The sequence below is a fragment of the Mesorhizobium sp. M0317 genome (genome assembly GCF_040321555.1).
Taxonomy (GTDB): Bacteria; Pseudomonadota; Alphaproteobacteria; order Rhizobiales; family Rhizobiaceae; genus Mesorhizobium.
Window position 1 is genome coordinate 1 of record NZ_JAMYRV010000002.1, and the last position, 227,988, is coordinate 227,988.

The window sequence follows — 227,988 nt, forward strand, 5'->3', positions numbered from 1 at the left end:
CCCCCCACCCCCCCTTCCCTTCGCCGCCGCGCCGCCCGCGCGGTCGGGGCGGGGGGGGGGGGGGGGTGCCCCCATACCGCGCCAGTTTGGGTGGGGGGCGCCGGGGGCGCGCGGGGTCCCCCCCCCCCGGGGCGGGTGGCGTCATGGATGTGATCGGCGCCTCCGGTCTGCCGATCACGCTGGGCGCGATTTGTCTGGCACTGGCTGTGGCCACGGTCCTGCGCCGGCGGATGGTTTGAGGCCGCATTCCCCCGATGACCTGACGTACCATCTTGAATAAAACCGCTTGCAACGCGATGTAGGCAGGGCTGCCCGCCACTAGCCTGGAGACCATGCGTGACCCAATCGACGACAAAACGCCAGACGGATGCCACCGCGGAGGACAAGTTCCTCTGGCTGGAGGACCGGACCAGCAAGGAATCGCTCGACTGGGTGCATCGCCAGAACCAGATCACCGTGGCCGAACTACAGGGCGATCCGTCCTACCAGGCGGCCTTCGAGACGGCGCTCGACCTGATGACGGCCGAGGACAACATTGCGGTCGGTGCCGCGCTCAACGGCCAAGTCTATAATTTCTGGCAGGACAAGACCAATGTGCTCGGCCTCTGGCGCCGCACGACGGTTGCTTCCTACAAGACCGAGAAGCCTGTGTGGGAGACGATCATCGACTTCGACGTGCTGTCGGCCAAGGAGGGGGTGAAGTGGGTGTTCAGCGGCGCCAGCCGCCTTTACCCCGATTTCAACCTTTGCCTGGTGGCGATGTCGCCGGATGGCGGCGATGCGAGCGAGATGCGCGAATTCGACATCGAGACCAAATCATTCATCGAGGGCGGCTTCCGCGCTCCCGCCTCGAAATCCGGCTTTTCCTGGCTGGACAGGGACACGGTCATTGTCTCGGCTGCCTTCGATGAAGACGACAAGACCCAGTCCGGTTATCCGCGCGTCGTCAAGCTGTGGAAGCGCGGCACCCGGTTGGAGGAGGCGACGCCGATCTTCGAGGCCGAGAAGCAGGATCTCGCGGCCGGCGCGGGGGTCGAGCATGATGGCGACAGGCAGTATTTGTTTCTGGCCCGCACGATCGCCTTCTTCTCCTCGCACAGTTTTCTGCGCCTGCCGTCGGGCGAAAACCGGCGCATCCCGCTGCCGGACGATGTCACCGACACCGCGCTGTTCAAGGGCCGGTTCGTGTTCGGGGTGCGCAGCCCATGGACGGCGCCGGGCGGCACTGAGTGCTTGCCGGACGGCCTCTATTCCTTCGATTTCGAACACTGGATGGACACCGGCGACCTGGGCCCTGTTGAAACCATGCTCGCGCCAGCGCACCGTGTTTCGGTCGCCGGCATTGCCCGCACTCAGGACCGGCTGTTCATCAATCTGATGGACAATGTGCGCGGCAAGGTCGTTGTCGCCGAGCGCAGCGGCGACCGCTGGTCGCTGAAGCCGGTGGCGCTGCCCGAGAACGGCAATGTCGGCATCGCGCATGCCGAGCATTTCGGTTCCAGCGTCTCCTTCTCCTTCACCGATTTCCTGACGCCGAGTTCGATCATCTGGTCGGACGATGACGGGGTGACGCTGGCCACCGTGAAATCGCAGCCGGCGCGGTTCGACGCCGCGCCGCTGGTCTCGGAACAGTTCGAGGCGCGCTCGAAGGACGGCACCATGATCCCGTATTTCGTCGTCAGGCGGCGCGACCAGAAGGGTCCGGTACCGACGCTTCTCTATGGTTATGGCGGCTTCGAAATACCGCTGCTGCCCGGCTATGCCGGCGTGCGCGGCAGGCTGTGGCTGGAGAAGGGCAATGCCTATGTGCAGGCCTGCATTCGCGGCGGCGGCGAGTTTGGGCCGGCCTGGCATCAGGCGGCGCTGAAGGGCAATCGCCAGACTGCCTTCGACGATTTCGCCGCGGTGGCGCAGGACGTCGTCAGGCGCGGCATAGCCACGGCTGCTTCCCTCGGCATCCAGGGCGGCTCGAATGGCGGCCTGCTTACCGGCGTTTCCCTGACGCAGCATCCCGAACTGTTCGGCGCCGTCATCATCGAGGTGCCGCTGCTCGACATGCTGCGCTACACCGAACTGCCGCCAGGCGCCTCGTGGATCGGCGAATATGGCGATCCGGCAAAACCGGAAGAAGCCAAGTGGCTCGCCGCCTATTCGCCGTACCATCATGTCTCGGCCGATGCCGTCTATCCCCCGGTGCTGCTCACGACATCGACCGCCGACGACCGCGTCCATCCCGGCCACGCCCGCAAGATGGCGGCGAAGCTGCAGGAAGCAGGTCACGGCAAGACGTTGTTCTTCGAGGAGACGGAAGGCGGCCATGGCGGTCGCGGCGACCGCCGGCCGCAAGCGGCGCAAACCGCCATGAAATACGTGTTCCTGCAAAGGGTATTGAGCGGCACCGCTTGAATTCCGGGCCTCGGGCGGCATAGACTGCCGCCATGGTCTACATGAGCACATCCGGCGCCTTCGGGGTCGCGGTGACACCGTCGCCGCGCACGCTGCGCGCCGAACTGCTCAGGCTGTGCGCCCGCATCGGCTATTCGCCGCCCGCCGTCCTCTGACGAAGTCGCCCCGGCAGCTTGCCGGTTTGATTCCAGAGGAAAGAGCAAACCCATGACTTACCAGAATTATTCGCTGAAGCAGCTTCAGCAGATTGACGCCGCGCATCATCTGCATCCCTTCACCGACCACAAGGAATTGCGCGAGACCGGCTCGCGCATCATCACCCACGCCAACGGCCCGTTCATCTACGATGCCGACGGCACCGAAATACTCGACGGCATGGCCGGGCTGTGGTGCGTCAATGTCGGCTATGGCCGCGACGAGCTGGCCGACGCCGCTTACGCGCAGATGAAGGAATTGCCCTACTATAATTCCTTCTTCAAATGCTCGACGCCGACGCCCGTGCTGCTGTCGAAGAAGCTGGCCGAGCTGGCGCCCAAGGGCATCGCCCAGGTGTTTTACGGCTCCTCCGGCTCGGAGGCCAACGACACGGCGCTGCGGCTCGTGCGCCACTATTGGGTGCTGGAAGGCAAGCCGGAGAAGAACCGCATCATCTCGCGCAAGTCGGCCTATCACGGCTCGACCGTCGCCGGCACGTCGCTGGGCGGCATGGATTTGATGCACAAGCAGCTCGGCGGGGCGGTGCCCAACATCGTCCATGTCATGATGCCCTATGCCTATGAGTTGGCGCTGCCTGGCGAAAGCGACCATGATTTCGGCCTGCGCGCGGCCAAGGCCGTCGAGGACGCCATCCTCGAAGCCGGTGCCGACAAGGTGGCGGCCTTCATCGGCGAGCCGGTGATGGGCGCGGGCGGGGTGAAAATACCGCCGATGAGCTATTGGCCGGAAGTGCAGCGCATCTGCCGCAAATACGATGTGCTTTTGATGCTGGACGAGGTCATCACCGGCTATGGCCGCACCGGCGAATGGTTTGCGGCGCAGACCTTCGGCGTCGAGGCCGACACCATCACCACGGCCAAGGCACTGACCTCGGGCTATCAGCCGCTGTCGGCGCTGCTGGTCGGCGACCGTATCGCGGCGACGCTGGTCGAAAAGGGCGGTGAATTCTACCACGGCTATACCTATTCGGGTCACCCGGTGGCCTGCGCGGTGGCGCTGAAGAATCTCGAGATCATGGAGCGAGAAGGCCTGGTCGACAGGGTCAGGAACGACACTGGACCTTACTTCGCCCAGGCGCTGCAGGAGCGCATTGCCGGCCACGAACTGGTCGGCGAGGTGCGATCGATCGGGCTGATGGGCGCGGTCGAGATCGTCAAGGACAAGGCGACCAAGGAGCGCTTCCTGCCGGCGGGCAGTGCCGCCGTCACCGTCCGCGACCACGCCATCGCGCAAGGCCTGATGCTGCGCGCCACCGGCGACACGATGATCCTGTCGCCGCCGCTGATCTGGACCCGCGCGACGATCGACATGGCTTGCGATCGCATCGCCAAAGCGCTGGATCTGGCGCAAGCGGATTTGCGCAAGAAGTAGATGGAACGACAGCCGGACGCCTTGCAATCAGGGCGCCCGGACTGTGCGCCTGCTTATCGTCAGGGTCGAAGGGGTCAGCGCACCGATCGTGCTGGTCAATGAAGACCATCAGGCAATTCCGAACGCTGTAATCGGAACATAATTCAGACCGAACAGTATACGACTGCAAAACGCAAAAACCGCGCTCCATCGGAACGCGGCTTTGCCAGATACGCATGGCATTTCGCCAACAATACACTTGCGAAACTTACGGGCTCCGGTACGCGAGACCTGATCCGGAGCGCCGGGCGGATGCGATATGTCCGCCTCGCCATCCGTTATATAGGCACATCGTTACCGCCGGGTTATCGAGAGCTTAAGCAAATCTAAATTTGCAATTTTTCCGTGCAATAAAAATCGAGAAAAGCGCTGCCAAATCGAAACTTATAGAGAACTGCCGCGAAGGAAATTTATGATGCCGGAAAAATCCGATCCGCCATTTCCCTGGGCGTTGAACAGCGCATAAAGCTGGGCCGCTTCGGCCCCCATTGGCGTCACCGCGCCGGCGCTTTGGGCCGCCTCCTGCGCCAGTTTCAGGTCCTTCAGCATGAGTGCTGCGGCAAAGCCCGGTTTGTAGTCGCGGTTGGCGGGTGAGGCCGGCACGGGACCCGGCACCGGGCAATAGGTGGTCAGCGACCAGCACTGGCCCGACGAGGTCGAGGCAACGTCGAACAGGGCCTGACGCGAGAGGCCGAGCTTTTCGGCCAGCACGAAGGCCTCTGCGACGCCGATCATCGAAATGCCGAGCATCATGTTGTTGCAGATTTTGGCTGCCTGACCGGCGCCGTCGTCGCCGCAATGGACGATGCGGCCTGCCATCGGCTTCAGGACCGGTTCGGCCTTGGCGAAGGCATCCTTGGCGCCGCCGGCCATGAAGGTTAGCGTTCCCGCAGCAGCACCGCCGGTGCCGCCGGAGACGGGGGCGTCGATCGAATGCAGCCCGTGCTTCCTTGCTACGGCATGCGCCTTGCGGGCCGACTCGACATCGATGGTCGAGGAATCAATAAACAGGGCGCCTGGTTTGGCCTTGGGTGCGATGTCCTCGTAGACCGAGAGCACGTGCTTGCCGGCGGGAAGCATGGTGATCACGACATCGGCGTCCTTCACCGCCGCCACGGCATTCGCCATGACAATGACGCCATGCTCGCGGGCGACGGTGAGGTTTTCCGGCATCAGGTCAAAGCCGTGCACCGCGTGCCCCGCCTTGACGAGATTGGCAGCCATCGGGTTGCCCATATTTCCGAGACCAATGAAGGCGATGGTGGTCATCAATCTCTCCTGAATTGTTGCCGTCAGCGTCCAATCAACGCCCGCGCGATGATCACGCGCATGATCTCGTTGGTGCCTTCGAGGATCTGGTGGACGCGCAGGTCGCGCACCAGTTTTTCGATGCCGTAATCATGGAGATAGCCGTAGCCGCCATGCAGCTGCAGCGCCTCGTTGGCGACGTTGAAGCCGATGTCGGTGACGAAGCGCTTGGCCATGGCCGACCATTTGCCGGCATCCGACGCCTTGCGGTCGAGTTTCGAGGCGGCGGCGTAGAGAAAGATCCGCGCTGCCTGCAATTCGGTCTCCATGTCGGCCAGCCGGAACTGCAGCGCCTGGAACTGGTTGATCTTCGAGCCGAAAGCCTTGCGCTCGGCGGTATAGGACAGCGCCTTGTCGAGCGCAGATTGCGCGCCGCCGAGCGAACAGGCAGCGATGTTGAGGCGGCCGCCGTCAAGGCCGGCCATGGCGATGCCGAAACCTGCGCCTTCCCCCGACAGCAGGTTTGCAGCCGGCACCTTGCAGTCCTCGAAGATCACCTGGCGGGTCGACTGCATGTGCCAGCCCATCTTGTACTCGTTGGCGCCGAAGGAGAGGCCGGGCGCATCCTTCGGCACGACGAAGGTGGAAATGCCCTTCGGCCCGTCGGCGCCGGTGCGCGCCATGACGACATAGAGGTCGCTGTCGCCGGCCCCGGAGATGAACTGCTTGGCGCCGTTAAGCACATAGTCGTTGCCGTTCTTCACCGCGCGCGTCTTCAGCGCCGCGGCATCCGAACCTGAACCCGGCTCGGTCAGGCAGTAGCTCGCCAGCCATTCCATCGAGGTCAGCTTCGGCAGGAAGCGTTGGCGCTGCTCGTCGTCGCCGAAGCGGTCGATCATCGACGCCGCCATATTGTGGATCGAGATGAAGGAGGAAAACGCCGGATCGGCGTGCGACAGTGCCTCGAAGATCAGCACGGCGTCGAGCCGGCCGAGCGCCGAACCGCCGACATCGTCCCTGACATAGATGCCGCCGAGGCCGAGCGGGCCGGTCTCGCGGATTACATCGGCGGGAAAGTGTCTTGCCCGGTCCCATTCGAGCGCATTGGGCGCAACGCGATCGGCGGCGAAGGCCTGTGCCATCTCCTGGATGGCGCGCTGTTCCTCGTTGAGCTCGAACTGGCTGGTGCTCGCATCGACCGCGGCGTCCATGGCGTGCTCCCTGTGTTCCCCAGCTGGGGTTGGCTTGCTGGCCTGTTGTTTTTGGCTTTGCGCGCCGCTCAATCTAGACCAATGATGCCGCCGCGCAACCCGGCTCGCCGCGCAGCCGCTGTGCATGAATGGATCAACGGAGCATTGCGTGCCGACATATTTCGACGAATTGCTCGACCGCTTCCATGCCTATCTCCGGGGCGTGGACAACGCGCTGGTGCGGGACGCCGTGACCCGGATCGGCTGGAATATGACGGCGCGCGTGCTCGAAGCGCATCCGCTGCCTTGCCTTGGTCTGCTCGACCGCATTGTCGAACTGGCGCCGCCGGACCCGCAGCCTCTGGTGCAACTGCTGGCGGAGCGTCGTGACGATCTGTGCTGGGGGCAGACCTACAACGCGAGCGATTTTGGTGAAGCGTTCTTGCAAAAATACGGCTGGCTGGAGGTGTTTGGCACGCGCGGCCATTTCGCCAATGAAGAGGTCGCGGCCGGATTGCTGATCCTGGGACCCGGCATCACCTATCCCGACCATCATCACATTGCCGAGGAGATCTACATTCCGCTGACCGGCGGCACCGAATGGCGCATGGGCGAGGGCGGCTTTCACATCCGCCAGGCGGGCGAAATTATCCATCACGCCTCCAATGTCAGCCATGCCATGCGCACCGGCAGCGAACCGTTGCTGGCGCTCTACATCTGGCGCGGCGGGCCGCTGTCGCAGAAGTCGACCGTTTCCGGCGCGCAGGGCAGGGGCTGAGCATGGCCAAGGCGATCATGCTGCAAGGCACGGGTTCGGATGTCGGCAAGACGGTGCTGGTGGCGGGGCTCTGCCGCGCGGCCAGGAATCGCGGGCTGAAAGTCAGGCCGTTCAAGCCGCAGAACATGTCGAACAATGCCGCCGTCGCCGACATTCTGGGCGACAACCGGCCCGGCGGCGGCGAGATTGGCCGTGGGCAATGGCTGCAAGCGCTGGCGTGTGGTGTTCAGCCGACCGTGCATATGAATCCGGTGCTGCTCAAACCCCAGAGCGACATCGGTTCGCAGGTGATCGTGCAGGGCAAGGTGTTCGGCGAGGCGCGAGCGCGCGACTACCAGACAATGAAAGCGGGGCTGATGGACGCCGTGCTGGAGTCCTGGACGAAGGTCGGTGAGGGCGCCGATCTGGTCATCGTCGAGGGCGCCGGATCGCCGGCCGAAATCAACCTGCGCAGCCGCGACATCGCCAATATGGGCTTTGCCACACGCGCCGACGTGCCGGTCATCCTGGTCGGCGACATCGACCGCGGTGGCGTCATCGCTTCGGTCGCCGGCACTCATCTGATCCTGCCGGAGGAAGACAGGCGCATGATCGTCGGCTACCTCATCAATAAGTTCCGCGGCGATGTCTCGCTGTTCGACGACGGCATCCGGTCGATCGAAAGCTTCACCGGCTGGCGCTGCTTTGGCGTCGTGCCGTGGCTGAAGGCGGCGGCGCGATTGCCTTCGGAGGATTCGGTCGTGCTCGAACGCCTAGCGTCGGGTGAGAAGCGGGCGTTGAAGGTCGCGGTGCCGATGCTTGGCCGCATCGCCAATTTCGACGACCTCGACCCGCTCAAGGCCGAGCCGCAGGTCGAAGTGGTGTTCGTGCCGCCGGGGCAGCGCTTGCCGGAGAATGCCGGCCTGGTGGTCATTCCCGGTTCCAAATCGACGATCGGCGATCTCATGAAGTTCCGCGAGAATGGCTGGGATCGCGATCTCCTCGCGCACCGCAAACGCGGCGGCCATGTCGTCGGTATCTGCGGCGGTTTCCAGATGCTCGGCCGCCTGGTGCGCGATCCCGATGGCATCGAGGGCAGTGTCACCGAGGCCGAGGGACTCGGCCTGCTCGACATCGAGACGGTAATGGAACCGGAAAAGACGGTGCGCAATGTCAGCGCCCGCTCAGTGCCGTTCGGCCTGGCGCTCGAGGGCTACGAAATTCATCTCGGCCGCACCACCGGGCCGGACATGGCGCGGCCGTCGGCTGTGATCAACGGCATCGACGACGGTGCGATTTCCGCCGACGGCAAGGTTTTTGGCACCTATCTGCACGGCCTGTTTTCCGCCGACGCTTTCCGGGCGAGATTCCTGGAAAGCCTCGGCGTGAAAGGCGGCGGCATCGACTATCGCGCGGACGTGGAAAAAGCGCTGGACGAGATCGCCACCGAGCTGGAGCGCCATCTTGAGTGCGATGCGATTTTTGGGTTAGCAAGGTAGGACCGTCCACCGTTTCGCCATCCTCGGGTCTGCGCGTCCGCTTCGTTTCACTCCGTGGATGTCGAAGTTCGGGCGCTTTCGCCGACCTTCGACGCGGCGCTGAAGGACCAAGGCCGATGGCGAAGGATTCTGCGAAACTGATCACCAGCGGGACGGTGAGCGAGGCGTATTCGACATTGCGAAAATGGCCGGGCGCCGTTTCGCGATAGCCACAAATGTCGGTGACCGCGTTCTGCAGCCGCAGGCCCGGCGCGCGCCGCACCATCTCGAACCGGTCGGCTACCGGGCGGTGCTGTTGATCGTGGCGCTCCGTCTCGCCGGACATGGTCATCCTCCGCGCGGAAGAGCCTAACGGACCATGCATCCAAAGCAAAAGCGCCCGGCTTTTGACCGGGCGCTTCGAATTGCAGAAGTCGCGGGCGCCTAGGCGCCGCGCATCAGGCAGGCGGCGGCAAGCACGATGTATGCGATGAGGACAATCCACACCGCAGCCAGAGGAATGAACGCAAGAACGCCAAGCGCGGCGAGCACGCCGATGATGGCGATGACAAGGGATATGATGAAAACAAGCTGAGTGGGTGCACTAAGATTCATGTGTGGTCCCTCCAACAGGATTGCAATATTGGCCGCAGACCGGGCGTTTGCTGGGTCTTGAAGGTAACACTGTTACAGACACTGTTACGTGCCCGGTGCGGCCATGAAGACCGTAGCAGATTCGCTGTATGCAGCCATGAGCCGGCGGCGGCCAAAGCAGCAAACCCCGGAGCAGATGCAGGCCGCCTGCGACGCTTTCAACGCTACTTATGCAGTCGGCAACGTCATCGAGTGCTGGACGGGTCCGCGCGAGGGCCGGCCGGTTGAGCGCGAGATCCGACACCCGGCCTGCGTCCTCGGCGGCCACACGCCCGTCGTCTACATCGCCGGCGGCGGAGGATGCGTTGCGCTCACCCACGTTGCCGATTGGGTGTCGCCATGAGCGCCGATGATCTGCCTTTCTGGCCAACTGCTGCAGCGCCCGCTGACATTGCCAAGATTTGGCGCTGCTTTCACTGTGACCAGGTTTTCACAGACGCTGGATGCGCTGGCGTGCATTTCGGCCGTGACGAAAGCAGCGAGCCGGCATGCTGCATCCCGCTGGGGGCAGAACGTAGCCTGGTGGGCGCGCTTCGGCGCGCGGAAGACGCCGCCGCTGAGGCATGGACGATGATCCATACCGAAGGCACTGAAGCCGCCAAGGCCTACTGGGCGCAGCACAGCCGCCACCAAGAGCAGCTTCGGGTGGTAGAGGAGGCCGGATACGAACGTGGATTGCGCGATGCCCGGGCCGAGAGGTCACGTGGGAGCGGCCGCCGGTGAGCGTCGCCGACGACATCATTGCCAAGCTCCGGGCACCTGCGGGCCAATATCGCGTCATGTGCGTGAAAAAGATGGAGATGGGCGCCCCCAACGAGGAGTGGCACCACGGCGATTTTGACACCAGGCCCTTGGCGATCGCCGCGGCGAAGACGGAAGGCAACCTGACCACCTTTGCCTACGTCTACAACGAGCATGCCGCCTGCTCCTACTGCAACGGCGGTCCCCCAATTTTCAAACGCGACGGCTACAAGCGGTGAGGAACCAGCCATGACAACCCAGTACCCTTTGACGTGGCCGGCTCTCATTCCGCGCCAGAAAACGCGCGAGCCTGGTCGCTTCAAAACGACGCTCGCCCAGGCGCTCGCTAATGTCGAGAACTCGCTCGCCCTGTTCGGCAAGGACAGCGGCAAGGCGGTCAGCAACTTCGTGATCTCCACCAACTACACGCTGACCGAGCGCCGGCCGGCCGATCCCGGCGTGGCCGTCTGGTTCACTTGGGATGGCATCCAAGTCGCTATCCCGATCGACCGCTACACCACCATCGAAGCGAACCTGCAGGCGGTCCATCAAATCGTCGAGGCGCGGCGCGTCGAACTGCGCCACGGCACTCTGGCGCTCGTCCGAGCGACCTTCACAGGTCTCCTCGCCCTGGCGCCGCCGAGCGGCCGCAGTTGGCGTGAGGTCCTGGGGATGAGCCTGCAGGGGCAGGTCACCAGGAACGACATCACAATGCAGTACCGGCATCGCTCAAAAGGTGCCGCAACTGAGGTGGAGCAAAAAGAACTCAACGTCGCTCGCGACCAAGCCATGAAGGAGACTCCCCTTTGAAAATCACCATCGAGAGCACCAGCAAAGTCGTCGACCTTGTGACTGGCGGCTACTCCGTCCGCGCGCGGTTTTGGCAGGGCGAAACGGCTGACGGCATACCCGTACATGCGTTCATCACCCGCATCGCTCCGGAGATCCCGACATCCGACCCTCGCATCAACGAACTGACGGCCGAGTTCGAGCGTGATCTGAAGCGCCAGGCCGACCCACGCCCGTCCGTGCAGGCAATCCCACTTCGCATGATCATCTGAGGAACTACCAGCATGAGAATAAATACCCGCAAGCCCAGCACGTCGATCGAGCTTTTGCAGCAGCAGATCGAGCGATCGAAACTCGTCTCGGTGGCGTTGGAAACCATGGAGGCCAGCTCAAATGGTTGAAACCACCATCTCGTGGACGTGGACGCGCACCGCCGACGGCCGGCTCGTCCCCGGCTATACCTTCAATCCGTGGATTGGCTGCATGAAGGTGGCGCCGGCGTGTGACGGCTGCTACGCCGAAAACTGGATGGCCACCCGCTATAAGCGCGTCGAATGGGGCATGCCCGGCGTCGGTGTCGGCACACGCTCGAGGACGTCGGCCGGCAACTGGTACCAGCCGGTCCGCTGGAACAAGAAGGCGGCGGCAGACAACACCCGGCCGTTCGTCTTCTGCGCCAGCCTGGCCGACGTCTTCGACAAGGCGGTGCCGGCCAAGTGGCGGAAGGATCTGTTCGATCTGATCCGGTCGACTCCGCAGTTGGTGTGGCTGCTGCTGACCAAGCGTCCGCAAAATATCATCGCTATGTCGATCGCCGCCGGCGGGCTTCCTGCGAATGTTGCGCTCGGCACCACCTGTGAGGATCAGAAGCGGTGGGATCTCAACGTCCCCGAGCTCGCCGTGGCGAAATTCGAGCTCCATCCGCTTTTCACGTTCGTTTCGGCCGAGCCGCTGCTCGGCGAAATCCGGCCGCGCAGCGCGCCGGTACCGGAGGTTCTACGCCGCTATTTTGGCAACAGCCTGCATTTTGACCCTATCCACCGGCGCCAGCCCGATGTCATCCGCCTCGACCAGATCATCACCGGCGGCGAAACCAACCAGGGCTCGCACCGCGCGCGGCCGTCGAACCCGCAATGGGCGCGTTGGATCCGCGACGCCTGTGCCGAATGCGGCACGGTCTACCACCACAAGCAGAACGGCGAGTGGGTGTCGGTCAGCGAGGTTTCGGGCGAGGGCGAGCACTTCACCTTCCCCGACGGTCGGACTGTGCGCCGCGTTGGCGCGGCCAAATCCGGCCGCACGATCGACGGCGTTGAACACACCGGACACGTCCAGGTGGCGGCATGATAGGCTCGCGCGCCTAGTATGCGGGTTAGGCCGCCATCTGCCTGTGCGGTCGAGGTGCCGCAGGTCGAAATCACCATAATTTGGCTTCGCACCAAAAGTCCTTGATGGCATGGTAAGGCATTAAGCCGCGTTGAGGGGCCGGCGATGCCGTTGGAACGTTACCGTGGGGTATTCGAACCCGACGACCTGGACTTACTTCAGCGGGTGCTCGACAAACTGAGCGGCGAGCGCGCGATCGCCCGAGACGACAGGGAACAAAGGGAAGCCCTGGCTTGGGGAGTTATCCTCCTCTTTCAGAATGGGATTACCGACGAGGCGGAACTGCTGCAGGCGTGCCGGTTGCGCTGACCGCTAATGCCCAGCTTTAAGAACCGTGCCTCACGAAGTAGGGAATTCCAGTCGGTGCCGATCAGTTCGATAAGCTGACGTGGTCTCCTTCGCCAATCGTGCGGCGAAGTGCTTCCACCTCTATTTTCTGACGCTGTTTTTCCATGAGCCTGCTCCGCAACCCGAACTGGTTTGCGGCAACAAGGTTCCTGGACCTCCGTCTCACCGTCTGCCTGCGGCTAGTCCTTTACCGCGTTCGCGTCGCTACTGTCGTCGCGATGGCGTTGACGAAGGCGATTCAGCAGTTCGCGTGAGGCTTTGATCGCCCTGCGCGATTGATCCATGTTCTGGCGAAACGTGGCGCGTTCCTCCATGGACTTCTGCCACTTCAGCAAGGTGGCCGCATTCGCAGTTGCCGCTTGAGCGATATCTTTGGGCGTTGCAACCATCGCATCCTCCCAATAAGGCAATGGTAAACGCCACATTAATAAGCCCGCCGAAGCCTCTCTGCAATTGAAAAGAATTGTCCGATTTGTACCAGTTTCCCCCACCTGCACGCCGCGCGGCCGGTTGCCTGAAAAAAAGCCCCTAGATGGTGGAACCATCGTCCCCGGTGCGCGTTCGTTTTTTTCCATGGAACAGGATCGGCCTAGCGAGATCACGCCGCATCAAGAAATGTTGGCGCGTGCTATCGCTAGAGAAACCGGCATCACTCTTGATCAAGCATGCCTTCTGATCAAACTTATCGGCACCGACCGAAACTCGCTCTTGCGGCAAGCGCTGGCATTGCAAACGCGGCGTTGATTTAGGTTCGTTGAAGCGCCTAGCTCTCACTTCGGATAAGATCCTGGTAAAGCGAGAGATACGAAGCTCCGCCAAACGGTGAGTGTGGCTCGCAACAAATTTGCGTCAGGCTTCACGGGAGCTCTTGAAGAGATTGCCGAGCGCAAAGACCATACCCCGCGGTTGGGCATGGCCGGTGCAGTTGGGGGTGCTTGTGGGGGCTTAACCGCACCGGCCACGGCGGGAAGATATGAGGCCCCCCGCGCTGGCCAAGATATAGGCATATTAGCAACCGAGCAAATTATCTCGCATTGTCACCTTGAAGGTTCAACCGCAAAGCCAACTTAGTTCCGGGAGAATGGGCGGAATTGGTGAACGCGATGTCGAACCCCGGTAGCAGTGAGCATCTTTGGGTTTTGGACCTTGCCGACCTGCGCAAGGAGTTTGGAAAGTTCGTTCAAGAGCACGGGACAACGCCTCTTGAGTGGGACGAACACACCAAGCTGTTCCTTGAAGAACGAAGGGAACGCCGCCGGGAACCGGATCCTTCCCAGCCGTTGGGGATTGGCTAGGCTAGTCGTCGCGATCATCAGCCGCCCTTGCGTCCGCCGGCGGACGACAGAGACGTCGCAACCAGCCATGGAATAATCGGCCATCACCAGGCACTGAGGTTACCCAGCCGCAGGAGGGTCCTGAAGCCGCACAACTCTGTCGAGATGCAGGCGTATCCGCTGGCCCTCCGCAAAGGACAGCGCGAAGGATTCAAAGCCGAATGAGCGTGTAATTTCCTGGTCGGCCTCAATGATGCGGACGACCCATTCGCCACTGGCTCCGACCACTTCCACGCAAGGCGTGGCGTTGCGGATTGGCACCACGTCGCCCACCACATCCCCCTATGAAAGGTGGATGTTGAACCCTCGTAGCCGGGATTTCAATAACAAATGCTTGTTCGGAATCGGACGAACCATCCTGGATGGGCAGTACGAAGTTGGGCGAATGGCAAACCTGTCACGCCACCTCAGTCAGGCGAACCCTCCGGGGAACCTCCCGTGAGATAGCCTCTGCTTCAGGTCGTTGGCATTCAGGATGCCTGCCAGCTCTTCGGCATACTCCATATCGGGAAGGTCGACAGATGGGTGGCCCGCTACAATAGCCGGCAGCCCGGTGAACACGTCGAACACCGTCAACGTCCCATCCGGTTCCCGCCTTACGTCGTACCGCAGTGTTGCCATGAGGGGTTATATAGTCGACCCATTAGGGGTTGGGAATATTTGGTCCACGGAGGCTCGGGATGCAGAGCGCTGATTTTGCAGCTGTGAAGATTGCCGATCTCGTCGACTGAGATCAGGCGGTTCAAGCTGCGATCGAATTCTATGGGCTGGAAGCGGCGACCGCCGTGGCACACTGCGCTTTGGAGGCTCATTTCGACGGTCGACCAGATGACTACCGCTTTTGGTGCGATGTCTTCCACCAACTAAGAAGACCAAACTGACGGGACTTTTGCTGCGGCATCGTGTTCGTCGAGCATGACCAGAATAGCCGACCTTGGACCGCCTAAGCCCGGCAAGCCACACAAACCGCAGGACGCGCACGATCGATTTCACCCATGCCCGATCTGCGGCCAGCAGGTCGAGAAGCGCGATTTCCGTCAGGTGATGTGGCACGAGCAACCAGATCACGAGCCGCGGGAACTCGACCAATAGAAAGCCCACGGGGCCGCACACGACGTTCCGCCGTCGACGCCGCGAGGCGATCGCACATGCATTGAATCTTTCGAATGTCAGAGTATGGTGCCCACCAAGTGGGGGGAAAACAATGCCGACAATAGTCAAGGCGCTTGGCCTAAAAGGCAATCCATTCGAACATTACGTGGCTGAGCAGGAGCCGAATATTGCGGAGTACGCGGTAAAGCCACCATATTTCGAGGCGATAGACAGCCGCGCCAGAAATACTGCCTCCTTTATACTCTTTGGGGATAGAGGGGCCGGGAAGAGCGCGACTCGACTCACAATTTTCAAAGAACTCTGGAAATTAAAGAGCGCCGGCGAAGCGGTGCCGCTGGCTGTGAACCTGGTCGATTTCAGCTCGGTCGTTTCCCGGTCGCAGCTGGTAAATCTTTCGGAGGCAACCCTTGTTCGTGACGCCGCCTTCTATGTTGTCGAGAGCGTGCTGACTTGGCTAAGTTCGTTGGAGGACGACGACCGCAAAGTCTATCTTGAGGCAATGAACGACGAAGAGAAGGGCCTGTGTTACTCCGTCCTTCGGGACTTCTATCTCTCCCGTCCAGATGCGGCTCGTCAGCGTTCGGCTCACGAGGCGACGGCACTGTTGAACCAAGCCTTCACGGCTAAGAGTCAGCTATGGCTTTCCAAACAGTGGAGCAAAGTCGCCGGAATTATCGGGATAGTGGCAGAGATCCTGGCTCGCAAATCGGGAGCCGAGGCAGAAATTTCTGGCCCTATTCGGGACATCCTGACAGAGCAAGACCCAGCAGGGTTCGACGCCCTACTGACAATTCGAAATCTGGTCAGGTTCGTCGAGATCTTTGATTTCTCCGGCATCGTTGTGCTGATCGACAAAGTCGATGAGACTACCGCTACTAACAATTCTGCAAACCAGTCGGCAGCGCTCGTCCACCCATTGCTGGCTCGCGTCCAGCTTATGGAAGCACAGGGGTTTTGCTGGATGTTCTTTTTATGGAGTGCGGTAAGATCGATTTTTGAAGGCTCAGAGTTACCCGTTCGGCTAGACAAACTAGGTCACGCGACTGTCGCATGGGACAACAAATTCTTTAAGCTGATGTTGGATCAGCGCGTCCGCTACTTTTCCGAAAATAGGTTCGACCTCGCCGGCCTCTTTCAAGGAGACGTCGAGCAGGGCAAATTTCTAGGAGAGATGGTCAAAGTCGCGATGCGCTCTCCCCGAGAGGTTATTCGAATAATGGACGTCATTGTTCGGGAACACGATGTGATGCATGCGCATTTGGATATTGCGCCCCTGCTCACTTGGGACGCCATTGAAGCCGGGCTCGACCAATATGTGAAGGACCGAATTTCTTCCATATTTGGAGATCGTCTTTTATCCCAAATCTTTCGACTGAACCGGACGTCTTTCACTAACAAAGACGTTCAACGAGTGTTTAGGGTGGGTGCGCAATCGGCTCGAACTCGAATTCAGTCCTGGGAAAATGCTGGTATCATCAAACTTGTCGGCACGAAGCAAGCCGAGGGCGGCCTAGGTCGCCCCGTCAATGAATATTCTATCATGGACGCACGAATTGAGCGCGTGATGGTGAGGCAATTGATAACTTACGAAGGCGATCTAGAGCCCGAACCGGAATATTTAGATTTCTTTGCCGAAGCGGAAACTCCGCAAAAGACACGAGAAGAAAAGAAGGAAGGATAGACCGCTGCCATTCGATGATCCCCGCCATCTTCAACAACGCACAGAGTCCCACCGGTCTAAGTCGGTAGGGAGACTGGAAACGGTGGGTGGGGCAGATGATAAATAAGCCCGCCGACGCAGCGCCGGCGGGCGTCTTTTCGCTCCTTCCAGGGGACGTCAGCCGAGCTCGAAACGGAGCCGCTGGGTGTCCTCGAGGGTGGTGCGGATGTTGATCGAGCGCAGCATGCCTTTGAGCGTCGCAGGGTGCTCGAGGCATGGCGGTCGCCCGACGTGTTCGTGCAAGATGCGTACGACTGTGTGAGGGCATTCACCCTTGCCAAGTCGATCGCCGACCAGGAACGCGTTTTCAACACCCTCAAGAAGGAACGTCGGCTCTTTGCCCACGTCATCCGCTCAAATTTCGGAGCGAACCAGACCAACAACGAGGCGGCGAAATGGGTGAAGATCGCCGGTGAGGAGCGCTACCTTGCTGCCGGCGGTGCGATCACCAGGGATCTGTTCGGCGGGCAACATATCATCGCCGACCACGCGCTTGCCGAAAAGGTGGCCACGGAGGCCCTATCCGAGCAGCTGCAGGCCCTCAAAACGGCCGGCTGGAGTTGGGCGGCGTTCGGCGATTCCCTGCCGAACAACTGGAACTACAACTGGACCAAGCTGACGCCGACCGGGAAGCCTGACAAGGCGGAAGCCAAGCGCATTAAGCAGCTGCAGGCGATCGTCGACAAGCCGGGCGGCACGTATGAGGCGCAACAGGACGCCGAACAAGAGATCGACACTATCAAGCAGGCCGCAGAAGCCCGGGGCTGGTCGGCTGACCAGATGGCCGGCGCCGGCGCCGTCGTGGCCATCAATCACAACGGCGAGATCAACACAGTTTATGGCGTCGTTGAGCCCAAGGCAGCGAAAGCGGCCGAGAGGGCGGCATCGGGAGGGCCGGCCGACAAGAAAGCCCCAGCGCTGTCGAATGCAATCGCCAACCGCCTATCGGTGACTGCCACCTTGGCAACGCGGGCTGCGCTGCTCGAGGAACCGAGAATGGGCATGGTCGCACTGCTCGCGGCCTTCCTGACGAAGCGCTATTCCTACGACAGCGGCGAAACCTGCCCCCTCCGTGTCCGAACGGAGGGCATGGGCCAGCACCAAAGCAACGCCCAGGGCGAGGAGAAGTTCGGCGACGCGCTCGCCCGACTGTCCGCGATGGACGACGCCGCTTTGTTCCGCGTTGGAGCAATGATCGCCGCCCAAGCGCTGGATCTGACGGTGCAGACCGCCGAGAAGCGCCCATTCGCCAAAGCCGCCGGCGCCATCGCTGCGGCGATCGATCCGAAGCGTCTGGACGTCGAGATGCGGAAATCGTTCGACGCTCAGGACTATTTCCAGAGCGTGTCGAAGCCGTTCGCGATCGCCGCCATCAAGGCGGCCGTCAACGCGGACGAGGCGAAGAAAGCCGAGAACCTCAAGAAGGCCGAGCTCGTCGCCTACTGCGTCACGAACGTGCCCGGCACCGGCTGGCTGCCGCCCGAGCTCCGCAACGAGAACTATGCGGGGCCGATGTGATGCCCAAGCGGTCAAAACTGAACGACGAACAAAAGGCCCAAGTCGCAGATCTGCGCGAGGCGGGCATGTCGTACGATGCCATCGGCCGCCGCATGGACCTCAGCCGGGGCGCAATCTCTTGGTATTGCCTACTGGACGGCATCGACAGCCCGAAAACGGCGCGCAGGGTACTGCCGCCTCTGAAATATCAGAGCTACGTGCGGAACGGCAGCACGGTCCTAGCCTTCTCGGCCGACGAGGACGCGCAGCTGCTGGCGCTCGCTGCGGAGGGCACAAGCCACACTGAAATCGGCAAGATCATGCGCCGGAAGCCCAATAGCGTTTCTGGCCGGCTGGCTACGCTGGCGCGGCACGATGCGCGCAGGGAAGCCGCTGAATGACCAAACTGGCGCACCCGCACCCGGAAGCGCACGCGCTGGCTGATTGCATGGCTCGGGGCCGCTGCCTCTGCCATGACGATGCCCAGCGCGAGCAGCGGCAGCGGTGGCGCCTAATCGATCGCGGGCGTTGCGAGGCGAAATACCGCCGCGCCGTCGCGCAGATCCTCGACAAGCATTTCCCTGGAGATCGCTCGTGAGCTTGGATCTCTCCCTTGCCGAACTCGAGCGCTGCCTTGGTGTCGCGGCATACATCGTGGTGCGCCACGGAGAGGCCTATGCGCCGACGTTCGAGCATCTGGAGCGCGCGGTCGAGATCGAGCGGGCCAAGATGGACAAGCGCGGCCGGGCCCAGGCGGTCCTAACGGCGATGATGCGGCGGGACGTCAAAGATGCGCCGGCGGTTTGAAAGCGATCTTCAGCAGCCACTCGCGCTTGTGCTCGAGCGTCGGGCCAGCGCCGTATTTCGGGCGGATCCACTTGTGCCCCATCAACTCGGCGACAATCTTCTCGGGCGTCTCAACGGCCGTAAGGCGATCCTCGAAGGTGTGCCGAAGGCTATAAAGGCTGTGGTTGTCACTCGGCAGCAGGCCATGCCGCTCGAGGAACTTGTTTACTGTGGCGGACAGAGACCCGTTGTTGTCGCGATATCTCGGAAAGCCGTTTGGGTGAAGTTTCATCACCGCCAACGCGCATCCGACCAACGGTATGTCGCGCATCGAGTGAGGGGTTTTAAGCAGCCGTCCGTTCGCGCGGACCTGGACGTGCGGTATCGCATGGTCGAGCAAAATGGTCGGCGCCTGCAGATTAGCTGCCTCCGACAAGCGCAGACCAGTGTCCGCGATCAGCATCAGAAGATGACGAGCCTCGATATTCAACCCTTCCAGCGCGCGATCCTTGAGCAGCACGTCCTGAACGTAGGAGATGTCGAAGGCGTCGCGCTGTTGGTACACCCCACCCGAGAGGCGCAATTGTTTAAAAACGGGCGGCAGTCCAAGCTGGTGAGCGCGATCCACCGTGGCGAGCATCTTGGAGATGACCCCGATCGCCTTGTTGGCCGAGCCGATATCGAGGCCTTCTGTCTTGATGCGCTTCTGCCACATTTCGCGATAGGCCATGGCGTTGGCGCGTGTCAGCGCGCGGATCTCGAGATCTCCAGCGATCGCGATAAGGTCGTTGACCGCCCTGGCGCGCGGGTTCTTCCATCGCTTCTGCTGGTTCGGCGACATGGAGAGCACGGACTGTTGCTCGAGTGCCTTGAATTCGTCCACCAGCCCGCTCAGGCGCAGGGTTGGTCGCTCCTCGCCTCCCAGCACGGCCGCAACCTCGAGCTCGTCCTCGACGGCGTTCCGGTCGAGCAGCAGCCTTATGCGCTTGATGATGTCGTCGGTCGGCCCGTCGGCAAGCTCCTGATTGGTCATGTAGGGCAGGCTGAGCGCCCGAGCGCGCGCCTGTGCCGCCTCGAAGCGCAACCGGGCTTCACCCGACCGGCCGTCGCGGATGCCGCGCCAGTAGGCGGAGAGTTCGTTGTCCAGCTGCTCGATGATCTTTCCGGCGCGGATGGCGCGCGGATCATCAACTATGGCTATGCCGGTGGAAATGCGGACCAGGCCGCGCCGATCGAGCTCTGCGAACTCCTTTGGAACGCGGCGAACCAAGTACCAGGCGCCATCCACTTTGTGTGGTTTGGCCTTGGCCTGTTTGATCATCCCCGTCACCCCAATGTTACACGTATTGTTACAGGCGATAAGGCCCACAACGGGCGAAGGAGGTCAAGGTCTATGCGGAAAATGGCGGAAAACAGCGTTTCCTGGGCGGGAGGTTTGGCTCCTCCAACATGATTCGTACAACGGCACTCTATCAGGCGTGAGGCTTATACACCAATCAGCTGGCGCAATGGGTTCGCCGGGTCGGCCAGCAGCTTCACCGCCAGAGCCAGGCAGATGATCACCAGCAGCGGCTTGATCAGCCGGGCGCCGATGCGGATGGCAAGGCTGGCGCCGAGCCGGGCGCCGAGGAACTGGGCGACGCCCATCATCAGCCCGATCTTCCAGCAGACGACGCCGGCGACGGCAAAGACGATGAAGCCGCCAATGTTGGAGGCGAAATTGAGCAGCTTGGTGTGTGCCGTGGCCTTGAGCACGCCGAAGCCGGCGAGGCTGACGAAGGCCAGCATGTAGAAGGAGCCGGCTCCCGGCCCGAACAGCCCGTCATAGAAGCCGACCAAAGGGGCGATGACCAGCCCGAACAGGAAGGGCGACAGGCGCTCGGCGCGGTCGACATCGTTCATGTTGGGTTTCACGGCGAAGTAGATCGCGATGGCGATTAAAAGCAGCGGCAGCAGCGCCCGCAGGAGATCACCCGGCACGAATGCCGCCAGCAAGGCGCCGACGGCACTGCCGGCAAGGGCCAGAAGCGCCGATGGCAGCTGTCGGCGCAGATCGACATGGCCATTCATGGCGTAGTGGATGGTCGCCGAAGCGGTGCCGAAAATGCCCTGCAGCTTGTTGGTTCCAAGTGCTGCGACGGGCGGGAAGCCGGCAAGCAGCAGGGCCGGGATGGTGATCAGCCCGCCGCCGCCGGCTATCGAATCGACAAAGCCGGCTGCAAAGGCGGCGAAGGCAAGCATGATGACGGTCTGGGTAGCGAGGTCGAGCATCGGGATTTTCTGAACATTCCGGCGGGAAAGGTGGTGCCGCGCCTTCTCATGGCCATCCGGTTTGCGCAAGGCCGATTCCGCGCTACGTCCATCCAAGCGCGTTGCGCTTGGATTTCCTGTGGTGCATGTCATTATCTCAGTACCGCTGCGCAGTTTTGGGTCATGTGCGCTGGGCGGGCTCGGGAAAGGGACACTGTTGGCGATGGCATTGCTCGACCAGATACGCTCGATCTTCGATGGTGACCCCGGCGTGCGCAAGGTTGCCGACGACCCCGTGCTGTCGGCGGAACTCTTGATGCTGTTTCGCATGATCCTGGCCGACGGCTCGGTTTCGGAGAGCGAAATGGTCGCCTTCCGGCGCATCTGCAAGGACGCCTTCGGCATCCCGGAAACCAGCATCGACGCGGTCATCGAATATCTCAATGATTTCGGCTACGAGACCAACGGTTCGCAAGCCATGGCGCTGTTCCGCGATCTCGATGTCGAACGGCGCAAGTTGCTGGCGCTCCACATGGCGGAGATCGCCAAAGCCGATTCCAAACTGGCCGAGAGCGAAGTGCGGCTGTTGCGCCGCACGCTCGATTTGCTCGACATCAGCCCGGTCGATGTGGTGAAGCCGGAGGAGTGAGGCAGACCAGGGGCAACGGCCGCCCGGCCGGGTCCCCGCTGCTTCGCAGCGTCCCAGCGTTCGTGACCTTTCATCGTGCCACTGGCACGATGAATTCGCTGCGCGAACCGGTCACTCACCCCTGTTCCTGCATACGGTGAGCGATCGCCCGATGCAGATCGGGCGCAGCCGCGACCAGCGCCCTGGCCGCCTCCGACTGCGGATGATCGAGCACGTCGCCGGTCTTGCCGCGCTCGACGATCCTGCCGTCATGCATGACCAGCACCTCATCGGTGATGGCGCGGGCGACGGTCAAATCGTGAGTGATGAAGAGATAGCCAATGCCGAGCTTCTGGTTGAGCTCTGCGAACAGATCGAGGATCTGGGCGCGGATCGAGACGTCGAGCGCCGAGACCGGCTCGTCGGCGACGACCAGCTTCGGCCTGGTGATGATGGCGCGGGCGATCGACAGGCGCTGGCGCTGGCCGCCGGAAAACTCATGCGGATATTTGTCCATGTCGCTGGTGCCGAGGCCGACCTCGTGCAGCGCATGCGCCACCATCTCGCGCCGCTCGGCCGGTGTCGGCTTCGTCTCCAGTACATGCAGCGGCTCGGCGACCAGTTTTACGACCTTCTGGCGCGGGTCGAAAGAGCCGTAGGGATCCTGGAACACCACCTGCATGTCGCGCCGCGCGGCTTTGAGCTCCGCCTCGCTTTTGCCGGTGATGGTCTCGCCGCGAAAGCGGATCGTTCCCGATGTCGATTTGTCGAGCGCCAGGATCATGCGGGCAAGCGTTGACTTGCCGCAGCCGGAGCGGCCGACCAGCGCCACCGATTGGCCCGGCGCCAGCGACAAGGAGACGTCGTCGACAGCGCGGATCGGGGGAGCGGGTTTGAACAGGGATGTACGCCGCCCGGGATAGTCGCGGGTCACGCCTTCGACCTCAAGCAGCGGTTTGCCCTGGCCGGTGGCGTGAACTTTGGCGCGCGCGGGCACGTGCATCGAGGCCAGCGCCAGCTGGCGCGTGTAGGGATGCAGCTGTTCCGACAGCGTGCGTGCGGTGTCGCCGGCTTCCATCACCTCGCCATTGCGCAGAATGGTGATGCGTTCGGCCATTTCGGTGACGACCGCGAGATCGTGCGAGATCAGAAGCAGGCCCATTCGGTTTTCGCTGACAAGGCCGCGCAAGAGGTCGAGGATCTGCGCCTGCAGCACCACGTCGAGCGCCGTGGTCGGCTCGTCGGCGATGAGCAGCTTGGGTTTCAATGCGCAGGCAATGGCGATGACGACGCGCTGGCGCTGGCCGCCCGACAATTCGTGCGGATAGCGCGACAGCGGGAATTTGGCCTCCGGCAGGCCAACCCGGTCGAGCATTTTGCGCGCGCGGTCTTCGGCGTCGGCACGGCTTGCCCTAGTGTGCCAGCGTATGCCTTCGGCGACTTGCTCGCCGATGGTCTTGACCGGGTTGAGCGCCGTCATCGGCTCCTGGAACACCATGCCGATGTCGTCCCCACGCAGCGCGCACATCTGGTCCTCGGTTGCGGCCAGAATATCGATGCCGTCGAAGGTCACGCGGCCGGTGGCGCGCGCCGCATGCGGCAGAAGCTGCATGATCGTCAGCGCCGTCATCGATTTGCCGGAACCGGATTCACCGACCAGGCCCATCACCTCGCCGGGCGCGACGGAGAGCTCGACCCCTTTCAGGATCGGCGCGTCGCCGATCGCCAGCGACAGGTTCTCGATCTGCAGCAGGCTCATCGCTGCCGCCGCGATTTCGGGTCGAGTATGTCGGCGATGCCGTCGCCGAGCAGATTGAGCCCAAGCACGGTGACGACAATGGCCATGCCGGGGAAGATCGCCATCCACGGCGCCACCACCATGCGCGTCTGGGCGTCGAACAGCATGCGGCCCCAGCTCGGCATTGGCGGCTGGGCGCCGAGGCCGACATAGGAGAGACCGGCTTCGGCCAAAATGCCGAGCGCGAACTGGATGGTGCCTTGCACCAGAAGCAGCGTGGCGATGTTGGGCAGCACGTGCTCGATTGTAATCTGCGTCTTGCTCTTGCCGGCGGCGCGCGCGGCGAGGATGAACTCGCGTGGCCAGATCGCCAGCGCGCCGGCGCGGGCGACGCGCGCAAACACCGGGATGTTGAAGATGCCTATCGCGATGATGGCGTTGATGGCGCCCGGTCCGAAGATGGCGGTGATCATGATCGCCGACAAAAGCGCCGGAAAGGCGAAGACAAGGTCGTTCAGCCGCATCAGCGCCTCGTCGACGAACCCGCCGCGCGCCGCGGCGAAGGCGCCGAGCGGCACGCCGACGCCCATGCCGATGCCGACCGCGACCAGCGCCACGGCAATTGAGTTGCGGGCGCCGACCATGATCATCGACAGGATGTCGCGGCCGAAATGATCGGTGCCGAACCAGTGCGCCGCAGAGGGCGCGAGCGTCTTGTCCGAGATCACCAGTTTGGTCACGTCGTAGGGCGTCCAGACGTAGGAGATGACCGCTATTGCAGCCACCAGCACCGTGATGGCGAAGCCGATGAGGAAGGAGCGGTTGCGGAAGGCCTTGGCCAGAATGCTGCCCAACGTCTCCTGCGGGATGTCGATGTGCAGCGTCATTGCCGGCCTCGAAGGCGCGGATCGACGATGGCGTAGGAGACGTCGACAACGAGGTTAACGGCAATGACGGCGACGACCAGCAGCATGACGATGCTTTCCACCACGATCAGGTCGCGCTGAGTGATCGCCTGGAACACCAGCCGTCCCAGACCAGGCAGATAAAAGACGTTCTCGATGATGATGGTGCCGGCGAGCAGGAAGGCGAATTGCAGGCCCAGAATGGTCAGAACCGGGATCATCGCGTTGCGCAGCGCGTGCCGCCATAGTACGGCGCGATAGGGCAGGCCCTTGGCGCGGGCGGTGCGGATATAATCCTCGTTCAGCACCTCGAGCAGCGCGGAGCGGGCAACGCGCGCCAGGATCGCGGCCTGCGGCAGAGCGAGGGCGATGGCCGGCAGCAGCAGCGATTTCAGCGCCGGCCAGGCGCCGGCGCTCCAGCCGGGAAAGCCGCCGGCCGGCACCAGCCGCAACCAGACGGCAAAGAGGTAGATCAGCATCAGCGCGAACCAGAAGTTCGGCACGGCGACGCCGAGCTGCGCGGCACCCATGGCAATCGTGTCACCGGCGCGGCCGCGCCGACTGGCGGAATAGAGCCCGACCGGAATGGCAATGATGGTGGACAGCGTCAGCGCGATCAGCGCCAGCGGCAGGGAAACCGCCATGCGCTCGCGGACAAGGTCGATGACCGGCACCGAATAAGTATAGGAGCGGCCGAAATCGAGGCTGAGCAGACCGCCGACCCAATGGAGGTAGCGCAGGAGAAGCGGCGCGTTGAGGCCCATCTGGTTGCGCAGGAGTTCGACCTGCTCGGCGCTGGCGTTGAGGCCCAGCATCAGCCGCGCCGGGTCGCCGGGCAGGATTTCGAGCACGGCGAAGACGACCATCGACGCCAGGATCAAGGTTGCGATCGCGATGGCGAGGCGTTTGAGGAGGTAGGCGGTCATTGCGGCGGGAATGGTGCGTTGCCAAGTGCGATGACTGAGCAAAGGCAGCGTTCTGTCACACCCCCCTCTGTCCTACCGGACCCGGCCCTTCGCTGTCGCTTCGGGCGTTCATTGTTCGGAAAGCCAAGCAGTTGGCTTTCCGTCCGCTGCCCGGACCACTCCTCACCCCCCGCAAGGGGGGAGATCAGCAGTTTCCGTGTCGTCGACCAGCGTTCAACGTTCGCGATAGGCGAAAGCGGAGATGATAGCCCGATCTCCCCCCTTGCGGGGGAGATGCCCGGCAGGGCAGAGGGGGGTGTGCCGGAGCGCAAACGCCGCCCTTTGGCCCGCCGCCTCAATCCGCCCACTTCACCTTGGTCAGGTCATTCGCCTGGATCGGCGCGTTTTCCCACAGGCCCTGCAGCTTGGCGTCCCAGACGCCGACCTTCGGCAGTTCATAGAGGAACCCCACCACGGCGTCGTCGGCCAGGATCTTCTGGGCCTCGCCGAGCAGCGTGTTGCGCTTGGCGTCGTCGGAGGTGAGGTTCAGCTCGGCGATGATCTTGTCGAACGCCGGATTGTCGTAGTTGAAGTAATAATCCTTGCGCGAGTAGATATCGATGTCGTTGGGCTCGGTGTGGGAGACGATGGTCAGGTCGTAATCCTTCTTGGTGAACACCTGGTCCAGCCACTGCGCCCATTCGACCGGAATGATTTCGAGGTCGATGCCGACGTCGCGCAGCTGCGAGGCGATGATCTCGCCGCCAAGCCGTGCGTAGGAAGGCGGCGGCAGTTTCAGCGTCGCCTTGATGCCGTTTTCAAGGCCGGCCTGCTTCAGCAACTCCTTGGCCTTGTCGACATTGTGCGGGTAGAGGCCGGTGAGGTCGACATAGGCCTTGCTGGCGGGCGACATGTGCGAGCCGATCGGCACGCCGAGGCCGGCCGAGGCGCCGTCGATGATCGCCTTGCGGTCGAGCGCGAAGGCAATCGCCTGCCGCACCTCGAGCTTGTCGAAAGGCGGCTTCTTGTTGTTGATCGCCAGAATGGTCTCACCCTCGGTCGAGCCGACCACCACCTTGAAGCGCGGATCGTCCTTGACCTGCGCGACGCTGTCGGGATCGAAGAAAGGGAAAGCCTGGATGTCGCCGGAGAGCAGCGCCGGCACGGCGGCAGCAGCGTCGGGAACGATGCGGAACTCGGCCTTGTCGAGGGATACCGGGGCGCCCCAGTAAGTGTCCGATTTCACCAGCGTGATCGACGAGCCCTTGGCCCAGCTCTGGAATTTGAACGGGCCGGTGCCGATGGGCTTTTCCTTGTTGGTGTCTGCGCTCTCGGGCGCCACGATCACCGCGTCGCCCCAGCCCATATTGTAGAGGAACGACCCCTGCGGGTTCTTCAGCGTCACCTTGACCGTCGTCGGATCGACGACTTCGACCGTATCGATGGCGGCGAACAGGGCCTTTTGCGCGTTTACGGAATTGTCGGCGCGGGCGCGGTCGAGCGAGAACTTCACGTCGCCGGCGTCGAAATCGCTGCCGTCATGGAATTTGACGCCGGTGCGCAGCTTGAAGGTGTAGACCTTGCCATCGTCGGAAATGGCCCAGCTCTCGGCGAGGTCGGGCAGCACTTCGCCATTCGGGCCGATGCGGGTCAGGCCCTCGAAGACGTTGGCGTAGAGCACTTCGTCGATCGCCGCGGCAGCACCGGCGGTCGGATCGAGATGCGGCGGCTCGAGCGGAATGCCGATCACCAGGTCGGTGCGTGCGGCAAATGCCTGACTGCCGGCCAGTGCCAGCACCGTGGCGGCAAGAATGGTTTTCCACAATTTCATCGTGCAACTCCCAAATGCTCGAACCCTAGTGCGATAGAAGCGTGATTTCGAGGTGGAGTAAATTGCGTTTCGTGCTCCGCAGCGGCGCGGGGAGGAATGTTTTTTCAGCGAAGCCGATGGTTCAGTCCGCGGCCGTGCCCCTGAGCAGCACATTCAGCCCGATCGCCATCACCTTGGCCGACTCCACCATATCAGAGATACCGACCCATTCGTCGGGCCGGTGGGCGAGATCCAAAATGCCCGGGCCATAGGCGATGCAATCATGGATGTGGCCGATGCGGGCGATGTGTTTCTGGTCGTAAGTACCTGGTGAAATGACATAATCCGGCTCGCGGTCGAAGATCGCCATGATGCCTTGCGCCACCGCCTTGACCACTGGCGCATCGCGCTCGGTCATCAGCGGCAGCACCTCCATCAGGTCGCGAATCTCGTAGTCGAACTTATTGCGCCCGCGTTTCAGCCGGTCGAGGATATCGGTCACCTCGCTCTTGACCGTGGCAAGGTCCTCCTCGAGCAGGAAGCGGCGGTCGATGGTCAGCCGGCAAGCGTCGGGCACGTTGGGTGAGGGCAGGCCGGGGCGGAAATCCTCGGTCTGGCCGCCATGGATCGAGTTGATGTTCATGGTCGAGCGCTTTGCGCCTTCGGGCACGACAGGCATGCGCGTCACCTTGCGGTCGAGCGCCGGAAAAAGTTCATCCTCGAAGGCCTGCAGCACGGCGCCCATGTGGCGCACGGCATTGTCGCCGAGGAACGGCATCGAGCCATGCGCGATCTCGCCCTTGGTCTCGATCTCCGCCCACCAGACGCCGCGATGGCCAAGACAGATGCGGTCCTTGTTCAGCGGCTCGGGGATGATGACGTGGTCGACCTTGGGTTTCGAGAAATAGCCAAGCTTCGCCAGATGCGCGACGCCGCCGAAGCCGCCGGACTCCTCATCGACCGTGCCCGAAATTTCGATGGCGCCGGGAAAGTCGGGGAAAACCTCCATGAAGGCTTCCGCCGCGATGATCGAGGCGGCCATGCCCCCTTTCATGTCGCAGGCGCCGCGGCCGTAGATCTTGCCGTCCTTCACCACCCCGGCAAAGGGATCGACGCTCCAGCCTTCGCCGGCTTCGACCACATCGATGTGCGAGTTGAAATGGACACAGGCCCCAGGCGAGCGGCCGTCGAAGCGGGCGACGACATTGACGCGGGGATAGCGGTCGGTGTCGCCGGGCGTGCCTTCGGCGCGGATGAATTCGGTTTCGAAGCCAAGCCTGGCTAGGCGCGCACCGATATATTCGGCGCAGGGGCGATAGGCTTCGCCAGGCGGGTTGATGGTCGGGAAGCGGATCAGGTCGGCGGTCAGTGCGACCAGGTCATCAACACGGGCGTCTATCGCTTTGAAGAGTCGTTCGTTCATTCCCGGATTTGAGCAGGCAAGGGGGTGGTTTTGCAAGCATCGCGCCACTGGCGCCGAAACTTCGTGTCGCAGCGGCAACTATGGCGGGAAAATCGCTCAAATTCGCTGCTTTAGATTGGCGAATTTATCAAGGAGTGTGTGTTAGATCACTCACCTGTCGTTAAGAAGATGAAAAACACCGTGATGACAGAGCAGGCAAGGGGCATCAAAGGGGTTTGATCTCATGACTAAAATCGTTCTCATGGCAGCTGCTTTTGCTGCGATGCTGTTTGGCACGTCCATCGAAAGCAGGGCTGCCTCGCTGGTGGCTAGCATCGACGTCTCGTCGCAGACCATGACCGTCAGCCAATACGGCCAGGTGCTTTATCGCTGGAGCGTGTCGACCGCCCGCAGTGGCTATTTCACGCCGCGCGGCACCTATCGGCCGCAACGCACGGCGCGGATGTGGTATTCGAAGAAATACCACATGTCGCCAATGCCTTACTCGGTGTTCTTCCATGGCGGCTACGCCATCCACGGCACCGGCGCGGTCAGGCAGCTAGGGCGTCCGGCATCGCATGGCTGCGTGCGGCTGCACACCGCCAATGCCGCGATGTTCTATGCGATGGTGCGGGAAGTCGGCTTCGGCAATACGCGGATCGTTGTGACGAACTGAGGCTTTCGACAACTTAAGATTGACGCTGCCCCTGGCCGGTGGCGTTGGCCTGTCCACGCCGGCGGCGACGCCGGCCTGAGATTTCCCACCTTTTGTGGAACCACATCCACTGTCCCGGATCTTCGCGCACCCAGCGCTCGACCACGTTGGCGAGCAGTTGGGTGGTGGCCGCGACATCGACGCTGCCGCTTTCATTGCGCGGCAAGGTCAGCTTGTCCTCGATCTCGAGGCGGAAGCGATTTCCCGGCAGTCGCACGCATCGCGCCGGATAGACGTCGCAATCATAGTGGCGGGCGAGCATGCCCAGAACCGGATTGCTCTGGCATGGGCGATTAAAGAAGATCGTCTCCAGTCCGCTGGAGAATTTCTGGTCGACCAAAACGCCGATATTGCCGCCTTTCTCCAGAATCGACGCCAGCGCAAAGGAGGCGCCGGTCGAAGACGGCAGCAAGGCGCCCATGCTCGAACGCCGTGTCGAATGGATGTAATCGGCGAGGTAAGGATTGTTGGGCGGACGAAACAGCGCCGTGATCTTCATGCCGAACGTCGCGGCTGCCACGGGCAGCAGCTCGAAATTGCCGAGATGGCCGGTGAACAGGATATGCGGTTTGTCCTCGCCAGCTATCTGATGGAAATGATCGGCGCCACCGACTTCGACGCGGCCGGGCGTCGCTGCGTTCGGATCATAATCGAAGAGCGCGTCAAGAAAGATGTATTCGGCGGCGAGCCGGGCCATGTTGCCCCACATGTCGGAGGCGATGGCCTCGATCTCGACATCGCTCTTTTCGGGATAGGCAAGGCGCAGATTGTTGATGGCGACACGGTGGCGCCCGACCCGCGGACCGATGCGGCGTGCGGCGCGGTCGGCAAAATTGAGCGCGCTGTCGGCGGGCAAAAGGCGCAGCAGCGAAATGATCGTCATCGCCGCACGCGCAACCAGCCAGTGCTCCATCTGGCGCAGCCGCCTGCCATAGCGGAACATGAAGTCCCGGCGGGCTTTCTTGAACACCTTGCCGACCATAGTCCTAAGAAACGCGCAGGATGATCTTGCCGAACACGTCGCGGCCTTCCATGCGCTTCAGCGCGGGGTCGATGCCGTCGAAGCCGACCTCGGTGTCGATAACAGGTGCTACCTTTCCCGCCGCCATCTTCTGCATGGCGTTGGCCATGTTCTCCATGCGGCAGCCGAAGGACCCGAGCAGCTTCAGCTGCTGCTGGAACAGCTGCATCAGATTGATCTGGGTCGACACGCCGGAGGTCGAGCCGCAGGTAACGAGGCGGCCGCCGCGCTTGAGGCACAGCATCGAGGCGGCAAAGGTGTCGGCGCCGACATGTTCGAACACGACATCGACGCCCTTCTTCCTGGTGAGCTTGCGCACGACGCCTTCGAAACGATCGTCGCGGTAGTTGATGACATGGTCGGCTCCGAGCGCCTTGGCCTTGTCGATCTTGTCGTTGGAGCCGACCGTGGTGATGATGGTGCAACCCATGCGCTTGGCCAGCTGGATCGCCGCCGAGCCGATGCCGGAGCCCCCGGCATGGATGAGGATGGTTTCGCCGGGCTGCAGCTTGGCATTGTCGAACAGCATGTGCTCGACGGTGCCGAAGGTAACGGGTGCGACAGCCGCGCCGACATCGCTCACGCCGGGAGGAGCAGGGACCAGCAGGCGCGCCGGCAGGTTGATCTTCTCCTGCGCAAAGCCGTCGAGATGGAAGCCGTGGACGCCCGAGACATGTTCGCAGAGATTGTCACGGCCTTCGCGGCAGGCGCGGCAAAGGCCGCAGGTGCGCGCGCCGTAGATCGACACCAATTGTCCGGGCAGCAGGCTGGAGACGCCGGGGCCGACAGCCTCGACCTCGCCGGAGGCCTCGGCGCCGATGACCAGCGGCAGCTTACGCTTGGCGAAGGCCATCCCACGCCAGCCCCAGACGTCGATATGGTTCAGCGCCACCGCCTTGATGCGCAGCGTGACTTCGCCCAATGCGGGGGGCGGCGGGGGCGGCAGGTCCACCGTTTCAAGACGGCGGTCCTCGATAAGTTGCAGTGCGCGCATGGGGCCTGTCAGTTCAGTCTGGCTGAAAAAGGTCGCTTAGACCGGTTCCCGCGCCATGACAAGGCAGGTGTTCTGGCCGCCGAAGCCGAACGAGTTCGAGAGCACGGTGCCGACTTCGGCATTGCGCTTCTTGTTGGGCACCACGTCGAGCACGATTGCCGGGTCGGGATTGTCGTAGTTGATGGTCGGCGGAATCACGCTTTCGCGCATGGTCATCAGCGAAAACGCCGCTTCGACAGCACCCGCCGCCGACAGCGTGTGGCCGATCATCGACTTGTTCGACGAGACCGGCATCGAGCCGATGCGATGGCCGAACACGGTCGACAGCGACAGATGCTCCATCTTGTCGTTTTCCGGTGTCGAGGTGCCGTGAGCGTTGACGTAGTCGATCTCGTCCTTGCTCAGGCCGGCATCGGCAAGGGCGGCGCGGACTGCTGCGATCGCCGGCGAACCGTCGGGCTTGGAACGGGTGCGATGGAAATCGTCGGCCTTTTCACCGCAGCCGCGCAGGATGCCGAGAACGCTGGCGCCCCGGGCAAGGGCTGCCTCAAGCGATTCCAGCACCAGAGCGCCGGAGCCTTCCGCCAGCACAAAGCCGTCGCGGTCCTTGGAGAAGGGTTTTGACGCCTTTTCAGGGATGTCATTGTGGGTCGACAGCGCCGAGAGCAGCGAAAAGCGGATCAGCGCCTCGGCGGTTGCCGAACCGTCGGCGCCGATGGACAGCGCCCGGTCGCATTCGCCGCGGCGGATCGCCTCGACGCCGAGCTGGATGGCGGTGGCGCCCGAAGCGCAGGCCGTCGACAGCGTGATCGGCAGGCCACGCGTGCCAAAGCGGTCGGCCAGCCGGTCGGCGATCGCTCCGAACTGCGTGGTTGCGAACGTATCCGTTTCCCTCAGCCCGCGCGCCACCCTGAGCAGCCTTTCGGCGCCGGCGCCCTGGCCGTCGGAATTGTAGAGCGCGAAGCGGTCGTGCCAGTCGAGTTCGACCGGCGGCGAGGCGAGGAACAGAGGCCCGCCAAAATCAGAGGAATCGAGGCCGGATTCGGCCACGGCCTCATTCGCGGCGGTTTCGGCCAGTTCGTAGGTCAGCAGGCTGGCGCCTTTGGAGCTTGAGTCGAGGAAATCGACCATGCCGGAGATGCGGGTGTTGAGGTGGTCGACGGGAAAGCGGGTGATCGGGTGGATGCCCGATGTGCCGGAGGTCAGTGCCGCCCAGTTATCGGCCTTGCCGATGCCGAGCGACGTTACCACGCCGATGCCGGTGACGGCGACGATCGGCCTGCCCATGTGATCTCTGAGATTGGCCATCCGGAACCTCTTAACTTTGCAGCACGATCGCGCAGCGCTGCTTCAAGCAGCGTTGACCAGCGCCATGCCCTCGAATTGGTGATAGCCGATCGCCGTTGCGAGCACGGTTTCGGGAATGCCTTCGAACGGCTTCTCGGCCGCGGCGTCGAATACGGGGTAGGCGGCCTTGCGGTCGACGGCCAGGGCGGCGAGGGCGACCGCGAATGGAAACTGCGCTTCCTTCATATGCCCGGTCAGCGTGGCGAAGCCGCGCGCCGATATCGCCGGATTGGCATCCAGCGCTGACTTTTCGGCTGACGTTGCGGTATGCGCCCCGGATGCGCCCGACAGGGCCAGCAACTTGCCGTTCGGGAGAGCCGCCTGTTTGAGCAATGCCGCGATCTCGGCGTCAAGCTCGCCGCGCGAGCGCCGGGCGCGGCCTGAGACGACCGGTCCGAGCTCGGCATAGATTTTCCGCCCACGCCTTTGCGCGTGTTCGCGCTGCTCCAGCACCAGGAAGGCGCCGCCGGAGCCGGAGACCAGGCCGCCGCCCTCGGCGCCCTGTCTCTGCCAGACCGGCTTCCATGGGCCGCGATGCAGATAACCGGCCAGCTCATAACCGAGCAGCATGTCGGAATGTTCGGTCTGGAAGGCGCCGCCGACCAGTATGTGCGTCGACTGTCCGGAGCGGATGCGCGCGGCGGCGGTCTCGACGGCGGCGACGCCGGCACCTTCCTCGCCCATGAAGGTCCTCGACGATCCCGTCACCTTGTGGACGATGGAGATGTTGCCGGCGAGCAGATTGGAGAGCTGGGCCAGGAAAAGCGTCGGCCGCAATTCGGTGGTCAGTTTCTCGTTGAGCAGCACGTCGCGGTCGTTGCGGCTCTCGGACGCTGCGAGGATGGCGGCATCGACCGCCTCGTCTCGCTCGCCGCCGCCGGCAGCGACAACCATGTCCATGGTCGTGCAGAGCTCGTCATTGCCCTTGATGCCGGCGTCGTCCAGCGCCATGCCGGCGGCATAGGTGCCCAGCCTCTGCCATGTTTCCATCTGCCGCTGGTCGCCGCGCTTGGCGATCTGCAGGTTCCAGTCGATCTCCGGCAGGGGATGCACGGTGTAGGGCGCAAAGCGCGCGGATTCGAGCACCGGCTGCAGGCCGGGCTGCGCCAGCTTCTGCCAGTGGGTATCCGGACCCTCTCCCAGCGAGGAGACAAGGCCGATACCGGTGATGACGACGTCGCGAGGGCTGCTCATGAGCGGCTTTGTGGGTCAGGCGGCGCAGCCCGTCAAGGCCGCGCGCCAGCCGATATCAGGCGGTCTTGGCGGCGACCAGCGCGTCGATCTTGGCGCACAGGTTCTTCATGACGAAGTAATCGTCGGTCGAAGCCTTGCCGTCATTGACTTCCTGGGTCCACTTTTCCAGCGGCACCTTGATGCCGAATTCCTTGTCGATGGCAAAGACGATATCGAGGAAATCGAGACTGTCGATGCCGAGATCGTCGATCGTGTGGCTCTCGGGAGTGATGGTGTCGATATCGATCTCGCTGGTGTCGGCAATGATCTTGGCGACTTTGTCGAACGTGGTGGACAAGGGCTCTTCCTTCGGTTGCGGGCGGAATCTGTCCGCATCTGGTTTGGGCGCTGTCTAATCGGTTTTTCCCGGCAGGAAAAGGCCTGATGCGCGGGGCGCAGATGGTATGGCCTTCCCATAAAGACAAGAAGGGCTGCCCGACAAGCCGGCGGCCCTTCCAGTTGACGTTACGTCAGATCAGTTTTTAGGGAGCTTGACCACTGGCTTTCTCAGAACGTGACGCGGCCGAGCACGCGCAAGCCATCGCCCTGCGGCTCGACCACCACCGCTTCGCCCTCGCGCGGCGAGACGCCGGTCAGCGCGACGATGTTTTCGAGATGCGTGACCATGACCAGATTGTCGGAACCGGTGTAGGCGCGGATTTCCTTCATCACCGCGTCGAGCTGCGCGGCCTTCTCGGTCGGATCGCTCCTCAGGAGGTCGAGCGGCGCAAAAAGCTCCGGCTCCGCTTCGAAGGCGATGCGGGCAGTGTCGAGGCAGCGGCAATATCGGCTGGACAGCACCCGCTCGATGGGGGCGGCGCGGGCGCCGAACAGCGCGCCGATCTTGCTCGCCTGCTGCTTGCCGCGCGCCGATAGATTGACCTGGGTGGCACAGTTGTCGATGACGAAATTGGCGGGGTCGGTGGTGCCGGTGACCAGTGCGTGGCGAAGCAGCACGACATGGCCGCCGTCACGCAGCAGCGCCCAGCCGGCGTCGGTCGCGTGGGCGACGGCGGGAACAGCAAGCAGGAACAGCGACAGCACAAATCGAATCATCGAAACCTTTCCGGGAGCCGGATGCCGCTCCGGTCATTCTGATATAGGGATCGGAAAGCCGGCACAAAGACAAGCGAAAGGCGAACCCTCGGTTCGCTTCACATTTTCGCCATTTGCTTCTTCGCCAGCTCGATCTTCTGATCGGTGAGCGGGATAGGGATCGTGTAGCCGGCTTCGGTGAAGCCCTGCTTGGCGTTCTCGAAGAATTCGATCGCCTTGAGATATTCCGGCTTGCCCGCGCCATAGCTGGCGCGGTTCCAGTGGACGTCGCCGATATTGTTCTGCTCGAAGGCCCACTGCAGCGGCTGACTTTCGCGCGTAAACACCTTCAGCGCCGCCGTGAACGCCGCTTCGGCGTCGTTGAGATATTTGTCGGTCCGCTGGAGATTGCCGAGGTTGAGCAGGCTCATACCGATGCCATTTTGAGCGTTGGCCCAGTCGACCGGCGCGGCCTCGATGGTGAGTATTTCGAGCGCTGCCCGCCGCGCCGCAATCGAATCCTGCAGGGTCTTGGCATCGCCATTGCTCATGCTCAACCAGTGCAGCGTCGAGCCCAGGCCGGCCTGGGCCATTGCCCATTGCCGCGGGTTCGTCTCGCGCTTGTACTCGCGCAACGCATTGCCGTAGGCGTCGACCGCCTCGCTGTAATGCTCGGGCTTGTCGGTGACGCCGCCGAGAAGCTGCAGCGTGTTGCCGAGATTGTAGTAGCTCATCGCCCAGTCCTGCGGGAACTTCCGCCTGACATAGACCTGCCGTGCCGCCTGGAAGGCTGCCGCCGACTGTTCCAGCTTGGCCGCATCACGGGTGCGCTGACCAAGGGTCTGATAGATCGATCCAAGATTGTTCTGGGCTGACGCCCAGTCCATCGGGAAGCGCTTGCGGGTAAACACCGTCAGAGCGTCGTTGTAGGCAGCTGCAGCTTCTTCCAGCGTAGCCGTGCCCATATCGAAGCGGGCGATACCGCTCAGCGCATTGCCCAGGTTGAGGCGGCTGGTCGCCCAGGACACCGGGAAGGTTTCGCGGGTTCGCACTTCCAGCGCGGCGCGGAAAGCGTTGGCCGCCTCATTGATCTTGGCCTTATCGTTGAGCTGGATGCCAAAGGTGACCAGCGTGTTGCCGAGATTGTTCTCGATCATCGCCCATTCTACCGGCGTTTTTTCGCGCGTGTATTCCTCAAGCGCCAGCCGGTAGGCGGCTTCGGCCTGCTTAAGATGCTCGCCGGTGGGTTCGCGTTCGGAGAGCGCATAGAGGGCGAGGCCAAGATTGTTCTGCGAAGAGGCCCAGTCCAAAGGCAGCTTGTCGCGCGGGCGCTTCTCAAGGGTGGCGCGCGTCGCCGCCACCGCTTCATTGAGACGCTTCGGGTCGCTCTCGCGTTCGCCGATCTTCAGAAGCACATTGGCCAGGTTGTTCTGCGCAGCGGCCCAGTTGCGATCATCTTTCTCGCGCTCGAAAACGGCAAGCGAACCGCGGAAGATCTGCGCTGCCTCTTCCAGATGCGCGGTCTCGGTTTCGCGTTCGCCGATGGTTTGCAGCACGACCGCCATGTTGTTGCGAGTGATTGCCCAATCGCGGTTCTGTTCGCCATTGGGAATGAAGTTCAAGATGACATGATAGGCCTCGATGGACTGTTGTAGTGCATCGAGGTCGCCGGTGGCGTAGCCATAAGCGTTCAGCGCCTCGGCCTCCTGGTTCTTGTAGTTCCAGCGCAGCTTTTCGTCCCACTTCTCGACCAGCGAATACGCCTTGGCATAGTCGTTGGCGGCGGATTTGTAGTCGAAGACCAGCGCGGCGGCGTCGGCGCGTTTGGCATAGATGGCGGCGTCGGCGATGCGCTTTTGCCGGAGCAGGTCCTCGGCCTCGTCCACCGCACCGCTGTTTTCCTCGATCCGGCCGACCGCGTCGTCGAGGAATTTGCGCGCCGTCACCATGGCGCCCTGGCCTATGGCCTTGTCGGCGGATGCGACCAGGCGACTGATCTCGGGATCGTCGGTGCGTAATGCGGCGCGCTCGGCCATCATCTTCTTCAGACGCTCAGCCTGGCTGTCCAGCACCTTCTGCAGGTCGTTGGGATCCTCAGGGATCTTTTCCGTGCCGAGCGCCTTGAGCACGCCGTAGAGCGCGTCAAGGGGCACGCCGTCCTGGAGAGAAGCCAACTCGACCTGAGCCCGTTTGGGATCGGGCAGGTCGGAAATGGTCAGCAGCAATTGCCGCCGCTCACCGGTGATCAGCCCGTCGTCGCCGGTCTGTTCCGGCGGCGCGACGCCGAAATAGAGCAGGCGACGCAGGCTCTCGCTGACCCAGGGGCGCTGCTTTGCCTTGGTGTCGAGATAGACTTCCTCGGTGACCATGCGCATGACCGAGCCGAACTCGGTGCCTTTCATCGCCGTGAGGTGGCGCAGCAGGGCGGATGCATAAGGGCTGTTTTCGCCCGCGGCGCCATCGAGCGCCGGACGACCCGGCTCGGCGGCGAAGCCGACCACGGTTCCCAGGCTGGCATCATCCACTGAGGCACTGGCAAGCGCCTTGGCGCCGCGCACCGGTTCCAGCCCGCCGGCGCCGACAGGCTCGGCGGAAGCCGTCGGCCCGCGTCGCACGACCGCGTCCGGCGGAAACGGGTTGGTGCGGCAGGCGTCAAGCAGCACGATCGTCACCGGCACGGTCCTTTTCAGCTCGTCCATGACGGCTGAAATCGGCACCAGCGCCTCACCGGCATTTTTCAGCGACGAGACGTCGGCGTCGACCGGCACCAGATAGTTCTCGCCGCCCGCCTCGATGCCGTGGCCGGAATAATAGATGAAGGCGACGTCGGCGCCTTCGGCGTCCTCGACAAACCGATCGAGATCGCGCTTCAGCTTGGCGGCATCGCGATCGGTGACGTTGCGGGCGTCGAAGCCGAGGTCGGTCAGCATCTTGGCCATGTCGCGGGCGTCGTTGGCCGGGTTGGCAAGGGCTGCGATGTGTTCGTATTTCGACTGGCCGATGATCAGCGCCACGCCCTTGAGACTTTTGGTCTCCGCAACCGCAAGCACCGTCGCGGCAAGGCAAAACAGCCCGGCGACGAAAGCCGTCAGCCACGCCTGTCTGAAATGACGCTGTTTCGGCGTCGCAACCATTCGCTGTGTGTCCGCCCTGATGATCCCAAGCCTGTATAGCGCTGCCACCCGACCATGATCAAATTCAGGCGCCGAGCGGATCGAGGATCAGTTTCTGAAGATCATGCGATTGCGCTGGAATCCGGGCTCGCCTATCCCTGAAAAATGTCTCCGCTCACCGAAACCGTTCTTTTCGTCTTCAGCCTCGTCGCGCTCGGCTATGTCACCGGGCTCACCGGCTATCTGAAACCGGCCAGCGGGGACGGCATCTCCGAATTCGCCATCAACGTCGCGATGCCGCTGCTGCTGTTTCGGACGATGGTGAATTCGGATTTCCACGGCGTGGCGCCCTGGTCGCTGTGGGGTGCTTATTTCGCGGCGGTTGCAATGACATGGGCCGCCGGCCATCTGGTGACGACACGGATCTTTGGGCGGGACGCGCGCACCGGCATCGTCGGTGGAGTGTCGTCATCCTTCTCGAATGTGGTGTTGCTGGGCATTCCCTTCGTTCTCGGCGTATTCGGGTCCAGCGGATTCGAAGTGCTGTCGCTGCTCGTTTCCGTGCATCTGCCGACCATGATGATGGCTTCGATCATCATGTTCGAGATATTTGGCCGCGGCGGCAGCGAGCCCGTACACCCGCTGCGCATCATCCAGAGCTTTCTGAGAAGACTGTTCACCAATCCGTTGATCATCGGCATCCTGGCCGGGCTGGCATGGCGCCTCACCGGCGCGCCGCTGCCGAACCTTGCCATGCGACTGGCCGATGCGCTGGCTAACACCGCCGGGCCGGTGGCGCTGTTCGCCATGGGGCTCAGCCTGCGCCGTTTCGGCATTTCCGGTAACATCCGACCGGCGCTGGCGCTGTCGACGCTGAAACTGTTCCTGATGCCGGCGCTGGTGCTCGGCCTGGTCTGGCTGTTTGGCCTGCCGCCCTTGACGGCCAAAGTGGCGGTCGTGGTGGCGGCGCTGCCGTCCGGCATCAATTCCTATCTCATCGCCGTGCAGTTCAACACCGGCCAGGCGCTGGCGTCGAACCAGATGACCATCGCCACGGCAAGCGCGGTTGTTACAACCGCCTTTTGGCTGACGGTGGTGGTGCATGTCTTTGGGTAGGCTTGGTCTTCTGTAAGGCTGGTCTTTGGCAAGGCTGGTCTTTGGCAAGGCTGCGGCCCAAACTAATTTACATGTGAATTTTCTCTGGCGTTGGGCTGGCCCAAAGCCTATATGCCATCTTGCAATTGCTTGCCGGGCTTGCCCTAGGTAAAGAGCAGTGGCTTCAGCGTGTCGGCTCCGCCGCCATTGTGCACGCTCGTTCAAGAGATCCAGGAAACCGGCCCGTCAGTGCGCCGAACGGAGGCTAGACCATGCTGCAGAAAACCAGCCATTTCATGCGCCAGGCCAATCTCATCAATGGCGAATGGGTGCAGGCCGACAGCGGCCAAACGGTCGACGTCAACAACCCGGCCACCGGTCTCAAGATCGGCACCGTGCCGAAGTCGGGCAAGGCGGAAACCCGCCGCGCCATCGAAGCCGCAAGCGAAGCCTTCAAGACCTGGCGCAAGACGACCGCGCTGGAGCGCTCGAAGCTGTTGCGCAAGCTGCATGACGCGATGATGGATAATCAGGATGTGCTGGCCGAACTGCTCACCATCGAGCAGGGCAAGTCGCTCGCCGAATCCAAGGGCGAGATCGGTTCGGCTGCCGCCTACATCATGTGGTTTGCCGAGGAAGGCCGCCGCACCTATGGCGATGTCGTGCCATCGCCATGGGGCGATCGCCGCATCCTGGTGACCAAGGAGCCGGTCGGCGTCATTGCCGCCATCACGCCGTGGAATTTCCCCTCCTCGATGCTTGCCCGCAAGCTTGGCCCCGCGCTTGCCGCCGGCTGCACCGCCGTGGTCAAGCCGGCCTCGCAGACGCCGTATTCCGGCCTTGCATGGGGCGCGCTCGCCGAGGAAGTCGGCTTCCCAAAGGGCGTCATCAACATCCTGACGGGTGCTGCCGGCGAAATCGGCGACGAGATCTGCGCCAATCCGCTGGTGTCGAAGATCACCTTCACCGGCTCGACCGAGATCGGCAAGCTGCTGATCCAGAAGTCGTCCGTCACCGTCAAGAAGGTCTCGATGGAACTCGGCGGCAATGCGCCGTTTCTGGTCTTCGACGATGCCGACCTGGATCGCGCCGTCGCCGGCGCCATCACCGCCAAATACCGCAATTCAGGCCAGACCTGCGTCTGCACCAACCGCTTCCTGGTGCAGGCCGGCATCTACGACAAGTTTGTCGAGAGGCTGGCCGCTGCCAGCAATGCGCTGAAAGTTGGCTCGGGCCTGGAAGAGGGCGTGCAGCAGGGACCGCTGATCGACGTGAAGGCGGTCGAGAAGGTCGAGGAATTCATCGCCGACGCCACGTCGAAGGGTGGCAAGGTCGTTGCCGGCGGCAAGCGCCACGCGCTTGGCGGCTCATTCTTCCAGCCGACCGTCATCGCCGATGCGAAGCCTGACATGCGCTTCATGAAGGAAGAGATTTTTGGCCCGATCGCCCCGGTGTTCAAGTTCGAGACCGAAGAGGAAGCCATTGCGCTTGCCAACGACACCGAGTTCGGCCTGGCCGCCTATTTCTACACCGGCGATCTCGGCCGCGCCTTCCGGGTCATGGAAGGCCTGAAATACGGCATGGTCGGCGTCAATGAAGGCCTGATCACCACGCCGGAAGCGCCGTTCGGCGGCGTCAAGGAATCGGGCCTCGGCAAGGAAGGCGGACATCAGGGCATCGAGGACTATCTCGACACCAAATATGTCTGCATCGGGGGTCTCGGCCTCTTAAATCATTGACGGGCACGGCAGGCCGCGGGCCGGCCCTTGCCAGACGACATTCAGCCGGACTGGAGCGGTTCAGCGTTTCACGGAAACGCCGAACCGCTCCAGTTCTTTGTTTTTTGCAATTCCGGACGGAAAACCGTTTCACACTTTTCCTGGAATTGCTCTAAGTCGATAGATCGACGAATTAGCATTTGGACATAGCGATGAAGGACGGCGAAGTCTTCGGCACGACGCAGGCAGGCGAACCCGTTCGCCGTTTCACCATCCGGGGCGGCGGCGTCAGCGCCAACATCATCGGGCTCGGCGCAATCATCCAGGATCTGCGGCTCGCCGGTCACGACGCGCCGCTGGTGCTGGGCTACGACCGCTTCGAACCTTACGAGACCGACCGGGCCTTCTTCGGCGCGGTCGTCGGCCGCTATGCCAACCGCATCCGCGACGGCCGCTTCACCATTGCCGGCCAGCGCTACCAGACTGAGCGCAATTTCCTCGGCAAGCACACGCTGCATGGCGGCTCGGAGGGCTTCTTCCACCGGCCGTGGACGGTTTCGCTGCACGGCCGGGATTTTGTCACGCTGACCCTGCACGATCCCGAGGGCACGATGGGCTTTCCCGGCGCGCTCGACGTCACCTGCACCTACCGGCTGAAGATCCCCGGCACGCTCTCGATGGAACTGACCGCCACTTGCGAGGAGCCGACGCTGTGCAATCTGGCGCAGCATTCCTATTTCAATCTCGACGATGGCGGCGCCGGCGACATTCTCGACCACCGGCTGATGCTGAACGCCGGCGCCTATACGCCTGTCGATGGCGAAATGATCCCGACCGGCGTGGTCAAACCTGTCGACGGCACGCCCTTCGACTTCCGCCAGGCGCGGCCGCTGCGCATGGAAACGGAAGGCGAGCAGCTTCCCTACGACGTCAATTTCTGCCTGGCGTCAGCCCGGGGCCCACTTCACCAGGTGGCGTGGGCGCAAGGCGCCAATTCAGGCGTCGAGATGGAAGTCTGGACCACAGAGCCCGGCCTGCAGCTTTACACCGGCCAGTATGTCGCGCCGACCTCGGGCGGCCTGGACGGACGGCGCTACGAGGCGTTTTCCGGCTTTTGCCTGGAAGCGCAGACCTGGCCCGACGCGCCGAACCGGCCCTATTTCCCACAGGCCACGCTGTGGCCGGGCCAGATCTATCATCAGGTGACGGAATATCGTTTCAGGCTTCCCTAAGGTATTAGCCCTCGAAAGCGGTTCTTAGAACCTCGAAGGGCGCCAGCGCGCCTCGCACCTGGACGACAGCGGCGGCGACGCGATGCGCGCGCTGCACGGCATCCGCCGGGGCATGGCCGGCAAGCCGGGCGGCGAGATAGCCGCCATTGAAGGAATCGCCGGCGCCGGTGGTGTCGACCGGGGTGGCGACATGCTGGGCGGGAACCAGCCGCAGGGCTCCGCCAGCGGCGATCAGCGCTGGTTCCTCGCCATTCTTGACGACGACTTCGCCGACCAGTTTTCCAAACCGTTCGGCGGTCCCTTGCGGTGCCGAGTCGCCAAACAGCATCTGCTCGTCGGGAAAGGTCGGCAGCGCGATGTCGGCGACGGCAAGCGCGTCGAGGATCGCGGCTTGCGCCTCCTCGCGGCTCTGCCACAGGCGCGGCCGGTAGTTGGGGTCGAAGGCGACGAGCGAACCGGCAGCCCGCGCCTTGGCCACTTCTGCCAGCAACGTCTTGCGCGCGGCGGCATCCAGAATTGCCAAAGTGATTCCGGAAAAATACACAAGCGCCTGGTTTTCAAGGCTTTTTGCCAAGGCGGCCGGGTCCGAGGCAAGCCGCCTAGCCGCCGCGTCGCTGCGCCAATAGGTGAAGGCGCGTTCGGCGCCGGTCAAGGTGATGGCGTAGAGGCCGGGCCGCGCGCCTGGGATGACCGGGCTGGCGCCGATGTCGATGCCGTTTTCGGCGAAGAACGAAATCTGGCCCTGCGAGAAGGGATCGTCGCCGAAGGCCGAGACATAGGTCGCCGGCCGCTCGCCGCTCAGCGCATGCAGCGCCCACAGCGTGTTGAACGTGTCGCCGGCAAAGCCCATGCGCCAGTTCGGCCCGGCCTGGCCGGACAGTTCGAGCATGCATTCACCGATCGAAGCGACGCCGTCTGCTGCCATGTATCTGTCTCCGGATCAGTTCGCTGCTGTAGCTTTTTGCGGCCGGCAGCGCCATGCTTGGCGGCGGCGGTTTTTTGCGCCAGAAGCCTTTTCCCACAGAAGCGGCGGGAAGCGAATTGCTTCCCGAGACGTTATGCCCAGAAGAGGAACCGGTTTGGCATCGATATGGCGTTATCTTCTTGCGGGCGTTGGTCTGGCCGCCTTGCTGGCTGGCATATTGGTGATCGTCTATCTGACCGCGCCGCAGTCGGCGCCGGGCCCGGATATTTCGCGCTCGAAGAAGACGGCGAACGGCTTGTTTGTCGCCAGCATTCAGCCGGAACGCGGCGTTATCCGGCAAGGCGAACTGCAATCCTGGTTGCTGACCCTGAAGACGGTCAAGGGCGATTCCGTGGAAGGTGCGGCGATCTCGGTGTCCGGCGGCATGCCGCAGCACAATCACGGCTTGCCGACCAGTCCGCAGGCGACCGATTATCTTGGCGAGGGGCGCTACAGGATCGAGGGGCTGAAATTCACCATGAGCGGCGTGTGGCAGTTGCGCTTCGCCATTTCGGCGGCGGCCGGTTCCGACACGGTCGTCTTCAACGTGGTGCTGTGAGCGGATGAACGGCCTGTTGCGCCTTCTGGCATTGGCGGCGGTCGTGCTCGTTGCCGGCTGCGGCAAACCGGATTTTTCCGATGCCGAGAAGAAGACCATCGCCTCGCTGGCGCTGAACACCTTGCCGGCGCTCAAACCCGACACCACCAACCGCTTCGCCGACGTGCCAGCCGCCGCCGCCCTAGGCTCCACTCTGTTCTTCGACCAGGGCATGAGCCGTGACGGTAACGTATCCTGCTCGACCTGCCACAAGATCGACCGGCAGTTCCAGGATGACCTGCCGCAATCCGTCGGCGTCGGCCGAACCAACAGGCGCTCGATGCCGCTGGCCGGCATTGCCCGCAATCCGTGGTTCTTCTGGGATGGGCGGCGCGACAGCCTGTGGGCGCAGGCGCTGACGCCGCTGGAAAATCCGCTCGAGCAGGCGGGAAACCGCGCCGCCTTCGCCCATTACATCCAGAAGCGCTTTGGTGCGCGCTACGAGCGCATCTTCGGGCCACTGCCGGATCTTTCCGCCGTGCCGGCCAACGCCAGCCCGCTCGGCAATGAGGCCGAGCAGGCGGCATGGAAGGCAATGACCGCGGCCCAAATGGACGACGTCAACCGCGTCTTTTCCAACATCGGCAAGGCGATCGCCGCCTTCGAACGGTCGGTCGAACCGGCACAGACGCGCTTTGACCGCTTTGCCATCGATCTTGCGTCAGGCGCCAAGCCGAAAGCCGACGATGCCTTTTCGCAGGAGGAGATGCTCGGGCTGAAACTGTTCATCGGCAAGGCCAATTGCGTCACCTGCCATAACGGCCCGCGCTTCACCGACAACGCTTTCCACAACACCGGCGTGCGGCCGGTCAGGGATTTGCCATTGGATCGCGGCCGTTTCGATGCGGTGGCCCAGGTTCAGGCCGACCCATTCAACTGCTTCGGCGCCTTCCGCGATGGCGACGCCGGCGCCTGCGGAGAACTGCGCTTCATCGTCAAGGCAGCACCCGAACTGATGCTCGCCTACAAGACGCCGTCGCTGCGGGGCGCGGCGACACGGCCGCCCTATATGCATGCCGGACAGTTCTCCACGCTGGAGGAGGTGGTGGCGCACTACGCGAAGGCGGAGGCGGCCGTTGAAGGCACCTCCGAAGTGCACCCGTTGCAACTGTCGGACCGCGAACGCGCGGCGCTGGTGGCGTTTTTGAAGACGCTGTCGGAGTGAGCTAGCGATCCTTCACCGTCTCCATGGCCACGAAGGTCGAGGTCTGCGCAACATGCGGCAGTGCCGAGATGCGCTCGCCGAGCACGCGGCGATAGGCGGCGATGTCGGTGGTACGGACTTTCAGGAGATAATCGAAGCTCGACGCCATCATGTGGCACTGCTCGATCTCCGGCACGGCCTGCACCGCACGGTTGAAAGCATCGAGCGCGGCCGAGCGCGTGTCCGACAGTTTGACCTGGACGAAGGCGACATGGCCTTCGCCCATGCGCTCGCGATCGATGATCGCCTGATAGCCCCTGATATAGCCGTCCTTCTCCAGGCGCTTCACCCGCGCCTGCACCGGCGTCTTCGACAGGCCGACCTTGCCGGCCAGTTCCGACATGGACAGCCGCCCGTCGCGCGCCAGCGCCGACAGGATGTTTCTGTCGATGCGGTCCAATTGGTCTTCTGTCACGGATATCACAGCCCATCTGATAACAATTGAGCCGCAATGATAGATCATCCGGCATGCCATGTCGATTTCTTTGGACCGGCCGAAAATGCGGCTCTGTGCTAGCTTGCGCCATTCGGTCCGGCGACCGCCGGCCCGCTCCCAGATGCTTGCTCCGCAGGACCGCCATGCCGCTCGACACCATCCGCCAGCAGATCCGCGCCAACTACCTGCCCGACGAAGACGCGGCTGTGAAGCGCTTGGCTGCCGCGACAGAACTTTCGGCCGATGACCGCAAAGCCGTCTCGGCCCGTGCCGCGGATCTGGTGCGCGCGGTGCGCGGCTCGTCCGACCCGCGGCTGATGGAGGTTTTTCTCTCGGCCTACGGCCTCTCCACCAAGGAAGGCGTGGCGCTGATGTGCCTGGCCGAGGCACTGCTGCGCGTGCCTGACACCGAGACCATGGACGACCTGATCGCCGACAAGATCGCACCGCATGACTGGTCGGCGCATTCAGGCGGTTCGAGCTCGATCTTCGTCAACGCCTCGACCTGGGCGCTGATGCTGACCGGCCGTGTGCTCGACGAAGGCGAGGGCGGCATTGAAGGCACGCTGCGCTCGATGGTTCGCCGGCTGGGCGAACCGGTGATCCGCAAGGCGGTCGCCGCCGCCATGCGCGAAATGGGCGAGCAGTTCGTGCTCGGCCGCACCATTGCGGAAGCCGTCAAGCGCGGCAAGTCGATGATCCAGAAAGGTTATCTCTATTCCTTCGACATGCTGGGCGAGGCGGCCCGCACCGAGGCCGACGCGCTGCGCTACCTCAAGGCCTATGCCGATGCGATCTCCTCGCTCGATTCAGGCTCCAACGGTCCCGATATCCGCCAGAACCACGGCATCTCGGTCAAACTGTCGGCGCTGCATCCGCGCTACGAAGAGGCACAGAAGGAAAAGATGCTGCCGGTGATGGCGGAGCGGCTGCTGTCGCTGGCGCTGGCCGCACGCCATTCGCGCATGGGCCTCAACATCGACGCCGAGGAGGCCGACCGGCTCGACCTGTCGCTCGACGTCATCGAGCGTGTGTTGTCCGAGCCGGAGCTTGCCGGCTGGAATGGCTTTGGCGTCGTCGTCCAGGCCTACGGCCCGCGCGCGGCCTTCACCATCGACTGGCTCTATGCGCTGGCGGAAAAGTACGACCGCAACATCATGGTGCGGCTGGTCAAGGGCGCCTATTGGGACACCGAGATCAAGCGGGCACAGACGCTCGGGCTTTCCGGCTACCCCGTCTTCACCCGCAAGGCCAACACCGATGTTTCCTACATGGCCTGCGCCAGGAAGTTGCTGTCGATGACCGACCGCATCTATCCGCAATTCGCCACGCACAATGCCCATACCGTCGCCGCCATCCTGTCGATGGCTGACAACCGTGACGCTTTCGAATTCCAGCGCCTGCACGGCATGGGCGAAGCGCTGCATGAGACGGTGCGCCGGGCCGAAGGCACGCGCTGCCGCATCTATGCGCCGGTCGGCGCGCACTCCGACCTCTTGGCCTATCTGGTTCGCCGCCTGCTGGAGAATGGCGCCAACTCCTCCTTCGTCCATCAGCTCACCGACGAGGACGTCGAGCCGGAGGATATTGCGCGCGATCCGCTCGAAACGGTCGAGAGCCAGGGCCCCGCCGCCAATCCGGCAATCGCTCGTCCTGCGACGATCTTCGGCGCTGGTCGGCGGAACTCGAAGGGGTTCGACATCACCGATCCGGTGACGCTGGCGGCGATCGACAAGGCCAAGGCGGCCTTTGCCGGGCCCGAGCGCTGGCATGCCAAGCCGATGACGCGCGCCGCCGGCTACGGCAAGCAGCGCCCGGTGGTCAATCCGGCAAAGCCTGCCGAGATCGTCGGCACGGTCGCCGAAGCCGCTGCCAAGCAGGTCGCGACCGCGGTGCGCTTTGCTGTGGAAGCGCAGCCGGCCTGGGCGAAGCGTCCCGTTGCCGAGCGCGCCGCCATCCTCAACCGCGCCGCCGACCTCTATGAGGCCAATGCGGTCGAGTTTTTCGCGCTCGCCACCAGGGAAGCCGGCAAGTCGCTGGCCGACGGCGTGGCCGAAGTGCGCGAAGCTGTCGACTTCTTGCGCTACTACGCTGCCGAGGCGGCCAACAACGAAGCGGGCACCGAGGCGCGCGGCGCGATCGTGTGCATTTCGCCGTGGAATTTCCCGCTCGCCATCTTCACCGGCCAGATCGCGGCAGCGCTCGTCACCGGCAATTCGGTCATCGCCAAGCCGGCCGAACAGACGCCGCTGATCGCCTTCCGCGCAGTCGAGCTGCTGCGCGAGGCCGGCGTGCCGGAAGATGTGATCCAGCTTCTGCCGGGCGACGGCCCGTCGGTCGGCGGACCGCTGACTGCGGATCCGCGCATTGCCGGCGTCTGCTTCACCGGCTCGACCGAGGTTGCAAAGCTGATCGAGAAGCAACTGGCCGAGACGGCCGCGCCGGACGCCATGCTGATCGCCGAGACCGGCGGCCTCAATGCCATGATCGTCGATTCCACAGCACTGCCCGAACAGGCGGTACGCGACATCCTGGCGTCCGCCTTCCAGAGTGCGGGTCAGCGCTGTTCGGCGCTGCGCGTGCTTTACGTGCAGAAGGATGTCGAGAAGAAGATGCTGGAGATGCTGAAGGGCGCCATGGAAGCGCTCACCATCGGCGATCCCTGGCAGATTTCGACCGATGTTGGGCCGGTCATCGATGACGAGGCGCAGAACTCGATCCGCGAGTATTGCACCAAAATGGGGCTGCAGGGCCGGCTGATCGCCAAGCTCGAAGCACCCAAAGATGGCCGCTTCGTTGCGCCGCATGTGTTCCGGGTCAAAGGCATCGAGGAGATGGAGCGCGAAGTGTTCGGTCCGGTGCTGCATGTCGCCAGCTTCGACGCCGACGGGATCGACGCCGTCATCGCCGCCATCAACCGCAAAGGCTATGGCCTGACCTTCGGCCTGCACACCCGCATCGAAGGCCGCGTCCAGCATTTCGTCGACGGCATCCATGCCGGCAACATCTATGTCAACCGCAACCAGATCGGCGCCGTCGTCGGCTCGCAGCCCTTTGGCGGCGAGGGGCTTTCGGGCACCGGGCCGAAGGCCGGCGGGCCGCATTATCTCCGGCGGTTCCGCAAGGGGCCGGAGGCGGGCACGGAGATTGCCGAGGGCCACAAGGTGACGGCGACCGAACTGGCCGACAATCTGCCCGATCCGACGCTTGGCGGCTGGTCGACGCGGCCGGACCGCATCGCCATCTTGAGAAAGCATCTGCGCGGCAAGGGCGCTGCAGCGATCGGCGCTGCAGCCGCCATCGATTTCGGCCAGGTCGACCTGCCCGGACCGACCGGCGAGGCCAACACGCTGTCGCTGTCGCCGCGTGGCCGGGTGCTGTGCCTCGGTCCGGACGCCGACACGCTGCTTGCCCAGACGATCCAGGCGCTGGCCGCCGGCAATGCGGTGCTGGCCGTGGCGCCGAGCGCGCCGGCGGCACTGTCGGCGCTGACCGGCAAGGGGTTGCCGCTGGCGGCCATAGACGGTCGGCCAGACCCAGTCGAAGCGCGTTCGCTGCGCGTCGATGTCGTCGCCTTCTCGGGCAGGCCCGAGGCGGCGCGGATCGTGCGCAAGGTCATTGCCGACCGCAGCGGGCCGATCGTGCCGCTGGTCAGCGAGGTGCTCAACCCGGCGGCCTATGCGCATGAACGCGCTGTCTGCGTCGACACCACGGCCGCCGGCGGCAATGCCAGCCTGCTCGCGGCGGCCTAGGGGGCTTTTCGCGGCTCGCTTGCCTGCAACGAGTTGCAAGGATATGCGCAAGGGACAGACAGCAACTCGAGCGGGCAGCTGAACAGATGGAAGACACGGCCGGACCGTTTGAGCTGCCGCGCGTGGCGGTGGTCATCACCTGCTTCAACTATCGGCCGTACGTCGAACAGGCGATCCGCTCGGTGCTTGCGCAGACCTACCGGAATTGGGAATGCGTCATCGTCGACGATGCCTCGACGGACGGCTCGGCCGACCATGTCCGACAGCTTCTAAGGGATATAGACGATCCGCGCCTGCGCCTGCTGGCGCGCGAGGAGAATGGCGGGCAGATCGCAGGATTCCGCGACGGCTTTGCCGCAACCGACGCGCCTTTCGTCGCGTTTCTGGATTCCGATGACGTGTGGCTGCCGGATTTTCTCCTCGCGCATCTGTCCGCCCACCTCAACACGACGCATTCGGCCGCTCTGTCGAGTTCCGATGTGTTCCTTGTCGATGGCGGCGGCACCTTGCTGGGCGGCACCTTCCTTGCCTTGCGCAAACCGCGGTCCGGACCGGATCGCAGTGGCGTCGCCATCGCGCCCGGTGGCCGGCTTGCCGGCATGGCGCCCGGGATCGCCTATGCATCGGAGCATCCGGTAACCTATTTCGCACCTGCGGTGACGGGCTGGCTGTGGTCGCCATGCTCGGCGATCATGTACCGGCGTGGCGCGCTGGAACCGGTATTGTCCTTCCCGTTCAAGGCCAAGGTCGGGACGGATTATCTGACGGCGACACTCGCGCACCAGGCCGGCGGCAGCCTCATCCTGTCAGAAGGTCTCGGCCTCTATCGCCTGCATGGCTCCAACCTGTCCACCGGAACTGCCTTTGCCGGCGGCAATGTGCGGCAAACGCCTGCATACAGGAGCTACAGGAGCGTGTTGGCGGCGGATGCCGCAGACTATTTGCTGGCGAATTCTGCCTGGCTCAGCGATCTCAACGGGCGCAATTTCATAGCTGCATTCCTGACGCAGCATGTGCGCCAGTTCCCGGAGTTGGCCGGTGATCCGCGGTTGGCGCGCTACCTGACACGCGGACAGCCCTGGCGGCGGCTGCGCGTGCACATTGCCCAGCGGCTTCGGCGACTGGGCGGCCGGAATTCAACCGGAACATGACGGCATCTGCCCGTCGTCAGATTTCGTCGACGGGTGAAATCTCAATCAGGCCCCTTCGACGACCGAAAAGCCTTCGAACTGCGGATGGCCGAGATAATGCACCTTCGAGGTGCCGGTGTTGCGGTGGGCGGCGCGAAAATTCTCGGATTTGGTCCAGGCGACGAAATCCTCATGGCTTGCCCACACCGTGTGCGAGGCAAACAGCGTGTAACCCTCGGCCTCGTTGACCGGGCCGCGCAGCAAGTGGAATTCCCTGAAGCCTTTCATCTCCGAGAGGCTCGAATCGCGGTTCTTCCAGACATCCTCGAAGGCGGTCTCCGAGCCATTCTGGACCTTGAAGCGGTTCATGGCGATGTACATTGGGCTTCCTCTTGAATTGGTGGACGACGACATTTGGCGAAGGTCTGCGAGCTGGTTAAAACGGACCGATCCGCGCCCTGAACACCCAACTTGATAATCCGGTCTCGGGTGGAATGGGCGGGAACGGGGCTTGCTGGCGCACCAGTTTCAAAGCGAATTGGTCTAGCTCGGCAGACCCTGAACTTTCGACAAGCTGCAAGTCGCTGACGCTGCCGTCGGCCATGACGACGAAATAGACCCTGGCATTGTTGCGAGCCTTGGCTTGAACCGCCTTCGAAACGTGGCGGTTGGCGCGGACAAGCTTGTTCTGAACTTCAACGCTGTAGCCGGATTCCATCGAATTGCCCGCCGCGCCCTGTTTTCCGCCTTTGCTGGCAACCGCCGTTGCCTCGCGCTCCTCGCCATCTGCCGTGCCGCCAGTCTCTCCCGGTATTGGTGCGCCTGATATTGATGTACTTGGCCTCGGGCTTGGGACTGGTGGCCTCGCGTTAGGCAATTCAACGGCAGGCTCATTGGCGGGAGACGCCTCCGAACTCTGCGTTTGAACCGGTGACGGTGCAGGCGTCTCACCCTCCGGGGCGACACTTTGATCATCCGGGATGGCAGCCGTCGGTGCATCCGGAGCGACGACTACCTGCTTGGCAGCTTCCGGCGCAGATTTGGGCGCCGCCGGCTCCTCTACGGCTTGAGGCGCCTCGGTTTGCGGCGTGGGTTGGACGGGGTTGGCCGGCTGAGGATCGGTTACCAGGGTAACATCCACTGCGTCGGGTACCGGGTTTTGCAAAGCGGTGCCGAGGACGTCTGCGCCTGATCGATCGGCGCCTTCGGCCTGTATTGCCTTTCCGGTATCGAATGTCCCGGCGGGTGCGACCATGAACGCCGCTGCGGCAGCGGCATGGAGCAGGCAGGACGCGACGATCGCCACAGTCCATTTGCGGTCCGCGGCCGCCGGCTGTACGAGCTCGTCCATTGTTATCGCCGGTTCGTTGCCGGCGTCGGGGAGGGGGGTGATGTCCTGCATGGTTCGCGGCGAGACCTGCCGCGAGCGCGGCGGGATTGTCAAATCAAGATCGGTTGCCGGCCATAACGGCGGAGCTGCGACGGGTCGTGTCGCATTGTCGTGCAGGAAGGCGGGATGCAGACCCACCTCAAACGCCGAATGCGATACCGGTCTTGGTCTGCGTCTTCAGGCCGCGCATGCAGGCGCCCGGTTCGACGCCGGCGCATTCGGTGGCGCTGTTGATCAGCACGCGGCTGAGTTTGGTGCAGTCGGTGCCGGCGAGGTCGAAGCGGATCACCTTGGTCTTGCCGGCCGGCAGGTCCTTGAAGTCGAGCACGCTCAGGCGGTCGACAATGCCGGCTCGTTGAACAGCGCGATCTCGAATGCCGCCTTGGAAAGATCGGCGCCGAGCGCATTGTTGACGACGAAGGTCAGGCGGCAACCCTTTTCGGAGGGCTGCGCGGCATTGAGCTCGAGGCTGAGTTGCGGAGCCGGCGCGGACTGAGCCCACGCCGGCATCAAGCCAAGCGACATCGCCAGCGTCGAGGTCAGGAGCCGAAGCGATGCCGTCAAACTTGTCATGGGTGTCAGCCTCCAAAGCGCATGGTTGCGGCCAGCTTCAGCGTGATGCCGGATTCATAGATGACGGCGGTGGTGCCGCCGTTCAGCGGGTTGGTGTATTTGACGTCGAACAAATTGTCGGCGCGGAAGTCCACCTTCAGATTGTCGGTAGCCTGGTAACTGGCGAAGGCGTTGACCAGAGTATAATCCTTGGCTACGGGGTTGCCCTTCGGCTTGCCGTTGTACTGCACCTCGCCGCCGACGGTCAGCTTGTCCTGAAGGAAGCGGAAGCCGAGCTGCCCGGTGACCTGCGAGGACGGGATGGTGGCAAGGTCAGCGCGCTCACCTTCATCGGAGATGGTGTGGCCGTTGGTGATCGAGGCGGAGAGCCCGGCATAACCCCAGGCGGCATCGTAGACGCTTTCCAGTTCGAAGCCGTTTATCTTGGCCTGGGCGACGTTCTGGTACTGGAAGCAGATCGGAATGCCGGGGCCGAACGGGCAGCCGCTGGTCGGGTCGAATGCCGACAGTGTGACGCCTTCGATGTAGTCGTCGACATCGTTGTGGAAGTAGGCGGCCTTGAGCCGGAACGCGTCGCCGGCCTCGATAAGGTCGTTCAGCTTGTAGTTGACGCCGAACTCGGTGGTCTTGCCGGTTTCAGGCCGCAGGTTTGGGTTGGGCAGGAACGGGAAGGTGACGCCTGCCGGATGGTTGCCGCTGATCAGCGTTTCGGTCAGCGACGGCGAGCGGTAGCCTTCCGCGTAGGTGCCATAGAACTGCAGGCCCGCCAGGCTGGCGCTTTCGAAGGGCGTGACACCAACGGTGATGCGCGGCGACAGACGATCACCTGACGTTTCGTGGGTGCTGTCTTCGAGGCTGTAATTGTCGTAACGCAGCCCGGCAATGACCTCGAGCCAGTCCCAGGTGAGCTTGTCCTGGATGTAGGCGCCCGAAACACTACGCTTGCCCGATGGGGTGTAGAAGCTGTCGCCGCCGGCGGTGCCGCCGGTCTCGACATCGTCACCCACCCAGTCGCCGCCATAGGTCAATTCGTGCGCAACACCGGCTGTTTCGAAGCGCGACGTGTTCCAAATGTCGACGCCGGCCGTGCCAACGTCGAAGGCCGAGGTCGAACCGACGGGCAGCAGCACGGGAAGGCCGGTCGACGGATCGAAGCGGTTCTGCGGGACCAGCGTGGTGAGGTCGAGATTGGTCTTGTTGTAGGAGGCGTTGATGTGGAGATCGAGCCAGCTCCTGGCGTCGTCAGTGATGTTGTAGCGGGCGGTGAAGGTGTTCGACTTCAGGTCGACGTCGTTGGCCGGCACGCCGCCGCTGGTTTCCGTCCAGCCGTCGCTCGAGCCGACCCAGCCGAGCTTCAATTCGCTGTTCTCGCTCTGGCGGATTGTGGTCTTGAGCAGGCCGCTCAGCACGTCGAAACCGGTACCGGCGACGGTGTCGCCGCTGCCATTCTTGTAGTCGCCGTAGTCGCGGTAGACGATGTTGCCCAGCACATCCAAATCGTCGTTGAATTTGTAGGCGCCGCTGGCGCTGGCGGTCCAGCCCTTGCCGTTGCTTTCATAGCGCCCGGTGACGGAGCCGGCCCAGGTTTCGCCCGGTCTGAGGAAATCCACCGCATCCTTGGTGTCGAAGAAGACGACGCCGCCAATGGCGCCGGAGCCGTAGGTGTTGGCGGTCGGTCCGCGAATGACGTCAACGGATTTGATGAGCTCGGGATCGACATAGAAGGTCGACTGCGTGCCGTGGTCGGAGCGCTGGAAATTCTGCCTGGCGCCGTCGACGATGACGGCGACGCGACCGAAATCCTGCAGGCCGCGGATGTTGATGCTGGAGCTGACGCGTCGCGCATCGGCCTGCACGGCGACACCAGGCACACCGAGCAGCATTTCGTTCGGCGTCGTCGCCATGCGGCGGTCGAGCTGTTCCTGGTCGACACGGCTGCTGAGGCCAGCGATTCGATTGCCGTCTCGCCGGTGCGGCTGATGACGAGGATCTTGTCCAGCAGGGTCGCGCCGGCGGGCGCCGGCTTGGTGTCCTCGGTTTTCCTGGTCTGGTCGGCCTGGTCAGCGGCCGGCTGAGCGCTGGCCGGCGATGTCAGCAGCGCGATCGTCGCTGCCCCCGCAAGCAAGGCTGCCATTGCCTTTGCCATAGGCCGATGCACCGGATCGGCGTTCGCCAGACCCAGTGGTCCACAATTTCCCAAGCCCATGCCCCAACTCCAAAATTCCAGGTTCGATGCTGGCTGGCTTGGTGCTCGCTGGCATTTTTCATTCTGTCCGGCGTCTTAAATGTTGACTCATTTGGTCCGGTATTGCACTGGCTAATAAACATGATGATTCAAGTCAAGAAATGAATCGGCATTTGCAACGCCTAGCCAGTTGCCCGGCACAGGAAAGGGATCGAAAGAGATGAACACCCACAATCCCAACGACTTCCGTTACCGCGTCCGCCGTTCCGAGGAGACGCCGACCCGCTTCGACCGGGTGCCGCTGGCGGTGCGGACGCTGTCCTCCAACACGCTGTTCCAGGGCGAGCACGAGATTGGCATCGAGCACCATGGCGCGCTCTATCGGTTGAAGATCACCCGCCAGGGCAAGCTCATCCTCAACAAGTGATGAAACAGCCAGGCAGGCCAAAACGCCAGGCAGGACAGGTAAGCAGGACATGGACCAGCGCGTAAAACCCGCACCGCATGAAATCCGGCGAGCGCGGGCAGACAATCCGAAAGCGCGCGAGCGCGATCTTGCCGCCGAGTTCGGTATTTCCGAGGCCGAGCTGGTGGCCGCGCATTGCGGCGACGGCGTCGTGCGCGTCGAGCCCAGGGTCAACGATCTTCTGACCGGCCTCGACGCCGTCGGCGAAGTGATGGCGCTGACCCGCAACGAAAGCGCGGTGCACGAGAAGATCGGCGTCTACGACAAGGTTGTCACAGGCACGCACAACGCCATGGTGCTGGGCGAAAACATCGACCTGCGCATTTTTCCCAAAGTCTGGGCGCATGGCTTTGCCGTGGAAAAGCGCGACGGCGGCGACATCCGCCGCAGCCTGCAATTCTTCGACGCGGCCGGCGATGCGGTGCACAAGGTGCATCTGCGGCCGGCGTCCAATCTCTATGCCTACCAGAAGCTCGTGGCCGCACTCGAATCGCCGAACCAGGAGGTGACCGTGTCTATCGCAGGCCTGGCCGACGACGACGCGGAGACGTCGGGCGTTGCCGCAGACACCGACGATCTGCGTGACCGCTGGAGCCGGCTGACCGACGTCCACCAGTTCTTTGGCATGTTGAAAACGCTGAAGCTCACCCGCCACCAGGCCGTGCGCATGGTCGGCCAGGACTATGCCTGGCTGCTCGACAATGACGCCATCGGCGCCATGTTCCACCATGCCGCCGCCGACGGCATGCCGATCATGTGTTTTGTCGGAAACCGAGGCTGCATCCAGATCCATTCCGGTCCCGTCAAGTCGATCAAGCCGATGGGGCCGTGGATCAACGTCATGGACGAGACGTTCCACCTGCATCTGCGCACCGACCACATCCAGGAGGTGTGGGCGGTGCGCAAACCGACCAAGGACGGTCATGTCACCTCGCTCGAAGCCTATGGCGCCGACGGCAAAATGATCATCCAGTTCTTCGGCAAGCGCCATGAAGGCGAGGGCGAGCGCGACGACTGGCGGTTCCTTGCCGAGAACCTGCCGCGCATTCCAAGCCCGACCGCAGCCTGAGGAAACGACGATGATTTCACTGTTCAGGACGCTTGCCGCGGCCTTGGGCCTGTCGCTGTTTATTGCCGCCCCAGTGCCGGCCAGCGAGAACGTGGCCGTGTTTGCCGACACGTCGCGGATCGTGGCGATCGGCGGTTCGATCACCGAGATCGTCTACGCGCTTGGCGAGGAAGGTCATCTCGTCGCCCGCGATTCGACCAGCCGCTACCCCGCCGCCGCGGTCGCGCTGCCCGACGTCGGCTATATGCGCCAGCTGTCGCCGGAAGGCGTGTTGTCGGTCAATCATTCGGGCATTCTGGCGCTGCATGGCAGTGGGCCGAAGGAAGCGGTCGATGTGCTGAAAAAGTCGAGCGTTCCGTTCATCGACGTGCCCGAGCATTACAGCCATGACGGCATCCTGGAAAAGATCCGCATCGTCGGCAAGGCGCTTGGCGTCGACGCCAAGGCCGAGACGCTGGTGGCTGAGACCGACGCCAAGCTGAAGGCGGCCGAGAAGCAGACGGCGTCGATCAAGCAGCGCAAGCGCATCCTGTTCGTGCTGTCGATCCAGGGCGGCAAGATCCTGGCCGCCGGCACCGACACCGCCGGTGATGGCATCATCAAGCTCGCCGGTGCGGTCAACGCCGTCGAAGGTTTTTCCGGCTACAAGCAGATGTCCGACGAGGCCATCGTAACCGCCAGGCCGGACGTGATCCTGGCCATGAAGAATGCCGGACCGCCGATTGCGGAGGCCGAGCTGTTCGCCATCCCGTCGATCACCTCGACGCCGGCGGGTGAAGGCCGCAAACTGATCCTGATGGATGGCAGCTATCTCCTCGGCTTCGGGCCGCGCACGGCCGATGCCATCCACGATCTGGCCGCCTCGCTCTATGGCAGCCAGGTCACGGACTGAGCCGATGGTGGATCAGTCGATCGCCGGCGCGGCGGGCAAGGTGGCCGAGGGCGATCGTTCCGGGCGCGCTCGCATGGTTATTGTGCTCCTGTGTGTGGCGCTTGCCCTTTCGATGTTCCTGTCGCTGAGGTCGGGCGCTTCCGATGCATCGGCCGTTGGTGTCATTCGTGACTGGCTGACCGGCGCCATGCCGGACGACGCCGCGCTTGGTGCCCGCGACCGGTTGATCGTCTACGATATCCGCATGCCGCGCGTACTGCTCGGCGTGCTGATCGGGGCGGCACTGGCCGTATCGGGTGCGGTCATGCAAGGCCTGTTTCGCAACCCGCTCGCCGATCCCGGCCTGATCGGCGTTTCCGCCGGGTCGAGCCTCGGCGCGGTCGCCGTCATCGTGCTCGGCACGACGTGGCTGGCGCCGCTCACTCTGGCGCTCGGCGGGCTGGCCTTGCCGCTCGCCGCTTTCTGCGGCGGCCTTGCGGTCACGCTGGTGCTCTACCGCGTCGCCACGCGGCAGGGTCGCACATCGGTTGCCACCATGCTGCTTGCCGGCATTGCGCTCGCAGCCCTTGCCATGGCGCTGACCGGCATTCTCATCTTCATGGCCGACGACCGGCAGTTGCGCGACCTGACCTTCTGGCAGCTGGGCTCGCTTGGCGGCGCGACCTGGCCGAAGATCGCTTCCGTCGGGCCGATCATCGTGCTGGCGCTTGCGGCAATGCCGTTCCTGGCCAAAGGCCTCAACGCCCTGGCGCTCGGCGAGGCGACGGCCGGACATCTCGGCATCCCGGTACAGCGGCTGAAATACACCGCGATCGTCGGCGTCTCGGCAGCGGTCGGCGCCTCTGTCGCAGTCAGCGGAGGCATCGGTTTTGTCGGCATCGTCGTGCCGCATCTGCTGCGGCTGCTGATCGGTCCGGACAATCGCTATCTTTTGCTCGCATCGGCGCTGCTCGGCGCCTCGATGCTGCTTCTTGCCGACGCAGTTGCCCGCGTCATTGTGGCGCCGGCCGAATTGCCAATCGGCATCGTCACGGCGATCGCCGGCGCGCCGTTCTTCCTCTGGATCCTGCTGCGCAAGCGCGGCGTAATCGACTTGTGAGGCGGCATGATCGAAGCACGCGATGTCTCGGTGGCGATCGGCGGCAAGCGCATTGTTGCCAATGTCGATTTCGTCGCGCGGCCGGGCGAAATTGCGGCAATCGTCGGACCCAACGGCTCGGGCAAGACGACGTTTTTGAAGGCGTTGTCGGGCGATCTGGCGTTTGCGGGGACAGTGGCCGTCAACGGGCGCGACCTCTCCGCGATGAAGCCGGTGGAGGCCGCGACCGTGCGTGCCGTGCTGCCGCAGGCCGCGACGCTGTCCTTTCCCTTCACCGTGCACGAAGTGGTCAGGCTCGGCCTTATCGGCGGCCGTTCCGGCGTTCTGCCGGGCGAAGATGATCGTCTGCCCGAGCGGGCGCTGGTGCGGGTCGACCTCGACGGCTTTGCCGGCCGCTTCTATCAGGAGCTTTCGGGCGGCGAACAACAGCGTGTGCAACTGGCGCGCGTGCTGTGCCAGGTCTGGGCGCCGGTGCTCGACGGCAAGCCGCGCTATCTCTATCTCGACGAGCCGGTCTCCAGCCTCGATATCAAGCACCAGCTGATCATCATGAACATCGCCCGCGATTTCGCCCGGCGCGGCGGCGGTGTGATCGCCATCCTGCACGACCTCAATCTGACGGCCATGTATGCCGACCGGATTTTCGTGATGCATCGCGGCCGGCTCGCCGCCGACGGTTCACCGCAGGAGGTGCTGAGCGACGATCTGATCGAAAAGGTGTTCGATTGTCGGCTAAGGGTCGGTGTGTTGCCGGCGGCGAACATGCCGTTCGTCTTGCCGCAGTCAGCCGCCTAAAAGCGCGTCGCGTTTGAACGGACTCAGGCGACGCGCTTTAGGTCTTTGTTTTTATGCATGTCGTTGTCTCAAAACCGGGGCCACTTTTGAGCGACATGCACTAGAAAACTCAGGCGGCCGGAGCTCGCTGGACCAGCATGTCGATGCCGAGCAAATGACGCACATTTGGGCGCGCCGCCACCATATCGGCGATAGTGTAGCGGGAGAGTACGGCAAAGAAGGCGTTGAGCGCCTCGCGCAGCGCCGAATTCAGCTGGCAGCTGTCGACCAGCGGGCATTCGGCGGCGTCGTTTTCGAAGCACTCGGCCATGGCGAAGCTCTCTTCGGTCACCCGTACGACGTCGAACAGGCTGATCTGCTCGGCGGGGCGGCCGATCCTCACGCCGCCATTCCTGCCGCGCACCGTCTCGACCAGGCCATGCTCGACCAGCGGCTGCAGGATCTTGAACAGGAAAAGCTCCGACACCGAATAGGCGGCCGCAATCTCGGGGATGCGGCTCAGGCGATCGTTGTTGGCGGCGCAATACATCAGGATGCGCATGGCGTAGTTGGTCTGGCGCGTCAGCCGCATTTCATTCCTCACCCGAGTGCTGGCGCGTTGGAACTGCACCAGATTTTAGATTGTGCTGGTGCGGCTTTCTCACCCGGAGTTTCGGATTCGCCCACACTGGCCTGATCGGAATATGGCCTATACCTTGGAACAATTCCAGACTGGGATTGCATGATAGATGAACATTCTTGTCAACTTTGCGTGCGAAACCGGCAATTCCCGGCCGAAATCGGCCCATCCGATCATGCTACGGGCCCAAACACCCCCTAAATAGCCCATGCCAGATAGCCAAGAGATCGATGAGGAGCGGCGTATCATGTCCCAATCGGCTTCGTCCCTGGCGCCTGGCGGTTTTGATGCCGAGACGGGCGCCAAGCTTTTCGCGTTGCGGCGGACAAAGTTCCTCGCCACGGCTGCGCTGGTGCTTTGCGTCGTGGTTTTTGCCGTGGCCAAATCGTTCGAGGCCAAGTATCCGTGGCTGGGCTTCGTGGCGGCCTTCGCCGAGGCGGCGACCATTGGCGGCCTGGCCGACTGGTACGCGGTGGTGGCGCTGTTCAAGCGGCCGCTGGGCCTGCCGATCCCGCACACCGCCATCATCCCAGCGAACCAGAACCGCATCGCCGATAATCTGGGCCGCTTCATCGAGGTCAATTTTCTGGCGCCCGGGCCGGTGCGGGAAAAGCTGGCCGAGGTCGATTTTGCAGCACTCGTCGCCGACTGGCTGACTGACGCCGAACGCTCTGCCGGCCTGTCGCGCTTCGTCGTACGGCTGGTCCCGCAGACGCTTGCGGCGATCGAGCAATCCGGCCTGCGGGGCTTCGTCACCAGCCGCATGCTGGAGCAGATCGACAAGGTGCCGCTGGCGCCGCTCGCGGCCGAATTGCTGTCGGCACTGACCGACGACCGCCGCCACCAGAAACTCTTCGACGAATTCACCAGGGTGATCGGCCGGTTCCTGAACGATGAAGAGGCGCTGGCGACCATGCGCGAGAAAATCCGCGAGGAATTGCCGTCGCTGTTCAACCTGTTCAGAGCCGACGCCTATCTGCTGAAAAAGATCGTCGATTCCGCCGGTTCGCTGCTTGACGAGGTGCGGGCCGATCCCGACCATCCGATGCGCGCCGAATTCGACCGTTTCGCTCACAGCTTCATCGAGCGGCTCAGAACCTCGAAGCAATACGCCAAACGGGCCGAGAAGCTGAAGCGCGATTTCCTGGCGCGGCCGGAAGTGAAGTCGCTCGCCGGCGACATGTGGCAGAGCCTCAGCGTGTTCATCGAACAGGACGCCAAGGCGGAGAATTCGATTGTTCGCGCGCATCTCGCCAACATGTTCGTCGAGGTCGGCCGCCATCTCTCGGGCGATCCGCAGATCCGGGCCGACATGAACCGGGGCTTTGTCGTGGCGCTGTCGTCGTTCGTGGAGAGCCAGAAGAGCGGTGTGTCGACATTCATCGCCGACCAGGTCAAGCGCTGGGACCTCGCCCAGCTGACAAGGCTGATCGAGATGAACATCGGCAAGGACCTGCAATATATCCGCTTCAACGGCATGATTATCGGCGGATTGGCGGGTATCGTGCTCTACACGGCGGAGAGGCTGTTTCTCGCTGGCTGATGCTGCATTTGCCGCTGAATTGCTTGGGCGTCCGAATGGACACACGGCGCGCGAGTGCTATTGTCCAGAACAGAACAGTTCACCGTTTCAAGGAAACGGCGACCTGCTCTAACTCTTTGTTTTGACGCAATTCCTGACGGAAAACCGTTTCACACTTTTCCTGGAATTGCTCGAGGTTCAGCATTTGCGACAACTGGGGAGCACGAGCAATGGCCAAACGACCCGACTCCGATTCGTTCCTGGACATGTTCAGCCGGTTCGGCCGTGACCTGAAGGTGCCGAATGTCGAGGCGATCCTCGCGCATCATCGCAAGAACCTCGAGGCCCTGGAAAGATCGGCGCGGGCGGGAGCTGCCGGCGCGACCTCATTGTTGTCCAGACAGCGCGAGATGCTGCAGGACACGCTGCGTGAAGTCAGCGACATGGCGCAGAGCTACAAGGCGCCGGGCAATCCCCAGGAACTGATGACAAAACAGGCGGAGTTCGCCAGGAAATCCTTCGAAGCCGCCCTGAAAAATGCCGGCGAAGTGGCCGAGCTGGTCAAGAAATCCGGCACCGAATCGGTCGAAATCCTGCGCAGCCGCATCAAGGAAGCGATGGAGGAAATCCGCTCGGGCTATGACAAGAAGTGACTCTCAACGCAACCATGAGAGGAGTGGGCCGCTTGCGGCGCATGAGCATGGACGAGGGACGCTGTTTGGCGGAAAATGGCGGAACGGAATCGCAACGGGCGAATTGACAGGAGCCGTCCGTTCGTGGTCCGAGGCACTGGGAGCCATCGGGAAAGCAGGAATGACGGAACTACGGCCGAAAACGCCGCCGACCTTCGAGCAGTTAAGGGCGATGGCCGGGCAGGAGCTCGGCGTGTCGGAATGGACGACCGTCGACCAGAACCGCATCAACCAGTTTGCCGAATGCACAGGCGACCATCAGTGGATCCACGTCGATCCGGAGCGGGCGAAGCGGCAGAGCCCATTTCGAACCACGATCGCGCATGGCTATCTGACGCTGTCGATCATCGGCGCGCTGGCGCTGGGCATGGGCATCGTCCCCGAAAACACGCAAGCCGCCTTCAATTACGGCTTCGACAAGGTGCGGTTCCTGGCGCCTGTCAGGGTCGGCGCACGCATCCGGCTGCGCACGACCCTGTTGTCGGTGGAGGACAAGGGGCCGGGCCAGTATCTGATGAAGGCCGCCAACACTGTCGAGATCGAGGGCGAACAGAGGCCGGCTCTGACCGCCGAAACGCTGGTCATGCTTTATGAGCGGCGCAAGCGGGCGGGAGCGTAAGCTCCCTATCTTCGGTCATGATGGCTGTTGCCGCACCGACAGCCTGCCGCCGGCGCGGGTCGAGAGCAGTGCCAGCAACAGCGCAGCCACCGCCAGGACCGTTGCCGTCTGAAAGGTAACCTGCATGCCGTGCGCGGCTGCCGCTGAGGTCAGCATGTCCTGGCTTTGCCGTTCTCCCGTCGAGGCAGCCGCAAAAATGGCGCCCATAAGCGATGCGCCGGTGATCAGGCCGAGATTGCGCGACAGATTGAGCAGGCCGGACACCACGCCGCGCTCGCCGGCAGCGACACCGCTCATGGCTGCGGCATTGTTGGATGTCTGGAACAGGGCGTACCCGAAGCAGGTGACGGCGATCGGCACGATATAGCTGGCAATGCCGAGTTTTGTTGCGGCGAGCGACAAAAGCAAGGTGCCGTTGACCAGGCCGAACAGTCCGGCGATCATCATCCTGTTGGTACCGAAGCGATCGGTGAGGCGGCCGGCGATAAGCGCCGAGAGCGCGGAGACCAGCGGACCTGTCGACAGGACCACGCCGACCATCGCAGCATTGAGCCCCAGCCCTCGCGACAAATAGAACGGAGCGACCACCAGGGTCGCCATCATCACGGTGGCGACAACGAGGTTCGTGGCGAGGCTGGCGCTGAGCCGGATGTCGTACAACCGGGCAAGCCGGATCAAGGGACTTTTCGCCTTCGTCTGCGCAACGCCGAACAGAACGACGCCGATGCCGGCGGCCACCAGGAGGCCGATGTTGAGGGCGCCGAAATGGCCGCGGCCGAGCGTCATGGCCAATGCATAGGCGGCGAGCGTCAGGGCCAGCAAGACCGTTCCGATCGCGTCGAACCCGCCTTGAACGCCTTGTGCAGCCTTGCCACGGGCGGGCAGGGCCAGCCAGGCGAGGGCAAAGGTCAGGAGGCCGAGCGGGACATTGACGAGGAAGATCGCCCGCCAGCCAAAGCCGGCAATCAGAAAGCCGCCGAGCGAGGGGCCGAGCGTGGTGCCGATTGCCGACATGGCGCCGAGCAGGCCCATGGCGCTGCCGGTTCTCTCCTTGGTCACGGTCTCCGCGACAAAGGCCAGCGTCAACGCCATCATCAGCGCGGCACCCAGTCCTTGTACGGCGCGCGCCGCAATCAGCAGCCAGAGCGTCGGCGCCAGGCCGCAGAGCACCGAGGCCAGTGTGAACAGCGCGATGCCGCCGAGCAGCAACGGCCGGCGGCCGAGCATATCGGCGAGCCGACCGGCGCTGACGATCAGGGCCGTGATGGCGAGCAGATAGGCGAGAACCACCCATTGCACGGACTGGAACGGCGCACCGAACGCCTGCATGAGGGAAGGCAGTCCGACGCTGGCAATGCTGGTTCCAATCGACGACAGCAGCGTGGCGAGCGACAGGCTGGCCAATGCCAAGACAGGAGAGTGGGCCAGGCCTGCGGACCGGGTGTTCTGCGGCGCCGATGCGCACTCGTTCTGCTCAGCAATTGCCATGGCGATTTCCTCCTTGTCAGTCCCGCAACCGGACCTGTCGGAGATCTAGTCGTCAGGATGGAATGGCGGAAGGCGCATCATTTGCATCTTATTCGTGCGCCAAACGCCATGGCATGTGCTACAATCCGCCGATGGCATCGCCCGATCTCAATCTGCTGTTCGCGCTCGACGTTTTGCTCGCCGAAGGCAGCGTGGCGCGCGCGGCAACCCGGCTGCGGCTCAGCCCGTCGGCGATGAGCCGCACCCTGGCGCGACTGCGCGAAGCGACCGGCGACCCGCTGCTGGTTCGGGCCGGTCGAGGCCTCGTGCCGACGCCGCGCGCGGAGGCATTGCGACAGCAGGCCGGCCGCGTTGTCCAAGAGGCAGAAACCTTGCTGCGCCCAGCCAGGCCTCTCGATCTCGCGAAGCTGAACCAGATCTTCACGCTGCGCACCAATGAAGGGTTCGTCGAGGAATTCGGGCCGCGTCTTGTCGCCCGCATCCAGGCCGAGGCGCCGGGCGTGCGGCTGCGCTTTGCGCCGAAAGCCGACAAGGATGTCGCCTCGTTGCGCGACGCAGCGATCGATCTGGAAATCGGCGTTGCCGGCGAAACCGGCCCGGAAGTGATGATACAGGCGCTGTTTCGCGACCGCTTCGTCGGCGCAGTGCGAGCGGGCCACCCTTTGAGTGAAGGCGCGGTAACGCCTGAACGCTACGCGGCCGGCCGCCACATCAGCGTTTCACGGCGGGGTCGGGAAAGAGGGCCGATCGATCAGACGTTGGCGCTGCTCGGCCTGCAGCGAACCGTCATGTGCATGGTCTCCGGCTTTTCGGCTGCACTCGCCATGGCGCGCGCTTCGGACCTTATTGCCAGCGTGCCCGAACGGCACACGCAAGGCGCACGCGCCGGCATGGTCAGCTTTCCGCTGCCGGTCGCCACGGTGGAGGTCACCATCTCGATGCTCTGGCATCCACGGCTCGATGCCGATCCGGCGCAACGCTGGCTGCGAGATTGCGTTCGGGAGGTCTGCGCGGCCTCCCGCTGAGCGCTCAGCGCGCCATTGCCGCCTTGAGCACCCTGAAAATCCGCTCGTCTTGGCATTGGGCAACGTTGAAGCGCAGGAACCGGCTGGCGGTTCCCGACAGGCTGAATGCGTTGCCGGGCGCCAGCACGATGTTGTCGGCCAGCGCGCGGCGTGCCATTTCAGCCGCGTCCACGCCATCCGGCAGGCTGCACCACAGGAACAAGCCGGCCGGTTGGTCGATCCAGGGCGTGATGCCGATGGCCTTCAGGCGCGCGCCCGTCTCGCCCATGGCGCGGGAAAGCCGCGCGCGCAGCAATTCCATGTGCTTGCGGTAGCTGCCGTCCCTAAGCAGCGTCAGCACCAGTTCGGCCGCCAGCCGGCCGCCGCCGAAGGTGGTGGCAATCTTGAGGTCGGTAAGTTGCTCGATCCAGTCGCGTGGTGCCGCGATGAAGCCGCAGCGAACCGATGCCGATAGCGTCTTGGAGAAGCTGCCGATATGGACGACGCGGTTGAGGCCGTCGAACGCCGCCAGCCGGGGCGCGGGGCTGTGCTCGAAATCGGCGAAGATATCGTCCTCGATGATGGTCAGGTCCGACTGGTCGGCGAGTTTCAGCAGCCGGTGCGCGGTGACCGGCGACAGGATCGCGCCGGTCGGGTTGTGGATAGCGGAATTGGTGATGTAGAGGCGCGGCCTGTGCTCGGCGAGCGCCTGCGCGAACAGCTCGATATCCGGCCCCGATGGCGTGTAGGGCACGCTGACGACCTTGGCGCGATGGGCGCGCAGCAGCGCGTGAAAATTGAAATAGCAGGGGTCGTCGAGCAGCACGGTATCGCCGGGTTCGATCAGGAAGCGGCACAGAAGATCGATGGCCTGCGTGCCCGATTCGGTCAGCATGATCTGTTCGGGCGAGACCTCGATGCCGTGGCCGGCCATGCGCCGCGCGAGCAATTGCCTGAGCGGCGGCAGGCCGAGCGGCGTGCCGTAATCGGCTAGGTCGACATCGTCGGCGCGCGCCACGGTGCGCAGCGCCCGGCGCAAGGCGGCCTGCGGCATCCATGAGGCCGGCATCCAGCCGCAGCCGGGTTTCAGCATCTCGTCGCCGGCTTCCAGTGACTGGCGCGAAACCCAAAGCGGATCGACAGCGCGGTCGAGCCGCGGGCCGATCTCGGCCAGCGACAGTGGCGCCAGCGATCCGGCGGCATAGAAACCCGAGCCCGGCCGTGAGCGTATCGCGCCTTCGGCAGCGAGCCGCTCATAGGCTTCGACCACGGTCGACTTGGACACCTGCATGGCCTTGGCAAAGGCGCGGATCGAAGGCAGCCGCGCGCCTGGCGTCAGGCTGCGCGCCGATATCCGCTGGCGGATGGTCGCCATGACAGTTTCCACAAGCGTGGTCGCGACAGGAGGGTGCGCATTGCCGGTTTCCAAAATGAGTTCGGTCATCTGTATTGCTCTGATAGCCATTACAGTTTTGCGGAATTGTACTGCTTTGTCTCTGGCTGCACCATAGGCACTTGCCCAATAGAGGGCGAAAGCGATGGAGCCTGGAATGGACAAGACCGCGAGCGGCTGGATGAACGGATTCATCGGCGTGTTGATCTTCTCAGGCTCGCTGCCGGCAACGCGCGTGGCCGTGGCCGATTTCGATCCGATATTCCTGACCTCGGCCCGCGCCGCGATTGCCGGACTGCTCGGTCTCGCCATGCTGATGCTTTTTCGGCAGAAGCGCCCGGAGCGCAGCGATTTTCTGTCGCTGGTCATCGTGGCGCTTGGCGTGGTTGTCGGCTTTCCCTTGCTGACAGCGCTGGCGCTTAAGCACGTCACCTCCGCCCACTCCATCATCTTCGTCGGCCTGCTGCCGCTGGCCACCGCGATCTTCGGCGTGCTGCGCGGTGGCGAGCGTCCGCGCCCGGCCTTCTGGCTGTTCTCCTGCATCGGCAGCGCGCTTGTCGGCGGTTTTGCCTTCTCCCAAGGCGTAACAGCATCACCGATCGGCGACGGCTTGATGCTGGCTGCCATCATCGTCTGCGGGCTGGGCTATGCCGAGGGGGCGGCATTGTCGCGCAGGCTGGGCGGCTGGCAGGTGATCTGCTGGGCGCTGGCGATCTCGCTGCCGATCATGCTGGTGCTGACCTTTGCGACGCTGCCGTCGTCCTTCGCCGGCGTCGGCTCCGGCGCCTGGGCGGGTCTCGCCTATGTCTCGCTGTTCAGCATGCTGATCGGCTTCGTGTTCTGGTACCGCGGCCTCGCCCAAGGCGGCATCGCTGCCGTCGGGCAGTTGCAGCTACTGCAGCCCTTTTTCGGCCTGGCGCTGGCAGCGACGCTGCTGCACGAACAGGTCAGCCCGCTGATGATTGTCGTCACGCTCGGCGTGGTGGCCTGCGTGTTCGGGGCGAAGAAATTTGCGCGCTAGGAGTTTGGTGGTGGAGGGCGACTCCGCCCTAGAACTTCGTCACCACCCCAATGCCAATCCCCTCGAACCCGCCCATCGCCATCAGCGCCGCAGGCGCCTCATCAAGGCTGATCTTCTTGCCGACCAGCAGTTCGGGCTTGAGCTTGCCGGTGCGGATCATCTCCATCATGGCGGGGTAGCGGTAGGCCTGCATGCCGTGGCTGCCGAGGATTTCGAGCTCGAAGGCGATCACCTTGTCCATCGGCACTTGCGGGCGGGCATGTTCGCCCAGCATCAGGCCGACCTGCACGTGGCGGCCGCGCCGGCGCAGATTGGCAATCGAGTTGAAGGATGTCGTGGGGTGGCCGAGCGCGTCCATCGACATATGCGCGCCGCCATTGGTGATTTGCTTGACCGCCTTGACCACGTTCGGCGTGGTCGCGGCGTTGATGGTCGCCACGGCGCCGATCTTTTTGGCGAAGTCCAGTTTCTCGTCGGTGAGGTCGATGGCGATGACATTGGCGCCCATGGAACTGGCGATCATGATCGCCGACAGGCCGACGCCGCCGCAGCCATGCACCGCCACCCATTCCCCCGGCGTCACCCGGCCCTGGTCGACAATGGCGCGAAACGAGGTGACGAAGCGGCAGCCGAGGCTGGCGGCGGTGGCGAACTCCATCTCCTCGGGCAGGCGTACGAGATTGGTGTCGGCATGCTCGATGGCGACATATTCGGCAAACGATCCCCAGGCGGTGAAACCCGGCTGCGTCTGGTGCTCGCAGACCTGATGATTGCCCGAATTGCATTCGAAACAGCGGCCGCAGCCGACGCAAAACGGCACGGTGACGTGTTCGCCAGCCTTCCAGCGGGTCACCTGCTTGCCGACGGCGACGACGATGCCGGCCAGTTCATGGCCCGGCACATGCGGCAGTGTGATGCCATCGTCATGGCCCATCCAGCCATGCCAGTCGCTGCGGCAGAGCCCGGTCGCCTCGACCTTGATGACGACGCCGTCGGCAGCCGGTTTCGGATCCGGCACGGTCAGGATTCTCGGCGTCTCACCGAATTTTTCGAAGACGACGGCTTTCATCGGCAACTCCCCGTGCTCTGCTCCGGCATTGTGAGCCTATTCGGCATCTATCTGATTCTCCGGCGCCGCCTTCTGAAAGGCCGGCAGCGCCATGCAGGCGGCGTGGATGCGCGAGATCTCGGGGTAGGGTGTCAGGTCGACGCCGAAGCGGGCGTTGCTGGCGATCTGGGCGACCAGGCAGATGTCGGCGAGGCCCGGTGCGTCGCCATGGCAAAATGTGCCGGTCTCATCCGATGAAGCCAGAATCTTTTCAAGCGGCTGGAACCCTTCGTTCACCCAGTGGCGAAACCAGTGGATGACATCCTGGTCGCCGGCGCCGAACAAAGTGCGCAGCGAGGTCAGCACGCGCAGATTGTTCACCGGGTGGATGTCGCAGGCGATCATCTGCGCCAGCATTCGCACGCGCGCCCGGCCGAGCGCGTCCTTCGGCAGCAGCGACGGTTCGGGGTGGGTCTCGTCGAGATATTCGATGATTGCCAGCGACTGCGTCAAAAGCGTGCCGTCGCCCAGGATCAGCGCCGGCACCAGCCCCTGCGGATTGACCGCGCGATAGGCCGGCTCCAGATGGTCGCCATGCCGCAGATGATGCGGCACGTAGTCGTAGCCCAGCCCCTTCATCTCGAGCGCGATGCGCACGCGGTAGGAGGTGGAGGAGCGGTAGTAGTTGTGGAGGACGAGGTCGCTCATTGGATCACGGTTTGTCGGTGGAATTTTGGCCGATCGAATCTTGGCCGACAGTGATCTCGATGGTGCCGATGCCGTCGACACCGCCGGTCATCGTCTGACCCGGCGCCACCGCGCCGACGCCGGCCGGCGTGCCGGTGAAGATCAGGTCGCCCGGTTGTAGTACAACCGCACTGCTGCAGATCGAAACGATATCGGCGATCGGCCAGATCAGTTCGGCGAGGTCGCCCTCCTGTTTCACCGTGCCGTCGACGGCGAGCCAAATGCGGCCCTTTTGCGTGTGGCCGGATTTGGCGGCTGATACCAACGGGCCGCAGGGCGCCGATCGGTCGAAGGCCTTCGACCAGTCCCAGGGCCGCGCCGCTTTCTTGGCCTCGTCCTGCAGGTCGCGGCGGGTGAGGTCGATGCCGACGCCGTAGCCCCAGACATGCTCGAGGGCTTCAGCGCGGGGGATGCGGAAGCCGGCCTTGCCGATCGCCGCCACCAGCTCGATCTCATGGTGCAGGTTTTTGGTCAAAGGCGGGTAGGGGACCGTGGTGCCGCTATCGACCACCGCATCGGCCGGCTTGGTGAAGAAGAAGGGCGGGTCGCGCTCGTCATTGCCGAGTTCGCGGGCGTGCGCGGCGTAGTTGCGGCCGACGCAGAAGATGCGGCGCACCGCAAAGCGCTCGGCAGAGCCTTGTATGGCGACCGATGGTGTTGCGGGCAAGGGAAGGACGAAGTCTGTCATGCGGGGTCTCTGCCTGGGTTGTTGCCGGCACATTCGACCGATTTGGACGGCCGGGCAAGGCGTCAGCGCCAGCAAAAGCATCGGCTGCGCCTTGATTGTCGGATAAAGTCGGCTTCGCCTCCGGGGGTTAAGATGGCGATAGACTATTTGCCAATAAGCTGGCCATACCAGCGGGAGTATCGTGCCCACGGAGAACTGAAACGAACACCATGACCGCAATCAACGATCGCGCCCGGTTTCTGATCATCGACGACCATCCGCTGTTTCGCGAGGCGCTGCACAGCGCCGTGCAGATGGCGTACCCGGAAGTCGACACGGTGGAGGCGCGCTCGATTGCCGAAGCGCTCGATCTCCTGGGTGGGATAAAACCGTTCGATCTGGCGCTGCTCGATCTCAACATGCCCGATGTGCATGGCTTTGACGGGTTGCTGCAGCTGAGGACCCGCCATCCGCGGCTGCCGGTGGTCGTCGTCTCGGGCTATGAGGAGCCGAAGATCATCTCCGAGGCGCTTTCCTATGGTGCAGCCGGCTTCATCCCGAAATCGGCGCGCAAGAGCGATCTTGCGGCCGCAATCCGCTCGGTGATGGAGGGCGCGATCTATGTGCCGGAGACATATGAGGGACAGCCGCCCGACGCCGACAGCGCCGACCGCGCCGATATGGTGCAGCGGCTGGCCAAACTGACGCCGCAGCAGCTGCGCGTGCTGCAGATGCTGCGCCAGGGCCTGCTCAACAAGCAGATCGCCTACGAGCTGCAGGTCGGCGAGACCACGGTGAAGGCGCACGTCTCGGAGATCCTGCGCAAACTAAACGTCTACAGCCGCACGCAAGCGGTGATCGAGGTGTCGAAGCTGGACAATGCGGAGTTGTTCAGGGATCAGGCGGGGTTTTGATCTTTACCCTCCCCCTTGTGGGGAGGGTCGATCCGCGAAGCGGAGCGGGGTGGGGAGCTTGGCGCTACACCCCGCCCCGGCGCTGCGCGCCGACCCTCCCCATCGAGGGGAGGGTATGGGGCTCAAGCCAGCAAATGCGCCAGCAGCGCCCTTAGCTGCGCCGGTTTCAGCGGCTTGCGCATCAGTTCGATGCCGGCGGCGCGGGCGGCTTTGGCGACGGCCTCCGATCCGTCGGCGGTGACAATCAACGCCGGCACGGCGCGGCCGAGATAATCGCGCACTTCGGCTATTGTTGCGGTGCCGAGGTCGCCGTCGTCGAGATGCTGGTCGGCAATGACGATGTCGGGCACCCAGTCGGTGTCGCCAAGCAGACTGACCGCAGCCTCGGTCGAGGTCGCGGCGCGCACCAGGCACTGCCAGCGCTCGAGCAGGAACGTCATTGCCTGCAGCACGTCGGCGTCGTTTTCGACCAGCAGCACCTTGGTGCCGAACAGGCCGTAGCCGCGCGGCCGCTCCATTTCGGCAAGGCTGGCGATGGCGTCGGCGCTGGCGCCGATGCCGACCGGCACGTCGATGTGGAAGATGGTGCCGCGCCCAACCCTCGAGGAGAACGTCACGGGATGACCGAGCGCGGCGGCCATGCGCCGCACGATGGCAAGGCCCAGGCCCAGCCCGCCGCCGGAGATTCCGGTGTCGGCTGGAATGGCGGAGCCGCGATGGAACTCCTCGAACACCGCCTCGCGCTGGTCGTCGGGAATGCCGCAGCCGGTGTCGGCGACATCGATGCGGATGCTATCGCCGCGATGCCTTGTGCCGACAAGCACGCCGCCCGAAGGGGTATAGCGCAGCGCATTGGACAGGATGTTTTGCAGGATGCGGCGCAAGAGCGTGCGGTCCGAACGCACCACGGCGCTGACCGGGCGGAACTTCAGCGCCAGCCCCTTCATCTCGGCCACGGGCAGGAAATCCGATCGCAGCGAGGAAAACAGCGTCTCCAGATTGACATCGCCGATGTCGGGCTGGACCACGCCGGCATCGAGCTTGGAAATGTCGAGCAGCGTGCGCAACAGGTCTTCCATGGTCTCCAGCGAGCGCTCGACCTGACGGACAAGTTTCTTGCCCTCGTCGCTGGTCTGCACTTCGGCCAGCGCCGAGACGGAGAGGTGGGCGGCGTTCAGCGGCTGCAGCACGTCATGGCTGGCGGCGGCCAGGAACCTGGTCTTGGACAGGTTTGCCAGCTCGGCGTTTTCCTTGGCGGCGCTGAGGTCGATGTTCGACTGTTCCAGCCGGCGCAAGGTCGAGTGCAGTTCCTCGGTGCGCATGCGCACCCGGTTTTCCAGTGAAATTGCAGTCTGGAACAGCGAGAAGGCATTGCCCTGCTGGTCCATCGAGCGCTCGACGCGGCTGACCAGAGCGGCGTTGATCTTCTTCAGCCTGTCGACGTCGTCGATGTCCCTGAGCGGCATGGGCTATTCCGCCGCCTGGCGTTCGCCGAAGGCGATGCCGGTGAAAGTCTGGTTGAGGTGCATCGAACGATACTGTTCGCCATAGGTGCCGAAGCCGATGACATTGTTGACCCGGTAAAGCTCCGAAATGTCGCGGAACACCTGGCGGTTGCGGGCGTCGAGCCGGCGCAGCACGCAATCGAAGCCGAGGATCATGTCGATGCCGCCGAGCCGCTCCTCGACGTCGCGCAGTGCGGCGCGCGTCGATTCCACCATGTCCTTGGGCTGGGCGATGGACAGCACGACGCCGTCGTCGATGGCGCAGAAGAACGACAGCGAGCCGTCGGGATGCATCTTCTGGATCGAGCGGCAGTAGTATTCGCCGCCCACCTTCACCACAACGGGGTGAGAGGCGAAGCTCAGCGGCGTCAGGTTCTGCGCAACGATGCCGACCGAGGCTGCATATTCCTCGGCCGCATTGGTGGCGTTGAACTCGCGCACGGTGCGGTGGTCCGGGTCGGATGCCGTCACCACCAGCTTTTCGTCGGTGGGGATGAAATTGTCGGTCTTGAAGACGTGGAAGGGAATTTCGGTAGCAATCAACACGATGATGGCGCTGTCTGACGCCACCTTGCCGTTCGAAATCAGACTGGTGGTTTCGAATTTGAGGTCGTCGCCCGCCGAACCGCCGAGCAGCGGGATGTCGTCCAGCCCCCAATGGATGGCCGAGGTCACCGCTTCCTCGGCAAAGGACAGGCCGTCGATGAAGCAGAGCGCGAAGGTGCTTTTGGTATGGCAACAGCCGAGGCGCCCGCGCAGTAGGCGCCGCAGGGCCTCGACTTCATCAGTGATCCTGTCCATGCCCGACGAGGAGAGATTGTCGACCATGGTGCTGACCGCCGAAAACGACGCGGAGGGAAAGAGCAGCGCCAGCACATGGCCTTCCTCCAGGCCCTGGGGGGTAATCTCGCCGGCGGTCGAGCAGGCGGCGTAGGCCAGCGTCGGCGCGTGGGTCTTCAGCCCTTGCGAAAGGACGCTCGCGTCAAACAGGCTCTGGGAGAAGAACAGCAGGGCAAAGCCGGCATCGATGGCTGCGGCCTCGACGGCGACCGCCAGGGCGAATGCATCGGCGTCGGGCTCGTCGGTGGTGAGCGCCGACAGACCGGATGCATAGCTCGTCCGTGAACTGGCCAGAGGCTTCCTCCCGATATCCTCCGACGCTTCCTGCGCGCGCCCGTTTTATGTCTCTCGGCGCGCTGGCGTCGAGGGCATTGTTGCCCCCTATTCGCTCTTTGGCAATGGGGCGGACAGGCCCATGATTTTCGTTTTCTCCATGACCGAAAGTACAATGAGCGCCGTGTGTTTTTTGCGCTTTGTGCAGTGTACCAATAGCGCATGGCCGAGCGCCAAAGCCGCATCGGCAGCATGACTACCAAGGTCATACCCAGGGAGGATGCATGTCGGACGTTTCGTTTGTCGTGAACGGAAAACGGATCAGCGGCGCTGCCGAGGACCGAACGCTTCTGGTTCATTTCCTGCGCGAAAATCTTGGTCTCACCGGAACGCATGTCGGTTGTGACACCTCTCAATGCGGCGCCTGCGTCGTGCATGTCGACGGCAAGGCGGTGAAGTCCTGTTCGATGCTGGCCGTGCAGGCCTCCGGGTCGACCGTGGTGACGATCGAAGGGCTTGCCAATGGCGGCGACCTGCATCCGATGCAGGCCGCGTTCAAGGAACATCATGGGCTGCAATGCGGCTTCTGCACGCCGGGCATGATCATGACGGCGACCGACATGATCGCGCGCCATCCCGAAGGCCTTGACGAGGCGACGGTGCGCGCCGAGCTCGAAGGCAACATCTGCCGCTGCACCGGCTACCACAACATCGTCAAGGCGATCCTCGCCGCATCGCAGACGATGGCGAAGGTGCCGAAGGGCAGGGCGAAACAGGCAGCGTAAGAAAGAAGCGAGTAGTGAATAGTGAATAGCGAGTAGTCGGTTTAGCCGAACCGCTCCGAGCACAATTCCCTACTCACTGTTCACTATTCGCTACTCACTATTCGCTATTCCGGAGGAATTCCTATGGGCATTGAAGGCATCGGCGCTCGGGTCGTGCGCAAGGAAGACAAACGGTTCATCACCGGCGCCGGCCGCTATGTCGACGACATGGTGGTTCCCGGCATGAAGCATGCCGCTTTCGTGCGCAGCCCGCACGCGCATGCTCAGATCAAGAAGATCGACGTCAGACGAGCGCAGGCGATGCCCGGCGTCATCGGCGTCTTGACCGGCAAGGAGCTCAAGGCCGACGGCATCGGCAACCTGATCTGCGGCTGGATGATCCATTCCAAGGACGGCTCGCCGATGAAGATGGGCGCGTGGTCGCCGCTGGCCGTCGACAAGGTGCGCTATGTCGGCGACGCGGTCGTCATCGTGGTGGCGGAAACCAAGGGCCAGGCCCGCGACGCGGCCGAAGCGGTCGAGATCACCTACAAGGAATTGAAGGCGGTGGTCGATGCCACCAAGGCGCTGCAAAAAGGTGCGCCGCAGGTCCATGCCGAAGCCGAGGACAATCTTATCTTCGACTGGGAGATCGGCGATGCCAAGGCGACCGACGCGGCGATCCAGGCGGCGGCCCATGTCACCCGCATGAAGATCGTCAACAACCGGCTGGTTCCCAACGCCATGGAGCCGCGCGCGGCCCTTGGCCATTACGACAAGGCCGAGGACCATTTTACCTGCTGGACGACGTCGCAGAACCCGCATGTCGCGCGGCTGGTGATGAGCGCCTTCTACAATGTCGCACCGGAAAACAAGCTGCGCGTCATTGCGCCCGATGTCGGCGGCGGCTTCGGCTCGAAGATCTACATCTATCCCGAAGAGATCGTCTGCCTTTGGGCGTCGAAGAAGACCGGCGTGCCGGTCAAATGGGTCGCCGACCGCACCGAAAGCTTCCTCACCGACGCACATGGCCGCGACCATGTCTCGACGGTCGAAATGGCGTTCGACCAGAACAACAAGATCACCGGCTTCAAAGTCGACACCATCGCCAATCTCGGCGCCTACATGTCGCTGTTCTCGTCTTGCGTGCCGACCTATCTCTACGCGACGCTGCTGTCGGGCCAGTACAACATCCCGACGATCCACGCCAATGTGCGCACCGTCTACACCAACACGGCACCCGTCGATGCCTATCGCGGGGCAGGGCGGCCGGAAGCCACGTATCTGCTCGAACGGACAATGGAGACCGCCGCGCGTGAACTTGGGGTCTCTCCGGCGGAGTTGCGGCGCATCAATTTCATCACCGAGTTTCCGCACCAGACGCCGGTCATCATGAACTATGACGCCGGCGACTATGGAGCTTCACTCGATGCGGCGACACAGGCGTCCGACTATGCCGGCTTTGCCAAGCGCAAAGCGGCGGCCGGCAGCCAGGGCAGACTGCGCGGCATCGGCATGAGCTGCTATATCGAGGCCTGCGGCATCGCGCCGTCGGCGGCGGTCGGTTCGCTCGGCGCCGGCGTCGGTCTGTGGGAATCCGCCGAAGTGCGGGTCAATGCCGTCGGCACGATCGAGGTGCTGACCGGCTCGCACAGCCATGGCCAGGGCCATGAGACGACCTTCGCGCAACTCGTCAACCAGCGTTTTGGCGTGCCACTGGACTCGGTCTCGATCGTCCATGGAGATACCGACAAGGTGCAGATGGGTATGGGCACCTACGGCTCGCGCTCGGGCGCGGTCGGCATGTCGGCAATTGCCAAGGCGCTCGACAAGGTCGAGGCCAAGGCCAAGAAAATCGCCGCCCATCTGCTCGAGGCCGACGAGGGCGACATCGTCATCGAGAATGGCGAGGTCAAGGTTGCCGGCACCGACAAGAGCCTGCCCTGGTTCCAGGTGGCGCTTGCCGCCTACACCGCTCACAATCTGCCGGCAGGCATGGAGCCGGGACTGAAGGAAACAGCCTTCTACGATCCGGCGAACTTCACTTTCCCGGCGGGCTGCTACATCTGCGAGGTCGAGATCGATCCGGAAACCGGCACGACCGAGATCGTCCAGTTCGTCGCGGCGGACGATTTCGGCAACATCATCAACCCGATGATCGTCGAGGGTCAGGTGCATGGCGGCATCGCCCAGGGCATCGGCCAGGCGCTGCTGGAAGGCGCGCACTATGACGATAGCGGGCAGCTGCTGACGGCGAGCTACATGGACTACACCATGCCGCGCGCGGACGACCTGCCGTCATTCAAGGTCTCGACGTCGAACACGCCGTGTCCGAGCAATCCGCTCGGCATCAAGGGCTGTGGCGAGGCCGGCGCCATCGGCTCGCCGCCGGCGGTCATCAACGCCATCACCGACGCTTTGGGGATTGTGGACATCGCCATGCCGGCCTCGCCGTCGAAGGTGTGGGCGGCGATTAGGGCGAAGAAATGAGTGAGTAGGGAGAAGTGAGTAGGGAATGGGCATTACCGGAGATGACAGCGTCCCTATTCCCTATTCCCTACTCCCTACTCCCTACTCACTACTCACTACTGCCTAACCACTTCAAGGGAGGATCCCATGTACGCAGTCAACTACCACCGCGCCGCCTCGGTCGCCGACGCCGCCAAGCTGGTGAAGAGCGGCGACGCCAGGCTTTTGTCAGGCGGCATGACGCTGATCCCGGCGATGAAGACGCGGCTCGCCGCACCGTCCGACCTGATCGACCTGTCGCGGATCAGGGAGCTGCAAGGCGTCAAGGTGTCGGGCAAGACCGTCACCATCGGCGCCGCCACAACCCATTACGACGTCGCCAATGACGAGAAGCTGCGGAAGGCCTGTCCGGCGCTTGCGCACCTTGCGTCGCTGATTGGCGATCCGGCGGTGCGCCACAAGGGCACGATCGGCGGCTCGGTCGCCAACAACGACCCAGCCGCCGATTATCCGGCGGCGCTCTTGGCGCTGGGCGCCACCATCGTCACCAACAAGCGCGAGATTTCAGCCGCGAAATTCTTCACCGGCCTGTTCGAAACGGCGCTGAAAGAAGGCGAGATCATCACCGCGGTGAGTTTTACCGCGCCGGCCAAGGCTGCTTACGAAAAATTCCGCAACCCGGCCTCGCGCTATGCGATCGTCGGCGTGTTCGTGGCAAAGGGCAAGGACGGGGTCAGCGTTGCCGTTACCGGCGCCGGCGATGACGGTGTGTTCCGCTCGAAGGAGATCGAAGCAGCACTGGCGAAGAATTTTGCCGCATCGGCGCTCGACGGCGTGAAAGTGCCGGCGAAGAATTTGATGACCGACCTCCACGCTTCGGCCGAATACCGTGCCAATTTGATCGCCGTGATGGCCAAGCGCGCGGTGGCGGCAGCCAACGCCTGACATCATAAAGCTACTGACAAGGAAAGGGGCCATCGCGGCCCCTTTGTTCGTCTGTGGCGGGCTGTAACTGCCCAGTCCTTGCGGGTTCGCTGCCACGCGCAAATCCGTTGTTTCAGGTAATTCCCGTGCAAGAACAGGCGCATACTTCCCAAGGGACTGCCCAGCCCCATTCTCGCACTTGCACAATCTGATATTGCACTGCAATATGTATAGCTTGGCGGAACACGGGGTGGATTCTGCGCGCGGCGGTGTGAGCTGCGCCAAGATCTTGCGTCGTAGAGGATCGGCATGGCCGACATCTCCGCAGCGTCTGTTGCCCTGCCGCGGGCCACAGCCGACAAAGCAGCCAGAGCAAGACTGGCCTATCTCGATGGTTGGCGCGGGCTTTCGATCGCACTGGTGCTGATCGGCCATTTCTTCCCCGTTCCCGGGATCAATCTCGGCGTGCTCGGCGTCGAGTTCTTCTTCGTGCTCTCAGGCCGGCTGATGGGCGAGATACTGTTCATCGAACGCTTTCCGCTGAAAAAATTCTTCAAGCGCCGCTTTTCGCGCATCTATCCCGCGCTGCTGGTGTTCGTGACATCAGCCATGATCGGGCTCTCCGGCACCTTTATCGGCTTCAAATGGAAGGCGGCGCTGACGGCGCTGACATTCACCTACAACTATGCCGGAATTCTCATCACCCGCGCCGGCGCGCTCGACCACATCTGGTCGCTATGCGTGGAAGAGCATGCCTACATCATCCTGGCGCTGATCAGCGTGGTGGTGACCGGGCGGGGTAATGTCGTTCGGCTGCTGGTGACGCTGTCGCTGCTGGCGATGGCCAATGGCGCCATTTCGTACTGGGCACTCGGCATGGATTACGAGCACAGCTATTGGCGCACCGATGTGCATATCGCCTCGATCCTGCTGTCGGCATCGATCTGCCTGCTCAAGCACGATGATCGGCTGCCGGCATTCCTGAAGAGCCCCTATGTCAGCCTCGTGTCGGCGGCGGCGGCTATATTGCTGTTCCTCGATCCGGTGCCGACGCCGATCCATTACCTACTGGCGGTGCCGTTGCTGGCGCTTGCCGTGAATACGCTGGACACCAGCAACTGGCATCTTACCGGCCTGCTTTCATCCAGGCCGATGGTGATGATCGGGCTATGGTCGTACTCGCTCTATCTCTGGCAACAGCCCTTCTACAAATTCGTCGCCGAGCAGGGCAGTGCGCCGATCCCGATGCTGGCGGCTGTCTTCGCCTGTGCACTATGCAGCTACTATCTGGTCGAGAAGCCCGCGCGGGCCTGGCTGAACCGGAATTGGTGAGGGCTACGGACTCCTAATCTTATGCTGCCGCGACGATCTGCTTGCCGATCATCAGCCAGCGACCCATCAGCCGGCGATCTCCTTGAGGTAGTAGCGCACCGCCTTCTTGCCGCCATGGATCACCGCGTCGCCGACCTCGGCGAAGCCAAGCGCGGCATGGAAGGCGTCCGAAGCCGGATTGGGAGGTTCGGCATTCACCTCGCAGGTGACGATGCTGTGGCCCGCGCGGGCGACTTCCCCGAACAGATCCTCGTAGAGCCGGCGGGCATGGCCGCGGCCGCGCGCTTGCGCCGCGACGACGACGCGGTCGACATAGACGAAGCGTGGATAGCGCTCGCGGAACCAGAGGAAATTCGGGCTGTCGTAGGCCGCATTCTGGTCGAAGGTCATGATGAAGGCTTCGAGCGTGCCGATGCGCCTGACGTAAAACGCTTCGCCAAGCAGGAAGGACAGCCGTTCGGGCTCGAGCCATGACAGTTCGGCGGCGTGCTCATTGTTGAGTGCGAGGATGGCCGCTTCGTCCTGAGGCGAGACACGGCTGATCGGCGACGGCCCAGTCACGGCTTCGCTCATCATGCTCTGGCCGCCGCAATCGTCGCGGCAACCAGCGCCCCATCGGTGACTGTGGTGCGGTATTCGCGGTCGAGATCGCCGCCGCCCATGCCGACTTGCGGGTTGCGGTAGGCCATGGCGCTCGGTACATCCTTGAGCGCGGCGAAGTGCATTTCCGTCAGCCCGGTTGATGCCAGCACCCCGGCGATGTTTTCGGGGTCCAGCGCGCCGCAGCCGAGGATGATGATGCGGCCGTCGGCCTGGCGGACGAGATCCGCCAACAGGCCGGCGCCTTCCACCGCGGTGTCCCTCTGGCCGCTGGTCAGCACGCGGCCGACCTTGCAGCGGATCAGCGCTTCCAGCGCCTCGGCCGGGTCGCGGGTCATGTCGAAGGCGCGGTGGCAGGTGACGGCGAGCGGACCGGCGGCATGGACCAGCGCGCCCATGCGGGTTTCATCGATGGTGCCGTCGGCATCGAGGCAACCGACAACGACGCCGGCGACGCCGAGGTCACGAAGCGCTGCGACATCGGCGAGCATCGAGCTGTATTCGGCCTCGCTGTAGAGGAAATCGCCGCCGCGCGGCCGCACGATGACATGGAAGGGAATTGTCGCGCTCTCGAGTGCGGCGCGCACCGTGCCGAGGCTGGGCGTGATGCCGCCTTCGACCAGGCTGGCGCAGAGCTCGACCCGGTCGGCGCCGGCGGCCTGCGCAGCCAGCAGTCCATCGATGCCTTCGACGCAGATTTCGATCAGGGGGCGAGCATTTCCGACCAAGGGGCGATCCTTTATGATTGCATGACGGCCAGCCCTAGCATCGGCTCGGTTGGTGGGGAAGCCGGAACAGCCAGTCGCTGCTTGGGCCAGCCCGGCAACCCGGCCGATCCGCAATTACTGGCGCAGCACCGTGTTCTTGGCGCCTTGTTCGACCTGGTCGATGACCAGCAGCTTGACCGGGCCGTCGCCGATGTTGGTGGCCTGGTGCCACTGGCCGATCATCTCGATGATGAAATCGCCCGTCTTGTAGGTGTTGCTGTTGCCGGTCTCGACATTCGTCACTTTGAGTGTCCCGGCCTCGACATAGGCGTAGCGGGCAAACGGGTGCTTGTGCACCGGCAGAGTGGCACCGACCGCAATGTCATAGGTTGAAACCAGGACCTGGACATTTTTCTGCGGCAGCACGATCGGCTGGCCGGACGCCGTCTGGCTGCGATCGGCAAGCGGTGTGACGACAACCGGCGGGATGGTACTGTCCAGCGCCCGAGCGGGGTTTGCAGATAGCGCTGCCGCGAACAGCAGCATCGATGCCAGGATCTTTCGCATGGTTCCTCCAGGTTTTACCGCCACCGCGCGGCGCGACGCCAAAGTTCTAACTCTCGTCAGTTACTGGAGACACAACGTCATCCGCCGGTGCCGTCGTCCATCATCGTATTCGTGAGCGCTTCATAGATGTTGCTGCATACCTGAGACCGCGGACAGTGTTTTACGATGAATGCCGGCACGACAGTCAGTGCGGCGGCGATCAGGATTTGCAGGAAGAGAGGAGCAGGCTCGAAGCGTTTGCCAAACAAGGCTCGGCAAGCGAAGTAGAGACTTTGAGCCAGGCACGCCCAGACAAGGACATGCAACAGCGTGCTCGTTGCTCTTGCATAGGGCGTTATGTATCCGTCGGGAAAGCCGACCATGCCAAGGTCGACGAGCCACTGCAGAGCCAGCAGGCAGGACAGGCATGCCCACAGAAAGGGCGCTACGCGGGTAACTAAAATTCTGCTGCGGTCAACGCTCATGTGCAATCGAAGCACAACAGCGCTCGGCCTTCCAGAGCGGCTGCTGCGTGGCTTGGAGTATCGCCTATTTAAGAGTGCGCAGCGTGATGGAGTAGCGGTGACCGGCGACCGGCGGAATGCTGTGCTCCCACTCGTGGCGCGCCGGACCGTCCATGAGATAGAGGGACCTCGGTTCGACCTCGATCGTCTCGCGATCCCATTTGGAGCCGTTTTTGCGGCGCAGCCGAAAGCTGCAGGGCGCCAGCAGCGAGACGCCGGCGACGAGATCGAAATGCGGCTTGTCGCGATGCCAACCTATGCCCGCGCCCGGCGGATACTCGTTGATGAGCACTTGGGCGAATTCCGTGGCCTGCCTGCCGGCAAAATCCGCGACCTTGTCGCGAAGCGGCAGCAGGAATTTCGGGATGGGCGGCGCTTCGACGACCTGGCGCCGGTCGTAGTCATAGCGCCAGCCGAAGCCGGCGACCTGCCGGTTGGCAATATGGCCATGGAAATCGAACGGCTTGAAGGACAGTTCATTGAGGTGACGGACCAGTTCCGCCTCTTCGTCCGTTGTGATCAGGCCCGGCCGGTAGGAAAATCCTTCCGGCAGCGTGTCGGCCGCGCCGAAGAGATCGCCCTGGCTGGCATACGCTGTTGTGCTGGATTTCGTCTGTGCCATCTGACGGAGAGATAGGAAGCCTCGCCGCCTGGGCAAGATTTTCGGCGTTGTGATGCGCCTCCCTGACGGAACCTCCGCATCGTTGCGGCATTACGCATTTTCGAAGCAGGATCTGGGGCGAAGCAAGATTTTGGGACGAAGCAGGATTTTCGACATGCCGTCCACTGCCATCCGCAACACCCATTACGACCCGTCGACGAAAATCCTCTCGGTCTGGTTCGTTCCAAGCGGAGCCCGCTACGACTATGAAGAGGTCGAGCCTGAGACCTATGCGGCGTTCCGGGCCGCCTTCTCGAAAGGGCAATTTTTCAACGAGTTCGTGCGCGACCGCTACCGGTTTCACTTGGTTGAAGAAGGGCGTCCGCGAGCAACCGGGTTCTGAAGGTGCGGTGATCCGTATAAGGTCGCGAACCCCAATTGCTTTTCAAATTGACTTGTTTCAACCTGCTTTGTGGGGACGGACAATGCCGTGGTCGAGATGGCCGTAACATTGGGGGAGGCAGCTTTTGAAATGCATATTGATTATACTCGGCGTGGTAGGTGTCCTGTCTTCCGCTGCGTCTGCAAAAGATAATCGACAACACATCGACCCTGCCTATCAAAAAAACATCAACTATCTGGCCGGGCTGTCCGACGCCCAGTTGAAATTGGTCGTAACATGGTCAGCTAACGTCATCGCCGTTACGACGCGATGCCCGGCGCTGCAGCTGACTCCAGACGGAAAATCCAAAATAACGGCGATATACATCTTGTACGATGTGCAAGATAAACACCTGATACCCAATCCCCCCGAATTCAAGAGAGCCATCAGGTTTTATGAAGGCGCTTACCGCACGGCGGCGCAACGCACGGACAGCTGTCGGGCGGAGAAAGCCAAGGACCCGGGAAGCTACCGGTAAATAGTTGTCGGCATGATCGACTAGAAGTGATTTGGCTCGCCGGAACCCCGGCGAAGCGCGAATTCTCTATAGCCCCTTCGCCAAATCGCCGTGAGAACTCACGGCCCGAAAACGCGACCGGACCGCGCGGACGCGCTTCGCCTTGCTGGTGACGCCCCCACCGTCACTTCGCAACCGAGCCCCCGAGAAAATGGACCTGGAGGCTTCTAGCGCGGGCATCGATTGTCTGGAAAGGCAACGGCGCTCTGGCTTGGTTGAATTATCGGCCGCCACCGCGGAAATCGTGCGGACGGAAGCCAAACGGCGACTGCATAGCCGCTCATCAAAGCCCTGTTCAACTCCTCAATTCGTGGTAAGGTGATTATACCAGTTAATAACATGACGATCGGCGCGGCCGTCGTTCAAAGCGGGAGTAGGGATAGATGACGACGATTGCGCTGTTCGGTGCCGGCGGCAAAATGGGTTACCGCCTGTCGACCAATTTTCGCGGATCGCCCTACACGGTACGCCATGTCGAGGTCAGCGAGGCCGGCCGCGATCGGCTGAAGACCGGACTGGGCTTCGACGCGGTCAGTGCCGATGCGGCGCTGGACGGGGCGGATATCGTCATCCTGGCCGTTCCCGACACGCATATCGGCAAGGTGGCGGCTGATATCGAGAGCAAGCTCGCGCCTGGCACGATGGTGATAGTGCTCGACGCGGCCGCACCCTTCGCCGGCCATCTGCCCAACCGGCCGGACCTGACCTATTTCGTCACCCATCCCTGTCATCCGCCGATCTTCAACGACGAGACCGACATGGCGGCCAAGAAGGATTATTTTGGCGGCGTCAAGGCCAAGCAGCATATGGTCAGCGCGCTGATGCAGGGGCCGGAAGCGGACTACGCCAAGGGCGAGGCGGTCGCAAAAATCATCTGGGCGCCGGTCATGCGCTCGCACCGTGTCACCGTCGAACAGATGGCGCTGCTGGAGCCCGGTCTATCGGAGACGGTGTGCGCGTCACTGCTTGTCGTCATGAAGGAAGCCGTCGACGAGGTCGTCGCGCGAGGCGTCGACCAACAGGCGGCGCTCGATTTCCTGCTCGGCCACATGAACGTGCTCGGCGCCGTGATTTTCGGCGAGACCAAGGGCGTATTCTCGGATGCCTGCAACAAGGCGATCGAATTCGGCAAGCCGGTGCTGATGCGCGACGACTGGAAGCGGGTGTTCGAGCCGGAAGAGATCGCCGCGAGCATTCGGCGCATTACCTGAGACAGGCCGAGTCGGGGGGCTTGCCGGAGCGCCTCGATGGCTCGACACACCCGCCATGACGCCCAGATGTTTTTGCTCGGTGGGCACACGTCACCTCAATTCATGATTGACTCATCATACCAGTTGGCTTAGCTGTTGATGGCTTGAGCAAGGGTCCGCGGGAAGTACGAAGCCTGGGCGAGTGGAGGGACGGCGGGGGAGCAGCGATCGTTTGGGAAGCCGGCAACGGCATTTCAGCCCGAACCGATCGGCGGCCCGCGCTGCGCGACGAATTCGAATGCAGAGGCCTTGATTGATCAAGGCAATTTTTCAAACGGGAGGACATCATGAAACTCACACGCAGAATGACACTTGCGGCGTTCGCCGGCATGCTGGCGCTTGGCACGGCGGTACCCGCCTATGCGGCCGACCTCATTGCCATCATCACGCCCTCGCACGACAATCCGTTCTTCAAGGCGGAAGCCGTCGGCGCCGAAGCCAAGGCCAAGGAACTCGGCTACGAAGCGCTTGTGCTCGTCCATGACGACGATGCCAACAAGCAGTCCGAATTGATCGACACCGCGATCGGTCGCGGCGCCAAGGCGATCATCCTCGACAATGCCGGCGCCGACGCCACTGTCGCTGCCGTGCAGAAGGCCAAGGACGCGGGCGTGCCGTCGTTCCTGATCGATCGCGAGATCAACGCCACCGGCGTCGCCGTGGCTCAGATCGTCTCCAACAACTACCAGGGCGCCCAGCTCGGCGCGCAGGAGTTCGTCAAGCTGATGGGCGAGAAGGGCAATTTCGTCGAGCTGGTCGGCAAGGAATCCGACACCAATGCCGGCATTCGCTCGAAGGGCTATCATGACGTCATCGACGATTATCCGGATCTGAAGATGGTCGCCCAGCAATCGGCCAACTGGAGCCAGACGGAAGCCTATTCCAAGATGGAATCGATCCTGCAGGCCAACCCGGATATCAAGGGCGTCATCTCCGGCAACGACACCATGGCGATGGGCGCGTATGCGGCGCTGGTTGCGGCGAACCGCAAGGACGTCATCGTCGTTGGCTTCGACGGATCCAACGACGTGCGCGACTCCATCACCGCGGGCGGCATCAAGGCAACCGTCCTGCAGCCGGCCTATGCGCAGGCGCAGATGGCGGTCGAGCAGGCCAACGACTTCATCAAGAACAAGAAGTCGCCGGCCAAGGAAAAGCAGCTGATGGACTGCGTCTTGGTCAATGGTGACAATGCTGCCAAGCTGGAAACGTTTGCGCTGACCAACTGAGCCGGCGTGACATGAATAGCGAGGGGCGACCCAAGGGTCGTCCCTCGTCGCCATTTTCCGTGGGTGCTGACCACCATGCTGAACAACAAACCATCATGCTGAACAACAAGCCGAACTGGCCGATCCTTGTCGTTGCAGTCGGCATCAGCCTGACCGCCTGCAAGATCCTGCCGACGCCCTCGGGGGACAGCGGCAGCGCCGCCGCCTTCAATCCGGACAAGATGGTCGAGGAGATATGGGCGGCGAAGGTCGTGCCTTACCTCCAGCAGAAAGCCGGGCCGTTTGCCGAAGTCCACGCTCTGGCGAAAACCGATCCTGCTTCCGCCGGCGCCAAATATGGCAATCCGAAGAAGCAGGCGAATTCGCCATGGACCTTCGCGGTTCGCGTCGAGGGCAAGATCATCGCCGCCAACACGCAGTCGCGGGCAGCGACCATGGATGTCGATGTCGACGGCGACGGCAAGGCCGATGCGCGGGTACAGATCGGACCGGCGATGCGCGGAACCGCGCTGCGCGACAGCCTCGATTTCATCCAGTTCAACGATTTTACCAACCAGATCGACTTCGCCCAGTTCGGCAAGGCGTTCAACGCCTATGCCGTCAAGGCCGTGCTTGCCAAACTGCCGCGTGACGCCTTGGAGGGCCGGACCGCCAAGGTCCTCGGCGCCTATACGCTCGAAAACGGCCAGGACCTGCCGCTGGTGACGCCGGCGGAGGCAGAAATCGGGCCGAAGCCATGAGCGCTGCGGTTGCTCACGATGTCATCCTGAAACTGGAGGACGTCTGCAAGGTCTATTCCGGCACCGTCGCGGTCAAGCGCGCGAATTTCGAGGTGCGCAAGGGCGCCGTCAATGTGCTGGTCGGCGAAAACGGCGCCGGCAAATCGACGCTGATGAAGATCATCGCCGGCGTCGAACAGCCGACGCTCGGCCGGATCCTCCTGGAAGGGGAGGAGGTCTCCTTCTCGTCATCGGGCGACGCGGTGAACCGCGGCATCGGCATGGTGTTCCAGGAGCTGAACCTGTTTGGCAATATGACCGTCGCCGAGAACATCTTCGCCACGCGCGAGATCACCAACCGGTTCCGCAAGATCGACCGCAAGGAGCAGGAGCGTCGCGCGGCGCAATTTCTCGAACGCCTGCAGGCCGGGATAAGGCCCGACATGCTGGTCGAGGATCTGCGCATCGGCCAGCAGCAGCTGGTCGAGATCGCCAAGGCGGTTTCGCTCGATGCGCGCATCCTGATCATGGACGAGCCGACCTCGGCGCTCAGTGCGGCGGAAGTCGAGATCCTGTTCAAGGTGATCGCCGACCTCAAGGCGCGCGGCGTGGCGATCGTCTACATCTCGCACCGGCTGGAAGAACTGATCCGCATCGGCGACTACATCACCGTGCTGCGCGATGGGCACATCACCGGCCAGGAGGAGATGAAGAACGTCGACACCCGGTGGATCGTGCGGCAGATGATCGGCTCCGACGCCAAGGATTTCGCCAAGGCCGACGGCCATGTTCCTGGCGAAGAGATATTCCGCGCCGAGGACATCTGCCTGCCGCGCGCGACCGGCGGGCTGGCGGTCGATCACGTCTCGCTGTCGCTGCGCGCCGGCGAGATCCTCGGCATATACGGCCTGATGGGCGCCGGGCGGAGCGAGCTGTTCGACTGCATCATGGGCCGCCATGGCCAGGCGACCGGCGCGATCTTCATCGCCGGCAAAAAGGTCAAGGAGCGCGACACGACGCGGCGTATCCGGCGCGGGCTGGCGCTGATCCCCGAAGACCGCCAACGCGAAGGGCTGGTGTCGATCCTCTCCGTCGCCAGCAATCTGACACTGGCCAGCCTGTCGCGGTTCGTGCGCATGTTCCACATTCGTGGCGGCCAGGAGAAGCAGGCGGTGACGCAGATGGTGCGGGAACTGGCGATCAAGGTCGCCGACCCGGCGCAGGAGGTCTCGTCGCTGTCGGGCGGCAACCAGCAAAAGGTGGTGATCGGCAAGGCGCTGCTCACCGGGCCGAAGGTGCTGCTGATGGACGAGCCGAGCCGTGGCATCGATGTCGGCGCCAAGGCCGACGTCTTCCGCACCATGCGCAAACTGTCGCGCGACGGATTGGGTATTCTGTTCGCCACCTCCGATCTCGATGAGGTGATGGCGCTGTCCGATCGCATCGCGGTGATGAGCAACGGAAAACTGACCGGCATGTTCGATCGCGCCGAGGCGACGGAGGCAGCCCTTGTCGCCGCCTCGGCACTTGGCCACGGACCGGCCCCGCACACGGAGAACCCATGACTGACATCCCGGCCAAGGCGGCTGCCCCCTCCGTCTCGAGCGGCTCGCTGCTGCTGACGCTGATGAAGGCGAGGACCTTCATCGCGCTGATCGCCGTCTTGATCTTCTTCTCGATCGCGGCGCCGAATTTCCTGTCGACCGCCAACCTGATCCTGATGTCGAAACATGTGGCGCTGAACGCCTTCCTCGCCATGGGCATGACCTTCGTCATCATCACCGGCGGCATCGACCTGTCGGTCGGCTCGATCGTCGGCCTGTGCGGCATGGTCGCCGGCTACCTCGTGCTGAACGGCATCGACCTGCAATTCGGCTACACTATCTATTTCAACGTCGTCGAGATCGCGCTGATCACGCTGGCGGTTGGCATCCTGATCGGCGCCGTCAACGGATTGCTGATCACCAGGCTGAACGTCGCGCCGTTCATCGCCACGCTTGGCGTGCTCTATGTCGCGCGCGGCCTGGCGTTGCTGTCGTCGGACGGCCGCACCTTCCCCAACCTGGTCGGCAAGCCGGAGCTTGGCACCACCGGGTTTGGTTTCCTCGGCGCCGGGCGGCTGCTCGGCCTGCCGGTGGCGATCTGGATCCTGATCGTCGTTGCGCTGGTTGCGGCATATCTCGCCAAATACACGCCGCTCGGCCGCCACATCTTCGCCGTCGGCGGCAATGAACGGGCGTCGCGAATTTCGGGCGTTCGTGTCAACATGGTGAAAATGTTCGTCTACATGTTCTCCGGCTTCTGCGCGGCGATCGTCGGCCTGATCATCTCGTCGGAACTGATGGCCTCGCACCCGGCAACGGGCGAAAGTTTCGAGCTCAACGCCATCGCGGCGGCAGTGCTCGGCGGCACCTCGATGTCGGGTGGGCGCGGCACGATCGGCGGCACCATTGTCGGCGCCTTCGTCATCGGCATTCTTTCGGACGGGTTGGTGATGATGGGCGTGAGTTCCTTCTGGCAGATGGTGATCAAGGGCCTTGTCATCATCGTCGCCGTCGTCGTCGACCAAGCGCAGCGCCGGCTGCAGAGCCGGGTGACGCTGATGCAGATGGCAAAGGCAGGCTGAGCATGGCGGAGTTGCGGGGAGGGCTCATCGGCTGCGGCTTCTTTGCCATCAACCAGATGCATGCCTGGCGCGACATTGAAGGCGCCGCGATGGTCGCCATTTGCGACCGCGACCCGGAGCGGCTGCGCATCATCGGCGACCAGTTCGGCATTGCGAAGCGCTACACCGACGCGGCAGAGATGTTTGCAAGCGAAAGCCTCGACTTCGTCGATATCGCCACTACCGTTCCCAGCCATCGTCCGCTGGTCGAGATGGCGGCGCTGCACCGTGTGCCGGTGATTTGCCAAAAGCCGTTCGCGCCGACGCTTGCCGACGCCAAGGCGATGGTGAGGGCCTGCGTGGAAGCCGGCGTACCGCTGATGGTGCATGAGAATTTTCGCTGGCAGTCGGCGATCCAGGCGGTGCGTGCCGTGCTCGACAGCGGCGAGATCGGCACGCCGTTCTTCGGGCGCATCTCCTTCCGCTCTGCCTATGACGTGTTTTCCGGCCAGCCCTATCTCGCCAAGGGAAAGCGCTTCATCATCGAGGACCTCGGTATCCACAGTCTCGACATCGCCCGTTTTCTACTGGGCGACGTGTCGACGATCACGACGCGAACCGCGCGCATCAACCCCGGCATCGCGGGCGAAGATGTCGCGACGATGCTGATGGACCACAAGAGCGGGGCGACGTCAGTGGTCGACTGTAGCTACGCGACGAAGCTCGCCACCGAACCCTTTCCCGAAACGCTGATCGAGATCGACGGCAGCGACGGCACGATCCGCTTGGCGCAGGGATATCGGCTCACCGTCACCGGCAGGAGCGGCACGAAGATCACCGACGTTTCGCCGCCCGTACTCGCCTGGGCATCGCGCCCATGGCACAACATCCAGGAGAGCGTCGTCGCCATCCAGCAGCACTGGGTCGACTGCCTGGCAAAGGGAACCGAGCCGGCGACCTCGGGCGCCGACAATCTCAAGACATTCGCGCTGGTCGAGGCGGCCTATCTGGGCGCCGCGAGCCACGAACCTGTCCACCTGGATGGCTTGCTGACATGACAGCCGACGCCTTCCTCCTATACGGCACACGCGTGGTCGAGGCCGAGCCGGTTAGGCTGAGTGCGGGCTTGCTCAGCGCCGACTTTGTCAACGGCAGCCTGCGCACCATCCGTTACGGCGGCATCGAAGTGCTGCGCGCCATCGCCTACATCGTGCGCGACCGCGACTGGGGCACCTATGAACCGGCGCTGACGGACCTTGCCGTCGATCAGGACGCCGACAGCTTCTCCGTCAGCTACTCCGCAACTTGCTTAGCACCGGGCGGAAGCCGGCTCGACTTTCGCGCTACGATCAAGGGCTCCGCCAACGGTCACCTAGTGTTCGACGTCAGCGCGGTCCCTGAAAGCGATTTCGAGACCAATCGCTGCGGTTTTTGCGTCCTGCATCCGATCGCCGGCCTCGCCGGCAGCCCGGTCACGGTCGAGCATACCGACGGCAGCGTGGTGGCGACGAAACTGCCGCTGTTCATCGATCCCTGGCAGCCTTTCAAGGATTTGCGCGCGATCACCCATGAAGTCCGGCCGGGCATTACTGCCGAATGCCGGATGGAGGGCGACACTTTCGAGATGGAGGACCAGCGTAACTGGTCGGACGCGTCCTACAAGACCTATGTGCGGCCACTGGCGCTGCCTTGGCCCTATGTACTGCCGGCCGGCCAAACTGTAAGCCAGACGGTCAGCCTGCGCATCACCGGCGAGGGGGGAATGCCGGCCGCAGCATCTGCCGCCGAACCGGTCAGCGTCGAACTCGGCGAGACCGGGCAGAGGCTGCCGGATCTCGGCGTGATCATCTACCCGGATGAGGTCGAAGCAGCGCTCGCAAATCTTTCGACATTGACCGAGCTCGGCCCGCAGCAACTTGTCTTCCACTACGATCCGACGCGCGGCCACGGTCTCGAAGCATTGCAGTCTTATGCAAGGCTCACCGCCGCCTATCCGGTGCAGACGACGCTGGAATGCATCGTTGCCTGCGCGGGCGACCTCGATCCCGAGCTGTCAGGCGTTGCCGACATGGTGCGTCAAGCCGGGTTGAAGCTTTCGGCCATTGCCGTCTCGCCTTCGGTCGACCGGCAGTCGACACCGCCGGGCAGTGCGTGGCCGGACTGTCCGCCGCTCGAAGACGTCTATGACGCGGCGCGGCGCGCCTTTCCCGATATCCGGCTTGGCGGCGGCATGTTCAGCTATTTCACCGAGCTCAACCGCAAGCGCGTGCCGGGGGGCCTGCTCGATTTCGTCACTCACTGCACGTGCCCGATCGTGCACGCCGCCGACGATCTCAGCGTCATGCAGTCGCTGGAGGCGCTGCCCTCCATAACCGCGTCGGCGCGGGCGATCTTTGGGGAAAAGCCTTACCGCATCGGTCCATCGACGATCGCCATGCGCCAGAACCCCTATGGCGGCGCGACCAAGGGCAATCCCGGGGGACAGCGCATCGCCATGGCCGATCGCGACCCTCGCCATGCCGGCCTCTTCGCAGCCGCATGGGCGATCGGCTATGCCGCGCGTGTCGCGTCGGCCGGGCTGGAACTGCTCACGCTCTCCGGCTTCGCCGGACCGTTCGGCGTGCTCGCAGCGTCCGGCGAACCCGTCGCCGAAGGCGCACCCCGGCCGATCTTCGATGCCATCAAGGGTCTTTGCGAAATGGCCGGCCTTGCGTATGTGGCGGCAAGGACGAGCGATCAGACGAAGGTGCTGGCGCTGGCCGGCCGCTCCGCTTCGGGCAAGACCGTGGCGTGGCTGGCGAACCTGACGGCGGACGACGTGACGGTCGACATCTCAGCGTTTGGCCGAGGCCAACTGGTGATGACCCCTTACGCGATCACGCGGATCGGCTGAAATCAGTTGCCGGAGTTCATCACATAAAGCGCGCGCGAGCGCTCGAGGTGCTTGATCATCGCCTTCTCGGCGCCGTCGGCATCCTTCTTCTCAATGCGGCCGATGATCTCTTCATGCTCGGTCAGCGTGAACTGTTCCTTGCCGGTCCAGATCAGCATTTCGGTGTGATATTCCTTCAGCCAACCGAGCATCGCCTCGCTGACGGCGATATAGATCGGGTTGCCTGAAATGGCCGCGATCTGGGTGTGAAACTTCATGTCGGCTGAAATGAAAGCCTCGGAATCGCCACGAAAGCCACGCTGTTCGGCAATTGTGGCCCGCAGCTGCTCAACGTCCTCGGCAGTGGCGTTTTCGGCGGCTTCCCTGACCATACCGCGCTCGAAGAAGATGCGCGCCGTTTTCAGGTGTTCCAACGTGTCCTTCGACGACGACAGGATGATCTTGGCTGCGCCATCGACCTGCTTGATGATCGACTTGGCGGTCAGCTGCAGCACCTTGGCGCGTTCCCCATGCGAGATCGCGACGAGGCCCATATTGCTCAGCGCCTGCATCGCCTCGCGGATCGCGGGACGGCCGACCTCGAAGCGCTCCATCAACTCGCGCTCCGACGGCATGTCGTCGCCCGGCGTCAATTCTCCGCTGGTGATCAGGCGCTTCAGCCGCAAAAACACTTCGTCGGAAAGTTTGCGCCGGACGATCGGCTCCGAACGGTTCATCGTCGCGAATCACTCCCTTGACCTGTGTCTATCTAGCACTGCCGCAGCTGTTCCCGGAATGGCTGTCGCCCCGATCGCCCATAGCCGCCAGACAGGATATTGCTTGCAAAGCTTATGTACTCATTATACCAGATTCCGACGATCAAGGAACTCTTTTCGAACCCCCTGCGGCCTCAGACAACGAACCATGATCACGCTCACCTACCGCATCGAGACATCAGGCAGCATCGAGACGCTGGCAGCCAAGATCGCCAGCGACCAGTCGACTGGAACCTTCGTCGCGCTGCCCGGCGAGACCGAGGAACTGAAAGCCCGGGTGGCCGCGCGTGTCCTGGCCATTCGGCACCTGCCGGACGCACTTCGCCCCTCCATTCCCGAGGCCGGCAACGGGCCGTTCAAGCGCGCGGATGTCGACATCGCCTTTCCATTCGATGCCATCGGCCACGACCTGTCGGCTCTGATGACCATTGCCATCGGCGGCGCCTATTCGATCAAGGGCCTAACCGGCATTCGCGTTGTCGACATGAAGCTGCCGGAGCAATTCCGCGGCGCGCATCCAGGTCCGCAATTCGGCGTCGCCGGCAGCCGCAGGCTGACAGGTGTCACGGATCGGCCGATCATCGGCACCATCGTCAAGCCGGCGCTGGGGCTGCGGCCCCCCGAAACCGCCGCGATGGTGGGCGAGCTGATCGCCGCCGGTGTCGATTTCATCAAGGACGATGAGAAGCTGATGAGCCCAGCCTATTCGCCGCTGGCGGAGCGGGTAAAGGCAATCATGCCGCTGATCCTCGACCACGAGCAGAGGACCGGCAAGAAGGTGATGTACGCCTTCGGCATCTCGCATGCCGACCCGGACGAGATGATGCGCAATCACGATCTGGTGGCCAAGGCCGGCGGAAATTGCGCGGTGGTCAACATCAACTCCGTCGGTTTCGGTGGCCTGGCCTTCTTGAGAAAACGCTCCAGCCTGGTGCTTCACGCTCATCGCAACGGCTGGGACATCCTCACCCGCCATCCCGGCCTCGGTATGAACTTCAAGGTCTGGCAACAGTTCTGGCGGCTGCTCGGCGTCGACCAGTTCCAGATCAACGGCATCCAATCGAAATACTGGGAGCCGGACGCGTCTTTCGTCGAGTCCTTCAAGGCGGTGACGACGCCGATTTTTGCCCCTGAGGATTGCGCCTTGCCTGTGGCGGGCTCCGGCCAATGGGGCGGGCAAGCGCCCGAGACCTATGAACGGACCGGCCGGACGGTCGATCTGCTCTATCTGTGCGGCGGCGGCATCGTCAGCCATCCGGATGGACCGGGCGCCGGGGTGCGTGCCGTGCAGCAAGCCTGGCAGGCGGCGGTCGACGGCATTCCGCTGGCGGATTTCGCCTTGAGCCATCCGGAGCTGGCGCGGTCGATCGAAAAATTCGGCGACGGCAAAGCGGCCTGAAGCAATGCAAGACCTGCTTCTCAGCTATTATGGCGACGACCTCACCGGCTCGACCGACGTCATGGAAGCGCTCGAACTCGGCGGCGTGCCGACCGTGCTATTTATGCGCCAGCCGGACGCGGCCATGCTTGCGCAGTTCAGCCACTGCCGCGCCATTGGATTGGCCGGCACCAGCCGCAGCGAGACGCCACAATGGATGGACACGCATCTGAGCGATGCCTTCGCTTGGCTGAAGACGCTGAATGCCGCGATCTGTCACTACAAGGTCTGCTCGACCTTCGATTCCAGTCCGACGATCGGCAGCATCGGTCGCGCCATCGAGATCGGCCGCTCGGTCTTCGCGCAGGACAGCGTGCCGCTGCTGGTCGGGGCGCCGCAGCTCAAGCGTTACACCGCCTTCGGTCATTTGTTCGCGGTCTATCGTGAAAAGTATTTCCGCATCGACCGCCATCCGGTGATGAGCCGCCACCCGACGACGCCGATGGATGAATCCGACCTGCTGATCCATCTGTCGCGGCAGACGGAGCTCACATCGGGGCTGGTCGATCTCGCGACGTTGCAGTCGGCGTCGCGCTCGGAAGCCTTCGACCGCTTGCTCGCAAAGGGCACCGACATCGTACTTGTCGATGTCGACAGCCTCGAGACGCAGGCGCTTGCCGGCAAGGAGATATGGCGCGCCCGCAAGCCGGGCGGTTCGTTCGTCGTCGGCTCGTCGGGGATCGAATATGCGCTGCTGGCCGAATGGGTGTCGAACGGGACAGTCAGAGCTGAACCAGAATTTTCGCCGCCGGGTGCCGCCGACCGGATCGCGGTCGTCTCGGGCAGTTGTTCGTCGACGACCGAACGACAGATCCGTCACGCTTTGACTGACGGCTTCGACGGCATCGAGGTCGATCCCGTCGAACTGATCTCCGAAGCTTCCGGAGATGCGATCGCACGCGCGACGGCAGCCGGTCGCGCCAGTCTGGAAGCCGGGCGCAGCGTCGTTCTCTACACGGCCCTTGGACCCGCGGCCGATAGGGGGGGCGAAATCGACCGCCAGGAAGGCGCCCGCCACAAGCTCGGGCGGGGCCTCGGCGAACTGCTTCGCGCGCTGACCATCGAGCAGAAGTTGCAGCGCGTGGTCGTTGCCGGCGGCGATACGTCGAGCCACGCGCTCGGCCAGATGGGTGTCGATGCGCTGACCGTGCGGATGCCGTTGCCGGCGTCGCCGGGCTCGCCGCTTTGCGTCGCTCACTCGCGCGTCAAGGCGATCGATGGGCTGGAGGTGGCACTCAAGGGCGGGCAGGTTGGAACCGACCGCTATTTCAGCGCCATCCGTGACGGCCTTAGCAGCTGATTACGCGTCGCCTGGCAACCGCGAGATCCATTCATGCCCTCTAACGGCGCGGTAGCGGTTTTTGTCGCGCATGTTGACGTTAAATTCACATAAAGATATGGGTGTTTTGTCGGGGCAAGGTACTTTTGCCATTTATCCGCCTTGCTCTATCGGGGTTGTCGCCATGTGTTTCGCCCTTGCATCAGACTGCAGGATCGCCCTGTAGCAATCGCCAATGCTGAAAGAGGCGGTGATCATGCCCAGCCTGCTCGGAATCGATAACGGCCTCACGGTCACCAAGGCGGTCATCTTCGATGCCGACGGCACGCAATTGTCCGTGGCGCGTCGCCGGGTGCCGCAATCGATGCCCCACGCGCGCTGGGTGGAGCGCGACATGTCAGGCCTGTGGCAAGCAACAGCCGACGCCATCAAGGAGGCGATCGCGCTCTCCGGCAGGCCGGCGGAAGACATCAAGGCGGTGGCGGCGACCGCGCATGGCGATGGTCTCTATGTGCTCGATCATGATCGTCAGCCTTTGGGACCAGGCATCCTGTCGCTCGACAGCCGCGCCGGCGACATTGTCGACAGGTGGTCCGCCGGTACCGTTTTCACCGATGCGCTGGCGACGACAGGCCAGACGCCGCATGTTTCGGCGCCGTCGGCGCTGCTGGCGTGGCTTAAGCAGAACGATCCTGATCGCTATGGCCGCATCGGCCGTGTGCTGGCCTGCAAGGACTGGTTGCGCTTTTGCCTGACCGGCACGATCGGGACCGACCGCACGGAGGCCAGCACTTCATTCACGGATTTTCGCACGCAAGCCTATGCGCCTGAAGCGCTGCGCATCTTCGGGTTGGAGGATCTGTTCAACGCGCTGCCGCCGGTGGGGCATTCGGCTGACGTCGCCGGTCAAGTCACAGCCGATGCCGCCGAAAGGACCGGCCTTCGCAAGGGAACACCGGTCGCCTGCGGCCTGCACGACGTGGCCGCCTCGGCGCTTGGCATGGGCGGCCATGAAGACGGCGTGCTCGCCATCGTCGCCGGCACCTATTCCATCAATGAAGTCGTCTCTTCGCAACCGCGCGTCGACCGGCGTTGGTTCTGCCGCAACGCCATCGACGCGGGCCGTTGGAACAACATGTCGATCTCGCCGGCCTCGACCGCGAACTACGACTGGTTTCTCGACACGTTTTGCCGCGCGGAGCAGGACAGGACGGATGGCGGCTCCCTCCACGAATTGCTGGCGGGAGAGATCGACGCGGCGTTGAAGAAGCCTTCGACCATCCTGTTTCATCCCTATCTGTTCGGCTCTCCCTATGGCGATTTGGCCAGCGGCAGCTTTGTCGGCCTGCATGGCTGGCACAATCGCGGCGACATGCTGAAGGCGGTTCTGGAAGGCATCGCCTTCAATCACCGCACCCATGTCGAGGCTTTGCGCGACGGCTTTGCCGTCAGCGAGATCCGCCTGACCGGCGGCGGTTCGCGCAATCCTGCCTTCGTCCAGATGTTTGCCGACGTGCTGAACGCCCCGGTCACCGTCACCTCGACGGATGAGACCGCGGCCCTCGGTGCCGCGCTTTGCGCAGGTGCTGCGGTCGGCTTGTTCAAGACGCCGCAAGAGGGAGCAAGGCAGGTTGGGATGACGGAGCGGACGTATCAACCGGTGCCCGCCTCCAGTGCTGTGTTCAATGAGCGGTTTTCGCTCTACTGCCGCATAGCCGAGCAGCTGAAGTCGCATTGGCCGGACATCGAAAGGCTGGCGCGGCCAAGGGGAGACGCATGATCAAGGCCGACGAACGACGCGAAGAGATCGCCGATTATGTGATCAAGCTGGGCCAGGTGCGCATCGACGATCTGGTCGAGCATTTCGGCGTATCGCGCATGACCATCCACCGGCACATCGACCGGCTGGCGCAGCAGGGCGTGCTGCGCAAGCTGCATGGTGCCGTGACGGTTCAGCCGTCCGGTCTCTATGAGAGCGCCTTCCGCTACCGGGTGACGGTCAACCGAGCCGAGAAGGATGCGCTGGCGCGGGCAGCATTGGACTATGTCGAGGCCGGCCAGGTGGTGATGCTGGACGATTCATCGACGGCAAACGCGGTTGCGACGCTGCTGCTCGACGTCAAGCCGCTGACGGTTGTCACCAACAGCGTGTCGACGGCTGCGTTGCTGATCAATGTCGACGACCTCGACTTCATCTGTCTCGGCGGCCAGTATCACGGCACCTACAATGCCTATATCGGCATCGTCTGCGAGAACGCCGTGGCGCAGTTGCGCGCCAATGTGCTGATCTGTTCGGCTTCGGCCGTCACCGGAACCACGGCTTTCATCCAGGATCCGAATGTCGTGCGGGTCAAGCAGGCGATGATGACCGCCTCCGTGAAGCGCATCCTTTTGGTCGACCACGCAAAATTCGACCGGATCGCGCTGCATGTCTTCGACGATTTGACCAGTTTCGACGCCGTGCTGGTGACCGAGGGGCTCGGCGATGCGCAGGCGCAGAGCCTCGAGCGGGCCGGCGTGAAACTGCGCATCGTCAAGACGAAAGCGCCATGAGCCGAACAGACGGAGCAGGGGCGGACAATCGCGCCGGACGTCTCGCCGCTATGGCTGCGACCGGCGAGGTCGACGTCGTCATTCTTGGCGCCGGCATCAACGGGGCTGGGCTGTTTCGCGATCTGTGCGCGCAAGGTGTCAGCTGCCTGATCGTCGAAAAGGCGGATTTCGGCTCGGGCACCAGTGCCGCGCCGTCGAGGCTCATCCACGGCGGCTTGAAATATCTCGAGACCGGCGAGTTCGGGCTGGTGGCGCAGTCGACGCTCGAACGCAATCTGCTTCTTCAAAACGCGCCGCACTATGTCAGCCCGCTGCCGACCGTCATCCCGATCTTCTCGTGGAGCAAGGGCATGCTCGCGGCGTTGCGAACGCTGTTCGGCTCGACCAGCGCGCCGCGCAGCCGCGGCGCCATACTGATCAAGATCGGCTTGATGATCTACGATTTCTACGGTTCACGAAACCAGGTCATGCCGCGCCACCGCATGGTCGGGCGGCGGCAGGCGCTTGTTGAGATGCCGGCGCTCAATCCGGCGATCGTCGCCACCGGCACCTACTACGACGCCAAGATAAGTCACCCGGAAAGGCTGGTGCTGGAACTGATCCTCGACGGCTTGCAGGCTCACGCGGCGTCTGCCGGTGCCAACTACACGACACTGGCGGCTTCAGCCAATGGCGTGCTCACCTTCCAGCCGGAAAACGGCGCGGCCTTTTCGGTGCGGCCGAAGCTGGTGGTGAACGCCGCCGGTCCGTGGATCGACGACGTCAACGCGCTGCTTGGTGCTCCATCGAAGATGATCGGCGGCACCAAGGGCTCGCATATCCTTTTAAGGCATGACGAACTGGTCAAAAGCCTCGCCGGGCGCATGCTCTATTTCGAGGCCGATGACGGCCGCATCTGCCTGGTCTACGACTATCTCGGCCTGGCGCTGGTCGGCTCGACCGACATCAAGGCCGACAATCCGGACGCGGTCCGCTGCGAACCCGAAGAAGTCGACTATCTGCTCGACAGCGTGCGAACGCTGCTGCCGGGCATGGCGTTCGAGCGCGACCAGATCGTCTACGCCTATAGCGGCATCCGGCCGCTGCCGACGTCTGAAGCAGCGACGCCCGGACTGATCAGCCGCGATCATTCGGCGCCCGTTGCCGAGCCGGACGGCAACAGGCCCTTTGCAGTCATTTCGCTGGTCGGCGGCAAATGGACGACGTTCCGCGGCTTTGCCGAGGAAGTCACTGATACCGTACTCAAGCGCTTGCAGCGCAGCCGCAAGATGTCGACTCAGTCGATGCCGATCGGCGGTGGGCGGGATTTTCCGGCCAATGCCGCCGCGCGCGCGGACTGGCTGGCTGAGGCACAGCAGGCAACGGGCGCCGGGGAAGGGCGCCTTGATCAATTGCTGTCGCGCTACGGGACCAGAGCCGTTGAGATCGCCAGGCACGGGTCGGATGATGAGGGTTGCCTGCCGGACTCCGGCGGCTACGGCAAGGCGGAAATCGACTACATCGCGCGCAACGAGTTCGTCGAACATCTGGCCGATGTCGTTATGCGCCGCAGCACGTTGGCGATAGGCGGCTCGCTGACGAGCCGCGACCTGCAGGAGATTGCCGCGATCGCGGGGCGGGCGTTGGGGTGGAGCACCGAGCGCCTCACGCGGGAGGTCGAAGCCGCTGTTGTCGAGCTCGAAGGCAGGAACCTGATGCGGCTGGACTGATCGCTTGATCGCCGACGCCTAGCTTTTCCTGAGGCAATCCGATCGATTTGCCCTTGTTGCGCCCTGTGCATCAACCTTCCCATTTTGCACCCGGATTGGGATTTGCCGGCGCCTACGGGCTCATGCCGTCACTGGATCCGGTAACACAAATTGACGTTAAATTAACACTACCGTATGGTCATATTGTATGCTTACCTTCTAATAGGCTCGCGTTGGCTGCCGAACGTCGGCTGAGGCAACCATCTGCGGAGGGATTGACAGCGGTGCAAAGGTATGAAAATTTTTGCACACAAAGATAATATTATCACCCTGGGGAGGGGATGGCTTGAATTCCGGCGGAAGCGCAAACCGCGACCATGAATCCAGCCTCGCCACGCGCGCGGCCTGGCTGCACTATGCCGGTGGTCTGACCCAGGCCCAGGTGGCCAAGCGGCTTGGCCTGACCAGCCTCAAGGCGCATAGGCTGATCACCAAGGCCAACCAGGAAGGTCTGGTCAGGGTCTTCATCGACGGCGACGTCGCCGAATGCGTCGACCTGGAACAGCGCCTGATCGCCGCCTATGGGCTCCACTATTGCGAGGTGGTTCCCGATCTCGATCAGGACGAACTGCCGCTCAAGGGGCTGGGCATTGCCGGCGCCCAGTTCCTGAAGCGCGAAATCGATCGCGGCGAAGACATGCTGATCGGCGTCGGCCATGGCCGCACGCTTGCCGCCAGCGTCGAATATCTGACGCGCGCAACTGCTGCTCACATCCGTTTCGTCTCGCTGCTTGGCGGCGTGACGCGCAAATTCGCCGCCAACCCGCACGACGTCATGCATCGCCTGGCAGAGCGGACCGGCGCGCAGGCTTTCGTCATGCCGGTGCCTTTTGTCGCCAATACCGCCGAGGACCGCGAAGTGCTGCTTGGCCAGCGCGGCATCAGCGATGTGTTCGCTCTCGCCAGCCGGTCCGACCTGATGTTCGTCGGAATAGGCACGGCCGAGCGGGAGGCGTCGCTGGTCGCCACCGGCATGATCGAGCCTTCCGAAATCGACGAGGTCAAGCGTGACGGCGGCGTTGGTGAATTGCTGGCGCATTTCTTCGACGACAAGGGGCGTCCGGTCGAAACGGCGCTGTCGGAAAGAATACTGGCGCTTCCGCGCGATCAGTTGAAGGGCCGCAGGATCGTTGCCGTCGCCGGCGGCAAGGTGAAGGTGCGCGCCATCAAGGCAGTACTCGAAAGCCGTTATCTCAGCGGCCTGATCACCGACGAATGCACGGCCCGCGCGCTGGTCGAGCTCGACGATGCAGCCGGGACCGCGAAGCGCTGCGTGAACGGAGGAACTTCGAATGCGTGACAACGGACAATCCGCACCGCTGGTGGTTGCATCATGAGCGCGAAGGCCACCGCCCGGCAAGCTTCGCCCGGCCTGCGCCGGGTGCTTGCCGGCGCTGCGGTTGTGGTTCTGCTCGGCGCCATGGCGCTCGATACCAAGGTGATCAAGATCGGCTCTGCCGGCGATGTTCGCAACGCGGTGTTTTCGGCCGCCGACTACGGCAAGTCTGAATTTCCCAAGGTGCAGGCCGATGTCGAAGCGCGTGCCGCCGACGCCGCAACGGTGGCAACGGCGATCGCCAAGGACAGGGCGACGGCCGAAAAGGAATATGGCGTGCCGGCGGGAGTCGGACCGGTCATCTCGGTCAAGTTCACCGGCGTCGTCGGCGAGGGAAAATCGGGCATCTACAAGGTCGCGGTCGACGGTTTGCCGGACACGTTGACCGTCCGCGTACAGACTGGGCCGGCGATCAACGGCACCGAGCTTCGCGACGCCACCGGCAAGATCACCTTTGGTCAGTTCACCAACCAGATCGAGTATCAGGACGCCGGCTCGGCGCTGAACAACGAGATGAAGAAGGAGGTGCTGGCGAAAGTCGATACCAGTGACTTGACCGGCAAGACAATAGCGGTGGTCGGCGTCTTCAAGCTGGTCAATCCGAAGAGCTGGCTGGTCACGCCGGTGAGGCTGGACGTCAAATGACAATGGCTGCCGGCACAGAACCCGCGACTGGCGATGCCGTGCTTTCGGCGCGCAATGTCGTCATGTCGTATGGCGGCGTCCACGCGCTCAAGGGCGTCAACTTCGACATCCATCGCGGCAAGGTCACCACCCTGTTCGGAGAGAATGGCGCCGGCAAGTCGACGCTGATGAAGATCCTGTCCGGCGTGGTCACGCCGACATCCGGCGACATCGTGCTCGACGGCAATCTCGTCAGCTTTTCCTCGTCTTCGGACGCGCGCGACCGCGGCATTTCGATCATCCACCAGGAGCTCAGCCTGGCGCCGAATCTGAGCGTTCGCGACAACATCTTCATGGGCCGCGAACTGCGCACCAGAACCGGCCTCGACTTCGCCGAGGAGTCGCGCCAAGCGCGGGCGCTGATGGCCGACCTCGAAGAAGACATCGATCCGATGACCTTGGTGGAGGACCTGCGCCTGGGGCAGCAGCAGATCGTCGAGATCGCACGCGCGCTATCGGTCGACAGCCGCATCCTGATTATGGACGAGCCGACCTCCGCGCTGAGCGCCACGGAGGTCGAAGTGCTGTTCAAGGTGATCCGCGATCTGACCAGCCGCGGTGTCTCCATCGTCTACATCTCGCATCACCTCGAAGAGGCGCTGCAGATCACCGACTACGCCGTCGTGCTGCGTGACGGGGCGATCACGGCGACGGCCGAAGCCAAGGACATCGACCTCGAATGGATCGTCCGCAACATGGTGGGTGAGAATTTCGACCTCGGCTCGCCGCCGACCGGCCATGCGTTTGGTGAGGTCGCGCTGTCGATCGAGGATGTCAGCGTCACCGACGCTTCGGGTTCAGGCTACGTCGTCGATCATCTGTCGCTGGATGTCAAAGCGGGCGAGATCGTCTGCATCTATGGGCTGATGGGCGCGGGCCGCACGGAATTGCTGGAGGCCGTCGCCGGCCGTGTGCCCATGGCGGGCGGGCGGGCGCTGCTGGAGGGTGAGGACGTTTCGGGGCTGACCATTGCCCAGCGCATCGCCCGAGGTCTGGTTCTGGTCCCCGAGGATCGCCAGCGCGACGGCCTGGTTCAGACCATGACCGTCGGCCGCAATCTGTCGCTTGCCAGCATCGAGGCGTTCGCGAAAGGCCTGTTCCTCTCCCGGCCGAGGGAACGCGCACTGATCGACGATTCGATCCGCAAGGTGACCATCAAGACCGCGGGCGGCAACGCCATGATCGGATCGCTGTCGGGCGGCAACCAGCAGAAGGTCGTCATCGGCAAGATGCTGACGACAGATCCCAAGGTCATCCTTCTCGACGAGCCGAGCCGCGGCATCGATGTCGGCGCCAAGGCCGAAGTCTTTCGCTTGCTCAGCGAGCGTGCCGCGCAAGGCCTGGCGGTCGTCTTCTCGACCTCGGAGGTCAATGAGTGCCTCAGCATCGCCCATCGCATCGTCGTGATGCGGCGCGGCAAGATTTCAGCCGAATTCGGCGCCAACGCCACCAAAGAGCAGATCATGGCCGCCTCCGGCGAAGCCGTGGTCGCCTGACCATAGAATTTCGGAGCCCCGACCCATGAGCGATCTCAGCCAGGCCAGCAAACAGTCCAGCCCCAATGCGGGCGGCGAGGGCTTCGACGTGGCCAAGCTGCTGCTCGAAGGCCGGGCCTTCTTTGCCCTGATCGTCATCATTGTCGTCTTCTCGATCCTGTCGCCCTACTACCTCTCGGTGGCGAATTTCCTGACCATGGCTTCGCATGTCGCCATCTTCGGGATTCTCGCCATCGGCATGCTGCTCGTCATCCTCAATGGCGGCATCGACCTGTCGGTGGGGTCGACGCTCGGGCTTGCCGGCGTCGTCGCCGGTTTTCTGATGCAAGGCGTGACGCTGACCTGGCTCGGCGTCGTTCTCTATCCGCCGGTCTGGGTGGTCGCGGTGCTGGCCTGCATGCTGGGCGCCGCTGTCGGGCTGATCAACGGCGTGCTGATCGCGCGGTTCAAGGTTCCGGCCTTTGTCGCCACGCTCGGCGTCATGTACATGGCGCGCGGCCTGGCACTGCTGATGACCAGCGGCCTGACCTACAACAATCTCGGCGGCAAGCCGGAGTTGGGCAACACCGGTTTCGACGCGCTTGGCTTCAACCGTCTGTTCGGCGTGCCGACCGGCGTGGTGGTGCTGGCGGTCATCGCGCTGATCGGCAGCATCGTGTTGAACCGCACCGCGTTCGGGCGCTGGCTCTACGCCTCGGGCGGCAATGAGCGCGCCGCCGAACTGTCCGGCGTTCCGGTCAAGACTGTGCAGATTTCGGTCTATGTGCTTTCAGGCATCTGTGCCGCCATTGCCGGCCTGATCCTGTCCTCGCAGTTGACCTCGGCCGGACCGACCGCTGGCACCACTTACGAACTGACGGCCATCGCCGCCGTCGTCATCGGCGGCGCCGCACTCACCGGCGGGCGCGGCAACATTCGCGGCACCCTGCTCGGAGCCTTCGTCATCGGCTTCCTGTCCGACGGTCTGGTGATCATCGGCATCTCATCCTACTGGCAGACAGTGTTCACCGGCGCCGTCATCGTGCTCGCCGTGCTCCTCAATGCCGTTCAGTATCGCCGCCGTAGCAAGCTTCCAGCTTCGACGGGCGGCCAACCGACTTCTCAGAAACGGGGGAAGGCCGAACCGGCCAATCCTGCCCAAGGGAAGACTGCCAGCTGACTGGCAGCAAGACCGCGTAAAATCATTGGAGGAATGTACATGAAAATCGTGCTTAGAAGTTTGCTTGCCGCCGCGATGGTGGTCGGGTTTAGCGCAGCCGCATCGGCCGCGGGCCTGATCTCGATCATCGTCAACGATCCGGCCAACCCCTACTGGCTGACCGAAGGCAACGTTGCCAAGGCCGAAGCCGAAAAGCTTGGCTATACAGCCAACGTCGCCGCCCACAAGGGCGACACCAATACCGAAAGCAATCTGATCGACACCGCCATCACCAACAAGTCGGTGGCGATCATCCTCGACCCGGCCAATGCCGATGGTTCGGTCGGCGCGGTGAAGAAGGCGATTGCCGCCAACATCCCGGTTTTCCTCGTCAATGCCGAGATCAACCAGGAAGGTCTTGCCAAGGGACAGCTCGTCTCCAACAACGCCCAGGGTGCGGCTCTCGGTGCCCAGCAGTGGGTGCAGGCGGTCGGTGAAAAGGGCAAGTATGTCGAACTGCTCGGCGCCCCGTCGGACAACAACGCCGCCACGCGCTCGAACGGCTACGCGACTGTGCTCAGCCAGTATCCGGATCTCGAAAAGGCCGCTTCGCAGGTCGCCAACTGGGATCGTACCCAGGGCCATGACAAGATGCAGAGCATGCTGCAGGCCAATCCCGACATCATCGCCGTGATCAGCGGCAACGATGAAATGGCGCTTGGCGCGGTTGCGGCGCTGAAGGAAGCTGGCAAGCTCGCCGGCATCAAGGTCGGCGGCTTTGACGGTTCCCCGGATGCGGTTGCGGCCATCAAGTCCGGCGAACTGCAGTACACCGTGCTTCAGCCGGTGGCCATCTTCTCGGCCAAGGCTGTGCAGCAGGCCGACTCGTTCATCAAGTCGGGCGCTACTGGCGCCACCAGCGAGAAGCAGCTGTTCGATTGCCTGCTCATCACCAAGGACAATGTGGACAAGTACACCGCACCCTTCGTGCTGTCGGAATAAAAACCTGCTCAGGGGGTGTCCTTTGCGGACACTCCCTGGCTCTTCCATGGCTTCGAGACAACAAAGACTGCTCCTTGTGACTTGCCTTCATAACCATCCGGAACTTGCGGCATGAAAGACCTGCTGATCGGGATCGACGCGGGAACGTCCGTGATCAAATCGGTCGCTTTCGATCTATCGGGGCGGCAGCTCGACATGGCATCGGTGACCAACAGCTTCGTCACGCTGGAAGGCGGCGGCGCCGAACAGGACCTTAATCAGACCTGGCGCGACATGGTGCTGACCGTTCTCGATCTGGCGACGAAAATTCCAGACCTCGCGCGGCGAACCGCGGCCGTCGCGGTCACCGGGCAGGGCGACGGCACCTGGCTGATCGATGGCGACGGCATGCCGGTCGGGCGCGCGTGGCTCTGGCTCGATGCGCGCGCCGGACATCTGGTGGACGAGATGCGCGGCGATCCCCGGGATCGCACGCGGTTCGAGATCACCGGCACCGGGCTCAACGCCTGCCAGCAGGGCGCTCAGCTCAGCTGGCTGAAGAAAAACAGCCCGGAAATCCTGGAGCGCGCCGCCACTGCCTTTCACTGCAAGGACTGGCTCTATTTCAAGATGACCGGCGAGCGCGCCACCGATCCTTCGGAGGGAACATTCACCTTCGGCGATTTCCGCGCGCGCAGCTATTCCGACGAGGTGCTCGACATTCTCGATCTGACGTCGCACCGCCGCCTGCTGCCCCCCATGCTCGAAGGCACGACCGACCATCATCCGCTTTCTGCGTCGGCAGCAGGCGAGACCGGCCTGCTTGCGGGCACGCCGGTGGTGCTGGGCTATGTCGACATGGTCAGCACCGCGCTCGGCGCCGGCCTCTATGATCCAAGCGGCAATGTTGGCTGCACGGTCATCGGCTCGACCGGCATCCACACGCGCCTGGCGCGCACAGCCGACGATGTCATCCTCAACGACAACGCGTCCGGCTACACGATCGCCATGCCGGTTCCCGGCGCCTATGCGCAACTGCAATCCAACATGGCGGCGACGCTCAACATCGACTGGCTGCTCGGCCTGGCGCGCGACGTGCTGACCGCCAGCGGCGCCAAGCCTTCGCGCGACGAATTGCTGAAAGCGCTCGATGTCTGGGTCGAAGGATCGGAACCGGGGTCGCTGGTCTATCAGCCCTACATCTCGCTTGCCGGCGAACGCGGACCGTTCGTCGATCCAGACGCGCGCGCGGGCTTCATCGGGCTTTCCGTCAAGCACGGTTTTGGCGATCTGGCGCGCGCAGTTCTCGAAGGATTGGCCTTCGCGGCCCGCGATTGCTACCAGGCAATGGGCAGCGTGCCCGGCGAAATCCGCCTGTCTGGCGGCGCCGCGCGCAGCCCGTCGCTGCGCCGTATCATCGCTGCGGCGACCCGCGCGCAAGTCAGGACCAGCAGCCGCCAGGAAGCCGGCGCCGCGGGTGCGGCGATGATGGCCGCGGTCGGGCTCGGCGTCTATCGCTCCATGGATGATTGCTGCGCCGAATGGGTGACGCCGCTTCTGGGCGAATGCGACGCCTATGACGAGGCGCTTTCCCAAACCTACGATGCGCTGTTTCCATCCTTCGTCGCGGCGCGCCAGGCGCTGCGGCCGGTGTGGAAGGGCATGGCGCACCGCACAGGAGCAAAGTCTTGAGTGATACGTCAGATATTGTCGATCTCTTCGTGATCGGCGGCGGCGTCAACGGCGCCGGCATAGCGCGTGATGCTGCCGGTCGCGGGCTGTCGGTCATCCTGTGCGAGAAGGACGATCTTGCACAAGGCACCAGCTCGCGCTCCGGCAAGCTGGTGCATGGCGGTCTGCGCTATCTCGAATATTACGAGTTCCGGCTGGTGCGCGAAGCGCTGATCGAACGCGAGGTGCTGCTTGAGGCGGCGCCGCACATCATCTGGCCGATGCGCTTCGTGCTGCCGCACAGCCCCGAAGACAGGCCGGCATGGCTGGTTCGGCTCGGGCTGTTTCTCTACGACCATCTTGGCGGCCGCAAGCGGTTGCCGGGAACGAGGACGCTGAACCTGAGGACCGCGCCGGAAGGGGAGCCGATCAAGGACGAATTCAAGCGCGGCTTCGAATATTCCGACTGCTGGGTCGATGACGCCAGGCTGGTGCTGCTCAATGCGCTCGACGCCAGTCAGCGCGGCGCAAAAGTCTTCACCCGCACCGCCTGTATTGCTGCCCGGCGCGAAGGCGGCATGTGGTCCATCGACATGCAGGATGGCCGCACCGGTGCGGTGACGAAGGTCCGCGCACGCGGGCTGGTCAATGCGGCTGGGCCGTGGGTGAATGACATCGTCAGCCGCGTCGCCGGGCAGAATTCCACCCGCAACGTTCGCCTGGTGAAGGGCAGCCATATCGTCGTGCCGAAATTCTGGGAGGGGCGGCAGGCCTATCTGATCCAGAACAACGACAAGCGGGTGATCTTCGTCAACCCGTATGAGAACGATCTGGCGCTGATCGGCACGACGGACATTCCCTACGAGGGCCGGCCCGAAGAAGTGGCGGCCGAGGCCAGCGAAATCGATTATCTGATCAAGGTGGTCAATCGCTATTTCAAGCGACAGCTGACCGCGAAAGACGTGGTTTACAGTTTCTCGGGCGTGCGTCCGCTCTATGACGACAATGCCGACAACCCGAGCGCGGTGACGCGCGACTACATCTTCGAACTCGACGCCCCGAACGGTGGCGCGCCGCTGCTTTCTGTGTTCGGCGGCAAGATCACCACCTTCCGCAAACTGTCCGAACATGCGCTGGAAAAGATCCAGCCCTTCTTTCCGACCATGAAGAAGGCCTGGACAGCCAAAATTCCCCTGCCGGGAGGCGACCTGCCCAACGCGGATTTCGAGCAGTTCCTGGGCGATCTGCACGCCGAGTTTTCGTGGCTTAGCCCGTCGCTGGTGAAGCACTATGCCCGCAGCTACGGCACGCGCACGCGCGCCTTGCTGAAAGGCGTAAAAGGCGAAGCCGATCTCGGACGTCGTTTCGGCCCGGATTTCTATGAGCTCGAAGCTGTCTTCCTGTTCGAGACCGAATGGGCGATGACCGCCGCCGACGTTCTCGAACGCCGGACCAAACACGGGCTGCATATCAATGCGGCCGAGCGGAAAACATTCCAAGACTGGTGCACAAAGACAATGGCGGCGGTGAACTGATGGCCTTCACGCTTTCGCTGAACACCAACCCGCTGGTCAATCGCTTCGCCGATCCCGACGATCTGATCGACGCCATTGCCTATGGCATCGGCATCCGCGACGTGCAGCTGACGCATGAATTCGTCAATCCGGGCTGGCCGGCGGCAACGATCGCCAAGTTCGTTCGCCTGTTCAACAGCGCCCTGGCGCGGACCGGCGTGCGGATCACTTCGGGTATGACCGGTCCCTATGGCCGGCTCAATCATTTCGGCCATCCGGACGCGGATGTGCGCCGCTATTATGTCGATTGGTTCAAGACCTTCGCCGACATCTCCGCCGAACTCGGCGCGTCGGGCATGGGCACGCAGTTCGCCATATTCACCTACAAGGATTTTGACGATCCGCAGCGGCGCGCGGCGCTTCTCGACATCGCGCTCGAATGCTGGCGCGAAGTGGCCGAGCACGCCAAGGCGGCGGGCCTGACCTACCTTTTCTGGGAACCGATGTCGGTCGGCCGCGAGTTTGGCCACACGATCGAAAGCTGCGTCGAATTGCAAGGCGCCGTCGATGCGGCCAAGCTGCCGATCCCGATGCAGATGATGGTCGACATCGACCATGGCGACGTGACCTCGCCCAATCCTGACGACACTGATCCCTATGCCTGGGCGAAAGCGTTCCCGTTGCAATCGCCGATCATCCACATCAAGCAATCGTCGATGAACAAGGGCGGGCACTGGCCGTTCACCGCCGCCTACAACAAGGATGGCCGCATCATCCCGCAGAAGCTGCTCGACGCCGTGCGGGCGGGTGGCGGAACCGACAATGAAATCTGCCTTGAACTTTCCTTCCGGGAGAGGGAACCGGTCGATCATCAGGTTATTGCAATGATCCGTGAGTCGGTGGATTTCTGGGCGCCTTACATCGACAGCGGCCGCGAAAGTCTCAAGCCTCGCGCTTGAGGCAAACCGCCGGCCCGAAGGCGGCGCAGACCCGGAAACACGCATCATTCGAATTTCGGATCGAAGGAGAGAAGAATGGCCCCATATTGGGTCGGCACGAGCTGGAAGATGAACAAGACGCTGGCGGAGGCGCTGCAGTTCGCCGAGGCATTGGCGGCGTTCGTGCCGGGCTTCGATCCGGCGATACAGCCTTTCGTCATTCCCCCCTTCACCGCGGTGCGGCAGGTCAAGGCGGCGCTCGCCAACACCCGCGTCAAGGTCGGCGCCCAGAACATGCATTGGGCCGATGCCGGTGCCTGGACGGGCGAGATTTCGCCGGTGATGCTGAGGGATTGTGGGCTCGACCTGATCGAACTCGGCCATAGCGAGCGCCGTGAGCATTTTGGCGAGACGGACAAGATCGTGGGACTGAAAACCGCAGCGGCAGTCAAGCACGGCTTCGTACCCTTGATTTGTGTCGGCGAGACGCTGGCCGAGCGCGAGGGCGGCCGCGCCGACGAAATCCTGACCGCGCAGGTTTTGGGCGCGCTGCAGGGTCTCGCAAACAATGAGTTGTCGGCAGAGATACTCTTTGCCTATGAACCGGTGTGGGCGATCGGCGAGAAAGGCATTCCGGCCAGCGCCGACTATGCCGACAAGCAGCAGGCGCTGATCAAGCAGGTCGCAGCAACCCGGTTGCCGACCGCCCCGCTTGTGCTCTACGGCGGCAGCGTCAATCCCGGCAACGCGGCCGAACTGATCGGCCAGCCGCATATCGATGGGCTGTTCATCGGCCGCTCGGCATGGCAAGCGGAAGGCTATATCGACATTCTCAAAAAGGCGTCGGCCGCCATCGCGCGCTGACCACGAAAACGAAGGAGTTAATTGCCATGAAGATCGCACTCGGAGCCGACAGCGCCGGCAAGCCGCTGCTCGATGTCATCGCCAAGCATCTCGCCACCAAGCCAGAACTGCAGGTCGTCGATCTCAGCCAGGCCGGATTCTACGCCGATATTGCCGCTGCGGTCGGCCACGAAATTGTCGACGGCAATTACGACCGCGCCATCCTGTTTTGCGGCACCGGCATCGGCGTCAGCATCTCGGCCAACAAGGTGCCCGGAATCCGTGCCGCGCTAACCCACGACACCTATTCGGCGGAACGCGCTGCGAAATCCAACAATGCCCAGATCATCACCATGGGTGCGCGCGTCATCGGCCCCGAACTGGCCAAATCGATCGCCGACGCCTGGCTGGCCTCGGAGTTCGATCCGAACGGTCCCTCTGCCGCCAACGTGCAGGCTGTCGACAAGCTCGACGCGAAGCGCTGAGGATCCGCTCCCGACCTAGCCGGTCAAGGCGATCCGCATCGCCTCGATGACGGTTACGGCGGACGCCGCGCCTGGATCCATATGGCCAAGCGAGCGTTCGCCGAGGCGGGAGGCCCGGCCCTTGGTGGCGATCATCGTCTTGGTCGCCTCCGCGCCGGCCTTTGCCGCCTCGGCTGCAGCCGCGAGGCTGCCGGCCAGCCCCTTGCCGGCGGCCAGTGCCTCGCCCGCAGCCCTCGCGGCCGGCGCCCACGCATCGATCATCGTCTTTTCACCAGGCTCGGCCTTGCCGCGATCCTGAATGCCTCTGGCCATCGCTTGGAACATAGCGACCGCGTCGGCGTCGTCGAGCGTCGCCTTGCCCTTGACGGCGGCCGCGCCGCGCATGAATGCCGTGGCATAGAGCGGGCCTGAGGAGGCGCCGACGGCGTTGAGGAACGACTTTGCTGCGGTGTTCAGCAAGATGGTCGGATCGGTGGCGCCGGTATCCAATGCCGCAACTGCATCGCGTGCCGCGGCAAATCCCAACTCCATGGCAATGCCGTGGTCGGCGTCGCCAATCACCCCGTCAAGCGCGCACAGCCGGTCCCTGTCGGCCGACATGGCGTCGGCAATGGCAACGAACATCGCGGCAAGGCGGGCGGTGTCGATTGTCGTCATCTCTTGCTCCTTGCCGTCCCCAGTTTAGCCGGCGCGAAACATGGCGCACTCGCAAGGGTGGTCGAGCATCGTTTGCAACTCGTCGTCGAGGTGGTGCAGCGTGATCGAAGCGCCGGCCATTTCGAGCGAGGTGCAGTAATTGCCGATCCAGCTTGCGTGAATGGATACACCGATATCGTCAAGCCGCTGCTTCACGCGCCGGTTCATGATGTAGAGTTCCATCAGCGGCGTCGAACCCAGCGAATTGACCAGCACGGCGACCTTCTCGCCGCGTGCCGGCGCCATCTCGGCGAGAATCCTGTCCAGCATTTCGTCAGTGATCTCGTCGGCCGTTTTGAGTTTTCCGCGTGCGATGCCGGGTTCGCCATGGATGCCCATGCCGATCTCCATCTCGTCGGGTCCGATTTCGAAATTCGGCCGGCGCGTTTGCGGCAACGAACAGGGCGCCAATGCGACGCCCATGGTAAAGGTGTGGTCGTTGGCTTTCCCGGCAATGCGTTCGCATTCATCGAACGACAACATGCGGTCGCAGGCGGCGCCTGCCGCCTTGAAGATGAAGAAGTTGCCGGCGACACCGCGCCTCTTGTGCCTGTCGCCAACGGGCGCGGAAGCGACGTCGTCGGTGCTCAGAACCGTGCGCACCTCGATGTCGTCCATCGCGGCCATCTCGGCCGCCATGTCGAAATTCATGACGTCGCCGGCATAGTTGCCGTACATGAACAGCACACCGGCGCCGCCGCTCGCCGCCTTGGCGCATTCGAGGATCGGGTCGGGCGGCGGAGAGGCGAAGACATTGCCGATCGCCGCCGCGTCGGCCAGCCCCTTGCCGACGAAGCCGAGAAAACTCGGCTCGTGGCCCGAGCCGCCACCAATGACGAGGCCTACCTTGCCTTGGCGCGGTCCATCGCGGGCGATGATAGAGCGCTGGCTTCCGTCAACGGCTTTGAGATGGCGGGGATGCGCAGCCAGGATGCCTTCCAGCATCTCGTCGACGGCGCGATTGCCGTCATTGATGATCTTCTTGGTTTGCACCAACGTCCTCCCGATTTGGTATTTTCATAGATGATACCGGGCGTTATCAGGCTGCCTTCGGGCGAGGGCAGGGGCGCGATGCCCACCAAACTGCCTCGATCGGCTTCGTAGCTGTTACCAGCCGTTCTGGCAGAAGCTAAGCGGACCGAAGTGCGCGGACAATGGCGCTGTAGTGTACAAGATCGCACCACGGCTTAGAAAAGGCGGTGGCTCCCCGGGCCGGATTCGAACCAGCGACCAACCGGTTAACAGCCGGTTGCTCTACCACTGAGCTACCGGGGAATAGAGGCTCTCATGTGAGTGGCGCAGCCTATAGCAAACCCTTTTCGGCTTTGCAAAGAAGCATTTCGCATTTTTTAGCGCATTTTCACCCAATGGTTTCTGGCAATCGCCGGATGACACCACATATGAGCCGTCTTGGGCGCCGTCGGACCTTGGTCGGCGGAACCTGAAAGGCGATTGCAGCCTTTAGCGCATATGGCTTTATCGAAGGCAACCGGATCGACTTTCGACATGACTGCAGCAGACGAAAACCAGGCACCGGCGCGGAAAATCTCGGTGTTCGGGCGCGAGTTCACCATGCCGCGCTCGCGCGGGCTGAGGATCGCCATCGGTATCGTGCTGGTGTTTTTCGGCCTTCTCGGTTTCCTGCCGATTCTCGGCTTCTGGATGATTCCGCTCGGCCTTTTGGTGCTTTCCTACGAATTTGCCGCGGTGCGCCGCCTGCGGCGCCGGTTCGTCGTCTGGTGGGAACGGCGTCGCCGGCCAAATTGAAAGCGATGGCGCGCGGTCCCGGTTCAGTGGACGCTTCGCTTCCAGCCCCCCGCAGACCTTCCCCTCGAATATCTCCTTGAGAACGGCAGCCCCTGGTGTCAGCCGCGCGTTTACGGTGAAAGCCAGTTTGCACCCGCTGCGTAAAGCTGCGGGTTCGAGTTTCGCCGGTCGCGCAGCCATGCTTGAGGAGCGGCCAATATGCCGGTGCGCCAAGCGCTGAAATCGCTCGGGAACCACGTTGCGGCGGCTGATGAGGAAAGCGCGCCGGAATGCCGCGCGGACGCTTGACGACCTTTCGCTGCCACCATATTGAGTTCGCTCGCCGGGAGTGATGAGGCCTCGTGGCGGAGTGGTTACGCAGAGGACTGCAAATCCTTGCACCCCGGTTCGATTCCGGGCGAGGCCTCCAATCGCTTCAACTCCCGCATGCCGGGGGCTTGAGTTCCGGTCGAATGCGCCGCAGTGTCGGCGCGACAAGCGCATTTCAGCGCATTGGCTTTTGACGGATTGGTTGGGACATGAGCGCTGATTTCTCCGAACTTCGCGTCAAGATGGTCGACGGCCAGGTCCGCACCACCGATGTGACCGACGCAGCATTGCTCGATGCCATGCTTGCCGTGCCGCGCGAGGCCTTTGTCGGGGCCGGCCAACAGGCTCTCGCCTATATCGACGAGGATATCCGCATCTCCGACGGCGCCGATGGCAGCGGTGCGCGCTACCTCATGGAGCCGTCGCCACTGGCCAAGCTTTTGCAATTGGCCGAGATCGACGCCGGCGATTCGGTGCTCGATGTCGGCTGCGGCACCGGTTATTCCGCGGCGCTGCTGTCCAGGCTGGCCAAATCCGTCGTGGCGCTGGAAAGCGATACCACACTGGCGGAAGCAGCCAAAGCGGCGCTTTCGGCGCAGGGCTGCGATAACGTCACCGTGGTCACCGGCCCACTGCCGCAAGGTCATGCCGCCAAGGCGCCCTACAATGTGATTCTCATCGGCGGCAGCGTCGAGAAAGTGCCTGCGGCGCTGCTTGACCAGCTTGCCGAAGGCGGCCGGCTGGTGGCTGTGGAAGGGCAGGGCAATGCGGGCGTAGCCCGGCTCTTTTTCAATGCAGGGGGGGTTGTAACCGGAAGACGGGCATTTAATGCGGCAATTAAGCCACTACCCGGATTTGAACGCATTCATGCCTTCGAGTTCTAAGTGATTTTGCCTTGCAGCAAAGACTCTGTCATGTTGGCTTGCGATTGAACAATCGTTGCTGATTGGTTAACCGGGGTTTCGGGAGGCTGTCAGCGGGGGAACGATACATCGACGCGGCGCTGGCCGATCCCTAGGGATGGGCTGGCGTGGCGTGGTTCCCGTGCAAAACGAATGAGGGATATAAAGTGCCGTCCTTAGCCAAGAGTTTGTTTGTTACTGTCCTCATTTCCGCGACAGCGCTTTCGCCGATAGCCGCCTCGGCGGAAACCATTCTCGGCGCGCTTTCCAAGGCCTACCAGAACAATTCCTCGCTGAATTCGGCCCGTGCCGGCGTGCGCGTCACCGATGAGGGCGTGGCGATCGCCAAGTCGGGCTATCGCCCGGTGATCACTGGTTCGGCTGATATCGATTACACCTCCAGGCACCTAAACGGCAGGAACGCGAGCCTGGCATTGACCACCGGCAGCTTCGGCGTTCGGATTGATCAGACGCTGTTCGACGGCTTCCAGACCAAGAACAGGGTCGCGTCGGCCGCTGCACAGGTGAGGGCCTCGGTCGAGGGCCTGCGCAACACCGAAGAGAACACGCTGTTCAATGCGGCGAGCGCCTATATGGACGTGATTCGCGATCGCCAGGTGGCGGTGCTGACCGAACAGAATCTGCAGTTCCTGACCGAGCAGGCGCGCGCGGCACGCTCGCGCTTCGAGGTCGGCGAGGGCACGCGCACCGATGTGGCGCAGGCCGACGCGTCGCGTTCGGCCGCGGTGGCGCAATTGAGTGCCGCCCGTGCGCAGGCTCTGGCCAGTGCGGCAACCTATCATCAGATCGTCGGTGACGAGCCGGGCAAGCTCAAGGCCGCGTCGCCGTTGGCGAAGCTGTTGCCGAGGAGTCTCGAGGCGGCGATCGGCATTGCATCGAACGAGCATCCGGCCATCCTGGCCGCCCTACATTCCGTCGATGCAGCCGGATTTGATGTAAAGACGCAGGAGGGTGCGTTGCTGCCGCAGTTGACTGCCAGTGCCGGCCTTTCCCATGCCTATCAAAATACCGTACCTGGCGCGGGGGATTCGGACGGCGATTCCAATGCCGCCACCGTCGGCGCGACGCTGACCGTTCCGATCTATTCGGGCGGCCGTACCTCCGCACTCGTTCGTCAGTCGAAGGAATCGCTCAGCCAGGCTCGCATCGAGGTGGATGTCAGCCGTGACTCGGTGCGCCAGGCCGTGACCTCGGCATGGACGCAATACATCGCAGCGCGTGAAAGCGTCGACGCTAATCGGCAGGTGATCGCGGCCGCACAGTTGGCGCTCAACGGCGTCATCGAGGAGCGCAATGTCGGACAGCGCACCACGCTCGACGTGTTGAATGCCCAGAACGCCGTCATCTCGGCAAAGATCGACCTCGCCAGCTCCGAGCGCGATGTGGTTGTAGCGAGCTACGCCATCCTGTCGGCCATGGGCCGCCTGTCGGCCGATCGCCTGGCGTTGAATGTGGTGAAGTACAAGCCTGAAGAGCACTACAGAGCCGTCAAGGACAAATGGATCGGGCTGCGTACGCCGGACGGTCGTTGATCGCGACTGAGCGGTTCAAATCCCGCCAAGATTGAAAGTATCGTAGCGCCGCGCTTCCCAAGGATGCGCGGCGTTTGTCTTTTGTAGCCTAAATTGTTGAAATCCGGCGTCTTCCGAGATTGGGGATTCTCGGATGGCGATCCGTCGGCTACGCTGTCGCCATGATTCGTATCCGGCTTTGCCGGACAGGAATCCAGGAACGGGTCACTACAGCGCCACGCGTCCGATGGATGCGCAAAGGAGGCTGTAGAACTTTGATTTTGCGCCTGATCCTCTTCGAAAATCGAAGATCGATTTTCGGGATCATGCGCGGGGGCGGCGGATGTGACGATGGCGACGGCAAGCAGCGCACAGCGCGAACCTTCCATGGAAGAAATACTGGCTTCCATCAGGAGGATCATCGAAGACAGCGACACCGGCCGCAAGGGCGACGCGGATGAGTTGCGCCAGGACCTTGTGCCGGCCGCCGGGCCTGTTTCGGATGTCGAGGCCTTCCGCAGCGAATTGCACAGCTCGACCGAAAGCAAGAAGCCGGTGACGCTGGCCGAGGTGCAGGCCCAACTGGCCGAGCCGGTGGTTGCGCGGCTGGAGCCGCGCTCCGAGCCGTCGCCAGTGAAGCCGGCCATTGCGGCAAATGCCACGACCGCCGCGCCACCCGCGCATGCTCCGATGACCCTGGCGGAAGTGAGCGCCAGGATAGCCAGTGAGCCAGCTCCCGCCGTCAGGGCAGAAGCTGCAGTGCGGGCAAAGGCGGAAACCACCGACTCGATCGTCACGGATTGGCGCCGCGAAATCGCGGCCGTTGGCAATCAGGCAAAACCGGCTGACACAGTACGGCGGCCCGAGATCAGGCAGCCGGAGATCAGGCAGCCAGAGACTGAAAATCGGCAGGCAGCAATCGCGGAGGTCGAGGCTTTCGAAGACGATCTCGCTGCCGAGCCGGCTTTCGAGCCTCGTCCTTCGCGCAGCGAGCACGCGCGCCCGGCCGATACAACCCCGGCCCGTCCGGCGATCGTTTCGGAACATACGGGACGGCAGGTCGCAGCCGCCTTCGGCGAGCTCTCCGACGCCTTCGCCAGCCGCAGCAAGAAGACCTTCGACGAGATGGCCGAGGAGATGCTGCGGCCGATGCTGCAGGACTGGCTGGACAACAACCTGCCGACGCTGGTCGAGCGCCTGGTACGCGAAGAAATCGAGCGCGTCGCGCGCGGCGCGCAATAGGCATCACCACAGCCCGTTCCGGATTAAAGCGCCGCCTTCGGGCGGCGCTTTCTCGCTGCAGGCCAGCGTCCGGCTGATGTCGCGAATGCGATCAGCTTCCCGTCGGGATCGCTGACGATGAAGGTGCGGGCATGGCCTTCCCGTTGAAATGACCAGGGCCCCGCCTATTTGCGTTGAAGGACTGAGGCAGCCCTCGCGGTTGACTTGGCCAAAACCTTCCGATTTACACCGGGTCAGCAAAACTCCCGACCGCGCGGACCACTTTCCCATGCTTGAAAAGACCTACGACGCCAAGACCGTCGAACCCAAGATCGCCAAAATCTGGGAAGAGGCGGACGCATTTCGCGCCGGCGCAGGTGCGGAAGAGGGGGCCGAGGCCTTTACCATCGTCATCCCGCCGCCCAACGTCACCGGCTCGCTGCATATGGGCCACGCACTCAACAACACGCTGCAGGACATACTCGTGCGCTTTGAGCGCATGCGCGGCAAGAACGTGCTGTGGCAGCCGGGCATGGACCATGCCGGCATCGCCACGCAGATGGTGGTCGAGCGCCAGCTGATGGAGAAACAGATCCATCGCCGCGATCTCACCCGCGAGGAGTTCATCGAGAAGGTCTGGGAGTGGAAGGCCGAGTCCGGCGGCGCCATCTTCAACCAGCTGAAGCGGCTCGGCGCCTCGGCGGACTGGTCGCGCGAACGTTTTACCATGGATGAAGGCCTGTCCAAGGCCGTGCTCGAAGTATTCGTCAGCCTCTACAAGGAAGGGCTGATCTACAAGGACAAGCGCCTTGTGAACTGGGACCCGAAGCTGTTGACGGCGATCTCCGACCTGGAGGTCGAGCCCCAGGAGATCAACGGCAATCTCTGGCACTTCCGCTATCCGATCGAAGGCGAGACTTTCGATCCGGAAAATTCGGCGACCTTCATTACCGTGGCGACGACACGGCCCGAGACGATGCTTGGCGATACGGCGGTTGCCGTGCACCCGGACGACGAGCGCTACCGGCATCTGGTCGGGAAAAATGTCGTGCTGCCGATCGTCGGCCGGAAAATCCCGGTTGTGGCTGACGAGTATTCCGACCCGGAAAAGGGTTCCGGCGCGGTCAAGATCACGCCGGCGCACGACTTCAACGATTTCGAGGTCGGCAAGCGCCACAGGCTGCCGGCGATCAACATCCTGACCATCGAGGCGGCAATAACGCTCAGGGATAATGAGGATTTTCTCGCCGGGCTCGACGTGACGCCGGAGCGTCAGGCCGTCTGGGACGAGCTCGACGGTCTCGACCGTTTCGTCGCGCGCAAGAAAATCGTCGAGCTGATGGAGACCGGCGGCTTCCTCGACAAGATCGAGCCGCACCGCCACGCCGTGCCGCATGGCGACCGCGGCGGCGTGCCGATCGAGCCGTTTCTGACCGAGCAGTGGTATGCAAACGCCGCCGAGCTCGCCAAGCCGGCGATCGCATCGGTGCGTGAAGGCCGTACCAACTTCGTGCCGAAGAACTGGGAAAAGACCTATTTTGACTGGATGGAGAACATTCAGCCCTGGTGTATTTCACGCCAGCTGTGGTGGGGTCATCAGATCCCGGCCTGGTACGGGCCGGACGGCCGCGTCTTCGTCGAGAAGACCGAGGAAGAGGCGCTGGGCGCCGCGATTGAATATTATCTGGCGCTGGAAGGCCCGTGGAAGGCCTGGGTCGAGGACAAGCTCGAGACCTTCAAGCCGGGCGAAATCCTGAGCCGCGACGAGGATGTGCTCGACACCTGGTTCTCGTCCGCACTGTGGCCGTTCTCGACACTGGGCTGGCCGGATCACACGCCGGAGCTGAAGACCTATTACCAGACCGACGTGCTGGTGACCGGTTTCGACATCATCTTCTTCTGGGTCGCCCGGATGATGATGATGGGCCTGCATTTCATGCACGAGGAGCCGTTCCACACCGTCTATGTGCATGCGCTGGTGCGCGACAAGAACGGGCAGAAGATGTCGAAGTCGAAAGGCAACGTCATCGATCCGCTCGACCTCATCGACGAGTTTGGCGCCGATGCACTGCGCTTCACGCTGACGGTGATGGCGGCGCAGGGGCGCGACGTGAAACTCGATCCGGCGCGCATCGCCGGCTACCGCAATTTCGGCACCAAGCTGTGGAACGCGACACGCTTTGCCGAGATGAACGAGGTCGCGCGCAATGACGATTTCTGGCTGAACGACGCCAAGCTGCCGGTCAATCGCTGGATCCTGACCGAGCTGACCAGGGCGTCGCGCGCGATCACCGAGGGCATCACCGGCTACCGCTTCAACGAAGCAGCGGGCGCCGCCTACCGCTTCGTCTGGAACCTGTTCTGCGACTGGTATCTGGAACTGCTGAAGCCGGTGTTTATGGGCACGGACGAGGCTGCCAAGGCCGAAAGCCGTGCCTGCGTCGCCTTCGTGCTCGACGAGATCTACAAGCTGCTTCACCCCATGATGCCGTTCATGACCGAGGAGCTGTGGGCGCAGACGGCAGGTGAGGGCAGGACGCGCGCAACGCTGCTTTGCCACGCCGCCTGGCCATCACCGGACTTCGAGGACGCCGATGCAGCCGCCGACATCAACTGGCTGGTCGATCTGGTCTCCGGCATCCGCTCGGTGCGCTCTGAAATGAACGTGCCGCCGGCGGCGATCGCGCCGTTGGTGGTGGTTGGCGCCAGCGTCGAGACCCAGCAGAGGCTGGATCGCCATGCGTCCGCCATCCAGCGGCTGGCGCGGGTCGGCGACATCTCGCTGCAGGACGCCGCGCCCAAGGGCTCGGCCCAGATCGTGCTCAACGAGGCGACGATCTGCCTGCCGCTCGGCAGCCTGATCGATCTCTCCGCCGAGGCGGCGCGGCTGCAGAAGGAACTGGCCAAGGTGACCGAGGAAATCGCGCGGCTGCACAAGAAGCTGTCGAACGAACGGTTCGTCGCCAGCGCGCCGGAAGAGATCGTCGCAGCCGAGCGTGAAAAGCTCGCGGAATACCGCGATCAGCAGGAGAAGCTTTCGGTGGCGTTGACCCGGGTGCGCGACGCCGGCTGAGCGCCGGTTCGCGATGCCTGGGAACGGCGTCAAGGCAGTCTTGTGCCCGAAAAACAGGCATTCCGTAACGTTAATGTTGACGTAAACGGAAAGTTTGCGCCCCATTGTTGCCTTAATGTAACAATGGGGCCTAATGCCGGTAAAACATCCGCGTTTTATACTGTTTAGAGCGGTTTTTCATGATTTTTTGCGCCGATTGCCGCTCAAATGGCCATTTTCCGGCATGCTTGCGCGGGTCGCCACTTTGTCCGAAATGCGTTCTGCAAGTGCGTACATGTACGCTATATCAATTCATTGTTGCACCGTTAACCCGAATTGGTTCTAGCTTGACGCACTGGAATTTCGGGGAGGACATCCATGAACAATTTGCGTTTTAAAACACTGCTGGGGGCGGGGTGTTTTTCGCTGGGCTTGATCGGTTCCGTACATGCCGGCGGTCTGGAGCGCGGTGGCTATGACATCGATCTGCTGTTCGATCCGGCGCAGGTCACCGGCGAAATTACCGGCACCTATGTGATGCCACAGCGTGACCTGAAGAATGTGAAGGACATAGATCCGAACCCGCTTACAGGTGGTAGCGATCTTAGCGCCATGGGATACTCCAGCAGCGCCCGTGATACCGAAAGCTATTGGGTACCGAGCGTCGGCTTCAAGGCTGGTGTAGGCCCCGTCGATTGCCTTATCGACTACGGCCAACCGATCGGTGCGTATAGCAATCCCGGCGCCAATTGGGCCGGCGCGAACGGCAATGTCGTCACCAAGGTCAAGAGTGAAGCTGTAGGCGGAACCTGCTCGTACAAGATGGATCTGGGCAAAGGACAGTTTCGTTTCATCGGTGGCGTGTTCCACGAGGACGTCTCGGGCTACAAGGAACAGTTGGTGTCGCCAATTCCAGGGTTGCTTGGCATCGGTACCGGCATAGGCCGTCTCGATCTCAAGGGCGACGGTTATGGATGGCGCGCTGGTATTGCGTACGAGATTCCGGATATCGCGCTGCGCGCCAGCCTAGTGTACAACTCGGCGGTCAAGCTCAATAATTTGGACGGAACGCTCGATCTGACCGAGGTTCCTCTTCCGGGCAACCCGCTTTTGGGCAAGATTACCGATGTTAGCGGTTCCTCGCAGGTGCCGGACTCGCTCGAACTGAAGCTGCAGTCAGGCGTAGCGCCGGGATGGCTGGCATTCGGTTCGATCAAGTGGGTGAATTGGAGCGTATTGCAGAGCATACCATTCTGCCCGACGGCTGCCCCGGGTGCCTGCACCACGACAGGCCCCACCCGCGCCACCTCGCTTGATTTGCTCTACCGCGACGGCTGGACGGTTTCCGGCGGTATCGGCCACAAGTTCAATGACCAGTGGAGCGGCGCTGCCGTTCTGACCTGGGATCGTGGCACCAGCACGGGCCTCAGCGCTCAGACCGATACCTGGACGGTCAGCGGTGGCGTGGCTTACACGCCGACCCAGAACATCGAGGTACGTCTTGGGGGGGCACTGGGTGTTCTTACGAGCGGATCGATCCATCCAGTCGTGGGCGAAGATGGCGTCACCTACGGTACAGATTACACAGCAGACTTCGGCAACGATCTGGTCTCCGCAGTTTCGACCTCGTTGAAGGTGAAGTGGTAAGCCTTTCAAATTGAAGACAAAAGGCCGGGCACTGCCCGGCCTTTTTCTTTTGGAGAACAGCGCCATGTCGTGCCGACAGGCGCCAGCGTTGCAAATCCGTCGCATCACTTTCACCTCTCGTAATTGTGACGTTTTGGCAACAGTTTCCGATCAACCCCCGCGCTACGGTCCCGCTCGACCAAATTGCCCATTTCCCGCCATAAACCCGGCGCACCTCGAATTTGTCTCGGGACACGCGCCAGAAGGCTCGGCGATGGGGCAGGCCGCACCGCCCGCGGCAAGGAAGAGAATGGACGCCAAAGTCATCTCCAAGGCCAAGCTGCCTAGCCGCCATGTGACCGTTGGTCCGGCGCGTGCGCCGCATCGTTCGTATCTCTATGCGATGGGGTTGTCGGCAGCCGAGATCGCGCAGCCGCTGGTCGGCGTTGCTTCCTGCTGGAATGAGGCGGCACCTTGCAACATCTCGCTGATGCGCCAGGCGCAAGTGGTCAAGAAAGGCGTCGCGGCCGCCAACGGCACGCCGCGCGAATTCTGCACCATCACCGTCACCGACGGTATCGCCATGGGCCACCAGGGCATGAAGTCGTCGCTGGTGTCGCGCGATGTCATTGCCGACTCGGTCGAACTCACCATGCGCGGCCATTGCTACGATGCGCTGGTCGGCCTTGCCGGCTGCGACAAGTCGCTGCCCGGCATGATGATGGCCATGGTGCGGCTCAACGTGCCGTCGATCTTCATCTATGGCGGCTCGATCCTGCCGGGCTCCTATCGCGGCCGCCAGATCACTGTGCAGGACGTGTTCGAAGCAGTCGGCCAGCATTCGGTCGGCACGGTCAGCGATGCCGAACTGCTCGAGATCGAGCAGGCGGCGTGTCCGTCCGCCGGCTCCTGCGGGGCCCAGTTCACAGCCAACACCATGGCCACCGTCGCCGAGGCGATCGGCCTGGCGCTGCCGTACTCCTGCGGCGCGCCGGCGCCTTACGAGATGCGCGACCGCTTCAATTTCGCCTCCGGCGAAAAGATCATGGAGCTGATCGCCAAGAACATCCGGCCGCGCGACGTCGTCACGCTGAAGGCGCTGGAGAATGCGGCGACCGTGGTTTCGGCCACCGGCGGCTCGACCAATGCGGCTTTGCACCTGCCGGCGATCGCGCATGAGGCAGGCATCAAGTTCGACCTGTTCGACGTTGCCGCGATTTTCGAGAAGACGCCTTACATCGCCGACCTCAAGCCGGGCGGCAAATATGTCGCCAAGGACATGTTCGAGGCCGGCGGCATTCCGCTGTTGATGAAGACGCTGCTCGACCACGGCTATCTCCATGGCGACTGCATGACCGTGACTGGCCGTACTTTGGCCGAAAACATGGAGCATGTTGCCTGGAATGATAGCCAGGATGTGGTCCGTCCCGCCAACCGACCAATCACCCAAACCGGCGGTGTCGTGGGCTTGAAGGGCAACCTTGCCCCCGAAGGCGCGATCGTGAAGGTCGCGGGCATGACGGAGCTGAAATTCTCAGGTCCGGCACGGTGTTTCGATTCGGAAGAGGAATGTTTCGAGGCGGTCACGCACCGCAACTACCGGGAAGGCGAGGTTCTCGTCATCCGTTACGAAGGTCCGCGCGGCGGCCCGGGCATGCGCGAGATGCTGTCGACGACGGCGGCGCTCTACGGCCAGGGCATGGGCGGCAAGGTCGCCCTCATCACCGACGGTCGTTTTTCGGGCGCGACGCGCGGTTTCTGCATCGGCCATGTCGGGCCCGAAGCTGCCGTGGGCGGCCCGATCGGACTGCTGAAGGATGGCGACGTGATCTCGATTGACGCAACCAAAGGCACGATCGAGGTCGACCTGTCCGAGGCTGAACTGGCAACGAGGGCGAAGGCCTGGAAGGCGCGCACGACCGACTATCAGTCGGGCGCGATCTGGAAATATGCACAGACGGTAGGGCCAGCCCGCGACGGCGCGGTCACCCATCCCGGCGGTGCCAAAGAAACACATTGCTATGCGGATATCTGAGTTGTTGAGGTCGTCTGTCCTTCCGGCACTGGTCGCTGTTGCGATCTTTGGCGCCGTGGGCCAGGCCATGGCCTTCGACGACAAGGTGTTCGACGACAAGACCGGCGTGAAGCCGCAATCGAGCCCATGGGCCGTGTTCCAGTTCGGCTTCTCCGCCTACAAGAGCGGCCACAAGGAACAGGCGGTCGAGGCCTATAAATACGCCGCCGAAAACGGCCAGATCGGCGCCACCTGGAAGCTCGCGCGCATGTATGCCGAAGGCGACGGCGTGACGCGCGACGACTATGCGGCGTTCAAGTTCTTCTCCGAGATCGTCGATCAGGATGTCGAGCCGGGGTCGCCGGAGGAAAGCTATGTCTCCGACGCGCTGGTGGCGTTGGGCGACTATCTCAGGACAGGCATTCCCGGTAGCCCGGTCGAGGAAAACGAGGTCGCGGCGCAGGAATATTACATGCGTGCGGCCGCCAACTACCGCAATCCGAACGCCCAGTTCGAGATGGGCCAGATGTTCCTGAAGGGCGAGGGCGGCGTGAAGGCCAGCGTCAAGCAGGCCGGTCGCTGGTTCCAGCTCGCTGCCGAAAAGGGCCATGCCGGCGCCCAGGCGACGCTCGGCAATCTTCTGTTCCAGAGCGGCAAGATCGTGCGCGGGCTGGCCATGATGACCGCCGCGCTCGAACGCGCCTCGCCGAGCGACCAGCCGTGGATCCGCGGCATGCAGGAAGAGGCATTTGCCGCCGCCGGCGAAGCCGACCGCCGCACGGCGATTTCGCTTGCCGACGATCTTCTCACCAAGGGTGGTGACGACCAGTGAAATTGCCAATCTCCCCCTCAAGGGGGGAGATTAGCTCACATCCATCAGTTCTCGGTGAGTTCCGCCGGCACCGCTCTGTGCACCGGCATCGAGATCGGCGTGACGTGCAGATGCGGCTTAATCGTGCTGTCGGGACAGGTATCGCCGATCTTGGTCCATGAGGTGTTGTTGAGCACCAGGTCGCAGCGGGCCATATGGCTCTTGTCTGAAACCGTCAGGCAGGTGACCTGGCCGACCTGGTAGGACTTGCCATTGGCCAGGCACTGCTGGTCGGCAAGTGCCGCTGCAGGGGAGGCCATGGCAAATGCCAGGCCGATCGGGCAAAGGAGGAATCGTAGTGCCATGCAACCCCAGCCGCCATGCTGATCTCTGACTGAATGGCGCGATTGTGGCGATATCAGGGTTTCGGCTGATATCAGGCCGGCAGCAGCGCCAGATCGATCGCCACCGGCACATGGTCGGAAGGCTTTTCCCAGGCGCGCACATGCTTTTCGATTGAGGCCGAGGAAAAGCGGTTGGCCGCTTCGGGCGACAACAGCAGATGGTCGATGCGGATGCCGTTGTTCTTCTGCCAGGCGCCGGCCTGGTAGTCCCAGAAGGTGTAGACGTCGGCCGCATCGGTGACGGCGCGCACCGCCTCTGTAAAGCCGAGATTCTTCAGCCGCCGGAAGGCCTGCCGGGTCTGCGGCTGGAACAGCGCATCGCCAAGCCAGTTGTCGGGGAAGCGCGCATCGACCGGCTCGGGGATGACATTGTAGTCGCCGGCCAGCACCAGCGCCTCCTCCAGAAGCAGCCGCTGCTCGGCCCAGCGATGCAGCCGTTCCATCCAGGTCAGCTTGTAGGGAAACTTCTTCTCGTCATCGATGGGATTGCCGTTGGGCAGATAGAGCGAGGCGACGCGCAGCGCGCCCCGGTCGGTCGAGAACACGCCCTCGATGAAGCGCGCCTGCTCATCAGTGTCGTCGCCTGGCAGGCCTCTGATGACCTCGTCGAACGGATGTTTCGACAGCAGGGCGACGCCGTTAAAGCCCTTCTGGCCATGGGTTTCCACGTTGTAGCCAAGCGCCTCGATCTCGGCGCGCGGGAACTGCTCGTCGACCGACTTGATCTCCTGCAGGCAGACGATGTCGGGCTGGCTTTCGCTCAGCCAGTGGGTGAGGTTGCCGATGCGGGCGCGAATGCCGTTTATGTTCCAGGTGACGATTTTCATGGGCGGCCTCAGGGATGTTCGGGCGAAAGACGTTCGACAAGCCCGATCGTATTGCCTGCCGGGTCCTTTAGAAAGGCCATCCACTCGCTTTCCCCCGCCGTTCCGAACGTGCCTTCGGTGTCGTTGTGGACGAGCGCCGGCGGTGCGGTGAAGGGAACGCCGGACGCTTTCGCCTCGGCGTGGAAGGCTTCGAGCCCGGCTATATCGAGATAGACGGTGCCGGCCGGAACGCCATCGGTGAACAGCAACCTGATATCACCGGCAATGATGAAGGCGATGCCCGGCGGATCGTAGCGGGCGTGAACGTTGAGGCCGAGCACATCGCGCCAGAAGGCCAGCGTCACGTCGAGATCGCGCCCGGCCGACAGTGCGACCTGACGGACCGGGCCGACGCCGGACATCTGCCTAGATGGAGAAACTGGTGCCGCAGCCGCAGGAGGCGACTGCATTGGGGTTGCGGATCTGGAACGATTGGCCCATCAGATCGTCGACGAAGTCGATCACCGAGCCGCCCATATAGACCAGCGACAAATCGTCGATCAGCACGGTGGCGCCGTCCTTTTCGATGGCGACGTCGTCGTCGTTGCGCGCATCGACCAGGTCGAACTTGTAGGAAAAGCCGGAGCAGCCGCCGCCCTCTACGGAGACGCGCAGCGCCGTCTTGCCGACCTCGCCCGAGACGATTTTCGCGATCCGCCTGGCGGCGGACTCGGTCATCTCGACTTTCATGGCAGTCTTGGCATCAGCGCCCATGGGCGTCACCTTGCTTTCGGTTTCACATGATAGGTATGAAGCGGGAAGGGGCAAGTCAACTGCGGCGGCATCAGCCATGACAAATGAGCTTGGCGACATTGGGTTCGGCTATCGGCCGCGCGCGGCCTATGCCAGCGACCCAGCCAGGTCGCGCGGGCGGCTCTATGACGAGGTCGAGAGCCCGACTCGCACGCCATTCCAGCGCGACCGCGACCGTATCATTCATTCGACTGCCTTCCGCCGCCTGAAGCACAAGACGCAGGTGTTCGTCGCCCATGAAGGCGACCACTATCGCACCCGGCTGACGCATTCGATCGAGGTCGCGCAGATTGCGCGGGCTCTGGCGCGAGCGCTGCGCGGCGACGAGGATCTGGCCGAGGCGGTCGCCTTGGTGCACGATTTCGGTCACACGCCGTTCGGCCATACCGGCGAGGACGCGCTGAACGAGCGGATGGCCCAATGGGGCGGCTTCGACCACAATGCGCAGTCGCTGCGCGTGGTGACGCGGCTGGAGCGGCGCTATGCCGAGTTCGACGGGCTAAACCTGACCTGGGAAACGCTGGAAGGGCTGGTCAAGCACAATGGGCCCCTGACAGATGCCAAGGGAAAAGGGCTCAAAGGCCCGGTGCCGCAGGCGATCCGCGACTATTCCGAGCTGCACGACCTCGAACTCGACCATTTCGCCGGCATCGAGGCGCAATGTGCTGCGATCGCCGACGATATCGCCTACAACACCCATGACATCGACGACGGCCTGCGCTCCGGCTTCCTGACCTTGGACATGCTGGAAACGGTGGCGCTGCCGGGATCGATCCTGGCAAGCGTGCGCGCGCGCTATCCGGGCCTGGACGATGTGCGCACCGGCCATGAGCTGATGCGCCGGCAGATCACGATGATGGTCGAGGATGTCATTGTTTCCACCACCGCCAATCTTGAGCGCATCAAGCCTGACAGCGCCGAAGCGGTGCGGGCGGCGGGCGAAACGATGGTGACCTTTTCCGCTGACGTGGCGGCGACCGAGAAGGAATTGAAGACCTTTCTCTACAAGCATCTCTACCGGCATGACGAGGTGATGCGCGTTCGCACTCAGGCCGAGCAGATCGTGCGCGACCTGTTCGATGTCTATTTCGCCGATCCGCGCGCCATGCCGGACGGCTGGCGGGAGGGGCTCGACCGGGCGGAGGACCGCATCAAGGCGCGCAGCGTCGCCGATTTCCTGGCGGGGATGACGGATACCTACGCCTTGAAGGAACACCGCCGTCTGTTTGACCATACGCCCGATTTAAGCTAGGGCGGGCGCGATTTGCCGGCCAATGAGCCGGTTCCCCTGCACAGTCCGCCAGAGCAAGACCCATGAACATCTTCGCCGATTTCAGCGCGCGAATCACAAAAGCCGTCGAAGCGCTTGATTTGAAAGACAGTAATGGCGTTTCGCCCGACCTGTCGCGCATCGCCGTCGAGCCGCCGCGCGACGCCAGCCATGGCGATCTCGCCACCAATGCGGCGATGGTACTGGCCAAGCCCACCGGGCAGAACCCGCGCGCGCTGGCCGAGCGGCTGGTGGAAGTGCTGCGCAGCGACGCCGATGTTGCCGAAGCCGACGTCGCCGGTCCCGGCTTCGTCAATCTCCGGCTCAAGGACGCTTTCTGGCAGGCACATCTGACCGCGGTGCTCGGCGAGGGGCAAAACTACGGCCGCTCGACCATTGGTGGCGGCAAGAAGACCAATGTCGAATATGTCTCGGCCAATCCGACCGGGCCGATGCATGTCGGCCATTGCCGGGGCGCGGTTGTCGGCGACACGCTTGCAAATCTGATGGCCTTCGCCGGCTATGACGTCACCAAGGAATACATCATCAACGACGCCGGCGCGCAGATCGACGTGCTCGGGCGTTCGGCCTTCCTGCGCTACCGCGAAGCGCTGGGCGACGACATTGGCGAGATACCGGCCGGTCTCTATCCCGGCGATTACCTTGTGCCGGTCGGTCAGGCGCTGGCTGCCGAATTTGGCCGCAAGCTCTTGCAGATGCCCGACGATGAGGCGCTGGCAATCGTCAAGGACCGCACGATCGACGCCATGATGGTGATGATCCGCGAGGATCTGGCGTTGCTCAATGTGCATCACGACGTTTTCTTCTCCGAGCGCACGCTGCATGCCGACAATGCCAGGAGGATCCGCTCGGCGATCAACGATCTGACGCTGAAGGGCCATATCTACAAGGGCAAGCTGCCGCCGCCCAAGGGCGAGAAGCCGGACGACTGGGAAGACCGCGAGCAGACGCTGTTCCGCTCGACGGCGGTCGGCGACGACATGGACCGGGCGCTGGTCAAGTCCGACGGCTCGTTCACCTATTTCGCCGCCGACGTCGCCTATCTCAAGGACAAGGTCGACCGCGGTTTCGTCGGCCTGATCTATGTGCTGGGCGCCGACCATGGCGGCTACGTCAAGCGGCTGGAAGCGCTGGCGCGGGCGATTGCAGGCGATGATCTGAAGCTGCAACTCACGGTGCTCCTGTGCAATCTGGTGAAGCTGTTTCGCGATGGCGAACCGGTTCGGATGTCGAAGCGGTCGGGCGACTTCGTGACCTTGCGCGAAGCGGTGGAGGAGGTGGGCCGCGATGCTATCCGCTTCATGATGCTCTACCGCAAGAGCGACGCGCCGCTCGACTTCGATTTCGCCAAGGTCACCGAACAGTCCAAGGACAATCCCGTGTTCTACGTGCAGTACGCTTCGGCGCGCTGTCATTCGGTGTTCCGGCAGGCGAGCGAGCAACTGGGCGAGGCCAATTTCGACCGCAACAGCCTGGCCGCGGCCTCGGCGTCGCTCACCGACGAGGGCGAGATCGGCCTGATCCGGAAGCTGGCTGAATATCCAAGGCTGATCGAATCCGCAGCCCTTGCGCTGGAGCCGCACCGGCTGGCATTCTACCTCTACGATCTGGCTTCCAGCTTCCATGGACACTGGAATCGGGGCACCGAGAATCCCGACTTACGTTTTGTTAAGGTTAACGACCGACAATTGACTCATGCCAGACTAGGGCTGGTGCAGGCTGTTTCGGATGTTTTGACCTCCGGCCTGACGCTGATTGGGGCTGATGCGCCCACTGAGATGCGTTAGGTTTAACTAAAACACCTGTCACCATTTGCCCACATTGCGCTGGTAAGGGCCAACCCTACGCGACGTCCATGGCGTCCGAATGAGTGCGAGTTCGGGAACAATAATGGCAGACAGAACCCAGCTGAGAGTAGCCGACAACAACGACATCGCCGAAGATGATCCGTTCGCTGAACTGACCAGGATCATGGGTTTCGATCCGCGCCAGCCGGTCAAGCCGCAGGCGCCAGCCGTCGAGACGGCTGCGGACGAGGGCGATTTCGACATCGACCTCGAGAAGGAGTTGATGGGCGAATTCGGCGATGAAGTCGGTTCCATGGAGGCCAGCCAACCAGCTCCCGAGGTTCACCAGCCTGCCGCTGAGCCCTACGAACCTGCTGCCGAGATTCGCGAGCCGGCTTTCGAAACCACCGATGCCGCGATGGACGATGCGCTGGCTGCTTCGCTGGAATATGATTTCGTCTTCGACGATGCCGCCGATCTGGATTTCGGCGCTGCCCCGCAGGCTGCGGCTGCTCCCGTTGAACCCTCGTTTGCCGAACCTTCGTTTGCCGAGCCCGCATTCGACGAAGCTGCATTCGACGATGATTTCGACAATGCCGTCGCCAGCTCGCTGGAAAACGTATCGCCGCTCGAAGACGACCTGCCGATGGATGACGACCTTGCCGCTTCGCTCGAGCAGGGGTTGCTGCTCGATGACGGCGCGACGGTCGCCCATGCCGCAGATGTCGCGCAGGTTGCTGCTGCGCCTGCCGACGATCTCGCGTTCGACGATGATTTCGACAATGCCGTCTCGATGTCGCTGGAAGACGAGCTGACGCTGGACGGTCCTGCGCCGGCGCAGGACCAGTATGCCGCGCCAGTAGCCGAGGCGCCGATCCATACCTTCGACGCCGTCGGCGCCGCCGACCACGCTGTTGCCGACGAGGATTTTGCGGTTCATTTCGATGACGCGATGGCCGATGTCGACATGGACTTTGCAGCTCAGGATTTTGCAGCCCAGGATTTTGCAGCCGAGCATTTCGAGCCTCAGGCTTTCGAGGCTCAGCTTGTTGAGGCCGAGGATCCGGAAGAGCGCGATCTGGATGTCAGCGATCTGCAGGTCAGCGCGCCGGTTGAGATGGATGCGCCGGAAGTGGACGAGACGCCGGCCTGGACCGTGGAGGCCAGCCCCTCTCATGAGACTGCGCACGAAGCATTCGACGATTTCGATCTGAGCATCGATGATGCGCTTGCCGATCACGAGCCGGTGGCCGAGACCGCACCCGCTCCGGTTCAGCCAACTCCGGTCGCACCAGCCTATGTGGCGCCTACCAATATGGCGACCCCGGCCGCTCCGGTCGCTGACGAACGGACGTTGGAAGATGAACTCAACGCGCTGCTTGGCGCCATGACCACACCACGCCCGGCGCCAGTCGCCCCGATTCCGGTGGTCACCGAGCCCACCAGGGCTGCCGCCATCGAGCCCACCAGGACTTATGAGCCGGTTGCCCCGGTGCAGCGGTCCGTCGCGACGCCGGTCGCTCCGGTCGATAATCTCGACTGGGACCTGGACGAACACGCGCCGGCTCCTCAGGAGGCCCAGGCGGACGATGCCGATTTCGACGATCTGCTTGCCGGCGAACTTGAAGGCCATGTGCCCGAGATCGAGTTCGATGATCACGCATTCGACGCGGCACTGGCCAAGGGCATCGATCTCGGTCATGACGATACGGCAGCACCGGTCGCTGGCGATTGGCGCTCGACGCCGCCGGAGCCGGCGCGTTCGTGGAGCCGCGTGACTCCCACCCCGGCCCAGCCTTCCTTTGCAGCGCAGCCGCAACCTTCTTTTGCAGCGCAGCCGCAAGCTTCTTTTGCAGAAAAGCCGTCCATGCCGCCAGCGGCAGCGCCAAGCTATCTCGACCAGCCGGTTGCCGCTGCTGCCTATGTCGCGCCGACGCCATCGCGCCAGGCGCCGCCTCAGGCCTATGACGAGATGCCGGATGTCGAGACGGTCGATGTGCCGGAGCGTGTCGTGGCGATTGCCGACGACCTCGACATTCCAGAACTCAGCTTCGAGCAAGACGAGCCCGCCGCCTATGACGACATCGACGCCGAATTCGCCGGCATGCTCAACGAGATGAACGCGGTGGAAGTGGCGCCGCCCACTGCCGCACGCAGTGCCGGCTATGATGACGATTCCTACAGTTCCGGCTTCAGTTCGGGCCACGAGCTCGACCAGCGCGCCTATGCGGCGCGGCCAGCCGAAGTGCTTTCAGCCACGCAAGCTCACCACGCCGATGCCGCCGGCGGCTTCGACATGGACGATCTGCCCGGCAGCCAGCCGGTTTCGCAGGCCGACGATTTCGCGGTCGACGAACTCGACTACGATCCGGATCTGGACGAGTCGATGGCGGTGCCGGGCCTCGCCGAGCAGGAAGCCGCACGACCGCGCAGGAGCGGCCTGCTGGTCGCGGGGGTCGTTGCTGCGGTTGCGATTGCCGGCGGCCTTGGCGCCTTCGCCTTGTCGTTCGGCGGCAAGGGCGGCAGCGATGCGCCGGTCATTGTCAAAGCCGACAACAGGCCGATCAAGGTCAAGCCCGAAAATCCGGGCGGCGCCGTGGTGCCGAACCAGGACAACAAGGTTTATGATGCGGTCGCCAAGGGCACCAAGCCGGCCGAGCCGGTTCAGGAGAAGCTGGTCACCAACACCGAAGAGCCGGTCGATGTGAAGGCGCAGGAGCCTGAAAGCCGCGTCGTCGATCTGTCGCCCGACGATACCGACGCTGCCCCAGGCCCCGACGCTGCCGGCAACCCCGAAGCTGCCGTCAACCCCGACGCGGCTGTCGCGCCGGCGCCAAAGTCCGAGGACCGCATCGCGCAGGTGCTGCAGGAAGCCGAGAAGAACCCCGATACGGTCGCCGTCGCCCCGCGCAAGGTGCGGACCATGGTGGTCAAGCCCGACGGCTCGTTGGTGGCCCGCGAGGACTCGACGCCGGCCGCGCCACAGGTTGCGGCGACTGAGCCGCTTGACCCGGCGCCGCAGCACGTCGCCCCTTCGGCCGATGCCGAGCAGACCGGCACCGTGGCGCCTGTCGATCAGGCAGATAGCGACCAGGCAAGTGCCGAGACCGCCAAGCCGGTCAAGCCGGTGAAGCCGGCGGCTGCGCCGAAGGCTGAGACCCAGTCCGCCAACACGCCGCAGACGGTTGCCGTGGCGCCGCAGCGCCCGTCCGACCAGCCGGTCGACGTGGTCGGCGAGGTCAAGCCCGACCAGGTTGCCTCCATTCCGGCGACGGCTTCGACATCGGGCGGTTCGTGGTCGATGCAGATCGCTTCGCAGCCGACGGTCGAAAGCGCCCAGGCCAACTACGCCGACCTGCAGCGCCGCTATGGAAATGTGCTCGCCGGTCGCACCGCCAACATCGTCAAGGCGGAGATCGCCGGCAAGGGCACCTTCTACCGTGTCCGGGTGCCTGCGCAGTCTCGCAACGATGCGATCAATCTGTGCACCAGCTACAAGGCTGCCGGCGGCAACTGCTTCGTGTCGCGGTAAGGCCGGATCCAACTATCAGAGCCGGCGCGTTCCCAAGGGTCGCGCCGGCTTTTTCATGTGGATGGGCGAGAGGTTGAGGCGCTTGCCGTCCGGGGAGATTCCCTTTGGCGGCGCGAAGCCCTAAACTGGCGGAATGACCGAATCAAAATCCATGATCCTCGGCTGTGCCGGGAAATCGCTGACCCGCGAAGAAATCCGTTTCTACCGCAATGAATGCCCGTGGGGCTTCATCCTGTTTGCCCGCAACATCGGCGAAACGGAGCAGATCCGCGATCTGGTTGCCGAAATGCGCGACTGTATCGGGCGCCCCGATGCGCTGGTGTTCATCGACCAGGAAGGTGGCCGGGTGCAGCGCCTGCGGCCGCCGCTGGCGCCGAACTATCCCGCCGGCGGCGCGCTCGGCGCATTGTGGCGCAAGGACCATGATGCCGGCACCCGCGCTGCCTGGCTGATGGCGCGGCTGCACGCCTTCGACCTGTTGCGCTACGGTATCTCGGCCGATTGCCTGCCGGTGCTGGACGTGCCGATCGAGGGCGCCAGCGACGTCATCGGCGCGCGCGCCTATGGCAAGGAGCCGCGCCCGGTCATCGAACTCGGCCGCGCGGCAGCGGAAGGGCTGATGTCGGGCGGCGTGCTGCCGGTCATGAAGCACATTCCGGGCCATGGGCGCGCCTTTGCCGACACGCATTTCGAACTGCCTGTGGTCGATGCCTCGCTGAGCGACCTGCAGCGGCATGATTTCGCCCCGTTCCGCGAGCTTAGCCATCTGCCGATGGCGATGACGGCGCATGTCGTCTACAGCGCCATCGATCCGAACAACCCGGCGACCACGTCGGGCAAGGTCATCGACGAGATCATCCGCCGCGAGATCGGCTTCGACGGGCTGTTGATGAGCGACGACACCTCGATGAAGGCACTTTCTGGGGATTTCCCGACAAAGGCGGCCTCGATCCTTGCGGCGGGCTGCGATCTGGTCCTTCACTGCAATGGCGTTTTCGAGGAGATGGCCGGCATCGCATCGCGAACCACGGGACTTGAAGGGACGTCGCTGGAGCGCGCCAAGCGGGCGCTGACCTATATAAGGGATCGCGACCGGGCCGACGAAACCGAGATACGCGCCGAGTTTGCCACCTATTTCGACGCGGTGGCCTAGAGACGGATGATTTCAGGTCTGTTCGACCTGAAATCTGAATCCGTCTCTAAATTAGACAGAGAGAGCATGATGTCGTCCGAAAACCGCTTCACACTTTTCGGTATCATGCTCTAACCAGAGGTAAGGAACAAGTGGCGGAGACATTGGACAGCAAGGCTGCGAAGGCCGCACCGATGGACCGTCTGTGGGCCGAGAACGACGATTCACGAGTCACCGGCGACCCGTCGCTTGTCGTCGACGTCGCCGGGTTCGAAGGTCCGCTCGACCTCTTGCTGCATCTCGCCCGCAACCAAAAGGTCGATCTGTCGCGGATTTCCATCTTGGCGCTGGTCGAGCAATATCTGACCTTCGTCGAGACGGCGAGGGCGCTGAGGCTTGAGCTTGCCGCCGACTACCTGGTGATGGCGGCGTGGCTGGCCTTCCTCAAGTCGAAGCTCCTCATCCCCAAGCAGCCCGGCGAAGAAGGCGAAAGCGGCGAGGAACTGGCCGCGGTGCTGCAGTTCCGGCTGAAGCGTCTGGAGGCCATGCGCGACGCCTCGGCAAGGCTGGTCAACCGCAACCGGCTCGGCCGCGACGTGTTTGCACGCGGGATGCCTGAAATGGTCATCGTCGAGAAGCGTAACGCCTATTCGGCCTCGCTCTACGATTTGCTCACCGCCTATGCGCAGCAGCGCCAGAAACAGGCGATCACCAATGTGACAATTGCCCGGCGTGGCGTGTGGTCGCTCAAGGATGCGCGCGATATCCTGACCCGGCTGATCGGCTCGCTGCGCGACTGGACGGCGCTGGACAGCTATCTGATCAATTACCTGACCAGCCCGGACGAACGGCGTACCGCGATTGCCAGCTCGTTTGCGGCGTCGCTGGAACTGGTGCGCGAAGGCAGCATCGAGATGCGGCAGGACCAGGTGTTCGCGCCGCTCTATCTGCGCGGCCGCGCGCAGCCAATCAAGGCAGTCGAGGTGGCATCATGAGCGAACGCGCCAACGCTTCGGTCATTCCGTTCAAGGTCGAAGAAGAGACCGAGGAGGGCATTATCGCCCAGGACCCGACTGATACCCTGCTTCTGAATCCTGGCGAACGGCTGCATATGGCCGAAGCCATACGCATGGCCGAGGCGATCGTGTTCGCCAGCGCCGAGCCGGTCAGCGAAAAGCAGCTCGCAGCCAGATTGCCCGATGGCATCAGCATTGCCGCTGCCATGGCTGAGCTGCAGCAGATCTATGCGCGGCGCGGCGTCAATCTGGTTCGGGTCGGCGATGCCTGGGCGTTCCGTACCGCCGGCGATCTCGCCTTCCTGATGAGCCGCGACACGGTGCAGCAGCGCAAGCTGTCGCGCGCCGCGCTCGAAGTGCTGGCGATCATCGCCTACCACCAGCCGGTGACGCGCGCCGAGATCGAGGACATCAGAGGCGTCGAGACCTCGAAGGGCACGCTGGATACGCTGCTCGAAACGGAATGGGTGCGCATGCGCGGCCGCCGCCGCACGCCCGGCCGTCCCGTCACCTACGGCACGACAGACACTTTCCTCGACCATTTCGCACTGGAGGAGATCCGCGATCTTCCCGGGATGGACGAACTGAAGGGGGCAGGGCTGCTTTCCGGCCGCATGCCGTCGAATTTCGCCATCCCGTTGCCGCCGGCCGATCCGGACGCGCTGACCGAGGACGAGGATGCGTTGACCGACATCGATCTCGAGGAACTCGGCCTGCTGACGCCGCGCGTCACGGAAGATTGACCGCAAGCCGCTGTCAAAAAGCTGCATTGCTGCGGTAGATGCGCCGATTGGTAGCGGGCAGCTTTGCCGAAAATGGGTGACATAAGCCGCGCCTTCATAAACTTTGTCGCTGTTGTGTTTGAATCCCAACGCGAAAACGCATAGATCATCGCCAGGGAAAACATTCGAGAGAGAGTTACAATGGGTTCATTTTCGATTTGGCACTGGATGATCGTGCTGGTGATCGTGCTGCTGGTGTTCGGCCGCGGCAAGATACCCGAGCTGATGGGCGACATGGCCAAGGGCATCAAGAGCTTCAAGAAGGGCATGGCCGACGACGATACCGCCGAAGACAAGCGCACCGTCGAGCACCGCCCGGACGAGACCGTTTCGGCAGTGAAGGAAAAGGCCAGCAAGAGCTGAGCCGAAGGTTGTTGCTTTTGTGCAAGTCGTTGTCCCAAAACCGCTTCGCACTTTTGGGCGACAAGCACTAGTCGGAACTGATTGCCATGTTTGAAGTCGGCTGGACCGAAATGCTGGTGATCGCGATCGTCATGATCGTGGTCGTCGGACCCAAGGATTTGCCCAATATGCTGCGCACCTTCGGCCGCACGACGGCGAAGCTGCGTGCCATGGCCTCCGACTTCCAGAAGCAGTTCAACGAGGCGTTGAAGGAAGCCGAGCTCGACGACGTCAAGAAGTCTGTCGATACGCTGCGCGGCCTCAATCCGGCGGCCGAAATCCGCAAGCAGCTCAATCCGTTCGAACAGGCGGCAGCCGAGGTTCGCTCCGGCGTCGATGCGGTGATGAAGCCGAAGCCCGCCGTCGACCCCTCAACGCCCGCGGCAGAAACACCACAGCCGGCCGAGCCGCTCAAGAACGGCGCGACGGTGATGCCGGGTGTCAACGGACCGGAAACAGCGCCGGCGGCGCCGATCCTTCCGGCGATGACCGATCAGGCGGTGGTGACACCGGCTGCAGCAACAGCAGCGCCACGAAACGCGCGCGCCAAGGGGGCTGCGATATCAAAGGCCCCGGCAACCAAAACAGCGGCAGCCAAGGCAGCACCGGCAAAGCCGGCGCCTGCGGCGAAGGTTGCGGCCAAGCCGTCAGCGGCGCCCGCCAAGGCTGCACCTGGAAAAGCCGCCACCAAGCACGCTGCTGCACCGAAGGCAGTCGCAAAGGCTGAGCCGAAGCCTGCGCCGGCCACGAAGCCCGCGTCCAAGAAGACGGCGGGGGCCGCCAAGTGAGCATTACGGACAGCGAAAAGGACGAGATCGAGAAGTCGTCGGCTCCGCTGATGGAGCATCTGATCGAACTGCGCCGGCGGCTGATCTGGTCGATCGGCGGTTTCTTCGTCGCCTTCCTCGTCTGCTTCTTCTTTGCCAAGAAGCTGTTCAATCTTTTGGTCGTTCCGTTCAAGTGGGCCACGCAGTGGGCCGGGCTCGATCCGCACAAGGTCGAGCTGATCTATACGGCGCCGCAGGAATTCTTCTTCACCCAGGTCAAGCTCGCCATGTTCGGCGGCATGGTCATCGCCTTTCCGCTGATCGCCACGCAGATCTACAAATTCATCGCGCCAGGCCTCTACAAGAACGAACGCAACGCCTTCCTGCCGTTCCTTATCGCATCGCCGATCCTGTTCCTGATGGGAGCGTCGCTGGTCTATTTCTTCTTCACGCCGATGGTGATGTGGTTCTTCCTCGCCATGCAGCAGGCCGGCACCGACGACCAGGTGCAGATTTCGCTGCTGCCGAAAGTGTCGGAATATCTCAGCCTGATCATGACGCTGATCTTCTCCTTCGGCCTGGTGTTCCAGCTGCCGGTGGTGACCAGCCTGATGACGCGCGTCGGCATGCTGTCGTCGAAGGCGCTGGCCGAGAAGCGCAAATGGGCGATCGTCATCGCCTTCGTCGTCGCGGCGGTGCTGACGCCGCCTGATCCGATGAGCCAGATCGGTTTGGCCATCCCGACCATCCTGCTCTACGAGGTGTCGATCTGGGCGGCCCGGCTGATCGAGCGCGATCAGGTCAAGCAGAAGCTGGCGCGCGAGAAGCAGGAAGCCGCCGAAGCCGTGGCCGAAAAGGCGGCGGACGCGTCCTCAAAGCAGGCTCGTTCATAGGCTGTCGCGTTCGGGTATCCGCGTTAGCGGAAAAACGCGACAGCCGCCATCTTGCATCGATGAAGGATGCGGTTTACCCCCTCAGCCTTATTCTGAGGACGAACCAACCATGCTTGATATCAAATGGATTCGCGACAACCCGAAGGCCCTTGTCGAGGCGCTGGCCAAGCGCTCGTGGTCGGCTGACGAGGCGCAGTCCACGGTCGATGAGCTGATCAAGAAGGACGAAGCGCGGCGCGAGCACGTCACCGAGCTGCAGACCAAGCAGGAACGCCGCAACGCCGCCTCGAAGGAGATCGGCAACGCCATGCGTTCGGGCGACACGGCACTTGCCGAAAAGCTCAAGGCCGAAGTCGGCGATATCAAGACCTTCATCCAGAATGGCGAGGCGCGCGAGCGCGAGCTCGACAAGACGCTGAACGATGCGCTGGCGGTGCTGCCGAATGTGCCGCTCGACGACGTGCCGGTCGGCAAGGACGAGCACGACAATGTCGTCAAGCATATCGTCGGCGAGGTGCCGACTCGGCCGAACTGGGTGAAGGAGCATTTCGAGATCGGCGAAGCGCTCGGCATGATGGATTTCGAGCGGGCGGCAAAGCTGTCGGGATCACGCTTCACCGTGCTGAAGAGCGGGCTGGCGCGGATGGAGCGCGCCATCGGCCAGTTCATGCTCGATCTGCACACGACCGAGCATGGCTATGAAGAAGTCATCCCGCCACTGATGGTGCGCGACGAAGTGCTTTTCGGGACCAACCAGCTGCCGAAATTCGAGGACGACCTGTTCTTCGTGCAGCATGGCGATGGCCGGCTCGGGTTGATTCCAACCGCCGAGGTCCCGCTCACCAACCTGGTGCGCGAAGAAATCACGGCCCATGAAAAGCTGCCGCTGCGCTATACGGCGCTGACGCCGTGCTTCCGCTCGGAAGCGGGCTCCGCCGGCCGCGACACGCGCGGCATGTTGCGCCAGCACCAGTTCTACAAGGTCGAGCTGGTCTCGGTCACCGACCAGGAGTCTTCGCTCGCCGAGCACGAGCGGATGACGCAGTGCGCCGAAGAGGTGCTGAAGCGACTGGAGCTGCCGTTCCGCACCATGGTCCTGTGCACGGGCGACATGGGGTTTGGCGCGCGCAAGACCTACGACATCGAGGTCTGGCTGCCTGGACAGAACGCCTATCGCGAGATCTCGTCCTGTTCAGTGTGCGGCGACTTCCAGGCCAGGCGCATGGATGCCCGCTACAAGGACAGGGACGGCAACGGCAACCGCTTTGTGCACACGCTGAACGGTTCGGGCACCGCTGTCGGCCGTGCGCTGATTGCCGTCATCGAAAACTACCAGAATGAGGATGGCAGCGTAACCATTCCTGAAGTGCTGCGGCCTTATATGGGCGGTCTGGCGAAGATCGAATCGAAGTAATGCGCATCCTTCTGACCAATGATGACGGCATTCATGCCGAGGGCCTGGCGTCGCTCGAACGCATCGCCCGCACGCTGTCGGACGATGTCTGGGTCGTGGCGCCGGAGCAGGACCAGTCCGGCTACGCGCACTCGCTGTCGATCTCGGAGCCGCTCCGGCTGCGCAAGATCGGCGAGAAACACTACGCCGTGCGCGGCACGCCGACCGACTGCGTCATCATGGGCGTCAAGAAGATCCTGCCTGGCGCGCCGGACCTGATCCTGTCCGGTGTCAATTCCGGCGCCAACATCGCTGACGACGTCACCTATTCCGGCACCGTCGCCGGCGCCATGGAAGGCGCGCTGCTCGGCATCCGCTCGATCGCACTCAGCCAGGGTTATTCCTATGTCGGCGAGGACCGCGTCGTTCCCTATGAGACCACCGAGGCGCTGGCGCCGGCGTTGCTGAAAAAGCTCGTCGCCATGCCGCTGCCGGACGGCGTGCTGCTCAACGTCAACTTTCCCAACTGCCTCCCTGACGAGGTTGCCGGCACCGTCGTGACGTCGCAGGGCAAGCTGGTGCACAGCCTTTGGGTCGACGAGCGCCGCGACGGGCGCGGCCTGCCTTATTACTGGCTGCGCTTCGGCCGCGAGCCGGTCGAGGGCAAGCAGGGCACCGATCTCCATGCTCTGCGCAACCGGCTCGTGTCTGTGACGCCGCTGCAGCTTGACCTCACCGCGCATGAAATCCGTGACCAACTGACCAAGGCGCTGTCTGAATAAGGTGTTCGCATGAAGAAGGTTCTGGCATGAACTTGCCGCTCGACGATCGCGAGGGTTTTGCCGCTTTCCTGCTGCGCCTGCGCGGCCAAGGCGCGGTGCCGAAGGCGCTGATCGCAGCCTTCGAGGCGACGCCGCGGCGCGGCTTCCTCAACGGCCAGTTCCATTCCATCGCCTGGTCGGACGGCATGCTGCCGATCGAATGCGGCGAGGCGATCGAGGGCGCCGATCTGCAGGCGGCGGTGATTGCGGCCCTGGCAATAGAGCCCGGCAACCGGGTGCTGGAGATCGGCACCGGCTCGGGCTACACGGCAGCGGTGATGTCGCGGCTCGCGGCGCGCATCGTCAGCGTCGACCGCTACAAAACGCTGGCCGAGCAGGCCAGGCAACGCTTCGAGGCGCTCGGCATCGGCAATGTCATCGTGCGCCAGGCCGACGGTTCCAACGGGCTTGCCAATGAAGCGCCGTTCGACCGCATCGTAGCCTGGGCGGCTTTCGACAGCCTGCCGCGCTTCCTGCTCGACCAATTGTCGAGCGGCGGCATCGTCATTGCCCCGATCGGGCCGGAGGAGGGCGAGCAGGTGCTGGCCAAGCTGACCAAGGTCGGCAGCCGCTTCGAGCGCGAGGATATCGGCACCGTGCGCCTGCAGCCGATCCTGCGCAGCGTCGCGGCGGTTATCTGAATTCTGCCTGTCACGCGCTTCGAAGGTAAGCCGAAGCCGATCGTTTCGTCATCCACGGGCGAAGCAAGGAGCGTAGCGACGCAGCGCAGACCCGAGGATCCATGCCGCGCCATCAAGGCGTAGCTACGGCGCAGAATTCTGCTCTGCTGCATTCTTCGGCCAATGTCACGGAATGGATCCCAGGGTCTCCGCGACGGCGCTTCGCGCCTGCTTCGCCCAGGGATGACGACGTTGGTGAAGGCGCCTTACAAAATGTTTTAAGAAAATTTGCGTCTGATTCTATGGGGTTAACCCGCCAGTAACATTAACGCGCTTTAATCATGACCAGTGTGTACCGGGTCTGTGCGGGTTAGTGCGATGCAATTCAGTGTTTTGAAGGCAAACGGGCGTACTCTGTCGCGGGGCTGCGCTGTCCTCATGCTAGCCGGAGTGGCGGCGGGGTGTAGCTCCCAAGTCTCGCGGTTCAACGGTGTCGACGACGTCTTCACCTCCTCGACCAACAATCAGCGCGCCATCATCGACAAGCAGAGCACCGCTCAGCCCTATCCGGGCGATGTGGCGGCCGAGCCGATCGCTGCGGCACCTGTCGATGGCAGCCATAACCAGTCGGTCAGCCGCTCCAGCCTGGAGCCGGTCACCGTCCAGCAGCTGCCGCCGCCGAGCGCGCCCAAAGCTGCTCCGATGCGTACCGCTTCCGCGCCGGCGCTTGCACCGGCACCGCATGTCGACAGAACGACTACCGGCACCGTCCAGCCGGCGAGGCCGTTCAAGAATGCCGGTGACTCCGATCCGAAACCAGTTGCGGCTGGTACGCCGCATGCGACCGAGATCGTGGTCAGCGACGGCGAGACCATTTCCGGCATCGCTCATCGCTATCATGTGCCCGCCGACGTGATCATGAAGGTCAACGGCTTGAGCGCCACCAAGGGGCTGAAGACCGGTCAGAAACTGGTCATCCCGGCCTATGCCTATTCAAGCAAGGGGGCAGAGCCGAAACTTGCCGACGGCAAGCCGGCAAACAGCCCCAAGGCGCCAGCGCCGGAAAAGGTCGCCGTGCTGCCGCAGCAGCCGAAACTCAAGGACGGCAAGTCCGCCGCGCAGGTTGACGCTTCGGCAGCGAACAAGCCGAAGACCGACAAGCCGGCGCAGACGGCCTCGGCCGCGCCAAAGGCCGGCGCGGGCACCTACACGGTCCAGTCGGGCGACACCATGTCCTCCATCGCCAGGAAGACCGGCGTTGGCGTCGTGGCGCTGAAGCAGGCGAACGGCATGCAGGACGGCCTGCTCAAGATCGGCCAGACGCTGAAGGTTCCGGCAGGTGGCACCGCAACGGTCGCCAGCGCCAAGCCGGCCAAAGTTGATCCGGTGACGACCGCGACCACCCAACCGGCGGCAAAGCCGACGGAGACACTCGTCACCTACACGCCGCCGAAGAAGGACGCCAAGGTTATCCAGCAGGCCGAGGACGACGATGCTGTTGCGCCCGATGCCACCGGCATCGGCAAGATGCGTTGGCCGGTGCGTGGCCGCGTCATCTCCAATTTTGGTGGCGGCAAGGATGGTGTCGACATCGCCGTGCCTGAGGGGACGCCGGTCAAGGCGGCCGAAAACGGCGTGGTCATCTATGCCGGCGACGGCCTCAAGGAATTCGGCAATACGGTTCTGGTGCGCCACGAAAACGGGCTGGTCACCGTCTATGGTCACGCCAGGTCGATCGAGGTGCAGCGCGGCCAGAAGGTCAAGCGCGGCCAGGAAATCGCGCTGTCGGGCATGAGCGGGACCACCGACTCGCCGAAACTGCACTTCGAAGTGCGCAAGAACTCGGCCCCGGTCGACCCCTCTGGCTATCTCGAATAGAACAATAAACGTTTTGCAGGCCGTCTGACCTCCAGTCCGGCCCGCCGGCTCAGCCCGCTCCGCAAGGGGCGGGCTTTTTCAGTGACCTGACGGAAATCAATCAGTCGTTCAGCGGCTTGCCGAGCCGGCCGGCCAGATCCTGGGTGAACTGCCAGGCGACGCGGCCCGAGCGGCTGCCGCGCGTCGTTGCCCATTCCAGCGCCTCGGCGCGCAGCTGCTCCGGGTCGATAGTGAGCCCGTGATGGCTGGCATAGCTGTTGACCATGTCGAGATATTCGTCCTGCGAACATTTGTGGAAGCCGAGCCACAGGCCGAAACGGTCGGACAGCGAAACCTTTTCCTCGACCGCCTCGGACGGGTTGATGGCGGTCGAGCGCTCATTGTCGATCATGTCGCGCGGCAACAGGTGCCGGCGGTTCGACGTGGCGTAGAAGATGACATTGGCCGGGCGGCCCTCGACGCCGCCTTCAAGGGCTGCCTTCAGCGACTTGTAGGAGGTGTCGTCATGGTCGAAGGAGAGGTCGTCGCAAAACAGGATGAAGCGAAACGGCGCCGCCTTCAGCAGGCCCATCAGCCTGGGCAGCGTGTCGATATCCTCGCGATGGATCTCGATCAGCTTGAGCGGCAGGTCGGATTTGGCCTGGGCGTTGATCTGCGCATGCACGGCCTTGACCAGCGAGGATTTGCCCATGCCGCGCGCACCCCACAACAACACATTGTTGGCGGCATGGCCGGCGGCGAAGCGTTCCGTGTTTTCGACCAGAATGTCGCGCACGCGGTCGACGCCGCGGATCAGGCCGATGTCGACGCGGTTGACCTTGCGCACCGGCTCGAGATAGCCGGGGTCGGCCTGCCAGACGAAGCAATCGGCAACCGCAAGATCGGTTTGCGGCACCGGCGGCGGGGCGAGGCGGGTGACCGCCTCGATCAGGCGGTCGAGCTTTTGGTTCAGGGCCTCGATGGTGCTGTCGGTCATGTCTCGTCTTTTATGTTTCCGCACGAACGTGCGTAGGGGCCGAAATCGTCTTGATCCGGGCGAGATAGAAACTGGTTCCAAGCTTTTGTTTGGGCATGATCTTTTGCGAAAACCACGCCCGTATTCCGGAAGCATGCTCTAACACGGGTCAACCGGCCGGAAAAGCAGCTGAAAGCCCGGCCGCGCAGTTGCATTGGTAACTTTACCCACTATATTCCGGCCAAATTTGGCGAGGCCGCCCTACGGCCTTCTTCGTAACCAGGAGTTCTTGATGTTCGTCACACCGGCATACGCCCAAGCTACCGGAACTCCGCTTGGTCCGTTCGGGGATATCGGCATGATACTCCCGTTCGTTCTGATCTTCGTGATCATGTATTTCCTCATCATCCGGCCGCAGCGCGCCCAGTTGAAGAAGCGCCAGGAGATGATCTCGGCCGTGCGCCGTGGCGACACGGTCATCACCGGCGGCGGCTTCGTCGGCAAGGTGACCAAGGTGATCGACGACAATGAGCTTGAGATCGACCTTGGCGGCGGCACCAAGGTGACGGCGCTGCGCTCGACGATCGCCGATGTTCGGGTCAAGGGCGAGCCGGTGGCCAATCAGAACGCCAAGAAGTAAGCCAGTTTCCCAAGCGGAGCGATCCGCGGGCAGAGCTCTGACAAAAGACGGCGTATGGTCCATTTTTCGCGCCTGAAAATGATCCTGATCTGGCTTGCTATGGCCACAATGCTCGTCGACGCGCCCAGTCTTCACGCTGCCGGCGCGGACGTGCTGCTTCGATTGGACGCGACCGATGTGATCGATCGCCGGTTGGAGGCGACGCGTGACGAAATCAGGACGCTGCTGCGCGATGCAAGGATCGGCTATACTGGTCTTGCTAAGTCGGGTCGGGCCGTTCAGGTGCATATCACCGACGCCGCTCAGGTCGGCGCGGCCAAGATGGCATTGGAGGCGGTGACTGATCCTGTCCTTGGCAGCGCTGGTCCGGTCCAGGAAGTGATCCTGGATGATACCGGAGCAGCGTTGCTCAAGTTCACGGTAACAGACACAGGTATCAAGTATCGGATGTCGATCGCGCTTGCGCAGTCGATCGTGGTCATTAAGAATCGCCTGCGTGATCTTGGTGTAGCCGACCCAGTAGTGCGGCCAGAGGGCGAAGACGGTATGCTGGTCCGGACCTCGGGCGTTGCGGATTTGCAAAGGCTGAGGAGAATTCTCACCCGAACCGGAATGCTGACTTTTCAGTGGGTTGATGAGTCGATGCCGGTCGCTGATGCGATCAATGGCCGGACGCCCGCTGGCTCGGTGGTGGTTTATTCGAAGGACGATCCACCGGTTCCCTATCTGGTTGAGAGCCGAACGATCGTTTCCAGTGACGACATTGTCAATGCTCAGGCGACTCCCAACTCCGTCACAAATGAGCCGGCGGTTTCGTTCACCTTCGATTCCAGGGCAACGGCACGCGTTGCGCAGGCGACCTCGCAGAATGTCGGCAAGCTATTTGCGATGATCCTCGACAACCAAGTGCTTTCGGTGCCAGTCGTCCGCGAGCCAATTCTTAACGGCCGCGGCCAGATATCGGGCAACCTCACCAAGGAGAACGCCGATGATCTGGCCTTGCTTTTGCGTTCCGGACCGATGCCTGCACGATTGAAAATAGTCGAGTAGCGCACGATAGCGCCCGGCGGTGATCAGAATTAGAATGGAACCGACAGAGGCGATTGACGCCGAAACCGCTGCCGGCGGCAGCGCCAAATTGACCTCAGCGCGCTCGACAATCGGCGAAGTGCGGGTTAAGGGCGAGCCGGTGGCAAATAAGAACGCCAAGAAATAACCGAATTGTCGGCGGAACGATCCGCCAGTACGCCCTGACGGACAACGCCATATGCTGTATTTTTCGCGCCTGAAGATGATCCTGATCTGGATCGCCGTGGCCGTCACATTCATCCTTGCCGCGCCAAATCTCTTCCCGGCCAGCACATTGGCGCAATTGCCCAACTGGGTGCCGAAGCGGCAGATGACGCTTGGTCTCGATCTGCAGGGCGGTTCGCACATCCTCTTGCAGATGGACCAGAATGATCTCGTCAAGGCGCAGCTGGAAACGACGCGCGACGAGATCCGCACGCTGCTGCGCGATGCCAAGGTGGGCTATACCGGCCTTGGCGGCACCGGCAGGACCGTACAAGTGCGCATCACCGATCCAACCCAGATCGATGCCGCCAAGGCGGCGCTTAAGCCGCTGACCGATCCGGTCGCCGCCGGCCTGTTCACCGGTGGCTCCATCCAGGAAATGTCCCTGGATGATTCCGAAGCCGGGCTGCTCAAATTCACCGTCACCGACGCCGGCATCAAATACCGCACCTCAGCCGCATTGGCGCAGTCGATCGAAGTCGTCGAGCGTCGCGTCAACGAACTCGGCACCACCGAGCCGATCGTGCAGCGGCAGGGCGACGACCGTGTGCTCGTCCAGGTGCCGGGCCTGCAGGATCCGCAAAGGCTGAAGGAGATCATTGGCCAGACCGCCAAGATGACCTTCCAGATGGTCGATACCTCGATGTCGGTGCAGGATGCGCTGAACGGCCGCCCGCCGGCAGGCTCCTCGGTGCTTTATTCGCAGGACGATCCGCCGGTTCCGTATCTGGTGGAAAATCGCGTCATCGTGTCCGGCGAGGATCTTGCCAAGGCCACCGCAACTTATGATTCCCGAAACAACGAGCCAGTGGTTTCGTTCGTCTTCAACTCGCGCGGTGCGACACGGTTCGGCCAGGCGACGCAGCAGAATGTCGGCAAGCCGTTCGCCATCATCCTCGACAATCAGGTGATTTCAGCGCCGGTGATCCGCGAACCGATCCTCGGCGGCAGCGGCCAGATTTCAGGCAATTTCACCGCCGAAAGCGCCAACGACCTCGCCGTGCTGCTGCGCGCCGGTGCGTTGCCGGCAAAGCTGACCGTGATCGAAGAACGCACGGTGGGCCCGGGCCTCGGCCAGGATTCGATCCATGCCGGCAAGGTCGCCGGCATCATCGGCTCCATTCTCGTCGTCGCCTTCATGTTCGTCGCCTACGGACTTCTCGGCTTCCTCGCCAACATTGCGCTCGCCGTGCACGTGGCGATGATCGTCGGGGTCTTGTCGCTGCTTGGCGCGACACTGACCTTGCCCGGCATTGCCGGTATCGTGCTGACCATCGGCATGGCGGTCGATTCCAACGTGCTGATCTATGAGCGTATCCGAGAGGAGCGACGGGCCGGCCGTTCGGTCATCCAGTCGATCGACACAGGCTTCACCAAGGCGTTGGCGACCATCGTGGATTCCAACGTGACGTCGCTGATTGCCACGGTCGTGCTGTTCTATCTCGGCACCGGACCGGTCAAGGGCTTCGCCATCACCTATGCCATCGGCATTTTGACCACGGTGTTCACCGCCTTCACCTTCACCCGTCTGCTGGTGTCGATCTGGCTGCGCCGTGCGCGTCCGAAGGAATTGCCGCGTGCGCCGGTGACCTTCGTTCCGGCCGGCACGAAAATCCCGTTCATGGGCATCCGCCGCTGGACGTTCGCACTGTCCAGCCTGCTGTCGATCGCGTCGGTTATCGGATTCCTGACCATCGACATCAACTACGGCATCGACTTCAAGGGCGGCTCGATCATCGAGGTGCAGTCCAAGCAAGGCGACGCCGATATTGGCGATATCAGAAGCCGGCTGTCGGAGCTAAACATCGGTGAAGTGCAGGTCCAGCAATTCGGCGCGCCGAACGACGTGCTGATCCGCGTCGGCACCCAGGATGGCGGCGAGAACGCCGAGCAGACCGTCATCGACAAGGTGCGCGGCGAGCTCCAGGACAATTACGATTTTCGCCGCGTCGAGGTGGTGGGCCCGACGGTTTCGGGCGAGCTGGCCAAGCAAGGCACGATTGCGATGATCATCGCGCTGATCGGCATCCTGGTCTATGTGTGGTTCCGCTTCGAATGGCAGTTCGCGGTCGGCGCCATCGTGGCGACGGTGCACGATGTGGTGATGACGCTGGGCTTCTTCGTCATCACCGGGCTCGAATTCAACCAGTCTTCGCTGGCGGCGATCCTAACCATTATCGGCTATTCGCTCAACGACACGATCGTCGTCTATGACCGTGTTCGAGAAGATTTGCGAAAATACAAACGAATGCCGCTGCCGCAATTGTTGAACAACGCCATCAACGAGACTCTGTCGAGAACGACGCTGACTTCGGTGACGACCATCCTGGCGCTGCTGGCGCTGGTGTTGTTCGGCGGCGAGGTGATCCGCTCGTTCACCATGGCGATGCTGTTCGGCGTCGTCTTCGGTACCTATTCGTCGATCTTCATCGCAGCGCCCTTGCTGATCCTGTTCAGGCTCAGGCCGCAGGGAGCGAGCGCCGATGAGGAGAAGCCGGTTGGTGGCGGCAAGGCCATGGCGACCTGACGGCTGCGCTGGTGGCAAAAGGCATCGTCATCCGCGAGGCGCATTTCCCCGGACGGGCGCCGATCGAAGCCTACGGCAATGGCGGCTTCCGCTTCGCCGACATGTCGCATCGCGGCTCGCTTCTTTGCCTGCCCTCCGGCATCCATGGCTGGGAGCCGGCCGATCCGCTGGCCCTGACGGCGGCGGATTTCGACCTGCTGCTGGCCGAGGCCGACAAGGTCGAGATCCTGCTGGTCGGCACAGGCAAGGATTTGCGGCCCTTGCCGGCAGCACTTCGGGCGGCGCTGAAGGCGGCTGGCATTGGCTCCGACCCGATGTCGACGGGGGCAGCGGTGCGGACCTACAATGTGCTGCTTGCCGAAGACCGCGCCGTGGCCGCGGCGCTCATCGCCGTCGACTGACGTGACCGATACAGCTGACATCGTCATGGAGGCGGTGCGCGCCGGCGACCATGACCGCTATGTCAGCGCACTCTATGCACCGGCCGACAAGCGCGCGGCGCTGTTTTCACTTTACGCCTTCAATGCCGAGATCGCCTCTGTCCGCGACCGCATCCACGAGCCATTGCCGGGCGAAGTGAGGCTGCAATGGTGGCGCGATGTCATCGGTGCTGAAGCCGCAGCCACAGGCAACCCGCTCGCCGATGCGCTGAAGGCGACGATTTCTGCCCATGGCCTGCCCAAAACTGCCTTCGACAACATGCTCGAGGCCCGCATCTTCGACCTCTATGACGATCCGATGCCGTCGCGCACCGATCTCGAGGGCTATTGCGGCGAGACGGCGGCCGCGCTGATCCAGCTGGCGGCGATGGTGCTCGATCCCAATGAGGCGCCGCGCTTTGCCGAACTGGCGGGCAGGGCCGGCTGCGCCCAGGCGATGACCGGCCTGTTGCTGCTGTTGCCGCTGCATCGCCGAAGCGGGCAATGCTTCGTGCCGGCGGATATCCTTGCCGCGGCCGGCTCGTCGCCGGAGGAGTTCGTCAGCGGCGACGGCGGCCCCGGCGCTCAGCGCGCGGTGGCTGCGATGATTGCATTGGCGCAGGAGCATCTCCGCGCTTTCGAGCAAGGGGCGTCCGCACTTCCGGAAACGCTGCGTCCGGCGTTCCTGCCGCTGGCGCTGACCAGCGCCTATCTCGGCAAGATGGCCAATGGCCGCTCGCCGCTTGGTGGCGCAGCCCGGCTTTCGGCTCTGCGCCGGCATTGGCTGTTGCTCAGGCGCGCAACGCGGGGATGGCCAGCGAGTTGACGTAAACGTCAATCGCGTTAGGACTCTGAGACTTGGCTATTCAGCAGCTTCCGCTGTTTGCGCCGGCAGCCCTAGCCACTCCCGACAATCTGCCCGCGCGCGTGAGGTGATCGCGTGGCGCTTGGCCACCGTCTTGTCCTTGCCGCGCAGGCGTTTGCCTTCGGTCTTCGGTGCTTCCACCGGCGGGAACAGGCCGAAATTGACGTTCATCGGCTGGAACGAGCGTTTGCCCGGCTCGTCGTCGGAAACGATGTGGCCGCCGGTGATGTGGTTGAGCAAGGCGCCGAAGGCGGTGGTGAGCGGTGGCAGCGATGGCGCGTGGCCGAGCCGCTCGGCGGCGGCGAAGCGGCCGGCGAGCAGGCCGATCGCCGCGCTCTCGACATAGCCCTCGCAGCCGGTGATCTGGCCGGCAAAGCGCAGGCCCGGCCGCGACTTCAGCTGCAGCGAGGCGTCGAGCAAGGTCGGCGAATTGATGTAGGTGTTGCGGTGCAGGCCGCCGAGACGGGCGAACTCGGCGTTTTCCAGACCCGGAATGGTGCGGAACACGCGCACCTGCTCGGCATGCTTCAGCTTGGTCTGGAAACCGACCATGTTGTAGAGCGTGCCCAGCGCATTGTCCTGACGCAGCTGCACCACGGCATAGGCTTTTACCGTCGGATTGTGGGCATTGGTCAGCCCCATCGGCTTCATCGGCCCGTAGCGCAGCGTCTCGACGCCGCGCTCGGCCATGATCTCGATCGGCAGGCAGCCGTCGAAATAGGGCGTGCCTTCCCACTGCTTGAATTCGGTCTTCTGGCCGTCGACCAGCGCCTGTACGAAGGCGAGATACTGGTCCTTGTCCATCGGGCAGTTGATGTAGTCCTTGCCGGTGCCGCCGGGCCCAACCTTGTCGTAGCGCGACTGGAACCAGCAAATGTCCATGTCGATCGTGTCGAAATGGATGATCGGGGCAATCGCGTCGAAGAAGGCCAGCGCATCGGCGCCGGTTGCCTCGGCGATCGACTGGGCGAGCGACGGCGCGGTCAGCGGTCCCGTGGCGATGATCGCCTGGTCCCACTCCGCCGGCGGCAGGCCCGGCACTTCCTCGCGCTCGATGGTGATCAGCGGGTGCGCTTCAAGCTTTTTCGTCACCGCGTCGGAGAAACCGTCGCGATCCACGGCCAGCGCGCCGCCTGCCGGCACCTGGTTGGCGTCGCCGGCACTCATGATCAGCGAGCCGGCCAGCCGCATTTCGGCATGCAGCAGGCCGACGGCGTTGTTCTCGGCATTGTCGGAGCGGAAGGAATTGGAACAGACAAGTTCGGCAAGTCCATCGGTCTTGTGCGCATCGGTGCCGCGCACCGGGCGCATCTCATGCAAAATGACGGGAACACCGGCTTGTGCTGCCTGCCAGGCGGCTTCGGAGCCGGCGAGGCCGCCGCCGACGATGTGGATAGGATTTTTGCTCATGAGCGCCGGAATAATCGCTTGGCGCGCCGTTTGCAATTGGCCGGTGCGAGCGTGGGGCATTGTCGTGCAACGACGGAGCTCGAGTTTCTTATGTCCGCGGCGACGCTTGGATGGCGGCGCAAAGCGCCTCGATCGACCGCAAGCACAGCCGAAAACCTGCCCCAAAAACAACAACACCCGCCGCGGGAGGAGGTGCGGCGGGTGTCGTTTTTGGGGCCGATCCTCGGGAGGAGGTGGGGATCGGCCGTATTCGTCATCGCCGGGGAGGAGGTCGGCTTTGACGAAATTCTTTTCGCCGGATCGAGGGAGGCGAAATCCCTGGAAGACGAACTGCGTTCACTTTGAAGACGAACTAGCGTTCGCTTCGGAAAGACGAACTGCGTTCGGTTTGGAAACAGCGCCCGCCGCGGGTGGAGGGGCGGCGGGCGCCGTTTTGGTGGTCAACCCTCGGGAGGAGGTGAAGGCTGACCGTATCCGTCAGGGTCGGGGAGGAGGTCGACCCTGGCGAAATTCTGGCTAGATCGTTGCCCTGCGGGCGATGATCTTGATCTCGTCACGGACGATGCCGAGATCATGGAGCTGACGGTTCGAAAGGCGACCCAGCTCGGTAACGGTGTCGCGGTAAACGCGCCAGTTACGATAGTTGCGGATCAGGTTCATTGTCGTTCTCTTTTTCAAAACTGGTTCGGACCATTTGCGATCCGAAGAGGATTAGACCGCCTTGCGGGCGACGTAGTGGATGTCGCTGCGGCTGATGCCGAGGTCGGTCAGTTCACGGTTCGACAGGCGGCTCAGCTCGGAGACGGTGTCCCGGTAGCGGCGCCAGTTGCGGTAGTTGCGGATCAGGTTCATGGTAGTGCTCGTTTCGTCTTTCTTCGGATCATTCCGTTTGTGTACGAACAGTAAATAGGCTGGGTAATATCGATTTAAAAGTGCTGTTGGCGCATGGCAGCAATGCAAATTGTGCAATGCAACATTAACGCGCGTTCACGGCTTCGTCATGAAGACCCGAATCGAAAAATGACGCTGCGTCAACGATTTGAGCGGATCGGCTGTCAGAAAGACCAAGCTGGGGGAGAAGCGACATGGCGAGTTATTCGTCACGGGCGAGGGCCGATATCGGGCGGTGGCTGCAGGCCGGCCTGATCGACGCGAAGACGGCCGATGCGCTTAAGTGCGACATCGACGCAAACGAGCGCAAATCGCTGAGCTTCGGCACTATATTGGCAATGATGGCGGCGCTGCTGTTCGGCGCCGCGATCCTGCTCTTCGTCGCCGCCAACTGGGACGCCATCCCGCGGCTGGTGCGGGTCGCGGCACTGTTTGCCGTCATTCTCGCCGGCTATGTCGGCGGCGCGGTGTTGAAGATGCGCGACCATGCGGCGATCGGCGAGGCGCTGTGGATCGTGGCCGCCGCGGCCTTCGGCGGATCGATCGCGCTGATCGGCCAGATGTACCATCTCACGGGCGACGAGGCCTCGGCCATCGTCACCTGGGGCATCGGCACGGCACTTGCCGCGGTGGCGTTGCGCTCGAACCCGCTGACGGTCGCTGCCGTCGGCATATCCGTTGCCTGGCTGTTCGTGCGCGCGTTCGACTTTTATGACCGCCCCGTATTTCCGGATTTCTTCGTCGTGATGGCGCCGGTGCTTTTTGTCGTCTCGTTCTGGACGCGTAGCCAGCCGGCACGCCACTTGATCATTCTCTCGGTCATTTTCTATATCGCGGTGCGCGGCCTGGACCAGAACACGCTCGCCCTGGCTATTCCTCTGGTCGCGGTGTCGGCGCTGCTGTTTGCGGTTTCCATCTTCGCCGCCGGGCCGGCCGACTGGATCTTGCAGCTCGGCGGGCGGCTGCCTTTGCACGCCTTGACCGGCTTTCTCACCGGGCTGGCGATGATCCAGATCGAACTGGGCGATGATAACGCCTTCAGCAACGGCTTTGCCGTCGCCTCGGTTATCGCGCTGGCCGGGATTGCGGCGGCGATCGTTCTGGGCGGGCGCGAGAGCAGGGGGCTGCGCTGGGTTGCTTATGCCGGCTTTGCCTTCGAACTTGCCATTATCTACGTCGTGACCTTGCAGACGATGCTCGGCACGGCCGGCTTCTTGCTGGCTGCCGCGGTGCTTTTCGGCACCCTGGCTCTCGTCATCATCCGTGTGGAAAAACGCATGAAGGCCCCGGAAGGAGCGGCAGCATGATGTCGGGAAAGAAACTTGTCATCTCGGCGCTGGTCCTGGCGCTCGTCCAGATCGGCTTCCTGAGCTGGATCATCGCCGGCCGCGCGGCGATCCTGCGCAACGGCAAGGAGGTCTTGCTGAAAGTCGAGCCGGTCGATCCGCGCGATCTGCTGCGCGGCGACTATATTATCCTCGGCTATGAAATATCGCGCTTGCCGGTGAAGCTGATCGCCAACATCCCGGCCGGCCAGCTCGTGAGCGAGAACACGCCGATCGTGGTCCGGCTGAAGCCGGGCGCCGACGGCTATTGGCATGCGACCACGGCCTGGTTCGGCAGGGCTCCGACGCCGGCGACCGCCGACGAAGCCGATATTGTCGGCCAGGTCGCGCCGGGCTGGACGCTTGATCCTGAATCCACGATCGCACCGCAATACGGCATCGACCGCTTCTACCTACCTGAGGGCCAGGGCATGGCGATCCAGAACGACATGCGGGTGCGGCCATTCGGCGTGCGCGTCGCGCTCGCCGCCAGTGGCCAGGCACAGATCAAGGCGCTGATGGACGGCGACAAGACATTGTTTGAGGAACCGCTCTACTAGAAGACATTACCCAGGGCATGGATTTCGGCAACGATCGATCGCTTCGCCCTCATGCAAACCAGACGGGCGAAGACAATGCCGATTACGGTGACGACGCGCGAAGATATCAATCTCGATGCCGTTTTGCGCGTCGCCTGGAGAAACGACACGGTCGAAATCGGCGACAAGGCCTTGCAACGCATTGCCGAATGCCGCGCCTCGTTCCTGAAAATCATTGAGTCCGATCCGCCGCCGGTCATCTACGGCGTCACCACCGCCATGGGCGAGCTGGCAAGCCGCAAGCTCGAACTTGACGAGCGCGACCGCCATGCGCGCATCAAGGCGTATGCCGCCGCCACATCCTTCGGGGAGCCGTTGCCCGAGCGCGTGGTCAGGGCGATCGTGCTGGCACGGCTGACCAATTTCATCGAAGGCAATGCCGCCACCACGCCGCGCATCGCGCTGGCCGTTGCGGCGATGCTCGACGGCGGCCCGATGCCGGTGGTGTCGTCGCAGGGGCAGGGCGGCGCCGGCGAGATCCTGGCGCTCTATCCGCTGTTTGCCGAGCTTACCGCCGGTCTGGAGCTCGAAGTGAAGGAGCGGGGCTCGCTGATCAACGGCTCGCCCTGCGCTGCCGCCCTTGTGGCGGACGCAGCACTTGCCGCACGCCGTCGCGTCGCGATGGCGCACAAGGTGTTTGCGCTGTCGATCGAAGCCTTTCGTGCGCCGCTCGAGCATTATGATGCCTCGCTCGACGGGCTGTGGGGCGACGCGCACGAAGCGGCCGCCTTGCAAGGGTTACGGCAATACCTGGTTGGCGCCGGCGACGGCCGGCGAAACTATCAGGCGCCGGTCAGCTACCGCATCGGGCCGCGCGGGCTCGGCCATGCGCACCGGGCGCTGACCGGCGCCGAGCAGGCGGCCACCGTCTCGCTTGCCTCGATCTCGGATAATCCGGTCTATATCCCGCCCGACGCCGCGCACCCGCTCGGACGCTGCATCTCCACCGGCGGCTATCACAATGCCATTGCGACGCCGGCATTAGACGATCTGGCGGCGATCTGGGCCGATCTCTGCCTGCTTTGCGACCGCCACGCCTCAAAGCTGCTGAACGGCAAGGTGTCGCTGCTGCCCGATCTGTTGATGACCGGTCGCCACTGGGCCGACAGCGACGGCCACGGCAATGTCGGCTATGTCCCGATGGCGATCACCGGCTATCTCGAGCAGGCCAAGCTCGCGGCGCAGCGCACCTTCATCCCGGGCACCGAATCGGCGGGCGCCGGTCAGGACGACGTCGCCACGACGGCATTCTTCGCCTGGACCAAGGAGGCGACCGCCGGACGCTGCCTCGATGCGGCGATGGCGATGCTGGCCATGATCGCCTCGCAGGCGCTGCACGTCACTGAACGCGCCGCGCCGCCGGCATTGCAGGATTTTGTCGCGGATATCAGGAAGATCGTGCCGCCGGTCGACGCCGACCGGGTGCTGGGGCCGGAGCTGGCGAAATTGGCGGAGTGGTTTACCGGTCAAGTGTTTGAAGTGTAGGCCGTCGCCGCCAGTCCTCCTACGCCACGGCTTCGGAGGACACCCTTCGCTACATCAAGCTCCTGGGTGGCAGGCCACCCGAAGCTCGATAGAGCGAAGGGTGGTGCGGATGAAGGGACTCGAACCCCCACGCCTTTCGGCACTGGAACCTAAATCCAGGGCGTCTACCAGTTCCGCCACATCCGCATTTGTCGGCAATCCCATGTAGCCATCATTCTGTCAATGTCGGGGCGAAAATGTCTGCCGTTGGGGCGGTCATTCGCTGCAACGCGAAGATGGTTGAAAATTGGCCTCGCCTGTGACAAAAGGCGTGTCAAATGTGACGGGACGCGCCGATCCGCTTCTGCAGAATGTGATAAGAAGTAGGAAAAACAAGAACTTATTCACATCTTGGAACGCAGTTTGGAACAATTTGAGCCGTAATTTCGGTCAAATCGCCAGGTTCCGTACCAAAAGCCATTCCCGGCAAGATTGTACCGGCAGGCTGTGAACGGCAAGACGCCGTGGCAGCCTCTTTGGTGAAGATAAAGGTTTTACGATGCAGGTCACCGAAACGCTCAACTCCGGTCTCAAGCGCGAGATCAAGATCACCGTGCCGGCCGGTGATATGGAAGCCAAGCTGATGGCGCGGCTGTCCGACGCCAGGAACAAGGTCCGCATCAACGGCTTCCGTCCCGGCAAGGTGCCTGTGCAGCATTTGCGCAAGGTCTACGGCAAGTCGTTCATGGCCGAAGTGGTCAACGAGATCCTCAACGATTCGACCCGTTCGATCATCACGGGGCGCGGCGAAAAGGCCGCCATGCAGCCTGAAGTGATCATGACGGAAGACGAGAAAGAGGCCGAGAAGATCCTGGCCGGCGGCGCCGACTTCGAATTCCGCCTCAACTACGAGGTCATCCCGGCGATCGAGATCAAGGATTTCTCCGACATCAAGGTGACGCGCCAGGTATTCGAAGTGCCGGACAGCGAGATCGACGAGCAGGTCCAGCGCGTTGCCGAATCGGCGCGAAGCTTCGAGCCGAAGACCGGCAAGGCCGCCGAAGGCGATCGCGTTTCGATCGACTATGTCGGCAAGATCGACGGCGAGGCCTTTTCCGGCGGCGCCGGCACCGACCAGCCGCTGGTTCTGGGATCCAAGGAATTCATTCCGGGCTTCGAGGACCAACTGATCGGCGCCAAGGCCGGCGACGAGAAGCAGGTCACGGTCACTTTCCCGGAAAACTACCAGGCAGCGCATCTGGCCGGCAAGGAAGCCACCTTCGACGTCACCGTCAAGGAAGTGTCCAAGCCCGGCGCGCTGGAAATCAACGACGAGATGGCCAAGAACCTCGGCCTGGAATCGCTGGAGCGCCTGCGCGACGTGGTGCGCGGCCAGATCGAGAACCAGTTCGGTTCGATGACCCGCCAGAAGGTCAAGCGCCAGCTGCTCGACCAGCTTGACGCGGCCTATTCATTCGAGGCGCCGTCGAAGCTCGTCGATGCCGAGTTCAACAACATCTGGACCCAGGTTAACCGCGATCTCGAAGCCGCCGGCCGTACCTTCGCCGACGAGGAGACGACGGAAGAAGAGGCACGCGCCGAATATCTGCGGCTTGCCGAGCGCCGCGTGCGCCTCGGCCTGGTTTTGGCCGAGATCGGCGAGAAGGCCGGCGTCACCGTTTCCGATGAGGAACTGCAGCGCGGTCTGTTCGAGCAGGTGCGCCGCTACCCGGCCAATCAGCAGCAGGAGGCCTTCGAGTTCTATCGCAGCAATCCGGAAGCCCTGAACACGCTGCGCGCGCCGATGTTCGAGGAGAAGGTCGTCGACCATCTGCTCAGCCAGATCTCTGTCACCGACGTCAAGGTCAGCAAGGAAGAGCTGATGGCTGATGACGAAGAGGGCGATACCGCCAAGGCCAAGCCGGCGAAGAAGGCCGCTGCCAAGAAGGCCGACAAGGCTGAAAAGGCCGACGACGCGGAAGAGCCGAAGAAGAAAGCAGCCCCGAAGAAGAAGGCCGCCAAGGACGCCGAATAAGCGTCTGACGACAAGATCAGAAAAGGCCGCCCTCGAGGCGGCCTTTTTCGTTGTGGCGGATGTGCCTTGAGCCACCGCAGCCCACCTGAACCTTTGTACGGTCGACCTGTTCTACCTACCGGCCAGATTCTGTGGTACACAAGTGCCGCAATTCCATCTGGGGAGGAGCGGAGAATCTATTCTGCCGTGCAGGGCGCATGCTGGTGCTACCGGCATGTGCAGACCGTCTCAGGCAAATTTGACGATCAGGGAGGAATGCCATGCGCTTGGTTGCGTTTTTCGCCGTCGTTTCCGTTGCAACTTTCATCGCCAATCCATCGCGGGCACAGGACGCCGCGGCGGGCGAGAAGGTCTTCACCAAATGCAAGGTCTGCCACGTCGCAGACCAAGACACCAACAAGATAGGCCCTTCGTTGCATGGCGTTATCGGCCGGACGGCCGGCACGCATCCGGATTTTAAATATTCCGAAGCCATGATCGCGGCCGGCACATCCGGCGTCAAATGGGATGAGCCGACACTGACGACGTATCTTCACGACCCCAAGGCAATGGTCAAAGGGACGAAGATGGCGTTTCCCGGCCTCAAGAAGGACGAGGACGTCGCCAACGTCATCGCCTATCTGAAGCAATTTTCCCCGTAACCTGGCTCTTTGGCCGGCCAGAGCGTTTCACCGTTTCACGGAAACGGCGATCCGCTCGACCTCTTTGTTCTTACGCAATTCCGGACGGAAAACCGCATACACTTTTCCTGGAATTGCTCTAGGCTGCCCGGTTTCCATCGATGGTCGTCTCAAATGTCGGTCAAGGAAAGCCTCAAGGATACCGGCGTCCGCCTCTCGGAAGCGACGGCCAGTGATTTCTTTGCGCTCTTGAAGCCTCGGGTCATGGCCCTTGCCGTCTTTACCGCCTTCGTCGGTCTGATGGTGGCGCCCGGCGCGATGAACCCGGTCATCGCCGTGATCGCCATAGGTGCGATTGCGGTTGGAGCGGGAGCGGCCGGCGCGCTCAACATGTGGTACGACGCCGACATCGACGCGCTGATGTCGCGCACGTCAAAGCGGCCGGTTCCGTCGGGCCGCGTCACGGCCGGCGAAGCGCTCGGCTTCGGCCTGGTGCTTTCCGCACTTTCGGTCATGACGCTCGGCGTGCTGGTGGGCTGGCTTGCCGCGTCACTGCTGGCCTTCACAATCTTTTTCTACGTCGTCATCTATACGATGTGGCTGAAGCGCTCGACGCCGCAGAACATCGTCATCGGCGGCGCAGCGGGTGCCCTTCCTCCGATGATCGGCTGGGCGGCGGCCACCGGCGCCATCGGCATTGAAAGCCTGATCCTGTTCCTGATCATTTTCCTGTGGACGCCGCCGCATTTCTGGGCGCTCGCACTGTTCAAGGCCGGCGACTATGCCGCTGCCGGCATCCCGATGATGCCGAACGTGGCCGGCCAGGCCTCGACCAGAAGGCAGATCTTCGCCTATTCACTGCTTCTGGCACCGATCGGAGTGCTGCCCTGGGCGTTCGAATTTACGAGCGGGGTCTATGGGATTGTTTCGGCTGCGTTGGGCGCGGGTTTCATCTGGCATGCCTGGAACGCCCTGGTCATCCTCGACAAGGAGATGAAGCCGGCCAAGGCGCTGTTTGCCTATTCGATCTTCTATCTTTTCGCGATCTTTGCCGTGCTGCTTGCCGACACCATCGCGATGCGCGCGTTCATGTCAGCCGGAGGGTGACGGCATGACGCTGTGTTCGGAAACCTCGCCTTCCGGGAGCCTTTTGTAAGAACGGGCGACAAGCTCCAGTCAATGGAGTATATTGATTGCGGTGCAGGTCGCGGTTCGCGTGGCCAGTCATGCAGAACGGCAGCACCGTGAAACCGCGACCTTGCCGGACCTGGTCTGGAGGAACGGGCATGACAAGTTTTCACGTGATTGCAGGCGCCAGCGAAACGCTGGAACACACCAAAATCCGAAAAATCAGCGTTTCCGATCTATTCGATGCGCTCAAGCGCGGTGTTGACGATTTTATGGTCAAACCGTCGCACATCGTCTTTCTCTGCCTGATCTATCCGCTTGTCGGCGTGGTGCTCGCTGCCTGGACTTCGGGTGCCAATGCGTTGCCGATGTTGTTTCCGCTGGTGTCCGGCTTTGCGCTTATCGGTCCATTCGCGGCGATCGGCCTTTACGAGATCAGCCGCAGACGAGAAGCCGGGCTCGACACCTCCTGGACGCACGCGTTCGAGGTCAGGAATTCTCCGGCCCTGCCAGCCATCGCCGCAGTCGGGATCATGCTGGTTGCAATCTTCATCGCCTGGCTTTTGGCGGCGCAGGTGTTTTACGAATATCTCTTCGGCCCGGCTCCGCCTGCATCGATTTCGGGCTTCATCAATGAAATATTTGCCACCGGACGCGGCTGGTCTCTGATTGTCCTGGGGCACGCCATCGGCTTCGTCTTCGCCGCGGTGGTGTTGTGCACGACGGTTGTCGCCTTCCCATTGCTGCTCGACCGCGACGTCGGCGCCTACGAAGCCATCCACACGTCGGTGCGAGCGGTGCTGGCGAACCCGATCCCCATGGCTGTCTGGGGACTGATTGTCGCCGTCGCCCTGATCATAGGCTCGCTGCCGGTGTTTGCCGGGCTGGCGGTCGTGCTGCCGATCCTGGGTCACGCCACCTGGCATGTCTACCGCAAGGTTGTGGAGCCGCCATCGTCCCCGACGCGGGTAGGCCTCTGACCCTGCAGATCAGCTGATGGGAAGCTTCATCTCCGGTCTTTGACCGGAGATGAAGACTGTGCGTCAGGGCCCCGGTCCGAAGAAGGACAACCGGGTGAGAAGCGTGTAGTCCGCTTCGAAGAGCATCATCGCCACGAACACCAATATCAGAAGTGGCGGCAGGATGATCGCATAGGTCAGGGCCAGCCGCTCCCAGGCCATGTGCATGAACACGGCGACGATCAGCCCGGCCTTGAGGATCATGAAGATCAGGATCAGAGACCATCTGAGATAGCCGTGGATGCCGAGATAATCGACCATGTAGGAGCAGGCGCTGAGGATGAACAGCCATGCCCAGACCACCAGATAGAGCTTGATCGGATGTTCCTGATGAACCTCCGCGACGCCGGTCGATGGCCCTTCATGCGCATGATCAGAGTGCAGCGCGTGTTGCCCGAGGCCGTTTGCGGTTGCTTCAGCCATGTCAGCCTCTCACCAAAGATAGAAGAATGCGAAAATGAACACCCAGACCAGGTCGACGAAATGCCAGTAGAGCCCCATGATTTCGACGTTCTCGTAGCGACCCCTGCGGCTGGTGAAGAAGCCGGGACGACCGACGTCGTAGTCTCCACGCCAGACCTTTCGCGCCACGATGATGAGGAAGATCACCCCGATCGTCACATGCGTGCCGTGGAAGCCGGTGATCATGAAGAAAGTCGAGCCGAATTGTGCCGCGCCCCAGGGATTGCCCCACGGCCGTACCCCTTCGGTGATCAACTTGGTCCATTCGAAGGCTTGCATGCCGACGAAGGTGGCTCCTAGCGCTGCCGTCAGAAGCATGAGGATTGCGGTTTTGCGGCGGTCGCGGCGATAGCCGAAATTGACCGCCATGGCCATCGTTCCGCTGCTCGATATCAGCACGAAGGTCATGATGGCAATCAGGATCAGTGGAATGTCCGAACCGCCGATGCGAAGCGCAAAGACCTCGCTCGGATTGGGCCACGGCACACGTGTGGAGACGCGCGCGGTCATGTAGGAGAGCAGGAAGCAGCCGAAGATGAAGGTGTCGCTGAGCAGGAAGATCCACATCATGGCCTTGCCCCAGGACACGTTCTTGAACGCGCGCTGATCCGAGGACCAGTCGGCGGCGATGCCTTGCCAGCCTGCGGGCCGCGTCTCCGTTTGGCCGGTATGCGTCAGTGTCGTTTCTGCCATGCTCCTCGACCTCCTAGGTCAGCAACTGCCGGCAAATATCGATGAACGTCGCGGCCCAGCCGGCTAAAAGAGCGAAGATGGCGAGCCAGACGAAAAGCAGGAAATGCCAGTACATGGCGCACAATTCGACGCTGAGGCGAAGCCGTTCCGGCCGTGCCCCGTTCCAGGCGCCGGCGGTTGTCCTGCCCAGGCCCACCAGCCCTCCCACGATATGCAGGCCGTGCATCCCGGTTATCAGGTAGAAAAAACTGTTGGCCGGATTGGAGGCCAGAAAATAGCCATCGGCGGTCAGGTCCCGCCATGCCATGAGCTGCCCGATGAGGAAGGCGATCGCGGTGAGCCCAGCCGCGGCAAGGCCGAGCCTGACCGTGTCCATCTGGCGCTTGCGCGCCGCGATCGAGGCGCATTGCAGCGCAACGCTGCTCAGCACCAGCATGCCGGTGTTGAGCCAGAGCAGGCGTGGGATGGGCAGCGGCTGCCAGTCCGACAGCGCCATACGCATGAAGTAGGCGCTGGTGAACAGCGCAAACAGGCAGCCGACCACGGCGAGGAAGACACCGAGGCCAATCTTGGCGGTCGGCAGGCTCGATCGGTCGAAGGCGACAAAATCTCCTGCCACACCTTGCTCGAGCCATGGTTTCGCCATCAGACGCTGATGCGAGAGCCACCAGCCGGCAAAGCCGGCGATCACGAGAAGGAAGACCAGGATGACGCTCATGCCGGCTCCCTGGAGGGGCCGAACGTGCCCGGCATGTTTTGCGGAATGAAGTCCTCCTTGGCGCCCGGCACGCTGTAGTCATAGGCCCAGCGATAGACAATCGGCAGATCCTTGCCGAAATTGCCATGCGCCGGTGGCGTCTGCGGCGTTTGCCATTCGAGTGTCGTGGCTCGCCATGGATTGCCACCGGCCTCGCGCCCATGGCGGATGCTCCAGATAAGATTGAACAGGAAAACGATCTGGGCGAAGCCGACGATAAACGCCATGATGCTGATGAACGAGTTCAGGTGATGCGCCGACTCCGTCATGACCGTCACGTCGGTCAGTTCGGCATAGCGCCGCGGCACGCCCATCAGGCCGATGTAATGCATGGGAAAGAAGATCAGGTAGGCGCCGAGAAATGTGACCCAGAAATGGAACCGGCCGAGCGTCTCGTTCAGCATCCGGCCGGTGACCTTCGGGTACCAGTGGTAGATCGCGCCGAAGATGACGACGATCGGAGCAACACCCATGACCATATGGAAGTGAGCGACGACGAACATCGTGTCCGACAGCGGGACGTCGACGACGACGTTGCCGAGAAACAGCCCGGTCAACCCGCCATTGACGAAGGTGACGATGAAAGCCATGGCAAACAGCATCGGTATGGTGAGATGGATGTCGCCCCGCCACAGCGTCAGCACCCAATTGTAGACCTTGATCGCCGTCGGGATGGCGATGATCAATGTCGTGGTGGCGAAGAAGAAGCCGAAATAGGGGTGCATGCCGCTGACATACATGTGGTGCGCCCAGACCACGAAGCTCAGCGCGCCGATGCCAACGATGGCCCAGACCATCATCCGGTAGCCAAAAATGTTCTTGCGCGCATGCGTGCTGATCAGATCGGAGACGATGCCGAAGGCCGGCAGCGCCACGATGTAGACTTCCGGGTGGCCGAAGAACCAGAACAGATGCTGGAACAGGATCGGGCTGCCGCCATTGTGCTGTAGCTGTTCCCCCATCTCGACGACCGCGGGCATGAAAAAGGAGGTTCCAAGCGCGCGGTCAAGCAGCATCATCACGCAGGCGACGAACAGCGCCGGAAAGGCGAGCAGCGCCATGACGGTGGCGGTGAAGATGCCCCAGACGGTCAGCGGCAGGCGCATCATCGTCATGCCGCGCGTGCGGGCCTGCAGCACCGTCACGACATAGTTCAGACCGCCCATGGTGAAGCCGATGATGAACAGGATCAGCGAGACGAGCATCAGGATGATGCCCCATTCCTGGCCGCCAGGTGTGCCGGTCATGATGGCTTGCGGCGGATAGAGCGTCCAGCCGGCGCCGGTCGGTCCGCCGGGCGCAAAGAAGCTCGACACCAGCACCAGCACGGCAAGGAGGTAGATCCAGTAGCTCAACATGTTGACATAGGGAAAGACCATGTCGCGGGCTCCGACCATCAGCGGGATCAGGTAGTTGCCGAAGCCGCCGAGGAAGAGTGCCGTGAGCAGGTAGATCACCATGATCATGCCGTGCATGGTGATGAACTGGTAGTAGGCCTCGGGGGTGATGAAATCGAACGTGCCGGGGAAGCCGAGCTGCAGCCGCATCAGCCAGGACAGCACCAGCGCGACCAGGCCGATGGCCGTTGCGGTCGCCGAATACTGGATGGCGATGACCTTGGCGTCCTGCGAGAACACATACTTCGTCCACCAGCTGTGCGGATGGTAAAGCTCCATTTCCGCGACTTCGGCGGGCGGGACGGCATCTGCAGGCGTGATATCGACCATAGGCGGAGCACCTCCGTGCCCTTCAGCGGGACCCGACAGTTTCGAGTTTTGCCGCAACTTCTAGAGCTGACGCCGTCGCGTTGCCCGGCGCCTGTTCCACCGAGCCCGTCTGCTGCGGCGCCGACAATTGCGCGAACGTCTGCTGCTGGTCGAGCCAGGCCACATAGTCCTGCTCGGTATCGACCATGACGATGCCATGCATCATCGGATGCCCCTGGCCGCACAGTTCGGCGCACAGAACCTGGAAGGTTCCGGTCTTGGTGGGGGTGAACCAGAAATAGGTGACCGAGCCCGGTATCATGTCCATCTTGGCGCGGAATTCCGGAACGTAGAAATCGTGCAACACATCGATCGAGCGCAGCAGCATCTTGACCGGCTTGCCGACCGGCAGATGCAGGTCGGCCGCTTCGACCACGACGTCGTCCTGGCCGCTGGGATCCTTGGCGATCACGCCCAGCGGATTTTCAGCGGTGACGTCGCGGGTGTCGGATGTGCCGAGTTTGCCGTCCTTGCCGGGCAAGCGGAAGCTCCACTGCCATTGCTGGCCGACGACTTCGACCACGGTTGCGTCGCTTGGAACGTTGACGAACCGGCTCCAGACAAACAGGCCGGGAACCAGCATGGCGGTAACACCCACTCCGGTGACGATCGTCAGCCACCATTCGAGCCGCTTGTTCTCCGGTTCGTAGGCCGCCTGGTTGCCTTCGCGGTGACGGAAGCGGAAAACGCAATAGGCCATGAATAGGACGACTGCGGCGAAGACGACGCCGGTAATCCAAAAGGTGATGATGATGGTGTTGTCGATATAGTCCCAATTCGAGGCAATCGGAGTCCACCACCATGGGCTCAGGAAGTGGAACAACACCGAGCCCACGACGATCAAAACGAGTACAACCACTATGGGCATGTCCCGTTCCTCCCGGTATTTCAGGGGGCGCGAAGCCGTCCCGGGAAAATACCAAGTGCATCATGCGTGATTTGCGATCGAAATTCTAGAGCCGGTTGTGGAAGGAGCGAAAAATTGCTTCTGCGGCGCCCGGACCTTGCTTCGTTGGTGACGCCGGAGCGACACCTGACCCCCCAAATCAGGGAGGGCAGGGGCTGGTTTGATTCGGCTTGCCTTGTTCCAGCGGGATCAAAGCGCCTTGATGATGATGCAGCCGGCCAAAAGCAGCACGACGCCGGCGAGCCGCATGCCGGAGACAAGCCGCTGCGGCAGGCGGAACCAGCCGAAGGTGTCGACGAAGATGCCGGCGACCTGCTGGCCGGCCACCGTCAGGCTGACGGCAGCTGCCGCTCCGATGACGGGGATGGCGGTGAACACGGTCGTGACATAGGTGGCGCCGGCAAAACCTCCGAGCCAGCCCCACCAGGGCATCGACGACAGGCCGGCGAGGCGAGGGCGGGACGTCTTCGTCAGGGCAAGCGCGATCAGAAGCACCGCGGCCATGGCCAGCATCGCCACCAGGAACGAGATGGTGCCGACCGCAAACGGCGCGCCGCCAAGGTCGTGCCGAAGCAAGGCGTTTACAGCGCCTTGCACCGGAAGCACGGCGCCTGCCAGCAGCGCCAGTCCGATCCACCCTGGTCTTGAGGATGCGGTATTGTCGGCCGCGCCCTTCTGTCCCAGAACGATGAGGGCAGCCCCGGCAAGCAAGACGAGCATGCCGAAGGCAGGCCCGGCTCGCAGTCCGGCTTCGGGGATCCCGAGCCAGCCGAACGTGTCGAGGGCGAAGGATGCAAGCATCTGCCCAGCGATGAAGAGCCCGACGGACACGACGGCGCCAAGGCGAGGGAACAGAAGAATGGTCGAAACGACGTAGAAGGCCGAAGCCATGCCGCCGATCGCATGCCACCATTCGGCTTGCCGAACGGCAAGCAGAGCCGGTGTCGTTCCGGTGAGGGCCGTGATCGACAACAGCACGATGGCGCCGACCGCGAGCTGAAGCGTGGTCGCGGCAAAGGGTGAGCCGACCGCCTTTGAAAGTTGGGCGTTGGCGCCAGCCTGCACTGCGAGCAGGCCACCGGCGGCAAGCGCCAGAGGGATGAAGAGGATTTCCACGATCGTATTCCTTGAATGCGGGGTGCGGCGGCTAGGGCATGATCCCAAAAAGTGGGTGCCGGTTTTTGGAAAAGATCATGCTACAACAAAGGGTTAGGTCATGATGAGATTTCAACCAAATCTCATCATGATCTAAGCGGCAGCCGATGCTTCGGGCAGGGCGGGAACGGCAATGCCTCTGACAACTGCGGAGCGTCGGCCTATGGCGGCATACCAACGCGCCAGGTCTGGCGCGTCATCGAGGCTGAGGCCGAGCCTGGTGACGGCCGCGTTGATCCATGGCCATGTCATCACATCGGCGATGCCGTAGCTTTTGCCGACGATGTGCTCATAGTTCTTGAGCCGGCTATTGAGCACTCGGAAGACGCGTCCGGTTTCGCGCTCAAAACGCTCGATCACATAAGGGATTTTTTCCGGCGCGAAGATTTTGTAATTCCACAATTGGCCAAGCGTCGGGCCGACATGGGCCGCCTGGAACAAGGTCCAGGTCAGCGTATCGTCCGCCTCCTGCGCGCCCACCGGCTGAAGCTTGCCCGACCGTCGCGCCAGGTAGTGCAGGATGGCGCCGGATTCGAAGACCGTGCGGCCGGCGTCCCGGTCGACGATCACCGGGATCTTGTTGTTGGGATTGAGCGCCAGGAAATCAGGCTTGGTCTGGTCGCCCTTTTCGATGTCGACCAAGCGGACCGAGTAGGGCAGGCCGACCTCTTCCAGCATGATCGAGGCCTTGTGCCCGTTGGGTGTCTGGCAGGTGTAGAGTTCTATCGGCGTCATGGCTCTTCTCCGCGACTGTTTCTTTTGTCGTCGGACTCCATATGGCGTGCGTGCATGCGCAGATCGACATGCCGATTCGCCCGCTTGCTCTGCGTTTTTGCACAGTGAAGCGTCATTTGACTCGCAGAGCGCAGCGCTTTCTCTTATCTTTCTGCAAGGATGCACAGCTCGCGCGATATCGACTGGGAAGATCTGCGCATGGTGCTGGCCGTCGCCGATGGCGCTTCGCTGGCGGCGGCGGCTCGGATCCTGGGCGTGAACCACACGACTGTGCTGCGGCGCGTCAACGCCTTCGAGGCGCGGCTGGGCATCCGCCTTTTCGATCGGGTGCCGACTGGTTATGCCCTCACCCCGGGCGGCGAGGAACTGCTGGGCGCGGCACGCACAATGGCCGAGACGGTCAATGAACTGGCGCGCAAACTGTCGGGGCAGGATCTCAGGTTCGAAGGCAGGTTGCGGGTCACCACCACCGATACGCTGATGGCGTCGGTGCTGCCGCCGATCCTGGCGGCGTTTCATAAGCTCCATCCCGGCATACGGGTCGAGGCGATGACGCAGAATTCCATCGCCAACCTGACGCAAAGGGATGCAGACGTGGCGATCAGGCCGGTGTCGCAACCGCAGGAAATCCTGGTCGGCCGGCGCATTTCGGGCGTCGCCTTCGCCGCCTACGCGACACGTTCCTATGCCGAAACGCTACCCCCGGAGCCGAGACTGGGTGCGCTGCGCTGGATCGCGCCCGACGACAGCCTGGCCAACACCGGCGTCGCCCGCTGGATGCGGTCGTCGCTGCCCGATGTCGAGATCGCCATGCGCGCCGATTCCCTGGTGACGATGTCGCATGCGGCGGGCGCCGGAATCGGGGTTGCGGCGCTGCCCTGTTATCTCGGCGACAGCCTGCCCGGGCTTGTAAGGGTCGGAGGGCTGATCGAGGAGATCGGCTCGGCGCTGTGGGTGCTGGTGCACGACGATTTGCGCCGCACGGCGCGCGTCCACGCCTTCACCAAATTCGTCTCCGGCGAATTGCAGCAGCGGCGCGACCTTCTTGAGGGCAGGCTCGGCGCCGGAGCTTGAGACGCACGCCAGCTGACGCTGGGGTTCAACTCCGCAACAGGTTCCCAAGCTCGGCAACCGTCATCACGCGCCCGAACACCTTGCCTATGATGTCGAGGGTTGCATTGTGCGATGCCTCGTCCAGTCCGCCATTGGCGTCGCTGATGAAAGCCACCTTGTAGTCGCGCATGAAGGCGCTCCGCGCGGTGGATTCGCAGCAGATGCTGGTCACGGTGCCGATGATGATCACCGTGTCGACCCGGCCTGCGCCACGGATGTTGCGCAACACGGTCTCGAGCTGCGTGTTGTGGAAGGCATCGTAGCGGTGCTTCTTGATGACGACATCCCCAGGCAAGGGCGCAAGCGCGGCGACGATTTCGGCGCCGGCGTGCCTTCCCGCATGCCTTTGGTTTTCAGCTTCGGCTGATAGCTGGTTTCCAGCGGCGAGATATCGAAATGGTCGCTGAGCACATGCTGGGTGTAGATCACCGGGACGCCTTGCGCGCGGCAAAGCTCGACCACCTGCCGCATCGCCGGAATGCGATGGCGGGCCATGGCCACTTCCATGACGGCGCCCTCATCGACGAAGTCGCTTTGCATGTCGATGACCAGGAGGGCTGCGCGTTGCTTGTCGAACGGCCATGGTTCGTCGCCGGGCTGGGGCATTGCGTGTTTCCTGTTTCCGACGTTGATCAGGTGAGCAGCAGGCTCTTCATCGAGACATCGCAATTCCTGCCGATGACGATGTGATCGTGGATGGATGGAGAGATCAAGGTCGTGGCAATCTCGCAGCGAGTTCCGGGATTGGTTTGGGCGACTTGACGCGTCCTCGCTTGGCCCGGGTCGATGACCGCGATCGCATCGATCTCTATCAGGTAGCCGGGAGACATCACCGCTATCCCGACCACTACGTTTGCTGGCTTGTGATCGCCGAACAGCTCGACCTGGGCCGCTTCGATGATCGGCACGTGTTCGTCGCGTTTGTAATCGACGATGTAGATCGTGATCTTGCAGACTTGCTCGGGCCGAGCGCCGGCGGCAGCAAGCGCTCGGCCGAGATTCCCGAACGCCAGGCGCGCCTGGACTGCGAAATCACCATGGCCAACGAGCTTGCCGTGTATGTCTTCTGGCTGCTGGCCCGAGACGAACACCAGCTTGCTTCCTGTCGCAACGACGACCTGGGAGTACATTTCCGGAATCGGCAGATCATTTGGATTTATGCATTCGAGCGTCATTGAATAGATCTCCTGCAATGGCTGACGGGAACTGGCTGCTTCGTATTCGCGAGTCTACGACATTGTCGCCGAAGCGGGCGCTTCCGTCGCAATATCACTTCTACACCGCAAGCGTGGGCGTTTGAGCCAAGCCGGAATGTTGCTGATTGGCTCGCGAGCGGTGGCGTTTGGGATGACGGCACCGGCGCCCATCAGGCTCAGATCAGCAGCAGGCCCTTCATCGAGGCGTTGCCTTTCTTGCCGATGATGATGTGGTCGTGGACGGCGATGCCGAGCGGCTTGGCGCTGTCGATGATCTGCTTGGTCATTTCGATGTCCGCACGCGATGGTGTCGGATCGCCGGAAGGGTGGTTATGCACCAGGATGACGGCGCTGGCCGATAGTTCCAGCGCGCGCTTGATCACTTCGCGCGGATAGACCGGCGTGTGGTCCACGGTGCCGACCTGCTGTACCTCGTCGGCGATCAGCACGTTCTTCTTGTCGAGAAACAGGATGCGGAACTGTTCGCGGTTCTCGAACGCCATCGCCGAGCGGCAGTACGCGAGAAGCTGCGTCCAGTTGGACAGCACCTCGCGGTCGCGAACCTCGGTCCGCGCCATGCGCTGCGCGGCAGCGGCAATCACCTTCAGGTCGACCGCCACGGCGGGGCCGATGCCCTTCACCTCCTGCAGCAGCGCCACCGGTGCGCCAAGCACTTCGCCAAAAGTGCCGAAGCGCGCCAAGAGCGCCTTGGCGATCGGCTTGGTGTCGACGCGCCGGATCAGGCGAAACAGCAGCAGTTCGAGAAGTTCGTAGTCGGGCAGGGCGTCCGCGCCGCCGGCAACGAAGCGCTCGCGCAAACGGTCGCGATGGCCGTGATAGTGTGGCTTCTCCGCCGATTTGTCTCTTGGTGCCTTGTCCTTCGCCGGTGGTTCAAGCCACCGCTCGGAGAAGAACCCCCGTTCGTCGTCACCGCTGTTCCCCATCCATCCCCCACACTCCCCGAAGGCTTCGACGGCAGATTAGAGCGGTAAGCAGCGCGCGGTCGAGTTTTTTCGGCGACGGCGCCTCAAAGCCGCGGCTTGAGGCGATCTTGTTTTCAGCTGACCGGCGGCAGGCCGGGGCGGTCGAGCTTGTTTGGCGACAGGGTGAAAATCTCGCAGCCGGTTTCGGTGACGCCGATCGTGTGTTCGTACTGCGCCGACAGCGAGCGGTCGCGCGTCACCGCCGTCCAGCCGTCCGACAGCACTTTCACATGCGGCCGGCCAAGATTGATCATGGGCTCGATGGTGAAGATCATGCCCGGCCGCATCTCGACGCCTTCCGAGGCGGTGCCATAGTGCAGGATGTTGGGTGCGTCGTGGAACAGCTGGCCAACGCCGTGGCCGCAGAAATCGCGCACCACCGAGCAGCGCTCTGCCTCGGCATAGGTCTGGATGGCGGCGCCGATGGCGCCGGTGCGGGCGCCGGGCCGGACCGCCGCGATTCCGCGCATCAGGCACTCATGAGTGACTTCAAGCAGGCGTTCGGCGGCGCGCTTGATGGTGCCGACGGGATACATGCGCGAGGAATCGCCGTGCCAGCCGTCGAGGATGTAGGTGACGTCGATGTTGACGATGTCGCCATCCTTCAACGGCTTGTTGTCTGGAATGCCGTGGCAGACGACGTGGTTGATCGAGGTGCAGGACGATTTGGTGTAGCCGCGGTAGTTGAGCGTCGCCGGTAGCGCGCCTTGGTCCATGCCGAATTCGAAGACGAAACGGTCGATGGTCTCGGTGGTGACACCCGGCTGGACCATCGGCACCAGTTCATCGAGGCAGCGCGCGGTGAGATCGCAGGCCTTGCGCATGCCGGAAAATCCTTCTTCGCCATAGAGGCGGATCTGGCCGGTGTTCCTGAGGGGTGCCGTGGCGGCGTCGAGATAGGTGACCATAGTGTCCGTTTGCCTGTAAGCGGGCGGCGCATACCAGCCCGTTAGAAAATTTCCCCAGATTTGGCACTGCAAGCCGCAAGGTTCAAGGAAGAACTGCCGGCAATGGACTGATACTGGCCATATTCCTGGCTTGCGCGGCCGCTCAGATGACATCTAGGTGCGCGATCTCCTCCGAATGCCGAGATCGCACTGACGACACATTTTCGCGCAAAAGCAGCCAAAGCAACTTTTGACGACGAACGGCGTTGCTGTGGTCGACGCCAGTTCGGGAGATATAGAATGGACAGATTGCAATTCGAGGTGCCGGTGCGCATCGCGCCCGCGCCCGGGCTGCCGGTAGAGGAAATATACAGCGTCGAACAGGCGCTGGATATCCTGCATGACTGGCCAAAGAAGCGACAGGGCAAGGTCTATGAAGCGGCGTTCAATGCCTGTTTCGGGGCCACGGTGGATGTGGTCAGGACTGAGGACGCATGGCGCGCCTTCATGGCGTTTTGCCGGGTCAGTGGCCTGCTGGCCAGGGACATGATGGTTACGGCCAAGCGCGCCGGCGAGGCGAGGGGCCTGAGGGTCTAGAGTTCTGCTTGGCCTGGAGGCCGGCCAACCGACTCGTTCCAATCGGCGCGGACTCCGCGGCGTTAAGGTTCCGTTTCCGACTTCACAGCTAGGCATGAGGCCATGGAGCAGCGTCTGATTCGTTGCGTCAGTCTCATGGTGCAGAATATGTCTTCAGCCAATGTGCGTACCTTCCCGCTAGATCGGCAGACCGTGCTGGTGCGCGAGGTCGCCGCAAGGCTGGGCAGACTGCACGGCGACACGGCCACGTCGTTCTGGAAGGCCACGGCGCGCGAACTCCTCGACAAGGCGGTCGCGGCCGGCTGCGATGCGGCTTCGGCGGCCAACGATGTCCGCCGGTTTTTTGCCGCGGTCCAGGACGAGATGCATTTCAAGGCGGACGATGCCGCACCAGGGCAGCGCCGGACGCGCACCCGCCCCTAGCCTCAAAACACACGCGCTCATCATTGTGTGGCCAACCGTGGACCGGTCTTGCGTCGACGGATCTCGGGTCTTACGCTGTCGATTGTGCCGTCCCAGCCACGGCGAGCGCCTTGTTGAACGCGAGACAGGCGATGAAATACTGGTCGCGCTCGGCCCTGGCGACGTCGGTCATCGCCAAGGAAATCGTCGAGCGCTATGGCGGGACTATCATGCCGGAGACCTGCCTGACGGCCGCCTTTGCAAACAGTGGGTCTCAAGGCGGCTTAGCGCAAGGCGTCGGCCTCTCGGCGATCCCTGTGCCGACCCGATCCGAATCGGCTATGCCTGCGCGATGCAGGAAACGTCTCTCTACATCCCGGTGAAGCGGTTTCTCGAGAGCCTGGAATTCACGGTCAAGGGCGAAGTCGGGCACTGCGATATCGTGGCGGTGCGCGACGGCGAGCCGCCTGTGCTGGTCATCTGCGAACTGAAATTGCAGTTCAACCTCGAACTGGTGCTGCAAGGTGTCGATCGCGCCGCGGCATGCGACGAAGTGTGGCTGGCCGCGCGCATGTCGGCGCGTGGCAAAGGCCGCGAGCACGACCGCCGTTTTCGCGCGCTGTGCCGGCGGCTCGGCTTCGGGCTTCTGGCTGTCAGCGGCAAGGGGGAGGTCGAATTGCTGCTCAGCCCGGCCGCTCTGCCGCCGCGTCGCGATCCAAAGCGGCGCTCGCGGCTGATGGAGGAACACCTGCGCCGGCGCGGCGACCCGGTGGTGGGCGGCGGTTCGCGCGCGCCGATCATGACCGCCTACCGGCAGGATGCGCTGGCCTGCGCCGCAGCCATGACCGACGGGCCGAAACGCCCGCGCGATCTGAAAGCGATTTCGCCGCGCGCGCCCAGCATCCTATTGGACAATGTCTATGGCTGGTTCGCCAGGGCCGAGCGCGGCGTCTACGCGCTGACCGAATGCGGCCATGCGGCGTTGCAGCGCTGGCCACAGGTGGCGCACGACCAGGGATGAGTGGCCGGAGATTGCCGCGAGCAGGCGCCGAGGGAAACCTCGGCACGGGAGCCGCTGTTCGCCGTCTCAACCGATGCGCCGCGCCACCGTTCCAGCCGCTGCTAGTTCGGCGGCTGCCGCGAGGCCTCTTGTTTTCCTGAAAGATCTGGTACGCCCAAGGGGAATCGAACCCCTGTTACCGCCGTGAAAGGGGCCAGTCCGGAGCTTTTCCGGGACCGTCCGGGAACGCGCCAGACTAGTCATCATCATGAAAAGACTTGTTTATTTCCTGCGCGGTCCCGTAGGGCCTAGCGCATGCCTGCTCCGCATATTACCCTATGTTAGCCCGGATCGGTGGGTGGACACAGGGGATTTCGATGGCAAAGACGGTAAGAGACGCAAAGCTTGAGACCAGAACTGCGCGGGAGCGGCTGCTCAGCGGCGAGACGGTTCACTGGCGCACGCTGGTACCCGGACAGCTTCATCTAGGCTATCGCAGGCGCAAGCCGGGAACGCCGGGCGTGTGGATGGCGCGGCGCTATGTCGGCAAGACCGCCGACACCAAGAGCGGCTATCTCAAGAACAGCCTCGGCCTAGCGGACGACTATCAGGACGCCGACGGCAGGGGCGTTCTTTCTTTCGCCGATGCGCAGCGCGCCGCACACGCCACCGCCGAGCAGGCAGCGACCCCCGTGGTGATCGGCTCGTCGATCACGGTGGCCGAAGCCGTCGAAGACTACATCAGGTTTCTTCGAGCCGAGCGTAAGACCGGCGACGAGGCCGAGCGCCGGGCGCGAGTTTTCATTCTGCCCGATCTGGGCTCTCTGAAGGTCGCCGACCTCGCACTGGCAAAGCTGGAGGTCTGGCGCGATAAGCTTGCGGCTGCCCCGGCAAGGCTTCGGACAAAACCGGGCAAGGATCAGCGCTATCGCGCCGCACCTGCCTCCCCGGACGAGGTGCGCGCGCGCCGCGCCACCGTCAACCGCACGGTGACCGTACTCAAGGCGGCGCTCAACCGAGCGTGTCGTAGGCATCCCGACATCGACGACCGTGCGTGGCGCTTACTTGAGCCGTTCGGAATGGTGGACGTGTCGCGGCCCGGACATCTTTCGGTCGTCGAGGCGCAACGCCTCATTAATGCTGCCGGCGCCGAGTCAGGCTTTCGCGATCTGGTGAAGGCAGCGCTGTTGACTGGCTGCCGATATGGCGAGCTATGCCGGCTGACCGTGGAAGACTTCGGCCGAGGGCGGCTGGCGGTGAGGGAGTCTAAGAGTGGAAAGCCGCGCGACGTCAGGCTGACGGAGGAAGGCACAGCATTCTTCCAAGCGCTCGCCGCTGGCAGGCCCGCCAGCCAGCTGGTGTTTCGCCGCGCCGACGGCGACGGGTGGGGCAAGTCGCATCAGGCACGGCCAATGCTAACGGCCTGCGCGGCGGCGAAGATTGTGCCGGCAGTCGGCTTCCACCAGCTGAGGCACACATGGGCCTCGCTGGCGGTGATGGCGGGTATGCCGCTAATGATGGTTGCCGAAAACCTTGGCCACGCCGACACGCGTATGGTGGAGAAGCACTACGGCCACCTGACCGAGGACTATCGCGACGAAATGATACGAAGCTTCGCGCCCCGCTTCGGCATAGTCGCGCCGGCCAACTTGGCGTCGCTGGATGCTGCGCGATGACGACACGGAAGATCGAAAAGTACACACTCGATTTCTCACAGCAGCCTCAGCCCGATGAGAGCTGGAGTCCGGCCGGGGTGGCGAGGCCAGATTGGGACTCGCCGAGCGAGCACTTTCTTGCGTGGTTCGAGCAGCAGGATCACGACTTTGCAGATGAGCAGGAGCTTGTGGCAGAAGCAGGGGACGACGTGCTCGACAATGCCCTGCACGGCATTCTGTGGCTGACCGCCGTCGAGAAGAGGGCGGTGCTCGACGGTTACCGAAATCACCTGTCGGGCGGGGCGGCAGGCTGGAAGGCGCTGCAGAGGGCGTTACGCTCCGGGGAGGCCTCTCAGGGCTTGGCTGTTGTTGTCGCTGGCCTGATAGAGCATGGAGCGTTCCACAAGACCTCGGCGCGGAAGAAGGTTAGCAAGAAGCTCGATCCAACCGAGACCAAGAACAGCATTAGTCTTTATAAGCGAATGCTACATCGTCTATTTCCGAAGAAATCCCCCAAGCTGATGAGAGAGAAGGCGGTGCAGCTTTTGGCCCATGCGAAGCGCGAGGCGGGCGAGTCGATTCAGGATGCGGAGGCTCGCGTGGAGAGCGCTTATCTCGCTGGCCGCACGCCCCTCAAGTTGCTGATCGAGGATGTTGAGAGGGCAGAGCTCGTAACCCCCGCGCCCTAAGCGCGCGGAGCTATTGGCCCCGGACCGCAGGGGTTATAACCGGCTTCTGGAAGTAAATCAGGAGCCATATATGCAAGATATACTCGATAATTCTGAGAGAAAGATGGAAGCGCTCAAGCTCGCGCTTCTTGAGAAGAGTTCGTACACTATAAACGAGTTTTGTCTCAGGAACAGCATGTCTGCGACTCTATTCCACAAGCTCATCGCGCAGGGGCTTGGCCCAAAGCCATACCGGGTTGGGGCCAAGGTGCTAATCACCGCAGAGGCCGAGCGTGAGTGGAAGCTGGCCATGCAGAACCCGACTGGCCGCGCGGCCGAGATCGCCGAGCGCAGCGCTGCAATGCTGAAGCGAAAGGCAACGGCGGCGCAGCAGGGCAGTCGCCCAGCTGACGCGCGTTGAGGGCGCCAACATGAAGATCATGTTTCCCCACTTCGCAAAGATTGGTCGTCGCTTTTACGGCGAAGTTGAATGCTTAACTTACGTCTTCCGATTGGAACCGCTAAGCGAGCCGAACCCTCCATTTATCGCATACAAACTGCTTACCGGAACGACCTTTGTGCCGATTGAGAGTGGGTCGCTGGCGCTGAGGCCTGAGGCACCGGTGGATCGACGGGATTACGAGACCAAGCGGCTGCACGAGGCTGTCTGGCGCTGTTCTGAGCGATCAATTATTTGGCGCAACGAGGCCGTGCCGCTAGACTTGGGCTGGCCTAGCGAATTCGAGAACGACAATGCTTGGGCAGCCATGCTCGCAGCGCAGGCAGACGACGTTGCCGTCCTTCAGAAGTCGGGATTGGACCCAGAAGCTGCCCTCGACGACGACTGGGTTCACGATCTTCGGCTTGATCGCCCTGCCGGCCGCCGCCCGTTCGTCACATGGAAGCCGGACGCGTCGCGGTGATGGGTAACCCTGTTCAAGATCAGCTTGGCGTATATGCCGGGCAATTGCTTCGGCGACTTGCCGGAGCAACTTCACACCATGGCACCTACGATGACCGTTCTGCCAAGCAGTCCCAGCCAGGCAAAAAGGTCGAGATCAAGGGATCGGCAAGAACCATCAAGTCAGGTGGCGCGACACTAGAGCTGTGGCGGCGGCACTTGGAAGGAAGCAGACCTCTCGGAATCTGCCCTCTGATGGAGGGTGACAGAGTTGCCTGGGGCGCGATTGACGTGGACGCGTACGACGCGGATCTGGCAGCCATCTTCGATGCTGTTGAGAAGGAGAAGCTTCCGCTGTGCGTCTGCCGATCAAAGTCTGGCGGCGCTCACCTGTTCCTCTTTCTGGAAGAACCGGTTTCAGCGTCGGAAATGCGTAGCGCGCTGAAGGGCATGGCCGCTCGGCTTGGAATGCCTTCTGCAACGGAGATATTTCCAAAGCAGAGCAAGGCAGAAGAAACACAGTGGCCTAGCTGGCTGAACATGCCGTATTTCGGCGGCGAAGAAACCAACCGGTACTGCGTCAAGAAGGGTGGCATGGTCATGACCACCTCGGAGTTCATCAACTGGGCCGACAAGAACGCGATAATGGCCGGCCAGATGTCCAACCTATGCAGGGCGGCTCCGTCAACGGCGCCGAGCTCTACAGCGCAAACTAGTGACTTCGAGCCATGGTTTGCCGTTGCCCTCCAGCGGCTCTCGAATGCTGAAATCGGCAAGGCTGACGACACGCTGATGGGCGTCGCGCGCGACATCGGACGCTGGGCATCGGAGATAGCCGTCGATGTCGACAATGCCGAGCATCGTGCCCGACAGTCGTGGCATAGGCGCGGCAAGAATGATGCCGATTTCGATGCCCAATGGCTTCGCAACATTACTGCCGGAATGCGCCTTGGGCAGCCACCACGAGCGATCAAGAACGGCGATGCGCCGCGCCTGACCCGCCTGTCTGAAGTTCCGGTAACGCAGGTCGAGTGGTTGTGGCCGAACAGGTTCGCGATAGGAAAGCTGTCGCTGCTGGCCGGCCATCCGGGCCTAGGCAAGTCCCAGCTGACAATGTTTCTAGCGGCGACGGTGAGCAACGGCGGCGAGTGGCCTTTCAGAGAAGGTTTTGCGGAGCAGGGGCGGACTCTTGTCCTGTCGGCCGAAGACGATGTCAGCGACACCCTCAAGCCTCGATTTCTTGCTGCCGGTGGCGATGCAGAGATGGTCGATGTTCTCGATGCGGTGAAGACAAGGACAGGCGAGCGCGGTTTCGACCTAAGCACCGATGTCGAGATGCTGGACCGAACTCTTGGCCAGCGAGGCGACTACCGGCTGGTGATCATCGACCCGATATCGGCCTATCTCGGCGGCAAGGTCGACAGCAACCGAAACTCCGATGTTCGTGGCGTTCTGGCCCCGGTCCAGAAGCTCGCCGAGCGGCACCGTGTTGCTGTGGTCTGCGTTTCGCACCTGATCAAGGCAGGCGGGCGCGAGGCCATAGGCAGCGTAACCGGAAGCGGCGCATTCGTGGCGGCCGCCCGGCTCGCCTGCATTGTGGCCAAGGAGATGGTCGAGGCTGAAGGCGAAGACGGCAAGATCGAGAAGGTCGAGACCGGTAGGCGGCTGCTCACGGTGGCGAAGAACAACATCGGTCCCGACGGCGCGGACCAATCGCTGGCCTTCAGGGTCGTGTCGCGAGACATAGGCAACGGAATATTCGCACCAGCAATCGAGTGGGACGAGCAGGTAAGCATCAGCGCCGATGCCGCCATCGGGTTCCAGGAACAGCCAAAGCCGGGCCGGCGACCATCGGCCATGGACGATGCAAAGGCGTTTCTGCGGCGAACTCTGAAGGGCGGCCGCATGCTTTCGGCGGAGCTGGACGCGGCGGCAGCCAACGAGGGTATATCGACCGGCACGCTGAAGAACGCGAAGAAGGCCGTCGGCGTGATTTCGAACAAGGAGAACGCCAGCGCCGGCCGCTGGTGGTGCTTTATGCCGGGAATGCAGGAGGAGCTTCCTCTCTAGGGCCGGAAGGCGGTAAGAACTACCCTGGACAAATATTCTTACCTTCTTTAGCGGCTTTACCCCCTTGTTTAGAGGCTAAAGACGATAAGGCGGTAAGAAGCTAAACGCCCGCACCTTACCGCCTTCCCGGTATCGTGGGACGGGCGCGCCGCACCAAACCGCGCGGTCAGCCGTGCCGCCCGCTGCCAGCCCCGCCAGCGCTTGCGCGCGACGGGCAGGGTAAAGGGGGTTGGGAGAGACGCTTCAGCGGGGTTGGCAGGCCCGCAGCGTCCTTGGCACCGTTATCTGAGGCTCTATTATTAGCACTTCGCAAAGATCAATCGTTATACTATGCATGGGGCACTGGTCGCCTCCCGTCAGATTCGAGTCGCGTTGGATCAATCGTGCACATTTGACAATCTCGCGAAAAACCTACTTTTACGGACTGAGCTCTACCTAAAGACCCGTAGGATGGAAGGATGGCCAATGGCGAAGGCAACTGCTAGAGGACGGCCGGTCCCGGAAGCGACTGCCAAAGCGAATGATGAAGTTGTCGTCTTCGAATACATCAAAAGCGCCTATTTCCGGGTCATACACGCTGACGGCGCGATTGGAGCGGTGACGCCAGAAGGGAATATTCACTTTTCACTGTTCAGCAATCGGCCAGCAATACCGCGCCTAGAGGTCTATGCGAAGAATGCCGACGGAACACTTGGGGACCTCGTCCCAGAGCACACCGTTGTCAGAGCTGGTATAATCCGAGAAATGGATGTGGATGTGATAATTAATCCTGCCACTGCTCAGGCGCTGGTGAACTGGCTCAATGCAAATTTAGCAATTATCGCCGATAGAGAATCGAAAATAGGGGCAAAGGCAAGTGTTCGGAAAAACAAGCGCAGCAACTAGCAATGACGGAGGAGACTACTCGATACTCGTGTCGGAAGTTGCTTCAACTTCTAAGCGGCGATCGGTAGGCAGTAAGTCGGTGGCGTTCAGTGCTCTGAAGCGGGTTCCAGTAGGAGCAAGTGAGACAATTGCTCAACGATTTCAGCAGCTTGCTGACTCGTGGGTTCGCGAAACGCGCTTTACTAACTCAATGGACGATATCGTAAGTAATAAATCGCTCCAGCAAATCATCAATCTAGGAAGTGTGGTTGTACCATTGATCCTCAAGGACCTTGAAAGGGAACCCAAACACTGGTTCTATGCTTTGCAAATTCTCACGGGCGCCAATCCAGTGTCTCGAAATGATGCTGGCAATATGCAGAAGATGGCTGCAGCTTGGCTACAATGGGGTCGCGAAAAGGGCATCGAATTCTGAACCACTATGATCTCCTAAATACGTTTCCCGGCCTAGCCGTCGAAGGATACGTTAAAACCAGTTGTCCTACGCCTGACTACAATTGCATAGCTTGGGCAGTTCATGACAACACCAATTGGTGGTGGCCAGTCGGGATCGGACCGAATGGGAACGTAGCCTATTGGCCGCGCCATGCACCTAACAAACTGACCATCAAAGCCTTTATCAAGGCATTCAAAAGTCGAGGTTTCAGGGAAGTCGCGGGCGACACGATCGCCCATGAACCTGGCTATGAGAAGATCGCCATATATGCAGATGGGGTTAAGCCTACGCATGCCGCGCGCCAGCTTGGCGACGGAACTTGGACACATAAGCTTGGCCAGGACCTTGATTTGACAGCCTCCCTTACGGCATTGGAAGGCCGCATTTATGGCAAGGTCGTTGGGGTGCTCAGGCGGAGGCTTCCAGACCCAAACTGAGACTTTAGGCTCAAAAGCCGATATGCTTTGCGGGTTGAGCGCTCTAAGCTATCCGCCGTATCAGGGCGGAATCCGTTTACCCGCGCTAACCCGAAAAGGCCAGCAAACTTAAGGCGTTAGCTGGCATCCCAGCTTATAATACGCTCCGACAGGGTAATATCGGAGCAAATATGCGCCCTAAAAGGCAGGCCTATACCCGTAAGACGCCACCCCCACCGGCCCCGACTATGCCGCCGGACAACGGTGGCTTCAAGACGACCGGCGTAACGCTGGCCGATGTCATTCGCATCAGGTCGAGGGTCGGATCGGGCATCTTCCGCGACGGGATGACGGTCGGCGACTTTCTTCGAGCCGTGCACAGCCGGCAGCAGGGCATCCAGCAGCTCGCCCGATGCCAGAAGGCAGGCATCATCGGCTTCGAGGAGGCATCGCTGGAGAGCGAGCTCGACGAGGCCGCAAAGCCGGATGCGCTGCCGTGAGGAACGATCTGCGCTCATCGGTCGTGATGTCGGCACCGACTGAGCGCACCCGCGTTACGAACGGGCACAGCCTGCTTCCCGGCCTCGACGGCCGCACCTACTGGGCGCGGCGAGTGCGAGAGGTCATGGCCCTGCACATCTCGGACCTTGGCGGTGCCGATGCCTGCTCCGAGGCCGAGAAGAGCGTCGTCCGCCGCATTTCCGTGCTGACCATCGAGATGGAGAAGCTGGAGCGGCGGTTTGCCAACGCCGCGCCGGACCAAATCTCGCATCCCGACCTCGACATGTACCAGCGCGGCGCCAACACCCTGCGCCGCCTGCTTGACATGACAGGGCTCCAGCGCCGGTCGCGCGACATTACCCCGACCCTCGACCAATACCTGAGCGGAGGCAGCCAGTGAGCACCGCTCCCCTGAGCATCCTAGCAGCGTCGGCCGACCCCAACCTGTTCGGCAGATGGTTTCGCCGCCGAGAGACTTGGGAGGTCTGGTTCGCCTTCCTTGCGGCCCTGTTCGGCCTGCCGATGGAGGAGGAGCAGGCGGCCCTTTACCGGCACCACACCGGCCGCACCGCGCTGCCCACAGCTGCCTCGTCCGAGGCGTGGCTGGTAGTCGGCCGGCGCGGCGGCAAGAGCTTCGTCATGGCGCTGGTGGCCGTGTACCTGGCCTGCTTCCGCCAGTACCATCAGTACCTTCAGCCAGGGGAGCGCGCCACGATCCTTGTGATCGCCGCCGATAGGAAGCAGGCGCGCACCATCATGCGCTACGTCGACGGCCTGCTGAACAACATCCCGCTTCTCAAGTCCAAGGTGGAGAACCAGACCACCGAGTCCGTCGACCTGAACAATGCCGTCACCATAGAGGTCGGCACGGCCTCGCACCGGTCGACACGCGGCTACACCTTCGCGGCTGTGCTGTGCGACGAGATTGCCTTCTGGCGGACCGACGACAGCGCAGAGCCCGACTATGCCATTCTCGACGCCATTCGCCCCGGTATGGCCACGATACCGGGTGCCATGCTGATCTGCGCCTCCAGCCCCTACGCCCGGCGCGGGGCGCTGTGGGATGCCTTCCGGCGCCACTGGGCGGCCGAGGGCGCGCCGCTGGTCTGGCGCGCCGCTACCCGCGAGATGAACCCATCGGTGCCGCAGTCGCTGATCGACGAGGCGACGGAGCGCGATGCCGCATCGGCCCGCGCCGAGTACATGGCCGAGTTCCGTGCCGACATGGAGATGCTGCTTACCCGCGAAGCCGTCGCCGCATGCGTCTCCCCCGGCATCCGCGAGCGCGGCCCTACGCGCCGGCACAGGTACTTTGCCTTTGTCGATCCGTCCGGCGGCAGCGCCGACAGCATGACGCTGGCCATAGCCCACTGCGAGGGCGAGGACGTGATCCTCGACGCGGTGAGGGAGACTGTCCCGCCATTCTCGCCCGAGGCGGTCGTTGCCGAGTTTGCGCAGCTGATCCATTCCTACGGCGCCAGCGAGGTGACCGGCGACCGCTACGGCGGCGAGTTCCCCCGCGAGCTCTTTCGGCGCCACGGCATCAGCTACCGGCTGGCCGACATGACCCGCTCGGAGCTGTACCTTTCGCTGGTGCCGGCAATGAACTCCGGCAGGGCAAGCCTGCTCGACCTGCGAAAGCTGGAAGAACAGCTTGTAGGCCTGGAGCGGCGCACCAGCCGGGGAGGCCGAGACATCGTCGACCACGCACCCGGCGCTCACGACGACATTGCCAACGCGGTGGCGGGCGCTGTCGTCGGCGCGCTGGGCGTCGCCTCCCGGCCACGGGCGGCAACAGGATCGGTCGGCTACGACGGGGTCCTTCACTTCAAGGCGGCCGAGTCGCCCGGCCGGTCGTGGCATCGCGGGCCGGGTATCAGCGCGGTCGACGGCAAGCCCATCGTCGCCAAGCAGCTGCCGCCACTCAGGCTTCACGTCAACTAGGAGATAGATCCATGCCAGCACCAATGAAGGACAGGGACAACGTTCCCGTCAGCATCCACGAGGAGATGATCGCCCGGCACTATGCTCGCGATCCGCAGACGAAGGAGGTCGTCGGAGATCCAACAATCGGCATCATGCACGACGCTATGCAGGCCGCGCGGATCGCCACCGAGAAGGCCAAGCGGATCGCCGCTGCCGTTATGGCGAACGAGATGGTCACGGTTCCGGCGCGCCACCGAGAGGTAAAGGACAAGGGCTGGCGCGCCGTGGAGCCGGGGCTGCGCCAGCTGGACGCCGCAAGGGCGGCTGCCGTCAAGGAGATCGACCGGCTGGCAGCGCTGACCAGCGCGCCGCCCCGGCCCACCACCCCAGTCGACGTCATGCTCGCCAGCGAGGTGCGCGCCCGGTTTGCCTCGATGACCGACAAGCAGCGCGCCGCCGCGCTGGTCGCCGCAGTTGCCGACGACACTGTGGTCGCCGCCGTGCTCAATGGTCCGGCCATGCTCTCCGGCATCACTGCCGAGACGATGGAGATGCTTCGGCATCGGTGGCGCGCGGAGCGCCACGGCCCGGACATCGACCGGATGCAGCGGCTGGGCCGCGCCGTCGAGGACATCGACCGGGCCGGACAGCTGATCGTCAGGTTCTACACCGGCCTGAGCAACAGCGAGATTGTCGAGCGGGCCGAGGCGTCCGAGCGGGCGGTGCAGGAGGCTCTCCGCGCCTGACAGAACGCAGCAGCCGGGGCTTCTCCTACCCCGACAGCGCGATGCGGGCCGTCCGGTGTCACTGACGGCCCGCCCGCGATTCGCCCGCCATATTACCCCGTAGTTAGCCCGCCGTGCTGGCGCCGAATTCCGGCCGTGTTCTAACTACCTGTTATCGCTTGGAAAAACCTGGTACGCCCAAGGGGAATCGAACCCCTGTTACCGCCGTGAAAGGGCGGTGTCCTAACCGCTAGACGATGGGCGCGCTCAGACGAAGCGGCTTATAATTGCGTTGTTGCCAACCGGCAACCCATCAGCCGCCAGATGCGGAAACTTTTTTCAAGAGGGGCGAAAACGGCCAGTTTGGTGAGCAAGCGCAGGTTTTCTGGCCTCGCGTCGTTGCACATCTTTGGACGAATGCGCCGCGCAGTCGTCATCCTCGCGTCTGCGCTGCGTCGCTGCGCTCCTTGCTTCGCCATAAGATGACGAAGTCGCGGGTGCCTCGGCTAATCTCGAACGTCGCTGATAGGTAATCGGAAAAAACGGCGGGCTGCTAACAGCCCCTCGGCCCGTTTGCCGAATGGGGATGCTACCCCCGCCGGCGGCAGCGCCAGTTCCAGTCGCGCTCGGGGCCGACGTCGACGTGAACGGATTCGGTATGGCAGTAGGTGCCGACGCCACCGCGGCCGGGCATGGTTCGGATGTAGCTCGCCAGTTCCCATTTGGAGACGCCGGGAACCTGGATGTCGGCGGCGGCGCAATACATGTGCAGCGAATTCTTGGCGCCGTTGGCGCGCCGGTTGCGGGCCGGGTCGCGGTAGCCTGATGTGACCATCATCTTGCGGCCGTAATGGCCTTCGATGGTCTTCAGCACACGCACCAGCGACGGCTTCAGGCAGGCGACGTCGACGCTCTCGTTTTGCTTCAACAGGCCGTTGGGCGCCAGCCGGGCGAGGCCGGCGGCGGAAGCCACCTGATAGGCGCCGCCCGAACCCTCGTCCTCGTTCAGGTCGACGTCGCTTTCGTCGTCGAGGCCGGATTTGCGCTTGATCTCGAACAGCGCCGTCTGGCGCACGCCGGGCAAGGCATCGCTGCCGGTGATGTGGTTGCTCTCGTTGCCAAGCGAGGCAAGCTGCAAGGGCTTGTCGGCCGAACTGGCTGAGGCCAACGTGATGATCGGCTTTGCCGGGGCGGCCTTCTGGGCAGCAACCGCAGGCTGTTCGCCCGAGCGCGAGTTGACCAGCGGAGCAGGTGCCGCCGAGGTTGGCGTGGTGCTGAACAGTGAGGCCAGGAAGCCCTTCTTCGGCGTGTCGATCTGCTGGGGCGCGGCGGTCACGTAGACCTCGCCGGGCGCGGGTGCCGCGGCAGTCGGTTTCGGCGCGGTCACGCCGGCATCGGCGGCGGCGATCTTCTGCGCCACGGCGTCCGTTGCGGCCGCGGTCTGTGCTGACTGCTGCAGCGACTGCGGCGTCTGGCCGACAATGGTTTCGGAGCCGGCGGGAACATTGACCGGGAAGCCGGTGCCGGGCTTGGCCACCGGCACATAGGCGACCTGCTCGGGCAGTGTCGCATCGCCCGCTGCCGTCATCATCATCTGCGGCCCGGTGGATGTGACCTGCACGGTCGAATCGCCCGGCGCCGCAGGGCTGGCGCCGGAAGCCGCGGCGATGTCAGAAGCGGTCGCGTTGTAGCCAGGCATGCCGACGGACATTGTGGGGTCGCCAGCGGAGGTGCAGGACGCCAGAAGCACGGAGAAAAGCGCTGCCGCTATAGTGCGACCTTCTCTCCCCGCGAGACGCGATCCTACTGATTTCAAAACTAAATTCCCCCTCGGTGTCCGGTCGGCATGCTATTGGTGCGGCGTCGAAACGTTCACATCCAATAACCTTGTGTTCCCAAACCGGAAACGAGACTTGTGTCAATTCTGCAAGCCTCTGAATTATTTGCTCGTTGGAGGCCAATTGAGGCTTCTTGAAGGTTGACGACACCATTTCGCCCCGTTTTGCCGGCTCGTCAACTCACCAGACATTACATTCCGTTACACACAGGCACCTGCAAAAGGTGCCGGCCGTTACACACGCACCTTCACATAGGTGCCGGGGGCATCACCCAGGGTTTTCATGTGCTTGCCCGGTTTGCGGGCCGGAACGAGGGTGTCGTCCTGGGTCTCGATCCAGTGCTGCCAATGCGTCCACCAGGAGCCGGGATGCTCCACCGCGGAGGCGAGCCACTGGTCAAAATCGCCTGTCGGTTTGCCGCCGGTCCAGTACTGGTATTTCTTGGCTGCCGGCGGGTTGACGACACCGGCAATGTGGCCGGAACCAGCCATCACAAACTCGACGTCACCGCCGAAATATTGCGAGCCGAGAAACACGGAAAGGGCCGGCGCGATGTGATCTTCCTTCGACGCCAGGTTGTAAACCGGGATGGTGACGTCGGCCAGCGACAAAGTGCGGCCGGCGAGTTCCATCACGCCACGCGTCAGATTGTTCTCGAGATAACAGTTGCGCAGGTAGAAGGAGTGGTTGGCGGCCGCCATGCGGGTGGAATCGGCGTTCCAGTAGAGCAGGTCGAAGGGAAGGGGATCCTTGCCGCGCATGTAATTGTTGATGACATAAGGCCAGATCAGGTCGCCCGAGCGCAGCATGTTGAAGGCGGTCGCCATCTTGGTGCCGTCGAGGTAGCCCTTTTCGTTCATCGATTTCTCGACCGCTGCCACCTGGTCCTCGTCGACGAAGACTTTCAGGTCGCCGGCATGGGTGAAGTCGACCTGCGTGGTGAAGAAGGTCGCCGATTTGATGCGGTTGTCGCCTTCCTGTGCCAGCAGTGCGAGTGCGGCCGCCAGCAGCGTGCCGCCGACGCAATAGCCGATGGCGTTGACCTCTTTCTCGCCGGTCGCCTTCTCGATCGTGTCGAGGCCGTATTGCAGGCCCTCCCGTATGTAAGCTTCCCAGCCCTTGGCGCCGTGCCGCTCGTCGGGATTGATCCAGGAGATGACGAACACGGTATGGCCTTGCTCGATCGCCCAGCGGATGAAGGACTTTTGCGGGTTGAGATCGAGGATGTAGAACTTGTTGATCCAGGGCGGGCAGATCAGCAGCGGGCGCTTGAGCACCGTCTCCGTCGTCGGATCGTACTGGATGATTTCGGCGACATCGCTGCGGCCGACCACCTTGCCGGGAGATGTCGCGACGTTCTTGCCGATCTCGAAGGGCGAATAGTCAGCTTGTCTCAGCTTCAGGTCGCCCTTGCCGGCGGCGATGTCTTCGGCCAGCATCTTCATGCCGCGCACCAGGTTTTCTCCATTCGAGGCGACGGTTTCTCGAAACAGCTCCGGATTGGTCAGGATGAAGTTCGACGGCGAGATGGCATTGGACACCTGCTTGACGTAGAAGCTCGCCTTGTGGCGGGTGTGGTCGTCGAGGCCTTCGGCGTGCTCGACCAGGTCGGCCGCCCAGCGCGAGGTGACGAGATAGGCCTGTTTGAGGAAATCGAAGAAAGCGTTGCGACCCCATTCGGGGTCTTGAAAACGCTTGTCGCCGCGCTCGGGCTTGACCGCATCGTCCGGCGCTTCAGCATTCGGGCTAACCTTCTGGATGGCGTTGCCCCAGACCGTCATGTAGCCGGCGAACAGTCGCGTCTGCGCTTCCAGCGCGCGTTGCGGGTCGGCCAGCCAATATTCGCTGAGCTTGGAAAAGGTTTTGACCATGTCGACCACGGGTTCGGCGACATGATCGCGCACCTCGCCTTTTTCGCGCGGCTCGGCCCAGGCGGAGGCGGCTTTGCCGGCCTGTTCGACCATACGCGCCATGTTCAACGCGAAGCGTTCCGGGTCTTTCACCAGATATTGCTCGACGGTCGAAGATTGATCATCTTCCGCTTTGCTCGAATCAGGTGTTTTGGACATGGCTCGCGGGGTTCCTCCCGAGGCGTTTTCTTGACATATTATCATGGGACATCTGACCGGGTCCAATGCGCTGTACCCCGGCTGCCAGGAAAACAATATGACGATTAACACCGGCGAGACCATTTTTTCGGGGGCAGGCCGCTTTTGCCGCATCGCGGTTGCAATCGCCTGTCTGGCGCCAGGGCTGCTGGCGGCAAGTGGCTGCACGAGCGCCAACACCGGCAACGGGATGAATGTCGGCCTGACCCAGGGCGCGCAGGACACCGGCTCTTATCCCAATCTCAACATCCCGCCGCAGGTGGCGGCAAGGCAACTCACCCCTGAGGAGACGCAGGCCAAGCTTGCCCAGTTGAAGGGCGAACAGCAGGGGCAAGTGGCCAAGGGCGGCGGCGGTGCCCCGTCCACCAGCCCGGCGGCGCTGAACTCGCTGGCGAAGAACCATGGCAAGGACACGCTGAAGCAGATCGAAGCCAAATGCGATCCCGCCCTCGACCCTACCTGCAAATAAGGCTATATCGCGCGCCGAAAGCGGTCTTTGCCAAAGGCGCCTAGCCAAGCCAACTGTGCTGAAGCCAATCTTAAATCGTCTGGAACTGACATGGAAGAATTTCACAAGGTCCGCCGGCTTCCGCCCTACGTGTTCGAGCAGGTCAACCGGCTGAAGGCCAGCGCCCGTTCGCGCGGCGCCGACATTATCGACCTTGGCATGGGCAATCCGGACCTGCCGACGCCGAAGGCGATCGTCGACAAATTGTGCGAAGTGGTGCGCGATCCGCGCACGCATCGCTATTCCTCCTCCCGCGGCATCCCAGGTCTGCGCCGCGCCCAGGCCGCCTATTATCAGCGCCGCTTCGGCGTGAAGCTCAATCCCGACACGCAGGTGGTGGCGACGCTCGGTTCGAAGGAAGGCTTCGCCAATATGGCGCAGGCGATCACCGCGCCGGGCGACGTGATCCTGTGCCCCAACCCGACCTATCCGATCCATGCTTTCGGCTTCATCATGTCGGGCGGCGTCATCCGTTCGCTGCAGGTCGAGCCGGATGACGGCTTCATCCCGGCGCTCGAGCGCGGTGTCCGTCATTCGATCCCGAAGCCGCTGGCATTGATCCTCAACTATCCGTCGAACCCGACGGCGCTGGTCGCCTCGCTCGATTTCTACAAGGACGTGGTCGCCTTCGCCAAGAAGAACGACATCATCATCCTGTCGGACCTTGCCTATTCGGAGATCTATTTCGACGGCAATCCGCCGCCTTCGGTGCTGCAGGTGCCGGGCGCCATCGATGTCTGCGTCGAGTTCACCTCGATGTCGAAGACCTTCTCCATGCCTGGCTGGCGCATGGGCTTCGCCGTCGGCAATGAGCGGCTGATCTCGGCGTTGACGCGGGTGAAGTCCTATCTCGATTACGGCGCCTTCACGCCGATCCAGGTGGCGGCGGCGCATGCGCTGAATGGCGACGGCGCCGACATCGCCGAAGTTCGCGAGGTCTATTTGAAGCGCCGCGACGTCATGGTCGATGCCTTCAGCCGCGCCGGCTGGACCATTCCGGCACCGGCTGCCTCGATGTTCGCCTGGGCGCCGATCCCGGAGCCGTTCAAGCATCTCGGCTCGCTTGAGTTTTCCAAGCTCCTGATCGAGCACGCCGACGTGGCGGTGGCGCCGGGCATCGGCTTTGGCGAGCATGGCGACGATCATGTCCGCATCGCGCTGGTCGAGAACGAGCACCGGATCCGGCAGGCGGCGCGCAACATCAAGCGCTTCCTGGCGTCCAGCGCCAAGCAGCCGAACAATGTGGTGCCGCTCGCCGCGCATCGCTAAAGTCGCCGCACATCTTATTCGAGCAGATTTTTTGAGGGGCGTCGCCGGGCATGGCTGAAGCGTTGCGTGTTGGAATTGCGGGTCTGGGTACGGTTGGCGCCTCGGTGGCGCGCGTGCTGCGCGACAAGGCAGCGGAACTGACGCGCCAGTGCGGACGCGATGTCATCGTCACCGCTGTTTCGGCTCGCAATGCCAAGCGCGACCGTGGCGTCGACCTCAGCGCCGCCAAATGGTTCGATGATCCGGTGAAGATGGCGCAGACCGCCGACATCGACGTCTTTGTCGAGTTGATCGGCGGCGATGAAGGCCCGGCGCGTTCGTCGGTCAAGGCAGCACTTGAGGCTGGGCGCCACGTCGTCACCGCCAACAAGGCGCTGTTGGCCAAGCACGGCGTGGCGCTTGCCGAAATCGCCGAGAAGAAGGGCGTGCTGCTCAACTACGAGGCGGCAGTTGCCGGCGGCATCCCGGTCATCAAGACGATGCGCGAGGCGATGGCCGGCAATTCGGTCACCCGCGTCTTCGGCATCCTGAACGGCACCTGCAACTACATCCTGACCCGCATGGAGGCCGAGGGCATCTCCTTCGACGAGTGCCTGAAGGACGCGCAACGGCTGGGCTACGCCGAAGCCGATCCGACTTTCGATATCGAGGGCCATGACACGGCGCATAAATTGTCGATCCTGACCAGCCTGGCCTTCGGCACCAGGATCGCCGCCAACGACATCTACATGGAAGGCATTTCCAATATCAGCCAGGCCGATATCCGCGCTGCCGCCGATCTCGGCTACCGGATAAAACTGCTCGGTGTCGCGCAGCGCACCGACAGCGGCATCGAGCAGCGCGTGCACCCGACCATGGTGCCGACCGCGTCGGTGATCGCACAGGTGCATGGCGTGACCAATGCAGTGGCCATCGAAACCGACATTCTGGGCGAACTGCTGCTCTCCGGCCCGGGCGCCGGCGGCAACGCCACCGCGTCCGCCGTGGTCGGCGATATCGCCGACATCGCAAAGAGCCGGCCGGGCTTCCAGCACGGTCCGGTGTTCGGCCTGCCGGCCAAGGAACTGCGCCCCTACAAGAAGGCGCAGATGCGCAGCCATGCCGGCGGCTATTTCATCCGGCTGACCGTGCACGACCGCATCGGTGTCTTTGCCGCGATCGCCAAGCGCATGGCCGACAATGATATTTCGCTGGAATCGATCGTCCAGCATGCCGTCAGCGGCGAGACGGACGCGCAAAAGACGGTGATCCTGGTCACCCACGAGACCACGGAAGCAGCCGTGCGCAAGGCTGTCGACGGCATCACCAAGGACGGCCACCTCACAGACAAGCCGCAGGTTATTCGCATCGAGCGTGCGGGCTAAGCCAAGTCATTTTTCTCCTTTAACCGATTGATGCTGCTGCTGAAAAGTGGTTCAGACGCCATAATGCTCTATCTTTTTGATTTGGAGCCGGATTGAGATTTCAGGTCGAACCCACCAATCATCATCGGGCTCGGGCGGAGGCGTGAGCCGCGAGATCAAGGCGCGTCACCAGGATGTGGAAAAGTTTTGAGACTTTCCTGTTTAGCCGTCGCATATTGCCGGAAATGACAATCTATAGATTACGCCTCCTATGACGGGCGACAAACGCTTCTTCCTCGATGTCAGGCAGTCGGCGACCGGTGTTTCCTGGGAACACCGGTTGAGCGAGCGGCAGGACATGACTGCGCTCGCCATAGCGCAGGGCCACGGCGTGCCCGACATTGTGGCGCGCGTGCTCGCCGGGCGGGGCGTCACCGCGGACCAGGCCGAGCGCTTCCTCGATCCGACGATCCGCAATCTGTTGCCGGATCCGGCTTCGCTGACCGACATGGGCAAGGCTGCGACCCGCATCGCCGAAGCGGTCATGGCCAAGGAGAAGGTGGCAATCTTCGGCGACTACGATGTCGACGGCGCCGCCTCTTCGGCGTTGCTCAAACGCTTCCTGACGCATTTCTTGGTGCCTTCGGAGATCTACATTCCCGACCGCATCTTCGAGGGCTACGGCCCCAATCCGGAGGCTATGCGCGAACTGGTCTCGCGCGGCGCGACGCTGATCGTCACCGTCGATTGCGGCACCAACAGCGCTGTCTCCATTGATGCCGCCAAGGCCGCAGGCGCCGATGTGGTGGTGCTCGACCACCATCAGGTCGGCGGCCCGCTGCCGGAGGCGACCGCGGTCGTCAATCCCAATCGCGAGGACGACCTTTCCGGGCAAGGCCATCTGTGCGCCGCCGGTGTCGTCTTCCTCACTCTGGTGCAGACGGCGAGGGTCCTGCGCAGCCGATTGCCCGACGCAGCGCCACCGGACCTGTTGTCGTTGCTCGACTTGGCGGCGCTGGCCACGGTTTGCGATGTGGTGCCGCTCATCGGCGTGAACCGCGCTTTCGTCGTCAAGGGACTACAGATGGCGCGGCAGCAGAAGAATGAGGGGCTCGCCACACTGGCGCGGGTGTCCCGCATTGGTGAGCCGATAAGCACCTTTCATCTCGCCTATCTGATTGGGCCGCGCATCAATGCCGGCGGCCGCATCGGCGATGCAGCACTTGGCAGCCGGCTGCTCGCCACCGACGATCCGGTTGAGGCCAGGACCATTGCCGAGACACTCGACCGGCTCAACCAGGAACGCCAGCAGATGGAGCTGGAGATGCTGGCAGCGGCGCGCGCCGAGGCTGACGCCGAACTTGCCGGCGGCAACGGGCCGGCCATCATCGTCACCGCCAGCACCAATTGGCATCCCGGCATTGTCGGCTTGATCGCCTCGCGGCTGAAGGACCATGCGCGGCGGCCGGCCTTCGCCATCGCCTTCAACGCCAATGGCATCGGCACCGGCTCCGGCCGTTCGGTGTCGGGCTTCGATCTCGGACGGCTGGTGCGCGCAGCCGCCGATGCCGGGCTGATCGTCAAGGGCGGCGGCCACGGCATGGCCGCCGGCATCACGGTGGAACGCGCCAAGCTCGGCGAACTCCGTGCTTTCTTCGAGGAGCGCGCGGCGGCCGAAGTGTTCCGGCTGCAGGACGAAGAAAGTCTGGCCGTCGACGGCGCGCTCGCCGCCGAGGGCGCGACGATTGCTTTGCTCGATGCACTGGAAAAGGCCGGGCCTTTCGGCGCCGGCCATGTCGCGCCGGTGTTCGCGCTGCCGCGCCATCGGCTGGCCGACGCGCGGGCCGTCGGCACCAACCACATCCGGGCCGATCTGCAGTCGGAAAGCGGCGGCCGCATCCAGGGCATCGCCTTTCGATCCGTCGATACCGCGCTGGGCGAATTCCTGTTCAAGAACAGGGGCAACACGATCCATGTAGCCGGCTCGCTGTCGGGGAATTATTGGAACGGCAACCGCACGGTGCAGTTCCGCATCACCGATGCAGCCAAAGCCTGACATTGCCGAATTGGTTTAAGCGAGAACCGTCTGCAGCCGCTTCAACTCGCTGATCTGCGCCATCGTCGCCTGGTAACCGACGCTGATCGCCTCATCCGCGCGGTGGAATTCGGTCAAGCCGATATGGCTGAGTTTCGGTTGCAGCGACATGTCGGGCGGATCGCCCGCCAGCCTTGCGCGTGAAATCCGGTCCTGGATGATGTTGAAAGCTTCGACCATGACGCCGGTGATGCCGAGACGGCTCTGGTGCGGCTGGTGGTCGGGGCTGGCCTGGCCTGGCCGGGGCGCGTCCTTCTCGATGAGCAGTTCGCCGGCGCTGTGCTTGATGACGGCGGCGCGGCCGAACAGATCGTAGTGAAGGTTGACCGCGACGACCAGCGGCTGCTCGTAGGCGCGGCAGACCGAAACCGGAACCGGGTTGACCAGCGCGCCGTCGACCAGAATGCGGCCGTTGCAATTCACCGGTTCGAACACGCCGGGCAGCGCATAGGAAGCCCGCATCGCGGTGATCAGCGAACCGCTGGACAGCCAGATCTCATGGCCGGTGCGAATTTCGGCGCCAACGGCGACGAAGGGTTTCGTCAGATCCTCGAAGCGGATGCCTGCCATGTGCTCGCGCAGCCTGACGTCCAGTTTCATGCCGCCGAACAGGCCGCTGCCGCGCAGATTGAGATCGAGCAGGCCGAAGATGCGCCGCTTGGTCAGGCTGCGGGCGAACTCCTCGAGTTCGTCCAGCTTGCCGGCGAGATAGCAGCCGCCAACCAGCGCGCCGATCGAGGTGCCGGCGATCATTGAGACTTCGATGCCGGCTTCGTCGAGCGCGCGCAGCACGCCAATGTGCGCCCAGCCGCGTGCGCAGCCGCCGCCCAGCGCGAGCGAAATGCCTGTCTTGCCCGCGGGTTGCGGGTCAGGCACGCCGCCGGACGATGAGGGGCCATTGGCCTCCCGCACGTCCGGTCTGCTACGCAATGACGCCCACTCGAGCATCATGATCTCCCTTGTCCCGCGTCCGTTCTACAGGAAGGACGTTTGAGAATAGTGAATATGAGTGGTTTGCGACTGTTGAATGGTTCACGCGGGCTTCCGATAGGTTTTTTCCGCATCGAACAGCGGCGTGCTGCCATCGTCGGCAAGCGTTGCCTTGCCGCCGATTAGCCCCACCGTCCGATAAAAACATGAACGCCGGCCGGTGTGACAAGTTGCGTCGTGGCCCAACACTTTGACGCGCAACCATATGGCGTCCTGGTCACAATCCGTGAGCATCTCGACGACGGTCTGAAAATTGCCTGATGTTTCGCCCTTCTTCCACAGCGTGCTGCGCGAGCGCGACCAGTAGTGCGCGATGCCGGTTTCGAGCGTCAGCGCCAGCGCCTCGGCATTCATATGCGCGACCATCAGCAGCATACCGTCAGCGGCGTCAGTGACGACGACGGTGACCAGCCCGGCAGCATCGAAACGCGGGGAAAACACCGCGCCTTCTTCGAGGGCCTTCTTGTCTGATGGAGCCTTGGGAAATGTTAGTGCCGACATCGCCGGTCCTTGATCTAGCGATGCCGGCGAGGGGCTTACGCCCCGAGGCCGCGCACCATGGTGACGAAACGGACCTGTTCCTCGGGCGTGTCCTTGAACACGCCGGTGAAGGTCGAGGTCAGCGTGGTGGAGCCCTGCTTGCGGATGCCGCGCATGGCCATGCACATATGCTCAGCCTCGATCATGACGGCGACACCGCGCGGATTGAGCACGTCCTGGATGACGCCGGCGATCTGTGCGGTCATGGCCTCCTGGGTCTGCAGGCGATGGGCGAAGATATCGACCACACGGGCAATCTTGGACAGGCCGACGACCTTGCCGTCCGGGAGGTAGCCGACATGCGCCTTGCCGATGATCGGCACCATGTGGTGCTCGCAATGCGAGTGGAACTGGATGTCCCTGACGATGACGAGATCGTCATAGCCGGCTACTTCCTCGAAGGTGCGGCCGAGTTCTTCGGCCGGGCACATGTCATAGCCGTTGAACATTTCGAGAAAGGCCTTGGTGACGCGCTTGGGCGTGTCGATCAGGCCCTCGCGGTCCGGATTGTCGCCGGTCCAGCGCAACAGCGTGCGCACGGCGGCCTCGACCTCGGCTTCGCTCGGCCTGTCGGTGACCGGCCTGTCCAGATAGTCGGAAGGGGGCATGATTTTCTTGATGACGGCATCCATAAAGGCGTCTCCCGTAGTTCCTCTCTCAGGAGGAACGAGTTGAACGGACCACGACCTTTCGGGTGCTGAAAACTCGCCCGGTTTCCAGCCCGCAAGCGGCGTGAACGAAATGGGCAAGGACGATGGCTCTTCGTTGCCTTGTCGATACCCGACTGCCAGCATTATATATGGTCGTGCGCAGCGAATGAAAGACGTCACAGCGGCAATCGCTGTTCGCTTGGCGGCGACGGATTGGAAAAATATGATTGACGACGTCTACAATGCGAAAATTCTGGGTTTTGCCGGAAACATCGCCCGCATAGGCCGGCTCGATCATCCGGATGCGAGCGCCAAGGCTCATTCCAAATTGTGCGGCTCGACGGTAACCGTCGACCTCAAGATGGACAATGGCGTCGTCACCGATTTCGCTCATGACGTGAAGGCCTGCGCCCTCGGCCAGGCTTCGTCCTCGATCATGGCTCAACATGTCATCGGCGCCAGCGCCGACGAATTGCGGGCGGTGCGCGACACCGTGCTGAAGATGCTCAAGGAAAACGGCGCGCCGCCGCAAGGCCGCTTTGCCGATCTGAGATATCTGGAGCCGGTGCGCGACTACAAGGCGCGCCATGCCTCGACCATGCTGACCTTCGATGCGGTCGTTGACGCCATCGGCCAGATCGAGAAGAAGCGCGCGGAAGAGGCGGCGTGACCCTTGCCATTTGATCGCCAAAGCCTGGTGTTCGCCGCGAGCCTTGCTGGCGCAGTTGCGTTGAGCAGCGGCGCGAGCCGGGCGGACGTGGCGGTCCAGCGCGATATCGGCGAGTATCTCAAGAAGGCCATCCAGCTCTGCTGGAGCATACCTGTAGACGCCCACAGCATAGTCCGCGTCCAGTTCAGCCTGAACAAGGACGGTTCGCTCGCCGGTCCGCCAAAAATCCTCAGCCCTGCGCCACCGACGCCGGACAAGGTTGCCGAGGCCGCTGTCCGGGCCATCTCGCGCTGCGCACCATTTTCCAGGCTGACATCCTATACGGCCCATTATGATCTGTGGCGTGATGTCGTGCTGACATTCGACCCGGGACAGGATACTTCGGACAGGGCTCTGGGCATCGATGCGAAGAAGCTCGACCAAGCCCTCGAAAAATTCCGCAAGAAGCCAAATTAGCTGAGGCCGGTCAGGCGGCTCTTGGTTTGCTGCGCCCGTCTGCTTTCGGCAAATTCGCTTCTCACCCAGTCGGCGAAGGCCTTGGCCGGCTCCGCCAGGTCCTTCAAACTCCTGCCGACCAGCCAGTAGGCGCCCGATGCGACATCAATGTCGAACGGCTTGATCAGCGCGCCGGATGCAATCTCCTCGCCGATCTGCAAGAGGTCGCCCAGCGCCACGCCGTGGCCGAGCAGGGCCGCCTGCTTCGACAGCGACACATCCGCCAGCATAGGGCCGCGCGCCGGAATGGTGTCGGCTGCCACGCCGGCTGCCTCGAACCAGCGCGCCCAGCCTTGACGATTCTCCTCGTGCAACAGCGTGTAGCGGGCAAGGTCGAGCGGCTTTTCGAGGGCAGGGCCCGATGCCAGCAAGGCCGGCGACAAGACCGGTGAATCGACGGTCGAGGCGAGCCATTCGGCCTCGCTGCGCGGCCATGAGGTGGCGCGCGCGCTGAAGCGCAAGGCGAGTTCGGGCTGATCGCTGCGGAACTCGATCGGCCTTGGGTCGACTTCGAGGGAAACGTCGATATCGGGCCGCAACTGGCTGAAGCGGTTGAGCCGCGGCAACAGCCATACAGAGGCCAGCGACGGCTCGACGCTGACGCGAACCACCGACTGCGCCGGGGCCGCCACCAGGTCCGAAAGCAGCCTGTCGATGTCGTCGAAACTCCTGACCAACTGATCGAGCAGGCGCTGGCCGGCTTCGCTCAGCTCGACGCGACGGTGATGACGGTGGAACAAGGGCTGGCGCAGGAACTGCTCGAGTTCGCGGATCTGCCGGCTGATGGCGGCCTGGGAGACGAACAGCTCCTCGGCGGCCCGGCTAAAGCTCAATTGCCGGCCGGCTGCCTCGAAACTTCGCAATGCCGTCAGGGGCAGCCGTCCGCGCTTCATTTCGCATAACCCGAAGTTATCTGAACCGGAAATTATACTCGTTTGAAGGCGAAGGCCAGCGGGCGTCTAATCCGTCTCAAAGGAGATGCGGCCATGATCCAGTTACTGGAAATCTTTTGCGATGTGATGCGGATCGCGACATTTCAGTGGCATGGCGACAGGCAGCATCATGTGCAGCGCACCGAGCAAAGGCCGGCCACCCGCTGGGCGGCTCCAGCGGAGCGGCATCCCTTTCGCCGCTCGCGACCCTGAAGCCGACATAGAGGCGAGTGCGTGAATGGGATTGCGTTTGCCTGCCGAAGCTCACATCTATCGGCTTGGAAACGCAAGTTGATCCCGAAACCGGGTTGGGGATCACGTTCAGAAAGAGACCGCGGTGGGCGACCAACATCGGCATGTGCATGCCGCCGGACAGACCCAGCGCGGACGCAACTGGCCCGGTCCCTGGCGCAAAACACCCGGCCGCATTTTCGGCACGTCGCTGGTGCGCCTCTATCAACTGACGCTGTCCGGATTTGTCGGCAATTCCTGCCGGCATCTGCCGACCTGTTCCGAATACGCGCATGAGGCAATCGCCCGCCATGGCCTGTGGGCCGGCGGCTTCATGGGGCTGTTCCGCGTGCTGCGCTGCGGGCCGTTCGGAACGCACGGCATCGACCGCGTGCCGGAGGTGCTCGCCCCGCGCTACGTCTGGTTCACGCCATGGCGTTATTGGCAGATCGGCAGGAAGCGCGGCGAGGCCTGACGGCGGGTGCGCTGGTCCCTGATCCCAGATCGCCAGCGCGGCATTTCTTTACAATCCGGTAAGGTTAACAACGGCCTGCACAAAGACTGCGCATTTGAGTCAAAATCGAGCCAAGACACTTCGCTAAGCGCCTCCTGTTCATTCCCAGGAGAGCCCACATGCGTCGGATCGAAACCCATCCCTTCATCATTGCCGCGGTCCTCTTCCTGCTGGCCTGGTTTCTGGGATTTCCGATGCGGGCGCAATCGGCGCCGCTTGGCGATGTCGCCTGTACGCTTATCCAGGACGCGGCGAGCGGCGAGACGCTCTACCAGAATGGCGTCTGCGACCAACGCGTCAGCCCGGCATCGACCTTCAAGGTGCCGCTGGCACTGATCGGCTACGACAGCGGAATCCTGAGCGATGCGCATACGCCGACCTGGGACTACAAGCCTGAATTCAGGGCCGTGAGCCGCGACCACAAAGCCGTCGACCCGACGATTTGGGAGCGCGACTCGATCGTATGGTATTCGCGCGAGATCGTGCGCCGGCTCGGCGCAAAAAGCTTTGCCGGCTACGTCTCGAAATTCGGCTACGGCAACATGGATGTCTCGGGCGATGCCGACAAGGACAACGGGCTCACGCAATCCTGGATAAATTCCTCGCTTGAGATATCGCCGGTCGAACAGACAGCCTTCCTGCGCCGGCTGCTCGCCGGCAAGATGCCGGTTTCTGCCAAGGCGCATGAGATGACCCGAGCCATCCTGCCGACTTTCCAGGCCGGCGGCTGGACGGTGCGGGGCAAGACCGGCAGCACCAGGCTGGGAAACAGCAAGGACAAGCGCGCGCTGGGCTGGTTCGTCGGCTGGGCCGAAAAGGGCGGCCGCCGGATCGTCTTTGCCCGGCTGGTCGTCGACACCAAGCCGATCGACATGCCGAAAGGCCCGGCGACACGCGCGGCGTTACTGAGGGAGTTGCCGCAACTCGTGAAGTGAGTTGCCGCGACAAATCCCGGCGGCTGCGCCAATGACCGCTGCGGAAATGTATCAGTCGACGTTCCGGCTCGTGGACTCTGTCGGCCGTCGCCCTTACAATCCCGGTCCTGTTGCTCTTGAAAGCAATGCACCACATGACCGAAGGACGCGTCCAACGCCGTCTTGCCGCAATTCTGGCCGCTGACGTGGTGGGGTATACGCGCCTGATGGGCAGCGACGAGGCCGGCACACTTGCCGATCTGAAGGAGATACGGGCCCACCTTATCGACCCAAATATGGCCGAGCACCAAGGTCGCATCTTCAAAACGACTGGCGACGGCATCCTCGCCGAGTTTCCAAGTGTCGTGAACGCCGTGGCTTGTGCCGTTGCTATGCAGCGTGCCATGTCGGGTCGCAGCGCAAAACTGTCCGAGGACCGAAGAATACAATTCCGCGTTGGGATCAACCTCGGTGACGTAATCGTCGAGGATGACGATCTGTTGGGTGACGGCGTGAACGTGGCGACAAGGCTCGAAGGCATCGCTCCTGTTGGAGGTGTTATGGTTTCGGGCACGGTGCGAGATCACCTCGGAAACCGGCTTGAACTGCAATTCGACGACATTGGTGAGCAGATACTTAAAAATATTGAACGCCCCGTGCGAGCTTATGCGGTGCGCCTCGACGGTCCCGAAGCGGCCCCCACTTCGCCGGCGTCGCTTGCTGATAAGCCATCCATCGCTTTGCTGCCGTTCGTCAATATGAGCGACGACCGTCAGCAGGACTACTTTGCGGATGGGATCACAGAGAACGTCATCACCGGATTGTCTCGGTTTCGCGATCTTTCCGTCATCGCCAGTAATTCGACGTTTGCTTACAAGGGCAAAGCCACGAAGATACAGGATGCCAGCCGAGAGCTGGGTGCCCGCTATATCTTGGAGGGCAGTGTACAGACGTCGAAGGACCGGGTCCGGATTACCGCCCAGCTCATTGACGGCAAGACTGGGCGGCACCTTTGGGCAGAGCGCTACGACCGAGGCATCGAGGACATCTTTGCCGTGCAGGACGATGTCACTGAAAGAATAATCGGCAGTTTAGCCACAGCGTACGGAGGCCGACTGTTAAAGGCGTGGCAAGAGCGCCCGGAAGTCGCCGGGACGCGGAATTTTGAGGCGCTGGACTATTTCGTGCGCGGCATGGAGTCTCTCAACCGCTACACAAAACAAGACAACTTGCGTGCTCGGGAACTCTTTGAGAAGGCAGGCGAACTCGATCCGAAGTTCGGAAAGGCGTTTGCCAAGCTCGCTTGGACGCACATGATCGACGCAAGCGACGGTTGGAGCGCGAATCCCGAGGCTTCACTGGCATGTGGCCTGAAATACGCCAATTTGGCGATCGAACGGGACGACGCCGAGGCATGGGGGCACTATGCGCTCGCAGGGCACTGCCTATTTTGCGGACAATACGAACGCGCTATCGTTGAGTATCAACGGGCCCTTGAGCTTAATCCAAATGACGCCGACGTGCTGTTGGATTACGGTTCCTGCCTAAGTTATTGTGGGAGGGCACAGGAAGGCCTTGAGACGGCGCAAAAAGCCATGCGTCTCAACCCTCACTACCCCGAGTGGTACATCCTACAGATTGGCCAGATTTACTACGACGTTCGCAGATATCGTGAAGCGATCGCGGCGTTGGAAGGTCTACGAACCCTCGACACCGTATACCAACACTTATACCTGGCAGCGAGCTACGCGGCGCTAGGGAGCGAAGACGAAGCGCAGCAGGTCATCGAGCACATTTTGCAGCTGGAGCCGCGAGCCACAATCACGATGAGAACGACCTCGGACATGGCGCCATACAAGAACTCAGGTGACTTGGAACATCTTCGCGAGAACTTGCGCAAGGCAGGTCTGCGCGAGTGAGTGAAAGCTCGCGCTAGCCTTGAACGGCTGCAAAGTGGCGGTCCTTGGTCGTTCCGATCGGGGAGGCCAATGGCAACGTTCCAACTGGAATTCAAACTGACACACTACCAGCGCTCTTTACCTCACACCGTGCTGCCTCTAAAACCTGCCCGCTGCCGGATGCCTCCGGCTTCACACCACGACCACCCGCGCTCGTTTGCGGGACTGGATAGGAGATACAAATGCTGAATTCCGTTTCCCTGACATTTCCCGATGGCTCCGTTCGCGACTATGACGCGGCGATGACCGGTGCAGGCCTCGCCGAATCGATCTCGAAGTCGCTGGCCAAGAAAGCCGTCGCCTATGCCATCGACGGCACCGTTCGCGATCTTTCCGACCCGCTTGGCAAGTCCGGCAAGGTCGAGATCATCACCCGCACCGATCCGCGCGCGCTGGAGCTCATCCGTCATGATGCAGCACACGTGCTGGCGGAGGCCGTGCAGGAACTGTGGCCGGGAACGCAAGTGACCATCGGGCCGGTGATCGAGAACGGATTCTATTACGACTTCGCCCGCAACGAGCCGTTCACGCCTGACGATTTCCCGGTGATCGAAAAGAAGATGCGCGAGATCATTGCGCGCAACAAGCCGTTCACCAAGGAAGTCTGGTCGCGCGACAAGGCGAAAAAGGTCTTTGCCGAGAAGGGCGAGCGCTACAAGCTCGAACTGATCGACGCCATTCCCGAAGACCAGGATCTCAAGATCTATTCCCAGGGTGACTGGTTCGACCTCTGCCGCGGCCCACACATGGCCTCCACCGGGCAGATCGGCAACGCCTTCAAGCTGATGAAGGTGGCCGGCGCCTATTGGCGTGGCGATTCGAACAACCCGATGCTGACCCGCATCTACGGCACGGCCTGGGCCGAGCAAGCTGAACTCGATGCCTACCAGACGATGCTGGAAGAGGCAGAGAAGCGCGACCACCGCAAACTCGGCCGCGAGATGGACCTGTTCCATTTCCAGGAAGAGGGGCCGGGCGTCGTCTTCTGGCACGCCAAGGGCTGGAAGATGTTCCAGAATCTGGTCAACTACATGCGCCGCCGCCTCGACGAGCAGGGCTACCAGGAGGTCAACGCACCGCAGGTTCTCGACAAGAGCCTGTGGGAGACGTCGGGCCACTGGGGCTGGTATCGCGATGCCATGTTCAAGGTGACGGTGGCCGGCGACGACACCGACGACGACCGCGTGTTCGCGCTGAAGCCGATGAATTGTCCGGGCCACGTGCAGATATTCAAGCATGGGTTGAAATCCTATCGCGATCTGCCCGTAAAGCTTGCGGAATTCGGCAATGTGCATCGTTACGAACCGTCCGGCGCCTTGCACGGGCTGATGCGCGTGCGCGGCTTCACGCAGGACGATGCGCATATCTTCTGCACCGAGGAGCAACTGGCCGCGGAATGCCTGCGCATCAACGATCTGATCCTGTCGACCTACGCCGATTTCGGCTTCGACGATGTCAGCGTGAAGCTGTCGACGCGGCCGGATAAGCGCGTCGGCACCGACGAGGCCTGGGATCATGCCGAGGCGATCATGGGCAACGTGCTGGATACGATCAGGACGCGATCGGGAAACCGCATCAAGACCTCGATCAATCCGGGCGAGGGCGCTTTCTACGGGCCGAAATTCGAATATGTGCTGAAGGACGCCATCGGCCGCGAATGGCAGTGCGGCACCACGCAGGTCGACTTCAATCTGCCGGAACGCTTTGGCGCCTTCTACATCGGTTCGGATTCGGAAAAGAAGCAGCCGGTGATGGTGCATCGCGCCATCTGCGGTTCGATGGAACGCTTTCTCGGCATCCTGATCGAGCATTATTCCGGCCATTTCCCGCTGTGGTTCGCGCCGCTGCAGGTGGTTGTGGCGACGATCACCTCGGATGCTGACGACTATGCGCGAAAGGTTGTCGCACAGTTGAAGGCGGCAGGACTTTTGGCCGAATCGGATCTGCGCAACGAGAAGATCAACTACAAGGTGCGTGAGCATTCGCTGGCCAAGGTTCCTGTGATCCTCGTCTGCGGCAAGCGCGAGGCGGAGGAGGAGACAGTCAACATCCGCCGGCTCGGCTCGCGCGATCAGGAATCGCTCAAGCTGGCCGACGCGCTGAAGCTGCTTTCCGACGAGGCTGTTTCGCCCGACCGAAGGCGCAGCGCGGCCTGAGCAATCAATATTTCGGAGAAATGGCGGTGGAGCGATCCACCGCCATTTTCACGTGCCTGTCACGCCAACCTTGTAACGAGCCCCCATGCTCAAGCTGAAGATACGGGAAAGACCGTTTCCCGAACTCTCCTACGCCAATGCGAGCCAGCCGGTGCTGACGCGCTGGTTCATCCATTCCATTGAAGGCCTGTCGGGCCGCGACCGCTTTGCCGCGCTCTATGATTTCTGGCGCCGCCAGGTGGCGCCGACCGGCGAGCGGGTGTTCAGCCGCATGCTGCAGCTGATCGACGTCAAGGTGCGCAGCACCGATCAGTGGCCGCCGGCGGGGCTGCCCGACACGCCGCTGGTGATCGTCGCCAACCACCCGTTCGGCATTGGCGACGGCATTGCCGTGCTGTCGCTCGTCGAGCAGCTCGGGCGTCCGTTCCGCGTCATGATCCACAAGGACCTGCTGAAGGTCCGCGAGATGGAACCGTATTCGCTGCCGATCGACTTTTCCGAGACCAAGGACGCGGTGAAGAACAACATGGCGGTGCGCCACGAGGCAGTGCGGCTGTTGAAAGAGGGCGTCACCATCGTGGTATTTCCGGCCGGCGGCGTCGCCACCGCGCCGAAAGGCTTTGGCCGGGCGCGCGACCTGCCGTGGAAGATGTTTCCGACGCGCCTCGTGCAGGACCCCAAGGCGTCGGTGGTGCCGATGCATTTTTCAGGTCAGAACGGCCGGCTGTTCCATCTGGTCAGCGGTCCGATGAACATGGCCGAGCGCGAAGGAGGGCTGGCGAAATTCGTCGGCAAGGCGTCGCGGACGTTGCGCCTTTCAATGCTCATCCGCGAATTTGCGCGGCTGTCCGGCAAGGCGATCGACGTGCGCGTCGGCGATGTGCTGAGCTGGGATGAGTTGGAGCCATTGCGCGACCGCAAGACGCTGCTCGACCGTCTTCATCGCGGTGTCTTCGACCTGGCGCCCGACGCACCGCGCCGCCGCGTCCACTTCCTGCCGCGCCGTATGCGCAAGGCAGCTTGAGAGACGCTAAACTAGGGCGTGTACTCATAAACGACATTCAGTCGGTCAAATTTTCGACAACCTCGGCCCTTTTGCTCAACAGCTCCTAGGGCAGTGGGAGCGGTTTGTCGCTGAGTGTACGCAAGTAGGCGATCAGGTTGACCCGTTCGGTCTCGTCCGGGACGCCAGGCACCTCCATGTAAACACCCGGCGTGGTGAGCATGGGCTCAAGCAGATATTTGTTCAGGTCCTCGTACGTCCATACACCCTCTAAGGCCAGCAAGGTGTCGGAGTAACGCATATTTGCCATGGATGCCTTGTCGCGGCCGACGACGCCCCATAAGTTCGGTCCCGTTTTGATCCCTCCCTGTGGCTCGGCATTGTGGCAACCGTGGCACACGTGTGTGAAGTAGGTTCGGCCTTTCTCGACATCGGCAGCAGCCAACTTCATCGAGATCGGAGCTGGCGTTGGCAACACAACGCCGTGCGACATGAGATAGTCAGCAACTTCGCGTTGCCCCTTGAATTTTGCCAGATGGAGCGGTGTCTTGCCGTCCTTTGTCTTCGCATTCACGTCCGCGCCGGCCTCAACCAGTGCTTTCACGCAATCGAGGCAACCGAGATTGACCGCGATGTGGATAGCGTTTTCGCGGCTGCGCTTCGAATTTGGATTTGCGCCCCCGTCCAGCAACAGATTGATCAAATCGGTCCTGCGTTTTGCCAAAGCCAGAATAAGGGCAGGACCCAAACGCGGGTCCGGGACGGCGTTGACGTCGGCACCGCGTTCAATGAGCAGTTTTGCCGCTGCAAAATGACCGCCCTTGACCGCAAGATAGAGTGGTGTCGTGCGCCCGTCGCTCTCATCGACGCCGGCACCAGCGTCGAGCGCTGCCGTGATCGCCGCGACATCGCCCTTCATGGCGGCGTCGTGAATGCCGGCGGCATGCGATACAATCGGTGCAAGCAGTAGTGGAATGAAAAGCAAGGACATGCGCATTTGGCATCTCCCAAGGCAAACTGCGGTACGGGTCATGCTTTCAAGGCCGCAAAAACATACCACGAATGCCGGATCGTGGCCACTCCAACCGGTGCCTAGAAACGAATCGCAAGGTCGATCCGTCCGGCTGTGGCTTCGGGCTTATGAGTCCACAACCTAGTCGGCGCCTTCCTCCGGATCGATCGCAGAGGCATCAGTGGCCAGCACCTCGATCTCCTGGTTCTGCCCGGCGACCACGGTGAAATCCTTCTGGTAGATGCGGTCGCGGTTCTTGGCGATGATGGTGTATTGGCCTTCGGCCAGCACCATCGAGGCGAAGGCGCCGACGGCCTCCTTGATCGGATCGCCGGATTCGTTGAGCAGCGACCAGGATGTATCGGCGATGGCCTCGCCGCCGGTTTCGCGCACCAGCTTCATGGTCTCCTCCGCCGCGCGATGCTCGACGGTGGCTTCGGTCAGCTTGCCGGCCTCGACGCGGATGTCGGAGCGAATGACGGCATTGACCGCGCCATAGGTGGAGACGACATGATAAACGCCGGCGTTGAGCCGCACGACGCTGTTCGGCTCGACATCGGGAATGATCAAAGCGCGGTCGCCATTGGCCTCGGCGGTGCCCTCATAAATGGAGAAGCGCAGTTTTTTCGGCGGAATACGCACGCCGCCCGACAGCACCGCGTCGAGCTTGAGGCCGCCGGCATCGAGCACCAGGCTTTCGCGCCTGGCGTCCTTGCCGACGGTGATGCGCTTGGTGGCGCCGGCGCGTCCGTAGGAGGCGTGGACCAGATAGCTGCCGGGCTCGAGCTGGAACACAGCGCTGCCGCCATGCGCGGAAGCCACCATCGGCAGCTTGCCGTCGCCGGCGGCCTCGGGCTTGAAGACGCGCCAGACGATGCCGCGCGTGATGTCGGCGCCCTTGTCGGTCAACTGCGCCGACAGCGTTATGGCGCCGCCGCCACTGAGCGCCAGCGGCGTCTCGCCCTTGGGCGTCGCATAGCTCGAAATATCGGGAAGTTTCAGATTGCCGATGCCGTCGGCATTCTGCGCCATGGCCATCGAGGCCGGCGCAAACAGCGCTACGGCGAGCCAAATCAGGAAAAGGCGCGATGTCCCCTCAAACATGCCTTGCGTTGAAGCCCAAGGCGGTGGCAATTTCAAGGCTTAAGAGTCCGATCCGCCTTGGCAACGGCTCTTTCGCTCGGCGCGTCCGCACCAATGCACGAGCCGCCCCACCCGCAATCGCGCGCTTCAGCTCAAAATCGAGTGCTTTAGGAGACCTGGCCCCCATGGCGTCGCCGATCATCGACTTCCTGCTGACCCGAAACTCCGCACCGATTCCTGAATTGAAGGAACCGGCGCCCAGCGATGGCGATATCGCGACCATGATCGCGGCTGCAAGCCGGGTGCCCGATCACGGCCGGCTGGAGCCGTGGCGCTTCATCCTTTATCGCGGCGAGGCGCGCGTCGAGATCGGCAGGAAGCTGGCGGCGCTCGCCGAACAGCGCGAAGGACCGCTGCCGGAAAACCGCCGCAACCAGGAACTGGCTCGGTTTTCGCGTGCGCCGCTGGTGATCGGCGTGGTCTCGAGCCCGAAGGACAATCCAAAAATCCCGCAATGGGAAATGTTCCTGTCCGGCGGCATGGCGGCGATGAACCTGATGATCGCAGCCAATGCGCTGGGCTACGGCACCAACATGATCAGCAACTGGTATTCCGAGGTGGCGGAGGGCAGGGCGCTGCTGGGAGTGGCGCCACAGGAACGTGTTGTCGGCTTCGTCCATATCGGCTGCTATCAGGGACCGGCGCCGGAACGGCCGCGGCCCGATCCGGCAAAGCTCTATGCCGATTATGCGGGGCCGTGGAACGGCTGACACCCGAAAGCGATTCCCCTTTATTTAAACACAGGCTAAGACAGCGGCTTCGGCGATGCGTTGGGGGTTGGCGCATCGACCATGGGGATTTTTTTGGGGGTCGCCGGCGACATGAAAAAACGAGACTCGCTGCGAACCCGGCTGCGCTATGGGTTTGACAAGAGCATGGCGGCCGGGCCGATCGCGCTGATCGGCTGGCTCGCCGTCGCTTCGCTGCTGATCATCATCGCCGCCGCGGCTTTTCTTGCGGTGACCCGCATCGCGCCGGAGGGCGGCGAACCACTGAACTTCTTCGAAGCATTCTGGGAATCGCTGATGCGCACGCTCGATCCCGGCACGATGGGCGGCGACACCGGCTGGGCCTTTCGTCTCGTCATGCTGTTCGTCACGCTCGCCGGCATCTTCGTCGTGTCGGCCCTCATCGGCGTGCTCAGCGCCGGCGTCGACAGCAAGCTCGATGAATTGCGCAAGGGCCGTTCGCGGGTGCTGGAGAGCGACCACACCATCATCCTCAACTGGTCGCCGTCGATCTTCGACGTCATCTCCGAACTCGTCATTGCCAATGCCAGCCGCCGCCATCCGCGCATCGTCGTCATGGCCAATATGGACAAGGTGGCGATGGAGGACGAGATCGCCGCCAAAGTGGGCAGACTGGGCAATACACGCATCATCTGCCGCAGCGGCGACCCGACCGACCTCTACGATCTGGCCATCGTCAACCCGCAGACCTCGCGCTCGATCATCGTGCTGTCGCCGGACGGCGACGACCCGGATTCGCAGGTGATCAAGACGGTGCTGGCGCTGGCCAACGACCCGAACCGGCGCACGGCGCCCTGTAACATCGCCGCCGAGATCCGCGACGGAAAGAACGCCGAGGTCGCCCGCGTCGTCGGCGGGGCCGAGGTACAGCTTGTCCTGGCCGACCAGCTGATCTCGCGCATCGTCGTGCATTCGAGCCGGCAGTCGGGTCTCAGCGGCGTCTATTCGGAGCTGCTCGATTTCGACGGCTGCGAAATCTACACGACCGAGCAGCCTGATCTCACCGGCAAGACCTTCGGCGAGGCAGTGATGGCGTATGAGCATTGCACGCTGATCGGGCTCTGCGACCAGCAGGGGCGCGTCAATCTCAACCCGCCGTCGGAGCTGGTAATCGGCAAGGACATGCGCGCCATCATCATTGCCGAGGACGATGCCGCCATCAAGCTGGGAAGCGCCGGAGCCAAGATCGATGCCGCGGCGATTCTTCGCCATCAGCCCATCGAGGCGAAGCCGGAGCGCACACTGATCCTTGGCTGGAACCGGCGCGGTCCGATCATAACCTATGAACTGTCGCGCTACGTCGCACCTGGGTCAATCCTGACCATCGCCGCCGATACCCCTGGCCTCGAGCAGGAAGTTGCCGGACTGCCGGTCGTCGGCGACAATCTGGCGGTTTCCTGCCGCATCACCGACACGTCGAGCAGAACAGCACTGGCAAGTCTGGACGTGCCTTCTTACGACCACGTGCTCGTCCTCGGCTACAGCGAGACCATGGCAGCGCAGCCCGCCGATACGCGCACGCTGGTGACGCTGCTGCATTTGCGCAAAATCGCAGACGATGCCGGCACCCATATCTCGATTGTCAGCGAAATGATCGACGTGCGCAACCGCGAGTTGGCGGCGGTGACCAAGGCCGATGACTTCGTCGTCAGCAACCGGCTGGTCAGCCTGATGCTGGCGCAGGCATCGGAGAACCAGCATCTCGCCGCGATCTTCGATGACCTGCTCGACGAGGAGGGCTCCGAAATCTACATGCGTCCGGTCGGCCACTATGTCGCCATCGATCAGCCGTTGACGTTCTGGACGATCGCGGAATCGGCGCGGCTGCGCGGCGAGATCGCCATCGGTCATAGGCGCGTTCGCGCTGCGCAGAGTGATGAGCGGGCTCTGGGCGGCGTCACCGTCAACCCGTTGAAGTCGCAAGCGCTGGCCTACCTGCCTGAGGACCGGGTCATCGTGCTGGCGCGGGACTAAACCCCGACTGCCTTGGCGCGAGCCAGAAGCCGTTCGGCGAGCCTGAGATGCGGCCGGTCATACATCTTGCCGTCAATGCCGACCACGCCGGGATTTCCGGCCGCCTCGAAGGCCGCGACGATGGCCTGCGAGCGTTGCACTGCCTCCGCCGATGGCGTGAAGGCGGCGTTGATGACCGGCACTTGCGCCGGATGGATCGCCATCTTGCCGGTAAAGCCGTCACGCTCGGCCTCCGTGCATTCGGCTTCGAAGGCGGCCATGTCGCGAAAGGCGGGGAAAACCGTGTCGATCGCCGCGACTTCAGCTGCGCCGGCGGCAAGGATGGTCATGGTGCGGGCAAGGCGGAAGACATCGGTGTAGCGGCCGTTGTCGTCGCGCGCAGCCTGCGCGCCGATCGCCGCCGACAGATCTTCGGCACCCCAGGTGAGGCCGGCAAGCCTGGCGCTTGCCCCGGCATAGGTCGCGGCGGCCAGCAACCCAGCAGCGGTCTCGGTAATGATCGGCAGGATCTTGATCGCGCCATCCGGCAATCCGTTTTCGGCCTCATGTACGCGGAGCTTTACGGATAGCTGCTGGACATCCTGGCCGCTGTTCGACTTCGGCAGCATGATGCCGTCGGGTTTGACCGGAACCAGGGCGGCCAGATCATCGTCGGTCAACCCGGTCGATAGGTCGTTGACTCTGATATAGATGGCGGAGCTTGTCTGCTGCCTGTTGCCGGCAATAAAGCGTGCTGCGATGTCGCGTGCCGACGGCTTGTTTTGTGGCGCCACGGAATCCTCAAGGTCGACGATGACCACGTCGGCGCCGGCGCCAAAACCCTTCTCCAGTTTCTTTTTGGAATCCCCGGGCACAAACAGCAGCGAGCGCATCAGCCCGCCTTTTTCATCATCATCGCCTGGCGCGTGCATTTGGCAACGAGCACATCGTTCTGATTGTAGGCGTGATGCTCGAACTCGACGATGCCGCGGTCCGGCTTCGATTTCGAGTCCCTGACTGAGAGCACCGTCGTTTCAACACGGATGGTGTCGCCGTGGAAGACCGGGTGCGGAAACACCGTCTCCTTCATGCCGAGATTGGCAATTGTGGTGCCGACGGTGATGTCATTGACGGAAATGCCGATCATCAGGCCGAGCGTGAACAGCGAATTGACCAGCGGTCTGCCCCATTCGCTCTTGGCGGCGAAGTCGAAGTCGATGTGCAGCGGCTGCGGGTTCAGCGTCATCACCGAGAACAGCATGTTGTCGCTTTCGGTGACGGTCTTGCGCAGCGTGTGCCGAAAGACATGTCCGACGACGAACTCTTCGAGATAAAGCCCGGGCATCGTTTTTCTCCTCCGCTGCCTGACGGTTGATAGGCGCTGCCCATGCCACCCGCAAGTTTTAAGTCTTTGTTTTGATGCATGTCGTTGCCTCGAAACCGGGGCCACTTTCGAGCGACATGCATTAACAAACATGGTGAACCGTTCGTAAACCATTTCTGCCTAGGGTCATTCCTGGGGTCGGAAGCTTTCCGGCAAGGGGCGTAGCAGGCAGTATGGTTGTCTCGCATTTTCTCAAATGGATCTACACCGCGAGAGTTTCGGAGCGCGCCGCGGCGGCGAGCGCGCTGGCCCGCGCCTACGTCAATTCCGACCTGCCTTTCGAAGACCGTTGCGCGGCCGAAGCGGCGCTGACGCTGCTGCTCGACGACGCCTCGTCGAAGGTGCGGCTGGCTATGGCCGAAGCGCTGTCGATGAGCCATCACGCGCCGCTGCAGATCATCAGCGCGCTTGCCTCCGATCAGCCGGAAGTGGCAGCCCTGGTGCTGGCGCGGTCGCCGCTGCTCACCGATGCCGACCTGATCGACCGCGTCGCGGCCGGTCACAAGGCGACGCAAAAACTGATCGCCGACCGGCCGGTCGTTTCGATGGCGGTTGCCGCGGCAATCGCCGAGATCGGCGAACCGGAAGCGTGTGCGGCGCTGCTCGCCAATGACGGCGCCGATATCGCGTCGCTCAGCTTCCGCCGCATGGCCGAGCGGCATGGCCATATCGCTCATTTGCGCGAGGCAATGGTCAGGGATGTGCGGCTGCCGGCCGACTGCCGGCACATGCTGCTGGTCAAGCTCGGCGAAACGCTGAAGGCTTCGCCGCTGGTGATGGCGCTGATGGGGGCGGCCAGAGCCGAGCGGGTCACGCGCGATGCTTGCGTCAAGGCTTCGGTGCGGCTGGTCGAAGGCACGCGCACTGAGGAACATGCGGCACTTATCGAACATCTGCGCCTGCGCGGCGACCTGACCGCAAGTTTCATCATCCGTGCCATTGCCCACGGCAAGGTCGACTTTTTCGGCTCGGCCCTGGTTGCGCTCAGCCAGCAGTCGGAGCAGCGGGTGCGGGCCTTGCTCGCAGGCGGCCAGGACGTTGCGTTGCAGGCGCTCTTCCGCAGCGCCGGCCTTGCCGCTTCCACCCATGGCATCATCCTGCGCGCGCTCAAAATCTGGCGCGAGGTCGCCAACGGCAAGCGCCTCGCCGGCGTGCAGGAGGTCAGCTGGCTGATGCTGAAGGAGCTCGGCGGTCCGGCCACCGAGGGCGATCTCGCCGGCCTGGTCAAGTCGATCCACCTCGACGCGCTGCGGGAAAACGCGCGCGGGCATGCGCTGGCGATAGCCGCGGCCTGACGCCCTAAACTCGGTCCTTGGCGAAGAAATCCGGGAAATCCTCGATCGCGGCGGCGATGATGCGTAGCGAGGCTGCGATCTGCAGCATATCCGCACCGCCGCTGCGCTCTGAATGGCTGGCTGCATATTGCCGGGCCACAGTGACAGTTGCTGTCTGTGGATCGCCGGTTGCGCGAAAGAGCAGTTCACGCGCCAGGCCGCGCAGGAAATTGGCGATCGAGAGCGCGGTGTCGGAAGGAGTGGACGGGCTCTGCTGCGCGGCGCGCAGGCGCAGGATTTCGAGGCCGACGGCAACGGCGGCGACCCCGCCGCCCAAGATCGCATCGCCCTTCCTGCCGGCATTTTGCAAGAGCGGCATCAGCTGGTTGATGCGGTCATAGGCCAGACTCTCGAAGGCCGAACGCCGCGGTACCCGCTCGTGCAGACACAGCCGCGCCAGATCCTCGCGCATGGCCCGCACGATGCGGTTGGCCGCGCGCCATGGATCCACCGGCAGCACCACGATGAAGACGCCGATGGCCAGCAGGATGCCGACCAGCACCGACGCCGAGCCGGCGAAGAACGGGCCTGGGGCATAGGTCATCGCCTGATGCGGGCTGAGGAAGGCGAGGAAATTGATTGCAAAGGCCGTCGCCACGCCGACGGTGCGCGGATTGGCCATGCCCAGCGCCGTCGGTACCAGGATCGGCACGACAAACAGCGTGAACCAGCCGAAGCCGGGCAAAGCAGGCAGCGCGACCTGGCCAACAAGGAAGGCAAAGGGCAAAGCCAGCAGCGTACCCTTGAAGAAGCCCCAGGACACCCGCACCGGGTCAGGCCGCACGGCGAAAAGACTGGAGACGACCGCAACGAGGATAACGGTGCCGGCCGCGTCGGACCATTTCGTCGTCAGCCAGAAGGCGGCGACCGCCAGCGTGGCAGGGGCGGCGCGTATGGCATTGCGCGAAGCCCCGGGATAATCGCGATGCACCACCAGCGCGGGCAGCTGCCTGTTGCTCCGGCTCGGGCGCGTCACCGGTGCGCGCAGGGCGTCGAGGCCGCGCAGCACCTGCTTGAAGGCTTCGGCGAAATCGGCGGCGATGGTGAGGCGCGTGATGGTGCCGACCCTGTCGTCGCCCTGATCGGTCGAGGCGTCGGGCATTTGCCGGGCCTTGCCGGCAATCGCGTCGAGCCGCGTCACCCAGGGCGACGTGTCCTCCAGCGCCTCGGGCGTGGCTGCCAGTTCGCTGACCAGCGACTGCAGTTCCGAGCGCACCGGAATGAGGGCTGCGCTTTTCGGCGCGGCATGCGAATGCAGCGCGCGTGCCGCCGACAGCGCCGACAGAAGCTGACCGATGGTGAGGCGGACCGGATGGGCGCGGGTGGCGAAGCTCGGTGCTTCGAGCCGAGCATAGGTGCGCATCTCGGCCAGCATCTGGGCGTCGCTGATCAGCTTGCGGTGCAGGCCGGCCAGCGTCGCGGGGTCGCCGCCGGAAAAAGCGCCGCCTGCATAGGTTGCGAGGTCGAGGATGCTGCGCTTCAGCCTGGAGATGATGGCATCAGCGGCCAGCTTGGGCAGGATCAGCCGGCTGGTCAGGCCGGCGCAGACGATGCCGAGCACGATCTCGGCGCAGCGCGCGACAGCGAGATCGACGACCACATGCGGCTGGCCGAAAGCCGGCAGCCCAATGATCATCGCGGTATAGCCGGCAAGTGCGGCGCCATAGGCTTCCGGATTGCGCAGCAGCGACGAAACCAGCGTGCACAGCCCAATCCAGACGGATAGCGCCGTGACCAGCAGCCAGGGATTGGTGCCGAAAACCGAGGTGATGCCGATCGCCGCAAGTCCACCGGCCAGCGTGCCGAGCAGCCGGTAAAAACCTTTCGCCAGCACCATGCCGGCGACCGGCTGGGCGACGATGAAGACCGTCATCATCGCCCATTGCGGGTGGTCGAGTTTTAGCGCGTAAGCAGCGAGAAGCGCGATCAGACCGGCCGAAACCGTGCGCAGGGCGAAAATCCAATCCGAGCGCGTCGGCTGCGTCAGGCCCGCCAAACTGGTTTCGAAGTAGCTCTTCAGCCGCGCCCAGATCACAAGCTGGTCTCCGTATCGGAAGCGCAGGCTAGAGCAGTTCCAGGAAAAGTGTGAAACGGTTTTCCGCCCGGAACTGCGTCAAAACGAAGAGTTGGCCGGCGCTCAGATATCCAGCACTTCCGTCGCGGCGAATTCGGCGCGTTCCTGGATGAAGCGGAAGCGGGCTTCCGGCTTGGTGCCCATCAGCGCGTCGATAGCATCCTTGGTCGCCGCCACGGCGTCGATAACATCGACCCTGAGCAGCGTGCGCTTTCTCGGGTCCATGGTGGTTTCCTTGAGCTGCGCGGCCATCATCTCGCCCAGGCCCTTGAAGCGGCCGATCTCGACCTTGGCGCGGCCGGTGAATTCGGTGCGCAACAGCTCGTCCTTGTGCGCATCGTCCCTGGCATAGGCAACCTTGCCGCCTTGCCGGATCGAATAGAGCGGCGGCACCGCCAGATACAGATGGCCGCCATTCACCAGGTTCGGCATTTCCTGGTAGAAGAAGGTGATCAGCAGCGACGCTATGTGAGCGCCGTCGACGTCGGCGTCGGTCATGATGATCACGCGGTCGTAGCGCAAATCCTCGTCGCGGTATTTCGAGCGCGTGCCGCAACCGAGCGCCTGAATCAGGTCCGATATCTGCTGGTTGGCGGCGAGCTTGTCGTTGCCGGCGCTGGCGACGTTGAGGATTTTTCCGCGCAGCGGCAGCACCGCCTGGCTCGCACGGTCGCGCGCCTGCTTGGCCGAGCCGCCGGCCGAGTCGCCTTCGACGATGAACAGTTCGGCGCCCGCGGCGGCGTTCTGCGTGCAGTCGGCGAGCTTGCCGGGAAGGCGCAGCTTGCGCACCGCGCTCTTGCGCGACACCTCCTTTTCCTGGCGCCGGCGCACCCGCTCGTCGGCGCGCGCAATCACCCATTCCAGCAGCTTGGAGGCTTCCTGCGGATTGTCGGCCAGCCAGTGGTCGAAGGGATCGCGGATGGCGGTCTCGACAATGCGAATGGCTTCGATCGTTGCCAGCCTGTCCTTGGTCTGGCCGACGAATTCCGGCTCGCGAATAAACACCGACAGCATGCCTGCCGCCGAGATCATCACGTCTTCGGAGGTGACGATCGAGGCGCGCTTGTTGCCGACCAGGTCGGCATAGGCCCGAAGCCCGCGCGTCAGCACATTGCGAAAGCCGGCCTCATGCGTGCCGCCTTCGCCGGTCGGGATGGTGTTGCAGTAGGAGTTGACGAAGCCGTCACCGCCGAACCAGGTCACCGCCCATTCCAGCGAACCGTGGCCGCCCTGCTTCTCGCTCTTGCCGGCGAAGATTTCGCGGGTCACCTGGAAATCATCGCCGAGCGATGCCTTGAGATAGTCCTTCAAGCCGCCGGGGAAATGGAACTCCGCCTTGGCCGGCGTCTGGTCCTTTTCCTTGATCAGCGATGGGTCGCAGCTCCAGCGGATCTCGACGCCGCCGAACAGATAGGCTTTCGAGCGGGTCATGCGATAGAGCCGCGCCGGCTCGAAGGCGGCGCCCTTGCCGAAAATCTGCTCGTCGGGATGGAAGCGGATTTTGGTGCCGCGCCGGTTGTGCACTTCGCCGAGCTGCTCCAGCCCGCTCACCGGAACGCCGCGCGAGAACCTTTGGCGGTAAAGCTGGCGACCGCGCGCGACCTCGACTTCGAGATGGTCCGACAGCGCATTGACGACCGAAACGCCGACACCGTGCAGACCGCCGGAGGTCTCATAGACCTTGCTATCGAACTTGCCGCCCGAATGCAGCGTCGTCATGATGACTTCGAGCGCCGGTTTCTTGAATTTCGGATGCGGATCGACCGGGATGCCGCGGCCATTGTCGGTGACGGTCAGAAACTCGTCGGCCGACAGCTCGACATCGATGAAGGTGGCATGGCCGGCGACCGCCTCGTCCATCGAATTATCGATGACCTCGGCAAACAGATGGTGCATCGCCTTGTCGTCGGTGCCGCCAATATACATGCCGGGACGGCGCCGCACCGGCTCCAGCCCCTCCAGCACCTCGATGTCGGCGGCACTATAGCCCTCGCTGCCGTCCTTGGTCGCAACGGAACGTTTCGTGGCCTGCAGCAGCGGGTCGGCCGGCCGCGCCGGTGTCCGAGCCGGTTGGGGCTGCTTTTCCAGATTGCCGAAAAGATCGTTGTTGTCGTCCATGCCTGCCATAGAATCCGGTGCCGCGAATCACCCGTCGATACTGCCACGCTTTTCGGCGCCAAGCGACGGAAGTTCCTGTTACGTTCGGGGATAACCCTTCTTATCCTAAAACCTTTCGATAACCAAGCCGGCGGAAATAGGTCCGTGCGGAGCCGCCGGGATTCCTGAATCTTTAACAAAGCGGCCTAGCGTCGCTCCAACAAAACAAAAGACCACGAGAGTCAGGGGTTGGTTGTGAGGGGCAAGGTCATAACGATGATTGGCATCGCTGCCGTCTTCGGCGCGATTTCAATCTTTGCCGCGGATTTCTGGGTGAAAAGCCAGGCCAAGGCCGATGCCGAAGAGAAAACGGCGTCGATCCCGGCGCCCGCCGTCCCCAAGGTTGTCTTCAAGACCATCGTGGTGGCCAACGCGCCGCTGCGTTACGGCATGGAGCTTGACCGGGCGCAGCTCAGCGAAATCCCATGGTCCGAGGATTCGGTGCCGCAGGGCGCGTTCACCACAGTCAATGCATTGCTCGCCGAAGGCAGCCGCGTGGTATTGTCGCCGATCGAGATCAACGAGCCGGTGCTGATCAGCAAATTGTCGGGGCCGAACGGCCGCGCGACGCTGTCCAACATGATGACGCCCGGCATGCGGGCGGTGACAATCCGCACCGACGAGATAGCCGGTGTCGGCGGCTTCGTCATGCCGGGCGACCGGGTCGACGTGGTGCTGACACGCGATGCCGGCGAGATCCAGGAAGTGGCCAAGAACGCGCAGGGCGCTGCCGGATCGACCGTTACCTCCGAGATCGTCGTCTCCGACGCCAAGGTGCTGACCGTGGGGCAGGGCGCCGACGAGCGCCAGACCACACCGCAGATCGCCAATTCCGTGACCATCGAGGTGACGACCGAAGGCGCGCAGAAAGTGGCGCTTGCCCGCACCGTCGGCACCTTGTCGCTGTCGCTCCGCTCGGCCGCAGACGGAGGGGCCGCCAAGGACGGCGTCACCACCATCTCGTCCTTCGGCGGATCGGTCGCCTCAGGCGTCCAGGCCGCTGCCGGCGCGCTGTTCACTGCCGCGACCAAGGAGCCTGAGAAGCCGAAATTCAAGACGATCATCGTGACGCGCGGCACGCAGGTCGAAGAATACCAGGTTCCTGCGCGGGACCAGCAATAACTGCCGGTGGGGACCGGGCGAGGGACGGGACAGATGTCGGGACTTCATGCATTTCGAACTACGAAAGGGCTGCGCCCAATGCGGGCGCTTGCGGTGGGGGCTTGCCTGGCCGCGGCCGCAATGCTCGGCCTCAGTGCGCCAGCCAAGGCCGACAACGATATCGTCCATGTCTCGTCGACAACGAATGCGTCGATCAAGGTAGCCAAGGGCAAGCCGAAGACGGTCATGACCAATGCCGCCTTCTACCAGATCGTCATCGGCGATCCGGAGATCGCCAACGTCAATCCGCTGACCGACAAATCCTTCTATGTGCTGGGCAACAATCTCGGCACCACCGGCATCGCGCTGTTCGACGAGAACAAGCAGTTGGTCGGCACCGTGGACATCGAGGTGACGCTGGACACCGACCAGCTGGCCAGCACCATTCGCGCCAGCGTGCCGGACGCCAAGATCAAGGTCGGCTCGGCCAATGGCCGCGTCGTGCTGTCGGGCGAGGCCGATGACGCGGTCGCCGCCGAGAAGGCAAGCAAGATCGCCAGCCGTTTCTCCGGCAATGAGGAAGTGATCAATTCGGTCAACATCTCGTCCTCGCAGCAGGTTCAGCTCAACGTCCGCTTCGTCGAGATCAATCGCCAGGCCGGACAGGATCTCGGCGCCAAATACAGCGCCAATTTTGCTTACGGCATTGGCGGGCGCGACGTCACCATCGAGCCGGGCTCGGTGCCGGGAGCCGGCAATGGCGAGATCATCGGCCGGCTGCTGTCCAACGGCCTGTCGATCGACGTCGCCATCAAGGCCCTAGAGGAACGTGGTCTCGCCCGGCGGCTGGCCGAGCCGAACCTGATCGCCCGTTCGGGCCAGACGGCAAGCTTCCTCGCCGGCGGCGAGTTCCCGATCCCGGTCTCCGAGGACAATGGCAAGATTTCCGTCAGCTACAAGAAATACGGCGTCAGCCTCGACTTCACGCCGACGGTTCTCAAGGACGGGCTGGTGAGCCTCGACATCGCGCCGGAAGTGTCCTCGATCGACGCTTCGGCCTCCTACAATATCGGCAATATCTCGGTCCCGGGCTTTATCGTGCGCCGCGCCAAGACATCCGTCGACCTGAAGAATGGCCAGAGCTTCATGATCGCCGGCCTGCTGCAGTCACAGAACGACATTACCACATCGCGTCTTCCCGGCCTCGGCAAGCTGCCGGTGCTCGGCTCGCTGTTCTCCTCCAAATCCTATCAGCGGCGCGAGACCGATCTGGTGATCATCGTCACCCCCTATCTGGTCAAGCCGGTCGATCCGTCGAAGAAGCTGCTCGAGCCGACCGACGGCACGCAGCCGGCCAGCAATGTCGACTATTTCCTCAACAACACCGAGGAAGTGAAATCGTCCGAAGCCAATCGTGCAGTGGCAATGGCCAGCGGCAGTACGGCACAGCCGGCCGCGGTCACCACCGTCGGGCATTTCCTCGACCTGCCGAAGGATTGAAGCCATGCGCGTGGAATCATGCATCGCCCTGCTGATCGCCGGCCTCGCCGGCGGCTGCACCAGCGACGACTATGTCCGCTCCGAGGGACCGACGATGGCGGCCGGCAACGCACAGGCCGCCAATACGGCCATGCAGATGGTCGATCCCTGGAAATACGGCGTCCAGAACACCAGGCTGCTGGTGCCGGCGCAGCGCAGTGAGGCGGCAGTCAACGCCGCCGACCAGGCTGCTGCTGCCAAGGCCGTGCAACCGACAGCGACAACCGATTGATTTGCCCAGTGATTTGACCGGGAATGACCTGACAGGCTGACAAAATGGCAAGCGGCATCAAGACCAAGAAGATCCTGCTGGTGTCCAGCGACCGGACCTTTGCGCAGGATACGCGCACCGCGTTCGCGGCCTCGGAGGTGATCCAGCTTTCGACCGTCGAGAAGAACATTACCGAACTGCGCGGCGAGGTCCAGGAAGCCGATTTCGGCGCGCTCATCGTCGACATGGATGCGGCAAAGCTGGAAGAGATCGAGTCGCTGCAGCGCATCATGCGCCGGCTTGAAGGCCGCGTTCCGGTGGTCGTCGTCACCCAGGAATTCAACGCAGCCGCAGTGCGTATCCTGGTGCAGCTCCAGGTCGCCGATTTCCTGGTCAAGCCGATCACCACCGCCGATCTGGTGCGGTCTGTCGTGCGCGCGCTGCAAGGGCCGGGGCGCGAGGAAAACACCGAGTCGCAGATCTATACCTTCATGCCGGCCGCCGGCGGCGTCGGCACCACGACGCTGGCGCTGCAGACCGCTTTCCAGCTGCATCATTCGGTGACGCGCGGCGCGTCGACCTGCGTGGTCGACCTCAACTTCCAGCAAGGCGCCTGCGCCGAATATCTCGACCTCGAGCCCCGCTTCGACATCACCGAAATCGAGAACCAGCCCGAGCGCCTCGACCGTCAGCTGCTGGACGTGATGCTGTCCAAGCATGCGAGCGGGCTCTGCGTGCTGGCGGCGCCAACGCATCCGTCGGAAATGCGCTCGTTCAAGACCGATGTCGTGGTGCGCATGCTCGATCTCGTCTCGGCCTATTTCGATAACGTCGTCATCGACATGCCGCGCACCTGGTTTCCGTGGACGGAGACGGTGCTGCTCGGCTCCAACAAGCTCTACATCGTCGCCGAAATGACGGTGCCATGCCTCCGCCACACGCAGCGGCTGATCCAGGCGGTCTACGAGACGGCAGGCAAGGAAGTGAAGCCGAACGTGATCGTCAACCGTTTCGAGCAGAAGATGTTCGACAACGGCATCAAGCAGGCCGATGTCCAGGAAATCCTGGGCGAGCATTTCGTCGGCGGCATCTCCAACAATTACCGGCTTGTGCGTGAAGCGGTCGACCGCGGCGTGCCGCTGCATGAGATCGACCCGAACGCCAATGTCGTCAACGATCTGAAGAGGATCATCCTGCCGGAAGAAGCCGTGGTGACGCCGGAGAAATCGCGCTCGCTGTTCGGCATCGGCAGGGGCCTCCTGAAGAGGAAAGCCGGATGACCAGCCGCTTCTCGACCCTGCAGAACCGTGACGTCCGCGCGCTGAAGCCGGCCGAGGCGGCGCCGGTCGCGCATCACGCCGTGGTCATCCCGACGAACCGCAAGGCCTTGCCGCCGAAGCCGGAGACAACACCGGGAAAAAGCGCCAACAAGGTGCTCGATGCCCGCGTGCGCATCCACCGGCTGCTGCTCGAGGAAATCAACCTGGTCGCGCTGGAGCGCCTGCCCAAGGATGAGATGCGCCGGCAGGTGCAGGAGTTCGTGTCGGAAAAGACCCGCCAGGAGCGTATGGCGATCAACACCGTCGAACTTGAAGCGCTGGTCGATGACATCGTCGATGAGATGGTCGGCCTCGGCCCGCTGGAACCGCTGCTCAAGGACCCCGACATCAACGACATCCTGATCAACGGCCACCAGAACTGCTTCGTTGAAAAACGGGGCAAGCTGCAGCAGGTCCATATCCCGTTCAAGGACGAGGCGCACCTGTTGCGCATCGTCAACAAGATCGTCGCCGCCGTCGGCCGCCGGGTCGACGAATCGCAGCCGATGGTCGATGCCCGCATGCTCGACGGCTCGCGCTTCAACGCCGCCATTCGCCCGGTCGCCGTCGACGGGCCGCTGGTGTCGATCCGCAAGTTTTCAAAGAACAAGCTCGGCCTGCACAAGCTGGTCGAGTTCGGCGCCATCACCCAGAACATGGCCGAGGTGCTGGCGGCTGCAGTCCACGCCCGCAAGACGACCATCATCTCGGGCGGCACCGGAACCGGCAAGACGACGATGCTCAACGCATTGTCGGCCTTCATTCCGGAAGACGAACGGCTGATCACCATCGAGGACGCGGCCGAACTGCAGCTGCAGCAGCCGCATGTCGCGCGCATGGAAACGCGCCCCGCCAACATCGAAGGTCATGGCGAGCTGAAGCAGCGCGACCTGGTCAAGAACGCGCTGCGCATGCGCCCCGACCGCGTCATCCTCGGCGAGTGCCGCGGCGAGGAGGCCTTCGACATGCTGCAGGCGATGAACACCGGACATGAAGGCTCGATGGCGACCATCCACGCCAACACGCCGCGCGACGCCATTTCACGCCTCGAGCAGATGCTGGGCATGACCGGCATGCCGATGACGGTGCAGTCGATCCGCAGTCAGATCGCCAGCGCGCTCGACCTTATCGTCCAGCTGACGCGACTGTCGGACGGCAAGCGCAAGGTGACCAGCGTCGCCGAGGTGACCGGCATGGAAGGGGACGTCATCCAGATGCAGGAGATATTCCGCTTCGTGCGCACTGGCATGGAGGCCGACGGCAAGATCCTCGGTCACTACGAGGCGACCGGCATTCGCCCGCGTTTCCTCGAGGACCTGCGCAATATGGGCATTGAATTCCCCGGCAAATATTTCGAACCCGGCCGGCCGCAGGAGTAGCCGGGTGTTCGAGAATTTCAGCCCGATCTATGTCGTTTATGCCGCGGCAGCGCTGACCGGCATCATGATCGCCGAAGGCTGCTATCTGCTCTATGCCGGCCGCAGCGACAAGCGCCTGGCCATCAACCGGCGCATGAGGCTGCAGGAAAACAAGATCAGCCAGGAACAGGTGCTGATTCAGCTGCGCAAGGAACGCGGCCTCGATTCCGGCACGTCATTCTTCTCGCCCGACCGTTTTCGCGCGCTGCGCACGCAGTCTGGCATGGTGATGCCGTTGCCGAAATTCCTGACGATGACGACGGGCGTGGCGCTGGCGATGATGCTCGTCGCGCTCTGGTACGGGCTGCCGCTGTTGCTCGCCATTTTGCTGTTTGTGGTGCTGACAGCGCTGCTGCCGGTAATTGTGCTGCGTTCCAAGCGTGCCCGGCGGGTGAAGCGTTTCGGCGTGCAGTTGCCGGAGGCGCTGGAATTGATCACGCGCGGCTTGAAGGCCGGGCATCCGGTTCCGGTGGCGATCTCGATGGTGTCGCGCGAGATGTCCGATCCGATCGGCACCGAATTCGGCGTTATCTCCGACGAGGTGACTTATGGTTCCGACCTGGTTTCTGCGCTGAATTCACTGTTCGACCGCGTCGGCCAGGAGGATCTGCCGCTGTTCGTCACCGCGGTTTCCATCCAGACGAGTTCGGGCGGCAATCTGCGCGAGATCCTCGACGGGCTGTCGACGACGATCCGCGAACGCGGCAAGCTGCGCCGCAAGGTGCGCGCCATTTCGACTGAGGGTCGTATGTCGGCCTATATCCTGACGGCGGTGCCGGCACTGCTGTTCGCCACCATCATGGTGATGATGCCGCAATTCTATCAGAGCGTCTGGGATGTACCGAAGACGTGGTATCTGCTGGGCGGTTCCGTGACATGGCTGATGCTGGGCAACATCATCATGTTCAAGATGTCGAACTTCCGGTTCTGAGATGGAGCAGATGATCCAGTTTCTTGCATCGCTGGCGCCGACGTCGCTGATGCCGGTAGCCGCGCTGCTGCTGGTGTTGGGTGGCAGCGCGGTGGCATGGCCGCTCGTGGTAGCCAAAGGCGACCGCAACGATCTCAAGCGCCGGCTCAAGATCGACGACAGCAAGACTCCCCAACAGGCCGAGGCGGCGCCGAAGAAGAACCAGAGCGTCGTGCGCGAGAAGGCGGTGAAGCGGGCGCAGGAATTCTACGCCAAGAGCGATCCGGAAAATGTCGCCCGGTTGCGTATGAAGCTGATCCAGGCGGGCTATATGGAGCCGCGCGCGATCGGCACATTCTTCCTGATCCGCTTCGCCTGCCTGGTGGGCGCAACGATCGGCGCGTTCCTGGTCAACCAGTGGATGGGCAGCGCCGATTCCACCGCGACCAGCCGCTGGACCTTCATCATCCTGTCGGGAGCCGCCGGCTATTTCGTGCCCGGCCTGGTGCTCAGCCAGAAGGTGCGGGAAAAGATGCGCGAATACCGTAACGGCTTTCCCGACTTCATGGATTTGATGATCGTCTGCTCCGATGCGGGCATGAGCATGGAGGCAGGCATCGAGCGGGTCTCGAAGGAACTGGCCAAGACCTATCCGTCGCTGAGCCAAAACCTGCAGCTGGTGTCGCTGGAACTCAGGGCCGGCCGCAGCCTCGACGATGCCTTGAAGGCGCTCGCCGACCGCCTCAGCTTGGACGAGGTGCGCTCCTTCGCCACGCTTTTGCAGCAGTCGAAGGAACTCGGCACCAGCCTTGCCGGGGCGCTGCGCGTGTTCTCCGACGAAATGCGCCACAAGCGCATGTCGCTGGCCGAGGAGAAGGCACATGCCTTGCCGGCCAAGATGTCGGTGCCGGTGGTGGTGTGCATCCTGCCGGTGGTGCTGATGATCGCCGTCATCCCGATCATCGTCAAAATGACGGCGGTTCAGTAGATACCTAGGGGATTGCCCGGCGGCTTCTTGCGGTTACTCACTCCAACTACGCTTCATCTGGATGTCGAAACCCGGCCGGTTTGGTCGCTCTCCTTCGGCAAAATCCGCAAAGCAAAATGAGTGAGCCGTCCATGCGAATAGTCTTGTGCACCGCTTTCCTCGGCCTGGCCGCCACCAGTCTGTCGCCGGCCTCGGCCGCGGCCGACGATTGCGGCGATGCTGCCGCCCTGGTGCAACAGGCCTATCCCAGGGCCCAAAAGAGCGCAGACGGCGCCTCGTTCACGCTCGAACCCCATACCAGCATCGCCGTGACGCTCCCGGATACGCCGTTTGGCCTCGTCTGCAAGATATGGCCTGCCCATGACGATCTGTTGCTGGTCGCGGTGCCGCTCATCGACAGCAGCCAATCCAGCGACGACGGGCATGTCGGCGATGTCGACCTTCTGGTCGTCGACAGGAAGACCCGGCAGGTGCGCCAGCGCCTGCTCCAGCCCGGGCTGATGACCGATGATGCCATCGCCATCAACAAGGTCGAATTCGATACCGGCCGCTATGGCCTGGCGCCCGGTGTCACCGGCTTTGGCCTGCGCATCCAAATGGCGAGCCATTCGCGGCCCAATCCCTTCAGCGAAACCGACCTGCGGCTCTATGCCCTTGACGGCGGTGATCTGCGCCTGGTGCTCGACGGCATCATCGTGGCCGGCTTTGGCGGCGAAGGCGACACCAATTGCGCAGGATCCTTTCAATCCAGCCGGGTCAGCCTGGCGATGAGCCCGGCGAGACATCACGGCTATCACGACATCACAGTGTTCGAGCGGTTGGACACCGACAATCCGTTTGTCGACAAGAATGGCGAGTGCCAGTCCCATCCCGGAAGGTCCATGAAACGAACCTACCGGCTGCGCTATGACGGCAGCCGCTATCAGTTTCCGGCGGGGCTCAAGTCGATGGAGCCGGACTAGCCCTCGGCTGGTTAATGGCTGGTGTGCCCGAAACCAAATTTTAGGGGCGTTTCAGCACTGAAGTTTAATTGCCCTGTTGTAGTCTGCCTCCTGAAGAACGACCCGGTAAATCGGGCGATTGGGGCCAGGGGCATGCGTCACAGAATTTTCACGGCAATGGCCGCGCTAGCGGCCGTCTTGATGGTCAGCGGCTGTACGACTGAGAACGTCGATAAGACCAAGACCACGTCGATCCAACCGGTGGCAAAAGACGTCAGCACCTCCGACCTTGCGCAAGGCAAGGCGCAGTTCCGCGAGGCCAATTACGGCCTTGCCGAACAGCATTTCCGCAAGGCCGTGGAACTGAAGGCCGACAGTGCCGAGGGATGGATGGGGCTTGCCGCCTCCTATGACGAACTCGGCCGCTTCGACTTCGCCGACCGCGCCTACGACCAGCTTTTGAAGGTTGCCGGGCGCAAGCCGCAGATTGTCAACAATATGGGCTATTCGCAGCTGCTGCGCGGCAACAAGAAGAAGGCGAGGGCGCTGCTCATGGAAGCAAGGGCCGGAATGGCCGACCCGAGCGTGATCAACGCCAATCTGGCGCTGCTCAACAAGGGCTGAGACTCTTCGCGGGGACGGCAGTCGACGCTTTGTAAACCCTGTCGGTAGGTTGCTTTGAAAACCGGCCGAAAACGGTATCTCCGGCCGGTTGCATGCCTATGATGCGCCACAAATCGAAGATCCCAAAGGTTGCCGCTCATCCATGCTGGATTTCAGTTCGCTATTGCTGGCGGCTGCGCTGTCGGGCACATGCCTGAGCGTCACCATGTTTGTGATCTGGTTCACGGCGCCGCGTGCACGCTTCGTGCTGACCGTGGCGTGCGGCATTCTCGTCCTTGTCGCCCACGTCATCGTCTTCTGGCGCTACACGAGGGAGCCCACTCCGTTGCTTTGTCAGGCAGCGTTGGCGCTGCTCAGCCTCGGTTTCCTGGCGCTTTCACTTTCGGCCATGCAATATCTCGGTGTGCGCAACTACAGTCGCGCTGTCCTGCCGGCCATGCTCGCGATCGCTGTCTGCGCCGGCGTGACCTATCTCGGTTTCGATGGTGTCGGCTTCATCCTCACCTATACGACGGTAACAGTGCTGCTCGCCTCGACCGGGGTGATGTTCTGGATCAAGGGCGGTCATGATCGCGGCATTCTGCTGGTCGTTTCGGCGCTAAGCGGCGTCTGCGGCGTATCCTTCGGGCTCTGCGGCGCTGTGCTTCTGGTCAAGGGCCAGTGGGTGCTCGGCGTCGCGCCCGACAATTGGGCCGAGCGGTTGAATTCGGTCGTGGCAGTCGCCTGCATGACGGCGCTCGGCGCGCTGACGCTCTCGCTGCATCATCTGCAGGCACAGATCGAACTGAAGGCCGAGACCTTGACCGACCCGTTGACCGGTCTCATGAACCGGCGGGCTTTGAACTCGCTTTATGGCGAGCGCGTCTTCGGCCCGTTCATGTCGGTCGCCATGTTCGACCTCGACCACTTCAAGCGGACCAACGACATCTATGGCCATCCCGTCGGCGACCGGGTGCTCTGCCGTTTCGCCGCAGTCATCAAGAAGTATGACAGGGTTGGCGTCGACGCCTTCCGGCTGGGCGGCGAGGAGTTCGCGTTGGTCATGTCTCGGATGACCGAAGACAAGGCCTACGATCTCGCCAGCAGGATCGGCGTCGCCTTCGGCACGGAAGTGGTGCCGACGCCGCGCGGGCCGTTGCGCAGCAGCGTCAGCGGCGGCATTGGCTTTGGCAAGGAAGACGGCAGCAGCCTGGATGAAGTGCTGGCCGAGGCCGACCGGGCGCTCTACGCGGCCAAGAACGACGGGCGAAATCGCGTGCTTGTCCTCAACGGCAAGGCCTATGGGCCGGCCTTGCGTTCAGCCTGACAGGCCAGAGTGTTATTCGGCGGCGCCGAGATATTCCGACAACGGCGGGCAGGAGCAGACGAGGTTGCGGTCGCCGGCGACATTGTCGATGCGCGAGACCGGCGGCCAGTATTTGGCCGCTGTATCGACATCGCCGGCGGGGTAGGCCGCATCCAGCCTCGAATAGGGGTGAGTCCACTGGCCGGCAAGGGTTTCGGCCGCCGTGTGCGGGGCATTGACCAGCGGGTTGTCCTCGAGCGGCCATTCGCCCTTCGCCACTTTCGCTGCCTCGCCGGCGATGGCAATCATCGCCTCGCAGAACCGGTCGAGTTCGCGCTTGGGCTCGGATTCGGTCGGCTCGACCATCAGCGTGCCGGCGACAGGGAACGACATGGTCGGCGCGTGAAAACCGTAATCGATCAGCCGCTTGGCGATATCGTCGACGCTGATGCCGGCGCTCTCCTTGAGGACGCGCGTGTCGAGGATGCATTCATGCGCGATGCGATCGTGCCTGCCCTTGTAGAGAAGCGGGAAGTGCGGCGCGAGCCGCGTCGCCACATAGTTGGCCGAGATGATCGCCGTCTCCGTCGCCTGCTTCAGGCCGGCGGCGCCCATCATGCGGATGTACATCCAGGTGATGGGCAGGATGGAAGCGCTGCCGAACGGTGCGGCCGACACGGCATGCGCCGAGCCTTCGGTGACATGACCAGGCAGATAGGGTTTCAGATGCGCCCTGACGCCAATTGGACCGACGCCCGGACCGCCGCCGCCATGCGGGATGCAGAAGGTCTTGTGCAGGTTCATGTGGCAGACATCGGCGCCGATATCGGCGGGCCGCGCCAGGGCGACCAGCGCGTTAAGGTTGGCGCCGTCGAAATAGACCTGGCCGCCATGCTCGTGAATGAGAGCGCACAGGTGGCGCGCGCCTTCTTCGTAGACGCCGTGCGTCGAGGGATAGGTGAACATCAGGGCTGCGAGATTCTTCGAATGCTCGTTGGCCTTGGCCCGCATATCGTCCATGTCGATATTGCCGTCCTCCAGGCAACGCACGACGACGACGCTCATGCCGGCCATCGCCGCACTCGCGGGATTGGTGCCATGCGCGGACTGGGGGATCAGGCAGATGCTGCGATGGCCTTCGCCACGCGAACGGTGATAGGCGCGGATGGCGAGCAGGCCGGCATATTCGCCTTGGCTGCCGGCATTGGGCTGCAGGCTGACGGCGTCGAAGCCGGTGATCTCCGCCAGCCAGCCTTCCAGCTCGCCGACCATGGCGCGATAGCCGGCCGAATGGCTGGCCGGCGCGAAGGGATGGAGGTTGGCGACAACAGGCCAGCTGACCGGCATCATTTCGGCCGCCGCGTTGAGCTTCATGGTGCAGGAGCCCAGCGGGATCATGGTGCGGTCGAGCGCCAAATCCTTGTCGGCTAGCCTGCGCAGCAGGCGCATCATGTCGGTCTCGGAGTGGTTTTCGCGGAAAACCGGCTGGGTCAGAAACTCCTTGCCGCGCGGCTTGCCGGGCATCGCGCCGGCCTCAGTAGCGCCGGACTTGGCGCCGAACAGGGCGGCGATAGCCTCGAGATCCGCCTCGGTCGAGGTTTCGTCGAAGGCGATGCTGATGCGGTCGGCATCGATGACGCGCAGCAGCCGGCCACCTTTTTCAGCGGCAGCGGCGATCGAAGCTGCCTTGCCCTTCACTTCGGCCGTCACCGTGTCGAAACGGCTTGAGCCGAGCACGGAAACACCAGCGGTTTTCAGGCCTGCTGCGAGGCGGTTGGCGAGCTCATGGATGCGCGCTGCGATCGCCTGCAAACCAGTGGGGCCGTGCCAGATCGCATAGGCGGTCGCCATGTTGGCAAGCAGCGCCTGCGCGGTGCAGATGTTGGAGGTCGCCTTGTCGCGGCGGATATGCTGTTCGCGCGTCTGCAGGGCGAGGCGATAGCCGGGACGGCCCTTGCTGTCTATCGACTGCCCGACGAGGCGGCCGGGCATCAGCCGGGTCAGCTTGTCGGAGACGGCGCAATAGGCGGCGTGCGGGCCGCCAAAGCCCATCGGCACGCCAAAGCGCTGCATCGGGCCGACGGCGATGTCGGCGCCAAGCCTGGCCGGCGCGTCGGTCAGCGTGAGACCAAGCGGATCGGCGATGAAGACGACCACGGCGCCGGTGGCGCGAGCCTTCTCGATCGCCGCCTTGTGGTCGCCATAGACGCCAAACGTGTCCGGCCAGGAGACCAGCAGGGCGGCGGTGTTGTCGTCGATGGTCTCGCCATCGATCTCGATGCCGAGCGGCTCGGCGCGGGTGCGCACGACGTCCAGCGTCTGCGGATGCGGCGTGCCGGCCAGCGCTACCTTGGTGCGCTTGTCGCGATGATGGCGCAGCGCGATGCCGACCGCTTCGGCCACCGCCGTCGCTTCGTCGAGCAGGGAAGCCGAAGCCACCGGCAGGCCGGTCAATTCGGTGACCAGGGTCTGGAAGTTGAACAGCATTTCCAGGCGGCCCTGGCTGATCTCGGCCTGGTAGGGCGTATAGGCGGTGTACCAGGCCGGGTTCTCGAACAGGTTGCGCTGGATGACCGGCGGCACGTGGACGCCGTGATAGCCGGCGCCGATGAAGCTCTTCAGCACCGTGTTTTTTGCCATGATCGCCGACAATTCGGCCAGCGCTTCGGCTTCGCTCGCCGGCGCGGGAAGGGTCAGCGGCAGATCGAGGCGGATCGACTGCGGCACAGCCTGGCTGATCAGCGTCTCGACAGAGGGAACGCCGATCACGGCAAGCATGGCTCTGACATCGTTTACATCAGGACCGATGTGGCGGGCCGAGAAGGGGGTAAGTGCTGCGCTCATGGCAATAGGTCCTGATATCAACCGATATGGGCTTTGTAGGCGGCCTCATCCATGAGGCCTGCGAGTTGGCCTTCGTCGGCGAGCATCATCTTCCACAGCCAGCCGTCGCCGGTCGCAGCGGAGTTGACCAGCGACGGGTCCGAGGACAGCGCGCCGTTGGCGTCGGTGATCTCGCCGTCAACCGGCGCATAAACATCGGAGGCCGCCTTGACGGATTCGACGACCACGGCGGTATCGCCCTTGCTGAGCTTCGTGCCGATTTGAGGCAGCTCGACGAAGACGAGATCGCCAAGCTGTTCCTGCGCATAGTCGGTTATCCCGACGGTGGCGATGCCTCCCTCGACGCTCAGCCATTCGTGATCTTGTGTGAAATAGGTTTTTGCCATCGGAATTAT

212 protein-coding genes, 4 tRNA genes and 5 pseudogenes (1 of these 221 only partly in view) are annotated in these 227,988 nt (G+C 63.0%); 141 read left to right on the forward strand and 80 right to left on the reverse strand.

Translation table 11 applies throughout. From position 1 onward, the window contains the following. Positions 1 to 336: 336 nt before the first annotated feature. The 3 genes from NKI88_RS02320 to NKI88_RS02330 are packed head-to-tail and all read left to right on the forward strand — an operon-like array spanning position 337 to position 3,993. Positions 337 to 2,406 (forward strand): prolyl oligopeptidase family serine peptidase, encoded by a 2,070-nt coding sequence (locus NKI88_RS02320; protein ID WP_023823065.1) that lies wholly within the window; start codon positions 337 to 339, stop codon positions 2,404 to 2,406. A gap of 32 nt (positions 2,407 to 2,438) precedes the next feature. Further along, positions 2,439 to 2,561 carry a hypothetical protein gene (locus NKI88_RS02325; RefSeq protein WP_023670422.1) on the forward strand — a complete coding sequence of 41 codons (123 nt, stop codon included), beginning with the start codon at positions 2,439 to 2,441 and terminating at the stop codon, positions 2,559 to 2,561. A 52-nt stretch (positions 2,562 to 2,613) separates the two neighbouring features. After that, positions 2,614 to 3,993: an aspartate aminotransferase family protein gene (locus NKI88_RS02330; RefSeq protein WP_023739079.1), complete on the forward strand. Its 1,380-nt coding sequence runs from the start codon at positions 2,614 to 2,616 to the stop codon at positions 3,991 to 3,993. Positions 3,994 to 4,416: 423 nt separating this feature from the next. Here NKI88_RS02330 and mmsB read toward each other — a convergent pair whose 3' ends face one another. Next, entirely contained in the window at positions 4,417 to 5,301 is an 885-nt protein-coding gene (mmsB, locus tag NKI88_RS02335; protein ID WP_352653641.1) for a 3-hydroxyisobutyrate dehydrogenase, read from the reverse strand. A gap of 23 nt (positions 5,302 to 5,324) precedes the next feature. Then, positions 5,325 to 6,491 (reverse strand): isobutyryl-CoA dehydrogenase, encoded by a 1,167-nt coding sequence (locus NKI88_RS02340; protein WP_352653642.1) that lies wholly within the window; start codon positions 6,489 to 6,491, stop codon positions 5,325 to 5,327. A 148-nt stretch (positions 6,492 to 6,639) separates the two neighbouring features. Here NKI88_RS02340 and NKI88_RS02345 point away from each other — a divergent pair, with 148 nt between their 5' ends. Together NKI88_RS02345 and NKI88_RS02350 are read left to right on the forward strand one after the other, a co-directional pair. After that, the gene (locus NKI88_RS02345) at positions 6,640 to 7,248 is read left to right on the forward strand and encodes a dimethylsulfonioproprionate lyase family protein (RefSeq protein ID WP_352459147.1); all 609 of its coding nucleotides are present in this window, start codon (positions 6,640 to 6,642) and stop codon (positions 7,246 to 7,248) included. Between the two features lie 2 nt (positions 7,249 to 7,250). Then, positions 7,251 to 8,726: a cobyric acid synthase gene (locus NKI88_RS02350; RefSeq protein ID WP_352653643.1), complete on the forward strand. Its 1,476-nt coding sequence runs from the start codon at positions 7,251 to 7,253 to the stop codon at positions 8,724 to 8,726. Positions 8,727 to 8,832: 106 nt separating this feature from the next. Here NKI88_RS02350 and NKI88_RS02355 read toward each other — a convergent pair. Continuing rightward, positions 8,833 to 9,051, reverse strand: a pseudogene (locus NKI88_RS02355) (AraC family transcriptional regulator); the annotation flags it as partial. 98 nt (positions 9,052 to 9,149) lie between these two features. After that, on the reverse strand, positions 9,150 to 9,320 hold the full coding sequence (locus NKI88_RS02360; protein WP_023670429.1) for a hypothetical protein: 171 nt from the start codon (positions 9,318 to 9,320) through the stop codon (positions 9,150 to 9,152). Between the two features lie 103 nt (positions 9,321 to 9,423). Here NKI88_RS02360 and NKI88_RS02365 point away from each other — a divergent pair, with 103 nt between their 5' ends. The 7 genes from NKI88_RS02365 (at position 9,424) to NKI88_RS02395 (ending at position 12,584) form a co-directional block, all read left to right on the forward strand. Beyond that, the gene (locus NKI88_RS02365; RefSeq protein ID WP_352653644.1) at positions 9,424 to 9,702 is read left to right on the forward strand and encodes a hypothetical protein; all 279 of its coding nucleotides are present in this window, start codon (positions 9,424 to 9,426) and stop codon (positions 9,700 to 9,702) included. Beyond that, positions 9,699 to 10,082 (forward strand): hypothetical protein, encoded by a 384-nt coding sequence (locus tag NKI88_RS02370; protein ID WP_352653645.1) that lies wholly within the window; start codon positions 9,699 to 9,701, stop codon positions 10,080 to 10,082. The genes NKI88_RS02365 and NKI88_RS02370 overlap by 4 nt, the downstream gene beginning before the upstream one ends. Next, positions 10,079 to 10,339 (forward strand): hypothetical protein, encoded by a 261-nt coding sequence (locus NKI88_RS02375; protein WP_352653646.1) that lies wholly within the window; start codon positions 10,079 to 10,081, stop codon positions 10,337 to 10,339. Before NKI88_RS02370 ends, NKI88_RS02375 begins: the two co-directional genes overlap by 4 nt. Positions 10,340 to 10,349: 10 nt before the next feature. After that, entirely contained in the window at positions 10,350 to 10,910 is a 561-nt protein-coding gene (locus tag NKI88_RS02380; RefSeq protein ID WP_352653647.1) for a J domain-containing protein, read from the forward strand. Further along, a complete protein-coding gene (locus NKI88_RS02385; RefSeq protein ID WP_352653648.1) occupies positions 10,907 to 11,161 on the forward strand; it encodes a hypothetical protein in 255 nt (84 codons plus the stop codon). Before NKI88_RS02380 ends, NKI88_RS02385 begins: the two co-directional genes overlap by 4 nt. A gap of 121 nt (positions 11,162 to 11,282) precedes the next feature. After that, positions 11,283 to 12,236 carry a DUF5131 family protein gene (locus NKI88_RS02390; protein WP_352653649.1) on the forward strand — a complete coding sequence of 318 codons (954 nt, stop codon included), beginning with the start codon at positions 11,283 to 11,285 and terminating at the stop codon, positions 12,234 to 12,236. A gap of 144 nt (positions 12,237 to 12,380) precedes the next feature. Next, on the forward strand, positions 12,381 to 12,584 hold the full coding sequence (locus tag NKI88_RS02395; protein ID WP_352653650.1) for a hypothetical protein: 204 nt from the start codon (positions 12,381 to 12,383) through the stop codon (positions 12,582 to 12,584). Between the two features lie 218 nt (positions 12,585 to 12,802). On the opposite strand, the gene NKI88_RS02400 is transcribed toward NKI88_RS02395, so the two are convergent. The 3 genes from NKI88_RS02400 to NKI88_RS02410 form a co-directional block, all read right to left on the reverse strand. Beyond that, entirely contained in the window at positions 12,803 to 13,198 is a 396-nt protein-coding gene (locus NKI88_RS02400) for a hypothetical protein (protein WP_352653651.1), read from the reverse strand. Positions 13,199 to 14,017: 819 nt separating this feature from the next. Continuing rightward, complete coding sequence (locus NKI88_RS02405) at positions 14,018 to 14,230, reverse strand: hypothetical protein (protein WP_352653652.1); 213 nt, start codon at positions 14,228 to 14,230, stop codon at positions 14,018 to 14,020. A gap of 138 nt (positions 14,231 to 14,368) precedes the next feature. Further along, positions 14,369 to 14,533 (reverse strand): hypothetical protein, encoded by a 165-nt coding sequence (locus NKI88_RS02410; RefSeq protein ID WP_352653851.1) that lies wholly within the window; start codon positions 14,531 to 14,533, stop codon positions 14,369 to 14,371. A gap of 170 nt (positions 14,534 to 14,703) precedes the next feature. Between NKI88_RS02410 and NKI88_RS31810 the strand changes: the two are divergent. From NKI88_RS31810 to NKI88_RS02435, 6 genes and pseudogenes are all read left to right on the forward strand, one after another. Next, a pseudogene (locus NKI88_RS31810) lies at positions 14,704 to 14,838 on the forward strand (Y4oE-related protein); the annotation flags it as partial. Between the two features lie 323 nt (positions 14,839 to 15,161). Beyond that, positions 15,162 to 16,751, forward strand: coding sequence for a P-loop ATPase, Sll1717 family (locus NKI88_RS02415; protein WP_352653653.1), 1,590 nt, complete (start codon positions 15,162 to 15,164; stop codon positions 16,749 to 16,751). Positions 16,752 to 16,994: 243 nt separating this feature from the next. Further along, a complete protein-coding gene (locus NKI88_RS02420; protein ID WP_352653654.1) occupies positions 16,995 to 18,308 on the forward strand; it encodes a hypothetical protein in 1,314 nt (437 codons plus the stop codon). Next, on the forward strand, positions 18,308 to 18,688 hold the full coding sequence (locus NKI88_RS02425) for a helix-turn-helix domain-containing protein (RefSeq protein WP_352653655.1): 381 nt from the start codon (positions 18,308 to 18,310) through the stop codon (positions 18,686 to 18,688). The genes NKI88_RS02420 and NKI88_RS02425 overlap by 1 nt, the downstream gene beginning before the upstream one ends. Beyond that, complete coding sequence (locus NKI88_RS02430) at positions 18,685 to 18,885, forward strand: hypothetical protein (protein WP_352653656.1); 201 nt, start codon at positions 18,685 to 18,687, stop codon at positions 18,883 to 18,885. Before NKI88_RS02425 ends, NKI88_RS02430 begins: the two co-directional genes overlap by 4 nt. Continuing rightward, on the forward strand, positions 18,882 to 19,094 hold the full coding sequence (locus tag NKI88_RS02435) for a hypothetical protein (RefSeq protein ID WP_352653657.1): 213 nt from the start codon (positions 18,882 to 18,884) through the stop codon (positions 19,092 to 19,094). The genes NKI88_RS02430 and NKI88_RS02435 overlap by 4 nt, the downstream gene beginning before the upstream one ends. On the opposite strand, the gene NKI88_RS02440 is transcribed toward NKI88_RS02435, so the two are convergent. Together NKI88_RS02440 and NKI88_RS02445 are read right to left on the reverse strand one after the other, a co-directional pair. Next, positions 19,072 to 20,394: a tyrosine-type recombinase/integrase gene (locus NKI88_RS02440; RefSeq protein WP_352653658.1), complete on the reverse strand. Its 1,323-nt coding sequence runs from the start codon at positions 20,392 to 20,394 to the stop codon at positions 19,072 to 19,074. The two genes, NKI88_RS02435 and NKI88_RS02440, sit on opposite strands and share 23 nt — an antisense overlap. A gap of 164 nt (positions 20,395 to 20,558) precedes the next feature. Continuing rightward, a complete protein-coding gene (locus NKI88_RS02445; RefSeq protein ID WP_023753415.1) occupies positions 20,559 to 21,344 on the reverse strand; it encodes a TSUP family transporter in 786 nt (261 codons plus the stop codon). Positions 21,345 to 21,540: 196 nt separating this feature from the next. On the opposite strand from NKI88_RS02445, the gene NKI88_RS02450 reads away from it, so the two are divergent. Further along, a complete protein-coding gene (locus tag NKI88_RS02450; protein ID WP_023691035.1) occupies positions 21,541 to 21,972 on the forward strand; it encodes a TerB family tellurite resistance protein in 432 nt (143 codons plus the stop codon). A gap of 115 nt (positions 21,973 to 22,087) precedes the next feature. On the opposite strand, the gene NKI88_RS02455 is transcribed toward NKI88_RS02450, so the two are convergent. The 5 genes from NKI88_RS02455 to NKI88_RS02475 form a co-directional block, all read right to left on the reverse strand. After that, positions 22,088 to 23,710 (reverse strand): ABC transporter ATP-binding protein, encoded by a 1,623-nt coding sequence (locus NKI88_RS02455; protein ID WP_352653659.1) that lies wholly within the window; start codon positions 23,708 to 23,710, stop codon positions 22,088 to 22,090. Further along, positions 23,707 to 24,576 carry an ABC transporter permease gene (locus tag NKI88_RS02460; protein ID WP_023700306.1) on the reverse strand — a complete coding sequence of 290 codons (870 nt, stop codon included), beginning with the start codon at positions 24,574 to 24,576 and terminating at the stop codon, positions 23,707 to 23,709. The genes NKI88_RS02455 and NKI88_RS02460 overlap by 4 nt, the downstream gene beginning before the upstream one ends. Beyond that, positions 24,573 to 25,520, reverse strand: a complete 948-nt coding sequence (locus NKI88_RS02465) for an ABC transporter permease (RefSeq protein ID WP_352497839.1) — start codon at positions 25,518 to 25,520, stop codon at positions 24,573 to 24,575. The genes NKI88_RS02460 and NKI88_RS02465 overlap by 4 nt, the downstream gene beginning before the upstream one ends. A gap of 334 nt (positions 25,521 to 25,854) precedes the next feature. Next, positions 25,855 to 27,330 carry an ABC transporter substrate-binding protein gene (locus tag NKI88_RS02470; protein WP_352653660.1) on the reverse strand — a complete coding sequence of 492 codons (1,476 nt, stop codon included), beginning with the start codon at positions 27,328 to 27,330 and terminating at the stop codon, positions 25,855 to 25,857. A gap of 121 nt (positions 27,331 to 27,451) precedes the next feature. Then, the gene (locus NKI88_RS02475; protein ID WP_352653661.1) at positions 27,452 to 28,732 is read right to left on the reverse strand and encodes an acetylornithine deacetylase/succinyl-diaminopimelate desuccinylase family protein; all 1,281 of its coding nucleotides are present in this window, start codon (positions 28,730 to 28,732) and stop codon (positions 27,452 to 27,454) included. Between the two features lie 223 nt (positions 28,733 to 28,955). On the opposite strand from NKI88_RS02475, the gene NKI88_RS02480 reads away from it, so the two are divergent. Next, on the forward strand, positions 28,956 to 29,387 hold the full coding sequence (locus NKI88_RS02480) for a L,D-transpeptidase (RefSeq protein ID WP_023681747.1): 432 nt from the start codon (positions 28,956 to 28,958) through the stop codon (positions 29,385 to 29,387). Positions 29,388 to 29,400: 13 nt separating this feature from the next. Here NKI88_RS02480 and NKI88_RS02485 read toward each other — a convergent pair whose 3' ends face one another. From NKI88_RS02485 to NKI88_RS02515, 7 genes are all read right to left on the reverse strand, one after another. Then, positions 29,401 to 30,408, reverse strand: coding sequence for a lipid A biosynthesis lauroyl acyltransferase (locus tag NKI88_RS02485; protein ID WP_352653662.1), 1,008 nt, complete (start codon positions 30,406 to 30,408; stop codon positions 29,401 to 29,403). Between the two features lie 4 nt (positions 30,409 to 30,412). After that, the gene (locus NKI88_RS02490) at positions 30,413 to 31,441 is read right to left on the reverse strand and encodes a zinc-binding dehydrogenase (RefSeq protein WP_352653663.1); all 1,029 of its coding nucleotides are present in this window, start codon (positions 31,439 to 31,441) and stop codon (positions 30,413 to 30,415) included. A 36-nt stretch (positions 31,442 to 31,477) separates the two neighbouring features. Further along, positions 31,478 to 32,749, reverse strand: a complete 1,272-nt coding sequence (locus NKI88_RS02495) for a beta-ketoacyl-ACP synthase (protein ID WP_352653664.1) — start codon at positions 32,747 to 32,749, stop codon at positions 31,478 to 31,480. A 42-nt stretch (positions 32,750 to 32,791) separates the two neighbouring features. Further along, on the reverse strand, positions 32,792 to 33,982 hold the full coding sequence (locus tag NKI88_RS02500; RefSeq protein WP_352653665.1) for a beta-ketoacyl-ACP synthase: 1,191 nt from the start codon (positions 33,980 to 33,982) through the stop codon (positions 32,792 to 32,794). Positions 33,983 to 34,037: 55 nt separating this feature from the next. Next, a complete protein-coding gene (locus tag NKI88_RS02505) occupies positions 34,038 to 34,319 on the reverse strand; it encodes an acyl carrier protein (RefSeq protein ID WP_010909964.1) in 282 nt (93 codons plus the stop codon). Positions 34,320 to 34,528: 209 nt separating this feature from the next. Next, positions 34,529 to 35,077, reverse strand: a complete 549-nt coding sequence (locus NKI88_RS02510; RefSeq protein WP_023670442.1) for a histidine phosphatase family protein — start codon at positions 35,075 to 35,077, stop codon at positions 34,529 to 34,531. A 98-nt stretch (positions 35,078 to 35,175) separates the two neighbouring features. Next, positions 35,176 to 38,190: a caspase family protein gene (locus NKI88_RS02515; protein ID WP_352653666.1), complete on the reverse strand. Its 3,015-nt coding sequence runs from the start codon at positions 38,188 to 38,190 to the stop codon at positions 35,176 to 35,178. A gap of 144 nt (positions 38,191 to 38,334) precedes the next feature. On the opposite strand from NKI88_RS02515, the gene NKI88_RS02520 reads away from it, so the two are divergent. The 3 genes from NKI88_RS02520 (at position 38,335) to NKI88_RS02530 (ending at position 42,214) form a co-directional block, all read left to right on the forward strand. Further along, positions 38,335 to 39,285, forward strand: a complete 951-nt coding sequence (locus tag NKI88_RS02520; protein WP_023681741.1) for an AEC family transporter — start codon at positions 38,335 to 38,337, stop codon at positions 39,283 to 39,285. Between the two features lie 251 nt (positions 39,286 to 39,536). After that, positions 39,537 to 41,003 (forward strand): NAD-dependent succinate-semialdehyde dehydrogenase, encoded by a 1,467-nt coding sequence (locus NKI88_RS02525; protein ID WP_352653667.1) that lies wholly within the window; start codon positions 39,537 to 39,539, stop codon positions 41,001 to 41,003. A 185-nt stretch (positions 41,004 to 41,188) separates the two neighbouring features. Further along, a complete protein-coding gene (locus NKI88_RS02530; protein ID WP_352653834.1) occupies positions 41,189 to 42,214 on the forward strand; it encodes an aldose epimerase family protein in 1,026 nt (341 codons plus the stop codon). Between the two features lie 4 nt (positions 42,215 to 42,218). Here the strand turns inward: NKI88_RS02530 and NKI88_RS02535 are convergent, their stop codons facing one another. Continuing rightward, positions 42,219 to 43,139, reverse strand: a complete 921-nt coding sequence (locus NKI88_RS02535) for a sugar kinase (RefSeq protein WP_352653668.1) — start codon at positions 43,137 to 43,139, stop codon at positions 42,219 to 42,221. Here NKI88_RS02535 and NKI88_RS02540 point away from each other — a divergent pair. Then, complete coding sequence (locus NKI88_RS02540) at positions 43,102 to 43,737, forward strand: FixH family protein (protein WP_352653669.1); 636 nt, start codon at positions 43,102 to 43,104, stop codon at positions 43,735 to 43,737. The two genes, NKI88_RS02535 and NKI88_RS02540, sit on opposite strands and share 38 nt — an antisense overlap. A gap of 4 nt (positions 43,738 to 43,741) precedes the next feature. Further along, positions 43,742 to 44,941, forward strand: a complete 1,200-nt coding sequence (locus NKI88_RS02545) for a cytochrome-c peroxidase (RefSeq protein WP_352653670.1) — start codon at positions 43,742 to 43,744, stop codon at positions 44,939 to 44,941. Position 44,942: 1 nt separating this feature from the next. Here the strand turns inward: NKI88_RS02545 and NKI88_RS02550 are convergent, their stop codons facing one another. Then, a complete protein-coding gene (locus NKI88_RS02550; protein WP_023681737.1) occupies positions 44,943 to 45,395 on the reverse strand; it encodes an Lrp/AsnC family transcriptional regulator in 453 nt (150 codons plus the stop codon). 164 nt (positions 45,396 to 45,559) lie between these two features. Between NKI88_RS02550 and putA the strand changes: the two genes are divergently transcribed. Together putA and NKI88_RS02560 are read left to right on the forward strand one after the other, a co-directional pair. Beyond that, a complete protein-coding gene (gene putA, locus NKI88_RS02555) occupies positions 45,560 to 49,168 on the forward strand; it encodes a bifunctional proline dehydrogenase/L-glutamate gamma-semialdehyde dehydrogenase PutA (protein WP_352653671.1) in 3,609 nt (1,202 codons plus the stop codon). 86 nt (positions 49,169 to 49,254) lie between these two features. Beyond that, positions 49,255 to 50,319 carry a glycosyltransferase gene (locus NKI88_RS02560; protein WP_352653672.1) on the forward strand — a complete coding sequence of 355 codons (1,065 nt, stop codon included), beginning with the start codon at positions 49,255 to 49,257 and terminating at the stop codon, positions 50,317 to 50,319. 45 nt (positions 50,320 to 50,364) lie between these two features. On the opposite strand, the gene hmuQ is transcribed toward NKI88_RS02560, so the two are convergent. From hmuQ to NKI88_RS02580, 4 genes and pseudogenes are all read right to left on the reverse strand, one after another. Next, positions 50,365 to 50,679 carry a heme-degrading protein HmuQ gene (gene hmuQ, locus NKI88_RS02565; protein WP_023681734.1) on the reverse strand — a complete coding sequence of 105 codons (315 nt, stop codon included), beginning with the start codon at positions 50,677 to 50,679 and terminating at the stop codon, positions 50,365 to 50,367. 55 nt (positions 50,680 to 50,734) lie between these two features. Continuing rightward, positions 50,735 to 51,604 carry an energy transducer TonB family protein gene (locus NKI88_RS02570; RefSeq protein ID WP_352653673.1) on the reverse strand — a complete coding sequence of 290 codons (870 nt, stop codon included), beginning with the start codon at positions 51,602 to 51,604 and terminating at the stop codon, positions 50,735 to 50,737. Between the two features lie 223 nt (positions 51,605 to 51,827). Next, positions 51,828 to 52,261, reverse strand: a pseudogene (locus tag NKI88_RS02575) (hypothetical protein). A 5-nt stretch (positions 52,262 to 52,266) separates the two neighbouring features. Continuing rightward, positions 52,267 to 54,407: pseudogene (locus NKI88_RS02580) on the reverse strand (TonB-dependent hemoglobin/transferrin/lactoferrin family receptor). A gap of 259 nt (positions 54,408 to 54,666) precedes the next feature. On the opposite strand from NKI88_RS02580, the gene hemP reads away from it, so the two are divergent. The 5 genes from hemP to NKI88_RS02605 are packed head-to-tail and all read left to right on the forward strand — an operon-like array spanning position 54,667 to position 58,767. Further along, on the forward strand, positions 54,667 to 54,873 hold the full coding sequence (hemP, locus tag NKI88_RS02585; protein ID WP_023673860.1) for a hemin uptake protein HemP: 207 nt from the start codon (positions 54,667 to 54,669) through the stop codon (positions 54,871 to 54,873). A 49-nt stretch (positions 54,874 to 54,922) separates the two neighbouring features. After that, positions 54,923 to 55,981 carry a hemin-degrading factor gene (locus NKI88_RS02590; protein ID WP_352653674.1) on the forward strand — a complete coding sequence of 353 codons (1,059 nt, stop codon included), beginning with the start codon at positions 54,923 to 54,925 and terminating at the stop codon, positions 55,979 to 55,981. A gap of 10 nt (positions 55,982 to 55,991) precedes the next feature. Beyond that, the gene (locus NKI88_RS02595) at positions 55,992 to 56,873 is read left to right on the forward strand and encodes a heme/hemin ABC transporter substrate-binding protein (RefSeq protein WP_352653675.1); all 882 of its coding nucleotides are present in this window, start codon (positions 55,992 to 55,994) and stop codon (positions 56,871 to 56,873) included. A 4-nt stretch (positions 56,874 to 56,877) separates the two neighbouring features. After that, positions 56,878 to 57,972 (forward strand): FecCD family ABC transporter permease, encoded by a 1,095-nt coding sequence (locus NKI88_RS02600; protein WP_352653676.1) that lies wholly within the window; start codon positions 56,878 to 56,880, stop codon positions 57,970 to 57,972. Between the two features lie 6 nt (positions 57,973 to 57,978). Further along, entirely contained in the window at positions 57,979 to 58,767 is a 789-nt protein-coding gene (locus NKI88_RS02605) for a heme ABC transporter ATP-binding protein (RefSeq protein WP_023725641.1), read from the forward strand. A gap of 109 nt (positions 58,768 to 58,876) precedes the next feature. Here the strand turns inward: NKI88_RS02605 and rirA are convergent, their stop codons facing one another. Then, entirely contained in the window at positions 58,877 to 59,338 is a 462-nt protein-coding gene (rirA, locus tag NKI88_RS02610; protein ID WP_023672640.1) for an iron-responsive transcriptional regulator RirA, read from the reverse strand. Positions 59,339 to 59,633: 295 nt separating this feature from the next. On the opposite strand from rirA, the gene NKI88_RS02615 reads away from it, so the two are divergent. The 3 genes from NKI88_RS02615 to NKI88_RS02625 all read left to right on the forward strand — a co-directional run bounded on the left by NKI88_RS02615 (position 59,634) and on the right by NKI88_RS02625 (position 62,219). Beyond that, positions 59,634 to 60,929 (forward strand): DUF445 domain-containing protein, encoded by a 1,296-nt coding sequence (locus NKI88_RS02615; protein WP_352653677.1) that lies wholly within the window; start codon positions 59,634 to 59,636, stop codon positions 60,927 to 60,929. Positions 60,930 to 61,138: 209 nt separating this feature from the next. Beyond that, on the forward strand, positions 61,139 to 61,561 hold the full coding sequence (locus NKI88_RS02620; RefSeq protein ID WP_352653678.1) for a phasin family protein: 423 nt from the start codon (positions 61,139 to 61,141) through the stop codon (positions 61,559 to 61,561). Positions 61,562 to 61,721: 160 nt separating this feature from the next. Next, positions 61,722 to 62,219, forward strand: coding sequence for a MaoC family dehydratase (locus NKI88_RS02625; protein ID WP_023681725.1), 498 nt, complete (start codon positions 61,722 to 61,724; stop codon positions 62,217 to 62,219). 15 nt (positions 62,220 to 62,234) lie between these two features. Here NKI88_RS02625 and NKI88_RS02630 read toward each other — a convergent pair whose 3' ends face one another. Then, entirely contained in the window at positions 62,235 to 63,707 is a 1,473-nt protein-coding gene (locus tag NKI88_RS02630; protein ID WP_352653679.1) for an MFS transporter, read from the reverse strand. 131 nt (positions 63,708 to 63,838) lie between these two features. Here NKI88_RS02630 and NKI88_RS02635 point away from each other — a divergent pair, with 131 nt between their 5' ends. Then, entirely contained in the window at positions 63,839 to 64,732 is an 894-nt protein-coding gene (locus NKI88_RS02635) for a LysR family transcriptional regulator (protein ID WP_352653680.1), read from the forward strand. A 4-nt stretch (positions 64,733 to 64,736) separates the two neighbouring features. Here the strand turns inward: NKI88_RS02635 and NKI88_RS02640 are convergent, their stop codons facing one another. Then, a complete protein-coding gene (locus NKI88_RS02640) occupies positions 64,737 to 66,155 on the reverse strand; it encodes an aminotransferase-like domain-containing protein (protein ID WP_352653681.1) in 1,419 nt (472 codons plus the stop codon). A gap of 106 nt (positions 66,156 to 66,261) precedes the next feature. Here NKI88_RS02640 and NKI88_RS02645 point away from each other — a divergent pair, with 106 nt between their 5' ends. Further along, the gene (locus NKI88_RS02645; RefSeq protein ID WP_023741538.1) at positions 66,262 to 67,125 is read left to right on the forward strand and encodes a DMT family transporter; all 864 of its coding nucleotides are present in this window, start codon (positions 66,262 to 66,264) and stop codon (positions 67,123 to 67,125) included. 28 nt (positions 67,126 to 67,153) lie between these two features. Here NKI88_RS02645 and NKI88_RS02650 read toward each other — a convergent pair whose 3' ends face one another. Genes NKI88_RS02650 through NKI88_RS02660 form a run of 3 tightly spaced genes read right to left on the reverse strand, consistent with a single transcriptional unit; the run spans position 67,154 to position 69,608 of the window. Then, positions 67,154 to 68,194 carry a zinc-dependent alcohol dehydrogenase family protein gene (locus NKI88_RS02650; protein WP_023741537.1) on the reverse strand — a complete coding sequence of 347 codons (1,041 nt, stop codon included), beginning with the start codon at positions 68,192 to 68,194 and terminating at the stop codon, positions 67,154 to 67,156. 36 nt (positions 68,195 to 68,230) lie between these two features. Further along, positions 68,231 to 68,881, reverse strand: coding sequence for a maleylacetoacetate isomerase (gene maiA, locus NKI88_RS02655; RefSeq protein ID WP_023672629.1), 651 nt, complete (start codon positions 68,879 to 68,881; stop codon positions 68,231 to 68,233). A gap of 4 nt (positions 68,882 to 68,885) precedes the next feature. Then, on the reverse strand, positions 68,886 to 69,608 hold the full coding sequence (locus NKI88_RS02660; RefSeq protein ID WP_023741536.1) for a fumarylacetoacetate hydrolase family protein: 723 nt from the start codon (positions 69,606 to 69,608) through the stop codon (positions 68,886 to 68,888). Between the two features lie 209 nt (positions 69,609 to 69,817). Between NKI88_RS02660 and NKI88_RS02665 the strand changes: the two genes are divergently transcribed. Next, positions 69,818 to 70,501 (forward strand): response regulator, encoded by a 684-nt coding sequence (locus NKI88_RS02665; RefSeq protein WP_023672627.1) that lies wholly within the window; start codon positions 69,818 to 69,820, stop codon positions 70,499 to 70,501. A gap of 122 nt (positions 70,502 to 70,623) precedes the next feature. Here the strand turns inward: NKI88_RS02665 and NKI88_RS02670 are convergent, their stop codons facing one another. Beyond that, the gene (locus NKI88_RS02670) at positions 70,624 to 71,967 is read right to left on the reverse strand and encodes an ATP-binding response regulator (RefSeq protein ID WP_352653682.1); all 1,344 of its coding nucleotides are present in this window, start codon (positions 71,965 to 71,967) and stop codon (positions 70,624 to 70,626) included. 3 nt (positions 71,968 to 71,970) lie between these two features. Then, positions 71,971 to 73,155 carry an FIST N-terminal domain-containing protein gene (locus NKI88_RS02675; RefSeq protein WP_352653838.1) on the reverse strand — a complete coding sequence of 395 codons (1,185 nt, stop codon included), beginning with the start codon at positions 73,153 to 73,155 and terminating at the stop codon, positions 71,971 to 71,973. A 248-nt stretch (positions 73,156 to 73,403) separates the two neighbouring features. Between NKI88_RS02675 and NKI88_RS02680 the strand changes: the two genes are divergently transcribed. The 4 genes from NKI88_RS02680 (at position 73,404) to NKI88_RS02695 (ending at position 78,608) form a co-directional block, all read left to right on the forward strand. Then, positions 73,404 to 73,904: a (2Fe-2S)-binding protein gene (locus NKI88_RS02680; RefSeq protein ID WP_023681712.1), complete on the forward strand. Its 501-nt coding sequence runs from the start codon at positions 73,404 to 73,406 to the stop codon at positions 73,902 to 73,904. Positions 73,905 to 74,027: 123 nt separating this feature from the next. Further along, on the forward strand, positions 74,028 to 76,373 hold the full coding sequence (locus tag NKI88_RS02685) for a xanthine dehydrogenase family protein molybdopterin-binding subunit (RefSeq protein WP_023691066.1): 2,346 nt from the start codon (positions 74,028 to 74,030) through the stop codon (positions 76,371 to 76,373). 126 nt (positions 76,374 to 76,499) lie between these two features. Next, positions 76,500 to 77,297: an FAD binding domain-containing protein gene (locus tag NKI88_RS02690; RefSeq protein ID WP_023739056.1), complete on the forward strand. Its 798-nt coding sequence runs from the start codon at positions 76,500 to 76,502 to the stop codon at positions 77,295 to 77,297. A gap of 288 nt (positions 77,298 to 77,585) precedes the next feature. Further along, complete coding sequence (locus NKI88_RS02695; RefSeq protein WP_023710723.1) at positions 77,586 to 78,608, forward strand: acyltransferase family protein; 1,023 nt, start codon at positions 77,586 to 77,588, stop codon at positions 78,606 to 78,608. A 66-nt stretch (positions 78,609 to 78,674) separates the two neighbouring features. On the opposite strand, the gene NKI88_RS02700 is transcribed toward NKI88_RS02695, so the two are convergent. The 5 genes from NKI88_RS02700 to NKI88_RS02720 all read right to left on the reverse strand — a co-directional run bounded on the left by NKI88_RS02700 (position 78,675) and on the right by NKI88_RS02720 (position 81,607). Further along, entirely contained in the window at positions 78,675 to 79,181 is a 507-nt protein-coding gene (locus NKI88_RS02700; protein ID WP_023701701.1) for a GNAT family N-acetyltransferase, read from the reverse strand. Further along, a complete protein-coding gene (locus tag NKI88_RS02705; protein ID WP_023697648.1) occupies positions 79,181 to 79,936 on the reverse strand; it encodes a copper homeostasis protein CutC in 756 nt (251 codons plus the stop codon). The genes NKI88_RS02700 and NKI88_RS02705 overlap by 1 nt, the downstream gene beginning before the upstream one ends. A 114-nt stretch (positions 79,937 to 80,050) precedes the next feature. Further along, on the reverse strand, positions 80,051 to 80,482 hold the full coding sequence (locus tag NKI88_RS02710; RefSeq protein ID WP_023681708.1) for a cupin domain-containing protein: 432 nt from the start codon (positions 80,480 to 80,482) through the stop codon (positions 80,051 to 80,053). 77 nt (positions 80,483 to 80,559) lie between these two features. Beyond that, on the reverse strand, positions 80,560 to 80,946 hold the full coding sequence (locus NKI88_RS02715; RefSeq protein ID WP_023697647.1) for a hypothetical protein: 387 nt from the start codon (positions 80,944 to 80,946) through the stop codon (positions 80,560 to 80,562). A gap of 64 nt (positions 80,947 to 81,010) precedes the next feature. After that, complete coding sequence (locus tag NKI88_RS02720; RefSeq protein ID WP_023701700.1) at positions 81,011 to 81,607, reverse strand: alpha-ketoglutarate-dependent dioxygenase AlkB; 597 nt, start codon at positions 81,605 to 81,607, stop codon at positions 81,011 to 81,013. A gap of 154 nt (positions 81,608 to 81,761) precedes the next feature. Between NKI88_RS02720 and NKI88_RS02725 the strand changes: the two genes are divergently transcribed. The 9 genes from NKI88_RS02725 to apnL all read left to right on the forward strand — a co-directional run bounded on the left by NKI88_RS02725 (position 81,762) and on the right by apnL (position 91,241). Further along, positions 81,762 to 81,989, forward strand: coding sequence for a KTSC domain-containing protein (locus NKI88_RS02725; RefSeq protein WP_023691072.1), 228 nt, complete (start codon positions 81,762 to 81,764; stop codon positions 81,987 to 81,989). A 136-nt stretch (positions 81,990 to 82,125) separates the two neighbouring features. Beyond that, positions 82,126 to 82,506, forward strand: a complete 381-nt coding sequence (locus NKI88_RS02730) for a hypothetical protein (protein WP_023697645.1) — start codon at positions 82,126 to 82,128, stop codon at positions 82,504 to 82,506. Positions 82,507 to 82,928: 422 nt separating this feature from the next. Beyond that, positions 82,929 to 83,756 (forward strand): phosphogluconate dehydrogenase C-terminal domain-containing protein, encoded by an 828-nt coding sequence (locus tag NKI88_RS02735; protein WP_023697644.1) that lies wholly within the window; start codon positions 82,929 to 82,931, stop codon positions 83,754 to 83,756. Between the two features lie 326 nt (positions 83,757 to 84,082). Further along, on the forward strand, positions 84,083 to 85,024 hold the full coding sequence (locus tag NKI88_RS02740; protein ID WP_023681704.1) for a D-ribose ABC transporter substrate-binding protein: 942 nt from the start codon (positions 84,083 to 84,085) through the stop codon (positions 85,022 to 85,024). A 95-nt stretch (positions 85,025 to 85,119) separates the two neighbouring features. After that, positions 85,120 to 85,764: a DUF2291 family protein gene (locus NKI88_RS02745; RefSeq protein ID WP_023688188.1), complete on the forward strand. Its 645-nt coding sequence runs from the start codon at positions 85,120 to 85,122 to the stop codon at positions 85,762 to 85,764. Further along, a complete protein-coding gene (locus tag NKI88_RS02750) occupies positions 85,761 to 87,308 on the forward strand; it encodes a sugar ABC transporter ATP-binding protein (RefSeq protein ID WP_023697643.1) in 1,548 nt (515 codons plus the stop codon). The genes NKI88_RS02745 and NKI88_RS02750 overlap by 4 nt, the downstream gene beginning before the upstream one ends. Continuing rightward, positions 87,305 to 88,369, forward strand: a complete 1,065-nt coding sequence (locus NKI88_RS02755) for an ABC transporter permease (protein WP_352653683.1) — start codon at positions 87,305 to 87,307, stop codon at positions 88,367 to 88,369. Before NKI88_RS02750 ends, NKI88_RS02755 begins: the two co-directional genes overlap by 4 nt. Before the next feature lie 2 nt (positions 88,370 to 88,371). Continuing rightward, positions 88,372 to 89,406: a Gfo/Idh/MocA family protein gene (locus tag NKI88_RS02760; RefSeq protein ID WP_023681700.1), complete on the forward strand. Its 1,035-nt coding sequence runs from the start codon at positions 88,372 to 88,374 to the stop codon at positions 89,404 to 89,406. Continuing rightward, complete coding sequence (apnL, locus tag NKI88_RS02765; protein ID WP_352653684.1) at positions 89,403 to 91,241, forward strand: D-apionate lactonase; 1,839 nt, start codon at positions 89,403 to 89,405, stop codon at positions 91,239 to 91,241. The genes NKI88_RS02760 and apnL overlap by 4 nt, the downstream gene beginning before the upstream one ends. A gap of 2 nt (positions 91,242 to 91,243) precedes the next feature. Here the strand turns inward: apnL and NKI88_RS02770 are convergent, their stop codons facing one another. Beyond that, on the reverse strand, positions 91,244 to 91,957 hold the full coding sequence (locus NKI88_RS02770; RefSeq protein ID WP_023672607.1) for a transcriptional regulator NanR: 714 nt from the start codon (positions 91,955 to 91,957) through the stop codon (positions 91,244 to 91,246). Positions 91,958 to 92,144: 187 nt separating this feature from the next. On the opposite strand from NKI88_RS02770, the gene oiaX reads away from it, so the two are divergent. The 15 genes from oiaX (at position 92,145) to derI (ending at position 110,100) form a co-directional block, all read left to right on the forward strand. Next, positions 92,145 to 93,395 carry a 3-oxo-isoapionate-4-phosphate decarboxylase OiaX gene (oiaX, locus tag NKI88_RS02775; RefSeq protein ID WP_023697638.1) on the forward strand — a complete coding sequence of 417 codons (1,251 nt, stop codon included), beginning with the start codon at positions 92,145 to 92,147 and terminating at the stop codon, positions 93,393 to 93,395. Positions 93,396 to 93,399: 4 nt separating this feature from the next. Then, the gene (locus NKI88_RS02780) at positions 93,400 to 94,734 is read left to right on the forward strand and encodes a four-carbon acid sugar kinase family protein (protein WP_023825732.1); all 1,335 of its coding nucleotides are present in this window, start codon (positions 93,400 to 93,402) and stop codon (positions 94,732 to 94,734) included. A gap of 235 nt (positions 94,735 to 94,969) precedes the next feature. Continuing rightward, a complete protein-coding gene (locus tag NKI88_RS02785; RefSeq protein WP_352545382.1) occupies positions 94,970 to 96,493 on the forward strand; it encodes an FGGY-family carbohydrate kinase in 1,524 nt (507 codons plus the stop codon). Then, entirely contained in the window at positions 96,490 to 97,266 is a 777-nt protein-coding gene (locus NKI88_RS02790; RefSeq protein WP_352545347.1) for a DeoR/GlpR family DNA-binding transcription regulator, read from the forward strand. Before NKI88_RS02785 ends, NKI88_RS02790 begins: the two co-directional genes overlap by 4 nt. A gap of 50 nt (positions 97,267 to 97,316) precedes the next feature. After that, positions 97,317 to 98,975, forward strand: coding sequence for a glycerol-3-phosphate dehydrogenase/oxidase (locus NKI88_RS02795; protein WP_352653840.1), 1,659 nt, complete (start codon positions 97,317 to 97,319; stop codon positions 98,973 to 98,975). A 325-nt stretch (positions 98,976 to 99,300) separates the two neighbouring features. Next, positions 99,301 to 100,314, forward strand: coding sequence for a sugar-binding transcriptional regulator (locus tag NKI88_RS02800; protein WP_023672601.1), 1,014 nt, complete (start codon positions 99,301 to 99,303; stop codon positions 100,312 to 100,314). A gap of 33 nt (positions 100,315 to 100,347) precedes the next feature. Next, on the forward strand, positions 100,348 to 100,995 hold the full coding sequence (locus NKI88_RS02805) for a DUF2291 family protein (protein WP_023672600.1): 648 nt from the start codon (positions 100,348 to 100,350) through the stop codon (positions 100,993 to 100,995). Beyond that, positions 100,992 to 102,530, forward strand: a complete 1,539-nt coding sequence (locus NKI88_RS02810) for a sugar ABC transporter ATP-binding protein (protein WP_023818099.1) — start codon at positions 100,992 to 100,994, stop codon at positions 102,528 to 102,530. Before NKI88_RS02805 ends, NKI88_RS02810 begins: the two co-directional genes overlap by 4 nt. Before the next feature lie 25 nt (positions 102,531 to 102,555). Next, the gene (locus NKI88_RS02815) at positions 102,556 to 103,689 is read left to right on the forward strand and encodes an ABC transporter permease (protein ID WP_352653685.1); all 1,134 of its coding nucleotides are present in this window, start codon (positions 102,556 to 102,558) and stop codon (positions 103,687 to 103,689) included. Positions 103,690 to 103,728: 39 nt separating this feature from the next. Next, a complete protein-coding gene (locus NKI88_RS02820; protein WP_081725422.1) occupies positions 103,729 to 104,670 on the forward strand; it encodes a D-ribose ABC transporter substrate-binding protein in 942 nt (313 codons plus the stop codon). 111 nt (positions 104,671 to 104,781) lie between these two features. Next, entirely contained in the window at positions 104,782 to 106,341 is a 1,560-nt protein-coding gene (locus NKI88_RS02825; protein WP_023753377.1) for an FGGY-family carbohydrate kinase, read from the forward strand. Beyond that, positions 106,338 to 107,855: a glycerol-3-phosphate dehydrogenase gene (locus NKI88_RS02830; RefSeq protein WP_023714403.1), complete on the forward strand. Its 1,518-nt coding sequence runs from the start codon at positions 106,338 to 106,340 to the stop codon at positions 107,853 to 107,855. Before NKI88_RS02825 ends, NKI88_RS02830 begins: the two co-directional genes overlap by 4 nt. Continuing rightward, on the forward strand, positions 107,855 to 108,793 hold the full coding sequence (locus NKI88_RS02835) for a sugar phosphate isomerase/epimerase family protein (RefSeq protein ID WP_023753375.1): 939 nt from the start codon (positions 107,855 to 107,857) through the stop codon (positions 108,791 to 108,793). Before NKI88_RS02830 ends, NKI88_RS02835 begins: the two co-directional genes overlap by 1 nt. A 75-nt stretch (positions 108,794 to 108,868) precedes the next feature. After that, on the forward strand, positions 108,869 to 109,636 hold the full coding sequence (locus NKI88_RS02840; protein WP_023701685.1) for a triose-phosphate isomerase: 768 nt from the start codon (positions 108,869 to 108,871) through the stop codon (positions 109,634 to 109,636). 26 nt (positions 109,637 to 109,662) lie between these two features. Next, positions 109,663 to 110,100, forward strand: coding sequence for a D-erythrulose-4-phosphate isomerase (gene derI / locus NKI88_RS02845; protein WP_023672592.1), 438 nt, complete (start codon positions 109,663 to 109,665; stop codon positions 110,098 to 110,100). A gap of 15 nt (positions 110,101 to 110,115) precedes the next feature. Here the strand turns inward: derI and dhaL are convergent, their stop codons facing one another. The 3 genes from dhaL to NKI88_RS02860 form a co-directional block, all read right to left on the reverse strand. Next, entirely contained in the window at positions 110,116 to 110,757 is a 642-nt protein-coding gene (dhaL, locus tag NKI88_RS02850; RefSeq protein ID WP_023821449.1) for a dihydroxyacetone kinase subunit DhaL, read from the reverse strand. Between the two features lie 24 nt (positions 110,758 to 110,781). Further along, positions 110,782 to 111,789: a dihydroxyacetone kinase subunit DhaK gene (locus NKI88_RS02855; RefSeq protein ID WP_023821448.1), complete on the reverse strand. Its 1,008-nt coding sequence runs from the start codon at positions 111,787 to 111,789 to the stop codon at positions 110,782 to 110,784. 207 nt (positions 111,790 to 111,996) lie between these two features. Beyond that, positions 111,997 to 112,071 (reverse strand) — tRNA-Asn (locus NKI88_RS02860). A 231-nt stretch (positions 112,072 to 112,302) separates the two neighbouring features. Here NKI88_RS02860 and NKI88_RS02865 point away from each other — a divergent pair. From NKI88_RS02865 to NKI88_RS02905, 9 genes are all read left to right on the forward strand, one after another. Then, positions 112,303 to 112,563, forward strand: coding sequence for a PGPGW domain-containing protein (locus NKI88_RS02865; protein ID WP_027050334.1), 261 nt, complete (start codon positions 112,303 to 112,305; stop codon positions 112,561 to 112,563). Positions 112,564 to 112,898: 335 nt separating this feature from the next. Further along, a tRNA-Cys gene (locus tag NKI88_RS02870) sits at positions 112,899 to 112,972 on the forward strand. A 109-nt stretch (positions 112,973 to 113,081) separates the two neighbouring features. Next, a complete protein-coding gene (locus tag NKI88_RS02875; RefSeq protein WP_023667707.1) occupies positions 113,082 to 113,756 on the forward strand; it encodes a protein-L-isoaspartate O-methyltransferase family protein in 675 nt (224 codons plus the stop codon). 185 nt (positions 113,757 to 113,941) lie between these two features. Further along, on the forward strand, positions 113,942 to 115,327 hold the full coding sequence (locus NKI88_RS02880) for a TolC family outer membrane protein (RefSeq protein ID WP_352653686.1): 1,386 nt from the start codon (positions 113,942 to 113,944) through the stop codon (positions 115,325 to 115,327). A 330-nt stretch (positions 115,328 to 115,657) separates the two neighbouring features. After that, positions 115,658 to 116,548: a PopZ family protein gene (locus tag NKI88_RS02885; protein ID WP_352653687.1), complete on the forward strand. Its 891-nt coding sequence runs from the start codon at positions 115,658 to 115,660 to the stop codon at positions 116,546 to 116,548. A gap of 268 nt (positions 116,549 to 116,816) precedes the next feature. Continuing rightward, positions 116,817 to 119,600 carry a valine--tRNA ligase gene (locus NKI88_RS02890; RefSeq protein ID WP_352653688.1) on the forward strand — a complete coding sequence of 928 codons (2,784 nt, stop codon included), beginning with the start codon at positions 116,817 to 116,819 and terminating at the stop codon, positions 119,598 to 119,600. A gap of 357 nt (positions 119,601 to 119,957) precedes the next feature. Further along, the gene (locus NKI88_RS02895; protein WP_352653689.1) at positions 119,958 to 121,226 is read left to right on the forward strand and encodes an OmpP1/FadL family transporter; all 1,269 of its coding nucleotides are present in this window, start codon (positions 119,958 to 119,960) and stop codon (positions 121,224 to 121,226) included. Positions 121,227 to 121,515: 289 nt separating this feature from the next. Then, entirely contained in the window at positions 121,516 to 123,240 is a 1,725-nt protein-coding gene (ilvD, locus tag NKI88_RS02900; protein ID WP_023706010.1) for a dihydroxy-acid dehydratase, read from the forward strand. After that, complete coding sequence (locus NKI88_RS02905) at positions 123,227 to 124,051, forward strand: tetratricopeptide repeat protein (RefSeq protein WP_023714413.1); 825 nt, start codon at positions 123,227 to 123,229, stop codon at positions 124,049 to 124,051. Before ilvD ends, NKI88_RS02905 begins: the two co-directional genes overlap by 14 nt. Before the next feature lie 44 nt (positions 124,052 to 124,095). Here NKI88_RS02905 and NKI88_RS02910 read toward each other — a convergent pair whose 3' ends face one another. The 4 genes from NKI88_RS02910 to erpA all read right to left on the reverse strand — a co-directional run bounded on the left by NKI88_RS02910 (position 124,096) and on the right by erpA (position 126,014). Then, positions 124,096 to 124,350 (reverse strand): hypothetical protein, encoded by a 255-nt coding sequence (locus NKI88_RS02910; protein ID WP_245259994.1) that lies wholly within the window; start codon positions 124,348 to 124,350, stop codon positions 124,096 to 124,098. Between the two features lie 116 nt (positions 124,351 to 124,466). Next, entirely contained in the window at positions 124,467 to 125,261 is a 795-nt protein-coding gene (gene xth, locus NKI88_RS02915; RefSeq protein WP_352653690.1) for an exodeoxyribonuclease III, read from the reverse strand. An 8-nt stretch (positions 125,262 to 125,269) separates the two neighbouring features. Next, a complete protein-coding gene (locus tag NKI88_RS02920) occupies positions 125,270 to 125,662 on the reverse strand; it encodes a VOC family protein (RefSeq protein WP_352653691.1) in 393 nt (130 codons plus the stop codon). Positions 125,663 to 125,666: 4 nt separating this feature from the next. After that, on the reverse strand, positions 125,667 to 126,014 hold the full coding sequence (erpA, locus tag NKI88_RS02925) for an iron-sulfur cluster insertion protein ErpA (protein ID WP_352653692.1): 348 nt from the start codon (positions 126,012 to 126,014) through the stop codon (positions 125,667 to 125,669). Positions 126,015 to 126,090: 76 nt separating this feature from the next. On the opposite strand from erpA, the gene NKI88_RS02930 reads away from it, so the two are divergent. From NKI88_RS02930 to NKI88_RS02990, 13 genes are all read left to right on the forward strand, one after another. Beyond that, positions 126,091 to 127,305, forward strand: coding sequence for a deoxyguanosinetriphosphate triphosphohydrolase (locus NKI88_RS02930; protein WP_023739017.1), 1,215 nt, complete (start codon positions 126,091 to 126,093; stop codon positions 127,303 to 127,305). 62 nt (positions 127,306 to 127,367) lie between these two features. Continuing rightward, positions 127,368 to 129,131, forward strand: a complete 1,764-nt coding sequence (gene argS / locus NKI88_RS02935) for an arginine--tRNA ligase (RefSeq protein ID WP_352653693.1) — start codon at positions 127,368 to 127,370, stop codon at positions 129,129 to 129,131. Between the two features lie 103 nt (positions 129,132 to 129,234). Further along, positions 129,235 to 132,663 carry an SPOR domain-containing protein gene (locus tag NKI88_RS02940; RefSeq protein ID WP_352653694.1) on the forward strand — a complete coding sequence of 1,143 codons (3,429 nt, stop codon included), beginning with the start codon at positions 129,235 to 129,237 and terminating at the stop codon, positions 132,661 to 132,663. A 133-nt stretch (positions 132,664 to 132,796) separates the two neighbouring features. Further along, positions 132,797 to 133,816, forward strand: coding sequence for a beta-N-acetylhexosaminidase (gene nagZ, locus NKI88_RS02945; protein WP_023681654.1), 1,020 nt, complete (start codon positions 132,797 to 132,799; stop codon positions 133,814 to 133,816). A gap of 173 nt (positions 133,817 to 133,989) precedes the next feature. Further along, positions 133,990 to 134,790, forward strand: a complete 801-nt coding sequence (locus NKI88_RS02950; RefSeq protein WP_023667690.1) for a segregation and condensation protein A — start codon at positions 133,990 to 133,992, stop codon at positions 134,788 to 134,790. Beyond that, positions 134,787 to 135,554, forward strand: coding sequence for an SMC-Scp complex subunit ScpB (gene scpB / locus NKI88_RS02955; RefSeq protein WP_023667689.1), 768 nt, complete (start codon positions 134,787 to 134,789; stop codon positions 135,552 to 135,554). Before NKI88_RS02950 ends, scpB begins: the two co-directional genes overlap by 4 nt. Positions 135,555 to 135,734: 180 nt before the next feature. Continuing rightward, positions 135,735 to 135,956, forward strand: a complete 222-nt coding sequence (locus NKI88_RS02960) for a twin-arginine translocase TatA/TatE family subunit (protein ID WP_023681650.1) — start codon at positions 135,735 to 135,737, stop codon at positions 135,954 to 135,956. 86 nt (positions 135,957 to 136,042) lie between these two features. Further along, positions 136,043 to 136,783: a Sec-independent protein translocase protein TatB gene (gene tatB / locus NKI88_RS02965; RefSeq protein ID WP_023741506.1), complete on the forward strand. Its 741-nt coding sequence runs from the start codon at positions 136,043 to 136,045 to the stop codon at positions 136,781 to 136,783. Beyond that, the gene (tatC, locus tag NKI88_RS02970; protein WP_023667686.1) at positions 136,780 to 137,655 is read left to right on the forward strand and encodes a twin-arginine translocase subunit TatC; all 876 of its coding nucleotides are present in this window, start codon (positions 136,780 to 136,782) and stop codon (positions 137,653 to 137,655) included. Before tatB ends, tatC begins: the two co-directional genes overlap by 4 nt. A gap of 109 nt (positions 137,656 to 137,764) precedes the next feature. After that, on the forward strand, positions 137,765 to 139,069 hold the full coding sequence (gene serS, locus NKI88_RS02975; protein ID WP_023706002.1) for a serine--tRNA ligase: 1,305 nt from the start codon (positions 137,765 to 137,767) through the stop codon (positions 139,067 to 139,069). Then, positions 139,069 to 139,830: a 5'/3'-nucleotidase SurE gene (gene surE, locus NKI88_RS02980; protein WP_023710683.1), complete on the forward strand. Its 762-nt coding sequence runs from the start codon at positions 139,069 to 139,071 to the stop codon at positions 139,828 to 139,830. Before serS ends, surE begins: the two co-directional genes overlap by 1 nt. Before the next feature lie 26 nt (positions 139,831 to 139,856). Beyond that, entirely contained in the window at positions 139,857 to 140,510 is a 654-nt protein-coding gene (locus NKI88_RS02985) for a protein-L-isoaspartate(D-aspartate) O-methyltransferase (protein ID WP_023667683.1), read from the forward strand. 357 nt (positions 140,511 to 140,867) lie between these two features. After that, complete coding sequence (locus NKI88_RS02990; protein WP_352653695.1) at positions 140,868 to 142,367, forward strand: peptidoglycan DD-metalloendopeptidase family protein; 1,500 nt, start codon at positions 140,868 to 140,870, stop codon at positions 142,365 to 142,367. Positions 142,368 to 142,467: 100 nt separating this feature from the next. On the opposite strand, the gene NKI88_RS02995 is transcribed toward NKI88_RS02990, so the two are convergent. Next, positions 142,468 to 143,343, reverse strand: a complete 876-nt coding sequence (locus NKI88_RS02995) for an ATP-binding protein (RefSeq protein ID WP_023688224.1) — start codon at positions 143,341 to 143,343, stop codon at positions 142,468 to 142,470. A 271-nt stretch (positions 143,344 to 143,614) separates the two neighbouring features. Here NKI88_RS02995 and yajC point away from each other — a divergent pair, with 271 nt between their 5' ends. From yajC to NKI88_RS03020, 5 genes are all read left to right on the forward strand, one after another. After that, positions 143,615 to 143,962 carry a preprotein translocase subunit YajC gene (yajC, locus tag NKI88_RS03000; RefSeq protein WP_023667680.1) on the forward strand — a complete coding sequence of 116 codons (348 nt, stop codon included), beginning with the start codon at positions 143,615 to 143,617 and terminating at the stop codon, positions 143,960 to 143,962. Between the two features lie 54 nt (positions 143,963 to 144,016). Continuing rightward, positions 144,017 to 145,012, forward strand: a complete 996-nt coding sequence (locus NKI88_RS03005; RefSeq protein ID WP_023744782.1) for a SecDF P1 head subdomain-containing protein — start codon at positions 144,017 to 144,019, stop codon at positions 145,010 to 145,012. Positions 145,013 to 145,229: 217 nt separating this feature from the next. Beyond that, complete coding sequence (secDF, locus tag NKI88_RS03010) at positions 145,230 to 147,782, forward strand: protein translocase subunit SecDF (RefSeq protein WP_023667677.1); 2,553 nt, start codon at positions 145,230 to 145,232, stop codon at positions 147,780 to 147,782. An 11-nt stretch (positions 147,783 to 147,793) separates the two neighbouring features. Beyond that, positions 147,794 to 148,183, forward strand: a complete 390-nt coding sequence (locus tag NKI88_RS03015) for an Mth938-like domain-containing protein (protein ID WP_023667676.1) — start codon at positions 147,794 to 147,796, stop codon at positions 148,181 to 148,183. Positions 148,184 to 148,208: 25 nt separating this feature from the next. Next, a complete protein-coding gene (locus NKI88_RS03020) occupies positions 148,209 to 149,027 on the forward strand; it encodes a phytoene/squalene synthase family protein (RefSeq protein WP_502909424.1) in 819 nt (272 codons plus the stop codon). A 36-nt stretch (positions 149,028 to 149,063) separates the two neighbouring features. Here the strand turns inward: NKI88_RS03020 and trmFO are convergent, their stop codons facing one another. Continuing rightward, positions 149,064 to 150,476, reverse strand: a complete 1,413-nt coding sequence (gene trmFO / locus NKI88_RS03025; RefSeq protein ID WP_352653697.1) for a methylenetetrahydrofolate--tRNA-(uracil(54)-C(5))-methyltransferase (FADH(2)-oxidizing) TrmFO — start codon at positions 150,474 to 150,476, stop codon at positions 149,064 to 149,066. 18 nt (positions 150,477 to 150,494) lie between these two features. Between trmFO and NKI88_RS03030 the strand changes: the two genes are divergently transcribed. Continuing rightward, positions 150,495 to 150,821 carry a hypothetical protein gene (locus NKI88_RS03030; RefSeq protein ID WP_352653698.1) on the forward strand — a complete coding sequence of 109 codons (327 nt, stop codon included), beginning with the start codon at positions 150,495 to 150,497 and terminating at the stop codon, positions 150,819 to 150,821. Positions 150,822 to 150,992: 171 nt separating this feature from the next. On the opposite strand, the gene NKI88_RS03035 is transcribed toward NKI88_RS03030, so the two are convergent. Continuing rightward, on the reverse strand, positions 150,993 to 151,136 hold the full coding sequence (locus NKI88_RS03035) for a DUF1127 domain-containing protein (protein WP_023667673.1): 144 nt from the start codon (positions 151,134 to 151,136) through the stop codon (positions 150,993 to 150,995). Positions 151,137 to 151,187: 51 nt separating this feature from the next. Continuing rightward, on the reverse strand, positions 151,188 to 151,328 hold the full coding sequence (locus NKI88_RS03040) for a DUF1127 domain-containing protein (RefSeq protein WP_006335194.1): 141 nt from the start codon (positions 151,326 to 151,328) through the stop codon (positions 151,188 to 151,190). A gap of 233 nt (positions 151,329 to 151,561) precedes the next feature. Between NKI88_RS03040 and NKI88_RS03045 the strand changes: the two genes are divergently transcribed. The 3 genes from NKI88_RS03045 (at position 151,562) to NKI88_RS03055 (ending at position 154,776) form a co-directional block, all read left to right on the forward strand. Continuing rightward, positions 151,562 to 152,674 carry a DUF2157 domain-containing protein gene (locus tag NKI88_RS03045; protein WP_352653699.1) on the forward strand — a complete coding sequence of 371 codons (1,113 nt, stop codon included), beginning with the start codon at positions 151,562 to 151,564 and terminating at the stop codon, positions 152,672 to 152,674. Further along, entirely contained in the window at positions 152,671 to 153,252 is a 582-nt protein-coding gene (locus NKI88_RS03050; RefSeq protein WP_352653700.1) for a GDYXXLXY domain-containing protein, read from the forward strand. The genes NKI88_RS03045 and NKI88_RS03050 overlap by 4 nt, the downstream gene beginning before the upstream one ends. Positions 153,253 to 153,327: 75 nt before the next feature. After that, positions 153,328 to 154,776: an aromatic amino acid lyase gene (locus NKI88_RS03055; RefSeq protein WP_352653701.1), complete on the forward strand. Its 1,449-nt coding sequence runs from the start codon at positions 153,328 to 153,330 to the stop codon at positions 154,774 to 154,776. Positions 154,777 to 154,877: 101 nt separating this feature from the next. Here the strand turns inward: NKI88_RS03055 and NKI88_RS03060 are convergent. After that, positions 154,878 to 154,962, reverse strand: a tRNA-Leu gene (locus NKI88_RS03060). 352 nt (positions 154,963 to 155,314) lie between these two features. Between NKI88_RS03060 and tig the strand changes: the two genes are divergently transcribed. From tig to NKI88_RS03080, 4 genes are all read left to right on the forward strand, one after another. After that, a complete protein-coding gene (gene tig, locus NKI88_RS03065) occupies positions 155,315 to 156,790 on the forward strand; it encodes a trigger factor (protein ID WP_023681635.1) in 1,476 nt (491 codons plus the stop codon). A 260-nt stretch (positions 156,791 to 157,050) separates the two neighbouring features. Continuing rightward, positions 157,051 to 157,431, forward strand: coding sequence for a c-type cytochrome (locus tag NKI88_RS03070; protein ID WP_023667668.1), 381 nt, complete (start codon positions 157,051 to 157,053; stop codon positions 157,429 to 157,431). 153 nt (positions 157,432 to 157,584) lie between these two features. Then, positions 157,585 to 158,517 carry a heme o synthase gene (locus NKI88_RS03075; protein ID WP_352653702.1) on the forward strand — a complete coding sequence of 311 codons (933 nt, stop codon included), beginning with the start codon at positions 157,585 to 157,587 and terminating at the stop codon, positions 158,515 to 158,517. 179 nt (positions 158,518 to 158,696) lie between these two features. Then, complete coding sequence (locus tag NKI88_RS03080; protein ID WP_023691119.1) at positions 158,697 to 159,518, forward strand: DUF2189 domain-containing protein; 822 nt, start codon at positions 158,697 to 158,699, stop codon at positions 159,516 to 159,518. Between the two features lie 63 nt (positions 159,519 to 159,581). Here NKI88_RS03080 and NKI88_RS03085 read toward each other — a convergent pair whose 3' ends face one another. The 7 genes from NKI88_RS03085 to NKI88_RS03115 all read right to left on the reverse strand — a co-directional run bounded on the left by NKI88_RS03085 (position 159,582) and on the right by NKI88_RS03115 (position 166,032). Beyond that, complete coding sequence (locus NKI88_RS03085) at positions 159,582 to 159,980, reverse strand: cytochrome C oxidase subunit IV family protein (protein ID WP_023667665.1); 399 nt, start codon at positions 159,978 to 159,980, stop codon at positions 159,582 to 159,584. Positions 159,981 to 159,989: 9 nt separating this feature from the next. After that, complete coding sequence (locus NKI88_RS03090) at positions 159,990 to 160,712, reverse strand: heme-copper oxidase subunit III family protein (RefSeq protein WP_023667664.1); 723 nt, start codon at positions 160,710 to 160,712, stop codon at positions 159,990 to 159,992. Positions 160,713 to 160,725: 13 nt separating this feature from the next. Next, positions 160,726 to 161,430, reverse strand: coding sequence for a cytochrome c oxidase subunit 3 (locus NKI88_RS03095; RefSeq protein ID WP_023688233.1), 705 nt, complete (start codon positions 161,428 to 161,430; stop codon positions 160,726 to 160,728). Next, the gene (ctaD, locus tag NKI88_RS03100) at positions 161,427 to 163,196 is read right to left on the reverse strand and encodes a cytochrome c oxidase subunit I (RefSeq protein ID WP_023681631.1); all 1,770 of its coding nucleotides are present in this window, start codon (positions 163,194 to 163,196) and stop codon (positions 161,427 to 161,429) included. The genes NKI88_RS03095 and ctaD overlap by 4 nt, the downstream gene beginning before the upstream one ends. Before the next feature lie 22 nt (positions 163,197 to 163,218). Then, entirely contained in the window at positions 163,219 to 164,103 is an 885-nt protein-coding gene (locus tag NKI88_RS03105; protein WP_023667661.1) for a cytochrome c oxidase subunit II, read from the reverse strand. Positions 164,104 to 164,331: 228 nt separating this feature from the next. Beyond that, positions 164,332 to 165,258, reverse strand: coding sequence for a DMT family transporter (locus NKI88_RS03110; protein ID WP_352653703.1), 927 nt, complete (start codon positions 165,256 to 165,258; stop codon positions 164,332 to 164,334). A 132-nt stretch (positions 165,259 to 165,390) separates the two neighbouring features. Then, on the reverse strand, positions 165,391 to 166,032 hold the full coding sequence (locus tag NKI88_RS03115; RefSeq protein ID WP_352499617.1) for a glutathione S-transferase family protein: 642 nt from the start codon (positions 166,030 to 166,032) through the stop codon (positions 165,391 to 165,393). A gap of 159 nt (positions 166,033 to 166,191) precedes the next feature. Between NKI88_RS03115 and NKI88_RS03120 the strand changes: the two genes are divergently transcribed. Then, positions 166,192 to 167,106: a LysR family transcriptional regulator gene (locus NKI88_RS03120; RefSeq protein ID WP_352653704.1), complete on the forward strand. Its 915-nt coding sequence runs from the start codon at positions 166,192 to 166,194 to the stop codon at positions 167,104 to 167,106. A 25-nt stretch (positions 167,107 to 167,131) separates the two neighbouring features. Here the strand turns inward: NKI88_RS03120 and NKI88_RS03125 are convergent. The 4 genes and pseudogenes from NKI88_RS03125 to map form a co-directional block, all read right to left on the reverse strand. Next, positions 167,132 to 167,751: pseudogene (locus NKI88_RS03125) on the reverse strand (isochorismatase family protein). A 26-nt stretch (positions 167,752 to 167,777) separates the two neighbouring features. Beyond that, positions 167,778 to 168,320, reverse strand: coding sequence for a RidA family protein (locus NKI88_RS03130; protein WP_352653705.1), 543 nt, complete (start codon positions 168,318 to 168,320; stop codon positions 167,778 to 167,780). Positions 168,321 to 168,517: 197 nt separating this feature from the next. Further along, the gene (gene radC / locus NKI88_RS03135; RefSeq protein WP_352653706.1) at positions 168,518 to 169,285 is read right to left on the reverse strand and encodes a RadC family protein; all 768 of its coding nucleotides are present in this window, start codon (positions 169,283 to 169,285) and stop codon (positions 168,518 to 168,520) included. Positions 169,286 to 169,398: 113 nt separating this feature from the next. Then, positions 169,399 to 170,232, reverse strand: coding sequence for a type I methionyl aminopeptidase (gene map, locus NKI88_RS03140; RefSeq protein WP_352653707.1), 834 nt, complete (start codon positions 170,230 to 170,232; stop codon positions 169,399 to 169,401). 279 nt (positions 170,233 to 170,511) lie between these two features. On the opposite strand from map, the gene NKI88_RS03145 reads away from it, so the two are divergent. The 15 genes from NKI88_RS03145 to NKI88_RS03210 all read left to right on the forward strand — a co-directional run bounded on the left by NKI88_RS03145 (position 170,512) and on the right by NKI88_RS03210 (position 182,414). After that, on the forward strand, positions 170,512 to 170,808 hold the full coding sequence (locus tag NKI88_RS03145; protein WP_023688240.1) for a DUF982 domain-containing protein: 297 nt from the start codon (positions 170,512 to 170,514) through the stop codon (positions 170,806 to 170,808). Between the two features lie 102 nt (positions 170,809 to 170,910). Continuing rightward, a complete protein-coding gene (locus tag NKI88_RS03150) occupies positions 170,911 to 171,231 on the forward strand; it encodes a DUF6074 family protein (RefSeq protein WP_352653708.1) in 321 nt (106 codons plus the stop codon). Positions 171,232 to 171,562: 331 nt separating this feature from the next. Next, positions 171,563 to 172,231 carry a DUF2161 domain-containing phosphodiesterase gene (locus NKI88_RS03155; protein WP_352653709.1) on the forward strand — a complete coding sequence of 223 codons (669 nt, stop codon included), beginning with the start codon at positions 171,563 to 171,565 and terminating at the stop codon, positions 172,229 to 172,231. Between the two features lie 356 nt (positions 172,232 to 172,587). Further along, complete coding sequence (locus NKI88_RS03160) at positions 172,588 to 173,886, forward strand: tyrosine-type recombinase/integrase (protein ID WP_352653710.1); 1,299 nt, start codon at positions 172,588 to 172,590, stop codon at positions 173,884 to 173,886. After that, the gene (locus NKI88_RS03165; RefSeq protein ID WP_352653711.1) at positions 173,883 to 174,554 is read left to right on the forward strand and encodes a hypothetical protein; all 672 of its coding nucleotides are present in this window, start codon (positions 173,883 to 173,885) and stop codon (positions 174,552 to 174,554) included. Before NKI88_RS03160 ends, NKI88_RS03165 begins: the two co-directional genes overlap by 4 nt. 103 nt (positions 174,555 to 174,657) lie before the next feature. Further along, entirely contained in the window at positions 174,658 to 174,954 is a 297-nt protein-coding gene (locus NKI88_RS03170) for a hypothetical protein (protein WP_352653712.1), read from the forward strand. 10 nt (positions 174,955 to 174,964) lie between these two features. Then, on the forward strand, positions 174,965 to 175,456 hold the full coding sequence (locus tag NKI88_RS03175; RefSeq protein ID WP_352653713.1) for a hypothetical protein: 492 nt from the start codon (positions 174,965 to 174,967) through the stop codon (positions 175,454 to 175,456). Further along, the gene (locus NKI88_RS03180) at positions 175,432 to 177,504 is read left to right on the forward strand and encodes an AAA family ATPase (protein ID WP_352653714.1); all 2,073 of its coding nucleotides are present in this window, start codon (positions 175,432 to 175,434) and stop codon (positions 177,502 to 177,504) included. The genes NKI88_RS03175 and NKI88_RS03180 overlap by 25 nt, the downstream gene beginning before the upstream one ends. Positions 177,505 to 177,969: 465 nt before the next feature. Beyond that, positions 177,970 to 178,389, forward strand: coding sequence for a hypothetical protein (locus NKI88_RS03185; protein ID WP_352653715.1), 420 nt, complete (start codon positions 177,970 to 177,972; stop codon positions 178,387 to 178,389). Positions 178,390 to 178,417: 28 nt separating this feature from the next. After that, positions 178,418 to 178,804 carry a hypothetical protein gene (locus NKI88_RS03190; protein ID WP_352653716.1) on the forward strand — a complete coding sequence of 129 codons (387 nt, stop codon included), beginning with the start codon at positions 178,418 to 178,420 and terminating at the stop codon, positions 178,802 to 178,804. Further along, a complete protein-coding gene (locus tag NKI88_RS31815; protein WP_502909418.1) occupies positions 178,774 to 179,262 on the forward strand; it encodes a DUF7689 domain-containing protein in 489 nt (162 codons plus the stop codon). Before NKI88_RS03190 ends, NKI88_RS31815 begins: the two co-directional genes overlap by 31 nt. Positions 179,263 to 179,489: 227 nt before the next feature. Further along, entirely contained in the window at positions 179,490 to 179,741 is a 252-nt protein-coding gene (locus NKI88_RS03195) for a hypothetical protein (RefSeq protein WP_352653717.1), read from the forward strand. Then, a complete protein-coding gene (locus NKI88_RS03200; RefSeq protein ID WP_352653718.1) occupies positions 179,738 to 180,142 on the forward strand; it encodes a hypothetical protein in 405 nt (134 codons plus the stop codon). Before NKI88_RS03195 ends, NKI88_RS03200 begins: the two co-directional genes overlap by 4 nt. Continuing rightward, entirely contained in the window at positions 180,139 to 181,686 is a 1,548-nt protein-coding gene (locus NKI88_RS03205; protein ID WP_352653719.1) for a terminase large subunit domain-containing protein, read from the forward strand. Before NKI88_RS03200 ends, NKI88_RS03205 begins: the two co-directional genes overlap by 4 nt. Before the next feature lie 11 nt (positions 181,687 to 181,697). Then, a complete protein-coding gene (locus tag NKI88_RS03210) occupies positions 181,698 to 182,414 on the forward strand; it encodes a hypothetical protein (protein WP_352653720.1) in 717 nt (238 codons plus the stop codon). A 169-nt stretch (positions 182,415 to 182,583) separates the two neighbouring features. Here the strand turns inward: NKI88_RS03210 and NKI88_RS03215 are convergent. From NKI88_RS03215 to phaC, 3 genes are all read right to left on the reverse strand, one after another. Beyond that, positions 182,584 to 182,658 (reverse strand) — tRNA-Glu (locus NKI88_RS03215). Positions 182,659 to 182,982: 324 nt separating this feature from the next. Then, positions 182,983 to 184,104, reverse strand: coding sequence for a YcbK family protein (locus NKI88_RS03220; RefSeq protein ID WP_023691126.1), 1,122 nt, complete (start codon positions 184,102 to 184,104; stop codon positions 182,983 to 182,985). A 360-nt stretch (positions 184,105 to 184,464) separates the two neighbouring features. Beyond that, entirely contained in the window at positions 184,465 to 186,300 is a 1,836-nt protein-coding gene (gene phaC / locus NKI88_RS03225; RefSeq protein WP_023818132.1) for a class I poly(R)-hydroxyalkanoic acid synthase, read from the reverse strand. Positions 186,301 to 186,397: 97 nt separating this feature from the next. Here phaC and NKI88_RS03230 point away from each other — a divergent pair, with 97 nt between their 5' ends. The 4 genes from NKI88_RS03230 to recJ all read left to right on the forward strand — a co-directional run bounded on the left by NKI88_RS03230 (position 186,398) and on the right by recJ (position 191,515). Continuing rightward, positions 186,398 to 186,808, forward strand: a complete 411-nt coding sequence (locus NKI88_RS03230; protein ID WP_023744797.1) for a hypothetical protein — start codon at positions 186,398 to 186,400, stop codon at positions 186,806 to 186,808. 90 nt (positions 186,809 to 186,898) lie between these two features. Beyond that, positions 186,899 to 188,116, forward strand: a complete 1,218-nt coding sequence (locus tag NKI88_RS03235) for an LL-diaminopimelate aminotransferase (RefSeq protein WP_023681615.1) — start codon at positions 186,899 to 186,901, stop codon at positions 188,114 to 188,116. Positions 188,117 to 188,166: 50 nt separating this feature from the next. After that, complete coding sequence (locus tag NKI88_RS03240) at positions 188,167 to 189,480, forward strand: homoserine dehydrogenase (protein ID WP_352653721.1); 1,314 nt, start codon at positions 188,167 to 188,169, stop codon at positions 189,478 to 189,480. Between the two features lie 250 nt (positions 189,481 to 189,730). After that, complete coding sequence (gene recJ, locus NKI88_RS03245; RefSeq protein WP_023701219.1) at positions 189,731 to 191,515, forward strand: single-stranded-DNA-specific exonuclease RecJ; 1,785 nt, start codon at positions 189,731 to 189,733, stop codon at positions 191,513 to 191,515. A gap of 15 nt (positions 191,516 to 191,530) precedes the next feature. Here recJ and NKI88_RS03250 read toward each other — a convergent pair whose 3' ends face one another. The 3 genes from NKI88_RS03250 to folE form a co-directional block, all read right to left on the reverse strand. Continuing rightward, complete coding sequence (locus NKI88_RS03250; protein ID WP_023667624.1) at positions 191,531 to 192,502, reverse strand: patatin family protein; 972 nt, start codon at positions 192,500 to 192,502, stop codon at positions 191,531 to 191,533. 84 nt (positions 192,503 to 192,586) lie between these two features. Then, on the reverse strand, positions 192,587 to 193,045 hold the full coding sequence (gene hisI, locus NKI88_RS03255) for a phosphoribosyl-AMP cyclohydrolase (RefSeq protein WP_023695458.1): 459 nt from the start codon (positions 193,043 to 193,045) through the stop codon (positions 192,587 to 192,589). A gap of 35 nt (positions 193,046 to 193,080) precedes the next feature. After that, complete coding sequence (gene folE, locus NKI88_RS03260) at positions 193,081 to 193,716, reverse strand: GTP cyclohydrolase I FolE (protein WP_023710658.1); 636 nt, start codon at positions 193,714 to 193,716, stop codon at positions 193,081 to 193,083. A 241-nt stretch (positions 193,717 to 193,957) separates the two neighbouring features. On the opposite strand from folE, the gene NKI88_RS03265 reads away from it, so the two are divergent. Further along, positions 193,958 to 194,404, forward strand: coding sequence for an iron-sulfur cluster assembly scaffold protein (locus NKI88_RS03265; protein WP_023710657.1), 447 nt, complete (start codon positions 193,958 to 193,960; stop codon positions 194,402 to 194,404). 60 nt (positions 194,405 to 194,464) lie between these two features. After that, on the forward strand, positions 194,465 to 194,860 hold the full coding sequence (gene tolA / locus NKI88_RS03270) for a cell envelope integrity protein TolA (protein ID WP_156935491.1): 396 nt from the start codon (positions 194,465 to 194,467) through the stop codon (positions 194,858 to 194,860). Here tolA and NKI88_RS03275 read toward each other — a convergent pair. Next, the gene (locus NKI88_RS03275) at positions 194,857 to 195,792 is read right to left on the reverse strand and encodes a LysR substrate-binding domain-containing protein (RefSeq protein WP_023710655.1); all 936 of its coding nucleotides are present in this window, start codon (positions 195,790 to 195,792) and stop codon (positions 194,857 to 194,859) included. The genes tolA and NKI88_RS03275 overlap by 4 nt on opposite strands. A gap of 376 nt (positions 195,793 to 196,168) precedes the next feature. Here NKI88_RS03275 and yidD point away from each other — a divergent pair, with 376 nt between their 5' ends. The 5 genes from yidD to NKI88_RS03300 all read left to right on the forward strand — a co-directional run bounded on the left by yidD (position 196,169) and on the right by NKI88_RS03300 (position 202,628). Next, entirely contained in the window at positions 196,169 to 196,537 is a 369-nt protein-coding gene (yidD, locus tag NKI88_RS03280; protein ID WP_352653722.1) for a membrane protein insertion efficiency factor YidD, read from the forward strand. Positions 196,538 to 196,695: 158 nt separating this feature from the next. Further along, positions 196,696 to 197,511: a class D beta-lactamase gene (gene blaOXA / locus NKI88_RS03285; RefSeq protein ID WP_352653723.1), complete on the forward strand. Its 816-nt coding sequence runs from the start codon at positions 196,696 to 196,698 to the stop codon at positions 197,509 to 197,511. A 134-nt stretch (positions 197,512 to 197,645) separates the two neighbouring features. Beyond that, the gene (locus NKI88_RS03290; protein ID WP_352653724.1) at positions 197,646 to 199,409 is read left to right on the forward strand and encodes a tetratricopeptide repeat protein; all 1,764 of its coding nucleotides are present in this window, start codon (positions 197,646 to 197,648) and stop codon (positions 199,407 to 199,409) included. A 221-nt stretch (positions 199,410 to 199,630) separates the two neighbouring features. Continuing rightward, entirely contained in the window at positions 199,631 to 201,604 is a 1,974-nt protein-coding gene (thrS, locus tag NKI88_RS03295) for a threonine--tRNA ligase (protein WP_352653725.1), read from the forward strand. Between the two features lie 85 nt (positions 201,605 to 201,689). Then, positions 201,690 to 202,628 carry a lysophospholipid acyltransferase family protein gene (locus NKI88_RS03300; RefSeq protein ID WP_352653726.1) on the forward strand — a complete coding sequence of 313 codons (939 nt, stop codon included), beginning with the start codon at positions 201,690 to 201,692 and terminating at the stop codon, positions 202,626 to 202,628. A gap of 85 nt (positions 202,629 to 202,713) precedes the next feature. Here NKI88_RS03300 and NKI88_RS03305 read toward each other — a convergent pair whose 3' ends face one another. Together NKI88_RS03305 and NKI88_RS03310 are read right to left on the reverse strand one after the other, a co-directional pair. Continuing rightward, positions 202,714 to 203,604, reverse strand: coding sequence for an ankyrin repeat domain-containing protein (locus NKI88_RS03305; RefSeq protein WP_023818143.1), 891 nt, complete (start codon positions 203,602 to 203,604; stop codon positions 202,714 to 202,716). 156 nt (positions 203,605 to 203,760) lie between these two features. After that, entirely contained in the window at positions 203,761 to 204,723 is a 963-nt protein-coding gene (locus NKI88_RS03310) for an RgsD C-terminal domain-containing protein (protein ID WP_023822991.1), read from the reverse strand. A gap of 164 nt (positions 204,724 to 204,887) precedes the next feature. Here NKI88_RS03310 and NKI88_RS03315 point away from each other — a divergent pair, with 164 nt between their 5' ends. Together NKI88_RS03315 and NKI88_RS03320 are read left to right on the forward strand one after the other, a co-directional pair. Then, positions 204,888 to 205,472 carry a nitroreductase family protein gene (locus NKI88_RS03315; RefSeq protein WP_352653727.1) on the forward strand — a complete coding sequence of 195 codons (585 nt, stop codon included), beginning with the start codon at positions 204,888 to 204,890 and terminating at the stop codon, positions 205,470 to 205,472. A gap of 111 nt (positions 205,473 to 205,583) precedes the next feature. Further along, positions 205,584 to 207,485, forward strand: coding sequence for a CASTOR/POLLUX-related putative ion channel (locus NKI88_RS03320; protein ID WP_352653728.1), 1,902 nt, complete (start codon positions 205,584 to 205,586; stop codon positions 207,483 to 207,485). On the opposite strand, the gene NKI88_RS03325 is transcribed toward NKI88_RS03320, so the two are convergent. Both NKI88_RS03325 and NKI88_RS03330 read right to left on the reverse strand, forming a co-directional pair. Then, the gene (locus NKI88_RS03325) at positions 207,482 to 208,357 is read right to left on the reverse strand and encodes an HpcH/HpaI aldolase/citrate lyase family protein (RefSeq protein WP_023710650.1); all 876 of its coding nucleotides are present in this window, start codon (positions 208,355 to 208,357) and stop codon (positions 207,482 to 207,484) included. The two genes, NKI88_RS03320 and NKI88_RS03325, sit on opposite strands and share 4 nt — an antisense overlap. Beyond that, a complete protein-coding gene (locus NKI88_RS03330; protein ID WP_502909419.1) occupies positions 208,357 to 208,962 on the reverse strand; it encodes a MaoC family dehydratase in 606 nt (201 codons plus the stop codon). The genes NKI88_RS03325 and NKI88_RS03330 overlap by 1 nt, the downstream gene beginning before the upstream one ends. Before the next feature lie 59 nt (positions 208,963 to 209,021). On the opposite strand from NKI88_RS03330, the gene NKI88_RS03335 reads away from it, so the two are divergent. Next, on the forward strand, positions 209,022 to 210,143 hold the full coding sequence (locus NKI88_RS03335) for a DUF2336 domain-containing protein (protein ID WP_352653730.1): 1,122 nt from the start codon (positions 209,022 to 209,024) through the stop codon (positions 210,141 to 210,143). A gap of 4 nt (positions 210,144 to 210,147) precedes the next feature. Here the strand turns inward: NKI88_RS03335 and NKI88_RS03340 are convergent, their stop codons facing one another. Beyond that, positions 210,148 to 212,217, reverse strand: coding sequence for an FUSC family protein (locus NKI88_RS03340; RefSeq protein ID WP_352653731.1), 2,070 nt, complete (start codon positions 212,215 to 212,217; stop codon positions 210,148 to 210,150). Between the two features lie 102 nt (positions 212,218 to 212,319). Beyond that, positions 212,320 to 214,374: a DNA topoisomerase IV subunit B gene (gene parE / locus NKI88_RS03345; RefSeq protein ID WP_352653732.1), complete on the reverse strand. Its 2,055-nt coding sequence runs from the start codon at positions 214,372 to 214,374 to the stop codon at positions 212,320 to 212,322. A 255-nt stretch (positions 214,375 to 214,629) separates the two neighbouring features. Here parE and cpaB point away from each other — a divergent pair, with 255 nt between their 5' ends. From cpaB to NKI88_RS03395, 10 genes are all read left to right on the forward strand, one after another. Beyond that, positions 214,630 to 215,535, forward strand: coding sequence for a Flp pilus assembly protein CpaB (gene cpaB, locus NKI88_RS03350; protein WP_023681601.1), 906 nt, complete (start codon positions 214,630 to 214,632; stop codon positions 215,533 to 215,535). Between the two features lie 78 nt (positions 215,536 to 215,613). Continuing rightward, positions 215,614 to 217,014: a type II and III secretion system protein family protein gene (locus tag NKI88_RS03355; protein WP_031244501.1), complete on the forward strand. Its 1,401-nt coding sequence runs from the start codon at positions 215,614 to 215,616 to the stop codon at positions 217,012 to 217,014. 4 nt (positions 217,015 to 217,018) lie between these two features. Then, positions 217,019 to 217,285 carry a hypothetical protein gene (locus NKI88_RS03360; RefSeq protein ID WP_352653733.1) on the forward strand — a complete coding sequence of 89 codons (267 nt, stop codon included), beginning with the start codon at positions 217,019 to 217,021 and terminating at the stop codon, positions 217,283 to 217,285. 44 nt (positions 217,286 to 217,329) lie between these two features. Beyond that, positions 217,330 to 218,544: a CpaE/TadZ family protein gene (locus tag NKI88_RS03365; RefSeq protein ID WP_023667601.1), complete on the forward strand. Its 1,215-nt coding sequence runs from the start codon at positions 217,330 to 217,332 to the stop codon at positions 218,542 to 218,544. Next, a complete protein-coding gene (locus tag NKI88_RS03370; RefSeq protein WP_023667600.1) occupies positions 218,541 to 219,962 on the forward strand; it encodes a TadA family conjugal transfer-associated ATPase in 1,422 nt (473 codons plus the stop codon). Before NKI88_RS03365 ends, NKI88_RS03370 begins: the two co-directional genes overlap by 4 nt. Positions 219,963 to 219,966: 4 nt before the next feature. Continuing rightward, positions 219,967 to 220,932 (forward strand): type II secretion system F family protein, encoded by a 966-nt coding sequence (locus NKI88_RS03375; RefSeq protein ID WP_023704530.1) that lies wholly within the window; start codon positions 219,967 to 219,969, stop codon positions 220,930 to 220,932. Position 220,933: 1 nt separating this feature from the next. Next, a complete protein-coding gene (locus tag NKI88_RS03380) occupies positions 220,934 to 221,899 on the forward strand; it encodes a type II secretion system F family protein (protein WP_352653734.1) in 966 nt (321 codons plus the stop codon). A 131-nt stretch (positions 221,900 to 222,030) separates the two neighbouring features. After that, positions 222,031 to 222,861 (forward strand): PA3715 family protein, encoded by an 831-nt coding sequence (locus NKI88_RS03385; RefSeq protein WP_352653735.1) that lies wholly within the window; start codon positions 222,031 to 222,033, stop codon positions 222,859 to 222,861. Between the two features lie 132 nt (positions 222,862 to 222,993). Continuing rightward, entirely contained in the window at positions 222,994 to 223,464 is a 471-nt protein-coding gene (locus NKI88_RS03390; protein ID WP_023681594.1) for a hypothetical protein, read from the forward strand. A 142-nt stretch (positions 223,465 to 223,606) separates the two neighbouring features. Beyond that, positions 223,607 to 224,770, forward strand: a complete 1,164-nt coding sequence (locus NKI88_RS03395; protein ID WP_352653736.1) for a GGDEF domain-containing protein — start codon at positions 223,607 to 223,609, stop codon at positions 224,768 to 224,770. A gap of 12 nt (positions 224,771 to 224,782) precedes the next feature. Here the strand turns inward: NKI88_RS03395 and gcvP are convergent, their stop codons facing one another. The 3 genes in view from gcvP to gcvT are tightly spaced (at most 17 nt apart) and all read right to left on the reverse strand, a layout consistent with a single transcriptional unit that may run on beyond the window. Then, positions 224,783 to 227,593, reverse strand: a complete 2,811-nt coding sequence (gene gcvP / locus NKI88_RS03400; protein ID WP_352653737.1) for an aminomethyl-transferring glycine dehydrogenase — start codon at positions 227,591 to 227,593, stop codon at positions 224,783 to 224,785. Positions 227,594 to 227,610: 17 nt separating this feature from the next. Beyond that, complete coding sequence (gene gcvH / locus NKI88_RS03405; RefSeq protein ID WP_023725711.1) at positions 227,611 to 227,979, reverse strand: glycine cleavage system protein GcvH; 369 nt, start codon at positions 227,977 to 227,979, stop codon at positions 227,611 to 227,613. A gap of 5 nt (positions 227,980 to 227,984) precedes the next feature. Next, positions 227,985 to 227,988, reverse strand: partial view of a glycine cleavage system aminomethyltransferase GcvT gene (gene gcvT / locus NKI88_RS03410; RefSeq protein ID WP_352653738.1) — the 3' end only. The gene runs 1,097 nt beyond the window's last position; only the last 4 of its 1,101 coding nucleotides appear in the window; its start codon lies off the right edge, out of view — the gene reads right to left on this strand; its stop codon occupies positions 227,985 to 227,987.

Bases quoted from the DNA above. Each gene is read 5' to 3' on its own strand.
- NKI88_RS03105 (WP_023667661.1), bottom strand. From the start codon at position 164,103: ATGCCCATAGTGGTTGTACTCGTTTTGATCGTCGTGGGCTCGGTGTTG.
- NKI88_RS03080 (WP_023691119.1), top strand. From the start codon at position 158,697: ATGACAAGTTTTCACGTGATTGCAGGCGCCAGCGAAACGCTGGAACAC.
- NKI88_RS02460 (WP_023700306.1), bottom strand. From the start codon at position 24,576: ATGACGCTGCACATCGACATCCCGCAGGAGACGTTGGGCAGCATTCTG.
- NKI88_RS02465 (WP_352497839.1), bottom strand. From the start codon at position 25,520: ATGACCGCCTACCTCCTCAAACGCCTCGCCATCGCGATCGCAACCTTG.
- NKI88_RS02660 (WP_023741536.1), bottom strand. From the start codon at position 69,608: ATGACAGACTTCGTCCTTCCCTTGCCCGCAACACCATCGGTCGCCATA.
- apnL (WP_352653684.1), top strand. From the start codon at position 89,403: ATGACAGCCGACGCCTTCCTCCTATACGGCACACGCGTGGTCGAGGCC.
- NKI88_RS03380 (WP_352653734.1), top strand. From the start codon at position 220,934: ATGGAGCAGATGATCCAGTTTCTTGCATCGCTGGCGCCGACGTCGCTG.
- erpA (WP_352653692.1), bottom strand. From the start codon at position 126,014: ATGGGCGCTGATGCCAAGACTGCCATGAAAGTCGAGATGACCGAGTCC.
- NKI88_RS02785 (WP_352545382.1), top strand. From the start codon at position 94,970: ATGCCCAGCCTGCTCGGAATCGATAACGGCCTCACGGTCACCAAGGCG.
- NKI88_RS02525 (WP_352653667.1), top strand. From the start codon at position 39,537: ATGCTGCAGAAAACCAGCCATTTCATGCGCCAGGCCAATCTCATCAAT.
- NKI88_RS03390 (WP_023681594.1), top strand. From the start codon at position 222,994: ATGCGTCACAGAATTTTCACGGCAATGGCCGCGCTAGCGGCCGTCTTG.
- trmFO (WP_352653697.1), bottom strand. From the start codon at position 150,476: ATGAGCAAAAATCCTATCCACATCGTCGGCGGCGGCCTCGCCGGCTCC.
- NKI88_RS03365 (WP_023667601.1), top strand. From the start codon at position 217,330: ATGGCAAGCGGCATCAAGACCAAGAAGATCCTGCTGGTGTCCAGCGAC.
- scpB (WP_023667689.1), top strand. From the start codon at position 134,787: ATGAGCGAACGCGCCAACGCTTCGGTCATTCCGTTCAAGGTCGAAGAA.
- nagZ (WP_023681654.1), top strand. From the start codon at position 132,797: ATGACCGAATCAAAATCCATGATCCTCGGCTGTGCCGGGAAATCGCTG.
- oiaX (WP_023697638.1), top strand. From the start codon at position 92,145: ATGATCACGCTCACCTACCGCATCGAGACATCAGGCAGCATCGAGACG.
- secDF (WP_023667677.1), top strand. From the start codon at position 145,230: ATGCTGTATTTTTCGCGCCTGAAGATGATCCTGATCTGGATCGCCGTG.
- NKI88_RS02400 (WP_352653651.1), bottom strand. From the start codon at position 13,198: ATGGAAAAAAACGAACGCGCACCGGGGACGATGGTTCCACCATCTAGG.
- NKI88_RS31815 (WP_502909418.1), top strand. From the start codon at position 178,774: ATGGGGTCGCGAAAAGGGCATCGAATTCTGAACCACTATGATCTCCTA.
- NKI88_RS03095 (WP_023688233.1), bottom strand. From the start codon at position 161,430: ATGAGCGTCATCCTGGTCTTCCTTCTCGTGATCGCCGGCTTTGCCGGC.
- NKI88_RS02810 (WP_023818099.1), top strand. From the start codon at position 100,992: ATGACAATGGCTGCCGGCACAGAACCCGCGACTGGCGATGCCGTGCTT.
- NKI88_RS03165 (WP_352653711.1), top strand. From the start codon at position 173,883: ATGACGACACGGAAGATCGAAAAGTACACACTCGATTTCTCACAGCAG.
- NKI88_RS02715 (WP_023697647.1), bottom strand. From the start codon at position 80,946: ATGAGCGTTGACCGCAGCAGAATTTTAGTTACCCGCGTAGCGCCCTTT.
- blaOXA (WP_352653723.1), top strand. From the start codon at position 196,696: ATGCGTCGGATCGAAACCCATCCCTTCATCATTGCCGCGGTCCTCTTC.
- NKI88_RS03045 (WP_352653699.1), top strand. From the start codon at position 151,562: ATGGCGAGTTATTCGTCACGGGCGAGGGCCGATATCGGGCGGTGGCTG.
- argS (WP_352653693.1), top strand. From the start codon at position 127,368: ATGAACATCTTCGCCGATTTCAGCGCGCGAATCACAAAAGCCGTCGAA.
- mmsB (WP_352653641.1), bottom strand. From the start codon at position 5,301: ATGACCACCATCGCCTTCATTGGTCTCGGAAATATGGGCAACCCGATG.
- NKI88_RS02995 (WP_023688224.1), bottom strand. From the start codon at position 143,343: ATGACCGACAGCACCATCGAGGCCCTGAACCAAAAGCTCGACCGCCTG.
- NKI88_RS03310 (WP_023822991.1), bottom strand. From the start codon at position 204,723: ATGTTTGAGGGGACATCGCGCCTTTTCCTGATTTGGCTCGCCGTAGCG.
- NKI88_RS03290 (WP_352653724.1), top strand. From the start codon at position 197,646: ATGACCGAAGGACGCGTCCAACGCCGTCTTGCCGCAATTCTGGCCGCT.
- NKI88_RS02725 (WP_023691072.1), top strand. From the start codon at position 81,762: ATGCCGTCCACTGCCATCCGCAACACCCATTACGACCCGTCGACGAAA.
- NKI88_RS02425 (WP_352653655.1), top strand. From the start codon at position 18,308: ATGCCCAAGCGGTCAAAACTGAACGACGAACAAAAGGCCCAAGTCGCA.
- NKI88_RS02630 (WP_352653679.1), bottom strand. From the start codon at position 63,707: ATGGCAATTGCTGAGCAGAACGAGTGCGCATCGGCGCCGCAGAACACC.
- NKI88_RS02600 (WP_352653676.1), top strand. From the start codon at position 56,878: ATGGTGGATCAGTCGATCGCCGGCGCGGCGGGCAAGGTGGCCGAGGGC.
- NKI88_RS03235 (WP_023681615.1), top strand. From the start codon at position 186,899: ATGGAAGAATTTCACAAGGTCCGCCGGCTTCCGCCCTACGTGTTCGAG.
- NKI88_RS02455 (WP_352653659.1), bottom strand. From the start codon at position 23,710: ATGAGCCTGCTGCAGATCGAGAACCTGTCGCTGGCGATCGGCGACGCG.
- NKI88_RS02815 (WP_352653685.1), top strand. From the start codon at position 102,556: ATGAGCGATCTCAGCCAGGCCAGCAAACAGTCCAGCCCCAATGCGGGC.
- NKI88_RS02325 (WP_023670422.1), top strand. From the start codon at position 2,439: ATGGTCTACATGAGCACATCCGGCGCCTTCGGGGTCGCGGTGACACCG.
- NKI88_RS03330 (WP_502909419.1), bottom strand. From the start codon at position 208,962: ATGGTTTACGAACGGTTCACCATGTTTGTTAATGCATGTCGCTCGAAA.
- dhaL (WP_023821449.1), bottom strand. From the start codon at position 110,757: ATGACGACAATCGACACCGCCCGCCTTGCCGCGATGTTCGTTGCCATT.
- NKI88_RS02520 (WP_023681741.1), top strand. From the start codon at position 38,335: ATGTCTCCGCTCACCGAAACCGTTCTTTTCGTCTTCAGCCTCGTCGCG.
- NKI88_RS02475 (WP_352653661.1), bottom strand. From the start codon at position 28,732: ATGAACGAACGACTCTTCAAAGCGATAGACGCCCGTGTTGATGACCTG.
- NKI88_RS02960 (WP_023681650.1), top strand. From the start codon at position 135,735: ATGGGTTCATTTTCGATTTGGCACTGGATGATCGTGCTGGTGATCGTG.
- NKI88_RS03180 (WP_352653714.1), top strand. From the start codon at position 175,432: ATGGAAGCCGGACGCGTCGCGGTGATGGGTAACCCTGTTCAAGATCAG.
- NKI88_RS02755 (WP_352653683.1), top strand. From the start codon at position 87,305: ATGACTGACATCCCGGCCAAGGCGGCTGCCCCCTCCGTCTCGAGCGGC.
- NKI88_RS02545 (WP_352653670.1), top strand. From the start codon at position 43,742: ATGAACGGCCTGTTGCGCCTTCTGGCATTGGCGGCGGTCGTGCTCGTT.
- NKI88_RS03175 (WP_352653713.1), top strand. From the start codon at position 174,965: ATGAAGATCATGTTTCCCCACTTCGCAAAGATTGGTCGTCGCTTTTAC.
- radC (WP_352653706.1), bottom strand. From the start codon at position 169,285: ATGGGGAACAGCGGTGACGACGAACGGGGGTTCTTCTCCGAGCGGTGG.
- derI (WP_023672592.1), top strand. From the start codon at position 109,663: ATGAAGATCGCACTCGGAGCCGACAGCGCCGGCAAGCCGCTGCTCGAT.
- NKI88_RS02670 (WP_352653682.1), bottom strand. From the start codon at position 71,967: ATGCCGCTCAGGGACATCGACGACGTCGACAGGCTGAAGAAGATCAAC.
- NKI88_RS02595 (WP_352653675.1), top strand. From the start codon at position 55,992: ATGATTTCACTGTTCAGGACGCTTGCCGCGGCCTTGGGCCTGTCGCTG.
- NKI88_RS03395 (WP_352653736.1), top strand. From the start codon at position 223,607: ATGCTGGATTTCAGTTCGCTATTGCTGGCGGCTGCGCTGTCGGGCACA.
- NKI88_RS02415 (WP_352653653.1), top strand. From the start codon at position 15,162: ATGCCGACAATAGTCAAGGCGCTTGGCCTAAAAGGCAATCCATTCGAA.
- NKI88_RS02895 (WP_352653689.1), top strand. From the start codon at position 119,958: ATGAACAATTTGCGTTTTAAAACACTGCTGGGGGCGGGGTGTTTTTCG.
- NKI88_RS02720 (WP_023701700.1), bottom strand. From the start codon at position 81,607: ATGGCACAGACGAAATCCAGCACAACAGCGTATGCCAGCCAGGGCGAT.
- NKI88_RS02940 (WP_352653694.1), top strand. From the start codon at position 129,235: ATGGCAGACAGAACCCAGCTGAGAGTAGCCGACAACAACGACATCGCC.
- NKI88_RS03160 (WP_352653710.1), top strand. From the start codon at position 172,588: ATGGCAAAGACGGTAAGAGACGCAAAGCTTGAGACCAGAACTGCGCGG.
- NKI88_RS02535 (WP_352653668.1), bottom strand. From the start codon at position 43,139: ATGGCAGCAGACGGCGTCGCTTCGATCGGTGAATGCATGCTCGAACTG.
- NKI88_RS02680 (WP_023681712.1), top strand. From the start codon at position 73,404: ATGTCGGACGTTTCGTTTGTCGTGAACGGAAAACGGATCAGCGGCGCT.
- NKI88_RS03320 (WP_352653728.1), top strand. From the start codon at position 205,584: ATGAAAAAACGAGACTCGCTGCGAACCCGGCTGCGCTATGGGTTTGAC.
- NKI88_RS03385 (WP_352653735.1), top strand. From the start codon at position 222,031: ATGCGAATAGTCTTGTGCACCGCTTTCCTCGGCCTGGCCGCCACCAGT.
- NKI88_RS02440 (WP_352653658.1), bottom strand. From the start codon at position 20,394: ATGATCAAACAGGCCAAGGCCAAACCACACAAAGTGGATGGCGCCTGG.
- ctaD (WP_023681631.1), bottom strand. From the start codon at position 163,196: ATGGTCGATATCACGCCTGCAGATGCCGTCCCGCCCGCCGAAGTCGCG.
- NKI88_RS02805 (WP_023672600.1), top strand. From the start codon at position 100,348: ATGAGCGCGAAGGCCACCGCCCGGCAAGCTTCGCCCGGCCTGCGCCGG.
- NKI88_RS02560 (WP_352653672.1), top strand. From the start codon at position 49,255: ATGGAAGACACGGCCGGACCGTTTGAGCTGCCGCGCGTGGCGGTGGTC.
- maiA (WP_023672629.1), bottom strand. From the start codon at position 68,881: ATGAGCGACCTCGTCCTCCACAACTACTACCGCTCCTCCACCTCCTAC.
- NKI88_RS02835 (WP_023753375.1), top strand. From the start codon at position 107,855: ATGGCCTTCACGCTTTCGCTGAACACCAACCCGCTGGTCAATCGCTTC.
- yajC (WP_023667680.1), top strand. From the start codon at position 143,615: ATGTTCGTCACACCGGCATACGCCCAAGCTACCGGAACTCCGCTTGGT.
- NKI88_RS02825 (WP_023753377.1), top strand. From the start codon at position 104,782: ATGAAAGACCTGCTGATCGGGATCGACGCGGGAACGTCCGTGATCAAA.
- NKI88_RS02395 (WP_352653650.1), top strand. From the start codon at position 12,381: ATGCCGTTGGAACGTTACCGTGGGGTATTCGAACCCGACGACCTGGAC.
- NKI88_RS02865 (WP_027050334.1), top strand. From the start codon at position 112,303: ATGACTGCAGCAGACGAAAACCAGGCACCGGCGCGGAAAATCTCGGTG.
- NKI88_RS02740 (WP_023681704.1), top strand. From the start codon at position 84,083: ATGAAACTCACACGCAGAATGACACTTGCGGCGTTCGCCGGCATGCTG.
- NKI88_RS03075 (WP_352653702.1), top strand. From the start codon at position 157,585: ATGTCGGTCAAGGAAAGCCTCAAGGATACCGGCGTCCGCCTCTCGGAA.
- NKI88_RS02735 (WP_023697644.1), top strand. From the start codon at position 82,929: ATGACGACGATTGCGCTGTTCGGTGCCGGCGGCAAAATGGGTTACCGC.
- NKI88_RS02780 (WP_023825732.1), top strand. From the start codon at position 93,400: ATGCAAGACCTGCTTCTCAGCTATTATGGCGACGACCTCACCGGCTCG.
- NKI88_RS03090 (WP_023667664.1), bottom strand. From the start codon at position 160,712: ATGGCAGAAACGACACTGACGCATACCGGCCAAACGGAGACGCGGCCC.
- NKI88_RS03035 (WP_023667673.1), bottom strand. From the start codon at position 151,136: ATGAACCTGATCCGCAACTATCGTAACTGGCGCGTTTACCGCGACACC.
- NKI88_RS02365 (WP_352653644.1), top strand. From the start codon at position 9,424: ATGAAGACCGTAGCAGATTCGCTGTATGCAGCCATGAGCCGGCGGCGG.
- putA (WP_352653671.1), top strand. From the start codon at position 45,560: ATGCCGCTCGACACCATCCGCCAGCAGATCCGCGCCAACTACCTGCCC.
- hisI (WP_023695458.1), bottom strand. From the start codon at position 193,045: ATGTCGGCACTAACATTTCCCAAGGCTCCATCAGACAAGAAGGCCCTC.
- hemP (WP_023673860.1), top strand. From the start codon at position 54,667: ATGAACACCCACAATCCCAACGACTTCCGTTACCGCGTCCGCCGTTCC.
- NKI88_RS02330 (WP_023739079.1), top strand. From the start codon at position 2,614: ATGACTTACCAGAATTATTCGCTGAAGCAGCTTCAGCAGATTGACGCC.
- serS (WP_023706002.1), top strand. From the start codon at position 137,765: ATGCTTGATATCAAATGGATTCGCGACAACCCGAAGGCCCTTGTCGAG.
- NKI88_RS03130 (WP_352653705.1), bottom strand. From the start codon at position 168,320: ATGACGCTCGAATGCATAAATCCAAATGATCTGCCGATTCCGGAAATG.
- NKI88_RS02590 (WP_352653674.1), top strand. From the start codon at position 54,923: ATGGACCAGCGCGTAAAACCCGCACCGCATGAAATCCGGCGAGCGCGG.
- rirA (WP_023672640.1), bottom strand. From the start codon at position 59,338: ATGCGGCTGACGCGCCAGACCAACTACGCCATGCGCATCCTGATGTAT.
- phaC (WP_023818132.1), bottom strand. From the start codon at position 186,300: ATGTCCAAAACACCTGATTCGAGCAAAGCGGAAGATGATCAATCTTCG.
- NKI88_RS02540 (WP_352653669.1), top strand. From the start codon at position 43,102: ATGCATTCACCGATCGAAGCGACGCCGTCTGCTGCCATGTATCTGTCT.
- NKI88_RS02605 (WP_023725641.1), top strand. From the start codon at position 57,979: ATGATCGAAGCACGCGATGTCTCGGTGGCGATCGGCGGCAAGCGCATT.
- NKI88_RS03275 (WP_023710655.1), bottom strand. From the start codon at position 195,792: ATGAAGCGCGGACGGCTGCCCCTGACGGCATTGCGAAGTTTCGAGGCA.
- NKI88_RS02690 (WP_023739056.1), top strand. From the start codon at position 76,500: ATGTACGCAGTCAACTACCACCGCGCCGCCTCGGTCGCCGACGCCGCC.
- NKI88_RS03115 (WP_352499617.1), bottom strand. From the start codon at position 166,032: ATGACGCCGATAGAACTCTACACCTGCCAGACACCCAACGGGCACAAG.
- NKI88_RS03220 (WP_023691126.1), bottom strand. From the start codon at position 184,104: ATGTCCGTCGGCATGCCTGGCTACAACGCGACCGCTTCTGACATCGCC.
- NKI88_RS03170 (WP_352653712.1), top strand. From the start codon at position 174,658: ATGGAAGCGCTCAAGCTCGCGCTTCTTGAGAAGAGTTCGTACACTATA.
- NKI88_RS03185 (WP_352653715.1), top strand. From the start codon at position 177,970: ATGGCGAAGGCAACTGCTAGAGGACGGCCGGTCCCGGAAGCGACTGCC.
- NKI88_RS02635 (WP_352653680.1), top strand. From the start codon at position 63,839: ATGGCATCGCCCGATCTCAATCTGCTGTTCGCGCTCGACGTTTTGCTC.
- NKI88_RS03360 (WP_352653733.1), top strand. From the start codon at position 217,019: ATGCGCGTGGAATCATGCATCGCCCTGCTGATCGCCGGCCTCGCCGGC.
- NKI88_RS02950 (WP_023667690.1), top strand. From the start codon at position 133,990: ATGGACCGTCTGTGGGCCGAGAACGACGATTCACGAGTCACCGGCGAC.
- NKI88_RS02390 (WP_352653649.1), top strand. From the start codon at position 11,283: ATGGTTGAAACCACCATCTCGTGGACGTGGACGCGCACCGCCGACGGC.
- xth (WP_352653690.1), bottom strand. From the start codon at position 125,261: ATGAAAATCGTCACCTGGAACATAAACGGCATTCGCGCCCGCATCGGC.
- NKI88_RS02620 (WP_352653678.1), top strand. From the start codon at position 61,139: ATGGCCAAACGACCCGACTCCGATTCGTTCCTGGACATGTTCAGCCGG.
- NKI88_RS03050 (WP_352653700.1), top strand. From the start codon at position 152,671: ATGATGTCGGGAAAGAAACTTGTCATCTCGGCGCTGGTCCTGGCGCTC.
- NKI88_RS02640 (WP_352653681.1), bottom strand. From the start codon at position 66,155: ATGACCGAACTCATTTTGGAAACCGGCAATGCGCACCCTCCTGTCGCG.
- NKI88_RS02990 (WP_352653695.1), top strand. From the start codon at position 140,868: ATGCAATTCAGTGTTTTGAAGGCAAACGGGCGTACTCTGTCGCGGGGC.
- parE (WP_352653732.1), bottom strand. From the start codon at position 214,374: ATGGACGACAACAACGATCTTTTCGGCAATCTGGAAAAGCAGCCCCAA.
- NKI88_RS02340 (WP_352653642.1), bottom strand. From the start codon at position 6,491: ATGGACGCCGCGGTCGATGCGAGCACCAGCCAGTTCGAGCTCAACGAG.
- cpaB (WP_023681601.1), top strand. From the start codon at position 214,630: ATGATTGGCATCGCTGCCGTCTTCGGCGCGATTTCAATCTTTGCCGCG.
- NKI88_RS02370 (WP_352653645.1), top strand. From the start codon at position 9,699: ATGAGCGCCGATGATCTGCCTTTCTGGCCAACTGCTGCAGCGCCCGCT.
- NKI88_RS02645 (WP_023741538.1), top strand. From the start codon at position 66,262: ATGGACAAGACCGCGAGCGGCTGGATGAACGGATTCATCGGCGTGTTG.
- NKI88_RS02885 (WP_352653687.1), top strand. From the start codon at position 115,658: ATGGCGACGGCAAGCAGCGCACAGCGCGAACCTTCCATGGAAGAAATA.
- NKI88_RS02820 (WP_081725422.1), top strand. From the start codon at position 103,729: ATGAAAATCGTGCTTAGAAGTTTGCTTGCCGCCGCGATGGTGGTCGGG.
- NKI88_RS02360 (WP_023670429.1), bottom strand. From the start codon at position 9,320: ATGAATCTTAGTGCACCCACTCAGCTTGTTTTCATCATATCCCTTGTC.
- ilvD (WP_023706010.1), top strand. From the start codon at position 121,516: ATGGACGCCAAAGTCATCTCCAAGGCCAAGCTGCCTAGCCGCCATGTG.
- NKI88_RS02745 (WP_023688188.1), top strand. From the start codon at position 85,120: ATGCTGAACAACAAGCCGAACTGGCCGATCCTTGTCGTTGCAGTCGGC.
- NKI88_RS03020 (WP_502909424.1), top strand. From the start codon at position 148,209: ATGGAGGCGGTGCGCGCCGGCGACCATGACCGCTATGTCAGCGCACTC.
- recJ (WP_023701219.1), top strand. From the start codon at position 189,731: ATGACGGGCGACAAACGCTTCTTCCTCGATGTCAGGCAGTCGGCGACC.
- NKI88_RS02500 (WP_352653665.1), bottom strand. From the start codon at position 33,982: ATGAGCAGCCCTCGCGACGTCGTCATCACCGGTATCGGCCTTGTCTCC.
- NKI88_RS03355 (WP_031244501.1), top strand. From the start codon at position 215,614: ATGCGGGCGCTTGCGGTGGGGGCTTGCCTGGCCGCGGCCGCAATGCTC.
- NKI88_RS02920 (WP_352653691.1), bottom strand. From the start codon at position 125,662: ATGTCCGGCGTCGGCCCGGTCCGTCAGGTCGCACTGTCGGCCGGGCGC.
- NKI88_RS03145 (WP_023688240.1), top strand. From the start codon at position 170,512: ATGGACAGATTGCAATTCGAGGTGCCGGTGCGCATCGCGCCCGCGCCC.
- NKI88_RS02350 (WP_352653643.1), top strand. From the start codon at position 7,251: ATGGCCAAGGCGATCATGCTGCAAGGCACGGGTTCGGATGTCGGCAAG.
- NKI88_RS02770 (WP_023672607.1), bottom strand. From the start codon at position 91,957: ATGAACCGTTCGGAGCCGATCGTCCGGCGCAAACTTTCCGACGAAGTG.
- map (WP_352653707.1), bottom strand. From the start codon at position 170,232: ATGGTCACCTATCTCGACGCCGCCACGGCACCCCTCAGGAACACCGGC.
- gcvH (WP_023725711.1), bottom strand. From the start codon at position 227,979: ATGGCAAAAACCTATTTCACACAAGATCACGAATGGCTGAGCGTCGAG.
- NKI88_RS02625 (WP_023681725.1), top strand. From the start codon at position 61,722: ATGACGGAACTACGGCCGAAAACGCCGCCGACCTTCGAGCAGTTAAGG.
- NKI88_RS03300 (WP_352653726.1), top strand. From the start codon at position 201,690: ATGCTCAAGCTGAAGATACGGGAAAGACCGTTTCCCGAACTCTCCTAC.
- NKI88_RS02760 (WP_023681700.1), top strand. From the start codon at position 88,372: ATGGCGGAGTTGCGGGGAGGGCTCATCGGCTGCGGCTTCTTTGCCATC.
- NKI88_RS02875 (WP_023667707.1), top strand. From the start codon at position 113,082: ATGAGCGCTGATTTCTCCGAACTTCGCGTCAAGATGGTCGACGGCCAG.
- NKI88_RS03195 (WP_352653717.1), top strand. From the start codon at position 179,490: ATGCCGCCGGACAACGGTGGCTTCAAGACGACCGGCGTAACGCTGGCC.
- NKI88_RS03265 (WP_023710657.1), top strand. From the start codon at position 193,958: ATGATTGACGACGTCTACAATGCGAAAATTCTGGGTTTTGCCGGAAAC.
- NKI88_RS02700 (WP_023701701.1), bottom strand. From the start codon at position 79,181: ATGAGCGAAGCCGTGACTGGGCCGTCGCCGATCAGCCGTGTCTCGCCT.
- NKI88_RS02490 (WP_352653663.1), bottom strand. From the start codon at position 31,441: ATGCGCGCACTGCAACTTATCGAGGACCGCCGTCTTGAAACGGTGGAC.
- NKI88_RS03085 (WP_023667665.1), bottom strand. From the start codon at position 159,980: ATGGCTGAAGCAACCGCAAACGGCCTCGGGCAACACGCGCTGCACTCT.
- NKI88_RS02695 (WP_023710723.1), top strand. From the start codon at position 77,586: ATGGCCGACATCTCCGCAGCGTCTGTTGCCCTGCCGCGGGCCACAGCC.
- NKI88_RS02930 (WP_023739017.1), top strand. From the start codon at position 126,091: ATGACAAATGAGCTTGGCGACATTGGGTTCGGCTATCGGCCGCGCGCG.
- folE (WP_023710658.1), bottom strand. From the start codon at position 193,716: ATGGATGCCGTCATCAAGAAAATCATGCCCCCTTCCGACTATCTGGAC.
- NKI88_RS03325 (WP_023710650.1), bottom strand. From the start codon at position 208,357: ATGCGCTCGCTGCTGTTTGTGCCCGGGGATTCCAAAAAGAAACTGGAG.
- NKI88_RS02910 (WP_245259994.1), bottom strand. From the start codon at position 124,350: ATGGCCTCCCCTGCAGCGGCACTTGCCGACCAGCAGTGCCTGGCCAAT.
- NKI88_RS02905 (WP_023714413.1), top strand. From the start codon at position 123,227: ATGCGGATATCTGAGTTGTTGAGGTCGTCTGTCCTTCCGGCACTGGTC.
- gcvP (WP_352653737.1), bottom strand. From the start codon at position 227,593: ATGAGCGCAGCACTTACCCCCTTCTCGGCCCGCCACATCGGTCCTGAT.
- NKI88_RS02510 (WP_023670442.1), bottom strand. From the start codon at position 35,077: ATGATTCGATTTGTGCTGTCGCTGTTCCTGCTTGCTGTTCCCGCCGTC.
- NKI88_RS03305 (WP_023818143.1), bottom strand. From the start codon at position 203,604: ATGCGCATGTCCTTGCTTTTCATTCCACTACTGCTTGCACCGATTGTA.
- NKI88_RS03370 (WP_023667600.1), top strand. From the start codon at position 218,541: ATGACCAGCCGCTTCTCGACCCTGCAGAACCGTGACGTCCGCGCGCTG.
- NKI88_RS02790 (WP_352545347.1), top strand. From the start codon at position 96,490: ATGATCAAGGCCGACGAACGACGCGAAGAGATCGCCGATTATGTGATC.
- thrS (WP_352653725.1), top strand. From the start codon at position 199,631: ATGCTGAATTCCGTTTCCCTGACATTTCCCGATGGCTCCGTTCGCGAC.
- NKI88_RS02430 (WP_352653656.1), top strand. From the start codon at position 18,685: ATGACCAAACTGGCGCACCCGCACCCGGAAGCGCACGCGCTGGCTGAT.
- NKI88_RS02480 (WP_023681747.1), top strand. From the start codon at position 28,956: ATGACTAAAATCGTTCTCATGGCAGCTGCTTTTGCTGCGATGCTGTTT.
- NKI88_RS02495 (WP_352653664.1), bottom strand. From the start codon at position 32,749: ATGGCCAATCTCAGAGATCACATGGGCAGGCCGATCGTCGCCGTCACC.
- NKI88_RS03335 (WP_352653730.1), top strand. From the start codon at position 209,022: ATGGTTGTCTCGCATTTTCTCAAATGGATCTACACCGCGAGAGTTTCG.
- NKI88_RS02840 (WP_023701685.1), top strand. From the start codon at position 108,869: ATGGCCCCATATTGGGTCGGCACGAGCTGGAAGATGAACAAGACGCTG.
- tatB (WP_023741506.1), top strand. From the start codon at position 136,043: ATGTTTGAAGTCGGCTGGACCGAAATGCTGGTGATCGCGATCGTCATG.
- NKI88_RS02650 (WP_023741537.1), bottom strand. From the start codon at position 68,194: ATGAAAGCCGTCGTCTTCGAAAAATTCGGTGAGACGCCGAGAATCCTG.
- NKI88_RS03315 (WP_352653727.1), top strand. From the start codon at position 204,888: ATGGCGTCGCCGATCATCGACTTCCTGCTGACCCGAAACTCCGCACCG.
- NKI88_RS02665 (WP_023672627.1), top strand. From the start codon at position 69,818: ATGACCGCAATCAACGATCGCGCCCGGTTTCTGATCATCGACGACCAT.
- NKI88_RS03120 (WP_352653704.1), top strand. From the start codon at position 166,192: ATGCACAGCTCGCGCGATATCGACTGGGAAGATCTGCGCATGGTGCTG.
- NKI88_RS02515 (WP_352653666.1), bottom strand. From the start codon at position 38,190: ATGGTTGCGACGCCGAAACAGCGTCATTTCAGACAGGCGTGGCTGACG.
- NKI88_RS03070 (WP_023667668.1), top strand. From the start codon at position 157,051: ATGCGCTTGGTTGCGTTTTTCGCCGTCGTTTCCGTTGCAACTTTCATC.
- NKI88_RS03005 (WP_023744782.1), top strand. From the start codon at position 144,017: ATGGTCCATTTTTCGCGCCTGAAAATGATCCTGATCTGGCTTGCTATG.
- NKI88_RS03155 (WP_352653709.1), top strand. From the start codon at position 171,563: ATGCAGGAAACGTCTCTCTACATCCCGGTGAAGCGGTTTCTCGAGAGC.
- NKI88_RS03055 (WP_352653701.1), top strand. From the start codon at position 153,328: ATGCCGATTACGGTGACGACGCGCGAAGATATCAATCTCGATGCCGTT.
- NKI88_RS03150 (WP_352653708.1), top strand. From the start codon at position 170,911: ATGGAGCAGCGTCTGATTCGTTGCGTCAGTCTCATGGTGCAGAATATG.
- NKI88_RS02380 (WP_352653647.1), top strand. From the start codon at position 10,350: ATGACAACCCAGTACCCTTTGACGTGGCCGGCTCTCATTCCGCGCCAG.
- hmuQ (WP_023681734.1), bottom strand. From the start codon at position 50,679: ATGTACATCGCCATGAACCGCTTCAAGGTCCAGAATGGCTCGGAGACC.
- NKI88_RS02470 (WP_352653660.1), bottom strand. From the start codon at position 27,330: ATGAAATTGTGGAAAACCATTCTTGCCGCCACGGTGCTGGCACTGGCC.
- NKI88_RS02985 (WP_023667683.1), top strand. From the start codon at position 139,857: ATGAACTTGCCGCTCGACGATCGCGAGGGTTTTGCCGCTTTCCTGCTG.
- NKI88_RS02445 (WP_023753415.1), bottom strand. From the start codon at position 21,344: ATGCTCGACCTCGCTACCCAGACCGTCATCATGCTTGCCTTCGCCGCC.
- NKI88_RS03230 (WP_023744797.1), top strand. From the start codon at position 186,398: ATGACGATTAACACCGGCGAGACCATTTTTTCGGGGGCAGGCCGCTTT.
- NKI88_RS02750 (WP_023697643.1), top strand. From the start codon at position 85,761: ATGAGCGCTGCGGTTGCTCACGATGTCATCCTGAAACTGGAGGACGTC.
- surE (WP_023710683.1), top strand. From the start codon at position 139,069: ATGCGCATCCTTCTGACCAATGATGACGGCATTCATGCCGAGGGCCTG.
- NKI88_RS02685 (WP_023691066.1), top strand. From the start codon at position 74,028: ATGGGCATTGAAGGCATCGGCGCTCGGGTCGTGCGCAAGGAAGACAAA.
- NKI88_RS03040 (WP_006335194.1), bottom strand. From the start codon at position 151,328: ATGAACCTGATCCGCAACTACCGCAACTGGCGCCGCTACCGGGACACC.
- NKI88_RS02890 (WP_352653688.1), top strand. From the start codon at position 116,817: ATGCTTGAAAAGACCTACGACGCCAAGACCGTCGAACCCAAGATCGCC.
- NKI88_RS02710 (WP_023681708.1), bottom strand. From the start codon at position 80,482: ATGCGAAAGATCCTGGCATCGATGCTGCTGTTCGCGGCAGCGCTATCT.
- NKI88_RS03250 (WP_023667624.1), bottom strand. From the start codon at position 192,502: ATGCTCGAGTGGGCGTCATTGCGTAGCAGACCGGACGTGCGGGAGGCC.
- NKI88_RS03240 (WP_352653721.1), top strand. From the start codon at position 188,167: ATGGCTGAAGCGTTGCGTGTTGGAATTGCGGGTCTGGGTACGGTTGGC.
- NKI88_RS02615 (WP_352653677.1), top strand. From the start codon at position 59,634: ATGTCCCAATCGGCTTCGTCCCTGGCGCCTGGCGGTTTTGATGCCGAG.
- tig (WP_023681635.1), top strand. From the start codon at position 155,315: ATGCAGGTCACCGAAACGCTCAACTCCGGTCTCAAGCGCGAGATCAAG.
- NKI88_RS02485 (WP_352653662.1), bottom strand. From the start codon at position 30,408: ATGGTCGGCAAGGTGTTCAAGAAAGCCCGCCGGGACTTCATGTTCCGC.
- NKI88_RS02795 (WP_352653840.1), top strand. From the start codon at position 97,317: ATGGCTGCGACCGGCGAGGTCGACGTCGTCATTCTTGGCGCCGGCATC.
- NKI88_RS03210 (WP_352653720.1), top strand. From the start codon at position 181,698: ATGCCAGCACCAATGAAGGACAGGGACAACGTTCCCGTCAGCATCCAC.